Origin of the sequence: Rhizobium sophoriradicis, assembly GCF_025200795.1 — a bacterium.
Classification (GTDB): Bacteria; Pseudomonadota; Alphaproteobacteria; order Rhizobiales; family Rhizobiaceae; genus Rhizobium; species Rhizobium sophoriradicis.
Map to the genome: position 1 here is coordinate 3,826,051 of NZ_CP104152.1, position 228,251 is coordinate 4,054,301.

General features: G+C 61.8%; 212 protein-coding genes, 1 tRNA gene, 2 pseudogenes and 1 riboswitch (2 of these 216 only partly in view). Of the genes and pseudogenes, 109 read left to right on the forward strand and 106 right to left on the reverse strand.

The features are described from left to right. The 3 genes from rocD to N2597_RS18770 form a co-directional block, all read left to right on the forward strand. On the forward strand, positions 1-526 hold the final stretch of the coding sequence (rocD, locus tag N2597_RS18760; RefSeq protein WP_183598587.1) for an ornithine--oxo-acid transaminase. Its footprint begins 674 nt before the window's first position; 526 of the gene's 1,200 nt are visible here — the last part of the coding sequence; its start codon lies beyond the left edge, outside the window; it ends in the stop codon at positions 524-526. A 197-nt stretch (positions 527-723) separates the two neighbouring features. Beyond that, positions 724-1,200: a chemotaxis protein CheW gene (locus N2597_RS18765; protein WP_007632607.1), complete on the forward strand. Its 477-nt coding sequence runs from the start codon at positions 724-726 to the stop codon at positions 1,198-1,200. Positions 1,201-1,477: 277 nt separating this feature from the next. Then, a complete protein-coding gene (locus N2597_RS18770) occupies positions 1,478-3,256 on the forward strand; it encodes a methyl-accepting chemotaxis protein (RefSeq protein WP_183598589.1) in 1,779 nt (592 codons plus the stop codon). A gap of 82 nt (positions 3,257-3,338) precedes the next feature. Here N2597_RS18770 and N2597_RS18775 read toward each other — a convergent pair whose 3' ends face one another. The 10 genes from N2597_RS18775 to soxR all read right to left on the reverse strand — a co-directional run bounded on the left by N2597_RS18775 (position 3,339) and on the right by soxR (position 14,186). After that, positions 3,339-4,997: an OFA family MFS transporter gene (locus N2597_RS18775; protein WP_096762010.1), complete on the reverse strand. Its 1,659-nt coding sequence runs from the start codon at positions 4,995-4,997 to the stop codon at positions 3,339-3,341. A gap of 180 nt (positions 4,998-5,177) precedes the next feature. Next, positions 5,178-5,423 carry a formate dehydrogenase subunit delta gene (locus N2597_RS18780; RefSeq protein WP_009986553.1) on the reverse strand — a complete coding sequence of 82 codons (246 nt, stop codon included), beginning with the start codon at positions 5,421-5,423 and terminating at the stop codon, positions 5,178-5,180. Continuing rightward, a complete protein-coding gene (gene fdhD / locus N2597_RS18785) occupies positions 5,413-6,240 on the reverse strand; it encodes a formate dehydrogenase accessory sulfurtransferase FdhD (RefSeq protein ID WP_096762011.1) in 828 nt (275 codons plus the stop codon). The genes N2597_RS18780 and fdhD overlap by 11 nt, the downstream gene beginning before the upstream one ends. A gap of 64 nt (positions 6,241-6,304) precedes the next feature. Beyond that, positions 6,305-9,184, reverse strand: coding sequence for a formate dehydrogenase subunit alpha (gene fdhF, locus N2597_RS18790; protein ID WP_096762012.1), 2,880 nt, complete (start codon positions 9,182-9,184; stop codon positions 6,305-6,307). Between the two features lie 69 nt (positions 9,185-9,253). Further along, entirely contained in the window at positions 9,254-10,810 is a 1,557-nt protein-coding gene (locus N2597_RS18795; RefSeq protein WP_096762013.1) for a formate dehydrogenase beta subunit, read from the reverse strand. Further along, positions 10,807-11,286 (reverse strand): formate dehydrogenase subunit gamma, encoded by a 480-nt coding sequence (locus N2597_RS18800; RefSeq protein ID WP_039622586.1) that lies wholly within the window; start codon positions 11,284-11,286, stop codon positions 10,807-10,809. Before N2597_RS18800 ends, N2597_RS18795 begins: the two co-directional genes overlap by 4 nt. Before the next feature lie 128 nt (positions 11,287-11,414). Beyond that, positions 11,415-12,308, reverse strand: coding sequence for a LysR family transcriptional regulator (locus N2597_RS18805; RefSeq protein ID WP_096762014.1), 894 nt, complete (start codon positions 12,306-12,308; stop codon positions 11,415-11,417). A gap of 76 nt (positions 12,309-12,384) precedes the next feature. Beyond that, positions 12,385-12,726: an ArsR/SmtB family transcription factor gene (locus N2597_RS18810; RefSeq protein WP_038691705.1), complete on the reverse strand. Its 342-nt coding sequence runs from the start codon at positions 12,724-12,726 to the stop codon at positions 12,385-12,387. 102 nt (positions 12,727-12,828) lie between these two features. Next, on the reverse strand, positions 12,829-13,599 hold the full coding sequence (locus N2597_RS18815) for an SDR family NAD(P)-dependent oxidoreductase (protein ID WP_038692786.1): 771 nt from the start codon (positions 13,597-13,599) through the stop codon (positions 12,829-12,831). A 116-nt stretch (positions 13,600-13,715) separates the two neighbouring features. Then, the gene (gene soxR / locus N2597_RS18820; RefSeq protein WP_096762015.1) at positions 13,716-14,186 is read right to left on the reverse strand and encodes a redox-sensitive transcriptional activator SoxR; all 471 of its coding nucleotides are present in this window, start codon (positions 14,184-14,186) and stop codon (positions 13,716-13,718) included. Positions 14,187-14,827: 641 nt separating this feature from the next. On the opposite strand from soxR, the gene N2597_RS18825 reads away from it, so the two are divergent. From N2597_RS18825 to N2597_RS18845, 5 genes are all read left to right on the forward strand, one after another. Next, positions 14,828-15,634 carry an ABC transporter permease gene (locus N2597_RS18825; RefSeq protein WP_038692787.1) on the forward strand — a complete coding sequence of 269 codons (807 nt, stop codon included), beginning with the start codon at positions 14,828-14,830 and terminating at the stop codon, positions 15,632-15,634. After that, entirely contained in the window at positions 15,631-16,443 is an 813-nt protein-coding gene (locus N2597_RS18830) for an ABC transporter ATP-binding protein (RefSeq protein ID WP_009996363.1), read from the forward strand. Before N2597_RS18825 ends, N2597_RS18830 begins: the two co-directional genes overlap by 4 nt. A gap of 67 nt (positions 16,444-16,510) precedes the next feature. Continuing rightward, a complete protein-coding gene (locus N2597_RS18835) occupies positions 16,511-17,521 on the forward strand; it encodes an ABC transporter substrate-binding protein (RefSeq protein WP_096762016.1) in 1,011 nt (336 codons plus the stop codon). A gap of 88 nt (positions 17,522-17,609) precedes the next feature. Continuing rightward, a complete protein-coding gene (locus tag N2597_RS18840; RefSeq protein ID WP_096762017.1) occupies positions 17,610-18,830 on the forward strand; it encodes an acyltransferase family protein in 1,221 nt (406 codons plus the stop codon). Positions 18,831-18,997: 167 nt separating this feature from the next. Further along, complete coding sequence (locus N2597_RS18845; protein ID WP_038691714.1) at positions 18,998-19,735, forward strand: sugar transferase; 738 nt, start codon at positions 18,998-19,000, stop codon at positions 19,733-19,735. A gap of 239 nt (positions 19,736-19,974) precedes the next feature. On the opposite strand, the gene N2597_RS18850 is transcribed toward N2597_RS18845, so the two are convergent. The 8 genes from N2597_RS18850 to N2597_RS18885 all read right to left on the reverse strand — a co-directional run bounded on the left by N2597_RS18850 (position 19,975) and on the right by N2597_RS18885 (position 28,019). Further along, entirely contained in the window at positions 19,975-20,382 is a 408-nt protein-coding gene (locus N2597_RS18850; RefSeq protein WP_010053653.1) for a F0F1 ATP synthase subunit epsilon, read from the reverse strand. Further along, on the reverse strand, positions 20,382-20,621 hold the full coding sequence (locus tag N2597_RS18855) for a hypothetical protein (RefSeq protein ID WP_009984701.1): 240 nt from the start codon (positions 20,619-20,621) through the stop codon (positions 20,382-20,384). The genes N2597_RS18850 and N2597_RS18855 overlap by 1 nt, the downstream gene beginning before the upstream one ends. Beyond that, positions 20,621-22,048: a F0F1 ATP synthase subunit beta gene (gene atpD, locus N2597_RS18860; protein ID WP_038691716.1), complete on the reverse strand. Its 1,428-nt coding sequence runs from the start codon at positions 22,046-22,048 to the stop codon at positions 20,621-20,623. Before atpD ends, N2597_RS18855 begins: the two co-directional genes overlap by 1 nt. A gap of 22 nt (positions 22,049-22,070) precedes the next feature. Continuing rightward, positions 22,071-22,955 (reverse strand): F0F1 ATP synthase subunit gamma, encoded by an 885-nt coding sequence (locus N2597_RS18865; protein ID WP_038691718.1) that lies wholly within the window; start codon positions 22,953-22,955, stop codon positions 22,071-22,073. A 28-nt stretch (positions 22,956-22,983) separates the two neighbouring features. Next, a complete protein-coding gene (atpA, locus tag N2597_RS18870) occupies positions 22,984-24,513 on the reverse strand; it encodes a F0F1 ATP synthase subunit alpha (protein ID WP_039622598.1) in 1,530 nt (509 codons plus the stop codon). Next, positions 24,513-25,079 carry a F0F1 ATP synthase subunit delta gene (locus N2597_RS18875; protein ID WP_170961502.1) on the reverse strand — a complete coding sequence of 189 codons (567 nt, stop codon included), beginning with the start codon at positions 25,077-25,079 and terminating at the stop codon, positions 24,513-24,515. The genes atpA and N2597_RS18875 overlap by 1 nt, the downstream gene beginning before the upstream one ends. A 254-nt stretch (positions 25,080-25,333) precedes the next feature. Next, on the reverse strand, positions 25,334-25,723 hold the full coding sequence (locus tag N2597_RS18880) for an AGROH133_08824 family phage infection protein (RefSeq protein WP_096762018.1): 390 nt from the start codon (positions 25,721-25,723) through the stop codon (positions 25,334-25,336). Positions 25,724-25,802: 79 nt separating this feature from the next. After that, entirely contained in the window at positions 25,803-28,019 is a 2,217-nt protein-coding gene (locus N2597_RS18885; protein WP_096762119.1) for a primosomal protein N', read from the reverse strand. 214 nt (positions 28,020-28,233) lie between these two features. On the opposite strand from N2597_RS18885, the gene N2597_RS18890 reads away from it, so the two are divergent. Then, the gene (locus N2597_RS18890; protein ID WP_096762019.1) at positions 28,234-29,166 is read left to right on the forward strand and encodes a dihydrodipicolinate synthase family protein; all 933 of its coding nucleotides are present in this window, start codon (positions 28,234-28,236) and stop codon (positions 29,164-29,166) included. A 42-nt stretch (positions 29,167-29,208) separates the two neighbouring features. Here N2597_RS18890 and N2597_RS18895 read toward each other — a convergent pair whose 3' ends face one another. Together N2597_RS18895 and N2597_RS18900 are read right to left on the reverse strand one after the other, a co-directional pair. Further along, complete coding sequence (locus N2597_RS18895; protein ID WP_096762020.1) at positions 29,209-29,691, reverse strand: GNAT family N-acetyltransferase; 483 nt, start codon at positions 29,689-29,691, stop codon at positions 29,209-29,211. Between the two features lie 16 nt (positions 29,692-29,707). Further along, positions 29,708-30,658, reverse strand: a complete 951-nt coding sequence (locus tag N2597_RS18900; RefSeq protein ID WP_096762021.1) for a lysophospholipid acyltransferase family protein — start codon at positions 30,656-30,658, stop codon at positions 29,708-29,710. 137 nt (positions 30,659-30,795) lie between these two features. On the opposite strand from N2597_RS18900, the gene N2597_RS18905 reads away from it, so the two are divergent. Both N2597_RS18905 and N2597_RS18910 read left to right on the forward strand, forming a co-directional pair. After that, positions 30,796-31,731 (forward strand): tyrosine recombinase XerC, encoded by a 936-nt coding sequence (locus N2597_RS18905; protein WP_038691729.1) that lies wholly within the window; start codon positions 30,796-30,798, stop codon positions 31,729-31,731. A 163-nt stretch (positions 31,732-31,894) separates the two neighbouring features. After that, complete coding sequence (locus tag N2597_RS18910) at positions 31,895-32,971, forward strand: TraB/GumN family protein (RefSeq protein ID WP_096762022.1); 1,077 nt, start codon at positions 31,895-31,897, stop codon at positions 32,969-32,971. Positions 32,972-33,063: 92 nt separating this feature from the next. Here the strand turns inward: N2597_RS18910 and lpdA are convergent, their stop codons facing one another. The 18 genes from lpdA to sdhC form a co-directional block, all read right to left on the reverse strand. After that, positions 33,064-34,470 (reverse strand): dihydrolipoyl dehydrogenase, encoded by a 1,407-nt coding sequence (lpdA, locus tag N2597_RS18915; protein ID WP_096762023.1) that lies wholly within the window; start codon positions 34,468-34,470, stop codon positions 33,064-33,066. A 26-nt stretch (positions 34,471-34,496) separates the two neighbouring features. Continuing rightward, entirely contained in the window at positions 34,497-35,135 is a 639-nt protein-coding gene (locus N2597_RS18920) for a LysE family translocator (protein ID WP_096762024.1), read from the reverse strand. Between the two features lie 20 nt (positions 35,136-35,155). Continuing rightward, positions 35,156-35,908, reverse strand: a complete 753-nt coding sequence (locus N2597_RS18925) for an SDR family oxidoreductase (protein ID WP_039622621.1) — start codon at positions 35,906-35,908, stop codon at positions 35,156-35,158. Further along, positions 35,905-36,432 carry a hypothetical protein gene (locus N2597_RS18930; protein WP_039622623.1) on the reverse strand — a complete coding sequence of 176 codons (528 nt, stop codon included), beginning with the start codon at positions 36,430-36,432 and terminating at the stop codon, positions 35,905-35,907. The genes N2597_RS18925 and N2597_RS18930 overlap by 4 nt, the downstream gene beginning before the upstream one ends. Beyond that, positions 36,429-37,175, reverse strand: coding sequence for a DUF4241 domain-containing protein (locus N2597_RS18935; RefSeq protein WP_096762025.1), 747 nt, complete (start codon positions 37,173-37,175; stop codon positions 36,429-36,431). The genes N2597_RS18930 and N2597_RS18935 overlap by 4 nt, the downstream gene beginning before the upstream one ends. Before the next feature lie 12 nt (positions 37,176-37,187). Further along, a complete protein-coding gene (gene odhB, locus N2597_RS18940; RefSeq protein WP_038691742.1) occupies positions 37,188-38,453 on the reverse strand; it encodes a 2-oxoglutarate dehydrogenase complex dihydrolipoyllysine-residue succinyltransferase in 1,266 nt (421 codons plus the stop codon). Between the two features lie 40 nt (positions 38,454-38,493). Continuing rightward, positions 38,494-38,802: a YciI family protein gene (locus N2597_RS18945; RefSeq protein WP_039622629.1), complete on the reverse strand. Its 309-nt coding sequence runs from the start codon at positions 38,800-38,802 to the stop codon at positions 38,494-38,496. A gap of 15 nt (positions 38,803-38,817) precedes the next feature. Then, positions 38,818-41,802 carry a 2-oxoglutarate dehydrogenase E1 component gene (locus tag N2597_RS18950; RefSeq protein WP_039623559.1) on the reverse strand — a complete coding sequence of 995 codons (2,985 nt, stop codon included), beginning with the start codon at positions 41,800-41,802 and terminating at the stop codon, positions 38,818-38,820. Positions 41,803-41,972: 170 nt separating this feature from the next. Further along, positions 41,973-42,875 carry a succinate--CoA ligase subunit alpha gene (sucD, locus tag N2597_RS18955; RefSeq protein WP_038691746.1) on the reverse strand — a complete coding sequence of 301 codons (903 nt, stop codon included), beginning with the start codon at positions 42,873-42,875 and terminating at the stop codon, positions 41,973-41,975. 18 nt (positions 42,876-42,893) lie between these two features. Further along, positions 42,894-44,087, reverse strand: coding sequence for an ADP-forming succinate--CoA ligase subunit beta (sucC, locus tag N2597_RS18960; protein WP_183598591.1), 1,194 nt, complete (start codon positions 44,085-44,087; stop codon positions 42,894-42,896). A 34-nt stretch (positions 44,088-44,121) separates the two neighbouring features. Beyond that, complete coding sequence (mdh, locus tag N2597_RS18965) at positions 44,122-45,084, reverse strand: malate dehydrogenase (RefSeq protein WP_010034465.1); 963 nt, start codon at positions 45,082-45,084, stop codon at positions 44,122-44,124. Positions 45,085-45,258: 174 nt separating this feature from the next. After that, complete coding sequence (gene zapE / locus N2597_RS18970; RefSeq protein WP_183598593.1) at positions 45,259-46,422, reverse strand: cell division protein ZapE; 1,164 nt, start codon at positions 46,420-46,422, stop codon at positions 45,259-45,261. 63 nt (positions 46,423-46,485) lie between these two features. Continuing rightward, a complete protein-coding gene (locus N2597_RS18975; RefSeq protein WP_038691754.1) occupies positions 46,486-47,004 on the reverse strand; it encodes a protease inhibitor Inh/omp19 family protein in 519 nt (172 codons plus the stop codon). Between the two features lie 138 nt (positions 47,005-47,142). Further along, positions 47,143-47,943, reverse strand: coding sequence for a nucleotidyltransferase domain-containing protein (locus N2597_RS18980; RefSeq protein ID WP_210281955.1), 801 nt, complete (start codon positions 47,941-47,943; stop codon positions 47,143-47,145). Between the two features lie 23 nt (positions 47,944-47,966). Beyond that, positions 47,967-48,746: a succinate dehydrogenase iron-sulfur subunit gene (locus tag N2597_RS18985; protein WP_038691756.1), complete on the reverse strand. Its 780-nt coding sequence runs from the start codon at positions 48,744-48,746 to the stop codon at positions 47,967-47,969. 18 nt (positions 48,747-48,764) lie between these two features. Then, entirely contained in the window at positions 48,765-50,606 is a 1,842-nt protein-coding gene (gene sdhA / locus N2597_RS18990) for a succinate dehydrogenase flavoprotein subunit (RefSeq protein ID WP_039622637.1), read from the reverse strand. Positions 50,607-50,613: 7 nt separating this feature from the next. Then, a complete protein-coding gene (gene sdhD / locus N2597_RS18995) occupies positions 50,614-50,994 on the reverse strand; it encodes a succinate dehydrogenase, hydrophobic membrane anchor protein (RefSeq protein ID WP_010020712.1) in 381 nt (126 codons plus the stop codon). A 10-nt stretch (positions 50,995-51,004) separates the two neighbouring features. Further along, positions 51,005-51,400 (reverse strand): succinate dehydrogenase, cytochrome b556 subunit, encoded by a 396-nt coding sequence (sdhC, locus tag N2597_RS19000; protein ID WP_038691763.1) that lies wholly within the window; start codon positions 51,398-51,400, stop codon positions 51,005-51,007. 416 nt (positions 51,401-51,816) lie between these two features. Here sdhC and N2597_RS19005 point away from each other — a divergent pair, with 416 nt between their 5' ends. Further along, entirely contained in the window at positions 51,817-52,323 is a 507-nt protein-coding gene (locus N2597_RS19005; protein WP_077992138.1) for a hypothetical protein, read from the forward strand. Here the strand turns inward: N2597_RS19005 and N2597_RS19010 are convergent. Genes N2597_RS19010 through tsaD form a run of 5 tightly spaced genes read right to left on the reverse strand, consistent with a single transcriptional unit; the run spans position 52,320 to position 55,794 of the window. Beyond that, positions 52,320-52,973 (reverse strand): class I SAM-dependent methyltransferase, encoded by a 654-nt coding sequence (locus N2597_RS19010; protein ID WP_077992140.1) that lies wholly within the window; start codon positions 52,971-52,973, stop codon positions 52,320-52,322. The two genes, N2597_RS19005 and N2597_RS19010, sit on opposite strands and share 4 nt — an antisense overlap. A 5-nt stretch (positions 52,974-52,978) precedes the next feature. After that, complete coding sequence (locus N2597_RS19015) at positions 52,979-53,410, reverse strand: EVE domain-containing protein (RefSeq protein WP_183598595.1); 432 nt, start codon at positions 53,408-53,410, stop codon at positions 52,979-52,981. A 2-nt stretch (positions 53,411-53,412) separates the two neighbouring features. Further along, a complete protein-coding gene (locus N2597_RS19020) occupies positions 53,413-53,706 on the reverse strand; it encodes a YciI-like protein (protein ID WP_183598597.1) in 294 nt (97 codons plus the stop codon). 10 nt (positions 53,707-53,716) lie between these two features. After that, positions 53,717-54,700, reverse strand: coding sequence for an NAD(P)H-dependent glycerol-3-phosphate dehydrogenase (locus N2597_RS19025; RefSeq protein WP_183598599.1), 984 nt, complete (start codon positions 54,698-54,700; stop codon positions 53,717-53,719). Continuing rightward, the gene (gene tsaD, locus N2597_RS19030; protein WP_183598601.1) at positions 54,697-55,794 is read right to left on the reverse strand and encodes a tRNA (adenosine(37)-N6)-threonylcarbamoyltransferase complex transferase subunit TsaD; all 1,098 of its coding nucleotides are present in this window, start codon (positions 55,792-55,794) and stop codon (positions 54,697-54,699) included. The genes N2597_RS19025 and tsaD overlap by 4 nt, the downstream gene beginning before the upstream one ends. A gap of 72 nt (positions 55,795-55,866) precedes the next feature. Here tsaD and hemC point away from each other — a divergent pair, with 72 nt between their 5' ends. The 6 genes from hemC (at position 55,867) to N2597_RS19060 (ending at position 61,705) form a co-directional block, all read left to right on the forward strand. Beyond that, complete coding sequence (hemC, locus tag N2597_RS19035; RefSeq protein WP_183598603.1) at positions 55,867-56,796, forward strand: hydroxymethylbilane synthase; 930 nt, start codon at positions 55,867-55,869, stop codon at positions 56,794-56,796. A gap of 7 nt (positions 56,797-56,803) precedes the next feature. Then, positions 56,804-57,511 (forward strand): uroporphyrinogen-III synthase, encoded by a 708-nt coding sequence (locus tag N2597_RS19040; protein ID WP_183598605.1) that lies wholly within the window; start codon positions 56,804-56,806, stop codon positions 57,509-57,511. 68 nt (positions 57,512-57,579) lie between these two features. After that, complete coding sequence (locus N2597_RS19045) at positions 57,580-58,848, forward strand: COG4223 family protein (RefSeq protein ID WP_183598607.1); 1,269 nt, start codon at positions 57,580-57,582, stop codon at positions 58,846-58,848. A 4-nt stretch (positions 58,849-58,852) separates the two neighbouring features. After that, complete coding sequence (locus N2597_RS19050; RefSeq protein WP_106797124.1) at positions 58,853-60,460, forward strand: heme biosynthesis protein HemY; 1,608 nt, start codon at positions 58,853-58,855, stop codon at positions 60,458-60,460. Between the two features lie 17 nt (positions 60,461-60,477). Further along, positions 60,478-60,963 (forward strand): tellurite resistance TerB family protein, encoded by a 486-nt coding sequence (locus N2597_RS19055; RefSeq protein ID WP_010056848.1) that lies wholly within the window; start codon positions 60,478-60,480, stop codon positions 60,961-60,963. Then, positions 60,950-61,705: a glutamine amidotransferase gene (locus N2597_RS19060; protein WP_179363779.1), complete on the forward strand. Its 756-nt coding sequence runs from the start codon at positions 60,950-60,952 to the stop codon at positions 61,703-61,705. The genes N2597_RS19055 and N2597_RS19060 overlap by 14 nt, the downstream gene beginning before the upstream one ends. A gap of 81 nt (positions 61,706-61,786) precedes the next feature. Here the strand turns inward: N2597_RS19060 and N2597_RS19065 are convergent, their stop codons facing one another. Continuing rightward, complete coding sequence (locus tag N2597_RS19065) at positions 61,787-63,028, reverse strand: MFS transporter (RefSeq protein WP_086156391.1); 1,242 nt, start codon at positions 63,026-63,028, stop codon at positions 61,787-61,789. A 140-nt stretch (positions 63,029-63,168) separates the two neighbouring features. Here N2597_RS19065 and N2597_RS19070 point away from each other — a divergent pair, with 140 nt between their 5' ends. Further along, positions 63,169-63,459, forward strand: a complete 291-nt coding sequence (locus tag N2597_RS19070; protein WP_009993319.1) for a YggT family protein — start codon at positions 63,169-63,171, stop codon at positions 63,457-63,459. Further along, entirely contained in the window at positions 63,456-63,767 is a 312-nt protein-coding gene (locus N2597_RS19075; protein ID WP_096762036.1) for a DUF167 domain-containing protein, read from the forward strand. The genes N2597_RS19070 and N2597_RS19075 overlap by 4 nt, the downstream gene beginning before the upstream one ends. Positions 63,768-63,771: 4 nt before the next feature. Here the strand turns inward: N2597_RS19075 and ppa are convergent, their stop codons facing one another. The 4 genes from ppa to N2597_RS19095 form a co-directional block, all read right to left on the reverse strand. Further along, the gene (gene ppa / locus N2597_RS19080) at positions 63,772-64,308 is read right to left on the reverse strand and encodes an inorganic diphosphatase (RefSeq protein WP_009993316.1); all 537 of its coding nucleotides are present in this window, start codon (positions 64,306-64,308) and stop codon (positions 63,772-63,774) included. 149 nt (positions 64,309-64,457) lie between these two features. Continuing rightward, positions 64,458-64,964 (reverse strand): GNAT family N-acetyltransferase, encoded by a 507-nt coding sequence (locus N2597_RS19085; protein WP_009988773.1) that lies wholly within the window; start codon positions 64,962-64,964, stop codon positions 64,458-64,460. A 198-nt stretch (positions 64,965-65,162) separates the two neighbouring features. Next, complete coding sequence (gene typA / locus N2597_RS19090) at positions 65,163-66,983, reverse strand: translational GTPase TypA (RefSeq protein ID WP_038691791.1); 1,821 nt, start codon at positions 66,981-66,983, stop codon at positions 65,163-65,165. A 157-nt stretch (positions 66,984-67,140) separates the two neighbouring features. Next, a complete protein-coding gene (locus tag N2597_RS19095; RefSeq protein WP_183598609.1) occupies positions 67,141-69,228 on the reverse strand; it encodes a M3 family metallopeptidase in 2,088 nt (695 codons plus the stop codon). Positions 69,229-69,434: 206 nt separating this feature from the next. On the opposite strand from N2597_RS19095, the gene N2597_RS19100 reads away from it, so the two are divergent. Further along, positions 69,435-69,866 carry a hypothetical protein gene (locus N2597_RS19100; protein ID WP_096762038.1) on the forward strand — a complete coding sequence of 144 codons (432 nt, stop codon included), beginning with the start codon at positions 69,435-69,437 and terminating at the stop codon, positions 69,864-69,866. A 1-nt stretch (position 69,867) separates the two neighbouring features. Here the strand turns inward: N2597_RS19100 and N2597_RS19105 are convergent, their stop codons facing one another. From N2597_RS19105 to N2597_RS19115, 3 genes are all read right to left on the reverse strand, one after another. Next, positions 69,868-70,509 (reverse strand): LysE family translocator, encoded by a 642-nt coding sequence (locus N2597_RS19105; protein WP_039622665.1) that lies wholly within the window; start codon positions 70,507-70,509, stop codon positions 69,868-69,870. 205 nt (positions 70,510-70,714) lie between these two features. After that, a complete protein-coding gene (locus N2597_RS19110) occupies positions 70,715-71,155 on the reverse strand; it encodes a DUF6130 family protein (RefSeq protein ID WP_183598611.1) in 441 nt (146 codons plus the stop codon). A 93-nt stretch (positions 71,156-71,248) separates the two neighbouring features. Further along, on the reverse strand, positions 71,249-71,656 hold the full coding sequence (locus N2597_RS19115; protein ID WP_106797121.1) for an organic hydroperoxide resistance protein: 408 nt from the start codon (positions 71,654-71,656) through the stop codon (positions 71,249-71,251). A 252-nt stretch (positions 71,657-71,908) separates the two neighbouring features. On the opposite strand from N2597_RS19115, the gene N2597_RS19120 reads away from it, so the two are divergent. After that, entirely contained in the window at positions 71,909-72,136 is a 228-nt protein-coding gene (locus N2597_RS19120; RefSeq protein ID WP_038691800.1) for a DUF2798 domain-containing protein, read from the forward strand. A 20-nt stretch (positions 72,137-72,156) separates the two neighbouring features. On the opposite strand, the gene N2597_RS19125 is transcribed toward N2597_RS19120, so the two are convergent. Continuing rightward, positions 72,157-73,105, reverse strand: a protein-coding gene (locus tag N2597_RS19125; protein WP_097622115.1) for an IS630 family transposase whose coding sequence is annotated in 2 segments (ribosomal slippage) — positions 72,157-72,768 and positions 72,770-73,105 — 948 coding nt in all. Because the reading frame shifts where the segments join, the coding sequence is not laid out codon by codon here. Positions 73,106-73,311: 206 nt separating this feature from the next. Further along, on the reverse strand, positions 73,312-74,226 hold the full coding sequence (locus tag N2597_RS19130; protein ID WP_183600151.1) for a LysR family transcriptional regulator: 915 nt from the start codon (positions 74,224-74,226) through the stop codon (positions 73,312-73,314). A gap of 280 nt (positions 74,227-74,506) precedes the next feature. On the opposite strand from N2597_RS19130, the gene N2597_RS19135 reads away from it, so the two are divergent. Next, positions 74,507-75,475 carry a DMT family transporter gene (locus N2597_RS19135; protein WP_183600153.1) on the forward strand — a complete coding sequence of 323 codons (969 nt, stop codon included), beginning with the start codon at positions 74,507-74,509 and terminating at the stop codon, positions 75,473-75,475. A 63-nt stretch (positions 75,476-75,538) separates the two neighbouring features. On the opposite strand, the gene N2597_RS19140 is transcribed toward N2597_RS19135, so the two are convergent. Then, a complete protein-coding gene (locus tag N2597_RS19140) occupies positions 75,539-76,207 on the reverse strand; it encodes an NUDIX hydrolase (protein WP_010061317.1) in 669 nt (222 codons plus the stop codon). A 166-nt stretch (positions 76,208-76,373) separates the two neighbouring features. Between N2597_RS19140 and N2597_RS19145 the strand changes: the two genes are divergently transcribed. Then, on the forward strand, positions 76,374-77,276 hold the full coding sequence (locus N2597_RS19145) for a hypothetical protein (RefSeq protein WP_183600155.1): 903 nt from the start codon (positions 76,374-76,376) through the stop codon (positions 77,274-77,276). A 56-nt stretch (positions 77,277-77,332) separates the two neighbouring features. Then, entirely contained in the window at positions 77,333-78,544 is a 1,212-nt protein-coding gene (locus tag N2597_RS19150) for an adenylosuccinate synthetase (protein ID WP_038691806.1), read from the forward strand. A gap of 60 nt (positions 78,545-78,604) precedes the next feature. Here the strand turns inward: N2597_RS19150 and N2597_RS19155 are convergent, their stop codons facing one another. Further along, positions 78,605-79,903 carry a mechanosensitive ion channel family protein gene (locus tag N2597_RS19155; RefSeq protein WP_183600158.1) on the reverse strand — a complete coding sequence of 433 codons (1,299 nt, stop codon included), beginning with the start codon at positions 79,901-79,903 and terminating at the stop codon, positions 78,605-78,607. Positions 79,904-80,083: 180 nt separating this feature from the next. Next, positions 80,084-81,307 (reverse strand): argininosuccinate synthase, encoded by a 1,224-nt coding sequence (locus N2597_RS19160; RefSeq protein WP_038692790.1) that lies wholly within the window; start codon positions 81,305-81,307, stop codon positions 80,084-80,086. Between the two features lie 175 nt (positions 81,308-81,482). Between N2597_RS19160 and N2597_RS19165 the strand changes: the two genes are divergently transcribed. Together N2597_RS19165 and N2597_RS19170 are read left to right on the forward strand one after the other, a co-directional pair. After that, entirely contained in the window at positions 81,483-82,334 is an 852-nt protein-coding gene (locus N2597_RS19165) for an SDR family NAD(P)-dependent oxidoreductase (protein ID WP_183600160.1), read from the forward strand. 162 nt (positions 82,335-82,496) lie between these two features. Beyond that, positions 82,497-83,138: a LysE family translocator gene (locus tag N2597_RS19170; RefSeq protein ID WP_183600162.1), complete on the forward strand. Its 642-nt coding sequence runs from the start codon at positions 82,497-82,499 to the stop codon at positions 83,136-83,138. Positions 83,139-83,199: 61 nt separating this feature from the next. Here N2597_RS19170 and N2597_RS19175 read toward each other — a convergent pair whose 3' ends face one another. The 6 genes from N2597_RS19175 to N2597_RS19200 all read right to left on the reverse strand — a co-directional run bounded on the left by N2597_RS19175 (position 83,200) and on the right by N2597_RS19200 (position 89,393). Then, positions 83,200-83,994, reverse strand: coding sequence for an ABC transporter ATP-binding protein (locus N2597_RS19175; RefSeq protein ID WP_039622672.1), 795 nt, complete (start codon positions 83,992-83,994; stop codon positions 83,200-83,202). Then, complete coding sequence (locus N2597_RS19180) at positions 83,991-84,869, reverse strand: ABC transporter permease (protein ID WP_096762043.1); 879 nt, start codon at positions 84,867-84,869, stop codon at positions 83,991-83,993. The genes N2597_RS19175 and N2597_RS19180 overlap by 4 nt, the downstream gene beginning before the upstream one ends. Positions 84,870-84,989: 120 nt before the next feature. Beyond that, positions 84,990-85,943, reverse strand: a complete 954-nt coding sequence (locus N2597_RS19185) for an ABC transporter substrate-binding protein (protein WP_183600164.1) — start codon at positions 85,941-85,943, stop codon at positions 84,990-84,992. Between the two features lie 93 nt (positions 85,944-86,036). Beyond that, entirely contained in the window at positions 86,037-87,266 is a 1,230-nt protein-coding gene (gene rlmN / locus N2597_RS19190) for a dual-specificity RNA methyltransferase RlmN (RefSeq protein WP_038691816.1), read from the reverse strand. Positions 87,267-87,762: 496 nt separating this feature from the next. Beyond that, positions 87,763-88,731 carry an IS481-like element ISRel2 family transposase gene (locus N2597_RS19195; protein WP_004673777.1) on the reverse strand — a complete coding sequence of 323 codons (969 nt, stop codon included), beginning with the start codon at positions 88,729-88,731 and terminating at the stop codon, positions 87,763-87,765. A gap of 152 nt (positions 88,732-88,883) precedes the next feature. Continuing rightward, positions 88,884-89,393, reverse strand: coding sequence for an invasion associated locus B family protein (locus N2597_RS19200; RefSeq protein ID WP_038691818.1), 510 nt, complete (start codon positions 89,391-89,393; stop codon positions 88,884-88,886). 336 nt (positions 89,394-89,729) lie between these two features. On the opposite strand from N2597_RS19200, the gene N2597_RS19205 reads away from it, so the two are divergent. Continuing rightward, positions 89,730-90,290: a sigma-70 family RNA polymerase sigma factor gene (locus N2597_RS19205; RefSeq protein ID WP_010049693.1), complete on the forward strand. Its 561-nt coding sequence runs from the start codon at positions 89,730-89,732 to the stop codon at positions 90,288-90,290. Between the two features lie 14 nt (positions 90,291-90,304). Here N2597_RS19205 and N2597_RS19210 read toward each other — a convergent pair whose 3' ends face one another. Further along, positions 90,305-90,697, reverse strand: coding sequence for a YkvA family protein (locus N2597_RS19210; protein ID WP_038691820.1), 393 nt, complete (start codon positions 90,695-90,697; stop codon positions 90,305-90,307). A 94-nt stretch (positions 90,698-90,791) separates the two neighbouring features. Beyond that, positions 90,792-91,097: a 4a-hydroxytetrahydrobiopterin dehydratase gene (locus N2597_RS19215; protein WP_038691822.1), complete on the reverse strand. Its 306-nt coding sequence runs from the start codon at positions 91,095-91,097 to the stop codon at positions 90,792-90,794. Between the two features lie 31 nt (positions 91,098-91,128). Here N2597_RS19215 and N2597_RS19220 point away from each other — a divergent pair, with 31 nt between their 5' ends. Then, positions 91,129-91,629: a low molecular weight protein-tyrosine-phosphatase gene (locus N2597_RS19220; RefSeq protein WP_183597771.1), complete on the forward strand. Its 501-nt coding sequence runs from the start codon at positions 91,129-91,131 to the stop codon at positions 91,627-91,629. Here N2597_RS19220 and thpR read toward each other — a convergent pair. After that, a complete protein-coding gene (thpR, locus tag N2597_RS19225) occupies positions 91,536-92,129 on the reverse strand; it encodes an RNA 2',3'-cyclic phosphodiesterase (protein WP_004676889.1) in 594 nt (197 codons plus the stop codon). The two genes, N2597_RS19220 and thpR, sit on opposite strands and share 94 nt — an antisense overlap. Before the next feature lie 68 nt (positions 92,130-92,197). After that, positions 92,198-92,842: an arylesterase gene (locus tag N2597_RS19230; RefSeq protein WP_183597773.1), complete on the reverse strand. Its 645-nt coding sequence runs from the start codon at positions 92,840-92,842 to the stop codon at positions 92,198-92,200. Between the two features lie 72 nt (positions 92,843-92,914). Here N2597_RS19230 and N2597_RS19235 point away from each other — a divergent pair, with 72 nt between their 5' ends. The 4 genes from N2597_RS19235 (at position 92,915) to N2597_RS19250 (ending at position 97,738) form a co-directional block, all read left to right on the forward strand. Then, positions 92,915-93,622, forward strand: coding sequence for an ABC transporter ATP-binding protein (locus N2597_RS19235; protein ID WP_064683834.1), 708 nt, complete (start codon positions 92,915-92,917; stop codon positions 93,620-93,622). Continuing rightward, positions 93,619-96,162: an ABC transporter permease gene (locus tag N2597_RS19240; RefSeq protein WP_183597775.1), complete on the forward strand. Its 2,544-nt coding sequence runs from the start codon at positions 93,619-93,621 to the stop codon at positions 96,160-96,162. Before N2597_RS19235 ends, N2597_RS19240 begins: the two co-directional genes overlap by 4 nt. Positions 96,163-96,342: 180 nt before the next feature. After that, positions 96,343-97,071 (forward strand): Bax inhibitor-1/YccA family protein, encoded by a 729-nt coding sequence (locus N2597_RS19245; RefSeq protein ID WP_077992203.1) that lies wholly within the window; start codon positions 96,343-96,345, stop codon positions 97,069-97,071. Between the two features lie 109 nt (positions 97,072-97,180). After that, entirely contained in the window at positions 97,181-97,738 is a 558-nt protein-coding gene (locus tag N2597_RS19250; RefSeq protein ID WP_183597777.1) for a GNAT family N-acetyltransferase, read from the forward strand. A 6-nt stretch (positions 97,739-97,744) separates the two neighbouring features. Here the strand turns inward: N2597_RS19250 and N2597_RS19255 are convergent, their stop codons facing one another. The 3 genes from N2597_RS19255 to acnA form a co-directional block, all read right to left on the reverse strand. After that, positions 97,745-98,146 carry a DUF2794 domain-containing protein gene (locus N2597_RS19255; protein ID WP_009991293.1) on the reverse strand — a complete coding sequence of 134 codons (402 nt, stop codon included), beginning with the start codon at positions 98,144-98,146 and terminating at the stop codon, positions 97,745-97,747. Between the two features lie 288 nt (positions 98,147-98,434). Beyond that, positions 98,435-99,175, reverse strand: a complete 741-nt coding sequence (locus tag N2597_RS19260; RefSeq protein ID WP_183597779.1) for a DUF1223 domain-containing protein — start codon at positions 99,173-99,175, stop codon at positions 98,435-98,437. A gap of 235 nt (positions 99,176-99,410) precedes the next feature. Next, entirely contained in the window at positions 99,411-102,101 is a 2,691-nt protein-coding gene (gene acnA / locus N2597_RS19265) for an aconitate hydratase AcnA (protein ID WP_183597781.1), read from the reverse strand. A 262-nt stretch (positions 102,102-102,363) separates the two neighbouring features. Between acnA and ccmA the strand changes: the two genes are divergently transcribed. The 5 genes from ccmA to N2597_RS19290 are packed head-to-tail and all read left to right on the forward strand — an operon-like array spanning position 102,364 to position 105,253. Then, on the forward strand, positions 102,364-103,011 hold the full coding sequence (ccmA, locus tag N2597_RS19270; RefSeq protein ID WP_183597783.1) for a heme ABC exporter ATP-binding protein CcmA: 648 nt from the start codon (positions 102,364-102,366) through the stop codon (positions 103,009-103,011). Beyond that, positions 103,008-103,667, forward strand: coding sequence for a heme exporter protein CcmB (gene ccmB, locus N2597_RS19275; RefSeq protein WP_183597785.1), 660 nt, complete (start codon positions 103,008-103,010; stop codon positions 103,665-103,667). Before ccmA ends, ccmB begins: the two co-directional genes overlap by 4 nt. 47 nt (positions 103,668-103,714) lie before the next feature. Beyond that, a complete protein-coding gene (locus tag N2597_RS19280; protein ID WP_096762051.1) occupies positions 103,715-104,476 on the forward strand; it encodes a heme ABC transporter permease in 762 nt (253 codons plus the stop codon). Between the two features lie 4 nt (positions 104,477-104,480). Further along, positions 104,481-104,648 (forward strand): heme exporter protein CcmD, encoded by a 168-nt coding sequence (gene ccmD, locus N2597_RS19285; protein WP_096762052.1) that lies wholly within the window; start codon positions 104,481-104,483, stop codon positions 104,646-104,648. Further along, a complete protein-coding gene (locus tag N2597_RS19290; RefSeq protein WP_096762053.1) occupies positions 104,645-105,253 on the forward strand; it encodes a DsbE family thiol:disulfide interchange protein in 609 nt (202 codons plus the stop codon). Before ccmD ends, N2597_RS19290 begins: the two co-directional genes overlap by 4 nt. A gap of 47 nt (positions 105,254-105,300) precedes the next feature. Here the strand turns inward: N2597_RS19290 and N2597_RS19295 are convergent, their stop codons facing one another. The 6 genes from N2597_RS19295 to N2597_RS19320 form a co-directional block, all read right to left on the reverse strand. Beyond that, positions 105,301-105,888 (reverse strand): DUF2585 domain-containing protein, encoded by a 588-nt coding sequence (locus N2597_RS19295; RefSeq protein WP_096762054.1) that lies wholly within the window; start codon positions 105,886-105,888, stop codon positions 105,301-105,303. After that, positions 105,885-106,529 carry a septation protein A gene (locus N2597_RS19300; protein ID WP_096762055.1) on the reverse strand — a complete coding sequence of 215 codons (645 nt, stop codon included), beginning with the start codon at positions 106,527-106,529 and terminating at the stop codon, positions 105,885-105,887. The genes N2597_RS19295 and N2597_RS19300 overlap by 4 nt, the downstream gene beginning before the upstream one ends. Positions 106,530-106,607: 78 nt before the next feature. Continuing rightward, on the reverse strand, positions 106,608-108,185 hold the full coding sequence (gene ftsY, locus N2597_RS19305; protein WP_183597787.1) for a signal recognition particle-docking protein FtsY: 1,578 nt from the start codon (positions 108,183-108,185) through the stop codon (positions 106,608-106,610). 16 nt (positions 108,186-108,201) lie between these two features. Continuing rightward, positions 108,202-109,473, reverse strand: coding sequence for a tRNA (N(6)-L-threonylcarbamoyladenosine(37)-C(2))-methylthiotransferase MtaB (gene mtaB / locus N2597_RS19310; RefSeq protein WP_183597789.1), 1,272 nt, complete (start codon positions 109,471-109,473; stop codon positions 108,202-108,204). Beyond that, positions 109,470-110,375 carry a diaminopimelate epimerase gene (dapF, locus tag N2597_RS19315; RefSeq protein ID WP_183597791.1) on the reverse strand — a complete coding sequence of 302 codons (906 nt, stop codon included), beginning with the start codon at positions 110,373-110,375 and terminating at the stop codon, positions 109,470-109,472. The genes mtaB and dapF overlap by 4 nt, the downstream gene beginning before the upstream one ends. Before the next feature lie 111 nt (positions 110,376-110,486). After that, positions 110,487-110,711, reverse strand: a complete 225-nt coding sequence (locus N2597_RS19320; RefSeq protein ID WP_097605907.1) for a hypothetical protein — start codon at positions 110,709-110,711, stop codon at positions 110,487-110,489. Positions 110,712-111,111: 400 nt separating this feature from the next. Here N2597_RS19320 and ffh point away from each other — a divergent pair, with 400 nt between their 5' ends. The 9 genes from ffh to leuC all read left to right on the forward strand — a co-directional run bounded on the left by ffh (position 111,112) and on the right by leuC (position 119,009). Beyond that, a complete protein-coding gene (gene ffh / locus N2597_RS19325) occupies positions 111,112-112,695 on the forward strand; it encodes a signal recognition particle protein (protein WP_183597793.1) in 1,584 nt (527 codons plus the stop codon). A gap of 16 nt (positions 112,696-112,711) precedes the next feature. Beyond that, on the forward strand, positions 112,712-113,032 hold the full coding sequence (locus N2597_RS19330) for a chorismate mutase (RefSeq protein ID WP_009994364.1): 321 nt from the start codon (positions 112,712-112,714) through the stop codon (positions 113,030-113,032). A 48-nt stretch (positions 113,033-113,080) separates the two neighbouring features. Then, positions 113,081-113,452, forward strand: coding sequence for a 30S ribosomal protein S16 (gene rpsP, locus N2597_RS19335; RefSeq protein WP_009994363.1), 372 nt, complete (start codon positions 113,081-113,083; stop codon positions 113,450-113,452). Positions 113,453-113,566: 114 nt separating this feature from the next. Then, positions 113,567-114,136 (forward strand): ribosome maturation factor RimM, encoded by a 570-nt coding sequence (rimM, locus tag N2597_RS19340; RefSeq protein WP_077992451.1) that lies wholly within the window; start codon positions 113,567-113,569, stop codon positions 114,134-114,136. After that, a complete protein-coding gene (gene trmD / locus N2597_RS19345; RefSeq protein WP_009994360.1) occupies positions 114,136-114,837 on the forward strand; it encodes a tRNA (guanosine(37)-N1)-methyltransferase TrmD in 702 nt (233 codons plus the stop codon). Before rimM ends, trmD begins: the two co-directional genes overlap by 1 nt. Before the next feature lie 212 nt (positions 114,838-115,049). Continuing rightward, positions 115,050-115,586, forward strand: coding sequence for a 50S ribosomal protein L19 (rplS, locus tag N2597_RS19350; RefSeq protein WP_038691862.1), 537 nt, complete (start codon positions 115,050-115,052; stop codon positions 115,584-115,586). Between the two features lie 138 nt (positions 115,587-115,724). After that, the gene (locus tag N2597_RS19355) at positions 115,725-116,522 is read left to right on the forward strand and encodes a transporter substrate-binding domain-containing protein (RefSeq protein WP_038691865.1); all 798 of its coding nucleotides are present in this window, start codon (positions 115,725-115,727) and stop codon (positions 116,520-116,522) included. A gap of 16 nt (positions 116,523-116,538) precedes the next feature. Beyond that, positions 116,539-117,354, forward strand: a complete 816-nt coding sequence (locus N2597_RS19360) for an amino acid ABC transporter permease (RefSeq protein ID WP_183597795.1) — start codon at positions 116,539-116,541, stop codon at positions 117,352-117,354. A 245-nt stretch (positions 117,355-117,599) separates the two neighbouring features. Beyond that, the gene (gene leuC, locus N2597_RS19365; protein WP_038691868.1) at positions 117,600-119,009 is read left to right on the forward strand and encodes a 3-isopropylmalate dehydratase large subunit; all 1,410 of its coding nucleotides are present in this window, start codon (positions 117,600-117,602) and stop codon (positions 119,007-119,009) included. A gap of 104 nt (positions 119,010-119,113) precedes the next feature. Here leuC and N2597_RS19370 read toward each other — a convergent pair whose 3' ends face one another. Next, positions 119,114-119,944 (reverse strand): aldo/keto reductase, encoded by an 831-nt coding sequence (locus tag N2597_RS19370; RefSeq protein WP_183597797.1) that lies wholly within the window; start codon positions 119,942-119,944, stop codon positions 119,114-119,116. Positions 119,945-120,127: 183 nt separating this feature from the next. Beyond that, positions 120,128-120,676: a L,D-transpeptidase family protein gene (locus N2597_RS19375; protein ID WP_009988317.1), complete on the reverse strand. Its 549-nt coding sequence runs from the start codon at positions 120,674-120,676 to the stop codon at positions 120,128-120,130. 140 nt (positions 120,677-120,816) lie between these two features. Here N2597_RS19375 and N2597_RS19380 point away from each other — a divergent pair, with 140 nt between their 5' ends. After that, the gene (locus N2597_RS19380) at positions 120,817-121,500 is read left to right on the forward strand and encodes a response regulator transcription factor (RefSeq protein ID WP_011427159.1); all 684 of its coding nucleotides are present in this window, start codon (positions 120,817-120,819) and stop codon (positions 121,498-121,500) included. A 225-nt stretch (positions 121,501-121,725) separates the two neighbouring features. After that, positions 121,726-122,181, forward strand: coding sequence for a cyclic nucleotide-binding domain-containing protein (locus tag N2597_RS19385; RefSeq protein ID WP_038691875.1), 456 nt, complete (start codon positions 121,726-121,728; stop codon positions 122,179-122,181). Between the two features lie 4 nt (positions 122,182-122,185). On the opposite strand, the gene N2597_RS19390 is transcribed toward N2597_RS19385, so the two are convergent. The 6 genes from N2597_RS19390 to tesB all read right to left on the reverse strand — a co-directional run bounded on the left by N2597_RS19390 (position 122,186) and on the right by tesB (position 129,864). Next, entirely contained in the window at positions 122,186-122,989 is an 804-nt protein-coding gene (locus tag N2597_RS19390; RefSeq protein WP_077992233.1) for an exodeoxyribonuclease III, read from the reverse strand. A gap of 230 nt (positions 122,990-123,219) precedes the next feature. Next, entirely contained in the window at positions 123,220-123,888 is a 669-nt protein-coding gene (locus tag N2597_RS19395) for an outer membrane lipoprotein carrier protein LolA (protein ID WP_183597799.1), read from the reverse strand. Between the two features lie 139 nt (positions 123,889-124,027). Then, positions 124,028-126,709 carry an FtsK/SpoIIIE family DNA translocase gene (locus tag N2597_RS19400; RefSeq protein WP_096762066.1) on the reverse strand — a complete coding sequence of 894 codons (2,682 nt, stop codon included), beginning with the start codon at positions 126,707-126,709 and terminating at the stop codon, positions 124,028-124,030. 250 nt (positions 126,710-126,959) lie between these two features. After that, on the reverse strand, positions 126,960-128,393 hold the full coding sequence (locus N2597_RS19405) for an ammonium transporter (RefSeq protein WP_077992238.1): 1,434 nt from the start codon (positions 128,391-128,393) through the stop codon (positions 126,960-126,962). A gap of 25 nt (positions 128,394-128,418) precedes the next feature. Beyond that, positions 128,419-128,769: a P-II family nitrogen regulator gene (locus N2597_RS19410; RefSeq protein ID WP_003543684.1), complete on the reverse strand. Its 351-nt coding sequence runs from the start codon at positions 128,767-128,769 to the stop codon at positions 128,419-128,421. 210 nt (positions 128,770-128,979) lie between these two features. Then, positions 128,980-129,864 (reverse strand): acyl-CoA thioesterase II, encoded by an 885-nt coding sequence (gene tesB, locus N2597_RS19415; protein WP_096762067.1) that lies wholly within the window; start codon positions 129,862-129,864, stop codon positions 128,980-128,982. 84 nt (positions 129,865-129,948) lie between these two features. Between tesB and N2597_RS19420 the strand changes: the two genes are divergently transcribed. After that, positions 129,949-131,163 (forward strand): ubiquinone biosynthesis hydroxylase, encoded by a 1,215-nt coding sequence (locus N2597_RS19420; RefSeq protein WP_106796972.1) that lies wholly within the window; start codon positions 129,949-129,951, stop codon positions 131,161-131,163. A gap of 18 nt (positions 131,164-131,181) precedes the next feature. On the opposite strand, the gene N2597_RS19425 is transcribed toward N2597_RS19420, so the two are convergent. The 4 genes from N2597_RS19425 to N2597_RS19440 form a co-directional block, all read right to left on the reverse strand. After that, entirely contained in the window at positions 131,182-131,370 is a 189-nt protein-coding gene (locus tag N2597_RS19425; RefSeq protein WP_009993761.1) for a Trm112 family protein, read from the reverse strand. Positions 131,371-131,379: 9 nt separating this feature from the next. Continuing rightward, complete coding sequence (locus N2597_RS19430) at positions 131,380-132,066, reverse strand: LON peptidase substrate-binding domain-containing protein (RefSeq protein WP_009993760.1); 687 nt, start codon at positions 132,064-132,066, stop codon at positions 131,380-131,382. A gap of 76 nt (positions 132,067-132,142) precedes the next feature. Beyond that, positions 132,143-133,117, reverse strand: coding sequence for a thioredoxin (gene trxA, locus N2597_RS19435; RefSeq protein ID WP_183597801.1), 975 nt, complete (start codon positions 133,115-133,117; stop codon positions 132,143-132,145). Positions 133,118-133,171: 54 nt separating this feature from the next. Beyond that, complete coding sequence (locus tag N2597_RS19440) at positions 133,172-133,681, reverse strand: prolyl-tRNA synthetase associated domain-containing protein (RefSeq protein WP_183597803.1); 510 nt, start codon at positions 133,679-133,681, stop codon at positions 133,172-133,174. Positions 133,682-133,935: 254 nt separating this feature from the next. On the opposite strand from N2597_RS19440, the gene N2597_RS19445 reads away from it, so the two are divergent. Further along, positions 133,936-134,010, forward strand: a tRNA-Gly gene (locus N2597_RS19445). A gap of 172 nt (positions 134,011-134,182) precedes the next feature. Here the strand turns inward: N2597_RS19445 and N2597_RS19450 are convergent. After that, on the reverse strand, positions 134,183-135,604 hold the full coding sequence (locus N2597_RS19450; protein WP_077992251.1) for a DUF6880 family protein: 1,422 nt from the start codon (positions 135,602-135,604) through the stop codon (positions 134,183-134,185). A gap of 237 nt (positions 135,605-135,841) precedes the next feature. On the opposite strand from N2597_RS19450, the gene N2597_RS19455 reads away from it, so the two are divergent. Then, positions 135,842-136,102 (forward strand): DUF2934 domain-containing protein, encoded by a 261-nt coding sequence (locus tag N2597_RS19455; RefSeq protein ID WP_183597805.1) that lies wholly within the window; start codon positions 135,842-135,844, stop codon positions 136,100-136,102. 51 nt (positions 136,103-136,153) lie between these two features. Here N2597_RS19455 and N2597_RS19460 read toward each other — a convergent pair whose 3' ends face one another. Then, positions 136,154-136,798, reverse strand: coding sequence for a ThuA domain-containing protein (locus N2597_RS19460; RefSeq protein WP_077992256.1), 645 nt, complete (start codon positions 136,796-136,798; stop codon positions 136,154-136,156). Positions 136,799-137,034: 236 nt separating this feature from the next. On the opposite strand from N2597_RS19460, the gene galE reads away from it, so the two are divergent. Then, positions 137,035-138,018, forward strand: a complete 984-nt coding sequence (gene galE, locus N2597_RS19465) for a UDP-glucose 4-epimerase GalE (RefSeq protein WP_077992259.1) — start codon at positions 137,035-137,037, stop codon at positions 138,016-138,018. Beyond that, on the forward strand, positions 137,996-139,540 hold the full coding sequence (locus N2597_RS19470; RefSeq protein ID WP_183597807.1) for an alkaline phosphatase family protein: 1,545 nt from the start codon (positions 137,996-137,998) through the stop codon (positions 139,538-139,540). The genes galE and N2597_RS19470 overlap by 23 nt, the downstream gene beginning before the upstream one ends. Before the next feature lie 6 nt (positions 139,541-139,546). Here the strand turns inward: N2597_RS19470 and N2597_RS19475 are convergent, their stop codons facing one another. Continuing rightward, complete coding sequence (locus tag N2597_RS19475) at positions 139,547-140,044, reverse strand: DUF1993 domain-containing protein (RefSeq protein WP_077992264.1); 498 nt, start codon at positions 140,042-140,044, stop codon at positions 139,547-139,549. 372 nt (positions 140,045-140,416) lie between these two features. Here N2597_RS19475 and N2597_RS19480 point away from each other — a divergent pair, with 372 nt between their 5' ends. From N2597_RS19480 to N2597_RS19540, 13 genes are all read left to right on the forward strand, one after another. Next, entirely contained in the window at positions 140,417-141,346 is a 930-nt protein-coding gene (locus N2597_RS19480) for a sugar ABC transporter substrate-binding protein (RefSeq protein WP_077992267.1), read from the forward strand. A 69-nt stretch (positions 141,347-141,415) separates the two neighbouring features. After that, positions 141,416-142,957 carry a sugar ABC transporter ATP-binding protein gene (locus tag N2597_RS19485; RefSeq protein ID WP_183597809.1) on the forward strand — a complete coding sequence of 514 codons (1,542 nt, stop codon included), beginning with the start codon at positions 141,416-141,418 and terminating at the stop codon, positions 142,955-142,957. Positions 142,958-142,991: 34 nt separating this feature from the next. Further along, the gene (locus tag N2597_RS19490; protein WP_038691903.1) at positions 142,992-144,017 is read left to right on the forward strand and encodes an ABC transporter permease; all 1,026 of its coding nucleotides are present in this window, start codon (positions 142,992-142,994) and stop codon (positions 144,015-144,017) included. Between the two features lie 256 nt (positions 144,018-144,273). Continuing rightward, positions 144,274-145,332, forward strand: a complete 1,059-nt coding sequence (locus tag N2597_RS19495) for a dipeptidase (protein ID WP_183597811.1) — start codon at positions 144,274-144,276, stop codon at positions 145,330-145,332. A 100-nt stretch (positions 145,333-145,432) separates the two neighbouring features. Further along, positions 145,433-147,076, forward strand: coding sequence for an ABC transporter substrate-binding protein (locus N2597_RS19500; protein ID WP_183597813.1), 1,644 nt, complete (start codon positions 145,433-145,435; stop codon positions 147,074-147,076). Positions 147,077-147,094: 18 nt separating this feature from the next. Continuing rightward, on the forward strand, positions 147,095-148,165 hold the full coding sequence (locus N2597_RS19505) for an ABC transporter permease (protein WP_183597817.1): 1,071 nt from the start codon (positions 147,095-147,097) through the stop codon (positions 148,163-148,165). Continuing rightward, complete coding sequence (locus tag N2597_RS19510; protein ID WP_077992281.1) at positions 148,162-149,097, forward strand: ABC transporter permease; 936 nt, start codon at positions 148,162-148,164, stop codon at positions 149,095-149,097. The genes N2597_RS19505 and N2597_RS19510 overlap by 4 nt, the downstream gene beginning before the upstream one ends. Next, on the forward strand, positions 149,094-149,927 hold the full coding sequence (locus N2597_RS19515) for an ABC transporter ATP-binding protein (RefSeq protein WP_077992282.1): 834 nt from the start codon (positions 149,094-149,096) through the stop codon (positions 149,925-149,927). Before N2597_RS19510 ends, N2597_RS19515 begins: the two co-directional genes overlap by 4 nt. After that, complete coding sequence (locus tag N2597_RS19520) at positions 149,924-150,673, forward strand: ABC transporter ATP-binding protein (protein ID WP_183597819.1); 750 nt, start codon at positions 149,924-149,926, stop codon at positions 150,671-150,673. Before N2597_RS19515 ends, N2597_RS19520 begins: the two co-directional genes overlap by 4 nt. A gap of 162 nt (positions 150,674-150,835) precedes the next feature. Next, positions 150,836-151,021: a hypothetical protein gene (locus N2597_RS19525; RefSeq protein ID WP_009993386.1), complete on the forward strand. Its 186-nt coding sequence runs from the start codon at positions 150,836-150,838 to the stop codon at positions 151,019-151,021. Between the two features lie 124 nt (positions 151,022-151,145). Next, positions 151,146-151,310, forward strand: coding sequence for a hypothetical protein (locus tag N2597_RS19530; protein ID WP_009993387.1), 165 nt, complete (start codon positions 151,146-151,148; stop codon positions 151,308-151,310). A gap of 492 nt (positions 151,311-151,802) precedes the next feature. After that, positions 151,803-160,322 carry a glycoside hydrolase family 94 protein gene (locus N2597_RS19535; protein ID WP_183597821.1) on the forward strand — a complete coding sequence of 2,840 codons (8,520 nt, stop codon included), beginning with the start codon at positions 151,803-151,805 and terminating at the stop codon, positions 160,320-160,322. Between the two features lie 101 nt (positions 160,323-160,423). Continuing rightward, positions 160,424-161,662 carry an OpgC family protein gene (locus N2597_RS19540; protein ID WP_096762079.1) on the forward strand — a complete coding sequence of 413 codons (1,239 nt, stop codon included), beginning with the start codon at positions 160,424-160,426 and terminating at the stop codon, positions 161,660-161,662. Between the two features lie 57 nt (positions 161,663-161,719). Here the strand turns inward: N2597_RS19540 and N2597_RS19545 are convergent, their stop codons facing one another. Further along, entirely contained in the window at positions 161,720-162,073 is a 354-nt protein-coding gene (locus N2597_RS19545; protein WP_096769745.1) for a VOC family protein, read from the reverse strand. Between the two features lie 99 nt (positions 162,074-162,172). Continuing rightward, a pseudogene (locus tag N2597_RS19550) lies at positions 162,173-163,825 on the reverse strand (glucan ABC transporter ATP-binding protein/ permease); the annotation flags it as partial. A 383-nt stretch (positions 163,826-164,208) separates the two neighbouring features. Here N2597_RS19550 and N2597_RS19555 point away from each other — a divergent pair. The 3 genes from N2597_RS19555 to N2597_RS19565 all read left to right on the forward strand — a co-directional run bounded on the left by N2597_RS19555 (position 164,209) and on the right by N2597_RS19565 (position 169,361). Continuing rightward, positions 164,209-164,964: a helix-turn-helix transcriptional regulator gene (locus N2597_RS19555; RefSeq protein ID WP_077992294.1), complete on the forward strand. Its 756-nt coding sequence runs from the start codon at positions 164,209-164,211 to the stop codon at positions 164,962-164,964. Positions 164,965-165,138: 174 nt separating this feature from the next. Then, positions 165,139-168,603, forward strand: coding sequence for a pyruvate carboxylase (gene pyc, locus N2597_RS19560; protein WP_183597823.1), 3,465 nt, complete (start codon positions 165,139-165,141; stop codon positions 168,601-168,603). Between the two features lie 185 nt (positions 168,604-168,788). Next, entirely contained in the window at positions 168,789-169,361 is a 573-nt protein-coding gene (locus tag N2597_RS19565) for an NADPH-dependent FMN reductase (RefSeq protein WP_038691928.1), read from the forward strand. A 40-nt stretch (positions 169,362-169,401) separates the two neighbouring features. On the opposite strand, the gene N2597_RS19570 is transcribed toward N2597_RS19565, so the two are convergent. The 3 genes and pseudogenes from N2597_RS19570 to N2597_RS19580 form a co-directional block, all read right to left on the reverse strand. Continuing rightward, positions 169,402-170,163, reverse strand: a complete 762-nt coding sequence (locus N2597_RS19570; RefSeq protein WP_096762083.1) for an amino acid ABC transporter ATP-binding protein — start codon at positions 170,161-170,163, stop codon at positions 169,402-169,404. Beyond that, positions 170,160-170,840, reverse strand: a complete 681-nt coding sequence (locus tag N2597_RS19575) for an amino acid ABC transporter permease (protein ID WP_183597825.1) — start codon at positions 170,838-170,840, stop codon at positions 170,160-170,162. The genes N2597_RS19570 and N2597_RS19575 overlap by 4 nt, the downstream gene beginning before the upstream one ends. A gap of 225 nt (positions 170,841-171,065) precedes the next feature. Beyond that, positions 171,066-171,637, reverse strand: a pseudogene (locus N2597_RS19580) (transporter substrate-binding domain-containing protein). Positions 171,638-171,917: 280 nt separating this feature from the next. On the opposite strand from N2597_RS19580, the gene N2597_RS19585 reads away from it, so the two are divergent. The 4 genes from N2597_RS19585 to hisC all read left to right on the forward strand — a co-directional run bounded on the left by N2597_RS19585 (position 171,918) and on the right by hisC (position 176,376). Continuing rightward, entirely contained in the window at positions 171,918-172,694 is a 777-nt protein-coding gene (locus tag N2597_RS19585; protein WP_077992301.1) for a DeoR/GlpR family DNA-binding transcription regulator, read from the forward strand. 63 nt (positions 172,695-172,757) lie between these two features. Beyond that, a complete protein-coding gene (locus tag N2597_RS19590; protein ID WP_106796983.1) occupies positions 172,758-173,951 on the forward strand; it encodes an MFS transporter in 1,194 nt (397 codons plus the stop codon). A 96-nt stretch (positions 173,952-174,047) separates the two neighbouring features. Next, positions 174,048-175,298 carry a flavodoxin-dependent (E)-4-hydroxy-3-methylbut-2-enyl-diphosphate synthase gene (gene ispG / locus N2597_RS19595; RefSeq protein ID WP_077992307.1) on the forward strand — a complete coding sequence of 417 codons (1,251 nt, stop codon included), beginning with the start codon at positions 174,048-174,050 and terminating at the stop codon, positions 175,296-175,298. A 16-nt stretch (positions 175,299-175,314) separates the two neighbouring features. After that, a complete protein-coding gene (gene hisC / locus N2597_RS19600; protein ID WP_183597827.1) occupies positions 175,315-176,376 on the forward strand; it encodes a histidinol-phosphate transaminase in 1,062 nt (353 codons plus the stop codon). Between the two features lie 8 nt (positions 176,377-176,384). On the opposite strand, the gene N2597_RS19605 is transcribed toward hisC, so the two are convergent. Continuing rightward, positions 176,385-177,299, reverse strand: a complete 915-nt coding sequence (locus N2597_RS19605; RefSeq protein WP_183597829.1) for a polyprenyl synthetase family protein — start codon at positions 177,297-177,299, stop codon at positions 176,385-176,387. Positions 177,300-177,435: 136 nt separating this feature from the next. On the opposite strand from N2597_RS19605, the gene mtgA reads away from it, so the two are divergent. The 5 genes from mtgA (at position 177,436) to N2597_RS19630 (ending at position 180,600) form a co-directional block, all read left to right on the forward strand. Then, positions 177,436-178,173: a monofunctional biosynthetic peptidoglycan transglycosylase gene (mtgA, locus tag N2597_RS19610; RefSeq protein ID WP_038691942.1), complete on the forward strand. Its 738-nt coding sequence runs from the start codon at positions 177,436-177,438 to the stop codon at positions 178,171-178,173. Between the two features lie 132 nt (positions 178,174-178,305). Continuing rightward, on the forward strand, positions 178,306-179,028 hold the full coding sequence (locus N2597_RS19615) for a DUF1868 domain-containing protein (protein WP_009995962.1): 723 nt from the start codon (positions 178,306-178,308) through the stop codon (positions 179,026-179,028). 13 nt (positions 179,029-179,041) lie between these two features. Beyond that, positions 179,042-179,689: a glutathione S-transferase family protein gene (locus tag N2597_RS19620; protein ID WP_183597831.1), complete on the forward strand. Its 648-nt coding sequence runs from the start codon at positions 179,042-179,044 to the stop codon at positions 179,687-179,689. Between the two features lie 155 nt (positions 179,690-179,844). After that, positions 179,845-180,030, forward strand: coding sequence for a 50S ribosomal protein L32 (gene rpmF / locus N2597_RS19625; protein WP_003543812.1), 186 nt, complete (start codon positions 179,845-179,847; stop codon positions 180,028-180,030). 162 nt (positions 180,031-180,192) lie between these two features. Continuing rightward, positions 180,193-180,600 carry a hypothetical protein gene (locus N2597_RS19630; RefSeq protein WP_038691948.1) on the forward strand — a complete coding sequence of 136 codons (408 nt, stop codon included), beginning with the start codon at positions 180,193-180,195 and terminating at the stop codon, positions 180,598-180,600. Here the strand turns inward: N2597_RS19630 and phaR are convergent. After that, positions 180,595-181,170 (reverse strand): polyhydroxyalkanoate synthesis repressor PhaR, encoded by a 576-nt coding sequence (gene phaR, locus N2597_RS19635; protein ID WP_009993948.1) that lies wholly within the window; start codon positions 181,168-181,170, stop codon positions 180,595-180,597. The genes N2597_RS19630 and phaR overlap by 6 nt on opposite strands. A 239-nt stretch (positions 181,171-181,409) precedes the next feature. Between phaR and N2597_RS19640 the strand changes: the two genes are divergently transcribed. Beyond that, entirely contained in the window at positions 181,410-182,591 is a 1,182-nt protein-coding gene (locus tag N2597_RS19640; protein WP_183745098.1) for an acetyl-CoA C-acetyltransferase, read from the forward strand. Between the two features lie 70 nt (positions 182,592-182,661). Continuing rightward, complete coding sequence (phbB, locus tag N2597_RS19645; RefSeq protein WP_009991898.1) at positions 182,662-183,387, forward strand: beta-ketoacyl-ACP reductase; 726 nt, start codon at positions 182,662-182,664, stop codon at positions 183,385-183,387. A gap of 177 nt (positions 183,388-183,564) precedes the next feature. Here the strand turns inward: phbB and N2597_RS19650 are convergent, their stop codons facing one another. Beyond that, positions 183,565-183,825, reverse strand: coding sequence for a YMGG-like glycine zipper-containing protein (locus tag N2597_RS19650; RefSeq protein ID WP_009991900.1), 261 nt, complete (start codon positions 183,823-183,825; stop codon positions 183,565-183,567). Between the two features lie 26 nt (positions 183,826-183,851). After that, entirely contained in the window at positions 183,852-184,007 is a 156-nt protein-coding gene (locus tag N2597_RS19655; RefSeq protein ID WP_009991901.1) for a DUF3309 family protein, read from the reverse strand. An 806-nt stretch (positions 184,008-184,813) separates the two neighbouring features. Here N2597_RS19655 and N2597_RS19660 point away from each other — a divergent pair. The 5 genes from N2597_RS19660 to N2597_RS19680 all read left to right on the forward strand — a co-directional run bounded on the left by N2597_RS19660 (position 184,814) and on the right by N2597_RS19680 (position 191,148). Then, positions 184,814-188,002: a helicase-related protein gene (locus N2597_RS19660; protein ID WP_183597835.1), complete on the forward strand. Its 3,189-nt coding sequence runs from the start codon at positions 184,814-184,816 to the stop codon at positions 188,000-188,002. A 2-nt stretch (positions 188,003-188,004) separates the two neighbouring features. After that, positions 188,005-188,409, forward strand: a complete 405-nt coding sequence (locus N2597_RS19665; RefSeq protein WP_039622800.1) for an Hsp15 family ribosome-associated heat shock protein — start codon at positions 188,005-188,007, stop codon at positions 188,407-188,409. A gap of 192 nt (positions 188,410-188,601) precedes the next feature. After that, the gene (gene fdxA / locus N2597_RS19670) at positions 188,602-188,940 is read left to right on the forward strand and encodes a ferredoxin FdxA (RefSeq protein ID WP_038692796.1); all 339 of its coding nucleotides are present in this window, start codon (positions 188,602-188,604) and stop codon (positions 188,938-188,940) included. A 393-nt stretch (positions 188,941-189,333) separates the two neighbouring features. Next, on the forward strand, positions 189,334-189,906 hold the full coding sequence (locus tag N2597_RS19675; protein WP_011427211.1) for a CarD family transcriptional regulator: 573 nt from the start codon (positions 189,334-189,336) through the stop codon (positions 189,904-189,906). 378 nt (positions 189,907-190,284) lie between these two features. After that, the gene (locus N2597_RS19680) at positions 190,285-191,148 is read left to right on the forward strand and encodes an RNA polymerase factor sigma-32 (protein WP_038692797.1); all 864 of its coding nucleotides are present in this window, start codon (positions 190,285-190,287) and stop codon (positions 191,146-191,148) included. Positions 191,149-191,249: 101 nt separating this feature from the next. Here the strand turns inward: N2597_RS19680 and N2597_RS19685 are convergent, their stop codons facing one another. Further along, on the reverse strand, positions 191,250-192,794 hold the full coding sequence (locus N2597_RS19685) for a M48 family metalloprotease (RefSeq protein WP_038691959.1): 1,545 nt from the start codon (positions 192,792-192,794) through the stop codon (positions 191,250-191,252). Positions 192,795-193,179: 385 nt separating this feature from the next. Next, complete coding sequence (locus N2597_RS19690) at positions 193,180-194,718, reverse strand: MDR family MFS transporter (protein ID WP_183597837.1); 1,539 nt, start codon at positions 194,716-194,718, stop codon at positions 193,180-193,182. A 115-nt stretch (positions 194,719-194,833) separates the two neighbouring features. On the opposite strand from N2597_RS19690, the gene N2597_RS19695 reads away from it, so the two are divergent. The 3 genes from N2597_RS19695 to N2597_RS19705 are packed head-to-tail and all read left to right on the forward strand — an operon-like array spanning position 194,834 to position 197,898. Beyond that, the gene (locus N2597_RS19695; RefSeq protein WP_009988832.1) at positions 194,834-195,361 is read left to right on the forward strand and encodes a MarR family winged helix-turn-helix transcriptional regulator; all 528 of its coding nucleotides are present in this window, start codon (positions 194,834-194,836) and stop codon (positions 195,359-195,361) included. Between the two features lie 56 nt (positions 195,362-195,417). Continuing rightward, positions 195,418-196,074: a thiamine diphosphokinase gene (locus N2597_RS19700; RefSeq protein WP_183597839.1), complete on the forward strand. Its 657-nt coding sequence runs from the start codon at positions 195,418-195,420 to the stop codon at positions 196,072-196,074. 3 nt (positions 196,075-196,077) lie between these two features. After that, on the forward strand, positions 196,078-197,898 hold the full coding sequence (locus N2597_RS19705) for an ABC-F family ATP-binding cassette domain-containing protein (RefSeq protein WP_077992320.1): 1,821 nt from the start codon (positions 196,078-196,080) through the stop codon (positions 197,896-197,898). A gap of 49 nt (positions 197,899-197,947) precedes the next feature. On the opposite strand, the gene N2597_RS19710 is transcribed toward N2597_RS19705, so the two are convergent. Continuing rightward, a complete protein-coding gene (locus tag N2597_RS19710; protein ID WP_077992323.1) occupies positions 197,948-199,816 on the reverse strand; it encodes an ABC transporter ATP-binding protein/permease in 1,869 nt (622 codons plus the stop codon). A 155-nt stretch (positions 199,817-199,971) separates the two neighbouring features. Continuing rightward, a riboswitch (SAM riboswitch) is annotated at positions 199,972-200,049 on the forward strand. A gap of 48 nt (positions 200,050-200,097) precedes the next feature. Here N2597_RS19710 and metA point away from each other — a divergent pair. From metA to N2597_RS19740, 6 genes are all read left to right on the forward strand, one after another. Then, complete coding sequence (gene metA, locus N2597_RS19715; RefSeq protein WP_077992325.1) at positions 200,098-201,021, forward strand: homoserine O-acetyltransferase MetA; 924 nt, start codon at positions 200,098-200,100, stop codon at positions 201,019-201,021. Between the two features lie 114 nt (positions 201,022-201,135). Then, on the forward strand, positions 201,136-202,158 hold the full coding sequence (locus tag N2597_RS19720) for an aldose epimerase family protein (RefSeq protein WP_077992457.1): 1,023 nt from the start codon (positions 201,136-201,138) through the stop codon (positions 202,156-202,158). Between the two features lie 134 nt (positions 202,159-202,292). Then, a complete protein-coding gene (locus N2597_RS19725) occupies positions 202,293-203,066 on the forward strand; it encodes a GntR family transcriptional regulator (RefSeq protein ID WP_183597841.1) in 774 nt (257 codons plus the stop codon). After that, complete coding sequence (locus N2597_RS19730) at positions 203,063-204,094, forward strand: SIS domain-containing protein (RefSeq protein WP_183597843.1); 1,032 nt, start codon at positions 203,063-203,065, stop codon at positions 204,092-204,094. Before N2597_RS19725 ends, N2597_RS19730 begins: the two co-directional genes overlap by 4 nt. Next, positions 204,094-205,245 (forward strand): N-acetylglucosamine-6-phosphate deacetylase, encoded by a 1,152-nt coding sequence (gene nagA, locus N2597_RS19735; protein WP_009992956.1) that lies wholly within the window; start codon positions 204,094-204,096, stop codon positions 205,243-205,245. Before N2597_RS19730 ends, nagA begins: the two co-directional genes overlap by 1 nt. A 17-nt stretch (positions 205,246-205,262) precedes the next feature. After that, positions 205,263-205,991, forward strand: coding sequence for an SIS domain-containing protein (locus tag N2597_RS19740; RefSeq protein WP_038691979.1), 729 nt, complete (start codon positions 205,263-205,265; stop codon positions 205,989-205,991). 59 nt (positions 205,992-206,050) lie between these two features. Here N2597_RS19740 and efp read toward each other — a convergent pair whose 3' ends face one another. Continuing rightward, a complete protein-coding gene (gene efp / locus N2597_RS19745) occupies positions 206,051-206,620 on the reverse strand; it encodes an elongation factor P (protein ID WP_010031711.1) in 570 nt (189 codons plus the stop codon). 148 nt (positions 206,621-206,768) lie between these two features. Between efp and epmA the strand changes: the two genes are divergently transcribed. The 9 genes from epmA (at position 206,769) to N2597_RS19790 (ending at position 219,575) form a co-directional block, all read left to right on the forward strand. Next, the gene (gene epmA, locus N2597_RS19750) at positions 206,769-207,830 is read left to right on the forward strand and encodes an EF-P lysine aminoacylase EpmA (RefSeq protein ID WP_096762094.1); all 1,062 of its coding nucleotides are present in this window, start codon (positions 206,769-206,771) and stop codon (positions 207,828-207,830) included. Further along, positions 207,827-208,879, forward strand: coding sequence for a lysine-2,3-aminomutase-like protein (locus N2597_RS19755; RefSeq protein WP_183597845.1), 1,053 nt, complete (start codon positions 207,827-207,829; stop codon positions 208,877-208,879). Before epmA ends, N2597_RS19755 begins: the two co-directional genes overlap by 4 nt. A gap of 262 nt (positions 208,880-209,141) precedes the next feature. Next, positions 209,142-209,393 (forward strand): acyl carrier protein, encoded by a 252-nt coding sequence (locus tag N2597_RS19760; RefSeq protein ID WP_009992865.1) that lies wholly within the window; start codon positions 209,142-209,144, stop codon positions 209,391-209,393. Beyond that, positions 209,393-210,574: an acyl-CoA dehydrogenase family protein gene (locus N2597_RS19765; protein ID WP_077992339.1), complete on the forward strand. Its 1,182-nt coding sequence runs from the start codon at positions 209,393-209,395 to the stop codon at positions 210,572-210,574. The genes N2597_RS19760 and N2597_RS19765 overlap by 1 nt, the downstream gene beginning before the upstream one ends. Positions 210,575-210,579: 5 nt before the next feature. After that, positions 210,580-211,488 (forward strand): amino acid--[acyl-carrier-protein] ligase, encoded by a 909-nt coding sequence (locus N2597_RS19770; RefSeq protein WP_009994187.1) that lies wholly within the window; start codon positions 210,580-210,582, stop codon positions 211,486-211,488. 8 nt (positions 211,489-211,496) lie between these two features. Next, entirely contained in the window at positions 211,497-212,459 is a 963-nt protein-coding gene (locus N2597_RS19775; RefSeq protein ID WP_210281913.1) for a DUF1839 family protein, read from the forward strand. A gap of 16 nt (positions 212,460-212,475) precedes the next feature. Continuing rightward, the gene (locus N2597_RS19780) at positions 212,476-214,956 is read left to right on the forward strand and encodes a glycoside hydrolase family 2 protein (protein ID WP_183597847.1); all 2,481 of its coding nucleotides are present in this window, start codon (positions 212,476-212,478) and stop codon (positions 214,954-214,956) included. A gap of 47 nt (positions 214,957-215,003) precedes the next feature. After that, positions 215,004-216,182, forward strand: coding sequence for a glycosyltransferase family 4 protein (locus tag N2597_RS19785; RefSeq protein WP_183597849.1), 1,179 nt, complete (start codon positions 215,004-215,006; stop codon positions 216,180-216,182). An 81-nt stretch (positions 216,183-216,263) separates the two neighbouring features. After that, positions 216,264-219,575, forward strand: coding sequence for an oligosaccharide flippase family protein (locus N2597_RS19790; protein WP_183597851.1), 3,312 nt, complete (start codon positions 216,264-216,266; stop codon positions 219,573-219,575). Between the two features lie 21 nt (positions 219,576-219,596). Here the strand turns inward: N2597_RS19790 and N2597_RS19795 are convergent, their stop codons facing one another. From N2597_RS19795 to N2597_RS19805, 3 genes are all read right to left on the reverse strand, one after another. Further along, on the reverse strand, positions 219,597-220,775 hold the full coding sequence (locus N2597_RS19795) for a glycosyltransferase family 4 protein (RefSeq protein ID WP_183597853.1): 1,179 nt from the start codon (positions 220,773-220,775) through the stop codon (positions 219,597-219,599). A gap of 144 nt (positions 220,776-220,919) precedes the next feature. After that, a complete protein-coding gene (locus N2597_RS19800) occupies positions 220,920-221,156 on the reverse strand; it encodes an Lrp/AsnC ligand binding domain-containing protein (protein WP_096769774.1) in 237 nt (78 codons plus the stop codon). A 68-nt stretch (positions 221,157-221,224) separates the two neighbouring features. Continuing rightward, positions 221,225-222,133 (reverse strand): LysR family transcriptional regulator, encoded by a 909-nt coding sequence (locus N2597_RS19805; protein WP_096769775.1) that lies wholly within the window; start codon positions 222,131-222,133, stop codon positions 221,225-221,227. A 103-nt stretch (positions 222,134-222,236) separates the two neighbouring features. On the opposite strand from N2597_RS19805, the gene hglS reads away from it, so the two are divergent. The 5 genes from hglS to N2597_RS19830 form a co-directional block, all read left to right on the forward strand. Further along, complete coding sequence (gene hglS / locus N2597_RS19810) at positions 222,237-223,649, forward strand: 2-oxoadipate dioxygenase/decarboxylase HglS (RefSeq protein WP_106796997.1); 1,413 nt, start codon at positions 222,237-222,239, stop codon at positions 223,647-223,649. Positions 223,650-223,716: 67 nt separating this feature from the next. Continuing rightward, a complete protein-coding gene (locus tag N2597_RS19815; RefSeq protein WP_183597855.1) occupies positions 223,717-225,000 on the forward strand; it encodes an NAD(P)/FAD-dependent oxidoreductase in 1,284 nt (427 codons plus the stop codon). 61 nt (positions 225,001-225,061) lie between these two features. Further along, entirely contained in the window at positions 225,062-226,600 is a 1,539-nt protein-coding gene (gene amaB / locus N2597_RS19820) for an L-piperidine-6-carboxylate dehydrogenase (RefSeq protein ID WP_077992465.1), read from the forward strand. A gap of 189 nt (positions 226,601-226,789) precedes the next feature. After that, on the forward strand, positions 226,790-227,812 hold the full coding sequence (locus N2597_RS19825) for an iron ABC transporter substrate-binding protein (RefSeq protein ID WP_148102820.1): 1,023 nt from the start codon (positions 226,790-226,792) through the stop codon (positions 227,810-227,812). 63 nt (positions 227,813-227,875) lie between these two features. Beyond that, positions 227,876-228,251, forward strand: partial view of an ABC transporter permease gene (locus N2597_RS19830; RefSeq protein WP_183597857.1) — the 5' end (the start) only. The gene runs 1,292 nt beyond the window's last position; the window shows 376 of its 1,668 coding nt (coding positions 1-376); its start codon is at positions 227,876-227,878; its stop codon lies off the right edge, out of view.

Below are 228,251 nucleotides of genomic sequence, written 5' to 3' on the forward strand. Positions count from 1 at the left end.
CGACGAGATCCAGACCGGTCTCGGCCGCACCGGCAAACTGCTGGCGGAAGAGCATGAGGGCATCGAGGCCGATGTGACGCTGATCGGCAAAGCGCTGTCCGGCGGTTTCTACCCCGTTTCCGCCGTGCTTTCGAATTCCGAGGTGCTGGGGGTGCTGAAACCCGGCCAGCACGGCTCGACCTTCGGCGGCAACCCGCTCGCCTGCGCGGTGGCGCGCACCGCGCTGAAGGTGTTGACGGAAGAAGGCATGATCGAAAACGCCGCAGCGATGGGCGACTATTTTCTCGAAGGCCTGAAGTCGATGCGCTCGAACATCGTTCGCGATGTGCGCGGCCGCGGTCTGATGATGGCCGTCGAGCTGGAACCCGAAGCGGGCGGTGCGCGGCAATATTGCCAGGCGCTGAAGGAACGCGGCCTTCTCGCCAAGGATACCCACGATCATACGATTCGCCTCGCTCCGCCTTTGGTCATCACCAGAGAACAGGTGGATTGGGCGGTTTCGCAGATCGAAAAGACCATAGGCTGACGTAAATCGAGATTGAAAACCTGGTTAATCGGGCTTCCGATTTAGATTTGGGCAACACTCTTTCGCTAATGTCGTCGTAACCGTAACGATGCTTCGCCGAACGCAAAGCCATCGCGTGGTGTGAAGGCAAAGCTCGTCAGCGCCAATGGGGGCGCTCCCGCTTCTGCTTTGGCTTACGACAGTTGGGAAGAATTCTAATGGCCACGATCAATTCCACTAGCTTCAGCGGCGATACGCTCGAGATCATTGCCTTCCGCCTGCATGATCAGGAATTCTGCGTCAAGACCACAACCATCCGCGAAATCCGCGGCTGGGCGCCGTCGACGCCGATCCCGCACGCGCCGGCCGATGTCATCGGCGTCATGAACCTGCGCGGCTCGGTGATCCCGATCATCGACCTTGCTTACAAGCTCGGAATGAAGAGCACCGTCGCCAACGAACGCAGCGCCATCGTCGTCGCCGAGGTTCACAGCATGGTCATCGGCATGCTCGTCGACCGCGTCTCGGATATTCTGACCATTTCGTCCAGCCAGGTCCAGCCGGTGCCTGAGGTGACCGCCTCTTTCGACCGCGCCTATTGCGAAGGAATCATCGCTTCGGAAAACGGCATGATCTGCTTCCTGAACCTCGCCAAGATGTTCAAGGAAAACGAGACGGACGAACTGGCGGCCTGATCTCATTTAGACAAACACAATACCGAAACCGCCCGCTCCGGGGCGGTTTTTTCTTAGGCCCGAAAGCAAATCGCACTGATACAATATTATTAGCAGTAGCTTTAATACACAATATTAACCACGCTCCCTCAGCATGGAGGTGAAGCATACGGATGATAGTCTCCGGCACGGAGGGATATAACCGGCTAGCCGGTTCTTCCCAGGGCCGGCATACCTCGCCCGCCCCCTCGCTTCTCCGGCCGAAACAGCAGATGCTGCGCATCTCAAAGGGACAGATATGTTTGCTCTAAGCTCCGATTCGAAATACATTCTTGACGCCATCTCCAAATCGCAGGCGATCATTGAATTCGATCTCAGCGGAAATATCCTGACGGCAAATGAGAATTTCTGCAGCGCGCTGGGTTATCGCCTGAACGAGATCGTCGGCAAACATCACAGCATGTTCTGCGAGCCGGCCTATGCTGCGACCGCGGAATATCGCGCCTTCTGGACGCGGCTCGGACGCGGCGAATATGATGCCGGCGCTTACAAGCGTCTTGCCAAGGGCAACCGGCAAATATGGATCCAGGCTTCCTATAATCCTGTTTCAAAGGGTGGAAAGCCATTCAAGGTGGTGAAATTTGCCGCCGATATCACTGCCGCGAAAAAGCAGGCGGTCGAGGATTCCGGCAAGCTTGAGGCGATCTCGCGCTCACAGGCGGTAATCGAGTTCACCCCGAAGGGTGAGATCCTCACCGCGAACGAGAATTTCTGCCAGGCCATGGGATATTCCCTGGCCGAAATCACCGGCAAACATCACAGCATGTTCTGCGACCCGGCCTATGTCAGAACCGAGGACTACGGCAGCTTCTGGCGGCGCCTCGCCAACGGGGAATTCATCGCCAACGAATTCGTCCGTTTCGGCAAGGGCGGCCGCGAAATCTGGATCCAGGCAGCCTATAATCCGATCGTCGATGCCGACGGCAAGGTCTACAAGGTCGTGAAGTTCGCAACCGACGTCACAGAGCGCATGAGCGCGATTTCCATGCTCGGCAGCGCGCTGCGTCAGCTTTCAGAAGGAGATCTGACGAGGACGGTGGACACGCCCTTTGTCCCCTCGATGGAGCAGTTGCGCCACGATTTCAACACCGCGGTCACAGGCCTTGCCGAGACGATGAAGACGATCGGCGAGAATGGCAGCACGATCGCCGCCGGCTCACGCGAGATTGGCGAATCGGCGGATTCCTTCTCCAAGCGGACGGAACAGCAGGCGGCATCGATCGAGGAGACCGCAGCCGCGCTGGAGCAAATCACCACGACAGTCAACGATTCCAGCCGTCGCGCCGAGGAAGCCGGCCGCCTCGTCGCCATGACCAAGCAGGGCGCCGAGCAGTCGGGCGTCGTGGTCCGCAACGCCGTCGCCGCCATGGACCAGATCGAGCAGTCCTCGCGCGAAATCACCAACATCATCGGCGTCATCGACGATATCGCCTTTCAGACCAATCTTCTGGCATTGAACGCCGGCGTCGAGGCGGCCCGCGCCGGCGAAGCCGGCAAAGGTTTCGCCGTGGTGGCCCAGGAGGTCCGCGAACTTGCCCAGCGCTCAGCCAACGCCGCCAAGGAGATCAAGGCGCTGATCAATACGTCGAGCGACCTCGTCAAGAACGGCGTCGGCCTCGTCGGCCAGACCGGCAAGGCGCTAGAGGAAATCGTCACACAGGTCGGCGATATCGACGGCAATGTCGTCGCCATCGTCGAAGCCTCAAGGGAACAGGCAACCGGCCTCAAGGAAATCAACCAGGCCGTCAACACACTTGATCAGGCAACCCAGCAAAATGCCGCCATGGTCGAGGAGAGCACCGCCGCTAGCCACAGCCTTGCGAGAGAAGCCGAAACGCTGCGGATCATGCTGACAAGATTCCGCCTGCCCGGTCAGCCCCGGATCCAGGCCCAATCGCCCGCCGGTGTCGGGCTAGAAGCAAAACAAACAGGTTCGCCGGCGCTGCATCTCGTTTCCCGTGTTGCCAAGGCGCACGGCGCGGCGACTGCGACTGCGCAGAGCTGGGAAGAGTTCTGACCTCGGTTCCATACCGCGCCACTGTTCTGCATAGAGCTGGGATAAAACGTGCCGCATGAGCCCTGCGGCGCGCTTTCATATCTCAGCCGAACAGCGCGAAAGTCGCCTTCAGCGTGACCCAGACACCCCAGAGCAGCGGAATGCCGACGACAGACCAGGCGAGCATCGCCTTGGCATCCAGCCCGCCGGTGCCGATGCCGAAGGAACCGGTCGGCCCGGCATTGACGGCGGCCGACTTCGCCTGCAGCGCCGCGACCTCGTCATCCCTCATGAACCACTTGTCCGGGAGCGGCCTGACAAACGCATTGGCGATGAGGCCGAGCGCCAACATGCCGGCGAGGATATACATGGTGCCAGTATAAAGCGCCGGGCCGGGTGCAACGCCGGCTGCAATCTGCGCTTCACGGATATAGTTGACGACGACCGGACCGACGATGCCGGCCGTTGCCCAGGCCGTCAGCAGCCGGCCGTGGATGGCGCCGACGAATTGCGTGCCGAAAATATCGGCGAGATAGGCCGGGATGGTCGCAAAGCCGCCGCCATACATTGACAGGATAATACCGAAGGCGAGAACGAACAGCGCCTTGTTGCCCATGCCTGCGAAGCTGGGCGCCAGCGCATAAAGCACGATGCCGATGAGGAAGAAGCAGTAATAGGTATTCTTGCGGCCGATCTTATCGGACAATGACGCCCAGAAGAACCGCCCGCCGATATTGAAGAGCGACAACAGGCCGGCGAAACCGGCGGCGATCGTGGCGATCGCCGCCTTCTGCCCGGCGTCGAGCTGGGCGAAACCGACATCTGGCAGGCCGATCAGCGAGCCGGCAAAGATTTCTTGCAGCATCGGCGAAGCCATGCCGAGAACGCCGATGCCGGCCGAAACGTTGAGGCAAAGCACCGCCCAGATCAGCCAGAACTGCTTGGTCTTGTGGGCGTCACGCAGATGCACGTGTTTGGTCGTGATCATCGTGCTCTTGGCCGCCGGCGGCGTCCAGCCTTCCGGGCGCCAGCCGGCCGGCGGAATGCGGTAACCGAAGGCGCCGCCCATCATGAAGACGAAATAGATCGCTGCCATGACGATGAAGGTCTGCCAGACGCCGACCGATGTCTCGGTCTTGAAGGCATTCATCAACAGATTGGCAAGTGGAGCCCCGATCATCGCGCCGCCGCCGAAGCCCATGATCGCCATGCCGGTCGCCATGCCGCGCCGGTCGGGAAACCATTTGATCAGCGTCGAGACCGGCGAGATGTAACCGAGCCCAAGACCGATGCCGCCGATGACGCCGGCGCCGAGCCACATCATCCAGAGCTGATGGGTGATGACGCCGAGGGCAGCCAGCAAGATGCCGCCGCACCAGCAGCAGGCGGAAACGACACCCGCTTTGCGCGGGCCGGCTCGCTCGAGCCAGCCGCCCCAGATGGCGGCCGACGAGCCGAGCAGGACGAAAAACAGCGTATAGATCCAGCCGAGGTCGGCAACCCGCCAGTCGCAGGTCGTGGTGAACAGCGCCGAGGCGAGCGTCTGATCGGGGCAGGCGGTCGACGCCGTGATCCCCAGCGACTTCGACAGCGGCAGCCAGAACACGCTGAAACCATAGGCCATACCGATGCAGAGATGGATGGCGAGTGCGGCCGGCGGCACCAGCCACCTGTTGAAACCGGGCCTGGCCACGATCCTTTCGCGATCGAGCAGGCCTGAGCCTGCCACCGCTCCGTCTGTACGTGATTCCGCTGCCGTCATGAACAACTCCTCCTTGTTTCAGACCTTGCTGTGATTGAAGCGCCGCCCGTCTTCGGGAGCGCAAAGGACGCTGTAACACTTTGAATTACCGACTGTTTTTATTTAAATCGATTTAAATTTTGAGGCTGTCAAATGACAAAGGCGGCATGCTGCTGCCTTTGTCGGCATGAGTCAGTTGGGTTACCGGACCTGGTGTGTTTCCGCTTCCGGTTTGCGGATCATCGGAGCGGCCTGCAGCACGAGGGCATCCAGGCCGTTTTCCTCCTTTTCCAGAATTTCGAACAATTGCCGCCGCATGCGCGGCTCCCAGAATTTGTTGATATGATTGGCGACCCCGTCCGCGGCCTCGCTTGCCGGCTGGCTCTTGAAGAAGGTGGCGATCTGGTTTGCCATATAGACGAGTTTGGTCTTGGTATCATGCGACATCGGCGATGTTTCCGGGCGAGATGCGGTGCGGGTGGGTGAAAATTTCGAAGTCATCGCCGCGCACCAGGGCGACAAGCGTCATGCCGGCCTGGTCGGCCGTGCGAATGGCGAGCGCCGTCGGCGCTGAAATGGCGATAAGCACCGGGCTGCCGAGGATTGCCGCCTTCTGCACCATCTCGACCGAAAGCCGGCTGGTGACGACGACGGCGCCGTCATCGCCGCTTTCGCCGCAGCCGATGACGGCGCCGCAAAGCTTGTCCAGCGCATTGTGCCGGCCGACATCTTCGCGCACGGCAAGCAATCCCTTGCCGGGACGATAGAAGGCGGCGCCATGCACCGCCCGCGTCTCGCGATGCAGCGGCTGCGCCTCGTTCAGAATCGAAACGGCGCGAACGATATCGGCATGCGAGAGCGCCAGTGGTGATGCCGAGACATCCGGCACCGGCCGCACTGCCTGTTCGATCGATTCGATGCCACAGAGCCCGCAGCCGACCGGCCCCGCCATGCTGCGGCGCCGCGCCCGCAGCCGATCGGCGACGTCGTCGACAAGGCTGACCTGCACGTCGATCCCCTGCTCACCCGCAACGACCTCGATACCCGATATCTCCGCCCGCTCAGCAATGATCCCTTCGCTCAGGCTGAAGCCGACGGCAAAATCTTCGAGATCGGCGGGCGTCGCCATCATCACCGCATGCGAGCTGCCGCCATAGGAAAAGGCGATCGGCACTTCCTCCGGCACGATACGAGAGCCGCTGTGCATGATGCCGTTACGGCGGGTGGTTTCGGGGGCATGCGCGGTGGTGGGGAAATCTACCATGCGGCAACAGGATGAAAAACACCCGCCTCCGCTTCACCGTCGATCCCAGCCCACCCCCTCATCATCACTCCGCGGCCTCGAGCTTGCCGGCGATGCGGCGGGATTGCCGCGCCTGCTCGTCATATTCCATCTGCCAGTCGCTCGGACCGTTGGAAGGCGAAACCTGCACCGCCGTCACCTTATATTCCGGGCAGTTCGTCGCCCAGTCGGAGAAATCGGTGGTGATGACGTTCGCCTGCGTATTGGGGTGATGGAAGGTCGTATAGACGACGCCCGGCGCCACACGATCGGTGATCAACGCCCGGAGCGTCGTGTCGCCGGAGCGGCTCATGAGCTTCACCCAGTCGCCGTCGCGAACGCCGCGCTGTTCGGCATCGTGCGGATGGATTTCCAGCCGGTCTTCCGCATGCCAGACGACATTCTCGGTCCGCCGCGTCTGCGCCCCGACATTGTACTGGCTGAGGATGCGGCCGGTGGTGAGCAGCAGCGGGAAACGCGGACCGGTGCGTTCGTCGGTGGCCACATATTCGGTGCGGATGAATTTGCCCTTGCCGCGCACGAAGCCGTTGACATGCATGATCGGCGAGCCGAGCGGGTTCTTCTCGTTGCAGGGCCACTGCACCGAGCCCATCTTGTCGAGATAGTCGTAGGATACCAAGGCGAAACTCGGCGTCGTTGCCGCGATCTCGTCCATGATCTCCGACGGATGATTGTAGTTCCAGTCGAGCCCCATCGTCTGGGCAAGCTTCTGCGTCACCTCCCAGTCGCCATAACCGTTGCGCGGCGACATCACCTTGCGCACACGATTGATGCGGCGCTCGGCATTGGTGAAGGTGCCGTCCTTCTCGAGGAAGGTCGAGCCCGGCAGAAAGACATGGGCGTAATTGGCAGTCTCGTTGAGGAACAGGTCCTGCACGACGACGCATTCCATCGCCGCAAGGCCGGCCGCGACATGTTTGGTGTCGGGATCTGACTGGAGAATGTCCTCACCCTGGACATAGAGGCCCTTGAAGGAACCGTCGACCGCCGCATCCAGCATGTTCGGGATTCGCAGGCCCGGCTCGTTGTTGAGCTTCACACCCCAGAGCTTTTCGAAGATATCGCGGGTCGCATCGTCGGAAATATGCCGATAGCCCGGCAGCTCGTGCGGGAAGGAGCCCATGTCGCAGGAGCCTTGCACGTTGTTCTGGCCGCGCAGCGGATTCACGCCGACGCCGGGACGGCCGATATTGCCGGTCGCCATCGCCAGATTGGCGATCGCGATGACCGTGGTCGAACCCTGGCTGTGTTCGGTGACACCTAGACCGTAATAGATCGCGCCGTTGCCGCCCTTGGCATAGAGCCTTGCCGCGCCGCGCAGATCCGCCGGCGGCACGCCGGTGAAGATCTCGGACTGTTCGGGGCTGTGCTGGGGTTCGGCGACGAAAGCGACCCAGTCCTCGAACTCCGACCAATCGCAACGCTCGCGGATGAACTTCTCGTCATAGAGCCCTTCGGTGACGATCACATGCGCCAACGCCGTCATGACCGCGACATTGGTGCCCGGCTTCAGCGGCAGGTGATAGGAAGCCTCGACATGCGGCGACCGGACGATATCGGTGCGGCGAGGATCGATGACGATGAGCTTGGCGCCCTGGCGCAGCCGCTTCTTCAGCCGCGAGGCGAACACCGGATGACCGTCGGTCGGATTGGCGCCGATGATGACGACGACATCGGACTGTTCGACGCTGTCGAAATTCTGCGTGCCGGCCGAGGTGCCGAATGTCTGGCCGAGGCCGTAGCCGGTCGGCGAGTGGCAGACGCGGGCGCAGGTATCGACATTGTTGTTGCCGAAGCCGGCGCGGACCAGCTTCTGCACCAGATAGGTTTCCTCATTGGTGCAACGCGACGAGGTGATGCCGCCGATCGCCTCGCGGCCATACTGGTACTGGATGCGGCGGAACTCCGACGCCACATGCGCGAAGGCCTCGTCCCAGCTTACCTCGCGCCAGGGATCGCTGACCTTCTCGCGAATCATCGGGTTGAGGATGCGATCCTTATGGTTGGAATAGCCGTAAGCGAAGCGACCCTTGACGCAGGAATGGCCGCGATTGGCCTGGCCATCCTTCCAGGGAACCATGCGCACCAGCTCCTCGCCGCGCATTTCCGCCTTGAAGGAACAGCCGACGCCACAATAGGCGCAGGTGGTGATGGCCGAATGCTCGGGCTGACCGATCGCAATCACCGACTTCTCGGTCAGCGTCGCCGTCGGGCAGGCCTGGACGCAGGCACCGCAGGAGACGCATTCGGAATCGATGAAGGCTTCATGCGCACCCGACGACACCTTGGAGCCGAAACCGCGCCCCTCGATCGTCAGCGCGAAGGTGCCTTGCACCTCCTCGCAGGCGCGCACGCAGCGCGAACAGACGATGCACTTGGAGGGGTCAAAGGTGAAATAGGGATTGGACTCGTCCTTCGGCGTCCATTTCAGATTGATCTCGCCATTGTTGCGTGCCCTGACATGGTTGTCGCCGTCATAGCCGTAGCGCACGTCGCGCAGGCCGACGGCGCCTGCCATGTCCTGCAATTCGCAATCGCCGTTGGCAGCACAGGTCAGACAGTCGAGCGGGTGGTCGGAAATGTAGAGTTCCATCACGCCGCGGCGGACATCCTTCAGCCGATCCGTCTGCGTGCGCACCACCATGTTGGCCGCCACCGGCGTCGTGCAGGAGGCCGGCAGGCCGGCCCGGCCCTCGATCTCGACGAGACAGAGCCGGCAGGAGCCGAAGGCATCCATCATGTCGCTGGCGCAGAGCTTCGGCACCTCGATACCGGCCTCCATCGAGGCGCGCATGATCGACGTGCCCTCCGGCACGCTGATCTGCTGCCCGTCAATGGTCAGCGTCACCATTGTTTCCGATTTCGAAGCGGGAGTGCCGTAGTCGATTTCATGGATGAGAGACATGGTCGGCCTCCTGTATGGAAATGGAATTGAGCAAGTCGGGCGAGAAGCGGGCCAGCACGTGAGATGTCATCACTCGGCAGCCTCCACGATCGGCGCCGGCGAAAAATCCTCCGGGAAATGCGTCATCGCGCTCATGACGGGATAAGGCGTGAAACCGCCGAGCGCGCAGAGCGAGCCTAATTTCATCGTGTTGCAGAGATCGGCCAGCAGCGCCCGGTTCTTCTCCGGCTCGATGCCATGGGCGATCTTGTCGGCCGTCTCGACGCCGCGCGTCGAGCCGATGCGGCAAGGCGTGCACTTGCCGCAGCTTTCGACGGCGCAGAATTCCATGGCGAAACGCGCCTGCTTCAGCATATCGGCGGTGTCGTCGAAGACGACGATGCCGGCATGGCCGATCAGCCCGTCCCGGGCGGCGAAGGATTCGTAATCGAACGGCGTGTCGAACAGGGCCCGCGGGAAATAGGCTCCAAGCGGCCCGCCGACCTGCACGGCCTTGACCGGCCGTCCGGTCGCCGTACCGCCGCCGATCCTGTCGACGATATCGCCGAGTGAAAGACCGAAGGCTGTTTCGTAAAGACCGCCATATCTGATATTGCCGGCGATCTGCAGCGGGATGGTGCCGCGCGAGCGGCCCATGCCGAAATCGCGATAGAAGGCGGCGCCCTTCTCCATGATCACGGGCACGGAGGCGAGCGAGATCACGTTGTTGATGACGGTCGGACAGTCGAATAGTCCCTTATGCGCCGGCAGCGGCGGCTTGGCGCGCACGACGCCGCGCTTGCCTTCGAGGCTGTTCAAAAGGGCTGTCTCCTCGCCGCAGACATAGGCGCCGGCGCCGGTGCGCACCTCGATATCGAAAGCGCGGCCCGAGCCGAGCACCGACGGGCCGAGGATCCCGGCCTGCCGCGCGATGCCGACGGCCTCGGTCATCGCGGCGATCGCATGCGGGTATTCCGAACGCGTATAGACGAAGCCCTTCGTGGCACCGGTCGCAAGTCCCGAAATCGCCATGCCCTCGATCAGCACGAAGGGATCGCCCTCCATGATCATCCGGTCGGCAAAGGTGCCGCTGTCGCCTTCATCGGCATTGCAGACGATATATTTGCGGTCGCCGGCCGCATCGAGAACGGTCTTCCACTTGATGCCTGTGGGGAAACCCGCGCCGCCGCGTCCACGCAGGCCGGAATCGGTGACCTCCTTGACGATTTCCGCGGGCGCCATCGAAACGGCGCGGCGAAGGCCTTCAAGGCCGCCATGCGCCTCGTAATCCGAAAGTGAGAGCGGATCGATCACGCCGCAGCGGGCGAAGGTCAGGCGGGTCTGTTGCTTCAGGAACGGGAGGTCTTCAACCTCCCCGAGACAGAGCGGGTGATCGCCGCCATTGACGATCCCGGCGTCGAAAAGACCGGGCACATCCCTTTCTTTCACCGGTCCGTAGCCGATGCGCTTGCCGGCAAGCTCGACCTCGATCAGCGGCTCCAGCCAGAACATTCCGCGCGAGCCGTTGCGCACGATCTCGGCATCAAGGCCGCGGGCGACGATCTCCTGGGTAATCGCCTTTGCCACCTTTTCGGCCCCGAGCGCCAGCGCAGCGGCATCGCGCGGAACATAAATCTTGACTGTCATCGGCGCGCCTCCGCGACGAGTTCCGTCGCCAGCTGATCGTCGACCCGGGCATACACCTCGCCGTCGAGCATCGCCGACGGGCCGCAGGCGCAGAGCCCGAGGCAGTAGACCGCCTCCAGCGTCACGCTGCCATCGAGCGTCGTCTGGTGAAAATCGATGCCGAGCAGCGCCTTGACGCGCTCAGCCAGCGCGTCGCCGCCCATCGACTGACAGGCCTCGGCGCGACAGAGCTTCAGCACATGTCGCCCCGCGGGGTGGTCGCGATAATCGTGATAAAAGGTCATTACCCCATGCACCTCGGCGCGCGAGAGGTTCAGTTCCTCCGCGATCACGGGCAGGGCTTGCTGCGGCACATACCCGAATTCCTGCTGAACTTGATGCAGAATGGGAAGCAGCGGCCCTTCAAGGAAGCGAAGGTCGGCGACAATGGTACGCGTGCGCGCTGCAATATCGCCTTCGGCGATATGAATGGTCATAGGGCAGCCCTCCCAGCCGCTGGTTGCGGAATGGCGCCCTCCCCAGCCGAGGCCATTCGTCGCCCAGCATCTCAAGGAAGCCGGCGACGATCAATAAAGCTATCTCGTGGATCGATAGGTTTTTCCTATCAGAGCTCTTCATCCTGCACGAGCACTCGCGCTTCATGCAGCAAGGCCGACACGAGCGGCGTGAACGGCTCGCGATAGGGCGCGACGAGGCCGACCAGATGGTGGGCCTCCGGCTCAACAATCGGAATCATTCGGATTTCAATTGGGAATCCAAATGATTTCGCGACGTTGCGCGGCATGATGCTGGCCCAACGTCCGGTTCTGACATGCGAGAACAGCACGATCATCGAGTTGGATTCGAGTGTCGGATGCACTGTGGCCCCCGCTTCCGTCAGGTGCCGGTTGATGATGCGTCGGTTCTGCATGTCGGCGGTCAATAGACAAAGCCGAAGATCGCCGACCTCCTTCCAGGTCACGTTGTCGCGATCGGACAGCGGGCTGCCCGCAGCCGTGATCAGGTGATAACGCTCGGCATAGAGGGGAACACTGGTGACACGCCCGAGCGGCTCATTTTCGAGATAGGTGATACCGGCATCGATCTCGAGATTTTCGAGCATGCTCAACACCTGCAGCGAATTGCGCGAGACGATCGAGAAGGTGACGCCCGGATGTCGTTCCTGAAAGGGCGTGGTGATGCGCGAAAGCATGGCGAGGGCCGTCGGGATGGCGGCGAGACGAATGTGGCCGGAAAGACCGCGCCGCGCCGCGCGCATTTCCTGGCGCATGGTGCGGGCATCGCCGACGATGCGCCGCGCCCATTCGAGCACGCGCTGCCCCTCCGGCGTCAGCCCCTGATATCGCGACCCGCGCTGCACCAGCATGACGCCGAGCTGATCCTCCAGCTGGCGGATGGCGGCCGAGAGCGTCGGCTGCGAGATCCCGCATTCCTCCGCGGCGCGGCCGAAATGCTTTTCATTGGCAAGGGCGATGAAGAATTCCAGCTTGTCGATCATCCGGTCTCCCGATCCGGCGTGAGGTCATCCGGATCCAGCCCATCCTCGTGCGCAGCCGCCGCGCTACGCGACATGCTTAACCGTTTTCGGCAGCCGGAAAAAGATCGAACAGCGATTCGAGGAAGGCGAGCACACTGAGATCGCCGATGCTGTAATAAACCAGCCTGCCTTCGCGGCGTGTATTGACCAGACCTACAAGCCTCAGGCGCGCGAGCTGCTGCGAGACCATTGCCTGTTGAATGCCGAGAATAGTCTCGATTTCACCGACCGTCCGCTCCTCATTCGCTAATATGCACAGAATCAGAAGTCGGGTCTGGTGCGCCAGCGCTTTCAGCAGATCGCTCGCCTCGTGGGCTTTTCCAGCGAGTTTGTGCAAGTCCTGGCCGGACATCCCCGGCTCGGGTTTGGGCAACGGCATTCGGTATCTCGGAAGGAAGCACTGAGGTAGATCAGTACAATAGCATATTCACACAAGCGAATTATTCCAAAGTAACGAAATGCCAAAAAAAGTCCAAGCAAATCAGCAGATAAGCTGGCCGCCATTGATCTCGATCACCTGACCGGTGATGTAGCCCGAAAGCAAAGGGGCGGCCAGAAAGAGATAGGCGGGAGCACAATCCTCCGCCGTGCCGAGCCGCTGTAAAGGTATGGTCTTCTTCGTCTGCTCCAGCTTTTCGCGTGAGGAATAGCGCTCATGGAAATCCGTCTCGATCGTTCCCGGCGAGACGCAATTGACCCGGATGCCATCCGGCGCCAGCTCACGGGCAAGCGCCTTGGAATAGGTGGAAACGAAGGCTTTCGAGGCCGAATAGACCGAAGAACCGGGACTGCCGCCGGTCAGCGCTGAAATCGAAACGGTGTTGACGATGGCCGCGCCTTCGGCCGCCTTCAATGCCGGCAACAGCGCCCGGGTCAGCGCCACCACCGACGTCTGGTTCAGCCGCACGATCGCTTCATAATCTGCGTCCGTCAGCGTCGCAGCCGGAAAACGGCCGAGCATGGTGCCGGCATTGTTGACGAGCACATGCACCTTGTCGAAAAAGGCGAGAGCATCCTCCGCAAATTGCGCGGCGCCGCCGACGGCGGTGAAATCAGCGTGCAGCAACAGCGCCCGTCTTTCCGATTCGGCCGTCAGCAGGAAATCCGGCAGATCCCGCCCAGGTTTGCGGCCGGTATGGACGATCACCTTCGCGCCGCAATCCAGGAACTGGCGGGCCACCTCGAGGCCGATACCCCGGCCGGCGCCGGTGACGACGACATTGCGATTTTCGAATAGTCTCGGATGGAACACGAAGCCGTCCTCCTCGCGGACAATGCCGCCGGTTGCGCCCTTCGCCCTTAACATATGAGCGCGCCGGCCGAAAGAAAGGCACGCACCGATCTTTCCGCCGGAGACCTCGGGAAAGCTCAGCTTTCGTTCTCGGTCTCCAGTAGCCGCGCACCCGGCCCTTCTTCGCCAAGCCGATCGCAGGGATTGCGCAACGGACAGCTCTCGATCGACAGGCAGCCGCAGCCGATGCAGCCGGTCAGGCGGTCGCGCAGCAGGCTGAGCCGTCTGATTCGCTCGTCGAGTTCATTCTTCCAGCGCGCCGACAGCGTCTGCCAGTCGGCAACCGTCGGTGTGCGCTCCTGCGGCAGAGAGGCGAACGCCGTCTGGATTTCTAAGAGCGGAATGCCGACACGCTGCGCCACTTTGATGATGCCGAGCCGGCGAAGCACGTCACGTCCGTAGCGCCGCTGATTGCCGCGTGTACGGATGCTGGAGATCAGCCCCTTGGCCTCATAGAAATGCAGCGCCGAAACGGCAAGACCACTGCGTTCCGCCACTTCGCCAACCGTCAGAAGCCTGCCGAGCGGCGTTGCAGAAATCGTATCCATCACCCTCTTGACCTCAATATTAGTTGAGGTTTTATAAGGCCTACTCCACCGGTCGTAAAGCAGGAAGAAGCGACGCGCGATCACCAGGCGATAACAGACCGAAATCATGGCGCCGGCATTTGCGGCCCTCGCACCGGCCGCGTCCTGCAGATAGAGAGCCGTCCAAGACGAGCTCGGGTTCCGTTCCCGGCAGGTACGGAACCTCGGAAAACACCCGGACAGAACTCCGTCCGGGTGTTTTTTCGCCTCTGCGGTTCGGTTCCGACCAGACGAACGGGATCGTGATTTTGCGGTTGCGGTAAGAAAACCTCGATGATAGTTTTCGCCGAAATCACAGGGGAGCTCCGTGTCGCCGGGGCTGAGATGAGAAGCGCAAGCCTCCGGACCCTTCAAAGCTGATCTGGGTAATGCCAGCGGAGCGAGGTTCAGATGTTTCCGAGCGCACAAGTGTCACCCTGGCCGATGTCCGGCGGCTTCCCCGGCACCATTCTCGATGTCTTCGACAGGTTTGCGTATCTGCGCCGCCGCGCGACTATTCAAGCGCTGAAAGGAGGCTGCAGCGCTTTGATTTGCTGCATGACCTTGGATCGATTCCGATTTGAAGACTCATGCAGCCGGACGAAAGCCTGAAATCGACGTTGATGACATCGCCACCACCATCGGATACGCGTCTTGCCGCGCTCGGTGCCGGCCTGTACCGGGCGATCCCGGCCCTGCTCGCCGGTTTTGTCTTTCTGGCCGCATGGGAACTTTATGTCGATCTTTCCGGCATCAAACCATCCATCCTGCCAGCACCTTCGCGCATTCTCACTCAGGGCTGGCTGAACCGCGAAGCGTTAATAGCAAACACCTGGCCAACGCTCGGCGCCACACTCGGTGGCTTCGCCCTGTCGCTCGCCTTCGCTTTCGTCTCGTCGATCCTGATGGATTTCATGCCCTCCATGCGCCGGGCGTTGCTGCCGATCTTCATTGGCAGCCAGACTCTGCCGCTGGTGGCGATCGCGCCGCTCGTCGTTCTCTGGTTCGGATTCGGCCTGTTGCCGAAGATTTTGTTGGTAGCGCTCGTCACCTTCTTCCCGCTGCTCGTCGCCCTGCTGCAGGGTTATGAGGCGACCGACCGCGACATCGCTGAACTCTTGAACTCGATGAAGGCAAGCCGCTGGCGCATTTTCCGCCTGGCCCGGCTTCCCTCCTCGCTGCCCTATTTTTTCGCCGGCCTCAGGATCTCGATTACCTATGCCGTCGTTGGCGCGATCTTTGCCGAATATGCGGGAGCCGCGCGCGGCCTCGGCATCTATATCCTCAACGCCAAGAACAATTTCCGGCCGGATCTCGTCCTCGCCGCCGTCGTCGTCAGCGCCGTGCTGACACTCTGCCTCTTCGCAGTGACGCTGATGATCGAGCGTCTCGTCATGCCCTGGCAACCGTCCGGGGAGCGCCGCCGATGACCGATGAACTGGTCGAACTGCGTAAGATTTCGAAAACCTTCGACGGCATGCAGGTGCTCGGCGATATTTCGCTCGCGGTCGCAAGCGGCGAGTTCGTTTCGATCGTCGGCCCCTCCGGCTCCGGAAAATCGACGGTGCTTCGATTGCTGACCCAGGCGCTGCGACCCGATTCCGGCGCCCTGCTGTTCAAGGGCGCGCCCCTCGAACAGACGCCGCATTCCTTCGCCTTCATGCCGCAACGCGATGCGCTGATGCCCTGGCGCCGGATCATCGACAATGCCGCACTCGGCCTGGAGGTGCGCGGCATGAGCCGCCGCGCCGCCCGCGCCACGGTGGCGCCGCTGTTCGAGCACTTCGGCCTTGCCGGCTTCGAACACCATTATCCCGCCGAACTTTCCGGCGGCATGCGCCAGCGCGCCGCGCTGTTGCGCACCGTCGTCCAGAGCCAGGACATGCTGCTCCTCGACGAGCCTTTCGGCGCGCTGGACGCGCTGACACGCATGCAGATCCAGGAATGGCTGCAGGGCATGTGGACGCAACATCGCTGGACGGCCTTGTTGATCACCCACGATGTTCGCGAGGCGGTATTCCTCTCCGACCGGATCTACGTGCTATCGGCCCGCCCGGCGCGTATCATCCGCCAATTCCGCGTTCCCCTGCCCCGCCCGAGAAGCATCGCCGATCTCGGCTCGCCGGCGGCCCAGGCGATCGAGACCGAAATCCTGCAAACCCTGCTTCATCCGCTAGAACAGGATGATTTTAGGCCGGTCGGCCCAAATTCCGAATCCCGTTCTGATTTAAAGAGTTAGAGCATGACGTTGTCCGAAGACCGCTCACCTTTTCGGCATCATGCTCTAGAGACCTGAGGAGGTCACCATGCTGCTTCTCACCCGTCGACAGACGATCCTCGCCGCCCTCGCGACAAGCCTCGCCGGCCGCACCGCCTTCGCCCAGTCAGCGCCGGCAAAGGTTCGCATTGCGCTCGACTGGACGCCCAACACCAACCATATCGGCATCTATGTCGCCAAGGCGAAGGGCTTCTATGCGGCCGCCGGACTCGATGTCGAAATTCTACCCTTTACCGATACCAGCGCCGGCACGCTGGTGTCGAACGGGGTTGCCGATTTCGGCATTAGCAGCGAGATCGAGGCCATGACGCAGCGCGCCGGCGGCGGTGACGTGAAGATGGTCTATGGCGTCGTCCAGACCGAAACCGCGCGCCTGATCTACAAGGGCGGACGCGACGACATCAAGCGCCCAAAGGATCTCGACGGCAAGACCTATGGCGGCTTCGGCGGCACCTGGGAGAGCGCGCTGGTCGCGGCGATGATTCGCAACGACGGCGGCACGGGCGACGTCAAAACCGTCACCCTCGGCACCTCCGCCTACGAGGCGCTGGACAATGGCTCGATCGATTTCACGCTGGAGATCTACACCTGGGAAGGCATCGCCGCCGAACTGGAAAACCGCAAGATCGGCCGCTTCCACTATTCCGATTACGGTATTCCCGACGAGCAGACGACGGTCATCGTCTCCAGCGACGCCTATCTCTCGGCCAGCCGGGAACACGCCCGCGCCTTTATCCAGGCGACGCGCCAGGGCTATGCCTACTCCGTCGACCATCCCGACGAAGCCTGCGAACTGCTGATTTCCAACAGCAATGGCGCTCTGATGAATACGGAACTGGTAAAGGCGTCCCAGAAGGCATTGATCGATGGGCATTTCCTCAAATCCGAGGCCGGCGTGATCGGCACAATCGATCCGGCGAAGGCCGATGCCATCGGCGCCTTCCTGCTCGAGAACGGCATCCTGGTCGATGCGAATGGCGCAAAGCTCAAGGAGAAGCCGGACTTTTCCACCTATTATACCAACGAACTTCTCGGCTGAACCCGTCCCGGCCTTGCCCGAGGCGGGGTTCCACGGCAAGCTTTTGCTTGGTGCGGTTTGAGCCGGATCGGGCAGGGTGAGGAACGACATGCGACCACAGGAGAGGCTGGCCGGAGCGGACTTTCTGCGCGCGACGGCCTGCCTGCTGGTGCTTGCTCATCATCTCGCGCTCCGGCTGGATATGCGCCGAATTCCCGATGAATTGGCACCGGCGGCGCATATTCTCCGCTTCGGCAATTTCGGCGTCGCCATTTTCTTCGTGCTCAGCGGCTTTCTTCTGGCCCGGCCTTTCTGGCGCGCGCTCGATGCCGGCAGCGACATGCCGAGCCTTGCCAGCTATGCCATCCGCAGGGCGGCGCGGATTGCCCCCGGCTTCTGGGTCGCCGCCACCGTCGGCTTTATGGTCAGCCTGACGCTGCTTGCCGTGCCGCTGACACCGGAGCTTGCAATTCGCTATGTTTCCGGAATGCTGTTCATGAGCCAATGGCATTGGCGCACGTTTTTCCCTGTCGAAGCCGACGGACCGCTCTGGTCCATCCCCTTCGAGGTCACCAGCTATGTGCTCCTGCCGGGCTGCTTTTTCCTCTTGTTTCGCCTGCCGCGGCTGCGGCAGCGCCGGTTGCTGGCCCGTTCCGCCTGGCTCTGCGTCATTGCCGTCGTCCTTATTGCCCATCTGGCGATCCTCAGGTTCTTCGCGCTGGACGACATCGGGCGGGGCTGGGCCTATGGCCTGCAGGGCGGGGCGAAGGAATGGATGCCCAACTACAATCCGATCGCCTTCTTCGCCCTCTTCGCGCTCGGCGCGCTTGCCGCCGGCATCGACGTTATGCTGCCTGCAAGGCGTTCCTTCTGGTTCGATGCCGCAGCACTTCTCGCTTTATCCATTGCCGGCTACCGCCTCGCCATATCGCCAGGCGGTTCGGCCGAGGCTTACGGCTGGCTAGACATCCCCTACGGATTTCCGGTCTTTCCGCTGGCGATCGCAACCGCACTCGTATCGCTCTGCCATTCGCATCGCCTCGGCAGGTTGCTCGACAACGCTCCCGTCCGCTACGTCGCCAAGATCTCGTTCGGCATTTATATCTGGCAGGAGATCATCCTGACATTGATCCAGAAACTCGACCCCGGTTCGTTCGGCGCTTCCTCGGACAATGTCGTCATCGGCTGGCTGCAATCCTGCGCACTGACGGCGGCGCTTGTCCTTCTGGTGGCAAGTCTCAGCTACCATCTGCTGGAACGACCGGCGATCGAATTCGGAAACCGTCTGACATCTCGCCCACCCGATCGGGCTACTCCTTTTAAAGTATAATATTGTTTTCGCCTCAACTATAGGCATTAAGGTTAACCAGGAATACTCCCATTTTTGGTGTCTCCAGGGTTAGCGATTTGTTAATTATGACGATGACAAACCTTACCTGAGCATGTATTTGTCTCCACACAGTTCAGAATTGCATCTAAACTTGTGGGCCTTGCTTAATGTATGCTTTTACTTCGAAGACGAGTTCACGCTTCGATCCGTCTCAGCGTCAGACCAAAACCAGGACCCTGGTCATAGCGAATTCCAACATTCGCCAGCCGGAGAGCTTTGCCAATGGCAAAGCAAAGCCGGCACTGCGGTTGGCCGTGAAACGGCTGATCGACATCGTCATCTCGGCCAGCGCCCTCCTCGTGCTGGCGCCGCTTTTTCTGGCGATCGCTCTCTTCATCAAGCTCGACGATGGCGGTCCGGTGTTCTTCCGCCAGATCCGCTGGGGCCTGAACGGCCGGAAGATCAACGTCTTCAAATTCCGCTCGATGCGGGCGGAAGCTTGCGATCCCAGCGGCGTCCAGCAGACCGTCAAGGGCGACGTCAGGATGACCGCCATCGGCGCAATGCTCCGCAGGACCAATATCGACGAACTGCCGCAACTGCTGAACGTCCTCAAGGGCGAGATGTCCCTGGTCGGCCCACGCTGCCATGCCATCAACATGCGCGCAGCCGGCAGGCTCTACGAGGAAGTGGTGCCGAACTACCACCAGCGACACGTCATGCGCCCCGGCATCACCGGCCTCGCGCAAACACGCGGCTGGCGCGGCCCGACGACAAGGCCGCTGGCAGCTCGGGCCCGCATCGCCTGTGATATCTATTATGTCAAGAATTTCAGCCTGCTGCTCGACCTGAAGATCCTGTTCAAGACACTGATCATCGAGCTACGCGGCGGCACCGGCTTCTGAGACGCTGCGACAAGCTGCGGCTGCATGATCCGCCAGCAGCTCAGGCGACTCCCAAAGAATTGGAGAGCGCTTTTGGAGTTTTCCTGATCTGATTGAAGCCGTCTGTTTTCTCGACCAAAACAGGCGGCCGCGTTCGTTTGAAGTCGCACGACAACGCTGTTGTCCCTATCCAAGGAAGAAGCCAGACACAAAAAAAGCGGCCACCGAGGCCGCCCTTTCATTGAGGCTGTCGTACCCGGTCAGTCCTGCTGGACGATGCCGCGCAGATGCGTCAGTTCCATGATGAAATGCTCGAGCTTCGACTTGTGCTCGTGCAGCTCTGCATGTTCGAGCTCCTTGCGGGCAGCCTCGATCCGACGGGTCAGCTCGTCCTTATGGAGTTCCTCGACCGGGACGGCGGATTCGGCGAGCAAAGTGCAGCCTGTCGGCAGGATATCGGCAAAACCGCCGAACACCACGTAGTCCTGCTTCTTGCCGGACGCCGAACGCACGCTCACCACACCGGGCTTGATGGTCGTCATCGTCGGCGCGTGGTGCGCCATGACGGTCATCTCGCCCTCGGTTGCGGGAATGACGACCTCGGTCACCATCTCCGACAAGAGCAGACGCTCCGGCGAAACGAGCTCAAAGTTGAAATTGTCAGCCATCAGTGACTTACCTTCTCGGCTATGGCTTTTGCATCTTGCAATTTGGTCCCGCAGAACGGGCAGTGCAGTATCGCCTGGTCGAGATATCCGAGGCCTTCCTCGGTCTGAACCAGCCCAACGACCATCATGACCACGCCGTTATCGGCACGATAGACGGTCGGTGCTGCCGGTTCCGGAAGTTCCGCCACGACCCCCTTGAGGGAGTCGCAGCAGAATATCTCGTCCTGAGCGTCGCTCATCAAGCGGCAGCGAGCTTCTTGGCCTTTTCGATGGCTTCGTCGATCGAGCCAACCATGTAGAAGGCAGCTTCCGGCAGATTGTCGTATTCGCCGTTGACCAGGCCCTTGAAGCCCTTGATCGTGTCTTCGAGCGCAACCAGCTTGCCCGGCGAACCGGTGAAGACTTCGGCGACGAAGAACGGCTGCGACAGGAAGCGCTCGATCTTACGGGCGCGGGCGACGGCCAGCTTGTCCTCTTCGGACAGTTCGTCCATGCCGAGGATGGCGATGATGTCCTGCAGGGCCTTGTAACGCTGCAGCGTCGACTGAACCTTACGGGCGACTTCGTAGTGCTCTTCGCCGACAACCATCGGGTCGAGCATGCGCGAGGTGGAGTCGAGCGGGTCGACGGCCGGGTAGATGCCCTTTTCAGCGATCGAACGCGACAGAACCGTCGTTGCATCAAGGTGGGCGAACGAGGTTGCCGGTGCCGGGTCGGTCAAGTCGTCAGCCGGAACGTAGATGGCCTGAACCGAGGTGATCGAGCCGGTCGTCGTCGTGGTGATGCGTTCCTGCATCTGACCCATGTCGGTTGCCAGCGTCGGCTGATAACCCACGGCCGAAGGAATACGGCCGAGCAGAGCCGACACTTCGGAACCTGCCTGCGTGAAGCGGAAGATGTTGTCGACGAAGAACAGAACGTCCTGACCCTGGTCGCGGAAGTGTTCCGCAACCGTCAGACCCGTCAGAGCGACGCGGGCGCGGGCGCCCGGCGGTTCGTTCATCTGACCGTAAACCAGCGCAGCCTTGGAGCCTTCGCCACCGCCATGCTTGTTGACGTTCGATTCGATCATTTCATGATAGAGGTCATTGCCTTCGCGGGTGCGTTCACCGACGCCTGCGAAAACCGAATAACCACCATGCGCCTTGGCGACGTTGTTGATCAGTTCCATGATCAGAACGGTCTTGCCGACGCCTGCGCCGCCGAAGAGGCCGATCTTGCCGCCGCGTGCGTAGGGAGCCAGCAGGTCGACGACCTTGATGCCGGTGACCAGGATCTGCGCTTCCGTCGACTGCTCGACATAAGCAGGCGCATCCTGGTGGATGGCGCGCTTATGGGCGGTGACCAGCGGACCGGCTTCGTCGACCGGCTCGCCGATGACGTTCATGATGCGGCCGAGCGTCTCGTTGCCGACCGGAACCGAGATCGGAGCGCCCGTATCAATGACCTGCTGGCCGCGAACGAGACCTTCACTCGAGTCCATGGCGATGGTGCGGACTTCGTTTTCGCCCAGATGCTGAGCGACTTCGAGAACCAGACGGTTGCCGTTATTGTCGGTTTCGAGCGCGTTCAAAATCGCCGGCAGTTCGCCTTCGAAAGCAACGTCGACGACGGCGCCGATAACCTGGGTGACTTTGCCGACAGAGCGGGTAGCTGCCTCAGCCATTTTCTTACCCTCTTTTCCTAACTCAGAGCGCTTCCGCGCCCGAAATGATTTCAATCAGTTCCTTGGTGATCTGCGCCTGACGCTGACGGTTGTAGCTCAGTGTCAGCTTGTTGATCATCTCACCAGCATTGCGCGTCGCATTGTCCATGGCGCTCATCTTGGCGCCCATCTCGCCTGCGACGTTCTCGAGGAGCGCGCGGAAGATCTGGACGGAGATGTTGCGCGGGATCAGATCGCCGAGGATCGACGCCGGATCCGGCTCGTATTCATAGACGGCGCCGGCATGGGCGGCATCTTCGGCAGCGGCTTCCGGAGCCTTGGCCGGGATGAGCTGCTGCGCGGTCGGAACCTGGCTGATCACCGACTTGAATTCGGAGTAGAACAGCGTGCAGACGTCGAACTCGCCGGCCGAAAACATCTCGATGATGCGCTTGCCGATCTGGTCGGCATTTTCGAAACCGATCTTCTTGACGTCGCGCAGTTCCTTGCGCTCGATGATCAGCGGCGCATATTCACGGCGTAAGATGTCGTAGCCCTTCTTGCCGACGGTGAAGATCTTCACCGTCTTGCCTTCAGCGACCAGCTTGCGGACGTGGTCACGCGCAAAGCGCGCAATCTGCGAGTTGAAGCCGCCGCAAAGACCGCGCTCGGCCGTGCAGACCACCAGCAGATGGACCTTGTCCTGGCCGGTGCCGGTCATCAGCGCCGGTGCGCCATCCGCATCGGTGACGGCCTTGGCGATATTCGCCAGAACCGCACCCATGCGCTGCGAATAAGGCCGGGCGGCCTCGGCCGCCTCCTGCGCACGCCGAAGCTTCGCCGCGGCGACCATTTTCATCGCCTTGGTGATCTTCTGCGTCGCCTTGACGGAGGCGATCCGGTTTTTCAGATCCTTGAGTGAAGGCATCCGTGATCCGTCCTAACTTCGGGCCCGATTACGAGAAAGACTTGGCGAAGCTATCGAGAGCAGCGGTAAGCTTGCCCTTGGTATCGTCGCTGATTGCCTTTTCCGTGCGGATCGCGTCGAGGATGGCCGAGCCTTCCGAACGCAGGTACGAAAGCAAGCCCTGCTCGAACTTGCCGACCGATGCGACGGGCAGCTTGTCGAGATAGCCGTTGACGCCGGCGAAGATCACGGCGACCTGTTCTTCCGTCTTCAGCGGCGAGAATTGCGGCTGCTTCAGGAGTTCGGTCAGGCGTGCACCGCGGTTCAGCAGGCGCTGCGTCGCAGCGTCGAGGTCCGAACCGAACTGGGCGAAGGCGGCCATTTCGCGATACTGGGCGAGTTCGCCCTTGATCGAGCCGGCAACCTGCTTCATCGCCTTGATCTGAGCCGACGAACCGACGCGGGAAACCGACAGACCGACGTTAACGGCCGGACGGATACCCTGATAGAACAGGTCGGTTTCGAGGAAGATCTGGCCGTCGGTGATCGAGATGACGTTGGTCGGAATAAAGGCCGAAACGTCGTTGCCCTGCGTTTCGATGACCGGCAGAGCGGTCAGCGAGCCCGCGCCCTTGTCGTCGTTCATCTTGGCGGCGCGCTCGAGCAGGCGCGAGTGCAGGTAGAAAACGTCGCCCGGATAGGCTTCGCGGCCCGGCGGGCGGCGCAGCAGCAGCGACATCTGGCGGTAGGACACGGCCTGCTTCGACAGGTCGTCGTAACCGATCAGCGCGTGCATGCCGTTGTCGCGGAAATATTCGCCCATGGCGCAGCCGGCAAACGGAGCGAGGAACTGCATCGGCGCCGGATCGGAAGCCGTGGCGGCCACGATGATCGAATACTTCAGGGCGCCACGCTCTTCGAGAACCTTGACGAACTGGGCAACGGTCGAGCGCTTCTGGCCGACGGCGACGTAGACGCAGTAAAGCTTCTCGCCTTCCGGACCGCTCTCGTGAATGGCCTTCTGGTTGAGGAAGGCATCGAGCAGGATGGCGGTCTTGCCGGTCTGGCGGTCGCCGATGACGAGCTCGCGCTGGCCGCGGCCGACCGGGATCAGCGCATCGATGGCCTTGAGGCCGGTCGACATCGGCTCATGAACCGACTTGCGCGGAATGATGCCCGGCGCCTTGACGTCGACGCGCGAACGGCGCGTCGCATTGATCGGGCCCTTGCCATCGATCGGATTGCCGAGCGCGTCGACGACGCGGCCGAGCAGTTCCGGACCAACCGGAACGTCGACGATGGCGCCGGTCCGCTTGACGGTGTCGCCTTCCTTGATGTCGCGGTCGGAGCCGAAAATAACGACACCGACGTTGTCGGATTCAAGGTTCAGGGCCATGCCGCGGATGCCGCCGGGGAACTCGACCATTTCACCAGCCTGGACATTGTCCAGCCCGTAAACGCGAGCGATACCGTCACCGACGGAAAGAACCTGGCCGACTTCCGAGACTTCTGCCTCTTTGCCGAAATTTTTGATCTGGTCTTTGAGAATTGCGGAAATTTCCGCGGCGCGGATATCCATCAGCCAACCTCTTTCAATGCGAGCTTAAGAGTGGAGAGTTTGGTACGAAGAGACGTATCAATCTGGCGGGACCCGACCTTTACGATCAGACCACCGAGAATTGACGGATCGACCGTGACTGATATCGTCACGTCTTTGCCGGTAACGCTCTTGAGTGCCACCTTCAATTCGGTTTCCTGCGCCTCGGAAAGCGCATGCGCCGAGGTGACCTCGGCGGAGATTTCACCGCGATGGTTCGCGGCGATGATGCGGAAGGCCTTGATCATGCCAGGCAGGGCAAACAGGCGGCGGTTGCGCGCCACGACCTTCAGGAAATTGGCGAAGAAGCCGCTGATGCCGGCCCTCTCGCTGATGGCGACAATCGCCTTCAGCTGGTCCTCAGCGGAAAAAACCGGGCTTGCGACGAAGCGCTTCAGTTCGGCGCTCTCATCCAGCATCGCCTGGAAACGGTCGAGATCGGCGGTGACGCTGTCGACGGCGCCCTGTTCGAGCGCCAGCTCGAAAAGCGACGAGGCATAGCGCTCGGCAACACCAGAAGTAAGCTGGGACGTGTCTGCCACTGGCACAAATTTCCCTGATTTCAATCCAAAATCCGGCTCTCGGCGGGCGCCGAACCTATGATCTTGAATTCGTTTTGATTTCCCCCAGAAATCACAAGAGAAGCCTCTTGCTTCTTCCGAAATTCGGGGTCCGTCTAACATAGGATGTTCGGACTCGCAACACGCGTAATGCCCGAATACGCCTTTCGCATGAATTTCTGTCTGCAAAATTGCGCAATGGTCTGAAAGCGGGCCGCGGAAGCCGCCGGCGGCGGCGAAAATTACGTCTGGAAGAAGCCGAAAACATACAGCAGTGGCAGTGCCGCGATAATCGCCTGCACAACCACAAGTAAATAGTTGAGGTAAGTACTCCCCTTATCTGACAGGATGGAGACGATGCGGGCAAACGCAGCCATGGCGAACGCCGCTCCGAAGGCGGTATAAATCAGCGGCTGAGCCAGCACGACGGCACCGAGGCCAAGACCGAGATAGAAGCCGCCCATCGATCGGACCTCGCTGAAACCTTCACGCCGCTCGCCGCGCGACGCCAGACCGAAGACCCTCATCGCAAGACCCGGCGCAAACATGATGACGAAGCCGGCCAAGGCCGTGAAGGCGGCTGCGCCGAAGGCAAGCTGCTCACCAAATTCCGTCGGAAACTCAAATTCCATGCCTCGACCCCAAATCATCCGCTGATTCTGCGTTTATGCCATGCTCGGCCGGATCCGGGAACGCAGCGTGCGGAACGATCTACAGAAAGCTCTGCGGATCGATATCGAGCTGCACCTGCACCGATCCGCGCTCCTTCGGCGATTGCGACAGCATCGCCCGCAGGAAGCCCTGCATGTCGGAGTTGCGCCGCCCGTGCACCAGAAGCCGGAAGCGGTGGCGGCCGCGCACCAGCGCCAGCGGCGCCTCCGCCGGGCCGAGCACCGAGATGCCGGACACCTGGGGCGCTGCATTGCGCATGCCGCGCGCATGGTTTTCGGCGTCGTGGCGGGTTTCGGCCGAGACGATGATCGAGGCCAGTCGGCCGAAGGGCGGCAGTGCGGCGCGTTCGCGCTCGGTGATCTCGCGCTCGTAAAAGGCATCGGAATCACCTGAAACAATCGCCTGCATCACGGGATGCTGCGGCTGGTAGGTCTGCAGCAGCCCATGGCTCTTGAGCCCGGTGCGCCCGGCCCGGCCGGTCACCTGCGACAGAAGCTGGAAGGTGCGCTCGGCCGCACGCGGATCGCCGTTGGCGAGGCCGAGATCGGCGTCGATGATACCGACCAGCGTCATCAGCGGAAAATTATGGCCCTTGGCGACGAGCTGGGTGCCGATGACGATATCGGCCTCGCCCCTGGCGATGGCATCGAGCTCCAGCCGCAGCCGCTTCACACCGCCCATGATATCCGAGGAGAGAACGATCGTCCGCGCCTGCGGGAAATGCCGCTCCACCTCTTCGGCGATACGTTCGACGCCGGGCCCGCAGGCAACGAGATGGTCGAGCGTGCCGCATTCCGGGCATGCTTCCGGCGTGCGCTCGGCATGACCGCATTGATGACACTGCAGCTGCTTGCGGAAGCGATGCTCGACCAGCCAGCTCGAACATTGCGGGCATTGGAAGCGGTGACCGCAGACCCGGCAGAGCGTCAGCGGCGCATAACCACGCCGGTTGAGAAAGAGCAGCGCCTGTTCGCGCCGCTCCACCGTCTTGCCGATCGCCCGGATCAGGACCGGCGACAGGAAGCCGCCGCGCTCCGGCGCGTGCCTGCGCATATCGATGAGATGCAGGTCGGGCAGCGCCGCATCGCCGAAACGCGTCGGCAGATGCACGGTGCTGTAGCGCCCGCTCTGCCCGTTGACCTGACTTTCGACCGACGGCGTCGCCGACACCAGGACGACGGGGAAATCACCGATGCGGCCGCGCACCACGGCCATATCACGCGCATTGTAGAAGACGCGGTCTTCCTGCTTGTAGGCGGGATCATGCTCCTCGTCGACGATGATGAGGCCGAGATCCTCGAAAGGCAGGAAGAGCGCCGAGCGGGCGCCGGCGACGACCCTGACTTCGCCGGTCACCGCCTGGCGCCAGACTTTTTCTCGCATGCGCGGAGCGAGGTCGGAATGCCATTCGGCGGGCTTTGCCCCGAAGCGATCCTGAAAGCGCTCCATGAAACTGGCCGTCAGCGCGATCTCCGGCAGCAGGATCAGCACCTGCCTGCCGCGTTTCAGCGTCTCGGCGATCGCCTCGAAATAGACCTCGGTCTTGCCGGAGCCGGTCACGCCGTCGATCAGCGATACGGTAAATTCGCCCTTGCGAATGTCGGAGACGATCTCTGCGGCCGCCTCTTTCTGCGGCCCTTCGAGGCGAGCGGCGGCAAAATCGGGATCCGGCATCGCCACCACTGGCGGCGGCGGCAGGAATATCGTCTCGAAGATGCCGAGCGTAATCAGACCATCGACGACGCTGGTCGAAACGCCAGCCGCATGCGCCAGGCCGCTGCGTGTCCAGGACAAGCCGTCGGAAGCGGTCTCGAGCACGCGCGTCCGCGCCGGTGTCAGCCGCTCCGGTTTGCCGCCGATGAACTTCAGCCCCTCGACCATCGGCTCGGGCTCGAAGGCGTTCGGCGCCCTCAATGCCATGCGCGCGACGAGGCCGGGCGGGGAGAGCGTATAGGCCGCCACCCAGTCGATGAAATCCCGCATCTCCCTGGAAAGTGGAGGGCAGTCGAAGACATGGCTGATCGGACGGAGCTTCTTCGGATCGACGCCATCCTCGCCGCCGTCCCAGACCACGCCGATCACTTGTCGCGGCCCAAGCGGCACCTGCACGACCGAGCCGGGCTCGACCGCCATGCCTTCCGGCACCGAATAGGAATAGGGTTTCGGCGCCGGCATCGGCACCAGCACCGGAACCGTTCGGTTCACGGGCGGTGCTTCGAACAGCGCGCCAAAGAGATCGGACGAATCTGTGCTCATCGGGCGAGAACATGCCCGCAAATCGACGGAATTGGAACCGCAAAGACGAGGCGGTGCATCTTGCGAGGAATGCGGATTTGCGACGGTTCCGCCAGGATCGCCCATACTCTTAAGAAAGGGTTGCCGGACGAACGATTGGCCGCATAGATTGCCGGAGAGATTCAATTGGAAATGCCGAAGCGCTGTTCTTCGGCCGCTGAATTGGAGCGCGCGAATGGCCAGACTGACCGAAGACGCCAAGGGCGTCTATGTGATCGCCGTAACTCCATTCACCGACGACGGCGCCCTCGATCTCGACAGCATCGACAGCATGGTCGATTTCTACGAGGGCGCCGGCGTCACCGGACTGACGGTGCTTGGCCAACTCGGCGAAGCCCCGAAGCTGACAGCCGAGGAATCGCGGAGCGTGGTCGAACGTGTGCTGAAGCGCCTCGACGGGCGCCTTCCCGTCGTCGTCGGCGTCTCAGCGCCCGGACTTGCGCCGATGCGCGAACTTGCCGAAGCCGTCATGGGCGAAGGTGCTGCCGGCGTCATGGTTGCGCCGCCCTGGACGGTCAAGACCGACGACCAGGCTTTGGCCTTCTATCAGTCGGTCGGCGAAGCCCTGGGCGACACGCCTTTCGTGCTGCAGGACTATCCACTCACCACAAACGTGACGATCGCGCCTGTCGTCATCGAGCGCATCGTCAACGCGGTGCCGAATTGCGTCATGCTCAAGCACGAGGATTGGCCGGGTCTTGCAAAGATCTCAGCACTTCGCGCCGCCAGCGACAAAGGCGCCATGCGGCGCATCTCGATTCTTTGCGGCAATGGCGGGCTGTTCCTGCCCGAAGAGATGGGCCGCGACGCCGACGGCGCCATGACCGGCTTTTGTTATCCCGAGATGATGGTCGGCGTCGTCGAAGCCTATGCGGCCGGCAATCCCGATCGTGCCCATGCGATCTTCGATGCCTATCTGCCGCTTGCCCGCTACGAACAGCAGCAGGGCGTCGGCCTTGCCTGCCGCAAATATGTGCTTGCCAAGCGCGGCGTCATCAAGTCCGCCACGCTGCGCAAACCGGGCGCGAGGCTTTCGGCACTCGATATTGCCGATGTCGAGCGGTTGCTGGCCCGCCAGACCATCCGTCTCAAGGAGATCGGCGCCTGAGGGCGGGACGATAGATCGAAGCGGCAGGTATGATTGCGACGGCTATGGTTGTCGAAACAACGTCTTTTCGCCGTCAGGGCAGCCTGACCCATCGAGCTCGAGAACATGGCTATAGCGGTTCCGCGCGCGCGGCTGAAACCCGAGCGACTCCCAGAATTTCGCCGCAGCATCATTTCCCACATGAACAGTGACGATACTGCAGCAGGGGCGTGCATGATCGAGCAGAGAAAGGGCGAGCATCCGGCCGATGCCGCGCCTGCGCATTGCGGGACGAATACAGAATCGCCGCATCCGCAACGCCCCTGACATGGTGGGCTCGATGGTCATGCCCCCGATGCCCGCAAGCCCCTCCGCAACATAGGCGGCCAGCAGCCTTTCGCCGTCACGCTCGAACCTGACGGCACCGGCCGACCAATCGCCGATGAGGCGGGTGATATGGAGATGGCCCTCCTGCCGGGCATCGTGTTCGAGCTTTGCGATCTCCTGCGGCAATCGATCGCGGATAATGCGGATATCGATCGTCATGGCAATACCAACGCATCTAGACGGCAGGTACCGGAATCTCGCGCGGCATCGCCGCGGCCGGCATGCCGACCGGCACGAAGGTGACATCGCCATCGCTGGCCAAATCATACACCGTATGTTTCTCCAGCGCCTTCGTCACCTCGTTGAGATCGCCGTCGAGATGCTCGGCGGGGATGAGGTTGCCGATCACGAAATCGAAACGGTCGCCGCGCTTGTTCAACAATTCATGAAAGACGGTCATGTCGCGCAGTTCCGTCGACCATTTCGCCAGCCAGTAGAACAGTCCGGAATTGCGCGCCGTCATGTGGACCGGAAGGATCGGCAGATTGTATTTGCGCGCCAGCCCAACCGCCGACGTCTTCCATGGGCGTTCGTTCAGCCGGCCGTTCGCCCAATAGGCGATACGGCCTGATGGAAAGAGCACGGTCGCCTTGCCCTCCCTCACCGCGTGGTTGGTCAATTGCAGCGTCTCACGCGCCTTGAGCTTGCTCTTATGCTCCTCCCGCCACTCGACCGGGATGACCATCTCGGCGAAGCGCGGATTGACGCGGATCGCATCGCGATTGGCAAAGAACATCATGTCGGGCCGACGCGATTTCAGAAGGTCGAATACGGCAACACCGTCGGCGATGCCTGTGGGATGGTTGCTGACGAGGATGAAGCCGCCTGTATCCGGGATGCGCTCGCCATTGGCGATGCCGATGTCGAGCTTCAGCACGCCGCTCAAATATTCGAACGCCTGGAAGCCCGGCATCTTGGCAACCGCATTGGCGAATTCGATCGCCTTGTTATAGCGCAGAAGCGTGTAGAGGAACGGCCGCATGACCGGCCAGAGCGGATTTTTCACGATCCTCTGGCCGCGTTCGGCAATCAGCATGTCGACGATATGGCCGGGCTTTCCCTGTGAAACAAGAACAATCGCTTCCGCGAGCTGTCCGAAAGCCGTCATGGAGTCGCGCGGTGCCATGAAAGATCCTGTCTATGGGCTGTAAGCTATCGCAGTACAATATGATCTAAGGATGACAAAGGCTTGGCCGGCATTAGCAATTCCATAACCGTTCCTGCTTCAAATTGGCGGACTTAAGGGCAAATTCAAGGCGCGACGTGAACGAACTGCTTGTTATCGCCGATCCGCGCCTGATGGCGGAACGGGCCGCCTGGCTCGAAAACCTCGCTCGCGAGCGCCGTCTTTCCGAGCACACGCTCGATGCCTATGAGCGCGACACTCGCCAGTTCCTGACCTTTCTGACCGGCCATCTCGCCGGCCCGGCGACGCTTAGCGACATCCGGGAATTGCGCCCCGCCGATTTCCGCGCCTTTCTCGCGGCCCGACGCAAACAGGGCTCCGGCGCCCGCTCGCTCGGGCGCAACCTGGCGGGCCTTCGCTCGCTGTTGCGCCATCTCGAAAGGAAGGGCCTGGTCAATGCCGCCGGCGCTGCCGCGATCCGCTCGCCGAAACAGCCGAAGTCGCTTCCCAAGCCGCTGTCGGACACGCAGGCGATCACCGTCGTCAGCAACGAAGCCCAGCTCCATGACGAGCCCTGGATCGCCGCGCGTGATGCGGCTGTCATGACGCTGCTCTACGGCTGCGGCCTGCGCATCTCCGAGGCGCTGGATCTCGTTCCTGCCGACCTGCCGAAGGGGGCGGCGACGCTGCGCATCACCGGCAAGGGCAACAAGACGCGGCTGGTGCCGCTGCTGCCCGTGGTGTTCGACGCGGTCGAGAAATATCGCACGCTCTGCCCATATCATCTCGAAAGCGGCGCGCCGCTGTTTCGCGGCGCCCGCGGCGGCAAGCTGCAGGCGGCGATCATCCAGCGCGCCATGCAGAAGCTGCGCAGCGCCTTCGGCCTGCCGGAGACGGCGACGCCGCATGCGCTTCGCCACTCTTTCGCCACCCACCTGCTTGCCGGCGGCGGCGATCTGCGCACCATCCAGGAACTGCTCGGACATGCCAGCCTATCGACGACGCAAGTCTATACCGGCGTCGATGCGTCGCGGCTGCTCGAGGTGTATGATCGGGCCCATCCGCGCGCCTGATGCATGGCTGTGACAGCGGCCCGCGGCCTATCGGCAAGCTCAGCGCTCATGAATCCGACTTGATACGATGCGCTAAGTTTTCGTTAACGCATTCTCTTAAAGGATTATGCGCAAGCCGAGCGTAGAGCATGAGAAACATAGAGCATGTGACCGGAACATCATCATGACGACATCAATCGGCCGCCGGACCTCATTCCTTGCAGCATCCGGCAACCTGCTGCTCTGGTTGATTGCAGCCTTCCACATGCTGCTTCTTGCGGCGCTGTTGGTCGCCTTCCTGGCGGCACGGCCGGCCTCGGCCGAAGACGGCGCCTGCACCGGACGCAATCTGATGATCGATCTGCAGCAGAGCGACCCCAGCCGCTACGCCGAGGCGGTCAAGGAAGCCGAGGCGGTGCCGAACGGCAAGGGCATCTTCTGGAAGATCGAAAAAACAGGACTTCAGCCTTCATGGCTGCTCGGCAGCATGCATGTCACCGATCCGCGCGTGCTGGCCTTGCCGCCGCGCGCCCAGGCAGCCCACGACGCCGCCAATACGATCATCATCGAATCCGACGAAATCCTCGATGAACGCAAGGCGACCGCCGCCCTGCTGGCGCGGCCGGAACTGACGATGTTCACCGACGGCACGACGATCGACAAGCTGCTGTCTGCCGAGGATTACAGGCGGCTGGAAGCGGGCCTCAAGAAGCGCGGCATCCCGCTCAGCGCCGTCTCCCGCATGAGGCCATGGATGATCTCGAGCGCCGTCGCGCTGCCGGCCTGCGAACTCGCCCGGAAGGCCAGGGGCGTGCAGTTCCTCGACCAGAAGATCGCCACCGACGCCGTTGCTCAGGGCAAGCAGGTCAAGGGGCTGGAGACCCTTGCCGAACAGATCCAGGCGATGGCCGACCTGCCGGTCGAATTCCATATGAAGTCGTTGATCGAGACGCTGGAACTCGGCGACAAGATGAGCGACGTCGTCGAAACCATGACCGATCTCTACCTCTCCGGCGATATCGGCATGACCATGCCGATGCTGAAGACCGTGACGCCGGAGAAGCAAGGCGAAGACAGCGACTATGCAGCCTTCGAACAGCGCGTCATCCTCGACCGCAACAAGGTGATGGCCGAACGCGCCGCTCCCATTCTCGACGGCGGCAACGTCTTCATGGCCGTCGGCGCCTTGCATCTGCCCGGCCAAGCCGGCGTCATCGAATTGCTGCGCAAGCAGGGCTTTACCGTGACTGCGGTGAACTGAACCGGCAGCCTTCAGCCAATCGTCATGCAACAACTAAAACAGCCGCCTGCCTCGCGGCAAGCGGCTGCGCGCTTCGTTACGAAGATGTAAGCTTACATGTGGATCGGCTTGAAGAAGGTGGCGAGCGCGGCTTCCTTGACCGCTTCCGACATCGTCGGATGCGCGTGGCAGCTGCGGCCGAGATCTTCCGACGAACCGCCGAACTCCATCAGCACAGCAATCTCGTGGATCATCTCGCCGGCGCCGAAGCCGACGATATGGCCGCCGAGCACGCGGTCGGTTTCCTTGTCGGCGAGGATCTTGACGAAGCCGTCGGTCGCCAGCATCGCACGGGCGCGGCCGTTCGCCGTGAACGGGAACTTGCCGACCTTGTAGGCGATACCCGCCGCCTTCAGCTCTTCCTCGGTCTTGCCGACCGAGGCGATCTCGGGCTGCGTGTAGACGACGCTCGGAATGACATCGTAGTTCACATGGCCATGCTGCCCGGCAATGATTTCGGCAAGCGCCACACCCTCGTCTTCCGCCTTGTGCGCCAGCATCGGGCCCTTGACCACATCGCCGATCGCATAGATGCCGGCGACATTGGTCTTGAAGTGACCGTCGATCTCGACGCGGCCGCGATTGTCGAGCGCAACACCGGCCTCTTCGAGGCCGAGACCTGCCGTATAAGGCTTGCGGCCGGTGGCGATCAGCACGACCTCGGCGTCGAGCGTCACCTTATCGCCGCCCTTGACCGGCTCGAAGGTGACCTTGGCGCCCGTATCTGCCTTTTCGACGCCGGTGACCTTGGCGCCGAGATGGAAATCGATGCCCTGCTTGGCGAGCATGCGCTGGAACTGTTTGGAGACTTCGCCGTCCATGCCGCCGAGGATGGTGTCGAGATATTCGACGACCGTGACCTTGGCGCCAAGGCGCGACCAGACCGAGCCGAGTTCGAGACCAATGACGCCGCCGCCGACGACGATCAGCGTTTCCGGCACCTTGTCCAGCGCAATACCGCCGGTGGAGGAAATGATGGTCTTTTCATCGATCTCGACCTGCACTCCCGGAATGCCGGCGACATCCGAACCGGTGGCGATAACGATGTTCTTGCCTTCGATCTCCTGCACCTGGCCGTCCTCGGCGGTGACGGCAACCTTGCCGGCCGAGACGATCTTGCCGGTGCCCTGGAAGGCATCGATCTTGTTCTTCTTGAAGAGGAAGGCGACGCCGTCGACATTCGACTTCACCGTCGCATCCTTGTGCGCCATCATATTGGCGAGGTTAAGCGTCGGTGCGGGAAGATCGATGCCGAGCGCGCTCATGCCGTGACCTGCCTGATGGAACATTTCGGAGGCATGCAGCAAAGCCTTCGACGGGATGCAGCCGACGTTCAGGCAGGTGCCGCCATAGGTGGCGCGCTTCTCGACGACGGCAACCTTGAGGCCGAGTTGGGCTGCCTTGACGGCGCAGACATAGCCGCCCGGCCCGGTTCCGATAATGATCACATCGTAAGACATTGCTTCTTTTCCTTTGGATTTTTCAATTAGTCGGCGGCGCGCGACAGCGCGAGGCGGAAGCCGAAGCCGACGAGTGCCGCTCCGGTGATGCGGTTGAACCATTTGCCGCTGGCGATGAAGCGGTCACGGATCATCTTGACCGTGAAGAAATAGGAAACGCCGGCAAACCAGGCGACCAGCGCCGCCGCCATGCCGATACCGTAGGAGAACTGGATAAGCGCCGGCGTGTCGTGATGGACGAGCGTCGAAAACAAGGACAGGAAGAACAGCACCGGCTTCGGGTTCAGCGCATTGGTGATGAAACCCATTCCGAGGCATGTCAGCATCGACGCCGACTTGCGGTCTTCGCCCGTGACTTCGATCTCCTGCACCTTGAAGCCCGGTTCGCGGAACGACTTGATGCCGAGATAGACGAGATAGGCGACACCCGCCCATTTGATCATCGCAAACAGCATCAGCGACTTGGAAACGATGATCCCGAGGCCAAGGATCGTATAGCTGACATGAAAGAGCAGCGAGAAGCCCATGCCCAGCCCGGTCATGATGGCGGCGCGACGCCCATGCACGATGCTCTGGCGCAGGATGACAGCGAAATCGGCGCCCGGCACGACGATGAAGATCGAGAAGACAGCCATCAGGCCAAGAAATTCGAAGATATAACTCATGCTGATTTCGCCCTGTCCTTCTAACGGCCGCCGCTCACATTGAGGATCGATCCGGTGACATAGGACGCCGACGGTGAAAGCAGATAGAGGATTGCATCCGCCACCTCCTCCGGCATGCCGGCCCGCTGCATCGGCACCGATGGCGCCATTTCGCGCGCCCGGTCCGGCAGGCCACCCGATGCATGGAGATCGGTTTCGATGATGCCTGGCCTGACGGCATTGACGCGAATTCCTTCTCCGGCGACCTCGCGCGCAAGCCCGATGGTGAAGGTGTCGATCGCCGCTTTCGATGCCGCATAATCGACATACTGCGTCGCCGAGCCGAGGATCGCCGCCATCGACGAGACGTTGACGATCGCCCCGCCCTGACCACCATGGCGATGCGACATGCGACGCACGGCCTCGGCGGCGCAGAGGATCGAGCCGGTCACATTGACGCGCAGCATGCGTTCGATCCGCTCGACCGGCATCTCGTCGACCCGCTGCGGATAGTCGACGATGCCGGCATTGTTGACCAGTCCGTCGAGCCGGCCGAAATGGCCATCGACCGCCGTAAACATCGCGGCGATATCCGCGGCCTTGCCGACATCGCCCTGGATGGCCAGCGCCTCGCCACCGCTGTCGGTGATCTCCGCAACGACGGCATCCGCCGCTTGCCGGCTCGCGGCGTAATTCACCGCGACGCGCCAACCCCGGCGCGCAGCAAGCCGGCAGACCGCCGCGCCGATGCCGCGGCTTCCGCCGGTCACGAGAACAACAGGGGTATCGCTCATATCGCACACTCCTTGAATGTCAGCACGTCCCACGGCGCCACCGAAGCCTTGCCCTTACCCCAGGCGCTGGATTCGCGAATGGCGGGGCCAAGGCCGGGAAGCACAAGCTTTTCGGCGGCCGCAGCACCTTCCGGCTGCAGATTGTCCATCTCGCCCTTGGCATCCATGCCGTAGACAGCGCCCTGCCAGACCGTGCAGGCATCGAGATCGGCGCCGGTCGCGTCGCCCTCGGGACAATTGAACATCAGGATTCCAATGGCACGCACCGGATCTTCCGATGGCATGACATAGCCTTCCATCACCACAGGCGTCTCCAGCGCGCTGACCTTGAACTGATTGCTGGCGGCGGCCGACGCAGAATTCAGCGGTGAAAAGCGCAATTCATAGGCGCCGTCGCGATCGACATAGACGGCCTGTTCCTGCTTGCAGGCGGCGCCGAGCGCGTTCACAGGAACAGCGACAAACGCGGCGGCCGCGATTGCAGCCACGCTTTTCCATCCCGCCGTGATCCCGACCCCACTCATTGCAGCTTCGGTTCCCTTCGCCCGTCGGCGTTCTCGATCAAACCGAAATCGGTCAGCAGCACCAGCGCGTGACCGTCCCTGTCGAGTCCCCAGAAGACCGGATAGAACCCGTCGCCCCAGCCGCTCCAGAACACCGCGACATTGCCCTTTTTGCCGGCGACCGGCCGGTGCAGCGCGTAGATGCTCTTGTTGGCGTCGAGATCCGCAGCCAGCACGTCGTCGTAATAATTGATGTCGGCGCCGGGCTTTTGCGCCTGCACCTGCGCTTGCCGTTCGTCGATCAGAGCAAGCGTCTGCGCATCCATGTAGCAGCCGACGCCGGCGTCGACGGGGTAGCCGAAGATCTCGTCGTCCTTCAGCGTTGCCGGATCTTGTCCGGGTAGGACGGCAAGCTCCCAACGATCCGGCCTGCCTTCGGCAAACCGCATGCTGGCGGCGGCGATGCGCCCAAACGCCTGGTAGAGCGTCACCGGGTATTCGCCTGGCGCAACCGTCCTGGCGAGCGCCGGCCGATCGGGCTGGGCGAGCGGATCGGCGGCGACGATGCGCCCCGAGGTCAGCTCGACATTGCCCATATGGATCACGTTGATCGACCGTCCGGAGAGTTCGTCGTCACCGAGCGTCACCAGCTCGAAATTGCTGCTTGCCTTGCTGACGTCCCAACCAGCCGACGCGGAAACCGGGACATGCGCGGCGGCAGCGCAAAGAACAAGGCGCGCCGCTCGCATGATCCGGTTCCGCATCGAAAAGCTCCCTTAGAGATCGAGAACCAGGCGCTCCGGATCTTCCAGGCTTTCCTTGACGCGCACGAGGAAGGTGACCGCTTCCTTGCCGTCGACGATGCGGTGATCGTAGGACAGCGCCAGATACATCATCGGACGGATGACCACCTGGCCGCCGATCGCCACCGGCCGCTCCTGGATCTTGTGCATGCCGAGAATGCCGGACTGCGGTGCGTTGAGGATCGGCGAGGACATCAGCGAGCCGTAAACGCCGCCATTGGTGATGGTGAAGGTGCCGCCCTGCATGTCGGCCATGGAGAGCGAGCCGTCACGGGCTGCCTTGGCAAGACGGCCGAGGTCCTTCTCGATTTCGGCGATCGACATCTGGTCGGCATCGCGGATGACGGGAACGACGAGGCCCTTGTCGGTGCCGACGGCCATGCCGACATGGCAGTAGTTCTTGTAGATGACGTCGGTGCCGTCAATCTCGGCATTAACAGCCGGCAGTTCCTTCAGCGCATGCGTTACCGCCTTGGTGAAGAAGCCCATGAAGCCGAGCTTGACGCCGTGCTTCTTCTCGAAAATGTCCTTGTACTTGTTGCGCAGATCCATGACCGCCTTCATGTCCACCTCATTATAGGTGGTGAGCATGGCGGCGGTGTTCTGCGCGTCCTTGAGACGCTTGGCGATCGTCTGGCGCAGGCGCGTCATCTTCACGCGCTCTTCGCGCGAGGCATCCTCGACCGTCGACGGGCCGCGCGCAGCGGCGGGCGCTGCCGCCGGGGCAGCGGCCGGTGCGGAGATGCCCTTGGCAACGGCGGCGATGACATCGCCCTTCAGCACCTGGCCGCGCTTGCCGCTGCCGTCGATCTGATCGGCGGAAAGGTTGCTTTCGGCCAGCATCTTCGCGGCCGCGGGGGCCGGCGGCATGGTGGAGACGGAAGCGCTCGACGACGATGCCGCCGCAGCGGCAACCGGCGCCGGCTGAGCGGGAGCCGCCGGCGCTGGCTGGGCAGGAGCGGCGGCCGGTGCGGCAGCGGCGGGCGCGGCGGCGGCGGCGGCACCTTCGGCGATCTGGCCGAGCAGGGCGCCGAGGCCGACGGTCTCGCCGGCGGCGACGACGATTTCCGAAAGCGTGCCGGAGGTCGGTGCCGGAACTTCGATGGTCACCTTGTCGGTTTCAAGCTCGAGAATCGGCTCGTCGGCCTTGATGGCGTCGCCGACCTTCTTGAACCAGGTGCCGACGGTAGCCTCGCTGACGGATTCACCGAGAGTTGGAACGCGGATTTCTGTGGCCATTGTTCAGATCCTGATTTCGTGTGTGTTCGTTTTAAGCGTTTCAGACGGCGGGCGGCCGCAAGATGATCGAGGGCATGGGCAGGATATCGAAACGGAAACCGAAACCGGAGGCGATGATCGGATCGCCGTCGGCAAGAGCCTGGGCCGCCGCCTGATCCTCGACTTCGACGACCGCCATGCCGAAGGCGCCTGCACCCTCGAACACCGGACCGACGACGACTGCCGATCCCGCAAGGGCGTGCCGATGCCAGTATTCGACATGGCGTTTCATCGCCGCCATTTCCTCCCCGGTCCCGTCATGCGGAAAAGTGGGGCGCGGCGGCAGCAGTCTCAAAAAGAAATAAGCCATTACGCCCCCCTTGATTTAACCGCCCAATGCATCCTCGAGGAATGCGGCGAGCTGTGACAGATGCTTCGACATCAGGCCCGTCGCCGGCGAGGCGGCAGCCGGACGGCCGGTGTAACGGACACGCTGGTATTTCGCATCGATATGGGCAAGCACCCATTCGAGGAAAGGATCGATGAACGACCATGCGCCCATGTTTTTCGGCTCTTCCTGGCACCAGACCATTTCGGCGTTGCGGAAGCGCGACAGCTCGTTGATGAGCGCCTTTGCCGGGAACGGATAAAGCTGTTCGACGCGCAGCAGGTAGATGTCGTCGATACCGCGCTTTTCACGCTCTTCGAGAAGATCGTAGTAGACCTTCCCGGAGCACATGACGACTCGACGGATCTTGTTGTCCTTCTGCAGCTTGATCGGGCCGTCCTTGATCACCTCGGCATCGTCCCAGAGCAGGCGATGGAAGGCGGATTCACCGGCCATTTCGGCCAGCGTCGAGACCGCCCGCTTGTGGCGCAGCAGCGATTTCGGCGTCATCAGGATCAGCGGCTTGCGGAAGTCGCGCTTCAGCTGCCGGCGCAGGATGTGGAAATAGTTCGCCGGCGTCGTGACATTGGCGACCTGCATATTGTCTTCGGCGCAAAGCTGCAGGAAGCGCTCGAGGCGAGCCGAGGAATGCTCCGGACCTTGGCCCTCATAGCCGTGCGGCAACAGGCAGACGAGGCCCGACATGCGCAGCCACTTGCGTTCGCCCGAGGAGATGAACTGGTCGAAGACCACCTGCGCGCCGTTGGCGAAATCGCCGAATTGCGCCTCCCAGAGCGTCAACGCATTCGGGCGGGCGAGCGAATAGCCGTATTCGAAGCCGAGCACGGCCTCTTCCGAAAGCATCGAGTTAATGACTTCGTAGCGTGCCTGCGTCGGCGAAAGATTGGCGAGCGGAATGTAACGCTCTTCGGTCTCCTGATCGTAGAGAACCGAGTGGCGCTGCGAGAAGGTGCCGCGCTCGCAATCCTGGCCGGACAGGCGGATCTTGTGGCCTTCGAGGCAGAGCGCCCCGAAGGAGAGCGCTTCTGCCATCGCCCAGTCGATGCCCTCGCCGGTGGCGATCATGTTGGCCCGGTTTTCCATGAAGCGCTGAATCGTGCGGTGCGCATTGAAGCCTGCCGGGATCTCCGAGAGCTTGCGGCCGATCTCCTTCAGCGTCTTCATCGGCACGGCGGTCTTACCGCGGCGCTGCTCGTCGGCATTGTCGGCGGTGCGCAGGCCCGACCACTCGCCGTCCAGCCAGTCGGCCTTGTTCGGCTTGTAGCTCTGACCGGCCTCGAACTCCTGCTCGAGATGCGCGCGCCAGTCGGCCTTCATCTTTTCGACTTCGCCATCCGTGAGCAGGCCTTCGCGAACGAGACGATCTGCATAAAGCTGCAGCACCGTCTTGTGGCCGCGGATGACCTTGTACATCTTCGGCTGGGTAAAGGACGGTTCATCGCCTTCGTTATGACCGTAGCGGCGATAGCAGAACATGTCGACCACAACCGGCTTGTGGAACTTCATGCGGAATTCGGTCGCAATCTTGGCGGCGTAGACCACGGCTTCCGGATCGTCGCCGTTGACGTGCAGGATCGGCGCCTCGATCATCTTGGCGACGTCAGACGGATAGGGCGACGAGCGCGAAAAGGCCGGGTTCGTGGTGAAGCCGATCTGGTTGTTGATGATGACGTGCATGGTGCCGGCGACACGGTGGCCGCGCAGACCGGAGAGGCCGAGAATTTCGGCAATGACGCCCTGGCCGGCGAAGGCCGCGTCGCCGTGGATCAGCAACGGCAGCACCTTGGCGCGTTCAGACAGCGGAATGATGTCGCCGTCCCATACCGTAGCGCTCATGTCCTGCTTGGCGCGAACCTTGCCCATGACGACAGGATCGACGATTTCGAGATGCGACGGATTTGCCGTCAGTGAGACGTGCACCTTGTTGCCGTCGAATTCGCGGTCGGAGGAAGCGCCCAGATGGTACTTCACGTCGCCGGAACCTTCGACTTCGTCAGGCGCATAGGAACCGCCCTTGAACTCGTGGAAGATGGCGCGGTGCGGCTTGCCCATCACCTGGGAGAGCACGTTCAGACGGCCGCGATGGGCCATGCCGAATACCGCTTCCTTAAGGCCGAGATGGCCGCCGCGCTTCAGGATCTGTTCCAGTGCGGGGATCAGCGATTCACCGCCGTCGAGACCGAAACGCTTGGTGCCCTTGAACTTGACGTCGAGGAACTGCTCGTAACCCTCGGCTTCGATGAGCTTGGCAAGGATCGCCTTCTTGCCTTCCGCCGAGAAGGCGACGCCCTTGTCTGGCCCTTCGATCCGCTCCTGGATCCAGGCCTTCTCCTCCGGATTGGAGATATGCATGAATTCGACGCCGAGCGTCGAGCAGTAGGTGCGCTCGAGGATCTCGATCATCTCGCGGATGGTCGCGTATTCCAGGCCGAGCACGTTGTCGATGAAGATCTTGCGATCATAATCGGCTGATGTGAAGCCGTAATTTTCCGGCGACAGCTCATGATAGTCGTCGACGGTAGCGGCGATGCCGAGTGGATCGAGCTTGGCGTGCAGATGGCCGCGCATGCGATAGGCGCGGATCATCATGATGGCGCGCACCGAATCGCGCGTCGCCTGCAGCACGTCGGTGGTGTCGGCCGGCTTGCCGGCGGCTTCGGCCTTTGCCTTCACCTTGGTTTCGATCGCCTTCTCGACGATGCCCCAATTGCCGTCGAGCGCCGACACCAGATCGCCGCCGGCGGCCAGCGGCCAGTGCTTCTTGCGCCAGGAGGCTCCCTTGGCCGCCTTCTTCACATCAGCAGGATCCTCTTCCAGCGCCTTGAAGAAGGCGCGCCATTGATCGTCGACCGATGCCGGATCCTCTTCGTAGCGCGCATAGAGCTGCTCGATATAGGCCGCGTTGGCGCCATCCAGAAACGAGGTGATCTGAAACTGCTCGTTGGCTTCTTGCCGTGCCATGGTGATATGCGGACGCTTCCGTCCGCCTCCTGACTTTGATGAATTTGCCGGCTTCGTCACCGGCTGCCGCATTCCGATTGCCGCCTGTCCGCGGCGCATCTGCTGGTCTCGTGCTGTCACACCGGGCGGAAACGCAGATGCCGTTCTTCCGCCCGGTCTATATGGCTGGCTTAGCCCTTGAGGACTTCAACCAAGGTCTTGCCGAGACGAGCCGGCGACGGCGAGACGCGAATGCCTGCCGATTCCATCGCTGCGATCTTCGATTCCGCATCGCCCTTGCCGCCGGATACCACGGCGCCGGCATGACCCATGGTGCGCCCCTTCGGCGCCGTGCGGCCGGCAATGAAGCCGGCCATCGGCTTCTTGCGGCCCTTCTTGGCTTCGTCCTTGAGGAACTGCGCAGCGTCTTCTTCTGCCGAACCGCCGATTTCGCCGATCATGATGATCGACTGCGTGGCTTCGTCGGCCAGGAACATTTCCAAGACGTCGATGAACTCGGTGCCCTTTACCGGGTCGCCGCCGATGCCGACGGCGGTCGTCTGGCCGAGGCCTTCGTTGGAGGTCTGGAACACCGCTTCATAGGTCAGCGTGCCCGAACGGGAGACGATGCCGACCGAACCCTTGCGGAAGATCGAACCCGGCATGATGCCGATCTTGCATTCTTCGGGCGTCAGAATACCAGGGCAGTTGGGGCCGAGCAGGCGCGACTTGGAGCGGTCGAGGCGCGCCTTGACGCGGACCATGTCCATGACGGGAATGCCCTCGGTGATGCAGGTGATGAACGGGATTTCGGCGTCGATCGCCTCGATGATGGCGTCGGCCGCACCGGCCGGCGGAACATAGATGACGGTCGCGTCGGCACCGGTCTTTTCCTTGCCTTCGGCAACGGTCGCGAAAATCGGCAGGCTTTCGCCCTTTGCGCCGGTCCAGGTTTCGCCGCCCTTCTTCGGGTGGATACCGCCGACCATCTGCGTGCCGTAGTAAGCAAGCGCCTGTTCGGTGTGGAAGGTTCCGGTCTTGCCGGTCAGACCCTGAACCAGGATCTTGGTGTCTTTATTGACGAGAATAGACATTCTTTCCGATCCTTCAAATTAGCCGTTGATCGCCGCGACGATCTTCTTGGCCGCATCGTCCAAGTCGTCAGCCGCCGTGATCGCGAGACCCGACTCGTTCAGGATCTTCTTGCCGAGCTCGACATTGGTGCCTTCAAGGCGCACGACGAGCGGAACCTTGAGGCCGACTTCCTTGACCGCGGCAATGACGCCCTCGGCGATGACGTCGCACTTCATGATGCCGCCGAAGATGTTGACGAGTATGCCCTCAACCTTGGGATCGGCAGTGATGATCTTGAAGGCCGCAGCGACCTTCTCCTTGCCGGCGCCGCCGCCGACGTCGCAGAAGTTGGCCGGCTCCTTGCCGTAGAGCTTGATGATGTCCATCGTCGCCATGGCAAGGCCTGCGCCGTTGACCATGCAGCCGATATTGCCGTCGAGCGCGACGTAAGCGAGGTCCCACTTGGAGGCCTCGATTTCCTTGGCGTCCTCTTCGGTCTCGTCGCGCAGCGTCCTGACGTCGTCGTGGCGGAAGAGCGCGTTACCGTCGAACGACATCTTGGCGTCGAGAACCCGCAGATGGCCACCCTTCATGACGATCAGCGGATTGACCTCGAGCAGCGCCATGTCCTTCTCGTTGAAGGCCTTGTAGAGCGCCGGGAAGAGCGACTTGGCGTCTTCTGCAGCGGCACCCTCGAGCGCCAGCGCCTTGGAGATCGCTGCGACGTCGGCAGCCGTCACGCCGGCTTCCGGATCGATGGCGATCGTCTGGATCTTTTCGGGCGTGTCATGGGCGACAGCTTCGATGTCCATGCCGCCTTCGGTGGAAACCACGAAGGCCACGCGGCCGACCGAACGGTCGACCAGCAGCGAGCAATAAAGCTCGCGGGCGATGTCGGCACCGTCCTCGATATAGAGGCGGTTGACCTGCTTGCCGGCTTCGCCGGTCTGCGCCGTCACCAGTGTATTGCCGAGCATTTCCTTGGCATGGGCAACCACTTCGTCGATGGACTTGGCGAGACGCACGCCGCCTTTGGCATCGGGACCCAGTTCCTTGAACTTGCCCTTGCCGCGGCCGCCGGCATGGATCTGGCTCTTGACCACATAGAGCGGGCCGGGAAGCGACTTGGCGGCAGCCTCGGCCTCTTCGACCTTGAGGACAGCCACACCCTCGGCAACCGGTGCGCCATAGCCCTTCAGCAGAGCCTTGGCCTGATATTCATGAATGTTCATGGGTCTATCCCTGTTTCGATGACGTCAGCGCCGATTACTTGAGGGCGGGCGCGATGTTGATGCAGGCTTCGCAAAGACCGGCGACGGCGCCGACGGACTTGTCGAAGGCTTCCTTCTCGGTCTTGTTGAGGTCAATCTCGATGACGCGCTCGACGCCGCCGGCGCCGATGACGGTGGGAACGCCGACATACATGTCCTTGACGCCGTACTGGCCGGTGAGATGGGCAGCGCAAGGCAGAACGCGCTTCTTGTCCTTGAGGTAGGATTCGGCCATTTCGATCGCCGAGGCGGCCGGTGCGTAATAGGCCGAGCCGGTCTTCAGCAGGCCGACGATTTCTGCGCCGCCGTCACGAGTGCGCTGGATGATCTCTTCCAGGCGCTCCTTGGTGACCCAGCCCATGGTGACGAGATCGGTGAGCGGAATGCCGCCGACGGTCGAATAGCGGGCGAGCGGCACCATCGTGTCGCCGTGGCCGCCGAGAACGAAGGCCGTCACGTCCTGGACGGAGACGTTGAATTCCTTGGCGAGGAAGAGGCGGAAACGCGAGGAGTCGAGAACGCCGGCCATGCCGACGACCTTGTTGGCGGGAAGGCCGGAAAACTTCTGCAGCGCCCAGACCATGGCGTCGAGCGGGTTGGTGATGCAGATGACGAAGGCATTCGGCGCATATTTCTTGATGCCGGCGCCGACCTGCTCCATGACCTTGAGGTTGATGCCGAGAAGGTCGTCGCGGCTCATGCCCGGCTTGCGCGGAACGCCGGCGGTGACGATGCAGACGTCAGCGCCTTCGATGGCGGAATAGTCGCTGGCGCCGGTCAGGTTGGCGTCGAAGCCCTCGACCGGAGAGGACTGTGCGATATCGAGGCCCTTGCCCTGGGGAATGCCATCGGCGATGTCGAAGAGGACGATATCGCCCAGTTCCTTCAAGCCGGCGAGATGCGCCAGCGTGCCACCAATCATGCCAGAACCAATGAGTGCGATCTTGTTACGCGCCATTTCGCTGTTTCCTTTGCGATCAAATTCGTCGAACGACGCTTAGGCACCGCTCAATGACGCAATCGCATAGACCCAAAGCCTAAAAATGGCAATGCATTAATTTTGATGCAGCATTTTCAATCGTTTAGATACCAAAACTCTTACGTAAACGTAAGAGTTTCCGTCACCAAATTGTTACTCGGCGGCGCGTTTATCATGGTGCAGTGCAAGATATTCAGCGCTGCGCATTTCGAAGAGGCGCGACGCCGTACGCTCGAATTCGAAGCCTTCCGTGCCCCGGCGATTGACGAGCAGCTCCTCCGGCATTGCCGCCGCGGATATGTAAAGCCGCACGGCGTGATCGTAGAACGTATCGACCAGAATGATGAAACGCTTGATCTGGTTCCGTTTGTCCGGCCCGAGCAAGGGAACGTGATCGACAAAGACCGTATCGAAGCGCTCGGCGATGGCGAGGAAATCGGCTGCGCCGAGCGGCTTGTCGCAAAGATCGGCGAAGGAGAACCGGGCCATGCGGTCGGCGGCGAGCGGCACATGGATCGAGCGTCCTTTCATCGGGATATCGAGCGGCTGCGCCTTGCGCCCATGCAGTGCTTGCGTCCAGGACGCCTCCATCGCCATGTCGTTATGTTCGTTGATCGGCACGAGATAGACGGGCTGGCTGCTCAGCTTCTCCATCCGGTAATCGGTCGGCGAATCCAGCGTGACGACATCGACATGCTCCCTGAGCAAGGCGACGAAAGGCAGGAACAGGCCGCGGTTGAGACCATCCTTGTAGAGATTATCGGGCTCGACATTCGAAGTCGCGACCAGCACGCAGCCTCGCGCAAACAGTTCGGAGAACAGCCTCGACAGGATCATCGCGTCGGCAATGTCGGTGACCGTGAACTCGTCGAAGCAGAGCAGTTCCGCTTCCTCGTAAAGGGCCGCGGCGACCGGCGGCATTGGGTCGGCCTGCTTCGTCTCGCCGTTCTTGAGCTTCAGCCGATGCGCCGCGATGCGGTTGTGCACATCCGCCATGAACTCATGGAAATGCGCCCGCCGCTTCTTTCGGCACGGCGCCATCGAGAAGAACATATCCATCAGCATGGTCTTGCCGCGTCCGACGCTGCCGTGGATATAAAGCCCCTTGATGCCGCCTACGGCTTTCTTCTTCGAGGCGAACAGCCAGCCGAGCGCGCTCGATTTCGCCGCCGGTCGCTGCTGCTTCAGCCCAGCGAGCACCCGATCCAGGCTTTTGGCCACATCCATCTGGGCGGAATCGACCTGCAACGCACCGGAAAGCGTCAGCGATTTAAGCTGTTCGCAGACGCTGAGCGCATAGTCTGGCATTGGCTGCATAAGGGCATGTCCGCCTGTCAGTCATCGGCGGGGCGCCGCCGGATCGTTTACCGCGCCGGTTGATTACCGGCTGAGGCTGATCGGCTGACCGGTATTCGTCTGGCCTTGGAAGCGGTTATCGGCCGTCTTGTAGACGCTGCCGATCTGGTTGCCCGAACGGTCCTTGAGCAGCACCTGCTTGCCCGCAACCTCCCAGGAGCCCATGGCCGTCAGCTCGCCGACGCAGCCGCGCGTGCCGCCGCGCGACCCGCTACCGAGATTGGTCAGCGTCAGGAACATGTCGCAGCTGCCGTTGACGCGCCAGTTTCCGACCATCGATTCCTTCGTAACGTCGAGCGCATTCGCGGCGACCGCGCCCGGCTGGGCACCCGGCATCGGCGATGTCGACGCCGGCGCGGCCGGGAACTGAGAGCTGCCGGCCGGCGGCGGAAGCTGTCCGCCCTGCACGGAGGGAACCGGCTGCGCCGTCAGCGGCGCCGGCGCGGCGCTGGGAGAGTTGGAGCTGTAATCATATGCCGTACGCTGACAACCGGCTAGCGCGAGAGCCACCACCAGACCTGTCATCGCATATCGCAACTGCATCATCATACTCCTGAAATTCGGCTGTCGCCGCAGAGAAACGGACGTGAGAGAAGATCCGATTATCGTAATTCGCTTTGGTTAATCAAGTCGGGCGGCATAAATTGCCCGTGACAACAACTAACCGAAAAACGATACAGTTCAACTGTCCCGCTGCAAAACTTCCTGCACATAGAATTTGTCAGCAAGGTGTTGCGCGCGCTGATCTCTGTCCGGATCCTTGTCGAACTCCCGCAATATCTGCGAATAACGCTCGAACGAACTCTCCAGAAAGGATCGCACCAGCACTGGCGGCTGACCTTCCCCCATTTCGCGCGTCTGTTTCTTGACATGCACGAGATCAAGTATCGCCGTTCGAACATCGGGAGCGATCGAGATCGCCTCGAGGCATTCCAGCATATTCATCGGCGGCAGCGCGCGAAACGAACGCTGCCGCATCCATTCGAGCGCGACGGCCGGGCGGACGGTATAAAGCAGCTTCTTCAGCTTGATCGCCCCCTCGCCTTGGCTCTGAAAATGCTGCCGCATGAGCCCGACATAATGGGCAGCGACCTTTTCCGGCACCATGATGTGATCAAGAAGCGCGCCGAGACGCGAGCGAAAACCCGCTTCCTCTTCATAAGCGATCGGCGATTTCAGCCATTCGACCACCACTGCGTTTCCCTTGAGGGCAAGCAGCAGCGCCTTTCGCAGATCCCAGCCACCGGTATCGATATCGCCAACGATCGGAAACTCGATGACATCACGCACCGTAGCAAGCGCGAGATGATGTTCGACGGGACGGATATAGACGAAACGGCAGTCATAATCGCTGTCGGGAGAGGGAAATCCCCAGGCGCGACTGCCGCTTTCGATCGCAAAACCGATACGGATGCCCTGCTCGCGGACCGAGGCGAGCCGTGACCTGATCTCTCTGACGGCTTCTGGATCGAAGCCGTCCATTCCGCCATCGGCTTGCACGGCGATCAGACCCGGCGCTCGACCATCATCTTCTTGATTTCGGCAATTGCCTTGGCCGGATTGAGCCCCTTGGGGCAGGTCTGCGCGCAATTCATGATCGTGTGGCAGCGATAAAGGCGGAAGGGATCCTCGAGATCGTCGAGGCGTTCGCCCGTCGCCTCGTCTCTGGAATCGATCAGCCAGCGATAGGCCTGCAGCAGCACGGCCGGGCCGAGATAACGGTCGCCGTTCCACCAGTAGCTCGGACAGGAGGTCGAGCAGCAGGCGCAAAGAATGCATTCGTAAAGACCGTCGAGCTTCTGCCGGTCCTCATGGCTCTGCTTCCATTCCTTGGCCGGCGTCGGCGACACCGTCTTCAGCCAGGGCTCGATCGAGCGATGCTGGGCATAGAAGTTGCTGAGATCGGGCACAAGATCCTTGACAACAGGCATATGCGGCAGCGGATAGACCTTCACCGCGCCCTTGATATCGTCGAGACCCTTGGTGCAGGCAAGCGTGTTCGTGCCGTCGATATTCATCGCGCACGAGCCGCAGATGCCTTCGCGACAGGACCGGCGCAGCGTCAGGGTCGGATCGATCTTGTTCTTGATGTAGAGCAGGCCGTCGAGCACCATCGGACCGCAATCGTCGACATCGATGTAGAAGGTGTCGATCGACGGGTTCTGGCCGTCATCCGGGCTCCAGCGGTAGACGCGGAACTCGCGGGTGTTCGTCGCACCCGCCGGCTTCGGCCAGACCTTGCCTTCGCGCATCTGAGAATTCTTGGGGAGAGCGAGTTCAACCATACCAGGTTCCTCTTGAAATCAGTAGACGCGGGCCTTCGGCTCGATCTTGTACGGATCGATGCCCTCGGCGATCAGCTCGGTGTGCACAGGGCGATAGTCGAGTTTCACGTCGCCCGCCTCGTTGACCCAGGCAAGCGTATGCTTGCGCCAGTTGACGTCGTCGCGGCCGGCGAATGCGCCCTCGGTATAATCCTCGCGGGCATGCGAACCGCGGCTCTCCTTGCGGGCCTCGGCGCCATAGATCGTCGTGATGGCGTTGGCCATCAGGTTCTGCAGCTCCAGCGTTTCCACCAGATCCGAGTTCCAGACCATCGAGCGGTCGGTGACCTTGATGTCACGCATTTCCTGCCAGATCGCCGAAATGCGCCGGCAGCCGGATTCCAGCGACTCCTGCGTGCGGAAGACGGCCGCGTCTTCCTGCATGGCGCGCTGCATCTTTTCGCGCAGCTCAGCCGTCGGCGTGCCGCCGCCGGCATAGCGCAGACGGTCGAAGCGGTCCATGATCTTGTCGCAGGCCGAAACGTTGAGATGCGGGATCGGCGCTGCGCGGTCGATCACCTCGCCGGCGCGGATCGCAGCAGCCCGGCCGAAGACCACCAGGTCGATCAGCGAGTTGGAGCCGAGGCGGTTGGCGCCGTGCACCGAAGCGCAGCCTGCCTCACCCACCGCCATCAAGCCGGGAATGATCCGCTCCGGATTGGCGCTGTCGGCGTTCAGCACTTCGCCCCAATAGTTGGTGGGAATGCCGCCCATATTGTAATGGACGGTCGGTAGAACCGGGATCGGCTCGCGTGTGACGTCGACGCCAGCGAAGATCTTGGCGCTCTCGGAAATCCCCGGCAGGCGTTCATGCAGAACGGCCGGATCGAGGTGGTCGAGATGCAGGAAGATGTGATCCTTGTTCTTGCCGACGCCGCGGCCTTCGCGGATCTCCAGCGTCATGCAGCGTGAAACCACGTCGCGCGAGGCAAGGTCCTTGGCCGAAGGCGCATAACGCTCCATGAAGCGTTCACCCTCGGAGTTGACGAGGTAGCCGCCTTCGCCGCGTGCGCCCTCGGTGATCAGACAGCCCGAACCGTAGATGCCGGTCGGGTGGAACTGCACGAATTCCATATCCTGCAGCGGCAGGCCGGCGCGCGCCACCATGCCGCCGCCGTCGCCGGTGCAGGTATGGGCAGAGGTCGCCGAGAAATAGGCGCGGCCGTAGCCGCCGGTCGCCAGCACCACCATCTTGGCGGCGAAGCGATGGATCGTGCCGTCATCGAGGCACCAGGCGACGACGCCGATGCAGCGGCTGCCGTCTTCCGACATGATCAGGTCGAGCGCAAAATACTCGATGAAGAATTCGGCATTGTTGCGCAGCGACTGGCCGTAGAGCGTGTGCAGGATGGCGTGGCCGGTACGGTCGGCGACGGCGCAGGTGCGCTGCACCGGCGGGCCTTCGCCGTAATTCTGCATGTGGCCGCCGAACGGGCGCTGATAGATCTTGCCTTCCTCGTTGCGCGAGAACGGCACGCCGTAATGCTCGAGCTCATAGACCGCCTTCGGCGCTTCCATGGTGAGATACTGCATGGCGTCGACGTCGCCGAGCCAGTCGGAACCCTTGACCGTGTCGTAAAGGTGCCATTGCCAGCTGTCCGGCGTCATGTTGCGCAGCGAGGCGGCGATACCGCCCTGGGCCGCGACCGTGTGCGAACGAGTCGGGAAAACCTTGGTGATGCAGGCGGTGCGGAAACCCTGCTCGGCCATGCCGAGTGTCGCGCGCAAGCCAGCGCCGCCGGCGCCAACGACGATCACGTCATAGGAGTGATCGACATATTGGTAGGCCTTGCCATTCTGGGCGGGTGAAGTCGGTGCCATAGCGAGCTTATCCTACGAATGCGATTTTCAGAATGGCGAAGAGACAGAGGCCGGCGATCACGATCGCGAAGAACGTGTTCAGCATCAGCAGCGCGATCTTGCCGAATTCGCCATGCACGTAATCCTCGATGATGACCTGCATGCCGAGCTTCATATGGATGACGCCCGAGATCACCATCAGGCCCATGACGACGGCGACGAACGGGTTCGACAGGGCGCGAACCACATCCGCATAGGGCGCGCCGGCATAGGCGATCATGAAGATGACGAAGAAGAGGATCAACGGAATGTTGGAGACGGCGGTCAGCCGCTGACGCCAGAAATGGCTCGTGCCTTCCTTGGCGGAGCCAAGCCCGCGAACCTTGCCGAGGGGGGTGCGCATATCCATGAGAGGACCTTCAGAAGCGAATGAGGAGGCCGATCACCCAGACCAGTACGGTCAGACAGAGCGACCCGATGACGTTGGCGATGGCGAGCTTGGTCGAGACTTCCTTCTCGAAACCATAGCCGAGGTCCCACATGAGGTGGCGGAAACCGCCGAGCATGTGGTGCAGCAATGCCCAGGTGTAGCCAAGCAGCACGAGCTTGCCGAGAAGGCTGCCGAGCACCCAGTTAGCCCAATCATACGACGCTTGGCCGCTTGCCGCCGCGATCAGCCACCAGGCGACGAGCAGCGTGCCGACATAGAGCGCACCGCCGGTAATGCGGTGAACGATCGACATGACCATGGTGGGAATAGGTTTATAAATTTGCAGATGCGGCGATAGGGGCCGGTTATTTGTCACGTTCGCCATCAGAACCTCGCGGCGGCTTCTCTGCGCTCCCGGATTTCGGAGCATGCTCAGTCAACCACACGAATGACAAAATTCTCTGTGTGCGTTGCATCAATTGCGACGTTTACTCACCGGAAAGCCCGACGACAAGCACAATCGCTGTCTGCTTTTAATTTAATCGATTCGGGTTACGCCTAAGTTTGCGGGTGAGAGCAGTTTCAGAAAAACTGCGACGCGGTTTTCCGCCCGGAATTGCGTAAGAACAAAAGGTTAGAGCCTATCTGCACTTCGGCGAAAGCTGAACCGCGCTCAGAAAACTGGTCTTTTCGGCTCAATATTTATGCCGCTCTCCCCAGGCGCATGGACAAGCAGCGGCTTTTGGCGCAATCTGGCATTAACGATTTGTTAACGATCGGAAATTCCGGAGGCCGGCATCCATGTTTCGCAGTCCGTCTGCAGTCGCCCTGCTTGCACTCGCCGCGCTTGTCGCCTTGCCTGCCGCCGCCGGCGAGCGCCGTCTCGATCATCGCTTCGCCGATCATCGCTTCCTTGGCCACCGCCACGCCTTGCACAATGGATTGTTTCTCGGCCAACGCCTCGGCTGGCGCGATCGCGGCATCAGGTTCGATAGCGCCCACGTTCGCCGGCACGGCAGGGAGCGGATGCCGTTCCTGAAGCAGTTTTCGTACCCGGCGACAAATCGCGTCGCCCGAAGCAGCCTAATCATCATCGCGCCGCAGCCGCCGGGTGGCGACAGCGGCGACACCTATGCCGGCGCCTATGCCTATCAGATCGATGGCGGGACTTATGTCGGCGGCAATGGCTACGGGTATTATCCCTCAGCCCGGCCGGTGCCGCTGGCGCCGAAAGCGAAGGTCATCGACGTCGCCGTCCAGGACGATCCCTGCAGCTACGAGGCCAATGTCTGCGTGATCCGGCCTTAAGATATCGAGCCGAAGCGCCAGACCGTCGTCTTCTTGATTTCGCTGTCCTCCAGCGCCCGCGTCACCGGCACCTGATAGGCCGCACAGAATTCCAGCTGTTCCCGTGGCAGATAGCTTCTCCCGGGATCGCCGACCAGAACCAATATGCCTTCCGCCGTCAGCCTCGTCAGCCAGGGAACGAGCGCATCGGCGAAGGCACGGTCGTAAAAGACGTCGCCGGCAAGCACGATATCGGCGTCGACATCCTGTCCGATCAGATTGGCGCCGGTAAATCCGAGAGAGACGCCGTTGGCCTCGGCGTTCAGCCGGATCGCCGTCTCCGCCCAGGGATCGATATCGGCGACCGTCACCTCACGCGCACCGGCCATGACAGCTGCAATGCCGACGAGGCCGGAGCCGCTGGCAAAATCCAGCACGCGCTTGCCGCGCACCATCTCCGGATGATCGAGGATGTAGCGCGCCAGTCCCTGCCCGCCCGCCCAGGCAAAAGCCCAGAAGGGCGGCGGCAGGCCGATCGCTTCCAGCTCCTCCTCCGTCTTCAGCCAGAGCTCATGCGCCTCGCTGGCGAGATGAAGCGAAATCTCCGGCACATGCGGCGGCGCCATCAGGCTGGTATTGACGCGGATGAAGGCTTCCGGATCGGTTTTCAAAGGTGTCAGCGCGGCGGATTGTCGAGCCCGCCCATGCGGCAGACCTCGGTCCATTCGTCGTCGGTCACCGGCTGCACCGAAAGGCGCATCGAGGTGACGAGCGACATCTTGGCGAGTTTCTCGCTCGCCTTGACGTCCTTCAGCGTCACCGGCTTCGGCATGTCCATGACGGCGCGGATATCGACGCAATCCCACTTTGGATCGCCCTTGGCGGTGGAATCGGGATGCGACAAAGCGCAGACCTCGACGATGCCGACGATCTCCAACCCGTCATTGGAGTGGTAGAAGAAACCCTTGTCACCGATCTGCATCGCCCGCATGTTGTTGCGCGCCAGATAGTTGCGAACGCCGGTCCATTCCGTACCCTTTTCACCGGCAGCCTTCTGCTGCTCCCAGGACCAGGAGGCGGGTTCGGATTTATAGAGCCAGTGCGCCATGCTTACGCCTCCGGCTTGTTGAAGACCCAGTTGAAGGCCTTGACCTCGACGCTTTCGAACAGGCCGGCCTTGGCGTAAGGATCGGCATCGGCAAGCGCACGTGCGGCGTCCTTCGTTTCCGCTTCGACGACGATCAGGCTGCCGCAGGCTTTGCCCCCGTCATCGAGAAATGGGCCGGCAATCTTCAACGTGCCCGCAGCGTTCAGCCCGTTCAGATACTCGAGATGCGTCGGCCGCGTCTCCATGCGGACGTTCAAATGTCCCGGCTTGTCCTTGCAGAGAAGGGCGAAAAGCATGTCTATTCTCCTATTCGGTGGTGATTGGACGCGTCATCAACTGCTCGATGGCGTCAGATATGTCGAGCTTGCCGTCGATGATGGCGGAAACGGCATCGGTGATCGGCATGCTGATCGAAAGTTCCGCCGCAAGGCGCGCGGCGACGGAGGCGGCAAGTGCGCCTTCCACCAGCGCCCCTTGCAAGGGATCGACCTTTTCGCCGCGTCCGAGCGCGATGCCGAAGCGCAGATTTCGCGATTGATGGCTCGTTCCCGTCAGCACCAGATCGCCGAGACCGGAAAGCCCGCGCACCGTGTCCGCCTTCCCGCCCTTGGCAACGACGAAGCGTGACATTTCCGCAAGTCCGCGCGCAATCAGCGCCGCACGCGCCGAATCGCCGATACCGCCGCCCTCGACGATGCCGCAGGCGATCGCCAAAACGTTCTTCAGAGCGCCGCCGAGCTGCACGCCGATCCGATCGTCGGAGGCATAGAGCCGAAAGGTCCGGCCGGAGATCGCCTGCGCCAGCCGCTCCGCGGTCTCCATGTCACCGGCCGCGATCGCCATCGCCGTCGGTAGGCCTTTGGCGATATCGGCGGCGAAGCCGGGGCCGGAAAGCACCGCGACCGCATGGTCGGGCAGTTCGCGTTCCAGCATGTCGGTCAGGAGATTGCCGGTTGCCCGCTCGATGCCCTTGGCGCAGCTGACAACGACGGCATCGTCAGAGAGGTAGGGACCATATTGCCGCGCGGCGTCGGCCTGGGCTTGCGAGGGCATGGCAAAGAGCACGATGGAGGCCCCGGTGATCGCATCCGCCTCGGCCGAAAACTCCAGCGACTCGGGCAACGGGATGCCGGGCAGCACCGCGTCATGCAGCCGTTCGGCCTTCAGATCGGCGATTAGCGACGGATCGCGCCCGACGAGCGTCACCGCGCTCCGCCCGGTAAGAGCGGTAACGGCGGCGAGCGCCGTGCCGAAAGCCCCTGATCCAATGACGGCGATCTTTTCGCTCATGCCTTGGCCCCTCTTTTTCCGAAACCGATCAGCGTCTCCGCCTTGGAATCGAGCGGCCAGCGCGAACGCGGCTGCACGTCGAGTGTGTCAGGCGCTGCGCCCGTCGCCATGCGCTCCAGTCCCGCCCAGGCGATCATCACGGCATTGTCGGTGCAGAGGCTGAGCGGCGGTGCAATGAAACGGAAACCGTTCTTGTCGCAGAGCGCCTGCAGCGTGCCACGCAGTTCGAGATTGGCGGCGACACCGCCGGCAACGACGAGCGCCGGCTTCTCGCCCGTGACAGGAAATTCCGTCTTGAACCGCTGCAGGCCGCGGCCGATACGGTCCTTCAGCGTGCGCGAAATCGCCTTCTGGAACGAGGCGCAGATATCCGCGACGTCCTGATTGCTGAGCGGCGCGATCTCCTGTGCGGCCTGCCGCACCGCCGTCTTCAACCCGGAAAAGGAGAAATCGAGCCGTGCCTCACCGACGAGCGGGCGCGGAAAAGCGAAACGATCCGGATTGCCGTCCCGCGCCATCCGCTCCACCGCCGGGCCGCCGGGATAGGGCAGGCCGAGCAGCTTGGCCGTCTTGTCGAAGGCTTCGCCGAGCGCATCGTCGATTGTCGTGCCCCAGCGCTCATACTGCCCGACGCCGCGCACGAGGATCAATTGCGTATGGCCGCCGGAAACGAGCAGCATCAGATAGGGAAAGGATAGCCCGTCGGTCAGCCGCGCCGTCAGCGCGTGCCCTTCGAGATGGTTGACCGCATAGAGCGGCTTGCCGGCGGCTCTCGCGATCGCCTTGCCGGTCATCAACCCCACAAGCAGCCCACCGATTAGTCCCGGCCCCGATGTGGCGGCGATGGCGTCGACATCATCAAGCGACACATTGGCGCGCGCAAAGGCCTGCTCTATCAGTTCGTCCAGCGCCTCGACATGGGCGCGCGCGGCGATCTCCGGCACCACGCCGCCATAGGCGCTGTGCTCGTCGAGCTGGGAAAGCACCACGTCGGAGAGTATCCTGGAACGCCCTTCCGCATCGCGCTCGACGACCGCCGCGGCGGTCTCGTCGCAGCTCGTTTCGATGCCAAGGATGCGCAGAAAGGGAACCATAAGGCCTGTTCGTTGATTGCGATGGGGCCGAAACCCGTTTACGAGAACTCCGGTAACAACGGAACAGAGCGGATGCAAACAAAACCTTTCCGGATCGGTACGCGAGGCAGCCCGCTGGCGCTTGCCCAGGCGCATGAGGCCCGCGACAGGCTGATGGCGGCGCATCACCTGCCTGAAGAGATGTTCGAGATCGTCGTGCTCTCGACCAAGGGCGACCGCATCACCGACCGGTCGCTCGCCGAGATCGGCGGCAAGGGCCTCTTCACCGAAGAGCTCGAACAGAAGCTTGCCGCGGGCGAGCTGGATTTCGCCGTGCACTCCACCAAGGACATGCCGACGAAGCTGCCCGAGGGCCTCCATCTCTCCGCCTACCTTCCGCGCGAGGACATCCGTGACGCCTTTATCGGCCGCACCGCGCCCAAGCTGATCGACCTGCCGCATGGCGCAACTGTCGGCTCTTCGTCGCTGCGCCGCCAGGCGCTGATCCGCCGCATGCGGCCCGACATCAACGTCATAACCTTCCGCGGTTCGGTCGAAACCCGGCTGCGCAAGCTCGAAGAAGGTCAGGTGGATGCGACTTTGCTGGCGCTCGCCGGCCTCAAACGCCTCGGCAAGGTCGAAGTGCTGACCGATATCCTCGATCCCGACACTTTCCCGCCGGCGCCGGCGCAGGGGGCGATCTGCATCGAAAGCCGGATCGGCGACACGAGGATCGATGATCTGCTGGCGGCGGTCAACGATGCCGCGACCTTCGACACCGTTTCCTGCGAACGCGCTTTCCTCGCCGCTCTCGACGGTTCCTGCCGCACGCCGATCGGCGGTTATGCCGTTTGCGAGGGCGACCTCATCCGCTTCTCCGGCCTCATCATCACGCCCGACGGCCGCAGCCAGCATGCGGTGACGACCGACGGACACCGTCGCGATGCGGCCGCGCTCGGCACCCGCGCCGGCCAGGACGTGCGCGCAAGGGCTGGCAGCGCCTTCTTCGACGACTGGCACTGAAGCAGTCATGCGCGTGCTCGTCACCCGCCCCGCACATTCGGCCGAGAAAACCGCTCAACGTCTGCGCGACATGGGCCACGAACCGCTGCTGCTACCACTGCGTCGACCACAACATGACAGTGCCGCAGCCGCCAGCGCGCTTGCCGCCACCCGCGGAGCGATCGCGGTGACCAGCGCCGAAGCCATGAGGGTCCTGTCGGCTCTCGGCGAGACACTTGGTTCGCACCTAGACCGCCCGATTTTTGCGGTCGGCGAGATGACGGCGCAAGCGGCGCGGCGCCTTGGCTTCCGAACCGTCACCGCATCTTCGGGCAACGGCCGCGATCTCGCCGATCTCGTCGGCGCGCAAAGCGTGGAGGACTTGCTTTACCTCGCCGGCAGGCCGCGCGCAGAAACCTTCGAAGGCAGATTGCGCGAACTCGGCATCCGCTTTTCCGTCGCCGAATGTTATCGCATGCTGCCGGTCGCTCCCGGCCCGGCCGACATCGAGGCGATTTTTTCCGGCCATCGCCTGGATGCCGTTCTGTTCTATTCCCGGCAGACGGCCGAGGATTTCTTTCAGCTGGCAGAGCTGCGATCGGCTTTGTCGGAACAGGGCGGAATCCGCCTTCTCTGCCTCAGCGAGGCGGTAGCGCAGGCGATTCCGGCCTCCCTGAAAGAGACTGTGGCGATTCCCTCGATGCCGGATGAGATAAGCCTTTTGTCGCTGCTTTGAATGCTCCAGCTGCCCAAATTTGATCTAACCTCTTCCCTTAACTAGCATCACTGTCTAGTTTCGTTGCAATGCAGGATAAAGAGGACCTTATGGTATCGGGAACCCCGCCACGCCATTCCAAGAGCGCCGACGAGCCGGTCACGATCGACCTCGATTCTCAGGATTTCGCCTCCGTAGCCGATACCGAAAAGCCGGTGGACACTGATGCCGGCGAGGCCGACAGCACCGCCGCCGATGCCGATCTGCCGCCCGAAACCGAAGCGGCGTCGCAGCCCGAGCTTCAGAGCGAGCCGGAGGCGGAAGCGCCGGAGGAAACCACGGCGGCCGCCGAACCTTCCTTCACGTCGTCTGCCGAACAGCCCGCGTCAAAAGGCGCCGGCGCCTCCGGTCTCATCGCCGCCGGCATCTTCGGCGGTCTCGTGGCGCTGCTTGGCGCAGGCACCATCCAATATGCCGGATACCTTCCGGGCTCATCGGCGCCGCAGACGGCCTCGCCTGAGATCGCCGATCTCTCCGGCGAGATCGACGGCTTGAAACAGACCGTCGCCAACCTTGCCGCCAATCCCGCAAGCACGGATGACGGCGCGCTTGAGACGCGCATTGCGGCGCTGGAAACGGCTGCGAAGAACGCCGCGGCGGCGCCGACAGGCGACCCGGCAAATGTCGAGGCGCTCAACCAGAAGATTGCGGAGCTGGGCGGCCAGGTCGAGCAGCTGCGGGCCACACTTGCCCAGTCCTCCGAGCAGCAGACGAGCGATGGCGCCGATATCGCCAAGCGCCTCGACGAGGCCGAAAAGAAGCTGAACGAACCGCGCCAGGATGTCGCCGTCGCCCGGGCGATCGCGGCAGCCGCCCTCAAGGCGGCGATCGATCGCGGCGGCCCTTTCCTCGCCGAACTTGATACTTTCGCCGGCGTCGCTCCCGACGATCCTGCCGTCGCCGACCTGCGCAGCTTTGCCGAGACCGGCATTCCCTCACGCGCCGAGCTCGTGCGTCAGGTTCCTGACATTGCCACCGCGATCGTCGAGGCCGTCAATCAGCCGGATCCGAACCAGAGCTGGTCGGACCGACTAATGGCGAGCGCCAAGTCGCTGGTGACCGTGCGTCCCGTCGGCAATATCGAGGGCGAAAGCGTCGAAGCCATCGCCGCCCGCCTGGAGGACAAAGTGAAGAACGGCGATCTGTCCGGTGCTTCCGCCGAATGGAATGCTCTGCCGGCTCCCGGAAAGCAGGCCTCCGCCGCCTTCAAGCAGTCGCTGGAGGCGCGCATCCGCGTCGAGGAGCTGGTCGGCGGGGCGCTGTCGAAGGCCGTCGCCGGCACGGGCAAGGAGGGGTGAGAGCATGATCAGACTCGTCGTCTTCGCCGTCCTGGTGCTGCTTCTCGCCTATGGCTTCTCCTGGTTTGCCGATCGCCCCGGCGATCTCTCGCTGATCTGGGAGGGTCAGATCTATCAGACGAAGCTGATCGTCGCCGTCAGCGCGATCATCGCTCTGATTGCCGCCGTGATGATCGTCTGGTGGTTCGTTCGCCTGATCTGGACTTCGCCGCATTCCGTCACGCGCTATTTCCGCGCCCGCAAGCGCGACCGCGGCTATCAGGCGCTGTCGACGGGCCTGATCGCCGCCGGCGCCGGCAATGCCACTCTCGCCCGCAAGATGGCGGCGCGCTCGCGCGGTCTCATCCGCGCCGATCAGGAGCCGCTGATCAACCTGCTCGAGGCTCAGGCTGCGCTGATCGAAGGCCGCCACGATGAGGCGCGCGCCAAGTTCGAGGCCATGGCCAACGATCCGGAAACACGCGAGCTTGGCCTGCGCGGCCTCTATCTCGAGGCCCGCCGTCTCGGCGCCAACGAGGCCGCCCGCCAATATGCCGAAAAGGCCGCCGACAACGCGCCTTATCTGCCCTGGGCCGCTCAGGCGACGCTCGAATATCGCAGCCAGGCCGGCAACTGGGACGATGCGATCCGGCTGCTCGAGCAGCAGAAGGCCGCCCGCGTCGTCGAAAAGACCGAAGCCAACCGCCTACACGCCGTGCTGCTGACGGCGCGCGCCGGCGAGCGGCTGGAAGGCAACCCGGCCGGCGCTCGCGACGACGCGCTGCAGGCGCTGAAGCTCGCCGCCGGCCTTGTTCCGGCCGCCCTCATTGCCGCCAAGGCCTTGTTCCGCGAAAACGGCCTGCGCAAGGCCGCTTCGATCCTCGAACAGGCATGGAAATCGGCGCCGCATCCCGAGATCGGCCAGACCTATGTCAGAGCCCGCAGCGGCGATTCCACGCTCGACCGCCTGAAGCGCGCCGAGCGGCTGGAGGCGTTGCGCCCGAACAATGTCGAATCCCTCCTCGTTGTCGCCCAGGCCGCGCTCGACGCGCAGGAATTCGCCAAGGCTCGGGCCAAGGCGGAAGCGGCGGCGCGCATCGAGCCGCGCGAAGCCGCCTTCCTGCTGCTTGCCGACATCGAGGAGGCCGAGACCGGCGATCAGGGCCGCGTGCGCCACTGGCTGGCCCAGGCGCTGAAGGCTCCGCGCGATCCCGCCTGGGTGGCGGACGGCTTCGTCTCCGACAAATGGCTGCCGGTATCGCCGGTGACGGGCCGCATTGACGCCTTCGAATGGAAGGCGCCATTCGGCCAGATCGAAGGTCGGCTCGAAGACGGTTCGGCGCCCGCCGCGATCGAAAACGCTCTGAAGACCCTGCCGCCTCTGCGTGACGTCAGGCCGGAAAGCCCGGTCAACGATCACCGCATCATCGAGCTGGAACGGGCCGCGACGATCGCCGAGGCTGTGCGCCCCGCGCCAGCGCCGGCAAAGCCGAAGCCCGTCGAACCGATCGCCGGCGATAAAGCGCCGGCACCGAACGAAGCAAAGCCCTTTTTCGGCGGATTGCCTGATGATCCCGGCGTTCGCGATTCCAGGGCGGAACCGGACCCCAAGACACGGCTCCGCCTTTTCTGAAATGGAACGACAACCGCATGTTCGAACGCTTTCAGGCATTTTTTCAAAATCTCACCGCCGACCGTCCGAAAAAAGGCTTTGCTCCCGATGATCCGCGCATCGCAGTGGCAGCACTCTGTATGCAGGTCATGGAGGCCGACGGCCAGATCAAGGCCAGCGAAAAGAAGCGGCTACGCAAGCTCTTGAAGGAGCAGTATTCGCTCGACGGCAAGCAGCTCGATGCTTTGATGGCCGCCGGCCTCGAAGCCGAAAGCTCGGCCGTCGACTATTATCGCTTCACCGCCGACCTGAAGCGCCATCTCAACACCGAGCAACGGCTGGAACTGATCGGCATCCTCTGGGACATCGTTTATGCCGATGGCGAGCGCAGCGAGATGGAGGACCACGTCATCTGGCGGATCGCCGATCTGCTCGGGGTCTCCTCACGCGAACGCATCCAGAAGCGGCAGGAGGCCGCCGCCAGGGTCACGGATGTCCAGGTTGCACAAGATGATGCCGACTGAGCAAAACCCGAACCGCGACCTGCGCCCGATCCTCATCGTCCTGCATCAGGAGCGGTCCAGCCCCGGCCGTGTGGGCCAATTGCTGGTCGAAAAAGGCTACTGCCTCGATATCCGTCGCCCGGTCCTCGGCGAGGCTCTACCGAAGACTCTCGAAGGCCATGCCGGCGCCGTCATCTTCGGCGGGCCGATGAGCGTCAATGATCCGGATGACTTCATCAAGAAGGAAATCGACTGGCTCGAGGTTCCGCTACGGGAGAAACGTCCCTTTCTGGGTATCTGCCTCGGTGCCCAGATGCTGGTGCGTCACCTCGGCGGCAAGGTGGCATCCAATTCCGATGGCTCGACGGAAATCGGCTGGTATCCGCTGCACCCGACCGAAAAGGGCCGCCTGCTGATGCACTGGCCGAAGATGGTCTATCATTTTCACCGCGAAGGCTTCGAGCTGCCGCACGGCGCCGATCTGCTGGCCGAAGGCGATGCCTACCCGAACCAGGCCTTCCGTTACGAAGGCAATGCCTGGGGTCTACAGTTCCATGCCGAACTTACCCGGGTGATGATGCATCGCTGGGTCGTCCACGGCGCCCATCGCTTCATCCTGCCGAACGCTCAGCAAGGCCGCGAACATCTCGAAGGCCGCATGCTGTTCGACGCGCCGCTGAAAGCCTGGCTGACCGAATTTCTCGATATCGTCTTCGAAGGCAAGACGGCGAAAGCCGCCTCCCCGATCACCCTTTCCGCATAGACCGCCGCGGCCCGGCAACCGCGCTCTAGCCCTGACGAAAACCTGCTCCGGCAGAATGCTTCAATCTAACCAGGAAATGCTCTATGCCGATGCGCTGGGCGCGTCGAGGGAATCGATCCGGCGCAGTTTCGGGAAACTCGAAGCCCAGATCGCCGCGACCGCTAGCGTTCCGATACCGCCGATGACGACTGCCGGCACCGCGCCGAAGATCGATGCCATCGTGCCTGCTCTGAATTCGCCGAGCTCGTTCGACGCGCCGACGAAGACCATGTTGACCGCATTGACCCGGCCACGCAGGTGATCCGGCGTCCAGAGCGCGATCAGGCTCTCACGCACATAGACCGATATCATGTCGGCCGCCCCCATCAGGGCGAGTGCGGCAATTGAGACCTCGGTGCTGGTCGAGACGCCGAAGATGATGGTGCCGATACCGAACAGGGCGACACCGATGAACATGTAGATGCCGGCGCGATGTTTCAGCGGATAGGCCGCGAGGAAGATCGCCATGACGATGGCTCCAAGCCCCGGTGCGGCGCGCAGCAATCCGAGGCCCCAAGGGCCGAGCGTCAGAATATCGCGGGCGAAGATCGGCATCAGCGCCGTGGCGCCGCCGAGCAGCACGGCGAAGAGATCGAGCGAGATCGCGCCGAGCACGACCTTTTCGGCGCGGATGAAACTGAAGCCGCCGAGGATCATCGCCCAGCTCTTGGCCTCACCCACCGTCTTCTGCTCCGGTTTCGGGATCATGAAGAGAAGGCCCGCGCCGAGAATGGAAAAGATCACCGCCACTGTATAGGCGGTCGTCGCGCTGACACCATAGAGCAGGCCACCGATCACCGGCCCGGTGATCGCCGCAAGCTGCCAGGACGATGAATTCCAGGCGATTGCATTTGAAACGGCATGCTCCGGCACGAGATTGGGTGCGAGAGACTGCACCGCCGGCGACATGAAGGCGCGTTCGATGCCGAAGATCAAAAGCACCGCAAAGACCGGCCAGGGCGCGAAAGTGTCGGTCGCCGCCATGATGAGCAGCGCCAGCGCGCAGAGCGCGCTCACCAGCGAGCATAGCGCTGCGATGGCCCGGCGATTGTGCCGGTCGGCCACCGAACCGGTGACGAGGATGAGCAGCAGCGACGGCAAAAACTGCACCAGGCCGATCAGGCCGAGATAGATCGCCTTGCCCGTCTGATCGTACATCTGCCAGCCGACGGCGACGCTGACGATCTGCTGCGAGAAAGAAAGCAGAAAACGGGCAAAGAAGAAGCGGGTGTAAGACGAATGCCGGAACGCGGCAAAACGGTCTTCGGTGGGCGAAAACGACATGAGCCTTGTCCGAGGAAGCGGGCGCCGAAATGGTTGCAAAGGCCGCCCGTTAAACATGATTTGCCCTGCGTTCCCACACGGCACTTGCTCGTTTAGTTGCCAATGTCTACATGTCTGTCAACAACCAATTGGAGACGACGATGTTTGCCTTGTTTCAAACCATTGATTTGGTTTTGAATATTTATACGTGGATCCTGATTGCCAGCGCCGTTTTCTCCTGGCTCTATGCGTTCAACGTCATCAATTCCAGCAACCAGTTCGTCAATTCGGTCGGCATGTTCCTCTATAATGTCACCGAGCCGGTGCTGAAGCCGATCCGTCGTCGGCTGCCGAACCTCGGCGGCATCGACATTTCACCGATCATCCTGCTGGTGATCATCTTCTTTCTGCGCACCTTCCTCTGGACCACCGTTTATCCGCTGGTCTCTTGAGCCCTCCCTGGAGGCTCTTCGCTGATCATCTGCGCCTGACTGTTCGGCTGACGCCGAATGGCGGGCGAGACGCGTTCGATGGCATTGAGACGGACAGCGAAGGCGAGACTTATCTGAAAGCGCGCGTCACCGCCGTTCCGGAAAAGGGAAAGGCCAATAAGGCGCTGATCGCGCTCGTTTCCAAATCGGTCGGCGTTGCCAAATCCAGCGTCAGCCTCGTTTCCGGCGAAACCGCGCGCAAAAAAATCCTCCGGATCGAGGGTGACCCGGAGGATTTGGCACAAAAGCTCGAAAAACTTTCAGGCTGAACGATCAGCCTTTCGCCTTCTTGGCACGCTCGATGGCCTCGAGGATAAGGGCGCCGGCTTCGCCGGAATCGCCCCAGCCGAATATCTTCACCCACTTGCCGGGCTCCAGATCCTTGTAATGCTCGAAGAAGTGCTCGATCTGCTTCAGCGTGATCTCGGGAAGGTCGGTATAATCCTTCACCTTCTCATAGCGCAGCGTCAGCTTCGGCGACGGCACAGCAATGATCTTTTCGTCCTTGCCCGAGTTGTCTTCCATCTTCAGGACTCCGATCGGGCGCACGTTGATGACGCAACCCGGAACCAGCGGGCGGGTGCTGGCGATCAGCACGTCGATCGGGTCACCGTCTTCCGACAGCGTGTGCGGCACGAAACCGTAATTGCCCGGATAGGTCATTGGCGTATAGAGGAAGCGGTCGACGACCAGCGTGCCGGCGTCCTTGTCCATCTCATACTTGATCGGATGACCGCCGACCGGAACCTCGACAATAACGTTGACGTCTTCAGGGGGATTATTACCGATGGAAACGGCGTCGATGCGCATACGAAACTCCTGCGAGGTTGAATTGCTCGCAGCCAGATAATCAGTTTCATGCGGCAACGCAACATTGGAGATCACCAATGCGTGATGACGTCGGCAGCCAACCACATCAAAATTCTAGCAGGAGATGAGCGGACTGCAGGCTGGGCGGCTCAGTTCCAGATGAAGCCGATTTTCTTCAACTGCTTGTGGTCGAAATTTTCCATGCCTTCGCAGAAATCGATCCCGCCGTGATGGCGGTAAAAGCGGCTGGCGGTCTCGTTTTCCTCGAGGCACCAGACAACCAGCCCGTTGCAGCCGAGCGACTTCAACAGCCGGCGCGCCTCGCCGAACAGCATACGGCCGAGACCGATGCCCTGATATTCAGGGCGAAGATAGATCTCGTAGATCTCGCCTTCCTGCGGCAGGGCGCGGGCGCGGTTGAGCCCGAGCGTCGCATAGCCGGCGACCGTGCCGGCGACATCGAGAACCAGCAATGTCGCAGGTCCGCGCGTTGCCTTGCGCCACCAGTTTTCGCCGCGCCTCTCAATCATCTGCGTCAGGGCGCGATGCGGAATAATCCCCGCATAGGTGTGCTGCCAGGCAAGCCTGTGGGTTTCCGAAATGGCTCGGGCATCGTGCGGTTCGGCCCGCCGGACATCGATCGACAACGTCTTCATAACGTTTACTCTGGTCCTGCCGAGGGCAATTAACCATACGCGATGACGCATTCGGCCCGATTGCCCACAGACTTAACATGTGGACGACAGGCAAAATTTAACGCTTTTTTAACGATTGTCACAAGTCGGAATCGACGCAGCGCACAATAAAAAACCCCGGCTCAGTGGCCGGGGTTATCAAGGCGTATTTCCAGGCCCTCAGAGAGCCGCTTTGGACTTTTCGAAACGCTTGCGATCGTTTGCGTCGAGATACATCTTACGCAGACGAATATTCTTTGGCGTCACTTCCATCAGCTCGTCGTCCTGGATCCAGGACAGCGCGCGATCAAGTGTCATGCGGATCGGCGGCGTCAGCTTGACCGCTTCATCCTTGCCGGCGGCGCGGATGTTGGTGAGCTGCTTGCCCTTCAGGACGTTGACCTCAAGGTCGTTGTCGCGCGAGTGGATGCCGATGATCATGCCGGCATAGACCTTTTCGCCCGGCTCGATGATCATTGGGCCGCGATCTTCCAGGTTGAACATCGCATAGGCGACGGCTTCGCCGGCTGCGTTGGCGAGCAGCACGCCATTGACGCGGCCGCCGATCGCACCCTTATAGGGCTGGTAGTCGTGGAACAGGCGGTTCATGATCGCCGTGCCGCGCGTATCCGTCAGCAGCTCCGACTGGTAGCCGATCAGGCCGCGGGTCGGTGCATAGAAACGCAGGCGAAGACGATTGCCGCCCGACGGACGCAGCTCGACCATTTCGGCCTTGCGCTCCGACATCTTCTGCACGACGACACCGGAATGTTCTTCGTCGACGTCGACGACGACTTCCTCGATCGGCTCGAGCAGCTGGCCGCTTTCATCCTTGTGCATGACGACGCGCGGCCGCGACACGGCAAGCTCGAAGCCTTCGCGACGCATGGTTTCGATGAGCACGGCGAGCTGAAGTTCGCCGCGGCCGGAGACGTAGAACGAATCCTTGCCTTCGGCTTCTTCGATCTTCAGGGCAACATTGCCTTCCGCTTCCTTGAAGAGACGGTCGCGGATGACGCGTGAGGTCACCTTGTCGCCTTCGGTGCCGGCCAGCGGGCTGTCGTTGACGATGAAGGACATGGTCACGGTCGGGGGGTCGATCGGCTGCGCCTTCATGGCTTCAGAGACGGCCGGATCGCAGAAGGTGTCGGCAACGGTACCCTTGGAGAGGCCGGCGATCGCGACGATGTCGCCCGCATGGGCTTCATCGATCGCAGTGCGCTCGATGCCGCGGAAGGCGAGGATCTTGGAGATTCGGCCGGTTTCGATCAGCTTGCCGTCCTGGCCGAGAACCTTGACGGCCTGGTTCGGCTTGATCGAGCCCGATGCGATGCGGCCGGTGATGATACGGCCGAGGAAGGGGTTGGCTTCAAGGATCGTGCCGATCATGCGGAACGGGCCTTCCTCGACGGTCGGCTCCGGAACATGCTTGAGCACCAGGTCGAGAAGCGGCGCAAGACCCTCATCCTTCGGACCTTCGGGATTGACGTTCATCCAGCCGTCGCGGCCCGAACCGTAGAGGATCGGGAAGTCGAGCTGTTCGTCGGTCGCGTCGAGATTGGCGAAGAGGTCGAAGACTTCGTTGATGACTTCTTCATGGCGACCGTCCGGACGGTCGATCTTGTTGATCGCGACGATCGGGCGAAGGCCGACCTTCAGCGCCTTGCCGACGACGAACTTCGTCTGCGGCATCGGACCTTCGGAGGCATCGACGAGAACGATCGCTCCGTCCACCATCGAGAGGATGCGCTCGACTTCACCGCCGAAGTCGGCGTGGCCGGGGGTATCGACGATGTTGATACGGACACCCTTCCATTCGACCGAGGTTGCCTTGGCGAGAATGGTGATGCCGCGTTCTTTTTCGAGATCGTTCGAGTCCATCACGCGTTCAGCGACACGCTGATTTTCGCGGAACGAGCCGGACTGCTTGAGAAGCTCATCCACCAGGGTCGTCTTGCCATGGTCAACGTGCGCGATGATCGCGATATTGCGAAGTGCCATATGTGAAATCTCTGAGGCTGCGGCGCACGCTCTTGAGGACGCGCCTATTGGTTTGGGGCGTCCATACAGTTTTTTTTGCGTTTGCGAAAGAGGGGAACGCGCAAAAGCTGCGGCAAGGCCGTCGCCCCGCCGCATCACAGTCTGTCATCAAATTGTCTTAGGCGTCGCTGCCTGTCAATTCCTCGAAGGTCGAAAGTCCCTTTTTGACAAGCATCGCATCCGGGCTCGGCAGCTTGCCGCGGAAGGCCTTGTAGGCGTCCTCCGGATCGACCGAGCCGCCGACGGAATAGATATTTTCCTTCAGCTTGCGCGCCATCTCGCGATTGAAGGCGTCCCCCGTCTCCTCGAAGGCGGCGAAGGCATCGGCGTCGAGCACCTCGGACCACATGTAGGAATAATAGCCTGCCGAATAGCCGCCGGAGAAGATATGCTGGAAGTGCGGTGTCGCGTGGCGCATGACGATTGATTTCGGCATGCCGATCTCGGCCAGCACCTCGGCCTGCACCGCCATTGGGTCTTCGACCACTTCGCGCGTATGGAAGGCCATATCAACAAGCGCCGACGAGGTGAACTCGACGGTGTTGAAGCCGGCGTTGAAGGTGCGGGCGGCCAGCACCTTGTCGAGCAGCTTCTGCGGCATCGGCTCGCCGGTTTCGAAGTGCACGGCATATTCCTTGAGGATGGCGGGCACCGTCAGCCAATGCTCATAGAGCTGCGAGGGCAATTCGACGAAATCGCGGGAGACGCCGGTGCCCGACACCGAGGGGTAGGTGACGTTGGAAAGCATGCCGTGCAGCGCATGGCCGAATTCGTGGAACAATGTGCGGGCGTCGTCGAGCGCCAGCAGCGCCGGCTTGCCCTCGGCCGGTTTGGCGAAGTTGCAGACATTGTAGATGATCGGCAACTCGCCATGGCGGCCGTTTTTCAGTTCGAGCTTGTGCTGCGACTGCAGCGAGCTCATCCAGGCGCCTGATCGTTTCGAGCTGCGGGCGAAGTAATCGCCGAGGAAGAGGGCGACCAGCCTGTCGTCACGGTCCCTGATTTCGAAAACCCTGACATCGGGATGATAGGCCGGCACGCCTTTCATCTCGATCGCACGGATGCCGAACAGCCGATTGGCCACATCGAAGCAGGCGTCGATGATCTTTTCGAGCTGCAGGTAGGGCTTGAGCTCGGCCTCGGAGAAATCGAACTTCCGCGTCCGGATCTTTTCGGCATAGTGGCGCCAGTCCCAGGGCATCACCTCATGGTTCCGGCCCTCCTCGGCGATCAGCGTCGCAATGTCGATCTCCTCCTCGCCGGCGCGTTTCACCGCCCGCGCCCAGACCGCTTTCAGCAGGCCGTTCACCGCATCCGCCGTCTTCGCCATCGTATTGTCGAGCTTCAGCTCGGCGAAATTGCCGTAGCCGAGCAGGCTCGCCACCTGCTGGCGCAGCGCCAGCGTTTCCTTGATGACGCTGCGGTTGTCCGTTTCCCCGCCGTTTGCGCCACGCGCCACCCAGGCCTTGAAGGCCTGCTCGCGCAAATCCCTACGCTCCGAGAAGGTGAGGAACGGCTCGATGACCGAACGTGACAGCGTCACGGCATAATTGCCCTCCTCGCCGCGCTCGCGCGCCGCCGCCGCCATCGCATCGCGCAGGAATTCCGGCAATCCGTCGAGTTCGGCGCCGTCGGAAAGTACCAGCGCCCAAGCGTTCTCGTCGGCGAGCACGTTCTGGCCGAACTGCGTCCCGAGGCCGGCAAGCCTTTCGTCGATCGCGGCAAGCTTCTCCTGCTCGGCCTTCTCAAGCTTGGCGCCCGATTTGACGAAGCCCTTCCAATGGCGTTCCAGCACCCGCTTCTGTTCCAGCGTCAGGCCGAGGCTCTCGCGGTTCTCCCAGAGCGTGTCGATGCGGGCGAACAGCGCGGCATTCATGCCGATCTTCGAATAGTGGCGCGACATCTTCGGCGAAATCTCGCGCTCCAGCGACTGAATGACATCGTTGGTATGCGCCCCAGCCTTGCTCCAGAACAGCGCCGAGACGCGCGACAGCGCATCGCCGGCAATCTCCAGCGCCGTGACCGTATTGTCGAAGGTCGGGGCATCGCTGTTTCCGGCGATCTCGTCGATTTCCCTTTCGTGCACGGCCAGCGCCGCGTCGAAGGCGGCAGCAAAATCGCCATCGTCGATGGCGTTGAAACGCGGCAGGCCGTGGAGACCGTCCCAATTGGTGAGCGCCGGATTGAAATCATGGGGAGAAGGCATGGGAGAATTCCTTTTGGTATGCGAATGGATGGTTCAATATAGGAGAGCCGCCATGGAATTGGTATGTTGCGGCGGCCACCTGATGCACGTCAGCCAAATTGGTGGACAAGCTTCGTCGCGCGCAAATTAACCAATTGTTAACGATTGACGCGAATCATGCACAAGCGCTAGTTTTCCGGCGATCTTCCTGCCAGGGGACATGCGACATGGAAATTTTTTCCCTGCGGTCTTCTCAGAGTTTGCTATTTAAAAACAACCCTAATAACGCAAAAAATTCGAAGACTGCCGATATTCACATCGAGACCAAAGCTCCGGCCCCCGTCTCGTTCCAGATCGAAGACAATCCCGACGAGGGGCCTGATTTTACTGCGGTCAGCCCCGGAGAGCTGCGCACTTACGCGCGCCAAAGCTTCGACAGCGGTCTGATCGATCAGAACACCTATGCCGCGATCTCCGAGCCATTGCCGATGCACGCGATCGATCCGCTCGGCAACATCCTCGACCTCTCCAGTGTCACCGACGGCACCAGCTTCAATTTCCTCGATTATTACAAAAACCAGCTGCAGGTCGCCATGTCGATCGGCGATCCCAACGAAGTTCAGACGCTGAAATCGATCGTCAATTTCCTGGATGGCTGAATCAGGCCTTGCGCCAGCCGATGAGGCCGGGCGTCGCGTGCCATAGCGCCTGGGCGGCAAAGCCCATGAAGAGGACGCCGGAGCAGCGCACGATCAGCCGTTCGTGGGCGCGATAGAAGCGCCGCACCACGCCGGCGCCGATAATGCCGATCAGGATGATGTCGGCCGTCACGAAACCGACGAAGGACACGCCGAGAAGCACCGGCAACGCCTCGAAATGGAGCGCGCCGGCGGAGCCGGCGACCAGCGCGGTGAATGTGGCGAGCGCCACCGGATAACCCTTCGGATTGGTGACGCCGAAGATCAGGCCGCGGCGAAACGGCCGCTCGACCATGACAAGCGGCTGCCCCTCCGCTTTCGGCCTGGCATTGACCGCGCTCCAGCCGATCCAGGCAAGATAGAAACCGCAGGCGAGGCCGAGCAGATCGAAGACGAAAGTCCCGATCGTCTTCGCGCCGACGATCGCGATCAGCGCCAGCGACGACCAGATCAGATCCCCAACCAGGTGCCCCATCATGAAGAAGGCCCCGGCCTTACGCCCCTGCCCGGCGCCGATGCCGAGCAGCTGCAGGAAGGCGGGTCCGGGGATGAGCACGTAGAAAAGCGCCGCCAGGAAGGCGCCGAACAGCAGGGACTGCGTCATGGAATGCTCCGAGGGTGCTTGAGGCAGAGTAAGTCATCCCCGGCATCCGTCAAGGGCATGGCAACGGCTTCCGGCTCAAGTAGCCACCACCGAATTGGCCTCTAAAGCATGTCGCGCAAAGGTACCCAGCGGTTTTGCGATAACGACATGCGAGAAAATAAAGACCTAAAGCGCGGGTAGCGAAACTGAAAGATCGCGACGTGCTTTAGTGTTGCGTGCTGTCGATTGCCGGTACGGCAAACTTCACGACCTTTCCGCCCAGCACTTCATGTTCCGGCGTGGCCATTTCGATGAGCACCTTGTGCTCACCTGGCGGCAGGGCGGTAACTACTATTGCGCCGGTGCCGCCCGCATCGGCCCACCGCCAAGGCAGGTCGTCAATGCTGACATGAAGGTGACCGGCCCTCGGCGAGACGTCGCTGGCGCTGGCGCCAAAGATTGGCAGGATGCGGAAATTCTCGGTTCGATAGGGAATGATGGCCACCGCGCGGCTGGCGAGCGGTCCCGCAAGCGGCTGATCTACGACGAGTTTGGGTGCGGGCTCGTTCTTGATGGGAAGGAACTGCGTAGCCGTTTGCGCCTGGATGGGTGTGACGGCGGCCAGCAGCAAAGCTGCTGTTGCGAGCGTTCTTGTGATCGTGGTCATGATAATATCCTCTGGTGTTCGCGCCGGTTCTGGCCCACATCTTCTCGGTGCGCCGGCGCGATATCGGGTTGGAAGGGCTTGATCGAAAACCGGTCAGGCGACGTTGAGCTCGACGGCGATGTTGCCGCTGGTGGCCTTGGAATAAGGGCAGAGCTGGTGAGCACGCTCGACCAGGGACTTGGCGAGATCCGGGTCGATGCCCGGCAGCTTCGCATTCAGCCGCGCCTGGAGCACATAGCCGTCGTCATTCGAGACCAAGTCGATTTCGGTATTGATAACAGCGTCGGCGGGCACGCGAAGCCGACGCTCCGCGGCGGCTCTTCCGATCGCGCCGAGAAAACAGGCGGACCAGCCCGCAGCGAAGAGCTGCTCGGGATTGGTGCCCGCGCCCGAAGAACCGGGAGGGGACAATGTCACGTCGAGACGTCCATCGGAACTGCGCGACGCGCCGTCGCGACCGCCGGTGGTGCTGGTTTTGCCTGTGTAGATGACTGTCGACATTCGATACTCCTTGTGGATTTCAGCCCGCGAGATTGCAGCGGCCGACTTGCGCGCCCAGGATCAATGGGCCTTGGACTGCGATGACAGGGAAGATGAGCTTCGCAAGACCGGTCCGGTAGTGAGCAGAAGCGAGAGTGAGCCTCTCGTTTTCTCTCGCTACCGCCGGCGCCGGAGTTGCGCGATCTTCAGGGCATCAACCGAAATCGCGACCGCTGAAGCGATCCCGCTTTCACATACGTCCGGGAGACCGACATGAACACGCATTTTAAACGCAAGATCGTCTTCGCTCTGTCGATGGGTGTCGTAACGACAGGCCTGATCTCTTTCACGCTGCTCGCGCTCAATCTGGGCTTCTCGAAGGGGTTCGTCCTGACGTGGCTCCGCTCTTGGAGCATTGCCTATCTTATCGTCATTCCCACCATCCTGCTGATCGGTCCTCGCCTTCAGGCTCAGGTCGATCGCGTCATCCGTGACGTCTAGAACTAAAGAGTTAGAGCGTTTCAGGTTTTCACGGAAGCATATCCGGCATTGGCGAAGTAGTTGCTGCATTCGCTGGGCTCGATGGTTGTGACGAGGTGTCCGATGTGGCGCCAGGTGTCATCGATGGTTCGCTTCTGAGCCAGGCGCATCCAGTGCTTGATTTTGGCGAAAGCCTGTTCGATCGGGTTAAGGTCGGGGGAGTATGGCGGCAGGTACCAGAGCCGAGCACCAGCGTTGCGGATCATCTGACGGATGGCGACCGACTTGTGGGAGCCGAGATTATCCATCACGACGATATCGCCGGGTTTGAGCACCGGTACGAGTTGCTGTTCGACATAAGCACGAAAGCACTCACCGTTGATCGGTCCATCGAAGACACAAGGCGCGGTGAGCCGATCGCAGCGCAACGCGCCGAGGAAAGTCAGGGTGCGCCAATGTCCGTGCGGGGCGAAGCTGCGCAGCCGTTTGCCCTTCGGCCCCCAGCCTCGAAGCGGCGCCATGTTGGTCTTGATCCAGGTTTCATCGATGAAGACCAGCCGGCTTGGATCAAGGCCAGCCTGCCAGGATCGCCAGCGCTGTCGCCGTCGCGCGACGTCAGCGCGCGCCTGCTCAAGGGCGAACAGTGTTTTTTTTGAACCGTAGTCCCTCGCGCCGCAGAAACTGCCATACGGTGTCGTGGGATACCTTCACCCCTCGCGCGGCCAGTTCTTCCTTCAACCTGTTCAGTGACACATGCGGCGTCTGGTTGATCCGCTCGGCGATAAACGCTCGGTACGGCTCAAGAACCCGCTTGCGGTGGCCGCCCATCTTCCCAGGCGCGACAGATCCGCTCGAACGGTAGCGCTGAGACCACTTCACCGCTGAAGACACGGCAATACCGAACCGCACCGCCACCGACCGGCAGCTCTCGCCGGCTTCGATTGCATCAACAACACGCTTGCGAAGATCATTTGAAAGAGGTCGAGTCATCCGATGCTGGCCTCCACTCCAGCCAGCATCTTGAATCACAAAACAGCCAAAAACGGAATCCCTTCCGATTCAACTAAATCCAGATACGCTCTAGAGCATGATGTCGTCCGAAAACCGCTCACACTTTTCAGCATCATGCTCTAAGAGCAACCATCAATATGACAATGGCCACGCTTCCCGCGGCCGTAGTCAAAGAAGTGGACGCTTCATTTCGGTGACGGCGCATCGCCATAGCTGCCGCAGGCCGCGCGAAGCCGGGGGAGCGCCCAATCGATGAAGGCGCGCACCTTGAGTGCAAGCAAGCCCTGACGCGAATAGACGATGTGGATCGGCTTGGGCTCGCCGTCATAGTCCTTCAAGATCTGCACGAGCGCGCCCGAGGACACCTCCTCCGGAACTTGGTAGTCGAACAGGCGGGCGATCCCGACCCCATTCAGCGCGGCGTCAACGCAATTGGCCGCCGTGTTCACCTCGATCCTGCTCCGTGGCAACACCTCCACGGACTTTCCGCCGATCTCGAAACTCCAAAAGAACGACCGCTTGTGGAACATGATGCCATCGTGATCGGCAAGCTCGGTGGGATGTTGGGGAATGCCATGCCGTTCCAGATAGGCCGGGCTGGCGCAGGTCAGCAGACGGAACTCGCCGGCCTTCACGGCGTAAAGCGAACTGTCGACCAACTCACCAAGTCGAATGGCGACATCGACCTGCTCATTGACCAGATGAACGGAGCGGTCGAGCGAAAGAACATTCAGCGTCACCTCTGGATGCTTGTTCATGAAGTCGAGTGCGATCGGCAGAACATAGCGGTGGCCGAACTCGATCGGCATCGTGATGGTCAGCAGTCCCCGCGGCATCTGATATTCGCCCGACGCCCTGCGTTCGACCTCCTCCAGATCGGCGATAATCTTGCGCGCCGCCTCGACATAATCGCGACCGGCATCCGTGAGCTGCAGGTTGCGGCTCGTTCGGATGATGAGGTTGGTGCCGAGGTATCGCTCCAGATCGGCGACCTTACGGCTGACGCTCGGCAACGGTGAGTTCAGCTTACGGCTACCTGCCGACAAGCTCCCGGCATCAACCACCGCAAGCAGAACCCGCATTGCATCAAGCCGATCCATAATGCCCCGACGGTTAGAAGCCTCGATGTTCAGGATAGGAGAAATCGGTTCTGCTGGATAGGCGGTTTGGCCATTCGCCTCGGGCCCCGACGACGCAGATAGTCTGCCGATCCCAAGCGCATCGAGAGGGTGGCTCTCACTTTCACTGGGTACCAGCCCATGCCTGTGGCCGGTAAATTTTCACCCATTCGATCAAGTGTCCCGCCCGATTGCCAATCAAAGCTGCCGGGCCTCACGAAGATCAAAGGTACAGTGACGCAACTTCAAAAGGGTGAACATTGTGGACAGACTCTTCTATGTCGGCGTGTCGGCCGCTCTCTTTGCGGCTTTCGCGTTTTCGCTCAACTTTGTTGTGCCCTTCATCATCGGTGACTATTCCACCTTTGATTTTGCGCTCGTCCGTCATGTCGTCTCGGCTCTCGTCGGGCTTTACATTCTGTTTTCGCAGAAAGGTGCAACGCGCCATCTTACGCTGCGGAACTGTCTGCAGGCCATCTGGCTCGCCTTCGTCGGATATGTCGGTTACTTCCTGACGGTCACGGGAGCGGCCGTCTTTGCCGGCCCCGTCATCGCTCCGGCCTTTCTCGGTCTGGTGCCGATCGTATTGATGGTCATTGGCAATCAGCGTGAGGGATCATTGCCGTGGCGCTCCCTTATGATGCCTTTGGCGCTGGTGCTGGTCGGCCTTGTTCTCGTCAATGGCACGGCATTCACGGCTGAAGGATTGAATTCCGTCAGATCCTTGTGGGTGAGCGTGCCACTGGCGCTCGCTGCCGTGGGACTTTGGGTCTGGTTCGCTCTCGCCAATCAGGCTGCCCTCGCCGCCCGACCGGAAGTGCCCTCCGGTGTGTGGTCGGCCCTGATATTGACCGGCGGTGGCGTCTTGATGCTGGCCTTCTATCCGGTCGGCGCCGCGATGGATCTGTTCCAGCTCCCAGCATCGGGATTCGGCTGGAGCGCCGCCGGCAATTTATATGTTTGGGGTGCATCTTTCGCGCTGCTGGCAACGGTAGGCGGCGTCTGGGCCTGGAACATTGCATCACGAAGCCTGCCCGTTGCCTTGGCTGCGCAATTGATCGTTTCGGAAACAGCCTTCGGTGTCATCGGGGGACTTGTCGTGCATGCTCGTTGGCCAACCCCGATCGAAGTCGCTGGGGTGGTTGTCCTGATCGCCGGCGTTGTTCTGTCAGTGAGGATTTTCTACGACCGCCAATTTGCATCGGGAAAGATATCGCTTGCGCATGAGTGACCTGCTGGGCGTAGGGCGACATTCAGCCCATCGCCCTTCGGCGAGTTGGGCCGACTGATCCGTTCAAATTCTTCGGTCAAACACGGCAACCGGTGTTTTCAGGCGGTAGAGCGTCGTCGGTCGCCGGGCCCGATCGGTCTGTCGCTTTTCGCCCTCGACGACTTCGAGCAGATCCAGATCGTTGATCTTGCGGCGAAAGGCACTTGGGTCCAACCGTTCGCCCATCACCGTTTCATAAATCGCCTGCAGTTCCGACATCGTAAAGACGACGGGAAGCAGCCTCGCCGGAATGGTCGAATAGGCGCCCTTGCCGCGCAGCCGCGCCAACGCGGCATCCACGATTTCATTGTGGTCGAAGGGCAGCTTGCCAGCGGCTTCGACTGGCCGCAACTCCAGCAGACTGGCGCTGCCTTCCAAAGCTCCCCGCGGGACCAGCGCAAAATACGCGATCGACACCGACCAGTCGCGAGGATCTCGTCGCGCCGATGCGAAGGTCCGGAGCTGCTCGAAGAATATGCCCTCGAGCCCGGCCTTGGAATTGAGGATGCGCCGGACCGCCGCCTCGGCGTCGGCGTCCTCGTCTGTGTGCACATAGCCGCCGATCAGCGCCGGAACGCCGGCAAACGGCTCGGCAGGACGCTGAAGCAACGCCACGCATAGCTTTCCCTCGTGAAGCGTCAGCAAGACGATGTCGACCGTCACGATCGGTCGTGCGAATTCAGCCTCTGCCATCTCTATGTTCCTGCCGTCCTCTTAGCCCTCATAGCGGCCAATCGAAAGAATGACAATTTGCAAATAGCAACTTGCAAAATGCAAATTGCAATTCTATATAGGGAGTAACGGGACAGCGGACAAAGAGCCGCGCCCGCCCACCAAGCAACAGCAAAGGAAGTATGTCATGGGGATGGGACGTTTCAGCACGGCCGACTGGGCGGCCTATAACGCACGCCATGTGGATTGCCGCAGTCGAGCCGAAGTATTCGGCGCCACCGGCATCAATCCGCGGTTCGATCCGGCGCGCTTTTCCACTCGAGAGAGTCGCGACAGCGCCTACAACCCGCAATCGACTCCGATTATTCTGGCCGCTGATGTGACCGGATCGATGGGCATGATCGCCCACGAGCTGATGCGCGGCGGGCTCATTACCCTGACATCGGAGATCTACGATCGCCGGCCGGTATCCGATCCGCACATTATGGTGGCAGCGGTCGGAGACGCGTTCACCGATGCGGCACCGCTGCAGGCCACCCAGTTCGAGGCTGACATCTCGCTTGCCAGCCAGATCCGCGCCTTGTGGCTAGGGGGCAATGGCGGTGGCAATGACGGCGAAAGCTATAGCGCCGCTCACCTCCTGGCAGCCCTCAAAACCTCGACCGATGCCTTCGAAAGACGCGGCCGCAAGGGTTATCTCTTCACCATCGGTGACGAGCCGGTTCACAACGGCCTGGCCGCCGACCAGATCGCTCGCATCTTCGGCGTCGAACCGCCGCGCGGCCTGAGCGCACAAGAATGTCTTGCGATGGCGCAGAGATCCTATGAAGTCTTCCACATCGTCATCCGTGAAGGCTATGCGGCCACGCGGCTCGGCCGCGTGCTGCAGAGCTGGCAACCCTTGCTGCCCGGCCGCACCTTCGTACTCGATGATCACAGGCGCATTGCCGAATTGGTGGTTTCCATCATCGAAATTACCGAAGGCCGCGAGGCCGCCGATGTGGCCGCCAGCTGGCCGGACGCGGCGGCGGCAGTGGTCGCCAAGGCCATCGGCGAACGCCCAAGCCGGCGCCTGCTGCCGTTCTTCTAAGCCAGGTACTCTAACTGCCCCGGCGCGACGCTCCGGGGCCATTGAGGAGCAGAATAATGAGTATCCAAGCACAGGCCGTGATCGGCGCGCTTTATGGCGACGAAGGCAAGGGGCTGATGGTCGACCGCCTTGCCGCAGCCACGCCGGGGGCCGTGGTGGTTCGCAGCAATGGCGGTGCTCAGGCCGGCCACACCGTGGTCGATCCCGCCGGCCGCCGCCATGTCTTCCACCATATCGGCTCGGGCAGCTTTGCCGGGGCCGCCACGCATTTCAGCCGCTTCTTCGTCGCTCACCCGATGCTGTTTCTCGACGAGTTGTCCGCCCTCAATGAGCGGGGTGCGAAGCCTCAGATCAGCAGCGACCCGCGCGCCCTGATCACCACGCCTTTCGACGTCCTGATTAACCAGGCCGTGGAACTGGCGCGGGGCACTGCCCGCCACGGAAGCTGCGGCCTCGGCTTCGGCGAGACGATCGAGCGCAACCTGCAGCCCGAATTCGCCCTTTCGACAAAGGATCTGTTCCGCCCCGATCTGCACGCCCGTCTTGTTTCGATCCGCGACAGCTGGGTGCCTGGACGGCTCGCCGCGCTCGGCATCACCGCCTTACCCGAAGAACTGGCTGCCGTATTGGCTGACGAAATCACCATCGCCGGCTTCGAGGCGGATTGCGCCGCCTATCTCGACCACGTCACCCTCTGGCCCGACCGACGGCTGTGCGAACGCGCATCCGTCATCTTCGAGGCGGCACAAGGCCTATGCCTCGATCAGAACCGTGGCGTATTTCCTCACGTCACGCGTTCGAATACTGGGCTAACAAATATACTCGCGATCGCCGCCGAAGCCGGTGTCACAGAGTTGGGCGCGGTGTATGCGACGCGCTGCTACACCACCCGCCACGGTGCAGGGCCGCTCAAGGGGGAGGTTCCAACGCTCCCCGGCGTCAATGTCGTCGACCCCACCAACGCGCCGAACGAATGGCAAGGTAGCCTGAGGCTCGCCCCGCTCGATCTCTTTACGCTCCGCAAGGCCATCGCAGATGATCTGACGTCGGATCGCGGCGGTATTGCGGTCAAAGCCGGGCTGGCGGTAACCTGTCTCGATCAGACGGAAGACGGCTTTGCCGTCACCGATCAAGATGAAGAAATACGGCTTGATCCCGCCAAGGCCGCCCCTGATATTGCCGACTTCGTCGGCCTGCCGCTCTCGGCCGAGAGCTGGGGACCGCGTCGCCGTGACGTCAGGCTCTATCTCGAAGCAGCCGTCGCCTAGTCAATGCAGCAATAAAAGGACCTGCCCGGCCCGGCATTTGCCGGCGGGCTCAATCCCCGCTTAGTCCTGGCGCGACTGCTTGATCTCGACAGGCGTCCTCATGATGATTTCCCGATGCGGGAACGGGATCGACACGCCGGCTTCCTTGAACGCGTCCCAAAGCGCCATCAAAACCTGGCCCCTGACATTCGTCAGACCATTTGCGGGATCGGAGATCCAGAAGCGGAGCCGGAAATCAAGCGACGAAGCGCCAAAGCAGGTAAGCCAGCATACCGGCGCCCTGTAATCGTTGGCGACGCGATCCACCGTAGAGGCAGTCGCGATTGCGATTCTGGCGACTTCATGGGGATCGCTGTCATAAGCCGTGCCGAAGTCGACATCGATCCTGACGTAGTCACTGGAGAACGACCAGTTGACGACCTGTTGGGAAATGAAGTCTTCGTTGGGGATCAGGTATTCTTTGCCGTCACGGGTGATGACCGAGACGAACCGCGAGCGCAAATCGCGGATCGAACCGAAAGTATCGCCGAGCGTGATCGTGTCGCCAGGCTTGATGGATTTATCGAGCAGGATGATGATCCCCGAGATGAAGTTCGATACGACTTTCTGAAGGCCGAAGCCTATTCCGACGCCGACTGCGCCGGAAAAAACGGTCAATGCGGTAAGGTCGATGCCGGTCGCTGACAAGGCAATTGCGCCGGCGATCATGATCAAGCCGATTTTTATGAACTTGCTGATCAGGACCTTGATCGATGGCGAAAGATCGCCCGACCTCTGCACCCAACGGGACAGGACATTGCCGACGAGAACCGCTACCCAGATGAGCGCGACGGCCAAGACGACCGCTTTCAGCACAAGAAGGAGTGAAAGACGCACAGCCCCCAGATTGACGGCTAGGCTATCGAGCGCGGAGAGCACTGGACCGTCAAGCCGGAGCGCGTACAACGCGACGTAACTCCAACTGACGATTGCGACCGTACGCGACAAGGTGGGATTATGGATAATCTTGGTCAGTACGGAGATGATGAACCACGCCGCCGTCAGCGTCAGGGCAGTCGAGACGAGCCACCGTTGCGACGGCCAGGTGTTTTGAGTGAGAGCGATGTTTGCAAGCCACAGCCATACCGCAAGAAAGAGCCACTTCAAGCGCCGCATGAAAGCGATTATGACGCGCAAGAGGTCCGGATTGCCTTTGATGCGCCTGGCTTTCGCTTCCAACGCGGGTTCAGTGCGTGATGCCAGAAACGACGCTGCGACGTAACCGACGGCGACAATCCCGAATTGGTAGAGCGTCCATTCGCTCAAGACAAACGTTCGGAACCATTGTTCGAACGCGTCGATTGTCTGCCTGACATCCATGGTTCCGGCCTTTGTAGCCCTTCAAGGCAGATAAAGGCGTCGACACGATTTTGTTCAATTATCCCCACGCGAGGCATCCGGTGAACTCAGACGTTTTGAGATCGATTGCCGCTGCGTCCACGAAAACGCCCGCGCGGCAAAGCCGGCGGGCGCATATCCGGTTCGAAAGCGAACCGGTGATTACTTCGCGAGATTGCGCTTGCCGAGCGTTCGCAGGCGCAACGCATTGAGCTTGATGAAGCCGGCCGCGTCCTTCTGATCGTAGGCGCCCTGGTCGTCCTCGAAAGTGACGAGCTTGTCGGAATAGAGCGACTTTTCGCTTTCGCGGCCGATGACCATGACATTGCCCTTGTAGAGCTTCAGCGTCACTTCACCTTCGACATGCTCCTGGCTCTTGTCGATCAGCGCCTGCAGCATCTCGCGCTCCGGCGAGAACCAGAAACCGTAATAGATCAGCTCGGCGTAGCGCGGCATGATCTCGTCCTTGAGATGGGCCGCACCCCGGTCCAGCGTGATCGACTCGATGGCGCGATGCGCCGAAAGCAGAATCGTGCCGCCTGGCGTTTCGTAGACGCCGCGCGACTTCATGCCGACGAAGCGGTTCTCGACGAGGTCGAGACGGCCGATGCCATTGTCGCGGCCATAGGTATTGAGGGTGGCCAGCAGCGTCGCCGGCGACATCTCGACGCCGTTGATCGAGACGGCGTCGCCCTTGCGGAAGCCGACCTTGATCACCGTTGCCTTATCGGGTGCCGCCTCGGGCGAGATCGTGCGCATATGCACATACTCGGGAGCCTCCTGCGCGGGGTCTTCCAGAACCTTGCCCTCGGAGGAGGAGTGCAGCAGGTTGGCGTCGACGGAGAACGGCGCTTCGCCCTTCTTGTCCTTGGCGACCGGGATCTGATGCTGTTCGGCGAAGGCCAGCAGTTCCGTGCGGCTCTTGAAAGCCCAGTCGCGCCACGGCGCGATGATCTTGATGTCGGGGTTCAAAGCATAGGCGGACAGCTCGAAACGAACCTGGTCGTTGCCCTTGCCGGTCGCGCCGTGGGCGATCGCATCGGCGCCGGTCTTGCGGGCGATATCGATCAGATGCTTGGAAATCAGCGGCCGGGCGATCGAAGTGCCAAGCAGATAGACGCCTTCGTAAACGGCATTGGCGCGGAACATCGGGAAGACAAAATCGCGCACGAACTCCTCGCGCACGTCCTCGATGTAGATCTCCTTGATGCCGAGCATCTCGGCCTTCTTGCGCGCCGGCTCCAGCTCTTCGCCCTGGCCTAGATCGGCAGTGAAAGTGACAACTTCGGCGCCGAGTTCGGTCTGCAGCCACTTCAGGATGATCGAGGTGTCGAGACCGCCGGAATAAGCGAGCACGACTTTCTTCACGTCTTTGTATGATGCCATGATGATGAGGTCCGTTGCATAAAGGCCGGCGAAAACCCGGTGTCGCGGCACTTTTAGCGAGATTGACGCGTGACGCAAGGGCAAGTGCGAAGCCACCGGCGCGATAGAGTTTGACAGCGCGAAAGCGGAGCCCATATTCGCCATCGTCCGAACAATGCTCGAGGAGAGGCTGCCCGTGACGAATATTCAAGAGATTTTCAAGAAATCTAATGTTGCGGTCGTCACCGGCGGCGCGTCCGGCATCGGCCTGGCCGCGGCGAAATATTTCGCCGGCCAAGGCATGAGCATCGTCATCGCCGATCTCGGCGGCGATCGGCTGGCAACAGCCGCCGACGAACTCAAGGCCATTGCCGGCGAAGAAGATGTCATGGCGGTCGAGACCGACGTCGCCAGCCGGGACTCCCTGGAGGCGCTGGAGCGCGCGGTGCTCCAGCGTTTCGGCCGCGTGCACGTGCTGATGAACAATGCCGGCATCGGCCCGGAAACCTCGATCTTCAGCCCGCAGGCGAACTGGGACCACATCTTTGCCGTCAACCTGATGGGCGTCATCAACGGCACACGCACCTTCGGCCCTAAGATGCTGTCGCATGGCGAGCCAGGCCTCATCATCAACACCGGCTCGAAACAAGGCATCACCACGCCGCCCGGCAATCCGGCCTACAATATCTCGAAATCGGGCGTGAAGGTGTTTACCGAGGCGCTCCAGCACGAACTCCGCAACATCGAAGGCGGAAAGATCTCCGCCCATCTGCTGATCCCCGGCTTCGTCTTCACCGGCCTTACCAAGGGCGACCGGGCGGAAAAGCCCGCCGGCGCCTGGACGCCGGAGCAGACGGTTGAATTCATGGTGGAAAGCCTCGAACGCGGCGATTTCTATATCCTCTGCCCAGACAATGACGTTGCGCGTTCAGTCGACGAACGCCGCATGGCCTGGGCAATGGGCGACATCATCGAGAACCGGCCGCCGCTGTCGCGCTGGCACAAGGACTATGCCGACAAGTTCAAGGCCTTCCTGGAGCAGAAATGATCGGCGCTCAGTCGCCCGGGATAATGACATGCATGAACCAAGCAGCGAACGCGCTTTGCATGAATCAAGTTTAGTGCGACGCGCATGACAAGGTTTGATTGGTAATTTTTCTGAAGGCCGGGTAAGAAATCGTCGGATCTTCCCGGCTTTCAGAGTACGCCCATGGATTTCCTGCCCAGCCTGCCGACCCTTCTGGCTTTCGCCGCCGCTACGCTGCTGCTTGCGGCAACCCCGGGGCCGGACATGACCCTGTCGATCAGCCGTTCGCTGGCCCAGGGCAAGAAGGCGGCTCTCTTCGTCGTCGTCGGCACCAGCCTCGGCATCGTCGTTCACACCATGCTGGTCGCGTTCGGCATTTCGGCGCTGATCACCGCCTCGCCGACCGCCTTCTTGATCCTGAAAACCGGCGGCGCCGCCTACCTGTTCTGGCTCGCCGTCCAGGCGATCCGTTTCGGCTCGAAGCTCACTGTCGCCAAGGTCGAGGATAAGAGGGGCACCGCCCTTTCCAACATCTCGTCGGGCTTCTGGGTCAATCTCTTGAACCCCAAGGTCATCATCTTCTTCATGACCTTCCTGCCGCAATTCGTCAGTGCCGGCGACCCGGCCGTCACGCAGAAGCTGCTTTTCCTCGGGCTTTGCTTCATCCTGATCGGCATGCCGGTTAATGCCGCCGTCGTCTTTGCCGCCGACTGGCTGGCTTCCTGGCTGCAGAACAACAGAAGGGTGCTGCGCGGCATGGATTATACCTTTGCCGGCGTCTTCTCGATCTTCGCCGCCAAGATCCTGCTCACCCAGGCGAAATAATCGCGGTCGGCGCTGGCCGATCAGCCCGCTGTCGGCATAGCCACTCAGCCCACTGTCGGGTTCAGCCAATCAGCAAAGCATCGTCGTCGAGCGTCTGGCCGCGCATCTTGCGGAACATGGCGATCAGATCCTCGACCTGCAGGTTCTTTCGGTTGTCGCCCGCCACGTCGAGAACGATCTCGCCGCCATGCAGCATGATCGTGCGATGGCCGTAATCCAGCGCCTGGCGCATGGAATGCGTCACCATCATCGTCGTCAGCTTGCGCTCGGCAACGATCTTCTGCGTGAGGTTCATCACGAACTCGGCCATCCCGGGATCGAGCGCGGCCGTATGTTCGTCGAGCAGCAGCACTTCGGAACCGGCAAGTGTCGCCATGACGAGCGAAACGGCCTGCCGCTGCCCACCGGAGAGCAGATCCATGCGGTCCTTCAGCCGGTTCTCCAGCCCGAGATTGAGTTCGGCGATCCGCTCTTTGAAATAATCGCGCCTCTTGCCGCCGAGTGCCGGCACAAGCCCGCGCTTCTCGCCGCGGCGGGCCGCCAGAGCGAGGTTCTCCTCGATCGACAATGAGCCGCAGCTTCCCGTCAGCGGATCCTGGAAGACGCGCGCCACGAGACCGGCGCGTGCCGCGGTCGACTTGCGCGTTACATCATTCTTGCCGATCAGCACCTGCCCCTCGCTCGGCAGGACGTCGCCGGCGAGCACGCCGAGCAGTGTCGATTTGCCGGCGCCGTTCGAGCCGATGACGGTGACGAAGGAGCCCTGCTCGATGGTCAGGCTGACGCCGTTCAGCGCCTGCTTCTGCAGCGGCGTGCCGCGTCCGAAAACGACCTTGATATCCTTGACGCTGATCACGATGCGGCACCTCTACGAAGGCGGGGAAGGATGAGCGCCACGGTGACCAGCACCGCCGTCACGAAATTAAGGTCGGAGGCCTGCAGGCCGATAACGTCGCTCGACAGCGCTAGTTGGATGGCGATGCGATAAAGGATCGAGCCGAGCACGCAGCCGATGAGCGCAATCAGCAGGCCGCGGCGCCCGAGCAATGTCTCGCCGATGATGACCGCCGCAAGTCCGACGACGATCGTGCCGACACCCGAGGTGACGTCGGCAAAGCCGTTGGTCTGGGCAAACAGCGCACCGCCCAAGGCCACCAGCGCATTCGAGATCGCCATTCCAAGATAGATCTGCCGGCTGGTATCGACGCCCTGGGCGCGGGCCATGCGCGCATTGGCGCCGGTCGCGCGCATGGCAAGCCCGGCATCGCTTTCCAAAAAGCGCCAGACCAGGACGAGCGCGACGATGACGAGAACGCCGACGAAGAGCGGCCGCACGTAGAAATCGCGCAGGCCATGGCCGAAGAACGGGCTGATCATCGTATCGGCATTGATAAGGGCGACATTTGGTTTGCCCATCACCCTCAAATTGACGGAGAACAGCGCGATCATCGTCAGGATCGAGGCGAGCAGGTTGAGGATCTTGAAGCGCACGTTGAGCAGGGCCGTCACCATGCCGGCGGCGGCACCGGCCGCCATGGCAACCGAGGCAGCGAGCCAGGCATTGACGCCGGCAATGATCAGCACGGCCGTCACCGCTGCACCCAGCGGAAAGGAACCGTCGACCGTCAGGTCGGGAAAATCGAGGACGCGGAAGGCGAGATAGACGCCGAGAGCGACGAAGGAATAGACCAGGCCGAGCTCGACGGCCCCCCAGAATGCGATTTGGCTCAAGGCTTTCAGCCCCTTTTGTTTCCGTTCCGCCGGTCGCGAAACCGGAGCCTTGTAATACTACAGCCGCCCCCGTGCAAACGGGAGCGGCTGAATGTGAAAGGTCAATGAAGCTACGGCCGATTATTCGACGACTTTGTTGGCGCGCGAAAGCACGCTCTCGGGCAGGGTGACGCCCATTTTGGCAGCAGCCGCCTTGTTGACGACGAGATCGCTGCCGGCGGCGGTCTTGACCGGGATTTCGCCGGGGTTCTCGCCCTTCAGCACACGCACGACGATTTCGCCCGTCTGCTTGCCGACATCGTAGTAGTTGAAGCCGAGGGCGGCGATCGAGCCGCGCGAAACCGAATCCGTATCGGCGGTGAAGAGCGGCAGCTTGCTCTCTTCGGCAACGGCGACGGCGCCTTCGAGCGCCGAGATGATGGTGTTGTCGGTCGGAACATAGATCGCATCGGCGCGGCCGACGAGGGCGCGGGCAGCACCCTGAACCTCAGCCGACTTGGTGGCGGCCGATTCCACAACCGTCAGACCGACCTTTTCGGCTTCGGCCTTCAGCACGGCGAGCAGCGAAACGGAATTCGCCTCACCTGAATTGTAGAGATAGCCGATTGTCTTCACCTTTGGCACGATTTCCTTGATCAGCGCCAGGTGCTCGCCGACCGGCGACATGTCGGAAAGACCGGTGACGTTGCCGCCGGGCTTGTCCATGTTCTTGACGAGCTGGGCGCCGAGCGGGTCGGAGACGGCGGTGAAGACGACGGGAATGTCGCGCGTCGCCGAAACCACGGCCTGGGCGGACGGCGTTGAGATCGGCACGATGACGTTCGGCTCGTCGCCGGCGAACTGGCGGGCGATCTGGGCTGCCGTCGCCGGATTGCCCTGCGCCGATTCGAACACGAATTTCAGGCTCTCGCCTTCCTTGTAGCCGGCGGCCGTCAGCACATCGAGAACGCCCTTGCGGGCCGCATCCAGCGCCGGATGCTCGACGATGGCCGTCACGGCAACGGTCACGTTATCGGCCCTGGCGGGCAGGGAAAGAGCCAAAGTGGCGGCAAGAGCGAGCAGAATCGGGCGCATGGGTGTCCTCCTGAATGATTTTGGCGGCACTATTAGGAAAAGCGCATGCTTAAATCAATGCAGGAGAATTGTAGCGAGGATCAAACTTGCTGATCAGTCATCGGCGCCGTGGTTGGCGATCATCATCGCCTCGAAGGCCAGGCGCTCGGTCTTGCGCATGCGTTCGGACTCCGATTTCAGCTGGCCGCAGGCAGCAAGAATATCGCGGCCGCGCGGCGTGCGGATCGGCGAGGCGTAACCGGCCGAATTGATGAAATCGGCGAACTTCTCGATCTGCTCCCAGTCGGAACACTGGTAGTTGGTGCCGGGCCAGGGATTGAACGGAATGAGGTTGATCTTCGCCGGCACGCCCTTCAAGAGCTTGATCAGCCCCTTGGCGTCTTCAAGGCTGTCATTGACGTCCTTCAGCATCACATATTCGAAGGTGATGCGCCGCGCATTGGAAAGGCCGGGATAGGCCTTGCAGGCGTCGATCAATTCCTTCAGCGGATACTTCTTGTTGATCGGCACCAGGATGTCGCGCAGGTCGTCGCGCACCGCATGCAGGGAGATCGCCAGCATGACGCCGATCTCCTCGCCGGTGCGGAAGATTTCCGGCACGACGCCGGAGGTGGAAAGCGTCACGCGACGTTTGGACAGCGACAGGCCGTCGCCATCGGTAGCGATCAGCAGGGCCTGCTTGACGGCATCGAAATTATAGAGCGGCTCGCCCATGCCCATCATCACGATATTGCTGACCTTGCGGCCTTCGGCCGGCATGATCGTGCCCTGCGGCGCTTCACGATCCGGGAAGTCGCCAAGCCGGTCGCGGGCGAGCAACAGCTGCGACAGAATTTCCTCCGCCGTCAGGTTGCGTACCAGCCGCTGTGTGCCGGTGTGACAGAAGGAACAGGTCAGCGTGCAGCCGACCTGGCTGGAAATGCAGAGCGTGCCGCGGCCCTCTTCCGGGATATAGACGGCTTCAATCTCGACCGGCCGGCCGGCACCGCGCGCGGGAAAGCGCAGCAGCCATTTGCGGGTGCCATCGTTGGAGACCTGCTCCTCGACGATCTCGGGACGCGCGATGGTGAAATGCTGCTTCAGCATTTCACGCATATCCTTGGCAACATTCGTCATGTGATCGAAATCGGAGACGCCGCGCACATAGATCCAGTTCCAGAGCTGCGCGACGCGCATCTTGATCTGCTTCTCGGCCACGCCTTTTTCCCTGAGGGCCGCAGCCATTTCCTCGCGCGACAGCCCGATCAGGGAAGGCTTTTCGGCGCCGGAAGAGGCCTTCGGCGCCTGCGGCTTGGTGACATCAATCGCATCCATGACGGACATGGTCTTTAGATCCCGAATTCGAACACGTAACCGCCCCGCAAGCCCCCGCGGACTTCAGGAACAAGCCGGAAGAGGTGAGGCGCATGACGGCACATTGGCAGAAATTGAATGGCGGAACGGCGACTGATATCGCGATCTGTCCGCTGTTGGCCCGGCCTTTAGCATCATTTTGCCGGCCCGTCACTATAGAGCCTTTCCTGGTTAGATTGAAGCATTCTTCCGGAGCAGGTTTTCGTCAGGGCAGAGGCGATTGGCGATGAACATACCCCCAGGTACGTCCGAGCCGATCGCCTCTGATCCTGGCGGAAAGATGCCCGGCCCACCGGCCGCACCGCTTCGCCATGGCGAAGCGGTCAGTGCGGCCGGCGTTTTTCAGTCTTGCCGGCTGATCGACCGGCCGGCTTGGCCGTAGAGCCGGGCTACGACGCGCGCCGGCCGGTCGACCATCCGACTCCGTTTGAGCCAACAGAATGCTTCAATCTAACCAGGAAAGGCTCTAGATGTGGAGCCTCAACAGGTTGTCCTGGGTAAGAGCGAGCCTAGTGATTGGTGGTTTTGAGTTTAGACTTCCGTGAGGCCTGTGCCAATTGTAGCGATGAAGCCATCGTGGCAGTTCGGCGGCGCGCATGTCCGAGTTGGGATAGGCGACGGCGTAGGCCCACTCTCTGAGGGCGGTCTGGATGAAGCGTTCGGCCTTTCCGTTGGTTTTAGGCGTATATGGTCTGGTGCGAACGTGCTTGAGGCCGTTGTCGCGACAAGCTTGGCCGAATGGCTTTGATGTGTAGCAGGGACCATTGTCGGTCATGACGCGCTCGACCGCGATCCCGAGGCTGGCATAATAGGCCAATGCCGCCTTCAAGAAGGCCACGGCGCTTTCTTTCGTCTCGTCCGGCAATATCTGTGAGAAAGCGATGCGAGAGGCATCGTCGATGGCCACATGAACGCATTCCCAACCGGCGCCCCAACTCTTGCCTCTGCGCGAACTCTGGCGAGTGCGATCGCCGGTGATGCGGTGGCCGACCTCATGAAACCGGCCGAGCTTCTTGATGTCGATATGAATCATCTCGCCGGGAGCCTGGCGTTCATAACGACGCACAGGCTCGGCCGGCTCGATATCCTTGAGGCGGGAGTGGCCTGCGCGCTTGAGAACCCGGCTCACCGTCGCTGCAGATACACCGGTTTCGATCGCGATGTGCTTGCCAGTCAGGCGCTGGCGGCGAAGCGTGATGATGCGCTCCGCCAGCGCCTGACTGGTCTGCCGGGGCATGGCATGAGGTCGGGAGGAACGATCGAGCATCGCCTCTCGACCACCGGCCTTGAAACGCTCGACCCAACGGGCGACGATCTTGGCCGCGACGCCATAGGCCTGTGCTGCCTGAGCCTGGGTCAGATGCCCTTCGATAACAGCAAGCGCCATTTGTTCCCGGCGCAACGGCGTCAGTCGGGCATTCTTATGAATGTTCATTCGCGGCGATCCTTCCGACTCGAGGTGTGATAGCTCCAGTCTCCTAAATCCGCTTTGAATGGACAACCTCCCGAAAGCTCACATCTAGAGATGGAAAACAGCAAGGGCCGGCGCAAGGCCGGCCCTTGAAATTCCGTTGGCCAAAAAGGCGCTTACTTGCAGCCTTCGATCTGCTTCAGCGCCGCCGAGATGCCCGAGAGCGAATAGCTGTAGGACGTGCCGGTGCCCTTGCGCGAGACGGCATTGACCGTCATCGAATGACCGGTCTTCATCGCCGCGACGAGGGCCGGCTCCTGAGCCGCGTTCTCGACCCAGCCGGCCTTGTCTTTGGTGAACATCACGAAGGTCTTGTTGTCGATGACGACGTTGATCTTCGAATTTTCCTTCACCGTATAGCCCATCATCGCCTGCGGCTCGTAGGAGATGTTCTGGCCGGGGCGCTGCGAGACGATGAAGAAATTGTCGCCGTGGTCGACGCTTGCCGGCTGCTTTGCCGTCGGCACGGACAGCACGTAGCAGACGGTGCTGGCGCCCGACTTGTAGGAATAGGCGCCCCATGCCTGAAACTGCTGAATGCGGGTCGGCGCGGCTTGCTGCGCTGTCGCAACTCCGGCCATACCAAGGGTGAGTGCGAGGGCGGATACGATACTTTTTACAAACATGGATTCCTGCCGGTTCTTGCGATTCAAGGCCCGAAGCGATCAGAGCGGGCGGCGCTTAATCACGATCTGCTTTATTTTGACTTAATTCAGGTTACCAAATGGTCAACAACAGCTGCGATTTGTATGTGCCTGTGTCATTTCAGCTCGACCACGACTTTTGCCCCTTGCTGAAATCGGCTGCGATGCCGGTGCGCCGATGGCACCGGCCGGCCGTTCGGGTGAATCTAAGACACAAAGATTCAGGCAAGAGTTTGACCTTTCAAAAATCCGTTGTACCTCATTAAGACTTTGGAAATCCGGGACGAAATTTTCGCCGCAGGGGGCTCGTGAGACGACATGGATGCCGAGGAAAGACGGCGTTTCGCTGCCCTCGCAAAGGCTGTCGCAGACGATCGCGACCAGCAGGCCTTTTCCATCCTGTTCGACTATTTCGCCCCGCGTCTGAAGGCCTGGCTGATGCGCCGGAAGATGACATCAGGCGAGGCCGAGGAGCTGGTTCAGGAGATCATGATCGTGCTCTGGCACAAGGCCTATCTCTACGACGCCACGCGGTCTTCACTCTCGACCTGGCTCTTTCGCATTGCCCGCAACCGCCGGATCGACCTGCAGCGCCGCGCCGACGCCCGCCTTTTCGACGAAACGGACCCGGCCCTGCAGCCGCCGGCCGACATCGGCGCCGAAGACATCATCGTCAATGACGATCGCGACGCGAAGATCCGTGCCGCGGTTGGCCAACTGCCGCAGGAACAGCGCGACATGCTGCGTGCCGCCTTTTTTCTCGGCCAATCGCACGCCGAGATCGCTGAATCGACTGGGCTGCCGCTCGGCACGGTGAAATCGCGTATCCGGCTTGCCTTCGGCAAACTCCGCAAGGTGCTGGAGCAGGAACTCGGCTGAAGCGCGCCGGCCCTTCAAATGGTTTTCATCGTATCCGCGGGTGGGTCGGCGAGGACGCGGTCCGCCGCGTCGTAATGCCCTGGCCGGATATGGCCGCGCACCATGGCGAAGGCGGCGGAAAGCACGGCGACGTCGTCAGAAAAGCCGATGACGGCGAAAATATCCGGGATCATGTCGACCGGCATGACGAAATAGGCGAGTGCTGCGAGCAGCACACCGCGCACCTTGGTCGGCGTTTGTGGATCGAGCGCGCAGTAGAAGCCGGCGACGACATCGCGCGAGAACGGGATCTGCCGCACGGCCCGGCGGAAGGTCGGCCAGAACTTCTGCCGCACCGTCTTCTCCCGCCGGCTCTGGGTGTCTTCGTCGCCCGGCAGCAGGATTTCCCCGAATTTGACCTCGTCCATCCCTGACTTCCTTTCGTCCCTGCCAACATATGGTGATGGCGCCCAGGCTTTCAATCGACCCCTTTCAATCGGCCCCTTTCAATCGACCTCGCCTTCAGCGCGGACGTCGCGCTGCCGCCTTCTCCATCGCCTTGGCGAGCTTGAAATCCAGCTCCGTCAGCCCGCCGGCATCATGCGTGTTCAACGTCACATCGACCCTGGAATAGACGTTGAACCATTCGGGATGATGGTTGAGCTTCTCGGCCGTGATCGCTGCCTCCGTCATGAAGCCGAAGGCCTCGATGAAATTCGAAAACTTGAATGTCTTGGAGATCGAGGAGGCCGCGTCATTGAGCGCCCAGCCGGCAAGGCCCGCCAGTTCCGCCTCGACCGCTGCCCGTTCCAGTCTTTCCCATTTCATGCCATGCTCCTCTTGTCCGACAGGTCTACCGATGACGCCTATCAGTATCCTCTTCGTTTGCATGGGCAATATATGCCGTTCTCCGCTCGCCGAGGGAATTTTTCGCCACCTCGTCACCGAGGCTGGCCTGACCGGCCATTTCACCATCGATTCCGCCGGCACCGGCGGCTGGCATGAAGGCGAGCCGCCCGACGGGCGTTCGATCGCCACCGCACAAAGCAACGGTATCGACATTTCCGGGCAACGCGCCCGCCGAATCCGCTCCAGCGATTATAGGGATTTCGCTCTGATCCTGGCCATGGACCGCGATAATGTGGCGGCGCTCGAAAAGATCGCGCCGCCTGAGGCGACCATCCGGCTCTTCGGAGATGCCGCGCTTGGAACCGGAGAGGATATTCCCGATCCCTATTATGGCGGCCCTGATGGTTTCGAGCTGATCTATACCAGGCTCTTGACCGGCTGTAGCAGCCTGCTCGAAGCGCTGGGCGTCGAACGTGCCTCGTGCAGCGGGAACACTTCCTCTGTCAGGTAGGGTCCGCCGCCCACCGATTCGCGCGACGAAAGCAGCACGAAGCGTGGCGCCGTGAAGGTCGCGGTGTGGAAGTTGCCGCGCCCGGCCAGATATTGCACGACATCGTCGAGCCGCGAGGACTTGAGCCGGGCCAGCGTCACATGCGGCATGAATTTGCGCGGATCCGGCGGCAGGCCGATGCGCTGGCAGATGCGCTCGATCTCACCCTGCAGGGCGTACATCTCAGGCGATTGCGAGACGCCGGCCCAGACCGAATGCGGTTTTTTCGAGCCGAAGGAACCGATGCCTTCGAGGCGGAACTGGAATTCGGGCCGGTCGATCCGATCGAGGCGTTCGACGATTTCATCGGCCGTGCGGCCGTCGACATCACCGATGAAGCGTAGCGTGATGTGGTAATTCTCCACATCGATCCATCGTGCTCCGGGGAGGCCACCGCGCAGCAATGAAAGGCTCATCGCCGCATTGCGCGGAATTTCGAGGGCGGTAAACAGTCTCGGCATAACGAGCACTCCCCGAATCTTTTGCAGGTGCTTACACGGAATCACGCAATCAATGAGAGCGCAAGCCCCTATTTCTTCACAGTAGAAATCGTCCCGACGAAATTTGTGACATCGGCTTCCATCTTTTCGACCATGACGTCGACGCCCTTCGCATTCGGATGCATGCCGTCGCTGAGTTTGAGCCCTGCATCGAGCACCACGCCGTCAAGGAAGAAGGCATAAAGCCTAACTCCGTGTTTCTCCGAAAGTTTCCGATAAATCGGATTGAAGCGTTCGGCATAATCCGCGCCCATATTGGGTGGCGCCATCATGCCGACGAGGAGCACGGCAATGCCGCGTTCCTTCAGCCGCGTTATCATCTGGTCGAGATTCCTTTCGCTCTCTTCGGGCGGAATGCCGCGCAGCGCATCGTTGGCGCCGAGCTCCAGAATGACGCCATCGGTGCCGTCGGGCACTGACCAGTCGATGCGGGCCAGCCCCCCTGTCGTCGTATCGCCCGAAACGCCGGCATTGGCGATGGCGACGTCGAGCCCCTTCGCCTTCAAGGCCGCCTGCAGCTTTTCGGGAAAGCCATCGCCGGGCGGCAGCTGATAGCCTGCCATCAGGCTGTCCCCGAATCCGACGAGATTGATTGTCCGCGCATTTGCGCCGGCGGCAAAGATCAGTGAGAGGGCAATGACGGTGAATTGAAGGACGGCAACTTTAAATCTCATCCTGCTTTCCCTAGATTGGCGGGGTGCCGTTATGCGGCAATTTGATTACGGGCTTATATAGGGCGATTTCCGTTGGCAAAAACCATCATCGAGTTGAAGAGCGCCGATCTGACCCTTGGCAGCGCCGCGGCCTCCGTCCATGTGCTGAAGGGTATCGATCTCGATATATCAGCGGGCGAATCCGTCGGCATCGTCGGCCCTTCCGGTTCCGGCAAGTCCACCCTGCTGATGGTGCTTGCCGGATTGGAGAAGCTGGACAGCGGCGAAATCAACATCAACGACACGCCGCTCCACGCGCTGAGCGAGGATGAGGTCGCCGATTTCCGCGGCCGTAACATCGGCATCGTCTTCCAATCCTTCCACCTGATCGCCAACATGACGGCGCTGGAAAACGTCGCCGTGCCGCTGGAGCTCGCCAATGTCCGCAACGCCTTCGAGATCGCCCACCGCGAGCTGAATTCGGTCGGTCTCGGGGAACGGTTGAACCACTATCCCGGCCAGCTTTCCGGCGGCGAACAGCAGCGCGTGGCGATCGCCAGAGCGCTCGCTCCTTCGCCCGCTTTGCTGATCGCCGACGAGCCCACGGGCAATCTCGATACCGAGACTGGCCGCCAGATCGCCGACCTATTGTTTTCCAAACAGGCCGAACGCGGCATGACCCTGCTTCTCGTCACCCACGACGTCTCGCTTGCGAGCCGCTGCTCGCGCCAGATCCGCGTCCGCTCCGGCCGGATCGAAGACGACAGCGCTGCCCGCCGCAGCGAGGCGGCATTCGCATGAGAATGATCACGCCGCGCACCGCGCTTGCTTTTCGCCTGGCGCTGCGTGAGCTGCGCGGCGGCATTCGCGGCTTCTACATCTTTCTCGCCTGCATCGCGCTCGGCACAGGGGCGATTGCCGCCGTCAACTCGGTTTCACAGTCGATCACCGACACGATCGCCTCGCAGGGACGGGAGCTCTTGGCCGGCGACGTCCGCTTCGAGCTCAACAACCGCGAGGCAACACCGCAGGAAATGGCTTTCCTCGAAGGTCTCGGAACCGTCTCGGTGTCGACCGGTCTGCGCTCGATGGCCCGCAAGCCTGATGGTTCCGACCAGGCGCTGGTCGAAGTCAAGGCCGTCGACGACGCCTACCCTCTCTATGGCAGCTTCGCGGCCGAGCCGGATTATCCGCTCGCAGCCCTGCTTTCGGCCCAAAGCGGCACCTATGGCGCGGTCGCAGCCCCGCTGCTGCTCGATCGGCTTGGCCTTGCGGTCGGCGACGAATTGCTGCTCGGCAATGTCAAACTCAGCATCACCGGCACTGTCAAGACCGAGCCGGACGCCCTTTCCGAAGGCTTCGGCTTTGCGCCGCGCCTGCTCGTCAGCCGCCGGGCGCTCGATGCCTCGGGCCTTATCCAGACCGGAAGCCTGGTCGAACATGCCTACAAGATCCGGCTGGAGGACAGGAGCGCGATATCGGGCATCCAGGCGCGCGCCTCAAGGGAATTCCCCTCCGCCGGCTGGGCGATCCGCACCAGCGACCGGGCCGCGCCCTCGCTTACCGAAAACATCACCCGCTTCTCGCAGTTCCTGACGCTGGTGGGCTTGACCGCGCTGATCGTCGGCGGCGTCGGCGTCGCCAATGCGGTGCGTGCCTTCCTCGATTCCAAACGCACCACCATCGCCAGCTTCAAATGCCTCGGTGCGCCGGCCGCCGTCGTCGTGCTGATCTATCTGTTCCAGATCACCATCATCGCCCTTGGCGGCATCATGATCGGCCTCGTCGTCGGCGCCCTGTCGCCGATCTTCGCTGCGCAGTTCCTGGCGCAATTCCTGCCGGTGTCCACAGCGCCGACGCTCTATCCCGGCGCCCTGCTGCTAGCGGCGCTCTTCGGCATCCTGACAACGCTCGCCTTCGCCATCCTGCCGCTCGGCCATGCCCGCGAGGTGCCGGCGACGGCGCTCTTCCGCGAGCAGGGCTTCGAGGCCCGCCGCCTGCCGTCCTGGCCCTATATCCTGCTGGCCGCCCTCTTCATGGCAGCGCTTGCCGGCCTTGCCGTCCTCACCGCCTATGATCGCTTCATCGCCGTCGTTTTCGTCGGTGCGATCGTCTTCGCCTTTGTCGTGCTGCGCCTCGTCGCCGCCCTGATCGCCTGGCTTGCGCGCCGCAGCCCGCGCGTCAACTCGCCGGCGCTCAGGCTTGCGATCGGCAACATCCACCGGCCCGGCGCCCTGACGCCCTCGGTGGTGCTGTCGCTCGGCCTCGGCCTGGCGTTGCTGGTGACGCTGACCTTGATTGACGGAAACCTGCGCCAGCAGCTGACCGGCCGGATGAACGAGGGCGCGCCGAACTTTTTCTTCGTCGATATCCAGAGCGCCGAGGTCGACGCATTCCGCAATCTCGTCCAGGCGCAGGCGCCGAAGGGCAAGCTCATGGAGGTGCCGATGCTGCGCGGCCGCATCGTCGCCTTCAACGGCGAGGATGTCAGCAAGATCAACGTGCCGGCCGCCGGCCGCTGGGTGCTGAACGGCGATCGCGGCATCACCTATGCCGACACTTTGCCGGAAAATGCCGCGCTGACCGAAGGCAGCTGGTGGGACAAGGATTACAGCGGCGAGCCGCTGGTCTCCTTCTCCTCGGAAGAGGCGCATGAACTCGGCCTGAAGATCGGCGATACCGTCACCGTCAATGTGCTCGGCCGCAACATCACCGCCAAGATCGCCAATCTGCGCCGCGTCCAGTGGGAATCGCTGTCGATCAATTTCGTCATGGTCTTCTCGCCGAACACTTTTCGCGGCGCGCCGCACGCGTGGCTCGCGACGCTGACCGATCCCGCCTCGACGCCGGCCGAAGATGCGGCGATCCTGAAATCCGTCACCAACACCTATCCGACGATCACCAGCGTGCGCGTCAAGGACGCGATCGATATCGTCAACCAGCTCGTTGCGCAGCTTGCGACCGCGATCCGCGCCGCCGCCTCGGTGGCCCTGATCGCCTCGATCCTCGTCCTTGCCGGGGCGCTTGCCGCCGGAAACCGGGCGCGCACCCACGATGCAGTGGTGCTGAAGACGCTCGGCGCCACCCGGGCCATGCTGATCCGCGCCTTCAGTTACGAATATCTGATCCTGGGTCTTGCGACCGCGATCTTCGCGCTAATCGCCGGCGCCGCCGCCGCCTGGTTCATCGTCGCCCGCATCATGCGCCTTCCCTCGGCCTTTCTGCCCGATCTGGCGGGGCTGACGCTGGTGACGGCGCTCGTCCTGACCGTCGGCATCGGCCTCATCGGCACTTGGCGCATCCTCGGCCAGAAGGCGGCGCCCGTTCTGCGCGAGCTTTGACCGGATAGCGACGCCCAAACCCTTCACCTTACGGCGATTTAACCGGCCGGGCCTTTGCAAGCCTCTTGTTTGCGAGGGGCGAAGGCCTCATATTGTCTGCAGGCATGCTGGAGCTCCGCAGCGGCGCCCGGGTCGAAAACCCCGACACCGTATCTCCATCGGAGCTTGTAAGAGGAAACTATGGCTGATCTTCGTAACTATCAAAGCCGCGCTCAGACCGGCGAGATGATTGATCAGGGCCTGCGCGCTTATATGCTCAAGGTCTACAACCTGATGGCGCTGGGTCTGGCGATCACCGGTGTGGCCGCATATCTGTCGTTCCAGCTCGCTTTCGCCAATGGCGAGATTACCGCTTTCGGCCAGGCGATCTACCTGAGCCCGCTGAAATGGGTCGTCATTCTGGCGCCGCTGGCTCTGGTGTTCTTCCTGAGCTTTCGGATCCATAGGATGTCGGTGAGCGCCGCCCAGACGACCTTCGCGATCTATGCCGCGCTCGTCGGTCTGTCACTCTCGTCGATCTTCCTGATCTATACCGGTCAGAGCGTCGTTCAGACTTTCTTCGTCACCGCCGCCTCCTTCGGCGCGCTGTCGCTTTACGGCTACACGACGAAGCGTGACCTGTCGGCAATGGGCTCGTTCCTGATCATGGGCCTCTTCGGCCTGATCATCGCCTCGATCGTCAACATCTTCCTGGCCTCGTCGGCGATGCAGTTCGCCATCTCGGTGATCGGCGTGCTGATCTTCGCGGGCCTCACCGCTTACGACACGCAGCGGATCAAGGAACTCTACTACGAAGCTGATGACGTCGCTGTTGCCGGCCGCAAGGCGATCATGGGCGCACTGACGCTCTATCTCGACTTCATCAACCTCTTCATGTTCCTGCTGCAGTTCATGGGCAACCGTAAATAAGCAGGTCCATTACGATCGAAAAAGGCGGCTTCGGCCGCCTTTTTTGTTGCGCCGTTTTCGCAGGGATGGTTTTAGAGGAGCTCCGCCCCGCCGCTGGACCAACTGCCCGATGTCCTTCCTTCTGCGCGACGCCTCTCAAGCCGATATCCCCGCCATTACCGGGATCTATCGCGACTCCGTCCTGAACGGCGTTGCAAGCTACGAGATTGCGCCGCCCTCCGAGGCCGAGATGTTGCAGCGTTTTGCCGCCATCGTCGGCCAGCAATATCCCTATATCGCCGCAGCCGATGACGACGGAAACTTCCTCGGCTACGCCTATGCCTCGGCCTTCCGCACCCGCCCGGCCTATCGTTGGATGGTGGAGGATTCGGTTTACCTGGCGCCCGAAGCCCGCGGCCGCGGTATCGGCAAAGCACTGATGAGCGAATTGATCGACCGCTGCACCGCCCTTGGTTTTCGTCAGATGGTGGCCGTCATCGGCGGCGCAAGCCCCGCCTCGATCGCGCTTCATCTCAAGGCCGGCTTCGTGGAGGTCGGCCTGATGCAGGGCACAGGCTACAAGCACGGCCGCTGGCTTGACACGATGCTCATGCAGCGCAGCCTCGGCGAGGGCATGACGACCGATCCGGATCCAGCCGTCTATCCCGGCACGCTGTTCGCCGGCTGATGAGGCTTATTGATCGACCAGCTTCAAGGCCTTGTCGAAGACCTTGAGGACTAGGTTCAGCTCGTGTCCGCGCTTCAGGATCATGCCGTTGACGTTGATGACGGAATAGGCGCCTTGCTTGGCGGCGAGCTTCGGGTTTTTTTCGATTCGGAAGAGCGGCATTTCGCCGGAGCGCTTGAAGACGGAAAACACCGCCTTGTCCTTCAGGTGATCGATAGCGTAATCGCGCCATTCACCCTCACCGACCATGCGGCCGTAGATCCAGAGGATCGCGTCGAGTTCGCGCCTATGGAAAGTCACCGGCAGCGGATCTTTGCTTTGTTTGTATTCCCTGAGATCGACGACGACTGAGGAACTATTGTCGACGGAGCGGTTTCCGCCGTGTCGCAAATCCGGCTGATCTGTCATCAGTCTCCCGAGGCCTCCGCTTGTGACAGGGGAATGACAGTTTGCCCGAGCCGCCACAAATTGCAAGAGTGCGGCCCGTCACATTCAGTCGCAGCCGACAGTGGACAGGTCGCCGCTTTCTCGGCAGCGCCGCATTTCAGTCAAAACAGCGCCTCATTTGCAGGAGAATTATGCATCCCGGTTTGGCGCCAGCGCGCCAAAGGGCCCGGCGGAGCGTATCGACCTTAACCCCAGCCCCGAATACGCTCAGCCGGGCCGCCCGGACCTTCATCCGTAAGCGGATGCGACTCAGATATTTTTGCCCGCCATCACCACGGTCGCGCCAAGGATCGCGGCCGGATCGCCGTCCGCGGTCGCCGACTGCAGCAGGATAGCGCAACCCTCGAGCTGCGGCCGCTGCAGGACGGTTGCCGGCAGCGTCAGACTGGTCGCCTTGCCATCCCACATGCCGACCGTTTCGACATTGGTGACGCTGTGCAGATACGAGAGCTTCTTTCCGCTGTTCTCGCCTTTTTCGACCTCAATCGTCTTTTCCTTGTCGAAATAGACCATCACGACATTGGCTTTGCCCTGTCCCGCTCCGATCTTGATCTCCAGCTCGTCGCCGCGCATCGATGCGCTGATAGGAACAGTCAACCCGTTGCCTTCGCCGCTATAGGTGTCGATCCTGCTGTTGATGCCGTTCAAATCGGAGCCGGCCAGGTGGCCGCGTCCATTGACGATGGCCTGCGGCGTGTAGACGTTGCTGCGGCCCATCGTCCTGGCATAGCCATATTGCCGCTCGGTGTTTTCCTTCGAACTCAGCGTATCGGCCCAGCCGAGATAATTCCAGTAATCGACGTGATAGGCGAGCGCGATGACATTTCCCTGGTTCACCAGCTTGCGGAAAGCCGCATCAGCCGGCGGACAGGAGGAGCAGCCCTGCGCCGTGAACAGCTCGACGACGCCTTTCGGCGTGCCGTCTTCGGCATGCAGCGGCCCTGCGAGAGCAAGACCGGCCAATAGCGGGATCAACAAACGGGGGGACATTCACCTGCACCTCTTTTTCAGCGTCGCCAGCGTGTTGGGAACCGGAGGCTCTGAGATATGAACGTACGAATAATCCTTCCGGGTCCAAACGAAAAGTCACGAACGGGTGAGACGCAGCACGACCGGAAGCCGCAGAAAACAAATCATCGTGAGCCCGCTCGAATGCCGCCGCCGCAAAAGAAAAGCCGCCGGAAATTGCTCTCCGGCGGCCCTGATCATGTCAGGCTCTTAACAATCAGGCAGCGAGATCGCGCAGGACCGTCTGCAGAATGCCGCCATTGTTTAGGTAAATCACCTCGTCGAGCGTATCGACGCGCGACAGCAGCGGAACGTCCTTAACGGTGCCGTCGCTATAGGTGATCTTGGCGATCTTCCGCTCGCGCGGCTTGATCTTGTCCAGGCCCTCGATGGTGACGAGTTCGTCGCCCTTGAGGCCGAGGCTCTGCCAGGTCGTGCCCTCTTCGAAGACGAAGGGGATGACGCCCATGCCGACCAGGTTCGAGCGATGGATGCGCTCGAAAGACTGGGCGATCACCGCCTTGACGCCGAGCAGGTTGGTGCCCTTGGCCGCCCAGTCGCGCGAGGAGCCGTTGCCATATTCGACACCGGCGAAGATGACGAGCGGCACGCCTTCGGCCTTGTACTGCATCGCCGCGTCGTAGATCGAGGTCTCTTCCTTCGACGGGTAGTGGATGGTGTAGCCACCTTCCTTGCCGTTCGGGCCGAGCATGTGGTTGCGGATGCGGATGTTGGCGAAGGTGCCGCGCATCATCACTTCATGGTTGCCGCGGCGCGTGCCGTACTGGTTGAAGTCGGCAACGGCAACGTCATGACCGATGAGATAGGCACCGGCCGGCGATGCCGCCTTGATCGAACCGGCCGGCGAGATGTGGTCGGTAGTGATCTTGTCGCCGAACAGGCCGAGGACGCGCGCACCCCTGATGTCGGCGACGCCGGTGCCCTTCTTGCCCATGCCGACGAAGTAGGGCGGGTTCTGGACATAGGTCGAATTGTCGTCCCAGGCATAGGTCTGGCCCGGCGGAACCTGAACGGCCTGCCAGTTGACGTCACCCTTGAAGACGTCGGCATACTTGCTTTCGTAAAGCTCGCGGGTGACGTATTTCAGGATGAATTCCTGGACTTCCGCAGAGGTCGGCCAGATATCCCTGAGATAGACCGGGTTGCCGTTCTGGTCCTCGCCGATCGGCTCGTTGGTCAGATCCTTCTGCACCGTGCCGGCAAGCGCGTAGGCGACGACGAGCGGCGGCGAAGCGAGGTAGTTCGCCTGGACGTCAGGCGAAATACGGCCTTCGAAGTTACGGTTTCCGGAGAGCACGCCCGATACGATCAGGCCCTTGTCGTTGATCGTCTTCGAGATCGGCGCCGGCAGCGGGCCGGAATTGCCGATGCAGGTGGTGCAGCCGAAGCCGACGAGGTTGAAGCCGAGCTTGTCGAGATCGGCCTGCAGGCCGGACTTGGCAAGATATTCGCCGACGACCTGCGATCCCGGAGCGAGCGAGGTCTTCACCCACGGCTTGGTCTTCAGGCCCTTGGCAACGGCGTTGCGGGCGAGAAGGCCGGCAGCGATCAGCACCGACGGGTTGGAGGTGTTGGTGCATGAGGTGATGGCGGCAATCGCCACGTCGCCATGGCCGAGATCGAAATCCGTGCCCTCGACCGCATAGCGGTTAGTAAGCTGGCCGGGCTTCTTGTAATCGGCATCCATCGAGCCGGCGAAACCGGAAGCGATGTTTTCGAGCGCGATGCGGCCTTCCGGACGCTTCGGGCCGGCCATCGACGGCACGACATCGCCGAGGTCGAGTTCCAGCGTGTCGGTGAAGACGAGGTCGGAACCGTCTCCTTCGCGCCACATGCCCTGGGCCTTCGAATAGGCTTCGACCAGCGCAATCCGGTCATGCGTGCGGCCGGACATGGTGAGGTAGTTGATGGTTTCGCCGTCAACCGGGAAGAAGCCGCAGGTGGCGCCGTATTCCGGACCCATATTGCCGATCGTCGCGCGGTCGGCGAGCGGCATATTGTCCATGCCGGGGCCGAAGAATTCGACGAACTTGGAAACGACGCCCTTCTTGCGCAGCATCTGCACGACGGTCAGAACGAGGTCGGTCGCCGTGACGCCTTCCTTCAGCTTGCCGGTCAGCTTAAAGCCGATGACTTCAGGAAGAAGCATCGAAACCGGCTGGCCGAGCATCGCCGCTTCCGCTTCGATACCGCCCACGCCCCAGCCGAGAACGCCAAGACCGTTGATCATCGTCGTGTGGCTGTCGGTGCCGACGCAAGTATCGGGATAGGCGATCGTCTCGCCGTCCTCTTCCTTGGTCCAGACCGTCTGGCCGAGATATTCGAGATTGACCTGATGACAGATGCCGGTGCCGGGAGGCACGACGCGGAAATTCTTGAAGGCCTGCTGGCCCCACTTGAGGAAGCGGTAGCGCTCGCCGTTGCGCTGATATTCCAACTCGACGTTCTTGGCGAAAGCCTGAGGCGTGCCGAATTCATCGACGATGACGGAGTGGTCGATGACGAGGTCGACTGGAACGAGCGGGTTGATCTTCTCGGGATCGCCGCCGAGCGACACCATCGCGTCGCGCATGGCGGCAAGGTCGACGACCGCGGGAACGCCGGTGAAGTCCTGCATCAGCACGCGCGCCGGGCGATAGGCAATCTCGTTTTCGACCGCGCCCTTATTGTTCAGCCATTCCGCTACGGCCAGGATATGCTCCTTGGTGACCGACTGACCGTCTTCGAAGCGCAGCAGGTTTTCGAGCAGCACCTTCATCGAATAGGGCAGCTTCGAGACGCCGGGCAGACCGTTTGCCTCAGCCTTGGGCAGGCTGTAATAGACATAGTCCTTTCCACCAACGGAAAGCGTGGAACGACAATTGAAACTGTCAAGAGATTTAGACACGAGAGACCCCGTTTCTGATAGCCAACACAGTCGTGCGAACGCCTATGCACTTAATGCACATCAGGATGCGGGTACGGCCATTTCCGCTGTCCGCACGTGGAACAGATGCTCCAAGTTCGGCGCAAGGATGAAATTCACGCCGACCGCTGGCGTGGTTGCAGGTCTTATAGATAATTTCCTAAAAACTTGCCATACCCGGAAACGAGCAAAATCGGACATTTTTTGACCCCTCCGCAACCCGCAACGACGAAAGAACCGATGCATGCATCTCACCGCCGAAAATCTGGCCGCAAGGCGCGGTGAGGATTTGATTTTCGTTAATCTTTCCTTTCACTTGGCAGCCGGCGAGGCGCTTGTCCTGACGGGGAGAAATGGATCCGGAAAGTCCACTTTGCTGCGCGTTGTCGCCGGCCTCCTCAGGCCGGAAAAGGGCACTGTCATCTTTCATGGCGACGGCAGCCGGGAAGGCCGGCATCCCGGCGAGGTCTGCCACTACCTCGGCCATCGAAATGCGATGAAGAATGAACTTACGGTTGCAGAGAACCTTGATTTCTGGCGCGCCTTCCTCGGCGAAACGGATGCACCCGCCGGCCTACCCCTCGAAGCGGCAGCCGAAGCCGTCGGCCTTTCGGGTATAACTCATCTTCCCTTCGGCTATCTCTCCGCCGGCCAGCAGCGCCGATTCGCCTTCGCCAAGCTGCTCGTTTCCCACCGGCCCGTCTGGATCCTCGACGAACCCACAGCGGCCCTCGATGCCAGCGCCGATCGGCTGTTTGCCGGATTGATCGAAGCCCATCTGGCGAAAGGCGGCATCGTGCTGGCGGCGACACATCAGCCGCTGGGGCTGACGAATGTGCAGGAATTGAAGATGACGGGCTTTGCCGGCGTGGATCAGGGGGTGTGGGGATGACCGCCCTCTTCCTCCGCGACCTCAAGCTCTCGATCCGCGCCGGGGGCGGTGCGTTGATCGGAGTACTATTCTTCCTGACCGTCGTCGCCGTCATTCCCTTCGGCGTCGGCCCGGATCTCAAGCTTCTTTCCCGTATCGGCCCCGCCATCGTCTGGATCGGCGCCCTGCTTGCAGCCCTTCTTGGCCTCGACCGCCTGTTCCAGGCCGAGCGCGACGATGGATCGCTCGACCTGATGCTGACGCGGGAAACACCGCTTGTCCTCACCGTACTGGTCAAATGCTGTGCCCACTGGACGGCCACCAGCCTGCCTTTGGTCATCGCCTCGCCGCTGCTCGGCCTCTTCATGAATATGGACGAGACGGCGATCGGCGCGACCGCGCTGACGCTGCTCGTCGGTTCGCCGGCCATCACCTTCATCGGCGCCGTCGGCGCCGCCGTTGCCGTCGCCCTGCCCCGTGGTGGCCTGCTGGTCTCGATCCTGGTCCTGCCGCTGACCATCCCGGTTCTGATCTTCGGCGTCAGCGCCACCTATGCCGCCGTCGAGGATCCCGTCCCGTTCCTGCCACCCTTCCTCATCCTGACCGCACTGACGTTGTTCTTCGCGGTGATCGGCCCGGCCGCCGCTGCGCTTGCGCTGCGAAACGCGTCGGATTGAATGTCATTCGATTGCGGGAAAAGCCGGATCAAGGTAAGGAAGCAGCCATGAACGACACAAGCCTTGCCATCCGCAAATTCAGCGATCTCGCCAACCCGACGCTGTTTCTGGCGCTGGCGGCCCGTGTCATCCCCTGGTTGGCCGGCATCACCGCGCTCTGTTTCGCGGCTGGCCTCTATCTCAGCTTCTCCACTGAAGGCGATTACCAGCAGGGCGAAACCGTCCGTATCATGTATATCCACGTCCCGGCCGCGTGGCTCTCGATGATGTGCTACACGATCATGAGTGTCTCGGCGATCGGCACACTGGTCTGGCGCCATCCGCTGGCCGACGTCTCCGCCAAGGCCGCCGCCCCGCTCGGCGCCGCCTTCACCCTGCTGGCGCTCGTCACCGGCTCGCTGTGGGGCAAACCCATGTGGGGCACCTGGTGGGTCTGGGACGCCCGCCTGACCTCCGTTTTCGTCCTATTTCTGATGTATCTCGGCCTGATTGCGCTGAGCCGCGCCATCGACGATCCGTCGAGGGCCGCGCGGGTCTGCGCCGTGCTTATCCTCGTCGGCTTCGTCAACATTCCGATCATCAAGTTCTCCGTCGAATGGTGGAACACGCTGCACCAGTCGGCGAGCGTGCTCAGGATCGGCGGTCCGGCGATCGACCCGGAATTCCTGCGCCCGCTCCTCGTCATGGCGATCGCCTTCACTCTCCTCTTCTTCACCTTGCACATCATGGCGATGAGGAACGAAATCTGGCGCCGCCGCATCGCCGCACAGCGCCGTCTCGCCGCTCGGATGGCGAGCCGGGAGGAATAGACCCATGACGCATGCTTTCTACGTCTACGCCTCCTACGGCTTTGCAGCCCTCGTGACGGTCGCGGTCGCCCTCTGGACCTGGGCCGACGGCCGGGCGCGCCGGCGTGAACTCGCAGCCCTCGAAGCCGCAGGCATTCGCCGCCGCTCGGCGCGCACGGGGGACGGCGAATGAACGAGGCGCCCGAAACCAAAATCGTCAGGCCGCGCGGACTTGGTCGCTACGCTCTGGCGCTTCTGCCGCTGATCGTCTTCGGCGCCATTGCCGCGACGGCCGCAAAGATGCTCTACGACCAGGATTTCCATGGCAAGAACATCGCCGAAATCCCATCGGCCCTGATCGGCACCAAGGCGCCGGCGCTAAATCTTCCGCCGCTCGACGGGGCAAACCTGCCGGCGCTCACCGATGCGGCGATCAAGGGCAAGCTGACCCTCGTCAACGTTTTCGCCTCCTGGTGCCTTCCCTGCAGGGACGAACATCCGATCTTGAAGGAACTGGCGAAGGATGGTCGGCTCAACATCGTCGCCATCAACTACAAGGACAAGAACGACAACGCCCTGCGTTTCCTCGGCGAACTCGGAAATCCCTATCGGGCGATCGGCATCGATCCGAACGGCAAGGCGGCGATCGACTGGGGTGTCTATGGTATCCCGGAAAGCTATCTGGTCGGCGCCGACGGCACGATCCTCTACAAGCGCGTCGGCCCCTTCGACGATATCAGCCTGAAGGAAGGGCTGTTTCCGGCGATGGAAAAGGCGCTGGCGAAGCCGGCTTCGTAAATTTCATCTTGGTTAGACCTCGGAGAGATCTAACCAAGGCGGAGGGCCTATAGCCCACCCTGCCAGACTTTGATCGCCTCCACCGGCCAGATCAGCATCACCACGTTGAGCGTCAGATTATCGCGGATCACGTAACCGGTGAAAATCTCGAAGAAGATGGCAATCGCCACCGTCAGCGCCACCGGCGCGCGCCAGGCGAAGAAGAAGCCGAGGCACATGAAGACGGTGTCCATCGCCGAATTCAGGATGCTGTCGCCGTAATAATCGAGCGCGATCGTCGCCGTGCGGTAGCGGTCGATGATGAGAGGCGAATTTTCCAGGAGTTCCCAGGCGGATTCGATGAACAGTGCCATGAGCAGCTTTGCCGCCAGCGGCTTGCGGCGCAGGATCAGGTGGCCGAGCCCATAGAACAGGAAGCCATGGATGATGTGCGATGGCGTGTACCAGTCCGACAGATGCTGCGAATTGCCGCTGGTATTGACCCCACCCTCCCACAGCTTCACGTAACCGCAGGCGCAGATCGGCAAGCGGCCCATCAGATATTCGGCGATAATCTGCGCGATGAGCACCGTGAAGCAGGCGACCAGCCAGAAGGTCTGGTGCCTTATCCGATAATCGGCATCTGCAGCGCTCACTTTTCACCGCCCGTTTCGGGAGCAAGACTGTGCTTGAGCACCAGCGGCATCTGCGCCAGCGTGAAGATGATGGTGATCGGCATCGTGCCCCAGACCTTGAAGGCGACCCAGGTATCGTCCGAAAAATTGCGCCAGACGACTTCGTTCAGCACGGCGAGGAACAGGAAGAAGACGCCCCAGCGGATCGTCAGTTTGCGCCAGCCTTCGGCATCGAGCTGGAAGGCGGCATTGAAGACGTAACCGAGCAGCGACCTGCCGAAAGCCAGCCCGCCAAGCAGGGCGACCCCGAAGAGCGCATTGACGATGGTCGGCTTCATCTTGATGAAGGTCTCGTTCTGCAGCCAGATCGACAGCGATCCGAAGATGACGACGACGATGCCTGAGACGAAGGGCATGATCGGCAGATGGCCGAGTACGACCTTGGAAACGAAAAGCGAAACGACCGTCGCCGCCATGAAGAGCGCGGTCGCGACGAAGAGCGGGCCACCCAGTTCGGAAAGGGCCGGAAATTTCTCCACCAGCCACTGGCCGCGCAGATTGGCGAAGAAGAAGATCATCAGCGGCCCGAGTTCCAGCGCCAGTTTGAGCATCGGATGATGGCGGTCGGCCGCGCTCGGGGTGATATCGCTTTCGGTGGTCATGCGTTCTTCGAACCTGCTATTTCTAAAAATTCGTTTCCCGACCGTCCCTTGCAGGTCTTCGGCGGCTTATCTGTGGCATCATTGGGGAAGCCCGGCAATGGCGTGGGCGAAATCCTCGGCCTCGAACGGCTCGAGATCGTCTACCCCCTCGCCGACACCGATGAAATAGACCGGCAGCTTGTGCTTGGCGGAGATCGCGACGAGAATGCCGCCGCGCGCCGTGCCGTCGAGCTTGGTCATGATCAGCCCATTGACGCCGGCGACATTGCGGAAGATCTCGACCTGGCTCAGCGCATTCTGCCCCGTCGTGGCGTCGAGCGTCTGCAGCACCGTATGCGGCGCGTCGGGATCGAGCTTGCCGAGCACCCGCACGATCTTCTCGAGCTCGGCCATCAGCTCGGCCTTGTTCTGCAGGCGGCCGGCGGTATCGACGATCAGCACGTCGCATTTCTTCGCTTTCGCCTGCTCGAAGGCGTCATAGGCAAGACCGGCCGCATCGGCGCCAAGCTTGGTGCCGACGAATTCGGATTTGGTCCGCTCGGCCCAGATCTTCAACTGCTCGATCGCCGCCGCGCGGAACGTATCGCCGGCCGCCAGCATCACCTTCAGCCCGGCGCCGGAAAGCTTCGCCGCCAGTTTGCCGATCGTCGTGGTCTTGCCGGTGCCGTTGACGCCGACGACGAGGATGACATGCGGCTTATGTGAGAGATCGAGCTGCAGCGGCTTGGCGACCGGCTTCAGAACCTTGGCGATCTCGGACGCCATGATGCGGCTCACATCCTCGCCGGTGACGTCCTTGCCATAGCGCTCGGAGGCGAGCGTATCGGTGACGCGCAGCGCCGTCTCGACGCCGAGATCGGCCTGGATCAGCAGGTCTTCGAGATCCTGCAGCGTCTCGTCGTCGAGCTTGCGCTTGGTGAAGAGCGCAGTGATCTGGTTGGTGAGCTGCGAGGAGGTGCGCGCAAGCCCGTTGCGCAGCCGCTGGAACCAGCTGAGTTTCGGCTGGAGGACAACGGGCTCTGGTTCAACGGTCTTCGGGCCGGTGGCGAAACCTTTGGGGAGAATCGGCTCGACGGCTGGCGCTGGCTCTATCGGCTCCGATGGCGGCAGGGGCGTTTCGACGGAAAGCTCGCGATCTGTGACTTCCCCCCCTACCCTGCCGGGCGTCCCCCCCACAGGTGGGGGGAAACTCGCGGCGATGTCTTCCGCCACATTGGCTGATTCATCCGAAGCAGCGGCCTCACTCTCCACATCTGCAGGCGCACTCTCCACATCCATTGTCTGGCGGGCGGCATCCAATTGCTCAGTCCCCCCACCTGTGGGGGGGACGCCCGGCAGGGTAGGGGGGGTATCTTGCTCGGCTTCCGCCTCGGCCTCCAGTAGCGACAACGGCACGACGCCCACTTCGCCCAGATGATCGGCCGGCGGCAGCACTTCCGTTTCTGCCGCGACAGGTTCCGGCTCTCCTGCCGCTTCATCAATATCCGCCGCCGGTCCACCCGCCGTAGCCATCTCCTCGGGAAGAACCGGATCGTCGGCGACCGGCAGGTCTTCGTCGCGCGAGCGCGGCTCAAGTTCCCTTTCCACGGCATCGGGCACGGGCTCTTCAGCCGGCTTGCCGAAGGTGAAGACCTTTTTGATGAAACTGAGCGCCATGGGGATTCCGTGAAAGTCAGGCCGCTGCGGCCATCAATTGCATGTCGAGATGCTTGCCATTGTGGCCGGTGATGGTGGCCGACACAAGTTCGCCAGGGCGAAGGCCGGCGGCTGCGACCAGCGTGAAGTTCTCCGTATGCGCCAGGCCGTTGTTTTCGACAAGCAGCCATTGCCGGGTTCCGACCATGCCGTCGAGATGGGATTGATGGAGCTTATGTCCAGTGGCGCGCAGCCGTGCGGCGCGATCCTTGACCAGCGACCGGTCAAGCTGCGGCATGCGGGCGGCCGGCGTGCCGGGACGCGGGCTGTAGGGGAAAACATGCAGATGCGCGATGCCGGCCTCTTCGGCGAGCCGCACGGCATTGCCGAACATTTCCTCGGTTTCCGTCGGGAAGCCGGCGATCATATCGGCGCCGAAGCTCATTTCGGGGCGCAGACGGCGTGCATCCTCGATGAAGCGCAGCGCATCGGCGCGCGAATGCCGGCGCTTCATCCGCTTCAGGATCATGTCGTCGCCATGCTGCAGCGACAGATGCAGATGCGGCATGAAGCGCGGCTCGTCGGCGATGAGGTCCATCAGATGGGCATCGACCTCGATGCTGTCGATCGACGAAAGCCTGAGCCGGCGGATGTCCGGAAGCTGTTTCAGCAGCGTCTTCGCCAGAAGCCCGAGCGTCGGCATCCCCGGCAGATCGCCGCCATAGCTGGTGGCATCGACGCCGGTCAGGACGATCTCGCGATAACCGCTGTCGGCGAGCTTGCGGGCTTGGTCGACGACGGCCCCCATCGGCACGGAGCGGGAATTGCCGCGGCCATAGGGGATGATGCAGAAGGTGCAGCGGTGGTCGCAGCCGTTCTGCACCTGGATGAAGGCACGCACATGGCCGTCGATGTGCCTGACCATCTGCGGCGCCGTCGCCTTGACGCTCATGATGTCGTTGACGCGCAGCTTCTCCTGAGCCGAAACGCCGAAATCCGGCAGGCTGCGATAGGAAGCGCTCGCAAGCTTCTCCTCGTTGCCGAGCACGGCATCGACCTCCGGCATGGCGGCGAAAGTTTCTTTTTCCGTCTGCGCGGCGCAGCCGGTGACGATGATGCGGGCATGCGGATTGTCGCGCCGTGCCCGGCGGATCGCCTGACGGGCCTGGCGCACGGCCTCGCCGGTCACCGCGCAGGTATTGACCAGGACGGCGTTGTTGAGCCCGGCCTTCTCGGCCTGCGCCTTCATCACTTCGGATTCATATGTGTTGAGGCGGCAGCCGAAGGTAATGACCTCGATGCCGCTCACTGCGCCTCCGCCCCTCGGGTATCATCGCGCGACCAGAGGCCGGTCGAAGGATCGAGCCTGCCCGACCACTCCCATTCGGCCGGGCCGGTCATGATGACGTGATCGTCGCGCTCGCGCCATTCGATCGAAAGTGTCGCCGGCGGCTTGGCGCTCGCGACATTGATCGTCACCGTGCGGCCGGTGCGGCCGGTGCGCGCGGCACTGACGGCGGCAGAACAGGCGGCCGAGCCGCAAGCAAGCGTCAGGCCTGCACCGCGCTCCCAGGTGCGCGTCGTCATCGATGTCGGCGAGGTCACCTGCGCGAGCGTGATATTGGCGCGCTCGGGAAACATCGGATGGTTTTCCAGCAGCGGCCCGAAGCGGGCGAGATCATAGGACATCACGTCCTTGTCCACCCAGAAGATCGCATGCGGGTTGCCCATCGACATGGCAGATGGCGAATGCAGCACCGGATTGTCGATCGGGCCGATTTGCAGCTCGATGCGGCTGGTGTCGTGGAATTCTTCCGAGAGCGGGATCCTGTCCCAATCGAAAACCGGCTTGCCCATATCGACGGAGATCGTCCCGTCCTCGTGCTCGACGGCGTTAAGAATGCCGGCGACCGTCTGGAAGGTGAAGGCCTTCCGGCCGGTCTCGGCGGCAAGCGCCTGCACGACGCAGCGTGTGCCGTTACCGCAAGCCTGTGCCTTCGAACCATCGGAATTCAGGATATCGATGAAGGCATCGGTGCCATCGGCCTTCGGATCATGGATCGCCATGATCTGATCGAACTCGGTCTCAGGATCGGCATTGAGCGCGACAGCCGCCGCTGCCGTTACCTTATCCGGCCGGCCACGCATGTCGACGACCAGGATCTTGTTGCCAAGCCCGTTCATCCTCGCGAATTCGACCGTTGCGCTCATGGTATATTCCGTCCGTGTTTCCGCTGTATATGGCGGAAATGCGAAGGAATTACCAGTGGGTGAGTACCGCGCGGACGCCGCAGCCGGCTGAGCCCCGAAACCGTCCGGCTTCTACCGCTGCCCGCCTTCGGCTTCGAAAGACGCCGCATGCGCTTCGACGATGGCGGCGGTGATGACCTTTCTCAGCTCGTAGACCAGGGAGCGGGAGCGCTTGCGATCCAGATCCTGTGCCGCCTTTGCGAGACTAAGGCCTTCGTTCAGAACAATATGATGAGCCCGCGCCAGTGCCCAGCTCTCAATATCAGCATTGATCATTCGATATCTCCGCCGGATCATCCGGCATCAAGGATATTCACGAATCATTTTACAGGATGCACTTAAGTAGAAAGTAGAATCATAAGTGGAATATTTTGCAACTGGGATCTATCGCGAATTGGGGCCGTCAGCCGGAATTTTTACTGTGAAATATACCCTAAAGGGCGTCCGAAACCTCCGCCGGGCGGTCATCCCACGCATTCGCCTTGACTTTCGCGCCGCTTTCCTGTTTATCGCGCCCAATCCGCGACGAGCCGCATGACTCCGAGCCGCCGACCGGGACCTGAGATCCCGGAGGTCAACACCCGACAGCGCGATGCGCCCTCGGGTGCTTTTTGGCTTTGCGTCTTGTTTTCGTCACGGAAAAGCACGACGTTTCCGGGCAGATCGAACCCGCCCGAAACGTATCAAGGAAGAGCCGATGTTTGAAAACCTCCAGGACCGTCTTGGATCCATTCTGAATGGACTGACAGGCCGTGGCGCGCTTTCGGAAGCCGATGTTTCCGCAGCGCTGCGCGAGGTTCGCCGTGCGCTGCTGGAGGCCGACGTCGCGCTCGACGTGGTGCGTTCCTTCACCGACCGCGTGCGTGAAAAGGCCGTCGGCGCCGAGATCCTGAAGTCGATCAAGCCCGGCCAGATGGTGGTCAAGATCGTCCATGACGAGTTGATCGAGATGCTGGGCGGCGAAGGCGTCGGTATCGACCTGCATGCGCCCGCCCCCGTCGTCGTCATGATGGTCGGCCTGCAGGGCTCGGGCAAGACGACGACGTCAGCCAAGATCGCCCATCGCCTGTCGACGCGCGAGAAGAAGAAAGTGCTGATGGCGTCGCTCGACACGCGCCGTCCGGCAGCCCAGGAGCAGCTTCGCCAGCTCGGCGCCCAGGCCAGCATTGACACGCTGCCGATCATCGCCGGCCAGTCGCCGACCGATATCGCTGCCCGTGCGGTGCAGGCGGCCAAGCTCGGCGGCCATGACGTCGTCATTCTCGACACCGCCGGCCGCACCCATATCGACGAGCCCTTGATGGTCGAGATGGCCGACATCAAGAAGCGTTCGAACCCGCATGAAATCCTTCTGGTCGCCGACAGCTTGACCGGTCAGGATGCCGTCAACCTCGCCCGCAATTTCGACGAACGCGTCGGCATCACCGGCCTCGTGCTGACCCGCATGGACGGCGACGGCCGCGGCGGCGCCGCCCTTTCGATGCGAGCCGTCACCGGCAAACCGATCAAGCTGATCGGCGTCGGCGAGAAGATGAGCGAGCTTGAGGAGTTCCATCCTCGCCGCATCGCCGACCGCATTCTCGGCATGGGCGACATCGTCTCGCTCGTCGAGCGCGCGGCGGAAAATATCGACGCCGAGAAGGCGGCCGCCATGGCCGCCAAGATGGCCAAGGGCAAGTTCGATCTCGACGACCTCGCCGACCAGCTGCGCCAGATGCAGAAGATGGGCGGCATGGGCGGCATCATGGGCATGATGCCCGGCATGGCAGGCATGAAGGACAAGATGGCCGCCGCCGGCCTCGACGACAAGCTTTTCGGCCGCCAGATCGCCATCATCCAGTCGATGACCAGGGCCGAGCGCGCCAATCCCGACCTGCTCAAGCATTCGCGCAAGAAGCGCATCGCCGCCGGCTCCGGCACCGATGCCGCCGCCATCAACAAGCTTCTGAAGATGCACCGCCAGATGGCCGACATGATGAAGATGATGGGCGGCAAGGGCAAAGGCGGCATGATGAAGCAGATGATGGGCGGCCTTGCCGGCAAGATGGGGCTTGGCGGCTTAGGCGGCATGGGCGGCGGCATGCCCGATCTCTCGAATATCGACCCGAAGCAGCTCGAAGCCCTGCAGAAGCAGGCCGAAGCAGCGGGGCTTGGAAAGCCGGGTGGGGGTATGCCCGGTCTCGGCGGTCTGCCGGGTGGTTTGCCGGGCCTCGGCGGCGCCAAGCTGCCGGGCCTCGGCGGTGGTTTCCCGGGATTGCCCGGCTTGCCGAAGAAGAAGTGAAAGGATCGTTTGCCCCATGATTGATCCAGACGTCAAAGCCCAGCTCGCGAGCTACCGTCAGTCGATCGACAACATCGACGCCGCTCTCGTGCACATGCTGGCCGAACGCTTCCGCTGCACCAAAGAAGTCGGCGTGCTGAAGGCCAAATACAACCTGCCGCCGGCCGATCCGGCGCGCGAGGAATACCAGATCGAACGCCTTCGCCAGCTGGCGAAAGCCGCCAATCTGGACCCGGATTTCGCCGAGAAGTTCTTGAACTTCGTCATCAAGGAAGTCATCCGGCATCATGAGCAGATCGCTGCGGATCACGCTGAACAGAGCGCCACAGCCCGATAACCATACCGCTTAACGAAGCGGTCAAGAAAAGCCTAAGGAGTAAAGAACATGGCACTGAAAATTCGTCTCGCCCGCGGTGGCTCCAAGAAGCGCCCGTATTACCACGTCGTTCTCGCCGATGCGCGCAGCCCGCGTGACGGCCGCTTCCTCGAAAACCTCGGTTCCTGGAACCCGATGCTCGCCAAGGACGACGAGAAGCGCGTTCAGCTGAACGCCGAGCGCATCAAGCACTGGATCGAAAACGGCGCGCAGCCGACCGACCGCGTCCTGCGCTTCCTCGATGAAGCAGGCGTTGCCAAGCGCGAAGCCAAGAACAACCCGGTCAAGGCAAAGCCCGGCAAGCGCGCCCAGGAACGCGCCGCCGAAAAGGCGCAGAAGGCCGCTGACGCCGCCGCTGCTGCTGCCGACGCCGCGGAATAATCGGGACCTTCCCCAGTCGAACGGGCGGCATGGCGACATGCCGCCGTTTTCATTTCCAATTACCCGCACTTCGTTTATGAGAAGCCTGTCTTCCGGCTTCACATGAAGGAACCCATGACAAAGCTTGAAAACCCCGTTCTGATGGCGACGATCGGCGGCGCACAGGGCCTGCGCGGTGAAGTGCGCGCCAAGGCCTATACGGCCGATCCGGCCGCGCTCGGCGACTACGGCCATCTGCACAGCATGGACGGACGCAGCTTCGAAATCCTCGAAATCCGCGAAATGAAGAACGTCGTCGTCGTCCGGTTCCGCGGCATCAACGACCGCAACGCCGCCGAGGCGCTGAACGGCCTGGAACTCTACATCGAGCGCGACAATCTGCCCGACGAGGAGCTGGAGGACGACGAGTTCTACTATGCCGATCTCGAAGGACTCGAGGCACGGGACGACCAGGGCGTCAGCTACGGCACGGTCACCGGCGTCTTCGATTTCGGCGCCGGCGATCTCCTGGAACTCAAGGGTCCAGGCAAGCGCCCGGTGCTGATCCCCTTCTCGGAAGCCTCGGTGTTGGAGATCGACCTCGAAGCCGGTACATTGCTGATCGATCCGCTGGCGGCGGGGCTGATCGACGATCCCGAAGAACTCTCGAAATTCGTTCCCGACAAGCCGAAAAAGAAGAAGTGATGGCTTTCCGGGCAAGCGTGCTGACACTCTATCCGGAAATGTTTCCCGGACATCTGGGCTTTTCGCTCGCCGGCAAGGCGCTGCAGCGCGGGCAATGGTCCCTGGACGCCGTGCAGATCCGCGATTTCGCTACCGATAAACACCGCACCGTCGACGACACGCCCGCCGGCGGCGGTGCCGGCATGGTGCTCAAGCCCGATGTGCTCGCCCGTGCCATCGACAGCACCGGTGAAGACGATACCCGCCCGCGCCTGCTGATGAGCCCGCGCGGACGGCCGCTGACACAGCAGCGCGTGCGCGAACTGGCGGCGGGCGACGGCGTCATCATCGTCTGTGGCCGCTTCGAGGGCGTCGACCAGCGGGTGATCGAAGCGCGGGGGCTGGAAGAGGTCTCGATCGGCGACTACGTGCTGTCGGGCGGTGAGCCGGCCGCACTGATCGTGCTCGATGCGATCGTCCGCATCCTGCCCGGCGTCATGGGCAACAATCTTTCCGGCCTGCACGAAAGCTTCGAAGGCGGATTGCTGGAGCATCCGCATTATACCAGGCCGCAGGAGTGGGAAGGCCGGGAAATCCCCTCCGTCCTGACGTCCGGCAACCACGGCGCCATCGAAAAATGGCGCCACGAGGAGGCGGTGCGGCTGACGCGGGAGCGGCGGCCGGATCTCTTCGAAAAGGTTGAATCCGAGAAAAACGGCTGATTCTCCCCTCCCCTTCACAAAAATACCGTGCGAGGGATGACAAGCTCCGGCCTTTCGTGTATTGGCGCACGCGGAAATGGGGTTAGCCCCGTCTGCCAGCAAACAAAGAATGGCGAATCCGCTCCCGCCCCGAAGGGGCAAAATCCCGAGGCTCGCCCAAGGGATCAGTGCCGAGCGCTCTGGCTGTTTCAGAAGAACCAAAGGTTAAGACGATGAACATCATTCAGCAGCTCGAGGCCGAACAGGCCGCCAAGATCGAAGCCAAGCGCACCCTTCCCGAATTCTCCCCGGGCGACACCGTCCGCGTCAACGTGAAGGTCACGGAAGGCAACCGTACCCGCGTTCAGGCCTATGAAGGCGTCTGCATCGCCCGCTCCGGCGGCGGCCTGCAGGAAAACTTCACCGTTCGCAAGATCTCCTACGGCGAAGGCGTCGAGCGCGTATTCCCGGTCTATTCGCCGCTGATCGAAAGCGTCGACGTCGTTCGCCGCGGTAAGGTCCGTCGCGCCAAGCTCTATTACCTCAGAGACCGTCGCGGCAAGTCTGCCCGTATCGTTGAAGACACCGGCGTCCGCGCCCGCAAGCTCAACGACGCCGAGCGCGCCGCCGTTGCCGAGGAAAAGGCACGCATCGAAGCTGAAAAGGTTGCAGCCGCTCAGGCGCTTGCCGCCGAGAAGGCAGCAGCAGAAGCCGCCGAAGCCAAGGCCGCTGCCGAAGCAGCAGCCGCAGCGGAAGCTGCAGCAGAATAAGATCTGCGCAAAATTCTATTTCTGAAAAGGCGGTCTTCGGATCGCCTTTTCTATTTTTTGCGCGCCCGCGCGGCCGGCGGCCTTGCCTTCCGCAGGTCATCCATGACAGTTTTTGCCGTTCAATCTTGGAGCCGTCTCATGCTGTTTCGCCGCACCGTTCTTGCGGGCTTTGCCGCCCTTGCCCTACTGCCGCTGTCCGCATCGGCTGCCGAACTGCCTGATCTCGGCGGCAAGAGCGTCGTCGTCGTCACCGAGAATGCCTATCCGCCGCTGCAGTTCGTCGATCCGAAATCCGGCAAGGCGATCGGCTGGGAATATGATGCGATGAACGAGATCGCCAAGCGGCTGAACTTCAAGGTCGAATACCAGAACACCAGCTGGGACGCGATGATCCAGGCGGTTTCCGACGGCCAGTACAATATCGGCATGACCGGCATCACCATCAAGGACGACCGCAAGCAGAAGGTCGATTTCTCCGATCCCTATATGCGCTCGCAACAGTTCATGCTGGTGCGCGGCGACGAGAAGCGCTTCACCGACGCCAAGAGCTTTGCCGCCTTCAACGACGGCCTGATCGGCGCCCAACCCGGCACATCGCCTTTTTATACTGCCGTCTATGAAATCCTCGATGGCAACGAACAGAACCCGCGCATCAAGCTTTTCGAAACCTTCGGCGCTACCGTGCAGGCGCTGAAGACCGGCGACGTCGACCTCGTGCTGACCGACAGCGTCGCGGCCAAGGGCTATGTCGATTCCTCGAACGGCGGGCTGAAGGTGGTCGGCGAAGCGCTCGGCACCGAGGATTTCGGCTTCATCTTCCCGAAGGGCTCAGATCTCGTCGCTCCCGTCAATGCCGCTATCGCAGCGCTGAAGGCGGACGGCACCTTTGATGCGCTGAACAAGAAGTGGTTCCTCGACTACAAGATGGGCGAATAGTCCCGAGCGATCGCAGATGGCGCCACAACCATCCCTGCGACATGAGAAGGACGACCGTCCCTGGTGGCTGGCCGTCCTTGTTCTGATCGGTCTCGTTCTCGCCGTCGTTATCATCACCAACGACATTTACACCCAGGTCTTCCGGACCGTGGTGAATGGCGCCGGCATTACTGTCTTCGTGACGCTCGTCGCCTTCATGCTGGCGACAGTGCTTGGTCTCGGCATCGCGCTGCTCGGCCTGTCTGACAGCATCGTGCTGCGCCAGATCGCCCGCTTCTATATCGAGATCATCCGGGGCATTCCGATCCTGGTGCTGCTCTTCTACATCGCTTTTGTCGGCGCGCCTGGTCTTGTCGCGGCCTATAACTTAATCATCACGCCGCTGGCGCAGGCCGGCATTGCCGAACCGATCCTCGTGCGCGATCTGTCGCTGATGTGGCGGGCCATCATCGCGCTGATGATCGGCTATTCCTCCTTCATTGCCGAGATCTTCCGCGCCGGCTTCCAGTCGGTCGATATCGGCCAGATAGAGGCGGCCAAATCCCTCGGCCTGTCGCGCTACCGCCGGTTCCGGCTCGTCGTCTTCCCGCAGGCCATCCGGGTCATCTTCCCGCCCCTCTCCAACGACTTCGTCTCGATGGTGAAGGATTCCTCGCTCGTCTCCGTTCTCGGCGTCGCCGACATTACCCAGATGGGCAAGGTCTACGCCTCCGGCTCCTTCCGCTTCTTCGAGACCTATTCGATCGTCACCTATATCTACCTGATCCTGACGATCGGCCTGTCGCTGGCGCTGCGCCGGATCGAGAAGAAGATGAAGCAGATGCCGCGCTGAGCCACATCACGATTCGAATTGCCGTTTCGATCAAAAATTGCTATATCCAGCGCCATGGAATCCAAGTTCAGATGCACTGGCGCGCATATTTTCGTGCTGCAGGATCATTATCGCCTGCCGGCGCGGTTCTTTGCCTGCGTCTCCGGTGCGCTCAACAGCCGACTTCGTTGATCGAATGACGGCCGGCGGAGCCTGATCCGCCTTCTTCCGATTTTCCAAAGCTTCCAATAAACGGACTTAACGCCATGAGCGCACCGCGTACCCTCTACGACAAGATCTGGGACGACCACCTGGTCGACGAACAGGCCGACGGAACCTGTCTTCTCTACATCGACCGCCACCTGGTCCACGAAGTCACCTCGCCGCAGGCCTTCGAAGGCCTGCGCATGAGCGGCCGCAAGGTTCGCGCGCCGGAAAAGACCCTCGCCGTCGTCGACCACAACGTTCCGACATCGCCGGATCGCCATCTCGGCATCAAGAACGAAGAAAGCCGCATCCAGGTCGAGCAACTTGCCAAGAATGCCGCCGAGTTCAACGTCGAGTATTATTCCGAGAACGATAAACGCCAGGGCATCGTGCACATCATCGGGCCGGAACAGGGCTTTACCCTGCCGGGCATGACGATCGTTTGCGGCGATAGCCACACCTCCACTCACGGCGCTTTCGGCTCGCTCGCTCATGGCATCGGCACGTCTGAGGTCGAGCACGTTCTTGCCACCCAGACGCTGATCCAGAAGAAGGCCAAGAACATGCTGGTGCAGGTCGACGGCCAGTTGCCGCACGGCGTCACCGCCAAGGACATCGTTCTTGCCATCATCGGCGAGATCGGCACGGCAGGCGGCACCGGCTACGTCATCGAATATGCCGGCGAAGCGATCCGTTCGCTGTCGATGGAAGGCCGCATGACGATATGCAACATGTCGATCGAAGGCGGCGCCCGCGCCGGCCTGATCGCGCCTGATGAGATCACCTTCGAATATATCAAGGGCAAGCCGCGCGCGCCGAAGGGCGAAGCGCTGGAACAGGCGATCGCCTACTGGAAGACACTGCAATCGGATGAAGGCGCCCATTTCGACCGCGTCGTCAAACTGAACGCCGCCGAATTGCCACCGATCGTTTCCTGGGGTTCTTCGCCTGAAGACGTCGTCTCGGTCCAGGGCATCGTACCGAACCCCGACGAAATCCAGGACGAGACGAAGCGTGCCTCCAAGTGGCGCGCGCTCGAGTACATGGGCCTGAAGCCGGGCACCCCGATGACCGACATCAGCATTGACCGGGTCTTCATCGGCTCCTGCACCAACGGCCGCATCGAAGACCTGCGCGCCGTCGCCAAGGTCGTCGAGGGCAAGACCGTTGCTTCGACCGTCAACGCCATGATCGTTCCCGGCTCCGGCCTCGTGAAGGAACAGGCGGAAGCCGAGGGGCTCGACAAGATCTTCAAGGCCGCCGGTTTCGACTGGCGCGAGCCGGGCTGCTCCATGTGTCTTGCCATGAACGACGACCGCCTGAAGCCGGGCGAACGTTGTGCCTCGACCTCGAACCGCAACTTCGAAGGCCGCCAGGGCTTCAAGGGCCGCACGCACCTCGTCTCGCCGGCCATGGCCGCCGCAGCGGCGATTGCCGGTCACTTCGTCGATATCCGCGAGTGGAACTGATCCGTCCGGCGGAATGAAAGATAGAGCCGCCCGATGCGCCTCAGCGCATCGGGCGGCCTTTTTTATTGCGGCGTCGAGATCGACGGTATTGATCGCACCGGCAATCAAAAAGCCGCCGTCATCGGGTCCGGTCCCATGCGGGCGCTTGCGCTGTCGAGCTTGGCGATCGCCGCCATGTCATCGGCATCGAGCTTGAAGTCGAACACCTGGAAATTCTCCTCGATGCGCGACGGCGTCACCGACTTCGGGATGACGACGAGGCCGCTGTCGATGTGCCAGCGGATAATGACCTGAGCCGGCGTCTTCCGATGTTTCCTGGCGATCTCGCCGATGACAGGGTTCGAGATGAACTGCCCTTGGCCAAGCGGGCTCCAGGATTCAGTAGCGATGTTCAGCTTTTTATGTGCCTCCTGCGCCGCCTTCTGCTGGAAGTCGGGATGCAGCTCGATCTGGTTGATGACAGGAACGACGCCGGTTTCGCCGATGATCCGCTCCAGATGCTCGGGATAAAAATTCGACACACCGATCGAGCGGGCTCGCCCCTCTTCCCTTATGCGCACGAACGCCTTCCAGGTTTCGATGTAGAGGCCGCGATGCGGCGACGGCCAGTGAACGAGATAAAGGTCGACATAGTCGGAGCCGAGCTTCTTCAGGCTGCCGTCGAAGGCACGCAGCGTATTGTCGTAGCCCTGATCGGTGTTCCTGAGCTTGGTGGTGACGAAGATGTCCTTGCGGTCGAGGCCGGAAGAGCGGATGCCTTCGCCGACACCCTCCTCATTGTCGTAACCGGACGCCGTATCGATATGGCGATAGCCGACGGCAATGGCAGTGCGCACAGTCGGCGCGGCAATCTCCTGCGGTGTCTGCCAGACGCCGAGCCCGACCTGTGGAATGGAATGTCCGTCATGGAAAGTGATGATGGGGTGAGCGGTCACAATATATCTCCGGGAGTTTGAAGAATTGGACGAGGCATGAGTTGCGCCCGCCTACAGCGCCGCGCGTCCTTCAGACGCGCAAAGGACGCTGTAGCACTTTGAATGGCGCGGGCGTCCCAGAACGCATCTCAGCCTTAGCGTTCGGTCACCGGAAGGATATAGGCAGCCGCATCCGGAAGACAATCAGACCACCCGGACAATCGTTCCCTTGCGGAGATGCGGCAGGAGGCGGCGCATGTCGCCGAGACTCACCGCCACGCAGCCGGCTGTCGGCTCGTAGCCCGGTCGGATGAGATGGAAGAAGATCGCCGAGCCGCGGTTGCGCGCCCGGCAGGAGATGTTCCAGTCCATCACCAGGCAGATATCGTAAAGCCCGTCGCTGCGCCGCATCTCCTCGTGACTGGCACCGAACGGCGCCCTGACGAGCCGATTGTAGTTGGCATCGCCTGACTGGTCGCACCAGAGCATGCCGGCGCCGATGCGGCGGATGGGAAGCGCAGTGGCGAGCCGGCCGTTCCGCTCGCCGCGCCGGAAGCCTGACAGCAGCTTCATCGATGTGATCGGCGTGGCGCCGTCACCCTCGCGTTTCAGGACGGAGCGGCCGGAGCGGCCGATCGCGGCAGGCACGATGATCGCGCCAAGCCGGACGATCGCGCGGCTCTTTCTCCCCGGTGCCGGGCGCACTACGACCGTCGACGACCTGACCCTCGGCTTGCGCCTTGCTTTTTCCATTTTTCTCGCATGTCTTGCATTGCCTGAGGCTTTGATTGAAATCATATGCAAACATGCCCGGCAACAGCTCCGCCGGCCGATCCTTGCCAAAGCTGCAATTTGGCGTAGGACTAGGAGACCTAACATGAGGACGCAACGGCATGACCGCACGCACCATTCTTCTGGTGGATGACGACGAAGACCTTCGACAGACGCTGACGGAGCAATTGTCGCTTTATGAGGAATTCACGGTTCTGCAGGAAGCCAACGCCGGCAAGGGTGTTGCAACCGCCCGTTCGACGCCGGTCGATCTGTTGATCATGGATGTCGGCCTCCCTGACATGGATGGCCGCGAAGCGGTGAAGCTCCTGCGCAAAGGCGGCTTCAAGGCGCCGATCATCATGCTCACCGGCCATGATACGGATTCCGATACGATCCTCGGCCTCGAAGCCGGCGCCAACGATTATGTCACCAAACCCTTTCGTTTCGCCGTGCTGCTCGCGCGCATCCGCGTGCAGCTGCGCCAACACGAGCAGAGCGAGGACGCAACCTTTACCGTCGGCCCTTATCTCTTTAAGCCGAGCCAGAAGCTGCTGACCACCGACAACGGCCAGAAAATCCGTCTGACGGAAAAGGAAGCGGCAATCATCCGCTATCTCTACCGCGCTGAACAGAAGGTCGTCACCCGCGACGTGCTTCTCGAAGAGGTCTGGGGCTATAATTCCGGCGTCACCACCCATACGCTGGAAACCCATGTCTACCGGCTGCGCCAGAAGATCGAGCGCGACCCCTCAAACGCGGAAATCCTGGTGACGGAAAACGGCGGCTACAAGATCATACCCTAGAACAGGATGATTTTAGGCCGGGCGGCCTGAATCTGAATCCTGTTCTCGATTAAGAGTCAGAGCATGATGTTGCCCGAAAACCGCTCACACTTTTCGGCATCATGCTCTAGAGTATTTTGGTTTCCTCCGAATCACGGGAAATCCTCTATCTCTTTGTTTCCACGCAGTTCCGCACGCAAACCGCTCCGCCGTTTTGTTGGAATTGCTCCAAGGCGAAAAGCCCGCATGGCGCTGACGGACGACATTCACCTGCTCTCGCAGCTTCCGCTGTTCAAGGACATGAGCGAGGACCAGCTGCGACTGATCGCTTTCGGCGCCGACCGGCGCATGATCGCCGCCGGCCAGATGCTGTTTCGCCAGGGCGCGCCGGCCGAGAGCGCCTATGTCGTCTTGAGCGGCAGCCTGGCACTCAGCACCACGAGCAGCGACGGCATGCAGCGGGCCGATGCCGTTGCCGGACCCGGCACGCTGATTTCCGAGCTGGCGCTGGTGACTTTGGTCGAGCGCAAGTTCACCGCGATCGCGCGTGAGGATACGAGCATCATCCGCATCACCCGCGCTCTCTTCCATCGGCTGCTCGAGGAATATCCGGACGCGGCCCGTCTGATTGAAAATCGCATACGCGACAATCTTGCTGAACTTGCTGCCAAGGCCGCAAGCCAGTTTCACCGGTTCAGCTGACTTGTCACAGATCGAAATGCGCCGTCACCGGCACATGGTCCGAGGGCCGGTCCCAGCCGCGCGCTTCCTTCAGGATTTCGATACGCTTGAGATGCGGCCCGAGATCCGATGAGGACCAGATGTGGTCGAGCCGGCGGCCGCGATCGGCCGCTTCCCAGTCCTTGGCGCGGTAGCTCCACCAGGTATAGAGCTTCTCGCTGGCCGGCACGTGCTGGCGCATGAGATCGAGCCAGGCGCCGCGCTTCATCACCTCGAGCAGCCCGTCGGTTTCGACGGGCGTATGGCTGACGATCTTGAGCAGCTGCTTATGCGACCAGACGTCGTGTTCCAGCGGCGCGATGTTGAGGTCTCCCACCAGGATGGCCGAGGTATTGGCCTCGCCATTGGCCTTCAGCAGCTTCATTTCCTCGATGAAATCGAGTTTGTGGCCGAATTTCGGATTGATCGTCCGGTCCGGCTCGTCGCCGCCGGCCGGGACGTAAAAATTATGCAGCCGGATGCGGCGATTGCCGCGTTCGAAGATCGCCGATATGTGGCGGGCGTCGCCGACGCCGCAATAATCCTGCCGGTGATCTTCGGTCAGCGGAATGCGCGAGGCGATCGCCACGCCGTGATAACCCTTCTGACCGTGGATGATGATGTGATCATAGCCCATGGCCCGCAAGGGCGCGGCGGGAAAGAGCTCGTTCGGCACCTTGGTTTCCTGCAGGCATAGGATATCCGGCCTGTGCTTGAGAACGAGCTGCTCGACGATCGGCATGCGCAGCCGTACCGAATTGATATTCCAGGTGGTAATTGAAAAGCCCATGCGGCAAGCCCTTTCCCGCACGCCGGGAAACGGCTTGCTATCATGAAAGGGCTTTAGAACAAAGGCGGACCGGAGGGAACCTGGCCGCGTGCAAAAGCGTCAGGAGATCAACCGAAAAGGCTCAGAGCATGATGCCGAAAAGTGTAAGCGGTTTTCGGGCGACATCATGCTCTAACTCTTTAATAGAACAGGATTCAGATTTTAGGCCTCCAGCCTAAAATCATCCTGTTCTAGTCGCGCGATTGCGGCGTGCCGGGAATACTCTCATAGGGAACCCGGAAGACGCGATCATCGAACTGCACGCCTGTTTTGACGTTGAAGATCATCACCGAAGTGTCCTTGCCCTGATTGTCGGTGATCGTCCACTGACGCAGGTCATAGGTTTTCGGGTCGAACATCATGGTGATGGTCGAGTTTCCGAACACGGTGTTGTTGCCAAGGGCGATCGTCGTCAGATCAGACTCTTCCTTGACGCCCTTCACCATGCCGGCCGACAGGTCGATGCGCTGCGCCAGAAGCAGGCTGAGCGGCGTCTTGGAGAGCGGATAGAGATCCCAGGTCTTGAGCTTGGTATTGCCGATGGCGACGTTCTTGCCGTCGGCGATCACCCGCATCGGCGACGGATCGTCATAGTTGAAGCGCAGCTTGCCGGGGCGCTGGATGAAGAACTTGCCGCCGGTCTGCTCGCCGCGTGGGCCGAACTGCACGAATTCGCCCTGCATCGTCGTGACGCCGGAGAAATGGTCGGCAATCGCCTGCGCCGTGCCGGAGGCGGATGCCGCCGCCTGCGCGCGGGCGCCGAAGGGAATGGCGCTTGCCACCGCAGCCACGGCGAAAGCGCCGAGAAGATCGCGCCGCGTCATCGTCAGGCCGGAGAGGAAGGGATCGGAGTTACGCATCTAAATCTCCTTTATGCGATCTGCATGCTGCCGAAAGGCGGCGTCTTCAAGGCGTTGCGATCGGCCCGCGAGAGGAAACGGCTTTGCTGCGATCGGGTTTCCGCAGTAGCGGCCGTATCTGAAATATATGGCTGTTATCTCAGCGGTCGAGGATGTCGTCTTCTGTGGGAACGAGGATTTCGCGTTTGCCGGCATGGTTGGCCGGCCCGATGATGCCCTCCTTCTCCATGCGCTCGATCAGCGAGGCGGCTCTGTTATAGCCGATGCCGAGACGGCGCTGCACATAGGAGGTCGAGGCCTTGCCGTCACGGAGCACGACGGCGACGGCCTGATCATAGGGATCTTCCGAATCCGAAAGGTTCGACGTGCCGGCCGGTCCGCCGCCGCCATAATCGCCATCCTCGTCGTCATCGGCTGTGATCGCGTCGAGATATTGCGGCGAGCCCTGCGTCTTCAGGTAGGAGACGATCTCTTCGACCTCGACATCCGAGACGAATGGGCCATGCACGCGCTGGATGCGCCCGCCGCCGGCCATGTAGAGCATGTCGCCCATGCCGAGCAGCTGCTCGGCACCCTGTTCGCCGAGGATGGTGCGGCTGTCGATCTTCGAGGTGACCTGGAAGGAGATGCGGGTCGGGAAGTTCGCCTTGATCGTGCCGGTGATGACGTCGACGGAAGGGCGCTGCGTCGCCATGATCACATGTATGCCGGCCGCACGCGCCATCTGCGCCAGGCGCTGGACGGCGCCTTCGATGTCCTTGCCGGCGACCATCATCAGGTCGGCCATCTCGTCGATGATGACGACGATATAGGGCATCGGCCTCAGGTCGAACTCTTCGGTCTCGTACATCGCCTCGCCGGTATGGCGGTCGAAGCCGGTCTGCACCGTGCGCGAGATCACCTCGCCCTTCGACAAGGCCTGTTCGACACGGGTATTGAAGCCGTCGATATTGCGCACGCCGATCTTCGACATCTTCTTGTAGCGCTCTTCCATCTCGCGGACGGTCCATTTGAGCGCGACGACGGCCTTCTTCGGATCGGTGACGACAGGCGAAAGCAGGTGCGGAATGCCGTCATAGACGGAGAGTTCGAGCATCTTCGGATCGATCATGATCAGCCGGCACTGTTCCGGCGTCATGCGGTAGAGCAGCGACAGGATCATCGTGTTGATGGCGACTGACTTGCCCGAGCCGGTGGTGCCGGCGACGAGCAGATGCGGCATCTTGGCGAGATCGGCAATGACGGCTTCGCCGCCGATCGTCTTACCGAGCGCCATGGCGAGCTTGGCCTTGCTGCCGTCGAAATCGCGGGAGGCGATCAACTCGCGCAGGAATACGGTCTCGCGCGTCTGGTTCGGCAGTTCGATGCCGATCGCATTGCGGCCAGGAACGACGGCGACGCGGGCGGCAATGGCGCTCATCGAGCGGGCGATATCGTCGGCAAGGCCGATGACGCGCGACGACTTGATGCCGGGCGCCGGCTCCAGTTCGTAAAGCGTGACGACGGGGCCGGGACGAACATGGATGATCTCACCCTTGACGCCGAAATCTTCGAGCACGCCCTCAAGCATGCGGGCATTCTGCTCCAGCGCGTCGGCCGACAACGTCGAATCGCGGACCACGTTCCTCGGTTCGGCGAGCAGGTGCATCGAGGGAAGCTGAAAACCCTCAGGACGAATGAACGAACCCTGCGCCTCGCGCTCGATGCGAGCGCCGGGTTTTGGACGCGAGATCGCGGGCACGACGCGAGGTTCCGGCTTGCCGACGGCTTTCGCCGGCGCGCGGATCATCCAGTCGTCGTCATCGTCGTCGGGCAGGATATCGGCCGGGCGCGGCGGCATGTCGGTATCGAAGGGCGGATCGTCGTCCTCATCCTCGTCGTCGATGGAAAGCGACGGCGCGGCGACGACGCGCCGCGGCGAAGCCGCCCTCGCCCCCATCGATGGCTCCATCGACGGTTCCATGCGCTCGCCGCGCACGGCCGGCGCCTTGGCGCGCACCGGTTCGTTCAGCGTGCCGAATTCATCATCGTTGAAATCATAGGGTGATTCGAAATCGCCCTGGCGCCGCTTGCGCGGTCCCATGCCGAGGAGCCGACGCAGCCGCCCCTGGCTCATATACCAGGCATGTGTCATCGCGCCGCTGAAAGCGACCCAGCGCGACTCCTCTTCCTCATCTTCGTCTCCGACGACCCGCGCCTTGCTTGTCGTCTCGACGTAATCGTCCTCGATTTCGTCATCAGCTTCGCTGCGGCCGACGAGGCCCGATGCAAACAGCATCATCCAGGCAGTCGGTACGGCAAAGATGCAGCCGACGACCATGGCGAAGGTGCCGGTGGGATAGGCGCCGACGAAGAGCGCGGGAAAACGCAGGATCATATCGCCGACGACGCCGCCGATGCCGTTCGGGATCGGCCAAGTGAGCGGCGGCGGAAAACAGCCGATGACGGCGGAGGAAAGCACCGAACCGGCAAACCAGGCGCCGATGCGGGCGGGAATGCGGCTGAAGCTGCGGCCCGAGATCATCGTCAGCGCCCAGGCGACGATCGGCAGCATCGAAACGACGCTGGCAAGCCCGAGGAACTGCATGACGATATCGGCAAAGGCAGCGCCGCTGTAGCCGAGGATATTCGTCGGCAGGTTGGCGGTGGCATAGGAATAGCTCGGATCCGCGACGTTCCATGTCGCCAGCGCCGCGACGCAGAACGCCAGCAGCAGAAAGATCGCAAAGCCGATGAGCGCCTGGATCTGCCGCAGCATGAATGCCGAGAAGGAGAACCGATCCGGACGGCCATCCATCGCCGGCGACGTGCTTCTTGCCATGTGTCTAACCCGTCCACTGCCTGAGGGCATGCGAATCACCGAAGCTTCGCCATGCCAAAATGCGTCCGCTCTACCTAACCAGAACGGGGTTAAAGCGATATTAACCATGCATGGCTGGACGTGCATTCCGAACAGGGAAATAAAAAAGGCCCGAACCTTGAAAGGTCCGGGCCGAATGCGGTCTATGGTTAGATAGGCCGCGACGGGCCGTGAAGCGGCGCCCTTCTGCCGGGCGCCGCAAACCCTTTGATCAAGACGAGTGGTAGGCGGCTTCGCCGTGGGTCGAAAGGTCGAGACCTTCGCGCTCGGCCTCGACGCTGACGCGCAGGCCGACGACGACGTCGACGATCTTGTAAAGGATCGCCGAACCGATGCCCGACCACAGTAGCGTCGTCAGCACGCCCTTGGCCTGAGCCCAGACCTGGGTTGCCGTGCCGGCATAGGAGGCGGCGAAATCGGCTGTCGAATAATCGACGATGCCTGCACCGCCCAGCGCCGGGTTGACGAGGATACCGGTGCCGAGAGCGCCGATGATGCCGCCGACGCAATGCACGCCGAAGACATCGAGGCTGTCGTCGTAGTTGAACTTGTTCTTCACGACGTCGACGAAGAAGTAGCAGACCGGCGAAACGATCAGGCCGAGAACGATCGAGCCCATTGGGCCGGCAAAGCCGGCCGCAGGGGTGATGGCGACGAGACCGGCGACGGCACCCGAAGCACCGCCGAGCATCGAAGCCTTGCCGCGGGTGAGGCTTTCGATGATGCACCAGGACACGGCGGCGGCTGCCGTCGCAACGAAGGTGTTGATCATGGCGAGCGAGGCATAGCCATTGGCTTCGAGGTTGGAGCCGGCGTTGAAGCCGAACCAGCCGACCCAGAGCAGCGAGGCGCCGACCATGGTCAGCGTCATCGAGTGCGGAGCCATGATTTCCTTCTTATAACCGGTGCGCTTGCCGAGCATGATGGCGCCGACGAGGCCGGCAATACCCGCATTGATGTGAACGACCGTGCCGCCGGCGAAATCGATTGCGCCGTAGGAGAAGATCAGACCGGACGGCGAGGTGTAGGAGCTCGGACCGCCCCAGAACCAGACCATGTGCGCCATCGGGAAGTAGATGAAGGTAACCCAGAGCACGACGAAGAGCATGACGGCCGAGAACTTGATGCGCTCGGCGAAGGCGCCGACGATCAGGCCGGGCGTGATGCAGGCGAAGGTCATCTGGAAGACGATGAAGGTGTATTCGGGAATGGCGACACCCTTCGAGAAGGTTTCGACGAGCGACGAGGTGTTGACGCCGGCAAGGAACGCCTTTGAGAAGCCGCCGACGAAGCTGTTCAGCGAGCCGCCGTCGGTGAAGGCGAGGGAATAGCCGTAGGTCACCCAGAGCAGCGCCACGACGGCGGTGATCATGAAGACCTGCATCAGCACGGAGAGCATGTTCTTGGCGCGGACGAGACCGCCGTAGAACAGCGCCAGGCCGGGGATGGTCATCAGCAGGACGAGCGCCGAGGAGATGAGCATCCAGGCATTGTCACCCTTGTCCATGGTGAAGGCCGGGGCGGCGGCAGCGGCCGTGGTGGCGGCGGGCGCAGCCTCCTGCGCGAAAGCGACAACCGGCGCCAGAAGCGCAGCTGTTGCTGCGCAGATCAGCGCAAAGGGGGAAGAAAACTTCGAAGTCGACATTGAAAAAAGCTCCTTGATCTGCCGCTTACAGCGCTTCTGAATCGGTTTCGCCCGTACGGATGCGCACGGCATGATCGATCGAATAGACGAAAATCTTGCCGTCGCCGATCTGGCCGGTCTTGGCCGACGCCGCGATGGCTTCGACCGCCCGGTCGACGAGTTCCGATGCAACGGCGATTTCGATCTTGAGCTTCGGCAGGAAGCTGACCGCATATTCGGTGCCGCGATAGATTTCAGTATGCCCCTTCTGGCGGCCGTAACCCTTCACTTCGGTCACGGTCAGGCCCTGAATGCCGATCGCCGTAAGGGCTTCGCGGACCTCATCGAGCTTGAACGGCTTGATAATAGCCATCACAATTTTCATCTGGTTTCCCATCCTTCGTTATCCTCGGCACGGAGCCGACTCTCCTTGCCGCTGACGTTCCTGAACAGCGACCGGCGTTATACATTCAAAGGACGTGCCAGATTCGTGGCTCGATATAAGGTATTGAAATACATAGATTAAATTAAATGGCGCCAATAAACAGGCAGATGATTGAGCAATAAGCGCACAAATAATGCCCAAAATTCGAAATATGCCTATTATTTATTCATTTGCCTTTTTACGAATCAAACCTTCCTGGGCGACCGAGGCGACGAGCAGTCCCGACCGGGTAAACAGGCTCCCGCGTGTCAGCCCTCTGGCGCCGGAAGCCGATGGGCTATCCTGCGTATAGAGCAGCCAGTCGTCGAGCTTGCAGGGCCGATGGAACCACATGGAGTGATCGAGGCTCGCCACCTGCAGGCTCTGATCGAAGATCGACGTACCATGCGCATAAAGCGACGTGTCGAGCAGCGTCATGTCGGAGAGATAGGCAAGCACCGCCGCCTGGTAGCGCCGATCGTCGGGAACCGGGCCGGTGGCGCGCACCCAGACGTCCTGTTTGGGGTCGAGCTTCTTGTCGGAAAAATAGTGCGTCAGCGAGACCGGACGGATTTCGATCGGCCGCTCGCGCTGCCAGTATTTTCGGATCGCCTCCGGCGCATGCGCGAGATATTGTTCCTTGATCTGCTGCTCGCCGAGCAGCGCCTCCGGCATCTGCACCTCGGGCATGACGATCTGGTGGTCGAAGCCGAGCTCTTCCAGCTGGAAAGAGGCCGACAACGCGAAGATCGCCCTGCCGTGCTGGATCGCGACGACACGCCTGGTATTGAAGCTCGATCCGTCGCGGATGCGCTCCACCTGATAGATGATCGGCACCGAGGGATCTCCGGGCCGCATGAAATAGGCGTGCAGCGAATGGACGAAACGCTCAGCCTCGATGGTGCGCTGCGCCGCCATCAGCGCCTGGCCGATCACCTGCCCGCCGAAGACCCGCTGCCATCCCGCCTGAGGGCTGCGGCCACGGAAGATGTCGACCTCGATCGGCTCCAGATCGAGCGTCGCAAGCAGCCTCTCCATCGCCGAAGGCCCTGATGTCTCGCGCGTCATTTTGTATGCCTCCCGGCGGTAGGAAGTGAGGTTGCGATGATCTATATAGATCACATCTGAGGCACAAGGTACGGGAGCGGCGCGATGCTTGATATGCTGGTTGTGGGCGGGGGCTATGTCGGCCTTTCCGCGGCCGTCGCGGTCAAGCAGGCAGCGCCGCATCTGAAAGTCTCGGTGGTCGAGGCCGCCCCCGAACATGTCTGGAGAAACGATACGCGGGCTTCTGCCATCATCGCCGCGGCGGCGAAGATGCTTCAGGTCTTCGGCGTCTGGGACGAGATCGAGCCGGAGGCCCAGCCGATCACCAAGATGATCGTCACCGATTCCAGGACCTCGGATCCGGTGCGACCGGTGTTTCTGACCTTCGACGGTGAAGTGGCCGAAGGCCGGCCCTTCGCCCACATGATCCCCAACGTCGCCATGGTCGCGGCACTGCGCGGCGTCTGCGAACGACTCGGCATCGACATCCGCCACGGACTTGGTGCGACGGAGCTCAAAACTGGGGACAGTCATGCCACCGTCATGCTTTCGGACGGCAGCACGCTGGAATCCCGGCTGGTGGTGGCCTGCGACGGCGTGCGCTCGAAGCTGCGTGATCTCGCCGGCATCAGGACCGTCACCTGGGACTACGGCCAGTCCGGCATTGTCGCGACCGTCGAACATGAGCGGCCGCATGAGGGTTGCGCCGAGGAGCATTTCCTGCCGGCCGGCCCCTTCGCCATCCTGCCGCTCAGGAACAACCGTTCTTCGCTGGTCTGGACCGAGCGCACGCATGATGCCGATCGGCTGGTGGCCGCCGACGAGCTGGTCTTCGAGGAGGAACTGGAACGCCGCTTCGGGCACAAACTCGGGGCGCTGAAGGTCATTGGCGACAAGCGCGCCTTTCCGCTCGGCCTGACGCTGGCCCGCGCCTTCGTCGCTCCGCGTTTCGCGCTCGCCGGCGACGCCGCCCACGGCATCCATCCGATATCAGGACAAGGCTTAAACCTCGGCTTCAAGGATGTGGCGGCGCTGGCCGAAACCATCGTGGAAGCCGATCGTCTCGGCCTCGATATCGGTTCGATCAACATTCTCGAGCGCTACCAGACCTGGCGGCGCTTCGATACCTTCCGCATGGGCGTGACGACCGACGTGCTGAACCGGCTCTTCTCCAATGATGCAATGCCGATCCGCGTCGCCCGCGATGTCGGCCTCGGCATTGTCGACCGGCTGCCGCGCCTCAAATCCTTCTTCATCGGCCAGGCGGCCGGAACGACCGCGAAGGACAACCCGCGCCTGCTGACCGGCCAGACGATCTAAAGACAAGGATGAAAAGCGCTACTCGTCGAGGCGCCTCGCCTCGGACACCAGCATGATCGGGATACCGTCGCGGATCGGATAGGCAAGATGCGCCTTTTCCGAAACCAGCTCATTGTGTTCGCGATCATAGGACAGCCGGCCCTTGGAGAGCGGGCAGACCAGGAGCTCCAGCAGTTTCGGATCGACGCGGCTCAGTTTTTCGTCCATGGCCGAAGTTTACTGCAGAACCGTGTCGGAGTCACCGAAGACCCGCGCCAGCACGATTTCGGTAATGGCGATCAGCGTCTCGGCCCGCGTCTTGAGATCGGGCGCCTCCAGCAGAGCCTGTTTTTCGGCCGGTCCGAAGGGCGACATCATAGCGAGCGAATTGACCAGCGTCAGATTGCTCGCCCGCTCGACGCTCTCCCAGTCGGCCTCCAGCTTGTTGGCATCGAGATAGGCTTTGAAGGCGGTGAGCAGGGCGGTGCGATCGACCGCCTCCTCCTCGTTCTCCGCCGAGAGGTCGGCGATGAAAGGCGCGATCCGAAAGGTGCGGAACGGATTGCCGGTTACCTTCTCTTCGAGCAGCCGGAAGCGGCAGACGCCGGTCAGCGACACGATATAGCGCCCGTCGCCGGTCTCGGCGAAGGAGGTGATTCGCCCGAGGCAGCCGACGGTGGCAAGACTGGGCTCGTGCCCCTTGTCCTCATGGTCGCCGAGCGCCGGTTGCACCATGCCGATCAGCCGGTTTCCGGCAAGCGCTGCATCCAGCATCGTCAGATAACGCGGCTCGAAGATGTTGAGAGGAAGCTGTCCGGCCGGCAGGAGGAGGGCCCCGGGCAGCGGGAAGACGGCGATGGCATCGGGCAGATCGCCCGGCTTCAGGTATCTGGCATTACCGACTTGCATGAAACCGTCCCGCATTCTTGTAAACGGGCATGCCCGTTCTGACGAGAATGTGGTGCCCCCGCTTAAAAACGCAAGGGCCGATATTCTAATCTTAGGAGAACAGCATCGCCGAAAGCTTGCGGCGGGCGGCAACCGTCGCCGGATCCTTGAAACCCCAAACCTCGAAGAACTGCAGAAGCTGGCGGCGCGCGCCGTCATCGTCGAAGCTGCGGTCTTTGCGCATGATCTGAAGCAGATGTTCGGCCGCCTCGTCGCGCCGGCCTTCGACGTTGAGGATCTTGGCGAGCTTCAGCCGCGCTTCGTGATTGTCGGGATCGGCAGCCAGGTCACGTTCGAGGGCAACGGGGTCGCCGAGCTTGCGCGCCTCCTCGATCTGGTCGAGCTTCTTCAAGACAGCCTGGATGCCGGCATCTTTCGAGAGCTCCTCCGGCAGATCAGTCAGAGTTTCGCGCGCCCGCTCATGCTGGTTGGCAGCGATCATGCATTCGGCCATGCCGGCAAGCGCCTTGGCATTTTCGGGATCGGCCTGCATCACCGCGGCGTAAAGCTGAGCGGCCTCATTGATCTTGCCGGCGGCCAGCAGTTCTGCCGCTTCCACAAGCACGGCTTCGATCTCGGCGGCCTCGTCGGCGCCGGCCGGGCCGGCGATGCGGTCGATGAATTGCTGGACCTGGCTTTCCGGCACCGCCCCCATGAAGCCGTCGGCGGGACGGCCGTTGACGAAGGCGATGACGGTCGGAATCGATTGAATACCGAGCTGGCCGGCAATCGAGGGATGGTCGTCGATGTTCATCTTGACCAGCCGAACGCGGCCCTTGGCTTCGTTGACCACCTTCTCCAGGACCGGTGTCAGCTGCTTGCACGGGCCACACCAGGGCGCCCAGAAATCGACCAGCACCGGCTGTTTACGTGATTCCTCGATGACGTCCTTGCCGAAATTGGCGGTCGTCGTGTCGGTGATGTAGCTGCCGGCCGCAGCCGCGGGTGCAGGCTGAGCGCCGAAGCTTGTCGTCGCCGTCATCTGATTTCCGAAGGAACCGTTATAGGGGTTGTCGCTGCCGCTCATAGGTATCTCCCGCCGCCGATCCTGCCGGCATCATTGTAGCGCTAAAATCGTATGTCAGGACGTCACTTTCAAGACAAGCGGCTTATGTCCCGTCGCTTCCATGAAACGGACGAGGTCGCCGCTTGCAATCGATGTCGTCGCGTCGTTGGAGAGCGGATGGCAGTTAACGGTCTCCTCAGCCATCAGATCGGCATCGAGCACGAAGGTGACATTTCCTGCCGTATCGTTGATTGCGCCGAAGGCGGTGACCGCGCCGGGAATGACACCGAGATATTCCATCAGCTTCTCCGCCCTACCGAAGGAAACCCGGCCGGATCCGCCGATAAGGGTGTGAACCTGCTTAAGGTCGACCTCGGCATTCTCCTCCACGGTCAGCAGAAAATACCTGTCCTTCTTGTCCTTGATGTAGAGATTCTTGGTGTGGCCGCCGGGGATCTCGTCGCGCAGCGCAACCGATTCTGCCACGGTGAAAACAGGCGCGTGATCGACCGTCTTATGGGCGATGCCGAGCCCGTCGAGGAAGGCAAACAGATCGTCTTTCGTCTTGGGCGTGTTTTCGGGCATCGGGCAATCCGTTGGTGGCGAGGAAAAAGTAAGGCGTCCTGATTAAGTCCGTCCAGATCATTTGGCAATCTTCGCCACCGACGCCCTACCCCCACATTTGCGGCCTTTCCTCCGGGCTCATGCGACCGCACGAATTTTTCTTCGTCTCTTCGTCATTTCCCTGTTGCATTTGAAAATCCGTTAGGCCATATAGCGCCCGTCGCCACGAGGCGGCGCCCACGGTCCAACGACTACCCCGGACCGATGCGGATTGAGCGGGTGTAGCTCAGGGGTAGAGCACAACCTTGCCAAGGTTGGGGTCGAGGGTTCGAATCCCTTCGCCCGCTCCAGTTTTCCCAGCATCATATAGAAGACGCGGCAGCAGACTGTCCTTGTGACATCGATGACAACCTCGTTGCGAACGGGTCTTATGCAAACGCTTGTCGCTGCCTGCTCTCGGCATAGGTGGCGTCAGTCACCTCATAGCGATGTCCTTTCCGTTGGTGAAATCGGCTATGCGGCCTAACCCATCAAGCTCCAGAAGCCATGCTTCTTTCCATGCTGACGGATCAGTTCGTTGACATAAGCGTCGTGGGGTTGGGCCTTGCCGAAATCGTCGATATGAGGCGCAAGCGAAGCGCATTCCGCCAGATGACGCGCGGCATGCCTGTAACGGCTGGATCGGCCGCAATCGAGGGCGAAGCCGATCATCGAGCGCAGCACGATGGTTGCTGCGAGTGGGTGTTTCTCCTGCAGCATTTCAGCGGCCGGCGTCATCAGTTCATAAAGCTCGCCGTCCAGTTCCGCCTGGCGCCTGGAGACAAGTTTGGCTGCCTCGGCAGGGGCGGGCCAGGTGAGGAAGAAGGCAAGGGCTCGATGAACATCGGGAAAGCCGTGTGCGAAGGTGAATGCTTTCTCCTCGGCCTCGAGGTCGTCGAAGTCGGCGAGCTTTCGCAGGAAAGTCCGAAGGTGCTCCCCGTTCAGCGACTGCTCGAAGCATTGCCATCGATAGGCCTGCGCTTCCTCCACTCGTCCGAGCGCTTCGAGCGTTTCGGCGCGGGCTTCCTGCCATTCAAAAGGCATTTCGAACCGGTGATCGACACCGTCCAAAATCCTCAATGCTTCCTCGGCGCGTCCAGCCAGGAGCAAGCGGTCGGAAATCGCGATCGCGACCATCGGCGCCCTTAAGGTCTCTTCCGGCTGCTGGGCGATGAAGGCATCGGCATCATCCTGGGCATCGGCAATGTCCTGCAGAGCGATGCGCGCCGCTTGTTGCCGATGCTTGGCATAGATCTCGTTCAGTCCGCTGCCGCCCCAGTCGAGAATTTTCCTGTCGGCGTCAGCAGGCTCTTCCTCCGCTTCGTTCAACCATTGCACCAGGAGGCCCTTCAAATGTTCGAGGCCGTCCTTGCCCAGCGCCGGAACCATCTCGGCGATCAGCGGGTCATATTGGCCGTAGTCGTTATCCTGCAACACCGTAAAGACCTTGTCGGCAAGGACATCGGTACCGATGCCCGCGGAGCTGGCGATGACGCCGGCATCGGCACATGCCTGATGGAACGTCTCGAGGAAGGCGATGTCGTTGCTGTTGGATCGGTGGAAAATCGAATCGGCAACGGCAAGGAATTGCCAGATGAGATCGAAGGCTTCCTTCGGATCGTCGGCGGCCACGACGGTGACGATCGCGGATCGCTGCGTTTCGAGGTCCGCATTGATGGCTTTTACTTTGTGCCATTCGATGACGCTCTGCGCTCGAGCGATGCTGCTAAGGCGCTTGCGGATCTCACGCGCGACCTCGCTGCTGCCCTGATTGCCGGCCAGTTCCATGCGAAGCCGCCGTTTATGGGCGGCGCTGCCGGTGCTGATTTCGATCAGCAGTTCGGCGAGACGTTGTGCACCGAGAGCTTCCAGGTTCTTCGCGTTGAGAGTGGTCTTTGCTGCCATGGATCACCGCTGTCGTTTCGCGCCGACCCTAACTCGGTATTCAAATCACTCCAAGTCCGAGGAGGAGGCGCAAGCGTGGTATCGCGAATTCGTATGACTTTATCGGCGGTTAGTCTCGCCGAAATCATGGCCGTTAGCCAAAAAATAACGCTGCCTCGTAACGACTCCTAAAGCCCGCTTTGGCACCTTGTCGCCCATCGATATTTTCTTCCAAAAATTCTTCGGCTGGGGTTGGTTATGAGTCACACTAAGGACGCCTGGGTCAGCCAGCGCGCTTATTCGCTGTGGGAATCGGAAGGCCGGCCGGATGGGCGCGGGGAAAGCCATTGGGCGCAGGCGCTCAAGGAGTTCGAGCAGCTGGAGCTGACGAAGGCTTCGCCCGACGGAAACGATCTCATCGCGAAGCTGAAGGCAGCCGGGCGGCTGATGCGGGTTGCGCCCCCTACCAAGGACGACCTGCAGCTTAGGCGATTGCCAATTCCTCGTGCATCGAAATAGTCAGCGGCAATCCAGGCGATGGTCGGCCTTGCCGGCAGTCGTCTTGCGACCCTACCGGCGAGCGGCCCAGTTGAGGCCGCGCCGCAGCATGAGCGGCATGTAGGGATGGTCGAATTCGGCCGCGACATGACCGAGAGCGGAATAGAAGATGCGGCCGGCACCGAAATGGCGCTTGAACACGACCGGCATCACGACATTGCGGGCGGCCGGATCGTATGCGCCGGTGAAGGTGGTGGTTGCCAGGATTTCGACTGTGGGATCGAAATGCAGGTAATACTGCTCCGAGCGGTAGTCGAAGTCGGGAATGCCCTCCATGACAGGATCGTCCTGGCGGGTCACGGCGACGCGGAAATCGATGATGTTGCCGGGATGGGCGACCCAGGTGACGCCGGCGACATAGCGGAAAGGCGCGCTTTCCTTGAAGGAGGTGGCGAGCGCGCCATGATGGCCGGCAAGCCCCAGCCCGCCGCGCACCGCTGCGACCAGGCCAAGGGCATGATCCTTCTCGAGCTTTTCGCCGGTGATGATCGGCACCAGCAGATCTGCTTTCGCCAGTGTCGGAGATCCGAATATGCCGAGATCGCCGGTCACCTCGACCGCAAAGCCGTCCTCGCGCAAGAGATCGGCGACGATACGGGCGCATTGCTCCGGCTCATGGCCCTGCCAGCCGCCCCAGACGACCAATGCCTTCCTCATTCACGCGCTCCCTGGCTGATTGCTGCGGACCGTTGCACCACATGAGCCCTTAAAACGGGCGGTTACGCAAATCACGCGAATAATTCACGAATCGCCGATTCGGCACAAATCGTACGGGGCGTCGGGCGGTTCGGCATTTGAGCGATTGCCGTTCACGCCTGTCGCAGTTCCTTCTTTTTATTGCCGTGTATCTCGTCTAGGTTTCTCCCGTCTTTTAAGAACAACAAGGGTGGTGCATGGCAGGTGAAACGGTTCTTGTGGTCGGCGGCGCCGGTTATATCGGCTCGCATACGTGCCTCGACCTGGCGAACAAGGGCTACAAGCCTGTCGTCTTCGATAATTTTTCCAACGGCCACCGCGAGTTCGTCAAATGGGGGCCGGCCGAGGAAGGCGATATTCGCGATCGCGCCCGCGTGGACGAGGTGCTCGCCAAGCACCAGCCGGCGGCGATCCTGCATTTCGCGGCGCTGATCGAGGTCGGCGAATCGGTCAAGGATCCGGTTTCCTTCTATGAGAACAACGTGATCGGCACCTTGACGCTGCTTTCGGCGGCGCAGGCCGCGGGCATCAACGCCTTCGTCTTCTCCTCCACCTGCGCCACCTACGGCCTGCCGCAGAGCGTGCCGCTCGACGAGACGCACCGTCAGGTGCCGATCAACCCTTATGGGCGGACGAAATATATCGTCGAGCAGGCGCTCGCCGATTACGACCAGTATAAGAGCCTGCGCTCGGTGGTGCTGCGTTATTTCAACGCCGCCGGCGCCGATTTCGAAGGCCGGATCGGCGAGTGGCATCAGCCGGAGACGCATGCGATCCCCCTGGCGATCGATGCGGCGCTTGGCCGCCGCCAGGGTTTCAAGGTGTTCGGCAGCGATTACGAGACGCGCGACGGCACCTGCGTGCGCGATTATATCCATGTGCTCGATCTTGCCGATGCGCATGTGCGCGCCGTCGAATATCTGTTGAAGGGCGGAGAGTCCGTCGCGCTCAATCTCGGCACCGGCACGGGCACGACGGTCAAGGAATTGCTCGGCGCTATCGAGGACGTGTCGAATCGGCCGTTCCCGGTCGAATATATCGGCCGTCGCGAGGGCGATTCGCATACGCTGGTCGCCAATAATGACAAGGCCCGCGACGTGCTCGGCTGGGTGCCGCAATATGATCTGTCCGCGATCATCCGCTCCGCCTGGAACTGGCATGCCAAAACCAACCAGCATTGAAAAGGGCGCTAGGCCGAATGTCCTGCTGATCACGGCGGACCAGTGGCGCGGCGATTGTCTGTCGACCGCTGGTCATGCGTGTGTCGAAACGCCGAATATCGATGCGCTGGCGCGCGAAGGCACGCTCTTCCGGCAGCATTATGCCGGGACTGCCCCCTGCTCGCCGGCGCGGGCGACGCTCTATACCGGCCTCTACCAGATGAACCACCGCGTCTGCCGCAACGGCACGCCGCTCGACGCCCGTTTCGATAATCTGGCGCTGGCGGCCCGGCGGGCGGGGTACGACCCGACGCTGTTTGGCTATACCGATACGGCGCCCGATCCGCGCGGCATGGATGCCGATGATCCGCACCTGACGACCTATGAAGGTGTGCTGCCTGGCTTCACCGCCCGCCAGCTTCTGCCCGAGCATGAGAGACAATGGCTCTCCTGGCTCAGATCCCGCGGCCACACCGAAGCCATCAGCCGCGATATCCATATACCCGTCGGCGCAGAGCCGGGAGCAATCTCCGATGCGGCGCCGGCCTATTCCCGCGACGAAACCCAGACGGCCTTCCTGAGCGGCGAGTTCATCCGCTGGATGGGCGAACAGGACAGACCGTGGTTCGCGCATGTTTCTTTCCTGCGTCCGCACCCGCCATTCTCCGCGCCGGAACCGTTCAACCGGATGTTCGGGCCGGATGACGGGCCGGCATATGCACGTGCGGCAAACGCCCAAGCGGAAGAGGCAAGCCATCCCTATCTTGCCTATGCCATGCCGCGCTCCGACAAAGGCAGCTTCGTCTATGGTGCAACCGGGCCGCTCAGCGGCTGGAACGCCGAGGACTTTGCGGCGATCCGGGCGATCTATTACGGCATGATAGCGGAGGTCGATGACCAGCTCGGCCGCATCTGGCAGGCGCTGAAGGATGCAGGCGCTTGGGAAAATACGCTTGTCGTCTTCACGTCCGATCACGCCGAGATGGCGGGTGATCACTGGACGCTCGGCAAGGGTGGCTTCTTCGACGGCAGCTATCATGTCCCGCTGGTCATTCGCGATCCCGCAAGCGGCGCCGCAGGCGGAAGCGTCGAACAATTCACCAGCGCTGCGGATATTTTTCCGACATTGTGCGAAAAGCTCGGTATCGAGGCGAAAAACGGACTCGACGGCCGGTCGCTCATGCCGTTCGTCAACGGCGGGAGCGAGCCGGGATGGCGGGATGCGGCATTCTGGGAGTTCGATTTCCGCGACATCGCCGCCGGCGAGGCGGAACGGCATTTCGGGCTCAGGTCCAACCAATGCAATCTCGCCGTGATCCGCGATGCGCGGTTCAAATATGTGCATTTTGCCGGCTTGCCGCCGCTGCTCTTCAATCTCAGCGACGATCCGATGGAGCTCAAAAATGTCGCGGCTGATCCGGCCTATGCGGCCACCCGGCTTGAATATGCCGAAAAGCTGCTGTCGCTGAGAGCGCGGCATCTGGATCAGACGCTTGCCTATACCGAATTGACGGAAAAAGGGCCGGTGACGCGCCGGCCCTGACCCCTTTTAGCCGAGATAATCACGCTTGCCGACCGGCACACCCTGATTGCGCAGGATGGCGTGGGCGGTCGCGACGTGAAAATAGAAGTTCGGCAGCGCGAAGATGGTGACATATTCATCACCCGGAAGCACGATACCGCTGTTGCCCGGCAGGGTGATCTGGCGGCCTTCCACGCCTTCCAGCGCTTGCGCCGAAAATGTAGCGAGATAGGCTTCGGTCTTTGCCAGGCGCTCGCGCAACTCGTCGAACGTCTTCTCATTGTCTTCGAACTTCGGGGCGTCGGTGCCGGTCAGCCGAGCGAGGGTGAATTTGGCGCTGTCGCTGGCGCGCTGATACTGGCCGGAAAGCGGCAGCATGTCGGGCGCAAGGCGCGCAGCGACCAAGATGGCGGGATCGACTTTCTTTTCCCGCGCAAAGGCTTCGGCCTTGTCGAGATAGGTTTTCAGGCTGGCGAGGCCGCGCTGAAACATCGGAACGGTGAGGCGATAGATCGAAATGGACATCTGTCCTGTCTCCAAAATCTTCAAATAATCAGGCCGCAGCGAGAGATCGATTGCGCCTGCGGCGGTGCAGTTGTCTTCGACCCCGCCATAGATGGAGGCTTCCGTCGCCTTCCGCAATGCGGCTCATGCAGGCGCCGCTCATGTAGAACATGGCGTCGCGCGTCCGATCGACATCTGGTTGCCGCTAAAGAGGCTTGACGCCGTTCCCAGAAAATGGAATGAATATTCCGCAGAACAAATTTTACGGTTTGTTTGTTCCGTTTTACGGACGCCGCGGGAGAGGCGGCGTAGCGAATTGCGGCTTCAGGGCAGATGCCCGGGGCTCCGGCGTGAGGAGGGTGCAGCCGGGCACCGCTTTGTGGAGGAAGTAAAATGAAAAAGTTCATCCTGGGCACTGCGATGGCGCTCGTCATGTCGGCGGCCGCTCACGCGGAAACGGTCGGCGTGTCGATGGCGAAGTTCGACGACAACTTTCTGACCGTGCTGCGCAACGGCATGACCGATTACGCCAAGACGCTGAGCGGGGTCACCCTGCAGGTCGAAGACGCGCAGAACGACGTTTCCAAGCAGCAGAGCCAGATCCAGAATTTCATCGCCTCCAAGGTCGATGCAATCATCGTCAACCCGGTTGATACAGACGCAACGACGGCGATGTCGAAGCTCGCCGCTGATGCCGGCATTCCGCTGGTTTACGTCAACCGCCAGCCGGTCAACGTCGACACGCTGCCGGAAAAGCAGGCCTTCGTTGCTTCCAACGAGCAGGAATCCGGCACGCTGGAAACCAAGGAAATCTGCCGCATTCTCGGCGGCAAGGGCAAGGCCGTCGTCATCATGGGCGAGCTCTCCAACCAGGCTGCGCGCATGCGCACCCAGGACATCCATGACGTCATCAAGACCGATGAGTGTAAGGGCATCGAGATCGTCGAAGAGCAGACGGCCAACTGGGACCGCACCCAGGGCGCCGACCTGATGACCAACTGGCTCTCCAGCGGCATCGAATTCGACGCTGTCATCTCCAACAATGACGAAATGGCGATCGGTGCTATCCAGGCGCTGAAGGCAGCCGGCAAGGATATGAGCAAGGTCGTCATCGGTGGCGTCGACGCCACGCAGGACGCGCTGGCCGCTATGCAGGCAGGTGACCTCGACGTCACCGTTTTCCAGGATGCCGCCGGTCAGGGCAAGGGCGCGCTCGACACCGCCCTTAAGCTTGCCAAGGGCGAAAAGGTCGAGAAGAAGGTCTACATCCCCTTCCAGCTCGTCACCCCTGAAAACGTCAAGGACTTCGTCGCCAAGAACTGAGGCGAGTGCCAAGCAGGATGCGGGCTCAGCCCGCATCCTTTCCGCCTGTCCGTATCCGGAGGAGATGATATGGCCGTCAGCCCGACAACCATGGCCGCCGTGCGCGCAAGCGGCGCCGTTCCGAATGCGGAGTTTCTGTTGAGCGCCGAGGGCGTTCGCAAGGAATTCCCCGGTGTCGTCGCGCTCGACGACGTACAGTTCCGGCTAAAGCGCGCTTCCGTGCATGCGCTCATGGGCGAAAATGGCGCCGGCAAATCGACATTGATGAAGATCCTCGCCGGCATCTACACGCCCGATAAAGGCGATATCCGGCTGAAAGGGATCGAAATCCAGCTGAAATCTCCGCTCGACGCGCTTGAGAACGGCATTGCGATGATCCATCAGGAACTGAACCTGATGCCGTTCATGACCGTGGCCGAAAATATCTGGATCCGCCGGGAACCGAAGAACCGCTTTGGTCTTGTCGATCACGGCGTGATGCATCGCATGACCGAGGAGCTGTTTGCCCGGCTCAATATCGATATCGATCCCGATGTCGAAGTCCGTTACCTCTCGGTCGCCAACCGCCAGATGGTCGAGATCGCCAAGGCGGTTTCCTATAATTCCGACGTGCTGATCATGGACGAGCCGACTTCGGCGCTGACGGAGCGCGAGGTCGAGCATCTTTTCCGCATTATCCGCGACCTCAGGGCGCAGGGAATCGGCATCGTCTACATCACCCACAAGATGAACGAGCTTTTCGAGATCGCCGACGAGTTTTCGGTATTCCGCGACGGTCGCTATATCGGCACCCATGCGTCGACCGAGGTCACCCGCGACGACATCATCCGCATGATGGTCGGGCGCGAGATCACCCAGATGTTCCCCAAGGAAGAGGTGCCGATCGGCGAGGTCATGCTCTCCGTCAAGGATCTTTGCCTCAAGGGCGTCTTCAAGGACGTCTCCTTCGAGGTAAGGGCCGGTGAGATTCTCGGAGTGGCCGGCCTTGTCGGCTCTGGACGGTCGAATGTCGCCGAAACGCTCTTCGGCGTGACGCCGGCAAGCTCCGGCTCCATCGAGCTCTACGGAAAACCGGTGACGATTTCATCACCGACCGAGGCCATCCGCAACCAGATGGCGTTCCTGACCGAGGATCGCAAGGATACCGGCTGTCTGCTGATCCTCGATATTCTCGAGAACATGCAGATCGCCGTGCTCCAGGACAGATACGTCAAGGGCGGCTTCGTGCAGCAGGGCGCAATCGAGGCGACCTGCGAAGACATGGCAAAGAAGCTGCGGGTGAAGACGCCCAATCTCTACGAGCGGGTGGAAAATCTTTCCGGTGGCAATCAACAGAAGGTGCTGATCGGGCGCTGGCTGCTCACCAATCCGCGAATCCTGATCCTCGATGAGCCGACACGCGGCATCGATGTCGGCGCCAAGGCAGAAATCCACCGACTGGTCACCGAGATGGCGCGAAACGGCGTGGCGGTGATCATGATATCGTCCGAGATGCCCGAGGTTCTCGGGATGAGCGACCGCATCATGGTCATGCACGAGGGACGCGTGACCGGTTTCCTCAATCGCGATGAAGCAACGCAGATCAAGGTGATGGAGCTGGCTGCGCAGTGATGCGCCGTCTGCAATCGCCCAAGGGAGGTTTGACATGAGTACCAAGGCAGCAGAGGGCGCGGCTCCGCTCGCAACCCGGCAAAGGCGACGGCGCTTACCGACCGAGCTCAGCATTTTCCTCGTGCTCGTCGGCATCGCACTCATCTATGAAGCGCTCGGCTGGATGTTCATCGGCCAAAGCTTCCTGATGAATTCGCAGCGCCTGACAATCATGATCCTGCAGGTCTCGGTCATCGGCATCATCGCCGTCGGCGTCACGCAGGTCATCATCACAGGCGGCATCGATCTTTCATCCGGCTCGGTGGTCGGCATGACGGCAATGATCGCGACAAGCTTCGCCCAGTCATCCACCTGGGGACGGGCAGTCTTCCCGTCGCTGACCGACCTGCCGGCTTTCGTGCCGATCATGGTCGGCCTGCTGATCGGGGCGGCTGCGGGTCTGGCGAATGGCGCACTCATCGCCTACACGAAAATCCCGCCTTTCATCGCAACGCTCGGCATGTTCGTGTCGGCCCGCGGCGTGGCGAAGTGGTACACCAAGGGACAGCCGGTTTCCGGCATCACCGAGCAGTTTCACTTCATCGGCACCAAGGCCTGGCCGGTCGTGGTCTTCCTGGTCGTCGCGCTGATCTTCCATATTGCGCTACGCTACACCCGCTACGGAAAGTTCACCTATGCGATAGGCGCGAACCCGCAGGCGGCGCGCGTCTCCGGCATCAACATCGAGGCGCATCTCGTCAAGGTCTATGTGATCGCCGGATTGCTCGCCGGCCTTGCCGGCATCGTCACGGCGGCACGCGCGGAAACCGCGCAGGCCAGCATGGGCGTCGGATATGAGCTCGATGCGATTGCCGCGACCGTCATCGGCGGCACCTCGCTCACCGGCGGCGTCGGCCGCATCACCGGCACCGTCATCGGCACCATCATCCTCGGCGTCATGACATCGGGCTTCACCTTCCTCAGGATCGACGCTTATTACCAGGAGATCGTCAAAGGCTTCATCATCGTCGCGGCTGTTGTGATCGACGTCTACAGACAGAAGAAGCGCCGCAAGCACTGATCCCGGCCGGCATCATTCATGATTTTACGGGGGCTTCGGCCCCCGTTTGCGTTTTCGCGGCGATGGCCGATTTTCAAAAAAAGAGATGGCGAATTCCGTCAGCTTTTCTATTCTGGCCACTTCATTCGCCCGCTACAGCGCCGCGCGTCTGAAAAGACGCGCAAAGGACGCTGTAGCACTTTGAATGCTGCATAATTTTATCCTTAAATCGATTCCGATTTAAGGAATTAGGCAGTAGGGCAGCGCAGGAAGACAGATGCAATTCGTATTTGACGGTCACAACGACGTTCTCCTTCGACTCTGGACACATTCAAAAGACGGCAGCGACCCTATCGCGGAATTTGCGGACGGCACGACGGTCGGCCATATCGATGCGCGCCGGGCGAAAGTGGGCGGTCTGTCCGGTGGTCTCTGCGCCATCTATATTCCCTCCGGCGATCTCGTCTTCGCCGATCCGGATGCCGACGGCCGCTATGTCACGCCGATGGCTGCCCCGCTTGATCCGCTTCCGTCCCTTGCGATCGCCACCGAAATGGCGGCGATCGCGCTGCGGCTCGACCAGGCCGGTGCCTGGCGTCTTTGCCGCACGGTCAAGGACATCCGCGGCGCCATGGCGGAGGAGATTTTCGCCGCCGTCATGCATATGGAAGGCTGTGAGGCGATCGGCGCCGACCTGTCGGCGCTTGAGGTATTCTATGCGGCTGGCCTGCGCTCGCTCGGGCCGGTCTGGAGCCGGCACAACGTCTTCGGCCATGGTGTGCCGTTCGCCTTCCCGATGTCGCCGGACACCGGGCCGGGTCTCACCGATGCCGGTTTTGCGCTGGTGCGGGAATGCAATCGCCTCGGCATTCTGGTCGACCTTGCCCATATCACCGAGAAGGGTTTCTGGGACGTGGCGAAGACGACCGACCAGCCGCTGGTCGCCAGCCACTCCAACGCCCATGCGCTGACGCCGGTCGCGCGCAATCTGACGGACAGGCAGCTCGATGCGATTCGCGAAAGCCGCGGCCTGGTCGGCATCAACTATGCCACCGCCATGCTGCGTCCGGACGGCCGCTCGGACAGCGATACGCCGATTGCCGACATGATCCGTCACATCGACCATCTCGTGAACCGTATCGGCATCGATTGTGTGGCGCTCGGATCGGACTTCGACGGCGCCACCATTCCTGAGGAGATCGGCGATGCCGCCGGCAATCAGAAGCTGATTGCCGCTCTCGGGGAGGTTGGTTATGGTGAGGCCGATCTCACGAAACTTGCCCGCGAAAATTGGCTCCGTATTCTGGCACAAGCTTGGCGGGAGGATTGCGTCTAAAGCGCAGCGCGCCTCTGGACGCGCTGAGAACGGACAATAGTTTTAATGGGGCATGACCGACAAAACGCTTCGTAATCAATCAAGAACAGGGGAACAGACCATGATGATCACCAAGCTCAGCCGTAATTTCCGCCTGCTTTCCGCCGGAGCCGCTCTTTCGCTCCTGATGATGACGGCACCTGCCGCCTTCGCCGAAACGCCCAAAGACACGCTGGTCGAGGGTTTTGCCATCGACGACATCATCACGATGGATCCCGGCGAGGCCTTCGAGCTTTCGACCGCAGAGATCACCAGCAACAGCTACAGCCTGCTCGTCCGTCTCGATCTCGCCGACACATCCAAGGTGAAAGGCGATCTTGCCGAAAGCTGGAGCGTTTCGGATGACGGCCTGACCTATACGTTCAAGCTGAAACCAGGCCTCAAATTTGCATCGGGAAATCCGATCACCGCCGAAGACGTTGCATGGTCGTTCGAGCGCGCCGTCAAGCTCGACAAGAGCCCGGCCTTCATCCTGACCCAGTTCGGCCTGACCGGCGACAATGTCACCGAAAAGGCCAAGGCGGCCGATGCCAATACTTTCGTCTTCACCGTCGACAAGGCCTATGCCCCGAGCTTCGTGCTCAACTGCCTGACGGCGACGGTCGCCTCGGTGCTCGATAAAAAGCTCGTGCTGGAGCATGTGAAGGCGATAACGCCGGATGCCGAGCACAAATACGACAATGATTTCGGCAATGAGTGGCTGAAAACAGGCTATGCCGGCTCCGGCGCCTTCAAGCTGCGCGAATGGCGGGCCAACGAAGTCGTCGTGCTGGAGCGCAACGACAATTATTACGGCGACAAGCCGAAGCTCAACCGCGTCATCTACCGCTACATGAAGGAAAGTGCCGCCCAGCGGCTGGCGCTTGAAGCCGGCGATATCGATATCGCCCGCAACCTCGAACCGGGCGATATCGACGCCGTTTCGAAGAATGCCGATCTGGCGACGACAAGCGCCCCGAAGGGCACGATTTATTATGTCAGCCTGAACAACAAGAACGAGAACCTGAAGAAGCCGGAAGTCCAGCAAGCCTTCAAATATCTGGTCGACTACGATGCGATCGGCGCGACCCTGATCAAGGGTATCGGCGAGATCCATCAGACCTTCCTGCCGGAGGGCCAACTCGGCGCGCTCGACGAGAACCCCTACAAGCTCGATGTCGCCAAGGCGAAGGAACTGCTGGCCAAGGCCGGCGTGCCCGACGGTTTCTCGGTGACGATGGACGTGCGCAACACCCAGCCTGTAACCGGGATTGCCGAATCGATGCAGCAGTCGCTGGCCCAGGCCGGCGTGAAGCTGGAGATCATCCCCGGCGACGGCAAGCAGACGCTGACCAAATATCGCGCCCGCACCCACGATATCTATATTGGTCAGTGGGGATCGGACTATTTCGACCCGAACTCGAATGCCGACACCTTCACCAGCAATCCCGACAATACCGATGCCGGCACGGTGAAGACCCTTGCGTGGCGCAACACCTGGGAGGCGCCGGAACTCGACAAGCAAGCCAAGGCGGCGCTGCTCGAGCGCGACGCTGAGAAGCGTGCGGCCATGTATGAGGACATTCAGAAGAAGTTCCTCGCCAACAGCCCCTTCGTCATTATCTTCCAGCAGACCGAGGTGGCCGGCTATCGCAAGAACCTGAAGGACTTCAAGCTGGGTCCGAGCTTCGATACCAACTTCGTCGGGCCGATCGCCAAGGAATGATCCGGCAGGATTGATCGCTTGAGCACCATCGAAGCAACACAGGTAGCGGCGCGGCCAAAAAAGGGCCGTGCCAGCACCTTAGCCAAGGCGGTTGGGCGGTTCATGTTCGCCGCCGTCACCACCTATCTCGGCCTTTTGGCCGTCACCTTCTTCATCGGCCGCGTCGTGCCGATCGATCCCGTGCTCGCCATCCTCGGCGACCGCGCTCCCACCCATGTCGTCGAGCGGGTGCGCCGGGAAATGGGCTTCAATCTGCCGCTCTATGAGCAGTTCTACATCTATGTCAAAGGCGTCCTGTCCGGCGATTTCGGCAATTCGGTGCTGACGACCAACCCCGTCATGGTCGATATCCGCCGCGTCATGCCGGCGACGATCGAGCTCGCGACGCTCGGAACGCTGATCGGCGCCTGCGTCGGCGTGCCGCTCGGCGTTCTCGCCGCCGTGCGCCGCGGCAGTATCGCCGACCAGGTGGTGCGCGTCATCGGCCTGATCGGTTATTCGGTGCCGATCTTCTGGCTGGCGCTGATCTCGCTCGTCATCTTCTATGCGCAGCTGCGCTGGGTGGCCTTTCCCGGCCGCATCGACATCGTCTTCGAATATACATTCACGCCGATCACCGGCTTCTATCTTCTCGACAGCGCCTGGCAGGGGCAGTGGGATGTTTTCTATGATGTGTTCCGCCACATCATCCTGCCCGCCTCGCTGCTCGGCTATTTCTCGCTTGCCTATATCAGCCGCATGACCCGCAGCTTCATGCTGAACGAGCTGTCGCAGGAATATATCGTTGCCGCGCGCGCCAAGGGGCTTTCGGAAACACGGGTGATCTGGGGGCATGCGCTCCGCAACGCCGCCGTGCCGCTCGTCACCGTCATCGCGCTTTCCTATGCCGGCCTGCTCGAAGGATCGGTACTGACCGAGACCGTCTTCTCCTGGCCGGGCATCGGGCTCTACATCACCAACTCGCTGCAGAATGCCGATATGAACGCCGTTCTCGGCGGCACGATCGTCATAGGCACGGTTTTCATCGGCATCAATCTTCTGTCCGATCTTCTCTACCGGACGCTCGACCCGAGGACGCGAAACCGATGACGGCTCCCGCCAGCCCATTGCCAACGATGAGCCGCCGCGACTGGCTGCTGTCCGACCGGCCGCAATCGCGCATGCAGGCGCGGCTCGGCCGCGCCTATGTCACCTGGCGGCAGTTCACCGCAAACCGGCTTGCCGTCGTCGGCCTGCTGATCATCGTGGCGCTGCTTTTCATCGCCGCCTTCGCCGATATCATCGCCACGCACAATCCCGTCGTCGGCGATCTGCGCAATGCCCGGCTGCTGCCGCCGGGAACGGGTGAATTCCTGCTCGGCACCGACGATCAGGGCCGTGATATCTTTTCGCGGCTGATTTACGGATCGCGTTTGACGCTGCTGGTCGTCGTGCTCGTTGCCGTCATCTCGGCACCGATCGGCCTGATCGTCGGTACCGTCTCCGGTTATGCCGGCGGCTGGGTGGATGCGACGCTGATGCGCATCACCGATATTTTCCTCGCCTTTCCGAAGCTGGTGCTGGCGCTCGCTTTCGTCGCAGCACTGGGGCCCGGCATCCAGAACGCGATCATCGCCATAGCCATCACCTCCTGGCCGCCCTATGCCCGTATCGCCCGCGCCGAAACGCTGACGGTGCGGCGGTCCGACTATATCTCGGCGGTGAGGCTGATGGGTGCCTCGCCGCTGCGCATCATTGTGCGCCATGTCATGCCGCTCTGCATTTCCTCGCTGATCGTGCGCGTGACACTCGATATGGCCGGCATCATCCTGACGGCCGCCGGCCTCGGCTTCCTCGGCTTGGGCGCGCAGCCGCCGCTGCCGGAATGGGGGGCGATGATTGCTTCGGGCCGGCGCTTCATCCTCGATCAATGGTGGGTGGCGGCGATGCCCGGCATCGCCATCCTCATCGTCAGCCTCGGCTTCAATCTGCTCGGCGACGGCCTGCGCGACGCACTCGATCCGAAGGAGAGCGGCCAGTGACGACGCTTCTGACGGTCGACACACTCAAGGTCAGCTACCCCACGCGCACCGGCTTGATCGAGGCCGTGCGCGGCGTCTCCTTCACACTCGGCAAGGAAAGGCTCGGCATCGTCGGCGAATCCGGCTCCGGCAAGTCGCAGACCGGCCGGGCGATCATGGGCCTGACGCCGAAACACGGCATCGTCACGGCCGACAGGCTGGATTTCAGCGGCATCGACCTCCTCAAGGCCTCGGCCGGGCAAAGGCGCAGGCTGCGCGGCAAACGCATCGCCATGATCCTGCAGGATCCGAAATATTCGCTCGATCCTGTCATGACGATCGGCCGGCAGATCTGCGAAACGCTGCGCACCCATGAAAAGGTCGGCAAGGCGGAGGCGCGCGAGCGAGCGCTCGCCATGCTGGAGGCCGTGCAGATCCGCGATCCGAAACGCGTCTTCGACCTGCACCCGCACGAAGTTTCGGGCGGCATGGGGCAGCGTGCGATGATCGCCATGATGCTGATCGCCGGGCCGGAACTGCTGATTGCCGACGAGCCGACCTCGGCGCTCGACGTGACGGTGCAGCTCGATGTGCTCAGAATCATGGACAGGCTGGTGTCGGAGCGCGGCATGGGATTGATCTTCATCTCCCATGATCTCCGGCTGGTTTCCACGTTCTGCGATCGCGTCATCGTCATGTATGCCGGAAAGATCGTCGAGGAGCTTGCGGCCGCCGATCTCAGACATGCGCAGCATCCCTATACGCAAGGACTGCTGAACTGCATGCCCGAAATCGGCGCCAGCCGTCATCCCCTGCCGGTGCTCGACCGCAAGCCGGAGTGGGCGGCATGAGCGCAGCACTCCATGTCGACAATCTCAGCGTCGTCTACGATGAATTTCACGCGCTGAAGGACGTCAGCATCGATGTCGAACGCGGTGAATCCTTCGGTCTCGTCGGCGAGTCCGGCTCGGGAAAATCCACCTTGCTGCGCGCCGTGGCCGGACTTGCGCCGATCAGCGGCGGCGCGATCCACGTCGACGACGAAGCATTGAAAGGCGCAAAGCGCCGCAAGGCCTTCTATCGGCGCGTGCAAATGGTCTTCCAGGATCCTTATGGCTCGCTGCATCCGCGCCAGACGATCGACCGGCTGCTGCTCGAACCGCTTGCGATCCACGGCATCGGGGACAACGACAGGCGCATTGCCCGTGCGCTCGACGAAGTCGGTCTCGGCAATGGTTTTCGTTTCCGCTACCCGCATCAGCTTTCCGGTGGCCAGCGGCAGCGCGTGGCGATCGCCAGGGCGCTGATCGTCGAGCCGTCGATTCTGCTGCTCGACGAGCCGACGTCGGCGCTTGATGCCTCGGTGCAGGCGGAGGTGCTGAACCTGCTCGAGCAGATCCGCAGCGACCGCAAACTCACCTTCATAATGGTGAGCCACGATCTCGGTGTGATCACCCATATGTGCGATAGGCTCGCCGTGATGCGCAACGGCGCCATTGTCGAACGATTGAGCTCGCAAGCGTTGGCAGAGGGCGCGGTTCAACAGGACTATACGAGAAATTTGATGATCGCGAGCAAGGGGTTCGTCAAAGCCTGAAAGGCAATCAATTCAAGCCCTTGAAAAGTAACGGCGGGCGGCGGCGTTATGGATAATGATTCCCTAAAAGACGACTAATCAACTAGACTATTGACAGCTGCCCCGCTTCTGTCATGATCCTGTTAACGACTGTTAGCTTTCGTGATCGATGGAGGTCAAGGCATGTTCTTTCTCGGCGGGATGACCATGGGCTACCTCGATCCTCCGGCTAGAGCCAACCGCAAAGAACAGATCACGGTGTCCATGCCTGCGGAAAAGGACCGGCGCCTGATCGAGACCTCCAACCCGCCTCAGGACGAGAACGCCATCGAGCGCTCGTTGATCTGGGCGTGGCGCACGCTCTGCTAAGAGCTGGTCGAATTTTCTCTTCCGCTCCCTCTGGACGGAAATTTATCTCTACCTACCTGATAGAGAATAAGAAATATAACAGCGAGCCGCACAACCGGCCGCACGTGAACAACGGAGGCGACATATGGCAGAACTGGGTATTTCGCATACTCACGTGAACCACTATGGTTCCGTACCGACCAAGAAGCCGCACGCCGCGCGTCACAGGCTTCAGACGGTGCTCCATGGGACAATTTTCACTGCGGCATTTCTGTTTGTGGTGGCGATGGTCTTCGGCGTCGTCGGTTAATTGGCGGATAACAAGCCTCGGCAGCGGCCGGGGCTTTGGCGGGTGCCGCAATTAGTGAATCCGGGCATCTTATCTGTCCCGGTATTCCGCCCTTGATCATTCTCTATCTTTTCCAATTGCAGATGCGCCGCATCCACCCAGATGCGGCGCATTTTTGATCTCGTTCTGTCGACGGCCGATTTTATGATTGCCATGCGACCTCTTTCGCCCCGCACCGGCAAGCGAGCGCTGCTCCGCTGGTCTGCACCCCTTGACTTGAATTGTTGCGATGGTGTCCAACTTTTCGACATGGTTTTGCGCAGAGGGTAACGATCGCCCTTTGGGGGCGATCCTGCTACAAAGCCTCGTCCGTTTGCATCGTCTGCCGACGTCATTCCCCCAGCTTCATCGATCTTCGACGAATCGGGGCCCGTTCATGTAGCAGTCATGATAAGCAGTGCAAAAGGCTGAGCAAAACCAGCCATAACTTTGTTTGGATCCAGAACCGAACCCATGTCTATTGCCATTCTTTCTCCGAGCCTTCCCCGCGAACCCGAGATGAAGCAGATCGATCACAATGATTCGATCCGCTCGACCTATCTTTCCATCGAGGACATTAAGGCGATGGGCGATGCCGTCGCCCGCAACGGCGTCGATAAGCTGCCGGCTTTCGCCCCTTTCGATTTCTTCGCGCGCCACAAGGAAAATCAGAAGGAAATCCTGCGCGTCTATCGCACGACGGCGACGGATGTGGAGGCCGGCGAGACGATCACGCCTGCGGCGGAATGGCTGCTGGACAATCACTACATCGTCGAGGAGGCGATCCAGGAGGTGCGGCGTGACTTCCCCCGCCGCTTCTACCGCGAATTGCCGACCATGCCTGTCGGCGGTGTCGAGATTCCCCGCACTCTGGTGCTTGCCTGGCTCTACGTCGCCCATACCCACAGCACGATCTCGCAGGAAAGCCTGACGGCGCTGGTCGACGGCTTCCAGGCCAACGAGACGCTGAGGATCGGCGAACTCTGGGCGCTGCCCTCGCTGGTGCGCTACGTGCTCGTCGAAAACCTTCGCCGTATTTCGAGCCGTGTGGAAGCCAGCCGCCGCCTGCGCCGCCGCGCCAACGAGGCCGCCGACGAGCTGGTGCGCCTGACCGATCCGGCCAAGGCAGCCGCCTATCTGAAGACGCTGGAACCGCTTGCCGAGGACAATACCTTCTCGACGCAGTTCCTCTACCGCCTGCGTGACGGCTCGCAGACCTCGAGCCTGGCGATCACTTGGCTCGACGAGCGGCTCGAAGAGCTTGGCCGGAACACCGAAGAGGCGACGACGGCGGAACACAGCCGTCTCTCCTCCGGCAATGTGACGATGGGCAACATCATCCGCAGCCTGCGCGAGATCGACGATACCGAATGGTCGGTTTGGGTCGAGCAGGTCAGCCATGTCGACAAACTGCTATGGGAACATTCGGACTACGGCATTCTCGATTCCGGCTCGCGCAACAAATATCGCAAGCAGATCGAAAAGCTGGCGAAGCGTTCGCCGCTGACTGAAATGGAAATCGCCCAGCTGGCGCTCGATATGACGGATGCCGCCAAGGCCTCCGGCGAACCGCAGCCGCATGAACCGAATGTCGGCGGCTTCCTATCCGGCGCGCAGCGACCGAAGCTCGAGGCACGGGCGAATTATCGCCCGACAGTCACCCAGCATTTCGTGCGCGCCGTGCGCCAGTTCAACTGGCTGGCAATTGCCGTACCGGTCATGCTGCTGACTGTTATCGCCATGGCTGTTGTCGGCAACTTCATGGCTAGTGCCGGCATGGGTGCACTCGAAATCGCCGTGCTGCTGATCATGTTCTCGCTGCCGGCATCGGAGGGGGCGACAGGCCTCTTCAACACGCTTCTTTCTTTCTTTGTGACGCCAGCGCGTCTCGTCGGCTACGAGTTCAAGGAAGGCATTCCGGAGGATGCGCGCACGCTGCTCGTCGTGCCCTGCCTGATCTCGAACCGCGACAGCGTCGACGACCACGTTCGCAATCTCGAGGTCCACTATCTCGCCAATCCGCGCGGCGAGATCTATTTCGCGCTGCTCAGCGACTGGCCGGACAGCGATGTCGAGGAGACGCCCGCCGATCTCGAGGTTCTTGACTATGCCAGGCGCGAGATCGCCAATCTTTCCGCCCGCTATGCCTATGACGGCAAGACGCGTTTCTACCTGTTGCACCGCCGCCGCCTCTACAACGCCTCGGAAGGCGTCTGGATGGGCTGGGAGCGCAAACGCGGCAAGCTGCACGAGCTGAACATGCTGCTGCGCGGCGACCGCGACACGACATATCTGCCGGGCGCCAATGCCGTGCCGGCCAATGTGCAATATGTCATGACGCTCGACGCCGACACGCGCCTGATGCGCGACGCCGTCACCAAGCTCGTCGGCAAACTCTATCATCCGATCAACCGTCCGGTCATCAATCCGAAAACCGGTCGTGTCGAAAGCGGCTACGGCGTGCTGCAGCCGCGTGTCACGCCGTCGTTGACGACGGGCAAGGACGCCTCGGTCTTCCAGCGCGTCTTTTCGATCAACCGCGGCCTCGATCCTTATGTCTTCACGGTTTCCGACGTCTATCAGGATCTCGCCGGCGAGGGCACTTTCACCGGCAAGGGGCTTTATCATGTCGATGCCTTCGAAGCCTCGCTGAAGGGCCGGATCGACGAGAATTCCGTGCTCAGCCACGACCTTCTCGAAGGTTCGATGGCGCGCTGCGCCCTCGTCACCGATCTCGAGCTGGTCGAAGATTTCCCGATCCGCTACGAGGTGGAGACCTCGCGCCAGCATCGCTGGGCGCGCGGCGACTGGCAGCTCCTGCCCTACATGTTCAATCCGAAATACGGCGTCACGGCCCTCGGCCGCTGGAAGATGTTCGACAATCTCCGCCGGTCGCTGACGCCGATCGCCTGGTTCTTCGCTTCCGTGCTCGGCTGGTATTTCATGGGTCCGCTCGGCGCGCTCGTCTGGCAGATTCTGCTGATCTTCTGCCTCTTCGTGGCGCCGACGCTGTCGCTGATCAACGGCATCATCCCGCGCACCAGCGACATCGTCGCCCGCGCCCATCTCTATACGGTCTGGTCGGATATCACCGCCGCCAATGCGCAGGTCGCATTGCGGATTGTCTTCATCGCCGACTCCGCCTGCATGATGGCGGATGCGATCGGCCGTTCGCTCTACCGCCTGTTCGTCAGCCGCAAGCTGATGCTGCAGTGGCGGACCGCCGCCAGCGTTCAGGCCGGCGAGCAAGGCACCCTCGCCTCTTATTACAAGCAGATGTGGCATGCGCCGGTGCTGGCGCTGCTGGCGCTTGGTTTCGCCGCTCTTCCCGGCGACAACGCTTTCCTCGTCGGCATTCCCTTCGCGCTGCTGTGGATTCTCTCGCCTGTCGTCGCCTGGTATGTCAGCCAGTCGGCGGAAACCGAGGACCGGCTCGAAGTCGCCGATTCCGTGTCGAGCGAGTTGCGCAAGATCGCCCGGCGCACTTGGCGCTATTTCGAGACCTTCACCACGGCCGAGCAGAATTATCTGCCGCCGGATAATATCCAGGAAACGCCGCATGTCATCGTCGCGGCCCGCACCTCGCCGACCAATATCGGCGTCTATCTGCTTTCCGTCGTCTCCGGCCGGCAATTCGGCTGGTTCTCCTTCGAGGAGACGCTCGAGCGGCTGGAGCAGACGATTGCCACAATCGATAAAATGGAGAAATTCCGCGGCCATCTGTTCAACTGGTATCACAGCGATACGCTGCAGACGCTTGGGCCGCGTTATGTCTCAGCCGTCGACAGCGGCAATCTCGCCGGCCACCTGATCGCCGTTTCTTCGGCCTGCCGCAACTGGGCCGAGGCGCCCTCTGCCCACATGCAGGGCAATCTCGACGGTGTCGGCGATACGGCAGGCATTTTGGGCGAAGTGCTGGCGGACCTGCCTGATGACCGCAAGACCGTGCGGCCGCTACGCCGGCGCCTGGAAGAGCGCATTGTCGGCTTCCAGAACGCGCTTGCCGCCGTCAAGCGCGAGCACGAATTCGCCTCGATCCGCATCATCAACCTCGCCGTTCTCGCCCGCGACATCGAAAAGCTCGCCGCCAATCTCGACCACGAGGTCAAGTCGAAGCAGAGCGAAGAAGTCACCCAATGGGCGGCGTCGCTGGTGAAGGTCTGCGAGGCGCATATATCAGACAGCACCTTCGATCTTTCCAAGGTCGATGCGCTCCGGCCGCGTCTGGTCGCGTTGCGCGACAAGGCCCGCGATCTCGCCTTCTCGATGGATTTCGGCTTCCTGTTCCGACCGGAACGTCGCCTGCTTTCGATCGGCTACCGCGTCGAAAGCGGCGAGCTCGACCAGGCCTGCTACGATCTGCTGGCTTCCGAATGCCGCCTGACCAGCCTGTTCGGCATCGCCAAGGGCGATCTGCCGACCGAACATTGGTACCGCCTCGGCCGTCAGGTCGTGCCGGTGGGATCGCGCGGCGCGCTGGTCTCCTGGTCCGGCTCGATGTTCGAATATCTGATGCCGCCGCTCGTCATGCAGGAGCGCGGCGGCGGTATTCTCAACCAGACCAACAATCTTGTTGTCGTCGAGCAGATGAATTACGCCCGCAAGCTCGGTATTCCGTGGGGTATTTCGGAAGCGGCCTTCAATGCCCGCGACCATAACCTCAACTATCAGTACACGAATTTCGGGGTGCCGACGCTCGGTCTCAAGCGCGGCCTCGGCCACAATGCCGTCATCGCGCCCTATGCTTCGCTGCTGGCCAGCCAGTACGACCCGCCGGGCGCACTTGAAAACCTGCAGCGGCTGCGCAAGGTCGGCGCGCTCGGCAAGTTCGGCTTCCACGACGCCGTCGACTTCACGCCGACGCGCGTGCCGGAAGGCAAGAAATGCGCGGTGGTCTACAATTATTATGCCCACCATCACGGCATGTCGATCGCCGCCGTCGCCAACGTCGCCTTCAACGGCCATCTGCGCGAGCTCTTCCATTCCGACCCGGTTATCGAGGCGGCGGAGCTTCTGCTGCAGGAAAAGGCGCCGCGCGACATTCCGGTCATGAGCGGCAAGCATGAATCCGACACGCCGGCGAGCATCCAGGACGATCTGCTGCGGCCGGAGATCCGGAAGATCAGCGATCCGGCTTCGCGCGACCGTGAACTCGTGTTCCTGTCGAACGGCCACTACTCGCTGATGCTGACGGCGACGGGCGCCGGTTATTCCCGCTGGAACGGCCTTTCCGTTTCCCGCTGGAAGGCCGATCCGACCGAAGACCGCTGGGGCACCTTCATCTTCCTGCGCGATACCGCCACCAACGAATGGTGGTCGGCGACGGCAGAGCCGAAGGGCGTCGAGGGTGAAAAGATCAAGGTCGAGTTCGCTGACGAAAAGGCGCAATTCATCAAGACGGTCGGTGATCTGACGAGCGAGGTGGAGTGCATCATCGCAACGGAGCATGATGCAGAGGCCCGCCGCGTCACCCTGCTCAACATGGGCACGGAAGACCGTTTCATCGAAGTCACTTCCTATCTCGAACCTGTCATCACCTCGGATGATACCGACAATGCGCATCCGGCATTCGCCCGCATGTTCGTCAAGACCGAAATCGGCAAGCGCGGCGACGTCATTCGCGCCGAACGCAACAAACGCGATCCGAATGAGCCGAACATCAGCATCGCGCATCTGATCGTCGACAATGCCGGCGACACCCGTCACACCGAATTCGAGACCGACCGGCGCAAGTTCATCGGCCGTGGCCGCAGCCTCGCCGATGCGGCGGCCTTCGATCCGGGTGCCACACTTTCCGGCAGCGACGGCTTCATGCTCGATCCCGTCATGTCGCTGCGCCGCACCGTGCGTGTGCCGGCCGGCAAAAAGGTCAGCGTGTTCTTCTGGACGATCGCCGCTCCAAACCGCGACGAGGTCGACAAGGCGGTCAACCGCTATCGTCACCCCGACGCCTTCAACCACGAACTCGTCCAGGCCTGGACGCGCACGCAGGTGCAGATGCGCCATGTCGGCGTCACCTCGCAGCAGGCGGCAGCCTTCCAGCATCTCGGGCGCTACCTCGTCTATCCCGACATGCAGTTGCGCAAGGATGAAGCGACGGTCGAGGCCGGCCTGCAGTCGCAATCGGCACTGTGGCCTTTGGCGATCTCCGGCGATTTTCCGATTTTCACGTTGCGCGTCAACGACGACATGGATCTCGATATCGCCCGCGAGGCGCTGCTGGCGCAGGAATATCTGCGCTCGCGCGGCGTCACCGCCGATCTCATCATCATGAACGAACGCGCCTCTTCCTACGCGCAGGACATGCAGCACGCGCTCGACGCCATGTGCGAGAACGTGCGCCGCATGGGCCAGGCCGACGGGTTACGTCAGCATATCTTCGCGGTTCGAAAGGACCTGATGGAGGAGAGCACCTATCATGCGGTGATCGCGGCTTCCCGCGTCACCCTGCATGCGAAGAACGGCAAGGTGGTCGACCAGATCAACCGCGCCGTCGCCCTCTTTGCACCCTCGAAAGATGAACTGCAGGAAATGGAGCGCGCCGAGCGCAACAAGGTTCCGGTCAAGCGCATCGCTCCGGTGCCGCCGCCTGTCGTGCCGGCCGTCGTCATCGAGGAGGGAGGCGATCTCGACTTCTGGAACGGCATCGGCGGCTTTGCCCGAGACGGCCGCGAATATGTCGTTCGCCTGCCCGGGGGCCATGCGACGCCCCAGCCCTGGATCAACGTCATTTCCAACGACAGGTTCGGCTTTCACGTGTCGGCCGAAGGCGCTGGCTTCACCTGGAGCGTCAATTCGCGCGATTACCAGCTGACCTCCTGGTCGAACGATGCGGTGGTCAACCGTTCGGGTGAGGCCTTCTATCTCGCCGATCTCGACAGCGGTGCGGTCATGACGCCGTTCGCAGCGCTGTCGCGCCGGCCGGACGTTCGTTTTGAGGCCCGCCACGGGCTCGGCTATTCGGTCTTCTCGAGCATCCAGCACGATATCGCACTGGAGCTGACGCAGACGGTCGCCCGCGACAAGCCGGTGAAGCTGCAGCGCCTGCGCCTGCGCAACACCGGCTCGACCGGCCGCAGGCTGCGGCTCTACGGTTACGTTGAATGGGTCCTCGGCAGCAATCCGGGACGCACCGCACCCTTCATCTTGTCGAGCCAAGATGAGGAGACGGGCGCGCTGTTTGCCACCAATCCCTACAGCATCGATTTTTCCAACCGAACCGCCTTCTTCGCGGCGAGCGAGACTCCTTCGAGCGTCTGCGCAAGCCGGCGCGAGTTCATCGGCAAGGCGGGAACGATCCAGGCGCCGCAGGCCGTTACGTCAGCGGCTGCTCTTTCGGGTGCGACCGAACTCGACGGCGATCCGGCCGCGGCTCTGGCGATCGACATCGAGCTTAACGCCGGCGAGGAGCGCGACTTCACCTTCTTCCTCGGCGATACGCCGACGGAAGAAGAAGCGCGCGCCGTCATCGCCGATATCCGCAAGGCTTCGTTCGATGATGCCGTCGAGGCAAACCGCAGCTTCTGGCGGGATTTCACCGGCAGGCTGCAGATCTCGACGCCGGATCGCGGGATGAACAATCTCGTCAACACCTGGCTGCCCTATCAGAGCCTCGGCTGCCGGATCATGGCCCGCACCGCCTTCTACCAGGCAAGCGGCGCCTTCGGCTTCCGCGATCAGCTGCAGGACACGCTGGCCTTCCTGCTGCACGAACCCTCGATCGCCCGCCGGCAGATCCTGAACGCCGCCTCGCGCCAATTCCGCGAGGGCGATGTCCAGCATTGGTGGTTGCCGGGAACGGGTGCCGGCGTCCGCACGATGATCTCGGACGACGTCGTCTGGCTGAGCTATGCGATCCACCACTATTGCAGCGTCACCGGCGACAAGAGCGTGCTCGACGAGGAAATCGCCTTCCTGGAAGGTCCGGCGCTTCTCGAGGGACAGCATGACTCCTTCTACAAGCCGGAGATTTCCGAGGATAAGGCGAGCGTCTACGAACATGCGGCGCTGGCACTCGATCTCGCCATCGCCCGCAAGGGGGCTAACGGCCTGCCGCTGTTCCTCGGCGGCGACTGGAACGACGGCATGAACCGCGTCGGCATCGCCGGCCGCGGCACCAGCGTCTGGCTCGGCTGGTTCCTGGCGGGTGCATTGCGCAACTTCATTCCCTATGCCGAAGAGCGCGGCGACACTGCGCGCGCAAAGCGCTGGTCTGCACATCTAAAGGACTTGAAGAAAGCGCTCGAAACCGCGGGATGGGACGGCGGCTACTATCGCCGCGGCACGTTCGACGATGGGGCGCTGCTCGGTTCCAAGGAAAGCCCGGAATGCCGGATCGATTCGATCGCGCAGTCCTGGAGCGTTCTATCAGGCGAGGGCGACCCGGCCCGCGCCGTCAAGGCCATGGACGCCGTGCTCGATCAACTGGTCGACGAGGAAGCCCGCATCATCCGGCTGTTTACGCCGCCTTTCATCAATTCCGCCAGGGATCCCGGTTATATCAAGGCTTATCCGCCGGGCGTGCGCGAAAACGGCGGTCAATATACCCATGCCGCGACCTGGGTGGTGATGGCGCTGGCGGAGCTCAAGCGGGGCGATGATGCGTTGCGCTGCTTCCAGATCCTCAACCCGATCACCCATGCGCTCGACAAGGCCTCGGCCGAGCAATACCGCGTAGAACCCTATGTCGTCGCCGCCGACGTCTATGGACATGAGCCCTATGCGGCGCGCGGCGGCTGGACCTGGTATACCGGCTCGGCCGGCTGGCTCTACCGCGCTGCCGTCGAGGGCATTCTCGGTATCCGGTTGAAAGACGGCCGGCTTTATGTGCGTCCGTCGCTCCCGTCGGAATGGGACGGTTTTGCGGCAGAGGTGGAGCGGGGCGACGGCAAATACCGCATTTCGGTCTCAAAAGCGTCCAATGCCAGCGGCTACACTCTGTCGATCAACGGCAGCGAAATCGCCGATCCCGAAGAGGGATATCCGCTCGGATAAAAGCGTTTCTCCACGCAGACATCACGGCGATTCGCGAACGGCCAAAAGGGAACCCTTTTGGCCGTCGTCGCGTTTGCAAATCGGATAACAGGAGACACCCCATGGCAAGCACGCTGACCGAAGCCATCGGCGCCGAGCGCAGTTCCCTATCGCCAGCTGCGCCAGGGCGCGATACACGGCTTGACGTGCTGCGTGGCCTCGCCCTGATCATGATCTTCATCAATCATGTTCCCGGGCAGTTCTTCGAATATGCGACGACGAAGAATTTCGGCTTCTCCGATGCCGCCGAGGCCTTCGTGCTGATATCCGGCATTGCCGTCGGCCTTGCTTACGGGAGCCGCTTTCAGCCGGGCAACCGGCTCAGCATGGCGATCAAGGCGGCAAAGCGGGCCTTCACGCTCTACCTCGCCCATATGATCACGACATTCATGACGCTGGCGCTGTTCATCTGCGGCGCCTGGCTGTTCCACCGGCCCGGACTTCTTGTCGAAATCAATATTCTGGCGGTGCTGATGAACCTCAAGGACGGTATCCCGGCGCTGCTCCTGCTCGGCCACCAGATCGGCTACAACAATATCCTGCCCATGTACGGGGCGTTGCTGCTGATGGTGCCGATCCTCCTTCTCCTGAACGAGCGAAGCCCGCTGCTGGCGCTTGCCGTCTCGGGCACGGTCTGGCTGCTCGCCGGCATTTATCAGGTGGCGCCGCACAACATGCTGATCGAAGGCTATTGGTTCCTCAATCCGCTCTCTTGGCAATTCCTATTTTCGATCGGCATCGTCTCGATCCTGCATATCAAGCGCGGCGGCCGGATCCCGCGGCATCCGCTATTGCTAGGCGTCGCCGCCGCTTACGTCATGCTGTCCTTCGTCTGGGTGACAGGTCATCTCTGGATTTTCGGCAACTCGCTGGCAGCGCTTGGCCTGCCGCCTGTTATCACCGGTTTCGACAAGACCTTCTTGTCGCTGCCGCGGCTGCTGCATGTGCTGGCGCTGACCTATCTGATTATCAGCATCCCCGCATTCTCCCGCATCCTGCGGCGTCCCGCGGACCACCCGCTGACGATCCTCGGCCGGCATTCGCTCAACATTTTTGTCGCCGGCACGATCCTCGCCATGGTCGGCCAGGTGGTGCTCTACATCACCAACAAGGATCCGCTGGTCGGCCCGATCTTCGTCATCGCCGGTATTGCGACGCAATTCAGCTATGCCTACTATCTCGAGCACAAGCGTCAGCAGGGCAAGGTCAAGAGCAAGCTCGTCAGCGAGGTTGCCGCCGTCCCGGTGCCCGTGCGGATCGGCGGGGCGGCAAACACCTATCGCCGGACCAATCGGAAATAGTAGCTGGCTTTGCCTGGAGAACGGATAGAAGTGAGCCGGCGGGCCATGCCCGCCGGCTCAGTTTTTGTGAACGAGGATGTTCACCAGCCTGCCCAGGGGATCGCGGACATAAAAGCGCCTGACGCCCCAGGGCTCGTCCACCGGGCCGTATTCGATCGGAAAACCGGCGGCCGACATCGCCGCGAAAGCAGCATCGAGATCGTCGACTTCGATCGAGAGATCCGGCACCGGCGTGCCGGAGCCACCTTCGCTGGCGATGCTCACCTGAACGTTCATAGGCCTGGCGGCGCCGAAGGTGGTGATCCAGCCGTGATCCATGATCACGTCGAGGCCGAGGATATCCTGATAGAACCGCCGGGCCGGCGTGATGTCGGGTGCCGCAATATTGGCAACGATGCGCAGGACCTTCATGGGCTTTCCCCCCGATGCTTGGACAAGGCGGAAGGTAGGAAGATCGCCAGGGTGGTCAATCGCGGGAATGGCGACGTGGCGGCGTATGGCACCCCCTCTGCCCTGCTCGGCGACGCGGCCATTGTCCAGGAAGAGCACCATGTCGGCTTCGCGGACCGTCGACAGACGGTGGGCGATGATGAAGGTGGTGCGATTCTCACGCAGATTGTCGATCGCTGCCTTGACGCGGGCTTCAGTCTCGACGTCGAGCGCCGAGGTGGCCTCGTCGAGCACCAGGATCGGCGCGTCCTTGAGGATGGCGCGGGCGATCGCGATGCGCTGGCGCTCGCCGCCGGAGAGCTTGTTGCCGCGTTCGCCGACATGCGTATCGTAACGATCCTCGCGGGTTTCGATGAAGTCGGCGGCGGCGGCGGCTTCGGCCGCCCGGCGCATTTCCTCTTCGCTGGCACCCTCGCGGCCGAGGCGGATATTGTCGCTGATCGAGCGGTTCAGCAGGCCCGCATCCTGGAAGACGGTGGCGATATGGCGACGCAACGACTTGCGGGTCACCTTGGTGATATCGGTGCCGTCGACGAGGATGTGGCCGCCCTGCGGATCGTAGACGCGCTGCAGCAGGTTGACGAGCGTCGTCTTGCCGGCGCCGGTCGGGCCGACGATGGCAACCGTCTGGCCGGCCTTCACCGAGAAGGAGACATTGTGCAGACCCTGCGAGCTGTTGCCGAAGCCGAAGGAGACGTCGCGGAATTCGACTGCACCCTTGACGTTCTTGATCTCACCGCTGCCGGCCGGCTCTTCGCGTTCACGCACCGAATCCTCGAGCGTGTAGAAGTCCTGCAGCTTGGAACGGGCCTCGAAGATCTGCGTGGCGAATTGACGCATCAGATCGAGGCGGGCAATCAGCAGGTTGGCAAAGCCGATGAAGGCAATGACGTCACCGACGCGCAGCTCACCGGACTGGACGAGCATCGTGCCGATGATCAGGACGACCATCATCGCGATGGTTGAGGCCATGCGGTTCAGCGCGCTGGCGATCGCCCACCAGTCGAGCACCGGATACTGCGCTTCGAGCAGCCGGTTAGCGAAGGATTTCAGCGCCTTGGTCTCAGCTTCGATGCGGTTGTAGCTATGCAGCACGGACACGTTGCTGATCGAGTCGCTGACATGCGAGAAGACGGTATGGTAGTGGTTCTCGACCGAAGCCTGGCCGTCCTTGGTGCGACTCATGACGACGCGGCCGATCAGCCAGTAGGCGATGGCGAGCACCATGAGCACGGCGGAAAGGCGCAGGTCCATCGACATTGCGGTCGGTATCAGCAGAGCAAGCGCGATGACCGTCGACAGATGGTTGCGCATGAATTCCAGCCAGAGGCCGAACAGCGTCTCGCAGGCGCGCAGCAGCGTATGCAGCGCGTTGGAGGTGCCGCGCTGGTGGTGCCAGGCGAGCGGCATGGAAATGATCCGGCCGAAAGCCTCCGTCAGCAACGTAGCCCGCCGCCCGTGGGCAAGCCGGTCGGCCTCGCGCGATACCAGGACGAAGGCAACGGTGTTGAACACGGCGAAGCCCGCCCACATGAACAGGATGGGCTTGACTTCACCCTTGCCCGAGATCGCATCGATGATGCGACCGAACAGGATCGGTTCCGCAATGGTAATGGTCGCCAGAACAATATTGGCGATAACGACCAGGGATACGCGGAGCTTGTAGGCGCCAAGATAGCGCAGAGCTCTTGCATAGACCTTGAATAGCGACACGTCTAACCTCTTGTGCATCTGCGAAAACGGGAATGATGCGATGCTACAAAAGGCTACCTGAACCGGCGATTAACGGATCATTCAGAGCTCACCCCGCGGAAAGATCAAGCTGAACGCTCTATCGCCTGCTGCGACGAAATCGGAGCTGCATCAATAGCATAGAGCAGTGGATCGCGTGAAGATTGCTCACATTTTTCGGCATCAGGGTCTGGCAACCGAATTTCTGCGGGATTATATGCCAGACAATTTGCGCTTGCATTTTAATAAATGTTTAGCACAGCATTGAAATTAAAGACTGCATTTTTGAAAGACCGTTTCGCGATGAAATTGAAATGCCGCCAACGGCCTGGATGCGGACTTAAGGTCCGGACAAGGGGCGCTTTGTGAATATCAATTCCTTGATTCAAGTGCTTGTAATTCTGGAAGAGTGCCCAAATCCGGACGCCGTGGTCAACGAGCTCGAGCAGGTCCTCCATGGTTCCGGCTTCGAGTATTACGGTCTGCTACGCCATTTGCAGCAGACACCGGCGCAGCAGAATTCGGAATTGCGGGCCGCACCGCTGGCCGGCCGCTGGCCGGAACGATGGCTGCAGATATATGCCGCAAAAAAATATATCCGGATCGATCCGATGGTGCGCTATCTCGCCCATGCGCAACGGCCTTTCCGCTGGCGGGAGAGTATGGCGGCGTTCAACGGCAGCACGCATCGGCGCCGCATGGAGCAGATGATGGTCGATGCCTTCGGCCACGGATTGGAGGATGGCTATCTCTTTCCGATCCACGGGCGCAACGGCATTCTGGGCAGCCTCAGTCTCGGCGGCAAACCGATCGAATTGTCGCCGGTGGAGATCGCCTTGCTCGAGGCCGTCGCGCGCAAGACCTTCTGGCGGTTGCTCGAGCTGACAGGCGAGGCTGAGGCGTTGGAGACGGTGCTGCCCGCCGAGACGCCGCTGACGCGGCGCGAGATGGAAATCCTGCATTATCTCGCCGAAGGCATGACGTCGATGGAGATCAGCAAGATGCTGAAGATCTCGAACCACACCGTCGACTGGTATATGAACGGCCTGCAGAACAAGCTGAAAGCAAAGAACAGGCAGCAGGCGGTGGCGCTCGCTTTCCGCCATGGCCTGATAAGCTGAGCATTTCCTTATCCATTTCGCCAAAATCGCTGCATACTGCCAGTCGACATGTCTTCGCATGGCGAGAAAGTGCGTTTCGCAGTCGCAAGAGAAATTGAACTTCCTGTGACAAGAAGTTAAGAATTTTCTTCGCGGGTGCAGCATGCTCGCGTCTAAACGTCGGAGGAGACCGTTTTGCCCATTTCCAAGATACTCGTTGCCAATCGCTCTGAAATAGCCATTCGCGTGTTCCGCGCGGCCAACGAGCTTGGAATAAAAACGGTGGCGATCTGGGCGGAAGAGGACAAGCTGGCGCTGCACCGCTTCAAGGCAGACGAAAGCTATCAGGTCGGCCGCGGCCCGCATCTTGCTCGCGACCTCGGACCGATCGAGAGCTATCTGTCGATCGATGAGGTGATCCGCGTCGCCAAGCTTTCCGGCGCCGACGCCATTCACCCCGGCTACGGCCTCTTGTCGGAAAGCCCGGAATTCGTCGATGCCTGCAACAAGGCCGGCATCATCTTCATCGGCCCGAAGGCCGATACGATGCGCCAGCTCGGCAACAAGGTGGCGGCGCGCAATCTGGCGATCTCGGTCGGCGTGCCCGTCGTGCCGGCAACCGAACCGTTGCCGGACGATATGGCCGAAGTGGCGAAGATGGCCGAAGAGATCGGTTATCCCGTCATGCTGAAGGCTTCCTGGGGCGGTGGCGGCCGCGGCATGCGCGCAATCCGCGATCCGAAGGATCTCGCCCGCGAGGTGACCGAGGCCAAGCGCGAGGCGATGGCGGCCTTCGGCAAGGACGAAGTCTATCTGGAAAAGCTGGTCGAGCGTGCCCGCCATGTCGAAAGCCAGGTCCTCGGCGACACACACGGCAATGTCGTGCATCTCTTCGAGCGTGACTGCTCGATCCAGCGCCGCAACCAGAAGGTCGTCGAGCGTGCGCCGGCGCCCTATCTTTCCGAGGCGCAGCGCCAGGAGCTCGCCACCTATTCGCTGAAGATCGCAGCGGCGACCAACTATATCGGCGCCGGCACCGTCGAATACCTGATGGATGCCGATACCGGAAAATTCTACTTCATCGAGGTCAATCCGCGGATCCAGGTCGAGCATACGGTGACCGAAGTGGTCACCGGCATCGATATCGTCAAGGCGCAGATCCATATCCTCGACGGGGCTGCGATCGGCACGCCGGAATCGGGCGTTCCCGCTCAGGCTGACATCCGTCTCAATGGCCATGCGCTGCAGTGCCGCATCACCACGGAAGATCCGGAGCACAACTTCATTCCGGATTACGGCCGCATCACCGCTTATCGCTCGGCTTCCGGCTTCGGCATCCGTCTCGACGGCGGCACCTCCTATTCCGGGGCGATCATCACCCGCTATTATGATCCGCTGCTCGTCAAGGTGACGGCCTGGGCGCCGAACCCGTCCGAAGCGATTTCCCGCATGGACCGTGCGCTGCGCGAATTCCGCATCCGCGGCGTCGCCACCAACCTGACCTTCCTCGAAGCGATCATCGGCCACCCGAAATTCCGCGACAACAGCTACACCACCCGCTTCATCGACACGACGCCGGAGCTGTTCCAGCAGGTCAAGCGCCAGGACCGCGCGACGAAGCTCTTGACCTATCTCGCCGACGTCACCGTCAACGGCCATCCCGAGGCCAAGGACCGGCCGAAGCCGATTGCCAACGCCGCCAAGCCGGTGGTGCCCTATGCCAACGGCAATGGCGTCAAGGACGGCACCAAGCAGCTGCTCGACAGGCTCGGCCCGAAGAAATTCGGCGAATGGATGCGCAATGAGAAGCGCGTGCTTTTGACCGATACGACAATGCGCGACGGCCATCAGTCGCTGCTTGCCACCCGCATGCGCACCTATGACATCGCCAGGATCGCCGGCACCTATGCGCATGCGCTGCCGAACCTTCTGTCGCTCGAATGCTGGGGCGGCGCCACCTTCGACGTCTCCATGCGCTTCCTGACCGAAGATCCGTGGGAGCGGCTGGCGCTGATCCGCGAGGGCGCGCCGAACCTGCTCCTGCAGATGCTGCTGCGCGGTGCCAACGGCGTCGGCTACACCAACTATCCCGACAATGTCGTCAAATACTTCGTCCGCCAGGCTGCGAGAGGCGGCATCGATCTCTTCCGTGTCTTCGACTGCCTGAACTGGGTCGAGAACATGCGGGTATCGATGGATGCGATCGCCGAGGAGAACAAACTCTGCGAGGCGGCGATCTGCTATACCGGCGATATCCTCAATTCCGCCCGCCCGAAATACGACCTGAAATACTATACCGAGCTTGCGGTCGAGCTCGAAAAGGCCGGCGCCCATATCATCGCGGTCAAGGATATGGCGGGTCTGTTGAAGCCGGCGGCAGCGAAGGTGCTGTTCAAGGCGCTGCGCGAGGCGACCGGCCTGCCGATCCACTTCCACACCCATGACACCTCGGGCATTGCGGCCGCCACCGTTCTTGCCGCCGTCGATGCCGGTGTCGATGCCGTCGATGCGGCGATGGATGCGCTTTCCGGCAATACTTCGCAGCCCTGTCTCGGCTCGATCGTCGAGGCGCTCTCCGGTTCCGAGCGTGATCCCGGCCTCGATCCGGAATGGATCCGCCGCATCTCCTTCTATTGGGAAGCGGTGCGCAATCAGTATGCGGCCTTCGAAAGCGACCTCAAGGGGCCGGCCTCGGAAGTCTATCTGCACGAAATGCCGGGCGGCCAGTTCACCAACCTCAAAGAACAGGCCCGTTCGCTGGGACTGGAAACCCGCTGGCACCAGGTGGCGCAGGCCTATGCCGACGCGAACCAGATGTTCGGTGATATCGTCAAGGTGACGCCCTCTTCCAAGGTGGTCGGCGACATGGCGCTGATGATGGTCAGCCAGGACCTGACGGTCGCCGACGTCGTCAGCCCAGAGCGCGAAGTCTCCTTCCCGGAATCGGTGGTCTCGATGCTGAAGGGCGATCTCGGCCAGCCGCCGTCGGGATGGCCGGCAGCGCTGCAGAAGAAGGCACTGAAGGGCGAAAAGCCCTATACGGTGCGTCCCGGCTCGCTGCTGAAGGAAGCCGATCTCGATGCCGAGCGCAAGGTCATCGAGACGAAGCTGGAACGCGAGGTCAGCGACTTCGAGTTCGCCTCATACCTGATGTATCCGAAGGTCTTCACCGACTTTGCGCTCGCCTCCGATACCTATGGGCCGGTCTCGGTGCTGCCGACGCCGGCTTATTTCTACGGGCTAGCCGATGGCGACGAGCTGTTTGCCGATATCGAAAAGGGCAAGACCCTCGTCATCGTCAATCAGGCGATGAGCGCCACCGACAGCCAGGGCATGGTCACCGTCTTCTTCGAGCTCAACGGCCAGCCGCGGCGCATCAAGGTGCCGGACCGGGCGCATGGGGCGACGGGGGCTGCCGTGCGCCGCAAGGCCGAGCCCGGCAATGGTGCCCATGTCGGCGCGCCGATGCCCGGCGTCATCAGCCGCGTCTTCGCCTCATCAGGCCAGGCCGTCAGCGCCGGTGACGTGCTCGTCTCCATCGAGGCGATGAAGATGGAAACCGCGATCCATGCGGAAAAGGACGGAACGATTGCGGAAATCCTCGTCAAGGCCGGCGACCAGATCGATGCCAAGGACCTGCTTGTCGTCTATGCCGGTTGAGCCTTGCCGAGAGGCTTGTTCAGCTGCCGGAGGCTTCGGCCAATCACCCGATTGTGTGTGATCAGGCTGTCGGAAAGCTGATTTTTCGAAGCGTTTACGGCCTCCTCGCCTTGCCCGGTGAGGAGGCTTTCTCATAGACTTCAGGTCGTATTATCCGCCCCAAGACCAACCAGGAAATCCTCTCCATGAACAAGTTGAAGATTGCCGTCATCGTCGGCAGCACGCGTATTGGCCGTTTTGCAGAACATCCGGCCAAGTGGATCGCCGGGCTCGTCGGCCAGCGCTCCGATCTCGAAGTCGAGGTTCTCGATCTTCTCGACTATCCCATGCATTTCTTCGGCGAAGAGCGCGCAACGACGGCGGAAAGCGAAGCCGCCGAACGTTGGAAGAAGAAGCTGCGCGAATTCGACGGCTTCATTTTCACCGTCGCCGAGTACAATCATGCGCCGACGGGGGTTCTGAAAAACGCGATCGATCTCGGCGAGTTCATCCAGAAGCCGGTCGGCTTCGTGGGCTATGGCGGCGTTGGCGGTGCGCGCGCCGTCGAGCAGCTTCGCCTGATCTTCGTCGAAATGAGCGCGGCTTCGGTCAAGACCGGCGTTCACATTGCCTTCAGCGAATATCTTGCCGTTCTCAAGGAGGGCAAGCAGCTTGGGGACTACGCCCATCTCAACGAAGCCGCCAAGAACATGCTCGACCAGCTGACCTGGTGGGGCAACGCCTTGAAGGCCGCACGCGCCGTCGTCACGGCGGCTTGATCGAAATGCCGGCGGTGCCGGGCGACAGCCCGGCACCGTTTTAAATATCGTAGGTATGCGCCGCGTTGATCGTCGAGATGAAGCGCTTGGTGCGTTCGCGCTCAGGCGCGGTGAAGATCGCTCTGGCGCTGCCCGTTTCCACCACGCTGCCGGCTTCCAGGAAGACGACGTCATTGGCGATCTTGGAGGCGAGGCGCAGATCATGGGTCGCCATCACCATGGTCGTGCCTTCCCGGGCCAGCTGGCCCAGCACATCGACCACTTCCGCCGAGAGTTCCGGATCGAGCGCCGAGGTCGGCTCGTCACACAGAAGCACGCGCGGCGACGGCGCCAGCGCCCGGGCGATCGCCACGCGCTGTTGCTGGCCGCCCGATAATGTCGAGGGCCAGGCATCGGCCTTGTGTGCCATGCCCACCTTGGTCAGGAGTTCCGTGGCGCGTTCGCGGGCTTTTTCCTTCGGCCATTTCAGCACCGTGACCAGACCTTCCATGACATTTTCGATCGCGGTTTGATGCGGGAAGAGCTGGAAGTTCTGGAAGACCATGCCGGTCTGGCGGCGGATTTTCTGAATCGCCTGCCAGCCGACGCGTTTGCCGGGCGCGAAGGAAAGCTCTGCCTCGCCGAGACGGATTGCACCTGATGTCGGGATTTCGAGCAGGTTGATACAGCGCAGCAGCGTGCTTTTGCCGCCGCCTGAGGGCCCGACCAGCGCGGTGACGCTGCCTTCGGGAATGCGAATGCTGATGTCCTTCAGGATGATGGCGTCGCCGAAGCGCTTTTCGATGTTGGAAAGCTCGATCATGCATTTGCCTCCAGCATGCCGCCGTAACGCGCGAAGCGGCGTTCCAGCCGCACCTGCAGCTGCGAGAGGATGGAGCTCAGGACAAGATAGATCAGCGCCGCCTCGATATAGAGGATCAGTGGCTCATAGGTGGTGGCGACGATGCGCTGCGCGGCCTGGAAGAGCTCCGGCACGGTGATGGCGGCGGCAAGCGACGTGTCCTTCACCAGCGAGATGAAAGTGTTCGACAACGGCGGTACGGCGACGCGGCCGGCCTGCGGCAGGATGGTGCGGCTCATCGCCTGACGCCAGCTCATGCCGATCGAATAGGCCGCTTCCCACTGACCCTTGGGCACGGAGGAGATGACGGCGCGGATGATCTCGGAGCTGTAAGCGCCGATATTCAGGGTGAAGCCGATGAGGGCGGCGGGAAAGGCGTCGAGCAGGATGCCGATGCTCGGCAGGCCGTAGAAGATGACGAAGAGTTGCACGAGCAGCGGTGTGCCACGGATGACCCAGACATAGAAACGGGCGACGATCGCGACCGGTGCGGGACCGAAGAGGCGGGCGATCGCGGTGATCAGGCCGAGGATCAGGCCGAAGAAGAAGGAGAGCAGGGTCAGGGGAATGGTGAAGATCAATCCCGCCCAGAGGAGCGAGGGAAGCGATTCAGCCATCAGTTGGAGCCAGTGCGGCAAGGGATGTTCCCTCTCGTGGATTAGGGTGACATCTCGAATACCCCTCCCCAACCCCTCCCCACAAGGGGGAGGGACTTATCCAGCTCTCGCCCCGCACGAAATAGCAGCTGAACTGCGGGCCGAAACGGTTGTTTTGAGATGAGGCGGTCCCCGCGGAGCCCCTCCCCCTTGTGGGGAGGGGTTGGGGAGGGTGGGGAGGGGTTGGGGAGGGGACTTTTCCCGAGCTTACTTCGAAACGTCCTGGCCGAAATATTTGTCGGCGATCTTCTTGTACGTACCGTCCGCCTTGATGTCGGCGAGCGCCTTGTTGATTTCGGCGAGCAGTTCCGGCTCGCCCTTGCGGATGATGATGCCGGAGTAATCGGCATTTTCCTGCTCAGCGGCGATCTTCACCGGCGCGTCCGGCTTGTGCTTCTTGAAGTCGAGGAAGGAGAGGCTGTCGTTGATCGTCGCGCGGAGAAATCATATTTCTGCTTGCGGGCTTCGGTGATGCCGACCTGGTTGATGACGGTGTCGTAGCGCTTGGCGTCGAGGCCGGCGATCAGGCCATCCCACTTGCCTTCGACGAATTCAGCCTTGACGCCGAGCTTTGCGGCGATCGCTTCGCCGATCTCGACGTCGAAGCCGACGAGCTTGCCGCTTTCGTCATGATAGGTGAAGGGCGCATAGGTGCCCTCGGTGCCGATTTTGAAGACGCCCGCCGACTTGATGGCGGCAAGGTTTTCGCCGGCATGGGCGGGCAGGAGGGCAGCAGCCTGAATGAGGGCAGCGGCGGCGACGGTTTTCAACCAGTTCATTGTTTTATCCATCCTTGGGAGGGTTGTTAGCGGATGCGCCATAGTTCGCAGAAAACTAGGGCGTCGGAAGCGAAGGAAACTGCGAATAAAAGCAGCAAGTGCGAATATTTTTCTCAAGCGGCCGCTTGGGCCTCGAATTGCCTGCAGCCAGGCCATTTTGCCTCGTTGGCGGGCTGCTTTATTTCAACAGGTCAGAAAACGTGTGACCGTGCATGTTGCATGCACAGTCATAAACGTTTATGCACGTTTCATATCATTCAACCTTCAATCCGGTAAAAACATGCAGGATTTTCTGTTGCGAGAGCGCCAAGGTGTGATTTCCGAGAGGCTGCGGCTGAACGGCCGCGTGCTGGCGGCGGAACTTGCGATCGAATTCGGCGTCTCCGAAGATACGGTGCGGCGCGACCTTCGCGAGATGGCGGCGGCGGGACTCTGCGAGCGGGTCTATGGCGGCGCCTTGCCGGTCGCGCCGGCATATGGAAGCCTGACCCAGCGCATCGGCCTTGCCGCCGACCGGAAGCAGGCACTGGCGCAGGCCGCGGCAAATCAGATCGCCGCCGGTTTGACGGTGTTCTTCGATGCCGGCAGCACCAATCTGGCGATTGCCAATGCCTTGCCGGCCGAACTCGAACTGACGGCTGCGACCAATGCGCCGGCAATCGCCGCAGTGCTGATCGACAAGCCCGCTGTCAACGTCATCCTGATCGGCGGCATGGTGGACCGGCAGACCGGCGGGGCGCTCGGCGCCAAGGCGCTACGGGATATGGAACAGATATCGCCGGATCTCTGCATTCTCGGCGCCTGCGGCGTCGATCTCGAGGCCGGCATCACAGCGTTCGGCTTCGAGGATGCGGAGTTCAAACGGTTTGCGACGTCGAAAAGCAGAAAAGTTCTGGTGGCCGTGACGTCGGAGAAATTCGGCACCGCTGCGCCCCACGGCATCCTGCCGATGGCGCATTGCGAATGCCTGGTGGTCGAGCACGATGCCGACCCGGCCGTCCTTGCCGGCTATCGCGAGCGCGGCTGCAGGACCGTCATCGCCGAGCAAACGAACTGAACCGCTGTCATAGAGTTTAGAAAAACCGGCTTGTTTAGACCGGCAATGAGGAAAGACCGAGAAATGGACAGTCATGTGAGTGCACCGCGGGGAGCCAGGAGCGGCTTCATCACCAGAAGCAGGGCGGCCGTTTCCCTGCTCTTTCTCATGAACGGCTTCGTCGTCGGCTGCTGGGCGCCGAAAATCCCGGATTTTGCCGAGCGTCTCGGGCTCTCCAAGTTCGAGCTCGGGCTTATGATCATCGTCTTCGGTGTCGGCTCGCTGGTCATGATGCCGATCGCCGGCGCGCAGATCGCCAAACTGGGCTCGCGTGTCGTCGTTCGGGCAACCGCCGTTTGCGTGCTGCCGCTGCTCCTGGCTTTGACGCTCGCCCCGAACGTGATCACCGCGGCCATCTCACTCTTCCTGTTCGGGGGCTTCATCGGCGCCATGGATGTGGCGATGAATGCCAACGCCGTCTCTGTCGAAAAATCCATGCGCCGCGCCATCATGTCCTCCTGCCACGCCTTCTGGAGCCTCGGCGGCCTGATCGGCTCCGGCCTCGGCGGCATCGTGATCGCCAAGCTCGGCATTCTCGGCCATGCCCAACTGGCGACCGTGCTGGCGGCGATTTTCGTTGCCGTCGCCTGGCCGATGATCCTTGCCGATCCGCCCCATCCCGATGCCAAGAAGGAGAAGACGCGGCTGCCGATGGTGCCGCTGCCGTGGCTGCTCGGCTTGATGGCGCTGTTCTCCATGGTGCCGGAAGGCGCGGTTCTGGATTGGGGCGCGCTCTATCTCCGGCAGGAAATGGATGCCTCGGTCGCCCTTTCCGGTCTCGGTTTCGCAGCCTTTTCGGCGACCATGGCGACCATGCGCTTTGCCGGCGATCTGGTGCGCGATCGCCTCGGAGGCGTCAAGACGCTACGCATCTGCACGCTTTTTGCCATCGTCGGCATGTTGCTTGCTGGCCTTGCGCCGGATGCCGAGATCGCCATCCTGGGTTTTGCTCTTTGCGGCATCGGCATTTCCAACATGGTGCCAATCGCATTCTCGGCGGCAGGCAATATTCCCGGCCTTAAACCCGGCATCGGCATCTCCGTCGTCACGACGATGGGTTATTCCGGCATGCTCGTCGCACCGTCGCTGATCGGTTTCGTTGCTGAACATATCGGTTTTGCCGTGGTCTTTATGGCGCTGCCGGTGCTGCTGCTGTTCGTTCTCGCGTTTTCGAAGCTGGCCCATTATGCCGACGGAGTTTCCGGAGGCGGCCATTGAGCCGCCTCCAAACAAAAGTGATATAGGGGGCGGTTGACAAGAAAGCGGTCATGATCCACCTGAAAGGCACCATTTTAAGGGGTGCAAGAGCAATCGATGTTGTCAGCCGCCGATTTTGATCCGAAACCGCGCCGGGCTTCCGTTGCCGTCGATGTCGGCGGCGTCATCGTCGGCGGCGGCGCGCCGATCGTCGTGCAATCGATGACGAATACCGATACGGCCGATATCGATTCGACCGTCGCCCAGGTCGCGGCGCTCCACCGGGCAGGCTCGGAGCTGGTGCGCATCACCGTCGACCGCGACGAGAGTGCGGCTGCCGTGCCGAAGATCCGCGAGCGGCTGCTGCGGCTCGGCATGGACGTGCCGCTGATCGGCGACTTCCATTATATCGGTCACAAGCTGCTCGCCGATCATCCCGCCTGCGCCGAGGCACTGGCGAAATACCGCATCAATCCCGGCAATGTCGGCTTCAAGGACAAGAAGGACAAGCAGTTCGCCGAGATCATCGAGATGGCGATCCGCTACGATAAGCCGGTGCGCATCGGCGTCAACTGGGGCTCGCTCGATCAGGACCTGCTGACGGCGCTGATGGATGCGAATGCTGCAGCCGGTTCGCCGCTTTCGGCCCGGCAGGTGACGCGCGAGGCGATCGTCCAATCGGCGCTGCTTTCCGCAGCGCTTGCCGAGGAAATCGGCCTGCCGCGCAACCGCATCATCCTCTCGGCCAAGGTCAGCCAGGTGCAGGATCTGATCGCCGTCAACTCCATGCTCGCCGAGCGCTCCAACCACGCGCTGCATCTCGGCCTCACCGAGGCCGGCATGGGCAGCAAGGGCATCGTCGCCTCGTCGGCCGCGATGGGCTTCGTGCTGCAGCATGGCATCGGCGATACGATCCGCGTGTCGCTGACGCCGGAGCCGAACGGCGACCGCACGCGCGAAGTCCAGGTGGCGCAGGAAATCCTGCAGGTCATGGGCTTCCGCCAGTTCGTGCCGGTCGTCGCTGCCTGTCCCGGCTGCGGGCGCACGACCTCGACGGTGTTCCAGGAACTGGCCCAGAACATCCAGAACGATATCCGCAAGAACATGCCGGTCTGGCGCGAGAAATATCCAGGCGTCGAGGCGCTGAATGTCGCCGTCATGGGCTGTATCGTCAACGGACCGGGTGAAAGCAAGCACGCCGATATCGGCATTTCGCTTCCCGGCACCGGCGAGACGCCGGCAGCACCTGTTTTCATCGACGGCAAGAAGGCGCTGACGCTGCGCGGCCCCAATATCGCCGCTGATTTCGAAGCACTTGTCGTCGATTATATCGAGAAGCGCTTCGGCCAACGGACGGCGGCGGAATGAAGACCGGCGAGTCTAGATGAGCCGGTACTGGTCGCCCATCGTCAGTAAGCTTCGGCCCTATGTCGCAGGCGAGCAGCCCCGTATTCCCGGCCTGATCAAGCTTAACACCAACGAGAATCCCTACGGTCCGTCTCCCAGAGCGCTCGAGGCGATCGAGCAAGCGACGGACGATCGTCTTCGGCTCTATCCCGATCCCGCAGCCACGGAATTGCGCGAGGCGATCGCCGTTCGTTTCGGTCTGGGAGCAGATGAAGTCTTCGTCGGCAACGGCTCCGACGAGGTGCTCGCTCATACGTTTCAGGCGCTGCTGAAACACGAGCGGCCGCTTCTCTACCCAGATGTCAGCTATGCGTTCTATCCAGCCTATAGCCTGCTATACGACATTGAAACGATCGAAGTGCCTGTCGACGACAGGTTCCGGATACGGCTGGCGGATTACGACAGGCCGTGCGGCGCGATCCTCATCCCCAATCCGAATGCGCCGACTGGCATCGGCCTGCCGCTTGCCGATATAGAGGCGCTTGTCGCCGCCCATCCGGATGCGGTCGTGGCGATCGACGAGGCCTATGTCGATTTCGGCGGAGAGAGCGCCGTCCCGCTCATTTCCAAATACCCCAATCTGCTGGTCATTCAGACTCTGTCGAAATCCCGCTCGCTTGCGGGTCTGCGCGTCGGTTTTGCGTTGGGGCAGCGGGAGCTGATCGAGGCGCTGGTGCGCGTCAAGGACAGCTTCAACTCCTACCCGCTCGATCGCCTGGCACAGGTCGCCGCGACGGCGGCGATCAAGGACGAGGCGTGGTTCGAGACGTGCCGGAAGAAGCTCATCGCCAGCCGGGACGCTCTCGTCCGGGAACTCGAAGCGCTGGATTTCGAGGTGTTGCCGTCTCAGGCGAATTTCGTTTTCGCAAGGCACGAAAGCCGATCGGGCGCCGCGCTTCAAGCCGCGCTGCGGGAGCGCGGTGTGCTCGTCCGGCATTTCGCCAAGCCGCGTATTTCGGAATTCCTGCGCATCAGCATCGGCACAGACGAGGAATGCGCCCGTCTGGTGTCCGCTCTCGAGGAAATATTGGCAGCCTGATCGGTCAGTTAGTTCTTCCGGTCGGCGATGAAATGCGCCGCGGCGATGAGGGTCGATGCGCGGGCGCCGTAGGGAGCCAGCAGCGCCTCGGCGTCGGCGACATGCCGGCGAAGCTCGGTCTCGGCCCATTCCATGCCGTGCAGCGCCACGAGCGTTCCCTTGCCTCGGGCCGCATCCTTGCCGGTCGCCTTGCCCATGGTAGCGGCATCCGAGGTCAGGTCGAGAATGTCGTCGGCGAGCTGGAAGGCAAGGCCGATCTTTTCGCCGAAGGCGCGCAGGCGGCGGCGATCGTCCTGCGGGCTTCCCGCGATGATGGCGCCGGCCTCGCAGGCAAAGCGGATCAGCGCACCCGTTTTCATCGCCTGCAGGCGGATAATGCCGGCTTCGTCTTGAGCCTGTTTTTCCGCCGCCAGATCGAGCGCCTGGCCGCCGGCCATGCCGCCGAGACCGGCGGCGCGCGCAAGTGCCAGCACCAGCGATGCCTTGCTGGCATCGGGAAGCGCCGTTTCCGGTGCTGCGACAATGTCGAAGGCGTAGGTCAGCAGGCTATCGCCGGCGAGGATCGCGGTGGCTTCATCGAACTTGATGTGCACCGTCGGTTTGCCGCGGCGCATGTCGTCGTCGTCCATGGCCGGCAGATCGTCATGCACGAGGGAATAACAGTGCACGCATTCGAGCGCGGCGCCGATACGAAGGGCGGCCTGCGCATCACCGCCGAGAAGAGCGGCACTTTCGACGACCAGGAATGGACGCAGCCGCTTGCCGCCGTTCAGCACCGCATAGTGCATGGCGCTGCGCAGGGTCTCGGGCCTGGCGATTTCATCGGAAAGGGCGTTCGGCAACAGCAATGCGTCGAGCAGCGCCTCGATCTCGCGGGCGTTGTTCTTCAGCCTCGTCTCGAAAGTGTCCCGGTTCGCGTCCATCGGCGCTGTTTGGCATGGGGCAAGGGGGCTTGCAACGGAATTGTCGATGGCTACTGCAAGATTTCCCATGTGCTCTGGCATAAGCGCCTCACAGGCGTTATGAGAACGACAGGGAGCGAAGTGGACTGGGGACATTTTGGATATAGCGCCGGAGACAGAGGATATCGCCGACATGCCGGCCCGTCGGCGATGGTTCGAAAATCGGCCTGTGCTGAAGCGTATCGTTCTTGCCGTGCTGGCTCTGATCGTCCTTCCCTACGTCCTGATCTTTTTCTATCTGCTGCCCTTCATCCATCCGGTCTCGACCCTGATGCTGCGCGATCTCGTGCTGTTGCGCGGTTATGACCGCAGATGGGTGTCGCTGGACGAGATCTCTCCGGCCCTGGTGCAGTCGGTGATGATGTCCGAGGACGGGCAATATTGTTTTCACGGCGGCGTCGACTGGGCCGAGATGCGCATGCTGGTCGAGGATACGCTGAAAGGTCAGGCAACCCGCGGCGGCAGCACCATCCCGATGCAGACGGCCAAGAACCTCTTTCTCTGGAACAGCCGCTCCTTCGTGCGCAAAGCGATGGAGCTTCCGCTGGCCGTCTCCACGGATTTCGTTCTGTCGAAACGGCGGCTGATGGAAATCTATCTCAACATTGCAGAATGGGGTCCCGGTATCTACGGCGCCGAGGCGGCAGCCCAACATCATTTCAAGGTGCCGGCCTCGAAGCTGACGCGGCGGCAGGCATCGCTGCTTGCCGTCTCGCTCCCGAACCCGATCGACCGCAATGCCGGCAAGCCCGGACGAGGCCTTCGTCGGCTGGCCGGCGTGATCGAGAGGCGTGCGCAGGGTTCCGGCGATTACGTCAAATGCCTCTATGATTGAGATCATTGCGCTTAAGCCGGGAAAACCAAATCACATTTTTGCTGGAATGGCGGTAGAAGCCGCAAGCGTCATCTGACATTCTTGGTTCTGCCATATGGGCGGTGCAGTCCAATCGGAGTCCCTCAGTCGACCATGACGGCCACGACCTTTTCTCCCGAACTGCTCCTCTATTCGAAGACGCACAATCCGAGCCCGCCCGCTCACCTCGGCAGCCGTTATCGCAGGGTCGGCGGCTTTCTGCCCGAGGCCGGCAGTACCATCGTCTGTCATGTCGAGAAGGCGTCGCGGACGCAGACGGTGCTGATCGAAGCGCGCGAGAAATATCTGGCGATGCCCGAGGCCGAACAGTTCCTCTTCACGCCGATCTCCAGCCTTCACATGACGCTTTTCGAAGGTATCATCGAGACCAGACGCCGGCAGGATTACTGGCCGCGTGATCTCTCTCTCGATACGCCGATCGACGACATGACCGAGCTCCTGGCGGCACGGCTCGAAGGTTTTTCGATGGCCGAGCCCTTCAAGATCGCCGTCGTCGACGCTCAGCCGTCGGGACTGCTCGTCGATGGGGCAACCGAGCAGGACCGCAAGATCATGCGCGCCTGGCGCGACGCACTTGCCGATCTTCTCGGTTATCGCCAACCGAACCACATGGACTACAAGTTCCATATTACCTTCGCCTATCCAATCGAACGGCTGGAGGACGAAGCCCTGCCGCGCTGGCAGGCAATGCTTGACGGCGTGGCAGAGGATATCCGCCGCGAGGCTGCTGTTTTCGAGATGACGCCGCCGGCATTCTGCGTGTTCGAGGACATGAACCATTTCCACGAACTGCTGATCTTCGAATTCGACACCTGAACAGGACAAACCCATGGACAGACCGACGCTCTACATCGCCAACAAGAATTATTCCTCCTGGTCGTTCCGGGCCTGGATAGCGCTGACCGGCACCGGTGTCGGTTTCGAGGAAGTCCTGATCCCCTTCGACTATCCCGGCGGCAATCCCGACATCAAGGCCATCTCGCCGAGCGGCAATGTGCCGGTGCTGCAGCACGGCGCATTGAAGATCTGGGAATCGCTGGCGATCATCGAATATGCCGCCGAGCTTTATCCCGAAGCCGGTCTTCTGCCGAGGGATCGCGCTGCGCGGGCGCTCGCCCGTTCGGTTTCGATGGAGATGCTGTCGGGCTTCCGGGCCCTGCGTGGCGCCTGCCCGATGAATATCCGCCGGCCGAGGGCCAGGATCGTCTTGCCGGATGGCGTCGACGCCGATATCCGCCGCATCGAGACGATCTGGCGCGACCTTCTGCAGAAATCCGGCGGACCCTTTCTCTTCGGTGCCTTCAGCGGAGCGGATGCGATGTTTGCGCCTGTCGTCAACCGGTTCGACATCTATGATCTCGTCGATCGGGACGAGACGCTTGCCTATATGACGACGATGAAGGCGCATCCGGCGTGGCGGAAATGGGAAGAGGCGGCCCGCGCCGAGCGTTGGATCGTGGCGGAAGACGAAGTCTGAGCGAGGAATCAACGGCTCGCAAAAAATATTCATGGGGACTGGTCAAGGCCGCCCCTTGCATGTATAAGCGCGCAAAATTTCCGAAATCGCGACATGTCCGTTTCGGCCGCCAGTCTGGCCGTGGGAATGTTTTGCCCGCAAGTGGAGTAAGAGAAATGGCTGTACCGAAGAGAAAAACGAGCCCGTCCAAGCGCGGCATGCGCCGTTCGGCTGATGCGCTGAAGGCTCCGACCTATGTCGAAGACAAGAATTCCGGCGAACTGCGCCGCCCGCATCACATCGACCTGAAGACCGGCATGTATCGCGGCCGCCAGGTTCTGACGCCGAAGGAAAGCGCATAATTTCTCGATCCGGCTTGTCCGATCGAAGATTTTCAAGGCCGGCGTCATGCCGGCCTTTTGTATTTCTCCGCAGCGGGGTTATCGGCAAATATAATAGTTGCAGCGGCTTGAAGTGGGACGGCGGTTTAGCGCAGTATTCTCCTGGCGCCAGGAGATTTGCCGATGATAGCCGCAATGCCGCTGATGATTATCCCGTTTATTCTTTACAATTTGGCGATGCTCGGCCTGATGGGCGATGGCGGCATTGCAGTGCTGAAGCACGATATCATTGTGCTGTCGATGCTCTCGGGCGCGATCTGGAGCATGGCGCTAGGCGATCTCTTCATCGTCATAGCGCTCGTCGTGCTCTTCTTCGAAATCCTGAAGGCAACCAGAACCGGCCCCGGCAACCTCATCAACCACATATTGTCGATGCTGGTGTTCATCGCCTTCCTGGTCGAGTTTCTGCTCGTCCAGGACGCTGCGACACAGGTATTCTTCATTCTGATGACGATCGCTCTGATCGATGTGATCGGCGGGTTTGCCGTTTCGATCCGAAGCGCCGGGCGGGATGTCTCGATCGGCCTATAGGTTATCGAGCTTGTTCTGAAGGGCGCGGAGCTGTTCCTTCAGCTCGTCGATATCCTTGGCCTCGGCCTTGCGACTTTCCTTGGCCGCCGGCGGCGTCATGAAGGGCGAGAACATCTGCATGGCCTGCTGAAACAGTTCGGTATTGCGGCGAACCTGGTCCTCGACCATCTGCATTGGCAATTGCAGGTTCTTGCCGAGCGGCGTTTCGCCGAAGGCGCGGTTCACCTGCTCGCGCATCTGCGCCTGCTGTTCGGCAAAGGCGCGCATCGAATGTTCGAGAAAGCTCGGCACGACCATCTGCATCTGGTCGCCGTAATAGGTGATGAGCTGACGCAGGAAGGAGATCGGGAGCAGTGTGTTGCCGGTCTTCGATTCCTGTTCGAAGATGATCTGGGTCAGCACCGAATGGGTGATATCATCCCCGCTTTTTGCATCCTGGACGATAAAATCATCGCCCTTCTTCACCATCTCCGCCAAATCTTCCAGCGTCACATAGGTGCTGGTGCCTGTATTGTACAGGCGGCGATTGGCGTATTTCTTGATGACTATCTGACCCTCATTCTTCGCCATATCAGTCTCCTGAACCCCCGTCTGATTTATGGATGTTCCTCCACTTCAGACTGTAAACGCAAAAGAAGGCCGGTGACAATCTCTTTGTGCGATGCGGCAAACCTTTAACAGATCATACGAATTGGCTTTACGGGCCCGCCGCCGAAAAATGGCGGCGGCCGGTCTTCGCGTTTGACTTGTGCTCAAAGCTTTGCCAGTTTCCCCTTATGTTAGTGGGACGAAAAACGAGGAGCCTCCCCATGAGCAATTCACCCATCGTCATCGCCAGCGCAGGCCGGACCGCCGTCGGTTCGTTCAACGGCGCTTTCGCAACGGTCCCCGCGCACGAACTCGGCGCGGCGGTCATCAAGGGCGCGCTCGCACGCGCCGGCGTCGATGCCGGCGAAGTCGATGAGGTGATCCTCGGCCAGGTGCTGGCCGCGGGCGAAGGCCAGAACCCGGCCCGCCAGGCGGCGATCAAGGCCGGTATTCCGAAGGAAGCGACGGCGTGGGGCGTCAACCAACTGTGCGGCTCGGGCCTGCGCGCCGTCGCGCTCGGCATGCAGCAGATTGCCACCGGCGATGCCAAGATCATCGTTGCCGGCGGTCAGGAATCCATGTCGATGGCGCCGCATGCCGTGCATTTGCGCGGCGGCGTCAAGATGGGCGACACGAAGATGGTCGACACAATGATCAAGGACGGCCTGACCGATGCCTTCCATGGTTATCACATGGGCATCACGGCCGAGAATATTGCGCGTCAATGGCAGCTTTCGCGTGACGAACAGGATCAGTTCGCCGTCGCTTCGCAGAACAAGGCGGAGGCCGCCCAGAAAGCCGGCCGCTTTGCCGACGAGATCATCCCCTATGTCATCCAGACCCGTAAGGGCGACATTACCGTCGATGCCGACGAATATATCCGCCACGGCGCGACGCTGGAGGCGATGGGCAAGCTGCGGCCGGCCTTCGACAAGGACGGCACGGTGACCGCTGCGAATGCCTCCGGCCTCAATGACGGCGCTGCCGCAGCGGTGTTGATGAGCGAAGCGGAAGCGGTCCGCCGCGGCATCCAGCCGCTCGCCCGCATCGTTTCCTGGGCAACGGCGGGCGTCGATCCTTCAATCATGGGCACCGGCCCGATCCCGGCGTCCCGCAAGGCGCTGGAAAAGGCCGGCTGGTCGGTTGGCGATCTCGATCTCGTCGAAGCCAACGAGGCTTTCGCGGCACAAGCCTGCGCCGTCACCAAGGATCTGGGTTGGGATCCTGCCATCGTCAACGTCAATGGCGGGGCGATTGCCATCGGCCATCCGATCGGCGCTTCCGGCGCGCGCGTTCTCAACACGCTGCTGTTCGAAATGAAGCGCCGCGGCGCCAAGAAGGGCCTGGCTACGCTTTGCATCGGCGGCGGCATGGGTGTCGCCATGTGCTTCGAGGCATTTTAATAGCACACCATACGATCGTCATTGATTGAAACCCCGCCCCGCGCGGGCGAAAACACAAGGGGAGCGGAACATGAGCAGAGTGGCTCTGGTCACCGGAGGTACACGCGGCATCGGCGCAGCCATATCCATGGCGCTGAAAAACGCAGGCTACAGGGTTGCGGCGACTTATGCCGGCAATGAGGAGAAGGCCAGAGCCTTCCACGAGGTCACCGGCGTCGCCGTATTCAAGTGGGACGTTTCGGACTATGCTGCCTGCGGTGAAGGGATCGCCACGGTTGAAAGCGAGATCGGCCCGGTCGAGATTCTCGTCAACAATGCCGGCATCACCCGCGATGCAATGTTCCACAAGATGACGCCGCAGCAGTGGCACGAGGTGATCAATACCAATCTCACCGGCCTGTTCAACATGACGCATCAGGTCTGGACCGGGATGCGCGACCGCAGCTTCGGGCGCATCGTCAATATCTCCTCGATCAACGGCCAGAAGGGCCAGATGGGCCAGGCGAACTATTCGGCCGCCAAGGCCGGCGATCTCGGCTTCACCAAGGCGCTTGCCCAGGAAGGGGCGGCGAAAAACATCACGGTTAACGCCATCTGCCCCGGTTACATCGGAACGGAAATGGTGCTTGCCGTGCCGGAGAAAGTGCTGAACGAGCGCATCATTCCCCAGATACCCGTCGGTCGTCTCGGCGAGCCGGAAGAGATCGCGCGTTGCGTCACCTTCCTCGTCTCCGACGATGCCGGCTTCATCACCGGTTCGACGCTGACAGCCAATGGCGGGCAGTTCTTCGTCTAGCTCATTCTCCGAGATCGGAATCGATTTCGAAATGATCACGTGGATTGAAAAAGGAGCGCATCCGGCTGGATGCGCTCCCTTTCTGTCCGCATGCCACTGTTGGCGCTGACGGCTGCGGCCGGCAAAGAAAAACGGGCGCCGAAGCGCCCGTTGGGAAGTCCGATATGAGTTTGCCGGTCAGTAGCGGCAACGGGCCTCGTAGCGGCGGCCGTAGCGGTCGCGATAGATGCAGTAGCCGCGCCGTTCGACCGACTGGCCGATCAGGGCGCCGGTCAGGCCGCCGGCAACGGCGCCGACAGCGGCACCACCCCAGCTGTTGGTAACGGCGCCGCCGATGACCGCGCCGGTGCCGGCTCCGATCGCCGTGCCCTGCTCGGTCGCCGTGCAGGATGCGAGAGCGCCTACGAGCGCGCCAATAAGAACAATCTTCTTCATCATGTCGTAACTCCCCAGGTTGTCGGGCTTTAGATGCGGCCCATTAGTACAAGGATAATGATAATGACGAGAACTAGCCCCAAACCGCCGGCAGGTCCATAGCCCCAGCCACGGCTATAACCCCAATTCGGCAAGGCTCCGATCAAGAGCAGAATGAGGATAACCAGAAGTATCGTGCCAAGCATGGTGTGTTTCCTTCATTTCATCCGCAATCTGAATGGACAAGAAACACGCATTGGCGATTTTTGTTCCCGGTTGCGCCCGCGAATTGTGATGCGTCCCGATTCATGGTTTGCGATCCGTCTTCCCTGCCAAATTGTTGGTATGGTTAAAAAGTCGTTTGCATACAATATGTTGCGGTGAACAAATCGAGAAGCTCGCAATGTCGCCGATTCGTCGGTGATTCGTTCCGTTTTCGATCGACCCGATCGCGGCAAGCGGTTCTGGCTTAACGCTGTGTAAATTTCGTCGTCGAAAGGTTAACGCCTGTCCGGAACGGTCGGACATGAGGATCTGTTGCTTGCCTGATCTAGCGACGGGTGACGGCGGCGCTACCGGATCTTGCCGTGAACGAAAGGTGAAAGCGGTCCGGTCGGCGATTCGTCTCCGATTCGTTCCGGATTTGGTCGAGAAATTAATTGGGGTGGAATTTCGCGCGGCAAAAAGCGGGGCGGCAGATCGCCGGCAGGCGAAGCAAATGCGAACAGCGCAGAGTCTCGTGATTCAGCATTTAGTGGGAAAAAGTGATTCAAAATCAATACTTAGCCGTGAACAAAAGCTGAATCAGCGGGAGTCAGCGATTCGTCGCTGATTCGTTCTCAGGCTGTTCCGAATCGGAAATGCAGGCGATCCCGATGACTCGCAAAGGTCGTAATCGCCGAAGCATTTTAAAATCTGCCCTTGCGTTTGCGGCAACAGCTGTCCATGTGTTCTGTGCCTCCGTCGAGGGGTGACAGTTTTCCTGGGGCCGCCTGCCTCATTTGCATGGAATATGACTCTGACTTCGCAGCCGATGATTCTGAGCGGGCGCGGTGTGACCGCGATGCTCGGACCAACCAATACCGGCAAGACCCACTATGCCATCGAGCGCATGGTCGCACACGGGACCGGCGTGATCGGCCTGCCGCTGCGGCTGCTGGCGCGCGAGGTCTATACGCGGGTGGTGGAGAAGGTCGGTGTGCAGAACGTGGCGCTGGTCACCGGTGAGGAAAAGATTTCGCCGGCCAATGCACGTTTTTCGGTCTGCACCGTCGAAGCGATGCCGCGCGACACCAAGGCCGCCTTCGTCGCGATCGACGAGGTGCAGCTCGCCGGCGATCTCGAGCGCGGCCATATCTTCACGGACCGTATCCTGCACCTTCGCGGCCGCGAGGAAACGCTGCTGCTCGGCGCGGCAACGATGCGGCCGATCCTGCAGCAGCTGCTGCCCGGTATCACCATCGTCGAGCGGCCGCGGCTTTCGCATCTTTTCTATGCCGGGCAGAAGAAGATCACCCGGCTGCCGCAGCGCTCCGCCATCGTCGCTTTTTCGGCCGACGAGGTCTATGCCATCGCCGAGCTCATCCGCCGGCAGCGTGGCGGCGCGGCGGTCGTGCTGGGCGCGCTCAGCCCGCGCACTCGCAATGCGCAGGTCGCGCTTTATCAGGCGGGCGACGTCGAATATCTGGTGGCGACCGACGCAATCGGCATGGGCCTCAATCTCGATGTCGATCACGTCGCTTTCGCCCAGGACAGAAAATTCGACGGCTACCAGTTCCGCAACCTCAATCCGGGTGAACTCGGCCAGATCGCCGGCCGCGCCGGGCGGCACGTGCGCGACGGCACCTTTGGCGTCACCGGCCAGGTCTCGCCCTTCGACGAGGAGCTGGTCCAGCGCATCGAAGGCCATGAATTCGACAATGTCAAAGTCCTGCAGTGGCGCACGACCGAGATGGACTTCTCCTCGATCCAGTCGCTGCGCGCCAGCCTCGAAGCGGGGCCGCGCGTCGCCGGACTGACGCGGGCGCTGCCCGCGGTTGACCAGCAGGCGCTGGAGCAGCTGTCGCGCTATCCCGAAGTCATCGATCTCGCCGACCGGCCTGCCCGCGTCGAAAAACTCTGGGAGGCTTGCGCACTTCCCGACTACAGGCGTATCACTCCGGCACAACATGCCGATCTGATCGCGACCCTCTTTTCCGATCTCGTCCGCTATGGCACGGTGAATGAGCAATTCCTTGCGGAGCAGGTTCATCGCTCCGATCGGACAGATGGGGAAATTGACACGCTTTCGGCGCGAATCGCGCAGATAAGAACCTGGACCTATGTGTCAAATCGGCCCGGCTGGCTGACCGATCCGACACATTGGCAGGAAAAGACGCGGGAAATCGAAGATCGATTGTCCGATGCGTTACATGAAAGGTTGACGAAACGCTTTGTTGATCGCAGGACATCTGTGCTCATGAAGCGCCTGAGAGAGAATGCGATGCTGGAAGCTGAAATCAGTGTGAATGGCGATGTCTTCGTTGAAGGACATCATGTAGGGCAGTTGAGCGGATTCCGTTTCACGCCGGTGGCGGGAACGGACGGACCGGATGCCAAGGCGGTTCAGGCTGCGTCGCAAAAAGCGCTCGCGCTCGAATTCGAAGCCAGAGCGGCGCGGATGCATGCCGCCGGCAATAGTGATCTGGCGATAGGCTCGGACGGGTTGATCCGCTGGCTCGGTGATCCGGTGGCGCGGCTTTCGGGCAGCGATCACGTCATGCGCCCGCGGGTGATCCTGCTGGCCGACGAGCAGTTGACGGGCAATGCCCGCGATCACGTCGCCGCCCGCATCGAGCGCTTCGTCAATCATCATATCAGCACGGTGCTGAAACCGCTCGACGATCTGTCGCGCGCCGAGGACCTGCAGGGTCTGGCCAAGGGGCTTGCCTTCCAGCTCGTCGAAAATCTCGGCGTGCTCTTCCGTCGTGACGTGACCGAGGAGGTGAAGTCGCTGGATCAGGAGGCCCGCGCCTCCATGCGCCGCTACGGCGTGCGTTTCGGCGCCTATCACATCTTCGTCCCGGCACTTCTGAAGCCGGCGCCGGCCGAACTGATCACGCTGCTCTGGGCGTTGAAGAACGACGGTCTGGACAAGCCGGGTTACGGTGACCTCATTCCCGTGTTGGCCGCCGGCCGTACGTCCGTCGTGACCGATCCGAGCTATGAGCGGATGTTCTACAAGCTCGCCGGTTTCCGCTTCCTCGGCAAGCGTGCGGTGCGCATCGACATTCTTGAGCGGCTTGCCGATATCATCCGTCCGCTGCTGCAATGGAAGCCCGGTCAGAACAATCGTCCGGAAGGCGCCTATGACGGCCGCCGCTTCACGACGACGACGGCGATGCTGTCAATCCTTGGCGCGACGCTCGAGGACATGGAAGAAATCCTCAAGGGTCTCGGCTATCGCGCCGATGCCGTGAAGGCGGAAGAGGCGTCGGCTCATCTTGCCGCGCAGGACGCCGCTTCGGCGCCCGCAGCCTCCGTGGAGGCATCTGCGGAAGAAACGGTGGAAAAGGCCGATCACGACGACGCCGACGCGGCGGCAGACGAGGCTGTTTCCGAGCCATCCCCAGCCGAGTCGGCCGCAACCGACGCCCCCGCGGCAGAGGCACTTCAAAGCAACCCCGCGACCGAAGCCTCGGCAGAGGTTCCGGCCGCCGGGGAAACAGCCGCTGATTCCGGGGAGACCGGCGAACCGGCGGAACCGAAGCCGGTTCTTCTGTGGCGCCTCGGTGGCCGCAACGATAATCATCGCCAGGCGCGTGGCGGCCATGGCGAACGCCGCGGTGGCCAGGGCCACGATCGAGGCCAGAACCAGGATCGCGGCGAGCGCAATCGCCGCCCCGGCGGCGAAGGCGGCGAGGGCAATCGCGGCGGCGACGGACGCGACAACAACCGCAACAACCGTGGCAAGGACGGCGGTCGCGATGGCCGGCCGCAGCAGGCCAGGGGCGGCGAGCGCAAGGACCAGCCGCGCGGCGACCGGCAGGACCGTGGTGATCGCAAGGATCGCGGCGAACGCAATGACCGGAACGATCGCAACAACAATCGCGGCGCACAGCCGCTGCGCTTCGAGGCCAAGCCGCCACGCAAGGAGAAGCCGATCGATCCGGATTCGCCCTTCGCCAAGCTCGCCGCTCTCAAGGAACAGATGAAGAAGTAGTCATGGGCGGGGAGACACAGCCGGTAAGCGGTTCGCGCCAGCGCATCGACAAGTGGCTGTTCTTCACGCGCATGGTGAAGTCGCGTTCGCTGGCGCAGAGCCATGTCCAGTCGGGGCACGTGCGCATCAACGGCGAGCGCTGCAGCCAGCCGAGTCAGATGGTCAAGCCGGGCGACCGCATTGAGTTGACGCTGGAACGGCGTGACGTCGTGCTGATCGTGCGTCTCGCCGGCGAGCGGCGGGGCCCCTACGAGGAGGCCCGCCTGCTCTATGATGACCAATCGCCGCCGCCGGATGAGACAAAACGCCTCACCCCCTACGAGCAGGCGATCCGAGCGACCGGGACCGGCCGTCCGACCAAAAAGGAAAGACGCGCGATCGACAGGCTGATGTCGGACGAGGATTAGAAAACTCTGTCTGCGGCGGCGGCTTTTGCAGATCGTTTATCCTTGAATTCCGGCGATAAAGCCGATACGTCACTGACAACCTGCCGGAAGCGTGCTTGCCTCCCAAGCCTGTCCACGCTTCGTCCGGCACGGGGATAGGCGCGACGTTCCAGGTTGCCCGGCCCCATCCGCATGGAAATCCTGGAGTTCTTCATGACCTATGTCGTGACCGACAATTGCATCAAGTGCAAATACACCGACTGCGTGGAAGTCTGCCCCGTCGACTGCTTCTATGAAGGCGAGAATTTCCTCGTCATCCATCCCGACGAATGCATCGATTGCGGCGTCTGCGAGCCCGAATGTCCCGCCGAGGCGATCAAGCCGGATACCGAGCCGGGCCTCGACAAGTGGCTGAAGATCAACACCGAATATGCCACCATCTGGCCGAATATCACGGTCAAGAAGGACCCGCTGCCGGAGGCCAAGGAGATGGATGGCCAGACCGGAAAGTTCGAGAAATATTTCTCCGAAAAACCCGGTTCCGGCGATTAACACGGCTGCCCGCCTCGACCGCCGGATTCGGGCGTTTACGCGATGAAACGTTTTATATCCTGCGTGTCTGATATGGGTGATGTGTGTTGCCCGCATGACTCAGGCGAAGCAAATTATTGATTTCCTCATATTTTTATGATAGGTTTCGCCTACTGTTCCATTTGTGGCATAACGCATGCCCAAAACCATCACGAAAGCAAAACCAATCCGTACGCGGTTTCCGTGACATATCAACGCTTTGAGCGCCGGGTCCCAAGATCGCGCGCAAGAAGTCTTTGCTTTTGCCTGATGGGACCAGAGTGAAGTCACCCGACGGATACGACCGTCTCACCCGGGCCTGACTGACCCGGCTCCGGCCGCCGCCGGAAGCGTAACAGGGAGTTTTTGAATAGAATGACGACTCAGCAGAAAAAGCCTTCTACAGCACGTCACGGCTTCAAGACCGGTGAATCGATCGTCTACCCCGCACATGGCGTCGGTACCATCACCGCTATCGAAGAGCAAGAAGTTGCCGGCATGAAGCTCGAACTTTTCGTTATCGATTTCGAGAAGGACAAGATGCGCCTGAAGGTTCCGGTCGCGAAGGCGATGAGCATTGGCATGCGTAAGCTTTCGGAAACGGATTTCGTCGATCGTGCATTGAAGGTTGTGCAGGGCAAGGCGCGCGTCAAGCGCACCATGTGGTCCCGGCGTGCGCAGGAATATGATGCCAAGATCAATTCCGGCGATCTGATTTCCATCGCTGAAGTCGTGCGTGATCTTTATCGTGCGGAAAACCAGCCTGAGCAGTCCTATTCCGAGCGCCAGCTCTACGAGGCTGCGCTCGACCGCATGGCGCGCGAAATCGCCGCCGTCAACAAGATGTCGGAAACCGAGGCCGTCCGCCTTGTCGAGACCAACCTCAACAAGGGCCCGAAGCGCGGCAAGGCCATCGAAGAAGACGATTCGCAGGACGAAGCCGCATAAGGCGACCTTGTTTTCTTTATCAAAAAACCCGGCCTTCGTGCCGGGTTTTTTTATTGGAACTTTTTCCAGACTGCCGCGTTTATCAAACGTAATTGCGGACTGCTCGTCGAGCGTGGCTCGTCGGGCGAACTGCCATTCCGTCAAATGTTCGGTGAGGAGCGGATCATGCCTTTTCAATATTGCCCGTTCGGCAACATGAAAAAACAGGTCCAACCCAGCCGTCTTAGCGGCCCATGATGAAAATTAGGGCTTCCCCCTGAAAAGTCCAGGGGTGAGGCCTTCATGCATTCGGAACCCCATTCAGTCGGGACAGCGATGTTCCGGAAGGTGAGTTGTTTTGTTCATTTTGAGGGCGAAGGCCTGTTTCGGGAGATCGAAATGAAGAACATGTCTGCAGATCGGCGCATGATCAAAATCGCGATGGCTGCCCCCTATCTCGCCCGCCAGGAAGAGCACGATCTCGCCACCCGCTGGAAGGATCATGACGATCGCGGGGCGCGCAACCAGATCGCGATGGCGCATATGCGCCTAGTGATCTCCATGGCCGGCAAATTCCGCAATTTCGGTCTGCCGATGAGCGACCTCGTACAGGAGGGCTATGTCGGCTTGCTGGAGGCGGCCGCGCGTTTCGAACCGGAACGCGATGTGCGCTTCTCGACCTATGCGAGCTGGTGGATCCGGGCGTCGATCCAAGATTATATCCTGCGCAACTGGTCGATCGTGCGCGGCGGCACGAGTTCAGCGCAGAAGGCGCTGTTCTTCAATCTGCGTCGCCTGCGCGCCAAACTCGCCAAGGGCGACACACAACTGACGCTCCAATCCATCCATCAGGAAATTGCCGCGGCGCTGGGCGTCAGCCTTGCCGACGTTCAGACTATGGATGCCAGGCTTTCCGGCAACGACGCTTCGCTGCAGGCGCCTTCCGTCTCCGGCGATGCTGAGAGCGCGGAAAAGATGGATTTTCTCGTCAGCGACGATCCGCTGCCCGACGAACAGGTTTCCAACATGATCGACGGCGAGCGCCGCCGCGTCTGGCTCGCCTCGGCGTTGAAACATCTCAACGAACGCGAAATGAAGATCATCAGCGCCCGGCGTCTGGCCGAAGACGGCGCCACGCTCGAAGAGCTCGGTGCCGATCTCGGCATTTCCAAGGAGCGTGTGCGCCAGATCGAAAGCCGGGCGATGGAAAAACTTCGTACCGCGCTGGTGAGCGCCGACCCGCATATGGCGGCCTACGCATAGACCGGCTGCATACAGCATCCTTTGCGCGTCTGAAAAGACGCGCGCCGCAAACCTCATTCCCTCCAGCAGCACAGACTGGCCCGGCGCAAGCCGGGCTTTTTTTACTCGGCAATGATCTTGACGCGATCGCCGGGTGAAACGGCCGCGCCCATGGGCAGGGCATTGATGAGCTTGAACAGATCGAGCTTGCGGTCGGTGCCCATCATGCGGGCAGAGAGCGTCGAGATGTTCTCGCCCGGCCGCACCGTGACGACACGGATACGCAGCGGCTTCAGCGAGGCCGTTTCCGCCGGCGTCATGCGCCGGAAACTCGCCCGCAGAACATTGGCCGTCGGCTCCAGGGCGTCGCTGCCTTTCGGCACGGCGGTGAGGAAACGGAAGATCTGCGTATTGTTGCGGATCACGGTGACATCGAAATCCCAGCGGTCGGCGCTGGCGCGCGCGGTGGCAGCCTCCATGCCGTTGATGGTGATCTGCTGGATGGTCGACGGGTCGAGACCGGTCACCCAGCCGCTGGAGATATAATTGGTGAGGCTCTGGTTCTGGTTGTCGGCGACGCCATCGAAGCGGACGGCGATGTCGTTCGGGCCGGTCGCCATCACCGCCTCGACCTTGTTGTCGATGTGAAATTCAGGTGGCACGTCGAAACGGATGCCGAGGCCGCCATGCAGGAAAGTCTGGCCGCGCACATAGCCTTCTTCCGGGCTGTCGCCGTACAGCAGGCCGTCTATGCCGTCGAGATAATAATCGCGGCCCTTATCGCCAACGGAACCCTCCTGGCCAAAGGCCCGCGCATGAGTGCGGGCAAGCTCGATACGCTGGGCGGAATTCGGGTGGCTCGAGAGAAAGTCGAGGCTCTGGTCGGCCTCCGGGTCGACCGACATGAAGCGGCTGTACGCCGCCATGGAATCGAGGAATCGGGCGGCGGCATATGGATCGTAGCCGGCTTCGCCGAGCATGCGCACACCGATGACATCGGCCTGCAGTTCCTGCTGGCGCGAAAAGGCGGCGAGCCGCAGCTTGCCGCGGGCCAGCGCCTGTTTGCCGGCGATGTCGCTGGAGAGCACCTCAGCGACGACGCGGCTGGCGATGACCTCCGCCTCTTCGCGCTTCTGCCGCTCGATGCCGTGGTTGGCCGTCACGTGGCCCATTTCGTGTGACAGCACGGCGGCGACCTCCGAAGCATCGTTGGCAAGGGCGAGCAGGCCGCGGGTGACGTAGAGGTAACCGCCCGGCAGCGCAAAGGCGTTGATAGCAGGCGAGTTCAGGATGGTGATGCGGTAGGACTGGCTCGGATTTTCCGACACCGCCGTCAGCGCGCCGGCGATCCGGGCGACGAGACGCTCGGTCTTGGCATCCTTATATTCGCCGCCATAGCTTGCCACGATGCGCGGATGTTCGCGGGCGCCCATCGCCGCACGCGGGTCGTTCTTCTGCACCTCGTCAACGATCTGCGGATTGGAAGACGGCGAGATGCTCGGCTGATAGGATTGTTCGATCAGCGATTGACACCCGTTCAGCGCCATTGCGATGGCTGAAAGCAGCATCAGGCGACGCACGAAACGGCGCGGCGCGCAGATGGCATCACTGGAAAGCGCGGGCGATTTCCACGTCGTCAAGCTGTCCAGTCTGGTTCTCCGCATCATGTCGCTGCTTTGCCGGTTTGCCGCAGATCGGGACCGGCCTTGGCAAGGGGAACTTAACAGGTGCGCACCCCTGATCTCGCGCTGCACGCTAGGCCGATACAAGTCGTTGCTGTAACTGATTTCCGCATCGGTTGCATAGCGAGACTCTGTTTAAATGTGGCGCCGTTGCATTTTGGCAATGCCTCAGTCGTCGAGGCCTCCTTCGCTCGGATGAAATTATGGCGAAAGTTCCGTCACAAGGGGCAGATATGCCGGCGGCGCGAAAAAAGAACGGGGTGATTGAGGCAATCACGGCGGAAACAGCCGCAGCACGCGAAACTTGCAACTACCGATAGTGATTCTGAGGAGAGATCGCCCGATGTGGCGACTTCCATTTTGCGATCGGCTATTCCGCCGCTTCCGCCGTGGCCGGTTGCGGCTGCTTCATCTCGCCGGCGCGCGGCAGCTGCACGGGCTTCAACATCACGGCGGCGGCAAGGCCGATCAGGGCAATGGCGCAGGAGGTCATGAACAGCGGCGAGAAGGCGGCGGCATAGAGATCGGCGACAGCCTGGCGGCTCGCTTCGGGAAGAGCGGCCATCATCTTCGGCGTCAGCTGTTCGATATCGGCAACACCGGCAATGGGAACGCCGGCCTTGCCGAGACCGGAGGCGATGACGGCGCCGTAGATGGAAATGGCGATCGAAGCGCCACCCATGCGCGATAGGGTCACCGAACCGGTTGCGGCGCCGACGTCGCGGGCGGGCGCGGCATTCTGCACGCCGATAACGGGAACCTGCTGGGCAAGGCCGATGCCGATTCCGTGCAGCAGCATGATCGCGCCGATGAAGGCGATCGGCGTTCCGGCCTGGATCTGCGACATCAGCGCGAAGGCGACGGCGCTGCAGGTGAGACTTGCGATGGCGAAAGGTTTGTAACGTCCCGTCCTGGAGATGATGCGGCCTGCCGACAGCGATCCGCAGACGAGGCCGCCTGTGAGGAGGATAAAGAAAAGGCCGGCGGCGGAGGGCGAAAGACCCGTCGTCGTCTGCAGGAAGAGAGCGAAGTAATTGACCATGCCGATGGCGATGGCGCCGCCCGTGATCGAGATGATCAGCAGCAGGCTGAAGGTCGAATTGCGGAAGAGCTGCAGCGGCACGATCGGCTCGGGTGCGCGACGTTCGACCAAAACCCAGGCGACGGCGCAAACGATGCCGAAGGCGACGACGCCGATACTCTCGGGCGAAACCAATGCGCCGAACAATTCGCTGCTATCGGTAGCGAGCACGACGCTCGTGGTCGTCAGCGCAAGCAGCAGCGCGCCGGCATAATCGATCTTGGGACGGCGATGCGGTTTGCGGTAGGGCAGCATGAAGGCCAAGCCGGTCAGCGCGATGAAGCCGATCGGCACGTTGACGAGGAAGATCGAGCGCCAGCCGAAGAGATCGCTCATCGTGCCGCCGAGCACCGGACCGATCGCGCCCGACGCCATCAGCACGAGGCTGGAATAGCTTTGATAGCGCGCCCGCTCGCGCGGCTCGAACAGATCGGCGTTAACGGCGAAGATCGATACCATGATGCCGCCACCGCCGAGGCCCTGCAGCACGCGGGCAGCGATCAGCGTGTCCATCGAGACGGCGAGGCCGCAGACCGCCGAGCCGACGGTGAAGATTGCGATCGCGGTCATCATTACATATTTGCGGCCGAAGAGATCGCCGAGCTTGCCATAGAGCGGCATGACGGCGCTGAGCGCTAGAAGATAGGCCGAGCCGATCCAGCCGAAACGTTCGAGATGGCCGAATTCGCCGACGATTGTCGGCAGCGCCGTGGAGACGATCTGATTATCCAGCGTCGCCATGAACATGGCGGTCATCAGGAAGAAGAAGAGGATAAGCCGGCGACGAGGGTCCGTCACCAGCGGCGCAGGCGCGAGTTGCATGTCCATGGATGCGTCGTTCCGATTGGTCGGCTTTTTATGTGCTGTTAGCATATATTTGTCAATAGCACATTATTGACCTCGACATATTCAGTTTCCGCTGCCGCTCTGTTATGGTGTCGTCATGAATGAAACTCTGACCAGCATCCTGTCCAACAGCCCGGCCGAGCCAGACGACGACAACGTGCCTCTCATCGGCCGGAGCATGGCGCGCATGCGGCTGCTGACAGGGCGGCGGCTGATCGGCCGGTTGGCCATCCAAAGCGCCGCACCGGGCCTCGAGCTTTCGCATCTCGATGTGCTCGATGCTGTGCGCAGGGCGCAGCCTGCCGGCGAGGTCACGGTCGGCCTGATCGCGGAGATGCTGCGCATCGATCCCTCACGGGCAAGCAGGGTGGTCGCCGACATGGTCGGACGCAACGTGCTGCGCCGCGAGGCGTCGCAAGCCGATGCGCGGCGGATCGTTGTCGTCATGACGGCGGCGGGCGAGGCCCTGCTTGCGGAGATCCGTGCGCAGAAATTCGCAATCATCTCTCAGATCGTCTCCGACTGGCCTGAAGAGGATGTCGAACGTTTCGCGACGCTGTTCGATCGTTTTATCGGCGGCTACGAGGCGATCTTCCTGTCGCGTGACAAGGATACGCCGGGTTGAGGTGATCCGCCGATCCTTCGGCCCTTCCCCTCGCCCCCCCGTTTGCGCTAAGGGCAATGCCCATGAGCCAATCCAACTTCACCATTCTGCTCGGCGGCGAACTCAGCCTGACGGAGCGCCTCCGCCGTGCCATCGGCGGCAGCCGCTTCATCGCAGCCGATGGCGGCATGCGGCACGCGGCCGCACTCGGCGTGACACCGGAGCTCTGGGTCGGCGATTTCGATTCGACGCCGGCCGATCTCGACGGGGCGTTTCCCAATGTGCCGAGACAGCCCTACCCGGCGGCAAAAGCGGCAACGGACGGCGAGATCGCGGTATCGGAAGCGATCGCCCGCGGTGCACGGCGGCTGATCCTCGCCGGCGCGCTCGGCGGTGAACGCTCCGATCATGCCCTTCAGCACCTGTTGTCGGCCGTCAGCCTGGCGGAAGAGGGTTTCGACATGCTGCTGACCTCGGGCAAGGAGGAGGCGGTGCCGCTGATTGCCGGCACGATCGAACTCGATCTCCCCAAAGGCAGCCTGTTTTCCGTGCCCGGATTCGGCCCGCTGACCGGCCTTTCGATTGAGAATGCGCGTTATCCGCTGACAGATTTCCATCTGCCTTTCGGCTCGTCGCGCACCATTTCCAACGTGGCGGAAGGCAAGGTTCGTTTTTCGCTCAGCAGCGGCCGGGCGATCGTGCTTGCCCGACCTTATGATCTTTCCGGAGTCTGATTTTTGGCCCCTCCCATTCTGAAACTCGACGACATCTTTTTGAGCTTCGGTGGCGCGCCGCTTCTGGCGGGTGCTTCGCTGCAGGTCGAGCCCGGCGACAAGATCTGTCTGGTCGGCCGCAACGGCTCGGGAAAATCGACGCTCCTGAAGATTGCCGCCGGCCTGGTCGAGGCGCAGTCCGGCGAGCTCTTCCGCCATCCCTCTTCGACGGTGCGTTATCTCGAACAGGCGCCGGATTTTGCGGAATTCAAGACGGTGCAGGCCTATGCGGAAGCCGGGCTCGGCCCGGGTGACGACCCTTATCGCGTTACCTATCTGCTGTCGCATCTCGGGCTGACCGGCGAGGAAGACCCGAAAACCCTCTCCGGCGGCGAATCGCGCCGGGCAGCCCTGGCGCGCGTGCTGGCGCCGGAACCTGACATTCTCCTGCTTGACGAGCCGACGAACCATCTTGATCTGCCGACGATCGAATGGCTGGAAGGCGAATTGCAGAAGAGCCGCAGCGCCCTGGTGCTGATCTCACACGACCGGCGTTTCCTCGAAAAAGTTTCGACCGCGACCGTCTGGCTCGACCGCGGCACCTCGCGCCGGCTCGACAGGGGGTTTGCGCATTTCGAGGCCTGGCGCGACCAGGTGCTCGAGGCCGAGGAGCAGGAGCAGCACAAGCTCGGCAAGGCGATCGAGCGCGAGGAGCATTGGCTGCGCTACGGCGTGACGGCGCGGCGCAAGCGCAATATGCGCCGGCTCGGCGAGTTGCAGACGATGCGTTCGCAGTATCGCGGCCATAAGGGACCGCAAGGCACGGTGCAGGCGACGGCTGCAGACGCGCAGGAATCCGGCAAGCTGGTGATCGAGGCCGATAAGATCACCAAGAGTTTCGGCGAGCGCGCCATCGTTGCGCCCTTCTCCATCCGCGTGCATCGCGGCGATTGCATCGGCTTGGTCGGCCCGAACGGCGCCGGCAAGACGACGCTGTTGAAAATGCTGACGGGGCAGCTCTCTCCGGATAGCGGCACGATAAAACTCGGCACCAATCTGGAGATTGCCACACTCGACCAGAAGCGCGAGGATCTCGATCCGGAGGATACGCTTGCAAACTACCTGACGGATGGGCGTGGCGAAAACCTGATCGTCAACGGCGAGCAGCGGCACGTCACCGGCTACATGAAGGAGTTCCTGTTTCAGCCGGAACAGGCGCGGACGCCGATCAGGAGTCTCTCCGGCGGTGAGCGCGCCCGGCTGATGCTGGCCCGCATACTGTCGCGCCCGGCAAATCTGCTGATCCTCGACGAACCCACAAACGATCTCGACATCGAGACGCTCGACCTCCTGCAGGAAATCGTCGCCGGCTTCCCCGGCACCGTCATTCTCGTCAGTCATGACCGCGATTTCCTCGACCGCACCGTGACCTCGACGATCGCACCCGCCGTGCCGGATGCGCCTGATGGCCGCTGGATCGAATATGCCGGCGGCTATTCGGATATGCTTGCCCAGCGCAAGGGCGCGCTCGAGGAGCGCAAGAAGGCCGAAAAGGCAGCGGAGAAGCCGAAGGTGCAGGAGACGGTGCCTGCCGCCGCAGGCGCGAAGGGCAAGCTCTCCTTCAAGCAGAAATTCGCACTGGAAAACCTGCCGAAGGAGATGTCGAAAGCGGAAGCCGAGATCGCCAAGCGCGAGCTCGTCATGGCCGATCCCAATCTCTTCACGCGCGATCCGGCTGCCTTCAACCGGCTTGCGGCCGAGATGGAGAAACTGCGCGCCGGCCTGATTGCCATGGAAGAGGAGTGGCTGGAGCTCGAAATGCTGCGAGAGGAGCTGGAGGGCTGACTTTCACAAATCAACCGCTCGTTGTAACCAGCGGTCCGGCCAAGGCGACCTAAAGCGCCGGGGAGGGGATGTCGGCGGGGATGGCGGCGGCGCCCGCACTGGCCCTGGCGCCCGGCTGGGCGACCTGCGGCTGCGGCTCTTCGGATTTTGAAGGCAGCGCCTGCAGATGCAGGACGCGCGGCTGCAGCGCCTCAAGATAGGCTTCGGAGCGGCCGATATAGATCATCGCGGTTTCGGGCATGGAGGTCAGCAGCTTTGCCATCGTTGCCTGCCACTCCGGCTCCATGCCTTCCAGCACTTCGTCGAAGATAATCCAGCGCGGGCGCACCAGCAGCAGGCGGGCGAAGCCGATCGCTTTCTGTTCGTCGCTGTCGAGCAGCTTGTCCCAGCGGGCGCGAGTATCGAGCCTTGCGATCAGCGAATGCAGGCCGGCTCTTTCGAGGGCGGCCTCGACGGCCGCCTTCTCGTAGGCATCGGCGCGTTCGGGGAAAGCCAGGGCTTCGCGCAGGGTGCCGCCCGGAACATAGGCGATCTGGGGCACGAACAGCATGTCGTCGACCGGCGGCAGCCCCATCGTGCCGCTGCCGCATGGCCAGAGGCCGGCCATGGCCTGAAACAGCAGCTTGCGGTTGACGCTGTGATCGCCGTTGATCATGATTTTCTCGCCGGCCTTGACCAAGACATCGGTTTCGCGCAGGCGAAAGCCGCCGCATTCCTCGATGTCTTCGCCGATCTTGGCGTTGATCACTACATCCTTCAGCGTCAGTGTGTCGGGCGCGGTGTTCTCATAGGCAATACTGTCCTTCGGGTCGTAGTCCTCGTCCATGTCGAGCAGCGCCTGGCGAAAATCGGTGACGCGCATCAGTGTAGCGCGCCATTCGGCGATCGGGCCGAAATTGGCGACGTACCAGCGCAGCGCCGTATTGACCTGGTTGAAGGCGCCGACCGACATCATCAGCTGGCCGAGGGTCAGGCCGCCGGAGAAATAGGCGGGTGCCGCGACGATGATCGGGATGACGATCACCAGCCAGCCGTAGCCGGCCGAAACCCAGGTGAGATTGGTATTGGCCATGGCGAGCCGCCTGACGACCCGCAGCACCGAGCTGATGTCGGTGTTGATGCGCCGGCGCTCGTTCTCCTCGCCGCGGGCGACGGTGATCGCCGGCATGTTCTCATTGGCATGCATCAGCGTGAAACGAAGCTCGGCCTCCTTCGAAAAGCGGTCGGCATTGAGCTTGACCAGCTTGCGGCCGACGACTTGGCTCAGCACCGAGGCGGAAGCGGCATAGAAAATCGCCGCCCAGACCATGTAACCGGGAATGGAGAAGCTGTGGCCGCTGATGTGGAAGATGAAGCCGCTCGAAAGCTGCCACAGCACGCCGATGAAGCTGACGAGAAGAATGGTCGACTGCAGCAGGCCGAGAACGAGCCCCGTCGTGCTTTCGGCAAGGTTGCGGGAATCCTCATGCAGACGCTGATCCGGGTTCACGCCGATCAGACCGCTGGAGGCGAGCCGCAGCGCCCGCTTGCGCTTCAGCCACTGGTCGACAAGATCGCGCGATAGGCCTTCTCGCATATAAAGCGCGGTCATCTGGTTCAGCCAGGCCTGCAACACATTGAGCAGCAGCAGCGTGCCGGCGATCATTGCGAAGATTTCAAGCTGATGGAAGAATTCGCCGAGATCGCGGCGCTCGAGCGAATCGTAGAAGGGAGCGTTCCATTCATTGAGAATGACCTGGCCATAGGCCGTCGCCAGGATGACAAGGATCAGCACGGTTGCCAGAAACAGCACCTTGCCACGCACTTCAGAATTCCAGAATGCAGAGAACATCACCCCGAGGCGATATGTCAGGCTGAAATCATACCCTACTCCATCCTGCCTCCGGATCCCCGGCCTCCCCTTGGTCTTATCTGCCATCACGCTTTTCCAACACCGCCCATGCTGTCATTATTAACATGCTGGCGTTATCGGTCTATCAACAGATTCTATCAGTCATTAAACTGTGATGAGGCTTGCCTGAGTCGCCGCCGCATGCATTCGGCAGTTGATTCGTCGCTCAACAGCGACTAATTAAGGCATTCCGTGGTGATTTGGCCGGCCGGCTTGCAGCCACGTTAAAAAAGTCGCTAAAGGGCCGCGTGCGGACCGGTAGCGATTTTTTGTCGCCGCCGGTTTTTTATTTTGATCGAGTGACCGCAATGCCCATCAAGATCCCCGATACGCTGCCCGCTTTCGAAACCCTCGTCCAGGAGGGTGTACGGGTAATGACCGAGACGGTGGCGATCCGTCAGGATATTCGCCCATTGCAGATCGGGCTGCTCAATCTCATGCCGAACAAGATCAAGACCGAACTGCAGATGGCCCGCCTGGTCGGCGCCTCGCCGCTGCAGGTGGAGCTGTCGCTGATCCGCATCGGCGGGCACAAGGCGAAGAACACCTCCGAAGATCACCTGCTTGCCTTCTACCAGACCTGGGAAGAGGTAAAGCAGCGCAAGTTCGACGGTTTCATCATCACCGGGGCGCCGATCGAGCTTCTGCCGTATGAGGACGTCACCTATTGGAAAGAGATGCAGGAGATCCTCGACTGGACGGAAACCAACGTCCATTCGACGATGAACGTCTGCTGGGGCGCGATGGCGGCGATCTATCATTTCCACGGCGTTCCGAAATACGAACTGAAGGAGAAGGCCTTCGGTGTCTACCGCCACCGGAACCTGAAGCCTTCCTCGATCTATCTCAACGGCTTTTCCGATAATTTCGAAGTGCCGGTGTCGCGCTGGACGGAGGTGCGGCGCGCCGACATCGAGAAATCCGAAAGCCTGGAAATCCTGATGGAATCGAGCGAGATGGGCGTCTGCCTCGTGCATGAGAAAAGGGGCCGGCGGCTCTACATGTTCAATCATGTCGAATATGATTCCACCTCGCTCTCTGACGAGTATTTCCGTGATGTCGAGGCCGGCGTGCCGATCAAGATGCCGCACAATTACTTCCCGCATAACGACCCGGCGCTTGCGCCGCAGAACCGCTGGCGCAGCCACGCCCATCTCCTGTTCGGCAACTGGATCAACGAAATCTACCAGACGACGCCCTATGACGTCGAAGAGATCGGCATGGATCTCTGAGCGGATGAGCGGATGCCGCGGCATTTCTTTCTGATCCGACCGGTTGCGGATTGAAGCAAATGCGGGCAGGTTCCGGTCCTGAACCCCAAGGATAGAACGGAACGGATGTCGATCATGTCGGAGAAGTTGGAGCGGGAAGTTTTCGGGCAGACGAAGGCGGGGGAAACCGTCTATCGTGTGGTCATCAAGGGCGGCGGGCTCACGGCCAAAATCATCAGCTGGGGCGCGGTCATCCAGGATCTGCGTCTTGAGGGACATGACGCGCCGCTCTCGCTCGGGTTTGAGGAATTCGACAGCTATCCGCTCTATTCCGCCTATTTTGGCGCCACACCCGGCCGCTGCGCCAACCGGATCGGCGGCGGCAAATTCACCCTCGACGGCAAGGCCTATCAGCTCGAGCCGAACGAAAACGGCGTCACGCATCTGCATGGTGGCAGCGACAATATCGCCAAACGCAACTGGACGATCGTCGAGCATGCCGTCGACCGCGTGGTGCTGAAAATCGTCGATCCCGATGGCCGCGCCGGCTATCCCGGCAATTGCACCATCCAGGCAACCTTCTGGGTGCACGGCAACGGCGAACTGTCGGTGACCTACGAATCGACCAGCGATCAGCCGACGCTCGCCAATGTCTGCCAGCACGCCTATTTCAATCTCGACGGCCGCGAGGATGCGCTGGGCCACGACATCATGATCGCCGCCGATCATTATCTGCCGACCGATGAGAGGCAGGTGCCGACCGGCGAGATCCGTTCCGTTGCCGGCACGGAATTCGACCTGCGCGAAATGACGCCGATGAAGCGTTTCGCCGGCAGCGAACAGGTGCTGTACGACCATAACTTCTGCCTGTCAGCCGAACGCACCGCCAAGCGCAGCGTCGCGCTCGCCCGCAGCCTTTATTCCGGTGTGTCGCTTGAAGTGCGCAGCACCGAGCCGGGCGTGCAGTTCTATGCCGGTTTCAAGCTGAATACCGGGGCGCCCGGCCTCGGTGGGCGCAAATACGGCCCCTTCGCCGGCTTCTGCCTGGAAACGCAGGTCTGGCCGGATGCCATCAATCACCAAGGTTTCCCGAATGCGGTGCTGCGCCCCGGCGAAGTGCTGCGCCAGGAGACGGATTATATCTTTACCAAGAGCTGAGCGTCCGCCGGACGAACGCCTGTCAAATTTGAGCGCTATGAAACCCTCTCCGGACACTCGCCGGGGAGGGTTTTTTCTATTGGCATCCGATTGCGTCTTGCCGATTGGTTCTAAATAGGTTCTATTGCCTGCCCATGGATAGAACCAGTCTGATAGGGGAACTGAATAGCCGCGGTCTGCGTGACGCGGGCCTGACCGGGCCGCTCTACAAGCGGCTGGCGCAGGCCCTGACCGGCCTTGTGCAGGAAGGCCTGCTGAAGCCCGGCACCGCGCTTCCGGGCGAGCGCGACCTTGCCGAGGCCTTGAAGCTCGGGCGCGTCACCGTGCGCACCGCCTATCGCGACCTGATGGCGTCGGGCGTACTGGAATCGCGCCACGGAAGCGGTACTTTCGTATCGAGCAGAGTGGAGCGCATGGAACAGTCGCTCTGGCGGCTTTCCTCCTTCTCCGCCGACATGCGCTCGCGCGGGCGGCTGCCGGCCGCACGAATCTTGTCGCGGTCGGTCAACACGCCGTCGCCGGAGGAATCCTTCCTGCTCGGCCTCGGTGGCGACGAGCCGGTTCTGCGGCTCGACCGCCTGCGTCTAGCCGACGGCCTGCCGCTGGCGATTGAGCGCGCCGTGGTGCCGATCAAGTTCCTGGGCGACGATGCCGGCGGCGAAGGATCGCTTTACGACGCGCTGGCGGCCAACGGCCACAGGCCGGTGCGGGCGCTGCAGCGGCTGACCGCGGTCACCCTCGACCCGTCCTCCGCCGCGATCCTGAACGTCAAGGCTGGCGCGCCGGCGCTTCTGATCGAACGTGTCTCGCGCCTGGAAGACCAGCGCGTCGTCGAATACACCCGCTCGCATTATCGCGGCGATGCCTATGATTTCGTTGCCGAATTGAGAATCGGAGATAACCTATGAGTGAGAACCAGTCGCTGATGCTGCAGGAAGCCGGCCAGTCGCCGGAGGTGGTGGCCACACTTCTCGAAAAGGAAAAGCCCATCTTTGCCGAGATCGCCCGGCTGTTTTCGTCCGCCCGCCCGAGCGTGGTGACGACGGCGGCGCGCGGCTCTTCGGATCACGCCGCCACCTTCTTCAAATATCTCTTCGAGATCACCTGCGGCGTTCCGGTCGCCTCGGTCGGTCCGTCGATCGCTTCCGTCTACGGCGCCGCGCTCCATCTGAAGGGCGGCGTGCATTTCACTGTCTCGCAATCGGGTGCCAGCCCCGATATCGTGGCGCTGCAAGAGGCGGCCAAGAAGGGCGGGGCGACGACGATCGCCGTCGTCAACGTCACCGACAGCCCGCTCGCAAAACAGGCCGATATCGTTCTCGGCCTTAATGCCGGCGCCGAAAGGAGCGTTGCGGCAACGAAGTCCTTCATCGCTTCCGTTGCCGCTCTTGCCGGCGTCACGGCTGCGATCGGCGGCGCGTTCGACCTGCAGACAGCGCTCGTCAAGCTGCCGGAGGCGCTTTCGGCCACCGCCGGGATCGATACGGCGGCAGCCGAAGAGGTGCTCTTCAACGCGACCTCGCTCTATACGGCCGGCCGCGGCCCGGCCTTCGCGATCGCGCTCGAAGCGGCTTTGAAGGCCAAGGAAACCGCCGGCCTGCATGCAGAAGCTTTCTCGCTGGCGGAACTGATGCACGGTCCGATGCGCCTGGTGCAGCCGGGTTTCCCGATCGTCGCCTTTGCGCCCGACGACGCGGCCTTCGCCAATAACGGCCAGGCGCTGGAGCGCCTGCAGAAACTCGGCGCCACCACCGTCAGTTTCTCCACGCAGCCGCTCTCTGGCCTCAATCTGCGGGTGCCGACGACGGGCAACGGTCTCGTCGATCCGCTGGTGTCGCTGCTCGTCTATTACCGGCTGATCGAGTCGGTAACACGCCGCAAGGGCTTCGATCCGGACAAGCCGGCAAACCTGCTCAAGGTGACGGAGACGGTCTGATGGCCCGCAAGATCTTCATCGGCGCCCGTATCTTCGACGGCGAGCGCTTTCATGACGACAAGGCGCTGATCGTTGCCGACGGCCGGGTCGAAGCGATCGCCGCTGGAAACGATCTGCCGGACGCCGAGACGGTGACGCTTGCCGGCGGCGTGCTTTCGGCCGGCTTCATCGATGCGCAGGTCAACGGCGGCGGCGGGCGGATGCTGAACGACGAACCATCAGTCGCCTCGATGGAGATCATCGCACAGGGGCATCGGCCCTATGGCACGACGTCGCTGCTGCCGACGCTGATCACGGATACGGCAGAGGCCTCCATTGCCGCGATCGAGGCCGCGATCGAGGCTGTCAGAGGGAACCGCGGCGTCGCCGGTTTGCATCTCGAAGGCCCGCATCTGGCGCCGGCGCGCAAGGGCGCGCATCTGGCCGAATTGATGCGGCCGGTGGAGGATCGCGACGTCAAGGCCTTCATCCGTGCGCGTGAGGCGATCGGCACGCTGCTCGTCACTATTGCCGCCGAACAGGTGACGGTCGCCCAGGTGCGTGAACTGGCCGAAGCCGGCGTCACCGTCAGCATCGGCCATTCCGATTGTTCGAGCGAGGCGGCGGCGGAACGTTTCGATGCCGGAGCGCGCGGCGTCACGCATCTCTTCAACGCGATGAGCCAGATGGGACATCGCGCCCCCGGCCTCGTCGGCGCGGCGATCGATCATCCCTCCACTTGGTGCGGCATCATTGCCGACGGTCATCACGTCGATCCGAAGGCCTTGCGCACCGCGTTGCGCGCCAAGCGGGGCGAAGGCAAACTGTTCTTCGTCACCGATGCGATGTCGCTCGTCGGATCTGAGAAGGATTCATTCACGCTGAACGGGCGCACCGTCCGGCGTGAAAGGGGCGGCTTCTGCTCGAAGCTGGTGCTGTCCGATGGCACGCTCGCCGGTTCCGACGTCGACATGATCTCGACGATCCGTTATGGCGTCACCTATCTCGATCTGACGCTCGCCGAGGCGTTGCGCATGGCGACCCTCTATCCCGCCCGCTTCCTCAGACTTGCCGATCGCGGCCATCTCTCGCCGGGCGCGCGCGCCGATCTCGTCCATCTCACCGATGCGCTGACTGTTACCGTCACCTGGCTTGCCGGCGAAGCGGCCTGACATCAAGGAGACTTGGCATGACTGATATCACCGATGCCTACTTCTCCAATCTGATCGGTCGGCTGGAGACGCTGAAGCAGGTACTTGCCGAGCCGATGGTGCAGGCAGCGTCGGTCATCCTCGATGCCGCCCGCGGCGACAAGCGCGTCTATGTCTTCGGCACCGGCCATTCACATATGCTGGCGGAAGAGGTGCACTATCGCGCCGGTGGGCTCGCTTTCACTGTACCGGTGCTTGTCGGGTCGGCCATGCTGCACGAGGGAGCGGTCATCAGCTCGGTCTATGAACGTACCCAAGGTCTGGTGCGGCCGATGTTGGAGCGTTACGGCATGCAGCCGGGCGACGTCATTATCATTGCCTCGAATTCCGGCGTGAACGCCGCGCCGATCGAGGCCGCCGATTATGCGCATGAAATCGGCGCCAAGGTGATCGCCATCACCTCGATCGCCTATTCCGCAGCGATCGCCAATGGCCGCCGCCGGCTCGCAGAAGTCGCCGATATCGTGCTCGACAACGGGCTGCCGCCGGGTGATGCCGTTCTCGACCTCGAAGGCACGGGGCTCCGGGTCGGGCCGGTGTCGACGGCGGTCGGGGTGACTGTTATCAATGCGATCTTTGCCGAAGTCGCCTCGGAGCTCTCCAAATCCGGCGATGCGCCGGTCTATCTCAGCGCCAACATGCCGGGGGCGGCCGAGATCAATCAGAAGCTGGTGAAGAAGTACAGGCCGCGCAATCCGCATCTCTGATATCGCGGATACAAAAAAGGCCGGTCTGAGCCGGCCCTTTGCGCGAGATGCAACCAGGATTAGTCCTTGGCGCGCTCGACGTAGGAATTGTCTTCGGTCGCGATGACGACGCGGGTGCCGGCATTGATGTGCGGCGGCACCATGGTGCGCACGCCGTTCGACAGCATGGCCGGCTTGTAGGAGGACGACGCCGTCTGGCCCTTGACGACCGGTTCGGTCTCGGTGATTTCGAGGGTCACGTGGCGCGGCAGTTCCAGCGCCAGCGGAATGCCTTCATGGATCGACAGGATGCAGGACATGCCTTCCTGCAGGAAGGCCTTTTGGTCGCCCATCGTTTCGACATCGACCACGACCTGGTCGTAGGTCGCCGGGTTCATGAAGTGGAAACCTTCGCCGTCTTCATAGAGATACTGGAAGGAGACGTCTTCGACGAAGGCGCGCTCGACCTGTTCGGTGGTGCGCCAGCGCTCGGAAACCTTCACGCCGTCGACGATGCGGCGCATGTCGACCTGGGTGACCGGCGTGCCCTTGCCCGGATGAAAGTTCTGGGCGGTGAGAACGACGTAGAGCTTGCCGTCGACATCGAGAACGTTGCCCTTGCGGACCGAAGAGGCGATGACCTTGACCATAAGACTTCCTTGTAACTCGGCTTTCGGCGTCGTAGAGGACTGTCGAAACGCCCTGCAGACGCAAATGTTTTTCTTTGGGGGCGCAACTAACCTAAAATCCGGGAAATAGCCACCCCCATACCGGCTTCTCCGGCGAAGAAAGCTTGGAATGAAATCTTCGGCCAAAGCGTCCCCCTGGTGGACCCCGTCCGTGCATGCCGATCGCCGCCCCTTCCTCATCGGGCGCAATGCGATCCAGGCTGTATTACGCGGGTTTTTCGCGCGCGAGGATTTCATCGAGGTGGATACCGCGGTGCTGCAGATCTCGCCGGGCAACGAGGCGCACCTGCATGCCTTTGCGACGGAAGCGGTGACGACGGACGGGCAGAGGGCGCCGTTTTATCTGCACACCTCGCCGGAATTCGCCTGCAAGAAGCTGCTCGCAGCCGGTGAGCAACGCATCTCCTGTTTTGCCCATGTCTACCGCAACCGCGAGCGCGGGCCGCTGCATCACCCGGAATTCACCATGCTCGAATGGTATCGGGCCGGCGAAAGCTACGAGAGCCTGATGATGGATTGCGTGCGCATTCTGGCGCTTGCGGCCGAGACGGCGAAGACCGACAGGCTTGGCTATCGCGGCCGTGAGAGCGATCCTTTCGCCGGGCCGGAACGGGTGAGCGTCGCCGAAGCGTTCGAGCGCCACGCCGGCATCGATCTTCTCGCCTCCGTCGCCGCCGACGGTTCGACCGATCGCGAACATCTGGCCGCCGAGCTCAGGCGCGCCGGCATGCGTGTGGCCGAAGATGACGGCTGGGCCGATCTCTTCAGCCGGGTGCTGGTCGAAAAGATCGAGCCGCATCTCGGCTTCGGCCGCATCACCATTCTCGACGAATATCCGGTCTCGGAGGCGGCCCTTGCCCGCCCATCAGCCCGCGATCCGCGGGTTGCCGAGCGTTTCGAGCTCTATGCCTGCGGCGTCGAGCTCGCCAACGGCTTCGGCGAGCTCACCAACGCCGCCGAACAGAAGCGGCGGTTCGAGATCGAGATGGCCGAGAAGATGCGGGTCTATGGTGAGACCTACCCGATCGACGAGGATTTGCTCGCGGCACTTTCGTCAATGCCCGAGGCAAGCGGCATTGCGCTCGGTTTCGACCGGCTGGTCATGCTGGCGACGGGGGCTTCGCGCATCGATCAGGTGCTCTGGGCGCCGGTTGCGGAGTATGGGCGATGAACGCCGTCAAACCGCTCAAGAACGTCGATGATCTTCTGCAGGCCGGGCTGGTCTTGCCCGGCCATCGTGCAATTCTCGACGAAGTGGCCGCGCGTTACGCGATCGCCCTGACGCCTGCCGTCACCAGGCTGATCGACCGCGCCGATCCTGATGATCCGATCGCACGGCAATTCGTGCCCGACGCCGCCGAACTGACGGTCGCGCCCGAGGAACGCGCCGATCCGATCGGCGATCATGCCCACAGCCCCGTCGAAGGCATCGTTCACCGCTATCCCGATCGCGTATTGCTCAAAGCCGTGCATATCTGCCCGGTCTATTGCCGCTTCTGCTTCCGGCGCGAAATGGTCGGGCCGCAGGGCCTCGGCACGCTCGATGCGGCGGCGATGCAGAAAGCCTTCGATTACATAGCCGGCCACCAGGAGATCTGGGAGGTCATCCTCACCGGCGGCGATCCACTGGTGCTTTCCGCGCGCCGGCTCCGCGACATCATGGAGGCGCTGGCGGCAATCGCGCATGTCAAGATCGTGCGCTTCCACACCCGCGTTCCCGTGGTCGATCCCGAAAAGATCGACTTGGCGCTGATCGCTGCCCTGAAGGCGAGCGGCAAGACGGTCTATGTGGCGCTGCATGCCAACCATCCGAGGGAACTGACAAGCGAAGCGCGCGCGGCTTGCGCCCGCCTGGTCGATGCCGGCATCGCCATGGTGAGCCAGTCGGTACTGCTGAAGGGCGTCAATGACGATCCCGATGTGCTTGCCGAACTGATGAAGGCCTTCGTCGAGATCCGCGTCAAACCCTATTACCTGCATCATCCGGATCTCGCGCCCGGCACCGGCCATTTCAGATTGACGATCGACGAGGGGCAGCGGATCGTCGCGGCGCTGCGCGGACGGATTTCCGGGCTTTGTCAGCCGGCCTATATCCTCGATATCCCGAGCGGTCACGGCAAGGCCGTCATCAGCGAAAGCGTTGTCAGGGCAACAGGTGACGGATGTTACTCCGTCTCGGATTATCGCGGCGGCGAGCATTCCTATCCCACCGCCGGTTGACGCAAAATGGCGCTTTGCGTGTCATTTCTGTACTCGTCGCGTCGAAGAGCGTCGCAAGTCTCGTTGCCGAAACTCTATTAAGCGATTGATGTAGAATTTGTATTTTTACTCCAGCCGGGCCGATTGCTAAAATCCTAACTGTGAGTGCTAATCATATTTAACCCAACAAATTAGCGGAATGTTCTGTTTTCCGCACTAAAAGAACGCTCATGACAAGGCGATGAACGCCGGTTCGGGATCATGAGAATCTTGGAGTGATGGGATGAATAAGACAATCCGCGACCTCGTAGCCAAATTCGGCAAGCTTCCGACGTCGATCGACCAGATCGCCGACGATGCCGATCTTTATGCAGCAGGTCTGACGTCCTTCGCTTCGGTGCAGCTGATGCTCGGCATTGAAGAGGCGTTCGACATCGAATTTCCCGACAATCTGCTGAACCGCAAATCCTTCGCGAGCATCTCGGCGATCGCCAAAACCGTCGATCTCATCCAGGATGGCCGGAAGGTCGCCTGATGAACTTCCCCGTCAAGATCATGCAGGACGGTCTTACCGCTAGGGTGGCTCGTGTCGCCGAAATCGCGGCCAAACATGCCGATGCCGTCGATGCCGAGGGCCGCTTCCCACGGGAAGCCGTGGATGCCATGAAGGCCGAGAGGCTGCTCGGCATTCAGGTGCCGCACCATCTCGGCGGTGAATCGGCCTCGATCACCGAGATCGCCGAATTGTGCTCGATGCTCGGCCAGGCTTGCGCGGCGAGCGCCATGGTCTTCGCGATGCACCACATTAAGCTGTCGAGCCTTGTCGAACACGGCGCCGACAGCCAATGGCATTGCCATTTCATGCGCCGCATTGCTGCCGAGCAACTGCTGATCGCCTCCGCCACCACCGAGGGTGGGATCGGCGGAAACCTGCGCAACAGTATTTGCGCAGTTGAGGTCGATGGCGATAGCTGCCGCCTCGAGAAGGATGCCACCGTCATTTCCTACGGCTCGCATGCCGACGCCATTCTCATCACCTCGCGTGCGCATGCCCAGGCGGCTTCCTCCGATCAGGTGCTTACGGCCTTCCTCAAAGACCAGTACACGCTTGAGAAAACGCACGTCTGGAACACGCTCGGCATGCGCGGCACCTGCTCCGACGGCTTCCTGTTCAAGGGACAAGCGCCGGCAGAGCAGATCCTGCCGAAGCCTTTTGCCGAAATCGCGGCGCAGTCCATGCTCGCCTCCTCGCATCTGCTTTGGAGCGGTGTCTGGTACGGCATTGCGGTCGATGCCGTCGCTCGCGCCCAGGCCTTCGTGCGCGCCGCTGCCCGCAAGGCGCCGGATGCCCAGCCGCCGGGTGCGCTGCGCCTGGCCGAGGTGTCGAACCTGCTGCAGATGGTGAAATCCAACGTGGTTGCCGGCCTCAAGGCCTATGAACATGCCAAGGCCGATCCCGACAGGCTGTCGTCGATGGGCTTTGCCGTGGCGATGAACAACGTCAAGATCGCCTCGTCCGAGACGATCCTGGAGATCGTCAACCACGCCATGCTGATCTGCGGCATCATGGGCTACAAGAACGGCACGCCCTTCAGCCTGGGACGCCATCTGCGCGACGCCCATTCCGCACAGCTGATGATCTCGAACGACCGCATCCTCGGCAATACGTCGAGCATGCTTCTTGTCCACAAGCAGGACACTAGCCTACTGGGGTAACAGTCATGGATATGCAGACCTCGTTTCTCGACCGGCTTTTCGAATCCGGCCTGCTGATCGATACGGGTATCGACGGGCTCTATGGCCGCAGCGGCCAGTTCGAAGAGGTGATCGCCGCGTTTGAGCGCCTCATCGACAAGGTCGGCGGCGGCGACGGTGCGGAGGCCATGCGTTTTCCGCCCGGCATGAACCGCGCCTTTTTCGAAAAGAGCGGCTACATGAAGAGCTTCCCGCAGCTGGCCGGCACGGTGCACAGCTTCTGCGGCAGCGAACTCGACCATGTGAGCCTGTTGCAATGCATGGAAGTCGGCGAGGACTGGACCAAGGGACAGGAAGCGACCGATATCGTGTTGACGCCGGCTGCCTGCTATCCACTCTATCCGACGGTCGCCAAGCGCGGCAATCTGCCGAAGACCGGCGGCCTCTTCGACCTGCAATCCTATTGCTTCCGCCACGAGCCGTCGAAAGACCCGGCCCGCCAGCAGCTGTTCCGGATGCGCGAATATGTCTGCATGGGCACCGAAGAGCATGTCACCGATTTCCGCCAACGCTGGATGGATCGCGGCGTCGAGATGATGAAAGCCGTCGGCCTCGAGGTGACGATCGACATCGCCAACGATCCGTTCTTCGGCCGCGCCGGCAAGATGCTCGCCAACAATCAACGCGACCAGAACCTGAAGTTCGAACTGCTGATCCCGATCACCTCGTCCGCCAATCCCACCGCCTGCATGAGCTTCAACTATCATCAGGACGCCTTCGGCACGAAATGGGGCCTCAACCTCGAGGACGGCAGTGTCGCGCACACGGCCTGTGTCGGCTTCGGGCTGGAGCGCATCGCGCTTGCGCTGTTCCACCATCACGGGCTTGACGTGAAGCAATGGCCGGCCAGCGTCCGGAAAACGCTGTGGGGCTGATGGGAGCGATGACATCGGTATTTTCGGGGATCGACCCGGAAACCTACCGGGCGCATGCGCTGCATTCCAGCGAGCGCGCCTGGCCGGAAACCAATTGTTATGTCGATCTCTGGATCGAGGTGCTGGCGACGTCGGGCGTTGCGCCCGAGGCGATGCTCGGTTTCACCCTGATCCAGGATTTCGAGGGCGACCAGTTCACCTTCTTCAAGGTGCCGCTCGAAGATCTCGAAGCGCTCTACGGAATCCGCGCCACCGAGCTTGCCATTTACGACCGTGTCGAACGCCATGTCGAAGTGCAGATCGCGCGGGGCCGGCTCTGCCTGATCGAGATGGATTCCTTCTATATGCCGGATACGCGCGGCACCGCCTACCGGCAGGAGCACGGTAAAACGACGGTGGCGATTAACCAGCTGGACGTTGCGGCCAAGCGCGTCGATTATTTCCACAATGCCGGCTATTTCCGCCTTGAGGGCGAGGATTTCGACGGGCTGTTCCAGCTGCAGCTGACGGAAAACGACCCGCCATTCCTGCCTTACACGGAATTTGCACGATTCCCGGAAAAGCCCGCCGATGAAGTGCATCTGCGCGCGACCGCGCGGCGGCTGTTCGGGGCTCATTTCAACAGGCGACCCAGCGAAAATCCGATCCGCGCCTTTGCAAGCGTCTTTCCGCAACAGGTGGAAGCGGTGGCTGAGCGGCCGTTCGGCTTTTTTCACAAATATGCCTTCAATACGCTTCGCCAGGTCGGCGCCAATTTCGAGCTTGCGGCCGATCACTTGGCCTGGCTCTCCCCGGATGAATTCGCCGCCGCCGCCGAGCATGCCAGGCGCATTTCGGACGCAGCGAAATCCGTGCAGTTCCAGCTCGCCCGCGCCGTCGCCCGCAGGAGGTTCGAGCCGCTGCAGGCAGCTCTTGATCCGGCCGCCGATGCATGGGATTTGATGATGGCATCGCTTGCAGAGCGAATCTGAGGCCGGAGATCAGACCATGCGGGGGCGTTTGGCAAGCATCGGAGCCGAGGAAAGCATGCTTTCCGAAGGCTGGAACCTGGTCCTGACGGAACCGGATGCCTGTGCGGTGCCGCACGACATTCCGCTCTCTGCGCAGTTCATTCCAGCACCCGTTCCCGGAACCGTCGCCGCGGCACTCGAAAGGGCCGGGCTTTTCGACCGGGAAAATCCGGAACCGCTGAACACGAAAGACGCCTGGTATCTCTGCCGGCTCTTCGATGCTGAGCCCGGCGAAGCGATCTTGCGTTTCGCGGGACTTGCGACACTTTGCCATGTGTTCCTGAACGGCCAGGAAATCCTGTTTTCCGAAAGCATGTTTACGGCGCACGAAATTCCGGTGACGCTTTCGGGCGGCGACGAGCTGGCGCTCTGTTTCCGGGCGCTCGGACCGCGTCTGTCGGACCCCGGTCCGCGCGCGCGCTGGCGGCCGCAGATGATCACGCCGGCGGGCTTGAAAAATTTCCGCACGACGTTGCTCGGGCATATGCCGGGCTGGTGCCCCGATATCCACGCCGTCGGCCCGTGGCGGCCGATTTCGCTGGTGCGGCGCGATCCCGTCTCGATCGACAATGTCTCGATCCGCACCGTATTGGACGAGAGCAGCGTCGGCCGGCTCAGCGTTTCCCTGCACAGTAGTGCCGACAACCCTTCGATGCTGCTCCGTTGCGGCGGAATGGAGCAGCCGTTCGAAAAGGTCGGCGAGAATCATTACTCGGCTATCCTCAAACTTGCCGACATCGAACCCTGGTGGCCGCACACGCATGGCGCTCCACGTCTCTACGAACTGACGCTGGTTTCCGATGGCGCCGAGTATTCGCTCGGCAGCACCGGCTTCCGGCGTATCGAGGTCGAGCGCGGCGCTGACGGCGATGACTTCGCGCTTCTCATCAATGGCGAGCGCATCTTCTGCCGCGGCGCGGTGTGGACGACAGCGGATATCGCGCGATTGCCGGGGGGGCGGGCGGACTACGAGCCGTTCCTGCGGCTTGCCGCTGAAGCCGGCATGAACATGATCCGTATCGGCGGCACCATGGCCTACGAGACGCCGGATTTCTTCGCGCTTTGCGACGAGCTCGGCCTGCTGGTCTGGCAGGATTTCATGTTCGCCAATTTCGACTATCCGCGCAACGACAAGGCTTTTCTCGGCCATGTACATGCCGAGGTCGAAGAATTTCTGCACGGCGTCCAAGCCTCGCCTTCCCTCGCAGTGCTCTGTGGTGGCAGCGAGATCCACCAGCAAGCGGCGATGCTCGGCCTGCCGATGGAATTCTGGAGCGGGCCGATCACCGATGAGATCATCCCGGCCGTCATCGTGCGCATGCGTCCCGACGTGCCCTATGTCCCGAATTCGCCTTATGGCGGGGCGATGCCGTTCTCTCCCAATTCAGGCATTGCACATTATTATGGGGTCGGCGCCTATATGCGGCCGATTGCCGACGCCCGCCGCGCCGATGTGCGGTTTGCCTCCGAAAGCCTCGCCTTCGCGCATGTACCGCAGCAAAGGACGCTACGACGTCATCTCGATGTGCCGGCTGTCCACAGCCCGCTCTGGAAGGCGCGTGTACCGCGCGACCGTAGCGCCTCCTGGGATTTCGAAGACGTCCGCGATTATTATCTGGAGCTTCTCTACGGTCTTGATCCCGCCCAGTTGCGCCGCGAAGATCCGGAACGTTATCTCGATCTCTCCCGCGCCGTTACCGGCGAGGTGATCGAGGAAACCTTCGCCGAATGGCGGCGCAAGGGTTCCGCCTGCAATGGCGCGCTCGTCTGGACGCTGCAAGACCTCATGCCCGGCCCGGGCTGGGGCGTGATCGATTCCACCGGTGAACCAAAGCCGGTCTGGTATGCGATGCGCCGTGCGTTCCGGCCGATCCAGGCAATCTTCACCGACGAGGGAACCAACGGTCTCGATGTGCATGTCGTCAACGAGACGGATGCCGACCTCGACGTGGAGCTCGAGGTCTTCTGTCTGCGCGACGGCAAGCAGCAGGTCGTCAGCGGCAACATGGCCTTCAAGCTGGCGGCAAGGAGTGTAGAGCGGTTTGCATCTACCGCGTTGTTCGGCGCCTTCTTCGATACGACCTATGCTTTCCGGTTCGGCCCGCCGGCCCATGATGTTAGCGTCGCGCGACTGCGCTCGTTGTCGGACGCCGTGGTTCTGGCCGAAAGCTTCCATTTTCCTTGCGGACGGCGCAACGCGCTACGCGACGCGGGCATCGAAGCATCGCTCGTCAGAGACGGTGACGGCTGGTTCGTCGATCTTCGCACCGACCGGCTGGCGCAGTCAGTGCATATCGACGTCGAAGGCTATCGGGCCGACGACGACTGGTTCCATCTCGCCCCCGGCGCGATGCGTCGCGTGAAACTCCACGCCCGCTCCGGCACCGAGAACGATCTTCCGCCTGCGGGCGAGATCAGAAGTCTGGGCAGCTCACATCGCGTCATGCTCCAGGGCTGATGCTTCCGCCAAGAATAAATACCGACGCATTGAGAAAGATCCGTGGTTTGAGAACGATATACCGCTTTCTGCGTGCCCATCTCCTGCAGCGGCTGATCCCGCGCTCGCGTCTTGCCTTCAATCCGCGCAAGCCGGTGGAAGTCGTCGGCTATCTCTCGATGGCCGTCGGCGTCGGCGAATCGGCAAGGCTCTGCGCCGGTGCTCTGTCGGAAGCGGGGCGGGCGATTTCGCTTTCCGACGTCAGCACCCATCCAGACGAGAAGTCCTTTGCCGGCTGGATGCCGGCAGGTCTCTCCACTGAGCCGCCGGGGAGCCGGATCTGGCATCTCAATCCGCCGATGCTGCCGCGCGCCATTTTGAAGAAGGGCGTCGCGAATTTCACCCGCGCCTTCAACATCGGCAATTTCGCTTGGGAGCTGGAAGTCGTACCGGCGGAGTGGCGCAATGCGATGCATTATATGAACGCCGTCTTCGTGCCGTCGGAATTCACCCGACGGGCAATCGCCCCGCTGACCAAGGCGCCGGTCATCGTCGTTCCGCATCCCGTCACCGAGGCGCCGGCGACCGAAGGCATGCGGGAGAAGTTCGGCATCGAGAAGGACGCCTTTCTCGTCAGCTTCATCTTCAGTGCCGGCTCGTCGATCAACCGGAAGAATCCGCAGGCCGTGATCAAGGCTTTCAGGATATTTGCCACCGAGGCCCCAAGTGCCTTTCTGCTGATGAAGGCCAGCGGCGATGTGAACAAGGATGAAGGCCTGCGCGAGCTGGTTGCCTGGGTCAAGGGTGACAGCCGGATCAGGATCGTCACCGACAGGCTGTCGAACGCCGAAATCAACGGTCTCATCCGCTGTTCAGACGCCTATCTTTCGCTGCATCGTTCCGAGGGTTTCGGGCTGACGGTCGCCGAGGCGATCATGCAGCGCACCCCGGTTATCTCAACCGCCTGGTCGGCCACGGCGGATTTCTGCGATCCGGACAATACATGGCTGGTCGACTCAGCCCTCATTCCGGTGGTCGACACCCATCCCGAATTTGCCGGGCTCGCGGGCGCGGTTTGGGCGGATCCCTCTCCTGATGTAGCGGCCGCGCAGCTGCAAGATATCTTCCGCGCACCCGAGCTTGCACGAGAGAAGGCCGAGAAGGCGCGGGAGTTCCTGCTGCGTTACCTCGCGGAAAACAGCTACGAGAAGGCGCTTCAGACGCTGGCGGCGATGCAGGCCAGCTAGTGTCACTCCCGCTTTATTTTAACATTTTCGCATTAGAAATGGCGGGTATCAGGCCTTAGGCCGATCCTGGCGGATGGACAGATGTCGAAGGGTATTATCGCAAATTCGGTGATGAACGCGGCGGCAGGCATGCTGCTGTTGCTGACGGGCTTCGTCTCCTCGATCATCACGGCGCGTCTGCTTGGGCCGGAGGCAAACGGCATCGTCGCCTTCTCGCTGTGGCTGGTGATGACAGGCGCCTCGATCGCGGAACTCGGCTCCAGCATCACGCTCCTGAAGACCATGCCGCAGCTTTCGGCGGAAGGTTACGATGAGCGCCGCCGGCGAGGATTTGCCGCCATCCTCGTCAGCTTCATGATGTTTTCGACCGTCGCGCTGCTGGCTCTCTACGCCCTGTTCTTCCTGACGTCGGAGGAGATGCACTGGGCCGAGACTGCGCCATCCGTCGCTCTGGTCACCGGCGCGCTGTTCTTCGTTCAGGCGATCGGATCCTTCGTCAAATTCTACCTGATCGGCGAAAAGAAGCTTGGCGCCTTCTTCAAGCTGACGGTCGGCGTCTCGATCGTGCAGCTTGCCGGCGTTGCCGCCGGCGCCGTTTTCTATGGCGTCGAGGGGGTCCTCGTCGGTTATGCGCTCGGTCAGCTCGTGCTGTTTTTCGCCACACTGCCGATCCTGCTTGCGCGGCGCGATTGGTGCGGGGTCTCGCTGAAGTACCTCGCCTCGTCCTCCGTCATCCTGTCGATCCAGTTCATCATCGATTCCATCTTCCTCAACCGGCTCGAGCTGCTCTTCCTGCAGCAGTTCTGGTCGGTGGAGATGGTCGGTTACTACGCCGTCGGCCTGTCGATCGCCAATATCGCGCTGCAACTGCCGATCCAGATGACCGGCAGCCTGCTGCCCTATTATTCCGAGCGGCGGCATAACAGCGACGATTCGACCTTGCCGGTCGAAGTCTTCGCCGCCGTCACCCGCAGCATGGCCTATATCGTATTGCCGATGAGCCTCGGGCTTGCGGCGATCTCAAGCGAACTGGTGCTCGTGGTGTTCGGCGAAGCGTTCCGCCGCAGCGGCACGGTGGTGGCGCTGCTGGCGCTGGTGGCGCCCGCCTATACCTTCATGCAGATCCTCAGCCTCTACCTCCTGTCGATGGACAGGGCCCGCTCCCGCCTGAACATCAGTGTGATAGGTGGCCTTCTGATGGTAGTCGGTTGTTTACTGATTATACCTAGGCTCGCCGCCGAGGGTGCCGCACTCGTGCGCATTCTCGTCTTCGTTGCGATGTCGGTGATGATGATCAGACAGACAGGATTCGGATCTCAGCTTTCAGGCCTCTACACGAGCCTGACGAAGGTGACGCTGGCTGCCGTGCTGTGCGCTTGCGGAGCCATTTCCGTGCTGGAATTTGTCCATGGTCCGGCCGGACTGGTCGGCGCGATCATCGCCGGCACGTTCTGCTATTTCGCAGCGCTGCGGGTACTGCGCGCCGTACCGACCGAAGATGTTGACGTTATGCGCTCCATTCTCGACAAGATGCCGTCCGTGCTGCGCAAGCCGGTCGGGCACGCAATCAATTTCGTTGCGCCGGCGCTTCCCGGCGATCCCGATCGCGCCAAGGTCGCTCCCGGCGAGTTCTCGCTCGAACCGGCCGAGGGGGCTGGACGCAGCGCTGCCCTGCCTGTCGTCTTCGACGGTACGATCGGCCTGTTCATGCCTGAGAATGCAGGGGTGAAGAAGCGGTCGGCCGCCGTGCTCTTCGTCAGCCCATGGGGTTTCGAGGAGATGTGCAGCCGCAAGTTTTTTCGCGTTGCGGCCGAACATTTTTCGGAAATCGGTGTGCCGAGCTTACGCTTCGACTATCGTGGCACCGGCGATGCGCTGGATTTCGACGCGCTGCCGGCAAGGCTGGAAACCTGGGAAAATTCGATCCGCGCGGCGGCCGCCAAGCTGAAGTCGCTCACCGGCTGCGACCGTATCGTCTTGATCGGACAGGGCCTCGGCGCAACGCTTGCCCAACGCATCGGCTCTTCGATCGACGGCGTCGACAGCCTCGTCATGCTGGCGCCGGTGCTGAGCGGCCGGGCCTATCTGCGCGAACTCACCATGTGGTCGAAGATCATCGATGCCGATCTCGGCCTCGGCAAGGAGCATGTCCAGACCGCCAAAGTGCAAATCGCCGGGCTGGTCATGCCCGAGGAGATCGCCGGCGAGCTCGCCAAGCTCAACATCGCCTCGCCACAGGGGTTGGCGGCGTCCCGCTATCTGATCCTCGAACGTCCCGCCAAGGCCGACGATACCGGCTTTGCCGATGCGTTGAAGGCGCTCGGCGCCGATGTCGAGCAGACGGTTTTCGAAGGCTATGACGAACTCGTCACCAATCCGCTCTTCGCCAAGACGCCGATGGCTGTGGTCGCGCTGCTGACGACCTGGCTGGAGGGCGCCACGGTGGAGACGTCCGCCGCCCCTTCGCCGGTAGAAATCGAGAACCCGCCGCTGGCCGGCGATGGTTTTGTCGAAATGCCGGTCCGTTTCGGAAGCCATGATCACCTGGTCGGCGTCGTCAGCCGGCCGCCCGGCGAGATCAAGGGCAGTGCCGTGCTCTTCCTGTCGACGGCCTATGACCGGCATGCCGGCTGGGGGCGGACGACGGTTGATATGGCGCGCGAGCTTGCGCGCCAGGGCGTGGTTTCGCTGCGCTTCGATTCCGCCAATGTCGGCGACAGTCCGCCACGGCCCGATGCACCGGAGCAGGTGCTCTATTCCGATACGCAGACCGCCGATGCGGTCGCCGCGCTCGATCTGCTCGAAGGCATAGCCGCCGGCCCGGTCATGGTGGCCGGCCGATGCAGTGGCGGCTATGTCGCCTTCCGCGCCGGCGTTGCCGACGAGCGGCTGAAGGCCGTCGTGTCGATCAATCCCTTCGTTTATTACTGGGATCCTGAGATACCTGTGCGTAAGGAACATGTTGTCTCCGTTCCCCGCAGCCTTGATGATTACGGCCAGCGCCTGGCGCGGCTCGATACGCTAAAGCGGCTGCTGCGCGGCCAGGTGGACGTCGTCTCTGCGCTGCAGAACATGGTCATCGCTGCCGGTCGTCGTCTGTCCCCATGGATCGCGCCGCTGCTCGAACTGCTCCCCGACCGGCGCCACATCGCCCGCGAAGTCCGGCATTCCTTCGCTGAGTTCGGTAAGCGTAAGGTGCCGTTGACGCTGATCTACAGCGAAGGTGATGTCGGCCTCGATCACGTCTATTTCCACTTTGGACCGCGCGGCGCCAAGCTTTCCCGCTATCCGAACGTGCGGCTGCTGATGCTGCCGGACGCCGATCACAATCTGACGCCGCCGCAATCACGCAGGTTCGTGCTCGATGAGATTATCCGTCTCGCCAAAGCGTGACGGAATTTCAGGCTGGCAGGATCAGACCCGGTCGGCCGCGGCGACGTTCAGCGATCGATAAAGATCGACATAACGTCCGGCGACAATATCCCAGGAATAGCCGCGCACGGCGCTGACCAGTTCGGCGCGAACGACATCCGGTTGGCGCGCAAGTGCTTCATAGGCCGCTTCGATCACTGTTGCGGCGGTCTTCGGATGGGTGAAATCGGCTAGCCTGATGACGGGATGCCGGTCGGCAAGCGTTGTGAAGGCATCGTTGGCATTCAGCACCGGCAGAAGGCCGGCGCTCATCGCCTCCAGTGCCACCAGGCCGAAGCCTTCATATTCCGAGGCAGAGGCAAACAGCGAGGCCTCGGCGATGACGCGCCGAATGGCGTCATTGTCGGGCGAAACGTGCAGGGTGACGCGGCCGGAAAGGTCCCGGCCTTCGATCGCGGCTTCGACATCGGCCCGGTTCAAGTCGGATTCGGCCCCGACGATGTCGAGATGCCAATCCGGGTCACGGGTTTTCAGCACGGCCATCGCATCGAGCAAATGCTCCAACCGCTTGTTCACCGAGAACCGGCCGATGGTGACGATGCGGCGCTTTGCCCGACGCGACGCGGTGTCGGCGAATTTGCCGATATCGGCGCCATTTTCGATCAGCAGGCTGTCGGGTGCGATCGCGGAAAACTGCTTGAGATCGGAGGCGCTGCAGCAGACGACGCGCCGATAGGCCAGTGCCGAAGCGCGGGTCAGCGTGCGGAACCAGATCTTCTTGATCGCGGCGTATTTCCGGGTGTGGAAGAAGCCGCCATGGGTGGTGACGATCATCGGCTTGCGATGCAGCAGCCGGCCCCAGGAGAGCGCGTCGAAGAAGAAGTCGATGGCATGGACATGCACGAGATCGGCATCGGTGAGATGGCGGAAAACCTTGGGCGCCAGCGGATAACGGCTGCTGCCGGACCAGGGAATGCGCACCACCTCGATGCCGTCGATGTCTTCGCACGCCGGCAGTTTATTCTTCGGTGCGGTGAACAGGGAATCGAGTGTGACGACGCGAACGCGATAACCGCGCCGGACGGTCTGGCGGGCAAGATTGGCGACCACATCTTCCAGGCCGCCGCGATTGGGCAAAAACTGGCGCACGACATGGACGATCAGCGGCGCCGTTTCCGGCTGCGGCCTCTCGCGCACCCTGTCTGCCTCGACGATCGCCATTTTCCACCTATCGCTGCGCGTGCCAACTCGTGTTGGCGCGGATTTATAGCAACGACCAGATACCCCCGGCGTTAAGGCGTGGTTGCAGCGGCGTCCTGCGGAGGCGATTCTTCGCGAAAAAGGTTAACCGTGTCTGACGGGAATTCAGAACGCCTTGAAGGTCAACGTCGTCAGCGAGCGGACGATGCCGGGAATATTGGCGAGGTTGTCGTTGATGAACTTGCCGATATCCTGGCCTTCCTCGATATAGACCTTCAGCAGCAGGTCGTAGTCGCCGCTGGTGGAATAGAGCTCCGAGACCAGTTCGGTCTGGTAGATGGCGTCGGCGACATCATAGGTCTTGCCGGGGGCGCATTGGAGCTGGACGAAGATCGGCTTCATGGGATTTCCTGCAGAGATTGTTTGGCTGATATAATGGTCGAAAGCGCCATGCCGATGCAAGCCGTTCCTCACGCAGCCGGATTGGCGGCGGCTTCCGCGACGATCCAGTCGCGAAAGGCGGCAAGCGGCGCATAGTCGGCGCGCTCGCGCGGAAAGGCAAGATAATAGCGCTCACGGCTCTCCATCTCCCGGTCGACGGCGGCGACAAGATCGCCGCGCCTGAGCTCCTCCTGCATCAGGAATGTCGGCAAGAGGGCGACGCCGAGACCGGCGATCGCCGCCTGTGCGGCAGTGGCGAACTGGTCGAAGAGCATGCCATGCACGCTTTCGAAGGACACGCCGTTGCCGGCGAACCACTGCTCCCAGGCATCCGGGCGCGTCGTCAGATGCAGGAGCGGAACGGCGAGCAGATCCTGCGGTTCCGAAATCCGGTGCTGCTTCAGAAATTCTGGGCTGCAGGCCGGCACCGTGCGCTCCGACATCAGAAAGGCGAGCTCGGCACCCGGCCAGTGCGGATGGCCGAAATGGATGGCGGCATCGATCGAATCGAGGCGAAAATCGAAGGGTGAAAGCCGCGTCACCAGATTGATGGTTACGCCGGGATTGGCGGCGAGGAAGCGCCCGAGCCGCGGAGCCAGCCAACGCGTGCCGAAGGTCGGCAGGATGGCGAGATTGAGCGTGCCGCCATGCGGATTGGCGCGCAGGTTCAAGGAGGCGCTGGAGATGCGCCGCAGCGCTTCGCGGATTTCGCGGGCGTAGCTGTCGCCCGCCAGCGTCAGCCGCATGGTCTGGCGTTCGCGCAGGAAGAGCTCGACGCCAAGCTGCTCCTCCAGCGCGCTCACCTGGCGGCTGACGGCGCTCTGCGTCAGATCGAGCTCGCGCGCGGCGGCCGTCACACTGCCGGTGCGGGCAACCGCCTCGAAGGCGGCGAGATGTGAAATCGACGGCAGAAACCGTCTTGAGCCAAGCATGTTCATTCCGTTTCAGAATGAGCTATTTCCGAAATAGCGATATTTCCGGCTTCGCAGCGGTTGTAAAGAGTTTCATCCTGCAAAAACGGAATGAGCCGGAGTTTTCCAGATGCCGCAAGCCTTCGTTTCCACTGACCGCATCCGTTCGCTTTTCACCGAGGCGATGTCGCAGATGTACCGGGCGGAGGTGCCGCAATACGGCACGCTGATCGAACTGGTCGCCGATGTGAATGCCGGCCGCCTCGAACGCGATCCGGAACTGCGCGAGCGCCTATCCCGGGCCGGCGAGCTCGAACGCATCGATGTCGAGCGCCACGGCGCCATCCGCCTCGGCACGGCGGACGAGCTTTTCACCATCCGCCGGCTGTTTGCCGTCATGGGCATGCAGGCAGTCGGCTATTACGATCTTTCGGTTGCAGGCGTGCCGGTTCATTCCACCTGCTTCCGGCCGATCGACGAGGCCGCGCTCAACGTCAATCCGTTCCGCGTCTTCACCTCGCTGCTGCGCCTGGAACTGATCGAGGACGAAGGACTGCGCAGCGAAGCCGACGCCATTTTGGCAAAGCGGCGCATCTATACGCCGCGCGCCGTCGCACTGATCGAGCGTCACGAGCAGAATGGCGGTCTGACGGAAGCGGAAGCGGCGGAATTCGTCGCCGAGGCGCTTGAAACCTTCCGCTGGCACGGCGAGGCGACGGTCAGCGCCGAAACCTACAAGCGCCTGCACGACGCCCATCGGCTGATCGCCGACGTCGTCAGCTTCAAAGGGCCGCATATCAATCACCTGACGCCGCGCACGCTCGATATCGACGCGGTCCAGGCCCGCATGCCGGAACGCGGCATCACGCCGAAGGCCGTCATCGAAGGGCCGCCGCGCCGTCATTGCGATATCCTGCTGCGGCAGACGAGCTTCAAGGCGCTGGAGGAGGCGATCGTCTTTGCCGGTGACGCGGAAGCCGTTCAAGGGACGCATACCGCCCGTTTCGGCGAGATCGAACAGCGCGGCGTGGCGCTGACGGCCAAGGGCCGGGCGCTCTACGACCGGCTGCTCGCCTCGGTTCGCGGCGAGGTGCAGGTCGGCGCCGGCGGCGCCAAGGCCGGCGCTTACGATCAGGAACTCGCCGATCGTTTCAAGGCGCTGCCGGACAGCTGGGACGAGTTGCGCAGGCAAGACCTGGCCTTCTTCCGTTATTCCGCCACGCCAGCAGGCATTGCCGCCGCAGTTAAGGGCTCGCTGGCTGGCGATCCTGAAGCGCTGATCGCCAAGGGTTACCTTGCCTTCTCGCCGATCGTCTACGAAGACTTCCTGCCCGTAAGCGCGGCCGGCATCTTCCAGTCGAATCTCGGTACCGATCAGCAGCAGAATTACGCCACGCGCTCGAACCGTGACGCCTTCGAGGCCGCACTCGGCGCCACCGTTCAGGACGAGCTGGCGCTTTATGCCGAACGCCAGGCGGCATCGCTGGATGCAGCGATGGAAGCGCTCGGCCTTGCCGGCCTGCAGCCGAAGACCGTGGCGTGAAATGCGCGCTTCAACGCTTCATCATATGGGTTAAACTACCGCGATTTCGTTCCGATCGGACTGAACCATGCTGAATGATCCGCGCTCCCACGGCCTCTGGGAAAAGACCGCAGCCGAACCGCCTGTTACCTCGCCTCTCGCAGGCTCGGTATCGGCCGACGTCGTCATCGTCGGTGGCGGCTACACCGGCCTCTCCTCCGCCCTGCATCTTGCCGAAGCCGGCTCAAAGGTGGTGTTGCTGGAGGCAAAGGAGATCGGTTTCGGCGGCGCGGGTCGCAATGTCGGCCTGATCAATGCCGGCATGTGGGTGATGCCCGACGATCTGCCCGGCGTGCTCGGTCCGCTGCATGGCGAACGCCTGCTCGAGCTGCTCGGCAATGCGCCGAATCTGGTCATGGAGCTGATCGACAGGCACGGGATTGCCTGCGAACTCGAACGCAACGGCACGCTGCACTGCGCGGTCGGGGCGGAGGGGCTGAAGGAGATCGAGGAACGCGCGGCGCAATGGTCGGCGCGCGGCGCACCCGTGACGCTGCTCGACGCGGCGGAGACAGCCAGACGCATCGGCAGCGACGCCTATACCGGTTCACTGCTCGACATGCGCGCCGGAACGCTGCAGCCGCTGGCCTATGCGCGCGGCCTTGCCCATGCCGCCGTCAAGGCGGGCGTCGTCATCCATACGTCGAGCCCCGTCATCGCAACGGAGCGCAGCGGCAGCCGCTGGACCGTGAAGACGAAAGGCGGCGAGGTCAGCGCGGACTGGATCATCGTCGCGACCGATGCCTATAGCACCGGCCCCTTCGAGCAGGTGCGCAACGAACAGGTCTATCTGCCCTATTTCAACTTCGCCACCGTGCCGCTCGGCCACAATCTCCGCCAATCGATCCTGCCGGGACGGGAAGGCGCGTGGGACACCAAGGACATTCTGTCCTCCTTCCGCATGGATCAGGCCGGCCGTCTCGTTTTCGGCAGTGTCGGAGCGCTGCGCAATACCGGGCTTGCCGTGCACAAGGGCTGGGCCAAGCGCGCCTTGAAGCGGCTCTTCCCTGTCATCGGCGATGTCGAATTCGAATGCGAATGGTACGGCCAGATCGGCATGACCGACAATGCGCTGCCGCGCTTGCACAAATTTCAGCCCGGTGTCATCGGTTTTTCGGGTTACAATGGCCGCGGCATCGCTCCCGGCACGGTTTTCGGCCGGACACTGGCCGAGCATATTCTCGGCCGGCTCTCGGAAGCCGATCTGCCGCTGCCGCTAACCTCGCCCACCGAACCGAGCTTCCGGGCGCTCAAGGAATTATGGTACGAAGCCGGCGCTCAGGTCGCCCATTTCGCCGATGCCCGCTTCTGACGACAAGCGCTTCCGGGAAGCGGAACTCGCTTCTGAGAACAACAAGATTGGAACCACGACAATGACTATCGCCGTCCTCGATCTCGCAACCGAAACCGCCAAGCTGCTCGCCGAACTCGGCGTCGACGCAAGCCGCTATCACGGCGGCACGCTTTCCGTCACCTCGCCGGTAACTGGCAAGGAGATCGGCAAACTCAGAGAGCACACCGTTTCCGAGACGAAGGCGGCGATCGAAGAGGCGCATAAGGCCTTCCTCGAATGGCGTGCCGTTCCGGCGCCGAAGCGCGGCGAGCTGGTTCGCCTGCTCGGCGAGGAGCTGCGCGCCGCCAAGACGGCGCTCGGCCGTCTCGTCTCGATCGAGGTCGGCAAGATCAGCTCGGAAGGCCTCGGCGAAGTCCAGGAGATGATCGATATCTGCGATTTCGCCGTCGGTCTTTCCCGCCAGCTCTACGGCCTGACGATCGCCACCGAGCGTTCCGAGCACCGGATGATGGAAAGCTGGCATCCGCTCGGCGTGGTCGGCATCATCTCCGCCTTCAACTTCCCCGTCGCCGTCTGGTCGTGGAATGCAGCGCTTGCAATGGTCTGCGGCAATTCCACCGTCTGGAAGCCTTCGGAAAAGACGCCATTGACGGCGCTTGCGGTGCAGGCGCTGTTCGAGAAAGCCCTGAAGCGCTTCGTTGCCGAGGGCGGTACTGCGCCGGCCAATCTGTCGACTTTGATCATCGGCGGCCGCGAGGTCGGCGAGGTGCTGGTCGATCATCCGAAAATCCCGCTCGTCTCCGCCACCGGCTCGACCGCGATGGGCCGCGCCGTCGGTCCGCGCCTGTCGCAGCGTTTTGCCCGCGCCATCCTCGAACTCGGCGGCAACAATGCGGCGATCGTCTGCCCGAGCGCCGATCTCGACCTGACGCTGCGCGGCGTCGCCTTCTCCGCCATGGGCACGGCCGGTCAGCGCTGCACGACGCTGCGCCGTCTCTTCGTGCATGAAAGCGTCTACGACCAGCTGGTGCCGCGCCTGCAGAAGGCTTACGGCTCCGTCACCATCGGCAATCCGCTCGAAACCGGCACGCTTGTGGGACCGCTGATCGACGGCCAGGCCTTTGAGAAGATGCAGGCAGCGCTTGGCGAAGCGACTTCGGCCGGCGGCAAGGTGACCGGCGGCCAACGCGTCGACAACGGTTCGGCCAATGCCTTCTACGTTCGCCCCGCGCTGGTCGAAATGCCCGATCAGACCGGACCCGTCGAGCACGAGACCTTCGCGCCCATTCTTTACGTGATGAAATACAGCGATTTCGACGCGGTGCTGGCCCTGCACAATGCCGTGCCGCAGGGGCTGTCGTCGTCGATCTTCACCAACGACATGCGCGAGGCCGAAACCTTCGTCTCGGCGCGCGGCTCGGATTGCGGTATCGCCAACGTCAATCTCGGCCCTTCGGGCGCCGAGATCGGCGGCGCCTTCGGCGGCGAGAAGGAGACCGGCGGCGGGCGCGAATCCGGCTCCGATGCCTGGAAGGCCTATATGCGCCGCGCGACCAATACGATCAACTACGGCAGCACGCTGCCGCTCGCGCAGGGCGTCAAGTTCGACGTCGAATAAGTGCATTTGCGAGAGAGGCGATGCTCACGCGGCGTCGCTTCTTTCGACTGCCGTGAGATTTATGCACGCTCGTAACAAGATATTGTGATGCTTGTTTCGAGGCGACCAAACTTGAAATAGCTAGTCAAGAAAAATATACGCCTCTTACCACCCTCGGGAAGCCAGGGTGACATTGCCATGGAGGCTATCTTGACTATTGCTCTTAACCGTTTTTCCCACGTGCTGGCGCTTGCCGCTTCGCTTCTCTCCGCCACGGCGCTCGCCGGCAGCGCCAATGCGCAGGATGAAGGCATCGTCGTCTACAATGCTCAGCACGAAAGCCTGGGCCGCGAATGGATCGATGCCTTTACCAAGGAGACCGGCATCAAGGTCACCATGCGCCAGGGCAGTGACATGCAGTTCGCCAACCAGATCATCCAGGAAGGCGACGCCTCTCCGGCCGATATCTTCCTGACGGAAAATTCGCCGGCGATGACGCTGGTCGACGGCGCAGGCCTCTTCGCGCCGGTCGAAAAGGAAACGCTGGATCAGGTTCCCGATCAGTATCGCCCGGCCGATGGCATGTGGACAGGCATTGCCGCCCGCACGACGGTTTTCGCCTATGACAAGACGAAGCTTACCGAGGACAAGCTGCCGAAGTCGATGCTCGACCTCGCCGATCCGGCCTGGAAGGGCCGCTGGGGTGCGGCGCCCGCCGGCGCCGATTTCCAGGCGATCGTCGCTTCGCTGCTGCAACTCAAGGGCGAAGACGCCACCAAGGCATGGCTGAAAGGCCTCAAGGACAATGCTACGCCCTACAAGGGCAACAGCGTCGCCATGAAGGCGGTCAATGCAGGCGAAGTCGAAGGTGCGATCATCTATCACTACTACTGGTTCGGCGACCAGGCCAAGACAGGCGAGAACAGCAAGAATGTCGGCCTGCACTACTTCAAAAACCAGGATCCGGGCGCTTTCGTCAGTGTTTCGGGCGGCGGCATCCTCAAGTCCACCCAGCACATGAAGGAAGCCCAGGCTTTCCTGAAGTTCATCACCGGCAAAGCCGGGCAGGCGGTTCTCAAGGATGGCACGTCTTATGAATATGCCGTCGGCAAGGATGCGGCCTCCAACGACAAGCTCACGCCGCTCGCCGATCTGGATGCTCCGAAGGTCGAGGCTTCGACGCTGGACAGCAAGAAGGTCGTGGAGCTGATGACGGCCGCCGGCCTGATCTGACACTTCTGCCGCAGGCTTGCAGCGGCCAAAACTATTGCTTTTGGCTCAAGAAAACCTTAGGGCATGACGAAATCCGGCAACCGTCCTCCAAAGGCGGTTGCCTTCCTTTTTCAGCGTGTGAAGGCATCGGCCTTGCTGCAGGACAACAGATTGCTCGCATCCGGTACCGAGGCGCCGGCCGCGCCGGGGACCATGCGAATGGTTTTGCCGCGCGGGAGCATGCCGCACGCGTCGGTCGTGCTCCTCGCCACCCTGGTCGCGCTATTCAGTCTCGTGCCGCTCGGCTTTATCGGCTGGATCACCTACGATGTCGGCTGGGAAACCGTGAAGGCGCTCGTCTTCCGGTCGCGCGTCGGCGACCTCCTCATCAATACGGTTCTCTTGGAATCGATCACCATTCCGTTGTCAGTCGCGCTGGCCGTGACGCTCGCCTGGCTGA

What these genes read in the sequence shown, in the direction of transcription:
- N2597_RS18925 (WP_039622621.1), bottom strand. Translation starts at nt 35,908, where the DNA reads ATGAGCGATACCCCTGTTGTTCTCGTGACCGGCGGAAGCCGCGGCATC.
- ppa (WP_009993316.1), bottom strand. Translation starts at nt 64,308, where the DNA reads ATGCGCATCGACGCCGTTTCCATCGGTAATAATCCCCCTGAAGACGTC.
- fdhF (WP_096762012.1), bottom strand. Translation starts at nt 9,184, where the DNA reads ATGTCTCTCATCCATGAAATCGACTACGGCACTCCCGCTTCGAAATCG.
- N2597_RS19530 (WP_009993387.1), top strand. Translation starts at nt 151,146, where the DNA reads ATGGCAGAACTGGGTATTTCGCATACTCACGTGAACCACTATGGTTCC.
- N2597_RS19255 (WP_009991293.1), bottom strand. Translation starts at nt 98,146, where the DNA reads ATGACAGATCAGCCGGATTTGCGACACGGCGGAAACCGCTCCGTCGAC.
- N2597_RS19045 (WP_183598607.1), top strand. Translation starts at nt 57,580, where the DNA reads ATGCAGGATAAAGAGGACCTTATGGTATCGGGAACCCCGCCACGCCAT.
- dapF (WP_183597791.1), bottom strand. Translation starts at nt 110,375, where the DNA reads ATGAGCGCAACGGTCGAATTCGCGAGGATGAACGGGCTTGGCAACAAG.
- odhB (WP_038691742.1), bottom strand. Translation starts at nt 38,453, where the DNA reads ATGGCCACAGAAATCCGCGTTCCAACTCTCGGTGAATCCGTCAGCGAG.
- N2597_RS19710 (WP_077992323.1), bottom strand. Translation starts at nt 199,816, where the DNA reads ATGGCAGATAAGACCAAGGGGAGGCCGGGGATCCGGAGGCAGGATGGA.
- N2597_RS18930 (WP_039622623.1), bottom strand. Translation starts at nt 36,432, where the DNA reads ATGAGTGGGGTCGGGATCACGGCGGGATGGAAAAGCGTGGCTGCAATC.
- sucD (WP_038691746.1), bottom strand. Translation starts at nt 42,875, where the DNA reads ATGTCTATTCTCGTCAATAAAGACACCAAGATCCTGGTTCAGGGTCTG.
- N2597_RS18890 (WP_096762019.1), top strand. Translation starts at nt 28,234, where the DNA reads ATGGCCAGACTGACCGAAGACGCCAAGGGCGTCTATGTGATCGCCGTA.
- N2597_RS18885 (WP_096762119.1), bottom strand. Translation starts at nt 28,019, where the DNA reads ATGAGCACAGATTCGTCCGATCTCTTTGGCGCGCTGTTCGAAGCACCG.
- N2597_RS19460 (WP_077992256.1), bottom strand. Translation starts at nt 136,798, where the DNA reads ATGAGGAAGGCATTGGTCGTCTGGGGCGGCTGGCAGGGCCATGAGCCG.
- tsaD (WP_183598601.1), bottom strand. Translation starts at nt 55,794, where the DNA reads ATGGTTCCCTTTCTGCGCATCCTTGGCATCGAAACGAGCTGCGACGAG.
- N2597_RS19730 (WP_183597843.1), top strand. Translation starts at nt 203,063, where the DNA reads ATGAGTGAGAACCAGTCGCTGATGCTGCAGGAAGCCGGCCAGTCGCCG.
- N2597_RS19060 (WP_179363779.1), top strand. Translation starts at nt 60,950, where the DNA reads ATGATGCCGACTGAGCAAAACCCGAACCGCGACCTGCGCCCGATCCTC.
- zapE (WP_183598593.1), bottom strand. Translation starts at nt 46,422, where the DNA reads ATGCAGCCAATGCCAGACTATGCGCTCAGCGTCTGCGAACAGCTTAAA.
- N2597_RS19160 (WP_038692790.1), bottom strand. Translation starts at nt 81,307, where the DNA reads ATGGCATCATACAAAGACGTGAAGAAAGTCGTGCTCGCTTATTCCGGC.
- N2597_RS19385 (WP_038691875.1), top strand. Translation starts at nt 121,726, where the DNA reads ATGGCGCTGACGGACGACATTCACCTGCTCTCGCAGCTTCCGCTGTTC.
- trmD (WP_009994360.1), top strand. Translation starts at nt 114,136, where the DNA reads ATGGCTTTCCGGGCAAGCGTGCTGACACTCTATCCGGAAATGTTTCCC.
- N2597_RS18865 (WP_038691718.1), bottom strand. Translation starts at nt 22,955, where the DNA reads ATGCCTTCACTCAAGGATCTGAAAAACCGGATCGCCTCCGTCAAGGCG.
- N2597_RS19420 (WP_106796972.1), top strand. Translation starts at nt 129,949, where the DNA reads ATGCTTGATATGCTGGTTGTGGGCGGGGGCTATGTCGGCCTTTCCGCG.
- N2597_RS19660 (WP_183597835.1), top strand. Translation starts at nt 184,814, where the DNA reads ATGACTCTGACTTCGCAGCCGATGATTCTGAGCGGGCGCGGTGTGACC.
- N2597_RS19620 (WP_183597831.1), top strand. Translation starts at nt 179,042, where the DNA reads ATGGACAGACCGACGCTCTACATCGCCAACAAGAATTATTCCTCCTGG.
- N2597_RS19655 (WP_009991901.1), bottom strand. Translation starts at nt 184,007, where the DNA reads ATGCTTGGCACGATACTTCTGGTTATCCTCATTCTGCTCTTGATCGGA.
- N2597_RS18985 (WP_038691756.1), bottom strand. Translation starts at nt 48,746, where the DNA reads ATGGTTGAACTCGCTCTCCCCAAGAATTCTCAGATGCGCGAAGGCAAG.
- N2597_RS19800 (WP_096769774.1), bottom strand. Translation starts at nt 221,156, where the DNA reads ATGAAGCCGATCTTCGTCCAGCTCCAATGCGCCCCCGGCAAGACCTAT.
- N2597_RS19065 (WP_086156391.1), bottom strand. Translation starts at nt 63,028, where the DNA reads ATGTCGTTTTCGCCCACCGAAGACCGTTTTGCCGCGTTCCGGCATTCG.
- sucC (WP_183598591.1), bottom strand. Translation starts at nt 44,087, where the DNA reads ATGAACATTCATGAATATCAGGCCAAGGCTCTGCTGAAGGGCTATGGC.
- N2597_RS19110 (WP_183598611.1), bottom strand. Translation starts at nt 71,155, where the DNA reads ATGACCACGATCACAAGAACGCTCGCAACAGCAGCTTTGCTGCTGGCC.
- N2597_RS18810 (WP_038691705.1), bottom strand. Translation starts at nt 12,726, where the DNA reads ATGCCGTTGCCCAAACCCGAGCCGGGGATGTCCGGCCAGGACTTGCAC.
- N2597_RS19105 (WP_039622665.1), bottom strand. Translation starts at nt 70,509, where the DNA reads ATGACGCAGTCCCTGCTGTTCGGCGCCTTCCTGGCGGCGCTTTTCTAC.
- ffh (WP_183597793.1), top strand. Translation starts at nt 111,112, where the DNA reads ATGTTTGAAAACCTCCAGGACCGTCTTGGATCCATTCTGAATGGACTG.
- N2597_RS19395 (WP_183597799.1), bottom strand. Translation starts at nt 123,888, where the DNA reads ATGCGTAACTCCGATCCCTTCCTCTCCGGCCTGACGATGACGCGGCGC.
- N2597_RS19470 (WP_183597807.1), top strand. Translation starts at nt 137,996, where the DNA reads ATGCCAAAACCAACCAGCATTGAAAAGGGCGCTAGGCCGAATGTCCTG.
- rplS (WP_038691862.1), top strand. Translation starts at nt 115,050, where the DNA reads ATGAACATCATTCAGCAGCTCGAGGCCGAACAGGCCGCCAAGATCGAA.
- N2597_RS18780 (WP_009986553.1), bottom strand. Translation starts at nt 5,423, where the DNA reads ATGTCGCATGATACCAAGACCAAACTCGTCTATATGGCAAACCAGATC.
- N2597_RS19790 (WP_183597851.1), top strand. Translation starts at nt 216,264, where the DNA reads ATGTCGAAGGGTATTATCGCAAATTCGGTGATGAACGCGGCGGCAGGC.
- N2597_RS19155 (WP_183600158.1), bottom strand. Translation starts at nt 79,903, where the DNA reads ATGGATGTCAGGCAGACAATCGACGCGTTCGAACAATGGTTCCGAACG.
- N2597_RS19585 (WP_077992301.1), top strand. Translation starts at nt 171,918, where the DNA reads ATGCAGGATTTTCTGTTGCGAGAGCGCCAAGGTGTGATTTCCGAGAGG.
- hemC (WP_183598603.1), top strand. Translation starts at nt 55,867, where the DNA reads ATGCAAACAAAACCTTTCCGGATCGGTACGCGAGGCAGCCCGCTGGCG.
- N2597_RS19100 (WP_096762038.1), top strand. Translation starts at nt 69,435, where the DNA reads ATGGAAATTTTTTCCCTGCGGTCTTCTCAGAGTTTGCTATTTAAAAAC.
- N2597_RS19650 (WP_009991900.1), bottom strand. Translation starts at nt 183,825, where the DNA reads ATGATGAAGAAGATTGTTCTTATTGGCGCGCTCGTAGGCGCTCTCGCA.
- N2597_RS19740 (WP_038691979.1), top strand. Translation starts at nt 205,263, where the DNA reads ATGACTGATATCACCGATGCCTACTTCTCCAATCTGATCGGTCGGCTG.
- N2597_RS18765 (WP_007632607.1), top strand. Translation starts at nt 724, where the DNA reads ATGGCCACGATCAATTCCACTAGCTTCAGCGGCGATACGCTCGAGATC.
- leuC (WP_038691868.1), top strand. Translation starts at nt 117,600, where the DNA reads ATGAGCGCACCGCGTACCCTCTACGACAAGATCTGGGACGACCACCTG.
- N2597_RS19605 (WP_183597829.1), bottom strand. Translation starts at nt 177,299, where the DNA reads ATGGACGCGAACCGGGACACTTTCGAGACGAGGCTGAAGAACAACGCC.
- N2597_RS18920 (WP_096762024.1), bottom strand. Translation starts at nt 35,135, where the DNA reads ATGAGTTATATCTTCGAATTTCTTGGCCTGATGGCTGTCTTCTCGATC.
- ccmA (WP_183597783.1), top strand. Translation starts at nt 102,364, where the DNA reads ATGCATCTCACCGCCGAAAATCTGGCCGCAAGGCGCGGTGAGGATTTG.
- N2597_RS19405 (WP_077992238.1), bottom strand. Translation starts at nt 128,393, where the DNA reads ATGTCGACTTCGAAGTTTTCTTCCCCCTTTGCGCTGATCTGCGCAGCA.
- rpsP (WP_009994363.1), top strand. Translation starts at nt 113,081, where the DNA reads ATGGCACTGAAAATTCGTCTCGCCCGCGGTGGCTCCAAGAAGCGCCCG.
- efp (WP_010031711.1), bottom strand. Translation starts at nt 206,620, where the DNA reads ATGGTCAAGGTCATCGCCTCTTCGGTCCGCAAGGGCAACGTTCTCGAT.
- N2597_RS19540 (WP_096762079.1), top strand. Translation starts at nt 160,424, where the DNA reads ATGGCAAGCACGCTGACCGAAGCCATCGGCGCCGAGCGCAGTTCCCTA.
- N2597_RS18795 (WP_096762013.1), bottom strand. Translation starts at nt 10,810, where the DNA reads ATGACAGTCAAGATTTATGTTCCGCGCGATGCCGCTGCGCTGGCGCTC.
- N2597_RS19245 (WP_077992203.1), top strand. Translation starts at nt 96,343, where the DNA reads ATGGCTGATCTTCGTAACTATCAAAGCCGCGCTCAGACCGGCGAGATG.
- N2597_RS19680 (WP_038692797.1), top strand. Translation starts at nt 190,285, where the DNA reads ATGAAGAACATGTCTGCAGATCGGCGCATGATCAAAATCGCGATGGCT.
- N2597_RS18845 (WP_038691714.1), top strand. Translation starts at nt 18,998, where the DNA reads ATGTATGCTTTTACTTCGAAGACGAGTTCACGCTTCGATCCGTCTCAG.
- N2597_RS19675 (WP_011427211.1), top strand. Translation starts at nt 189,334, where the DNA reads ATGACGACTCAGCAGAAAAAGCCTTCTACAGCACGTCACGGCTTCAAG.
- N2597_RS19085 (WP_009988773.1), bottom strand. Translation starts at nt 64,964, where the DNA reads ATGAAGACGTTGTCGATCGATGTCCGGCGGGCCGAACCGCACGATGCC.
- N2597_RS19425 (WP_009993761.1), bottom strand. Translation starts at nt 131,370, where the DNA reads ATGGACGAAAAACTGAGCCGCGTCGATCCGAAACTGCTGGAGCTCCTG.
- rimM (WP_077992451.1), top strand. Translation starts at nt 113,567, where the DNA reads ATGACAAAGCTTGAAAACCCCGTTCTGATGGCGACGATCGGCGGCGCA.
- N2597_RS19400 (WP_096762066.1), bottom strand. Translation starts at nt 126,709, where the DNA reads ATGGCAAGAAGCACGTCGCCGGCGATGGATGGCCGTCCGGATCGGTTC.
- N2597_RS19145 (WP_183600155.1), top strand. Translation starts at nt 76,374, where the DNA reads ATGGGGATGGGACGTTTCAGCACGGCCGACTGGGCGGCCTATAACGCA.
- N2597_RS19815 (WP_183597855.1), top strand. Translation starts at nt 223,717, where the DNA reads ATGCTGAATGATCCGCGCTCCCACGGCCTCTGGGAAAAGACCGCAGCC.
- atpD (WP_038691716.1), bottom strand. Translation starts at nt 22,048, where the DNA reads ATGGCTGAGGCAGCTACCCGCTCTGTCGGCAAAGTCACCCAGGTTATC.
- N2597_RS19725 (WP_183597841.1), top strand. Translation starts at nt 202,293, where the DNA reads ATGGATAGAACCAGTCTGATAGGGGAACTGAATAGCCGCGGTCTGCGT.
- N2597_RS19005 (WP_077992138.1), top strand. Translation starts at nt 51,817, where the DNA reads ATGTTTCGCAGTCCGTCTGCAGTCGCCCTGCTTGCACTCGCCGCGCTT.
- N2597_RS19430 (WP_009993760.1), bottom strand. Translation starts at nt 132,066, where the DNA reads ATGCGGGACGGTTTCATGCAAGTCGGTAATGCCAGATACCTGAAGCCG.
- N2597_RS19690 (WP_183597837.1), bottom strand. Translation starts at nt 194,718, where the DNA reads ATGGACATGCAACTCGCGCCTGCGCCGCTGGTGACGGACCCTCGTCGC.
- N2597_RS19720 (WP_077992457.1), top strand. Translation starts at nt 201,136, where the DNA reads ATGTCGGAGAAGTTGGAGCGGGAAGTTTTCGGGCAGACGAAGGCGGGG.
- N2597_RS19535 (WP_183597821.1), top strand. Translation starts at nt 151,803, where the DNA reads ATGTCTATTGCCATTCTTTCTCCGAGCCTTCCCCGCGAACCCGAGATG.
- fdxA (WP_038692796.1), top strand. Translation starts at nt 188,602, where the DNA reads ATGACCTATGTCGTGACCGACAATTGCATCAAGTGCAAATACACCGAC.
- N2597_RS19770 (WP_009994187.1), top strand. Translation starts at nt 210,580, where the DNA reads ATGGATATGCAGACCTCGTTTCTCGACCGGCTTTTCGAATCCGGCCTG.
- soxR (WP_096762015.1), bottom strand. Translation starts at nt 14,186, where the DNA reads ATGGATACGATTTCTGCAACGCCGCTCGGCAGGCTTCTGACGGTTGGC.
- N2597_RS19495 (WP_183597811.1), top strand. Translation starts at nt 144,274, where the DNA reads ATGCAATTCGTATTTGACGGTCACAACGACGTTCTCCTTCGACTCTGG.
- N2597_RS19490 (WP_038691903.1), top strand. Translation starts at nt 142,992, where the DNA reads ATGAGTACCAAGGCAGCAGAGGGCGCGGCTCCGCTCGCAACCCGGCAA.
- galE (WP_077992259.1), top strand. Translation starts at nt 137,035, where the DNA reads ATGGCAGGTGAAACGGTTCTTGTGGTCGGCGGCGCCGGTTATATCGGC.
- hglS (WP_106796997.1), top strand. Translation starts at nt 222,237, where the DNA reads ATGCCGCAAGCCTTCGTTTCCACTGACCGCATCCGTTCGCTTTTCACC.
- metA (WP_077992325.1), top strand. Translation starts at nt 200,098, where the DNA reads ATGCCCATCAAGATCCCCGATACGCTGCCCGCTTTCGAAACCCTCGTC.
- N2597_RS19795 (WP_183597853.1), bottom strand. Translation starts at nt 220,775, where the DNA reads ATGGCGATCGTCGAGGCAGACAGGGTGCGCGAGAGGCCGCAGCCGGAA.
- N2597_RS18935 (WP_096762025.1), bottom strand. Translation starts at nt 37,175, where the DNA reads ATGCGGAACCGGATCATGCGAGCGGCGCGCCTTGTTCTTTGCGCTGCC.
- N2597_RS19200 (WP_038691818.1), bottom strand. Translation starts at nt 89,393, where the DNA reads ATGTTTGTAAAAAGTATCGTATCCGCCCTCGCACTCACCCTTGGTATG.
- N2597_RS19485 (WP_183597809.1), top strand. Translation starts at nt 141,416, where the DNA reads ATGGCCGTCAGCCCGACAACCATGGCCGCCGTGCGCGCAAGCGGCGCC.
- N2597_RS18835 (WP_096762016.1), top strand. Translation starts at nt 16,511, where the DNA reads ATGCTGCTTCTCACCCGTCGACAGACGATCCTCGCCGCCCTCGCGACA.
- N2597_RS19665 (WP_039622800.1), top strand. Translation starts at nt 188,005, where the DNA reads ATGGGCGGGGAGACACAGCCGGTAAGCGGTTCGCGCCAGCGCATCGAC.
- N2597_RS19410 (WP_003543684.1), bottom strand. Translation starts at nt 128,769, where the DNA reads ATGGGAAACCAGATGAAAATTGTGATGGCTATTATCAAGCCGTTCAAG.
- N2597_RS19220 (WP_183597771.1), top strand. Translation starts at nt 91,129, where the DNA reads ATGACGCCTATCAGTATCCTCTTCGTTTGCATGGGCAATATATGCCGT.
- N2597_RS19760 (WP_009992865.1), top strand. Translation starts at nt 209,142, where the DNA reads ATGAATAAGACAATCCGCGACCTCGTAGCCAAATTCGGCAAGCTTCCG.
- N2597_RS18770 (WP_183598589.1), top strand. Translation starts at nt 1,478, where the DNA reads ATGTTTGCTCTAAGCTCCGATTCGAAATACATTCTTGACGCCATCTCC.
- N2597_RS19020 (WP_183598597.1), bottom strand. Translation starts at nt 53,706, where the DNA reads ATGCTTTTCGCCCTTCTCTGCAAGGACAAGCCGGGACATTTGAACGTC.
- N2597_RS19055 (WP_010056848.1), top strand. Translation starts at nt 60,478, where the DNA reads ATGTTCGAACGCTTTCAGGCATTTTTTCAAAATCTCACCGCCGACCGT.
- N2597_RS18800 (WP_039622586.1), bottom strand. Translation starts at nt 11,286, where the DNA reads ATGACCATTCATATCGCCGAAGGCGATATTGCAGCGCGCACGCGTACC.
- N2597_RS18980 (WP_210281955.1), bottom strand. Translation starts at nt 47,943, where the DNA reads ATGGACGGCTTCGATCCAGAAGCCGTCAGAGAGATCAGGTCACGGCTC.
- N2597_RS19360 (WP_183597795.1), top strand. Translation starts at nt 116,539, where the DNA reads ATGGCGCCACAACCATCCCTGCGACATGAGAAGGACGACCGTCCCTGG.
- N2597_RS19195 (WP_004673777.1), bottom strand. Translation starts at nt 88,731, where the DNA reads ATGAACATTCATAAGAATGCCCGACTGACGCCGTTGCGCCGGGAACAA.
- N2597_RS19570 (WP_096762083.1), bottom strand. Translation starts at nt 170,163, where the DNA reads ATGATCGAGCTTTCCAACATCGAAAAGCGCTTCGGCGACGCCATCATC.
- N2597_RS19695 (WP_009988832.1), top strand. Translation starts at nt 194,834, where the DNA reads ATGAATGAAACTCTGACCAGCATCCTGTCCAACAGCCCGGCCGAGCCA.
- N2597_RS18895 (WP_096762020.1), bottom strand. Translation starts at nt 29,691, where the DNA reads ATGACGATCGATATCCGCATTATCCGCGATCGATTGCCGCAGGAGATC.
- N2597_RS19330 (WP_009994364.1), top strand. Translation starts at nt 112,712, where the DNA reads ATGATTGATCCAGACGTCAAAGCCCAGCTCGCGAGCTACCGTCAGTCG.
- sdhD (WP_010020712.1), bottom strand. Translation starts at nt 50,994, where the DNA reads ATGGATATGCGCACCCCCCTCGGCAAGGTTCGCGGGCTTGGCTCCGCC.
- ccmB (WP_183597785.1), top strand. Translation starts at nt 103,008, where the DNA reads ATGACCGCCCTCTTCCTCCGCGACCTCAAGCTCTCGATCCGCGCCGGG.
- N2597_RS19025 (WP_183598599.1), bottom strand. Translation starts at nt 54,700, where the DNA reads ATGAGCGAAAAGATCGCCGTCATTGGATCAGGGGCTTTCGGCACGGCG.
- N2597_RS19545 (WP_096769745.1), bottom strand. Translation starts at nt 162,073, where the DNA reads ATGAAGGTCCTGCGCATCGTTGCCAATATTGCGGCACCCGACATCACG.
- thpR (WP_004676889.1), bottom strand. Translation starts at nt 92,129, where the DNA reads ATGCCGAGACTGTTTACCGCCCTCGAAATTCCGCGCAATGCGGCGATG.
- N2597_RS19780 (WP_183597847.1), top strand. Translation starts at nt 212,476, where the DNA reads ATGCGGGGGCGTTTGGCAAGCATCGGAGCCGAGGAAAGCATGCTTTCC.
- N2597_RS19095 (WP_183598609.1), bottom strand. Translation starts at nt 69,228, where the DNA reads ATGCCTTCTCCCCATGATTTCAATCCGGCGCTCACCAATTGGGACGGT.
- N2597_RS19280 (WP_096762051.1), top strand. Translation starts at nt 103,715, where the DNA reads ATGAACGACACAAGCCTTGCCATCCGCAAATTCAGCGATCTCGCCAAC.
- mdh (WP_010034465.1), bottom strand. Translation starts at nt 45,084, where the DNA reads ATGGCGCGTAACAAGATCGCACTCATTGGTTCTGGCATGATTGGTGGC.
- N2597_RS19050 (WP_106797124.1), top strand. Translation starts at nt 58,853, where the DNA reads ATGATCAGACTCGTCGTCTTCGCCGTCCTGGTGCTGCTTCTCGCCTAT.
- N2597_RS19185 (WP_183600164.1), bottom strand. Translation starts at nt 85,943, where the DNA reads ATGCGCCCGATTCTGCTCGCTCTTGCCGCCACTTTGGCTCTTTCCCTG.
- N2597_RS19120 (WP_038691800.1), top strand. Translation starts at nt 71,909, where the DNA reads ATGAACACGCATTTTAAACGCAAGATCGTCTTCGCTCTGTCGATGGGT.
- trxA (WP_183597801.1), bottom strand. Translation starts at nt 133,117, where the DNA reads ATGAGCGGCAGCGACAACCCCTATAACGGTTCCTTCGGAAATCAGATG.
- N2597_RS19455 (WP_183597805.1), top strand. Translation starts at nt 135,842, where the DNA reads ATGAGTCACACTAAGGACGCCTGGGTCAGCCAGCGCGCTTATTCGCTG.
- N2597_RS18950 (WP_039623559.1), bottom strand. Translation starts at nt 41,802, where the DNA reads ATGGCACGGCAAGAAGCCAACGAGCAGTTTCAGATCACCTCGTTTCTG.
- N2597_RS19630 (WP_038691948.1), top strand. Translation starts at nt 180,193, where the DNA reads ATGATAGCCGCAATGCCGCTGATGATTATCCCGTTTATTCTTTACAAT.
- N2597_RS18945 (WP_039622629.1), bottom strand. Translation starts at nt 38,802, where the DNA reads ATGGCTTATTTCTTTTTGAGACTGCTGCCGCCGCGCCCCACTTTTCCG.
- N2597_RS18805 (WP_096762014.1), bottom strand. Translation starts at nt 12,308, where the DNA reads ATGATCGACAAGCTGGAATTCTTCATCGCCCTTGCCAATGAAAAGCAT.
- N2597_RS19260 (WP_183597779.1), bottom strand. Translation starts at nt 99,175, where the DNA reads ATGTCCCCCCGTTTGTTGATCCCGCTATTGGCCGGTCTTGCTCTCGCA.
- N2597_RS18840 (WP_096762017.1), top strand. Translation starts at nt 17,610, where the DNA reads ATGCGACCACAGGAGAGGCTGGCCGGAGCGGACTTTCTGCGCGCGACG.
- N2597_RS19775 (WP_210281913.1), top strand. Translation starts at nt 211,497, where the DNA reads ATGACATCGGTATTTTCGGGGATCGACCCGGAAACCTACCGGGCGCAT.
- N2597_RS18775 (WP_096762010.1), bottom strand. Translation starts at nt 4,997, where the DNA reads ATGACGGCAGCGGAATCACGTACAGACGGAGCGGTGGCAGGCTCAGGC.
- N2597_RS19640 (WP_183745098.1), top strand. Translation starts at nt 181,410, where the DNA reads ATGAGCAATTCACCCATCGTCATCGCCAGCGCAGGCCGGACCGCCGTC.
- sdhA (WP_039622637.1), bottom strand. Translation starts at nt 50,606, where the DNA reads ATGGCACCGACTTCACCCGCCCAGAATGGCAAGGCCTACCAATATGTC.
- N2597_RS19590 (WP_106796983.1), top strand. Translation starts at nt 172,758, where the DNA reads ATGGACAGTCATGTGAGTGCACCGCGGGGAGCCAGGAGCGGCTTCATC.
- N2597_RS18880 (WP_096762018.1), bottom strand. Translation starts at nt 25,723, where the DNA reads ATGGAATTTGAGTTTCCGACGGAATTTGGTGAGCAGCTTGCCTTCGGC.
- N2597_RS19380 (WP_011427159.1), top strand. Translation starts at nt 120,817, where the DNA reads ATGACCGCACGCACCATTCTTCTGGTGGATGACGACGAAGACCTTCGA.
- N2597_RS19250 (WP_183597777.1), top strand. Translation starts at nt 97,181, where the DNA reads ATGTCCTTCCTTCTGCGCGACGCCTCTCAAGCCGATATCCCCGCCATT.
- hisC (WP_183597827.1), top strand. Translation starts at nt 175,315, where the DNA reads ATGAGCCGGTACTGGTCGCCCATCGTCAGTAAGCTTCGGCCCTATGTC.
- N2597_RS19230 (WP_183597773.1), bottom strand. Translation starts at nt 92,842, where the DNA reads ATGAGATTTAAAGTTGCCGTCCTTCAATTCACCGTCATTGCCCTCTCA.
- N2597_RS18900 (WP_096762021.1), bottom strand. Translation starts at nt 30,658, where the DNA reads ATGGCACCGCGCGACTCCATGACGGCTTTCGGACAGCTCGCGGAAGCG.
- N2597_RS18910 (WP_096762022.1), top strand. Translation starts at nt 31,895, where the DNA reads ATGACGACATCAATCGGCCGCCGGACCTCATTCCTTGCAGCATCCGGC.
- N2597_RS19475 (WP_077992264.1), bottom strand. Translation starts at nt 140,044, where the DNA reads ATGTCCATTTCGATCTATCGCCTCACCGTTCCGATGTTTCAGCGCGGC.
- N2597_RS19015 (WP_183598595.1), bottom strand. Translation starts at nt 53,410, where the DNA reads ATGGCGCACTGGCTCTATAAATCCGAACCCGCCTCCTGGTCCTGGGAG.
- ftsY (WP_183597787.1), bottom strand. Translation starts at nt 108,185, where the DNA reads ATGGCGCTCAGTTTCATCAAAAAGGTCTTCACCTTCGGCAAGCCGGCT.
- N2597_RS19440 (WP_183597803.1), bottom strand. Translation starts at nt 133,681, where the DNA reads ATGCCCGAAAACACGCCCAAGACGAAAGACGATCTGTTTGCCTTCCTC.
- N2597_RS19290 (WP_096762053.1), top strand. Translation starts at nt 104,645, where the DNA reads ATGAACGAGGCGCCCGAAACCAAAATCGTCAGGCCGCGCGGACTTGGT.
- N2597_RS19140 (WP_010061317.1), bottom strand. Translation starts at nt 76,207, where the DNA reads ATGGCAGAGGCTGAATTCGCACGACCGATCGTGACGGTCGACATCGTC.
- N2597_RS19805 (WP_096769775.1), bottom strand. Translation starts at nt 222,133, where the DNA reads ATGAACATGCTTGGCTCAAGACGGTTTCTGCCGTCGATTTCACATCTC.
- N2597_RS19320 (WP_097605907.1), bottom strand. Translation starts at nt 110,711, where the DNA reads ATGATCCGGCGGAGATATCGAATGATCAATGCTGATATTGAGAGCTGG.
- N2597_RS19070 (WP_009993319.1), top strand. Translation starts at nt 63,169, where the DNA reads ATGTTTGCCTTGTTTCAAACCATTGATTTGGTTTTGAATATTTATACG.
- N2597_RS19170 (WP_183600162.1), top strand. Translation starts at nt 82,497, where the DNA reads ATGGATTTCCTGCCCAGCCTGCCGACCCTTCTGGCTTTCGCCGCCGCT.
- N2597_RS18825 (WP_038692787.1), top strand. Translation starts at nt 14,828, where the DNA reads ATGACATCGCCACCACCATCGGATACGCGTCTTGCCGCGCTCGGTGCC.
- tesB (WP_096762067.1), bottom strand. Translation starts at nt 129,864, where the DNA reads ATGACGCGCGAGACATCAGGGCCTTCGGCGATGGAGAGGCTGCTTGCG.
- amaB (WP_077992465.1), top strand. Translation starts at nt 225,062, where the DNA reads ATGACTATCGCCGTCCTCGATCTCGCAACCGAAACCGCCAAGCTGCTC.
- N2597_RS18855 (WP_009984701.1), bottom strand. Translation starts at nt 20,621, where the DNA reads ATGAGCGACGCTCAGGACGAGATATTCTGCTGCGACTCCCTCAAGGGG.
- N2597_RS19520 (WP_183597819.1), top strand. Translation starts at nt 149,924, where the DNA reads ATGAGCGCAGCACTCCATGTCGACAATCTCAGCGTCGTCTACGATGAA.
- N2597_RS19450 (WP_077992251.1), bottom strand. Translation starts at nt 135,604, where the DNA reads ATGGCAGCAAAGACCACTCTCAACGCGAAGAACCTGGAAGCTCTCGGT.
- N2597_RS19040 (WP_183598605.1), top strand. Translation starts at nt 56,804, where the DNA reads ATGCGCGTGCTCGTCACCCGCCCCGCACATTCGGCCGAGAAAACCGCT.
- fdhD (WP_096762011.1), bottom strand. Translation starts at nt 6,240, where the DNA reads ATGGTAGATTTCCCCACCACCGCGCATGCCCCCGAAACCACCCGCCGT.
- ccmD (WP_096762052.1), top strand. Translation starts at nt 104,481, where the DNA reads ATGACGCATGCTTTCTACGTCTACGCCTCCTACGGCTTTGCAGCCCTC.
- N2597_RS19210 (WP_038691820.1), bottom strand. Translation starts at nt 90,697, where the DNA reads ATGGACGAGGTCAAATTCGGGGAAATCCTGCTGCCGGGCGACGAAGAC.
- N2597_RS19390 (WP_077992233.1), bottom strand. Translation starts at nt 122,989, where the DNA reads ATGGGCTTTTCAATTACCACCTGGAATATCAATTCGGTACGGCTGCGC.
- N2597_RS19300 (WP_096762055.1), bottom strand. Translation starts at nt 106,529, where the DNA reads ATGACCACCGAAAGCGATATCACCCCGAGCGCGGCCGACCGCCATCAT.
- N2597_RS19525 (WP_009993386.1), top strand. Translation starts at nt 150,836, where the DNA reads ATGTTCTTTCTCGGCGGGATGACCATGGGCTACCTCGATCCTCCGGCT.
- N2597_RS19205 (WP_010049693.1), top strand. Translation starts at nt 89,730, where the DNA reads ATGGATGCCGAGGAAAGACGGCGTTTCGCTGCCCTCGCAAAGGCTGTC.
- rpmF (WP_003543812.1), top strand. Translation starts at nt 179,845, where the DNA reads ATGGCTGTACCGAAGAGAAAAACGAGCCCGTCCAAGCGCGGCATGCGC.
- N2597_RS19615 (WP_009995962.1), top strand. Translation starts at nt 178,306, where the DNA reads ATGACGGCCACGACCTTTTCTCCCGAACTGCTCCTCTATTCGAAGACG.
- typA (WP_038691791.1), bottom strand. Translation starts at nt 66,983, where the DNA reads ATGGCACTTCGCAATATCGCGATCATCGCGCACGTTGACCATGGCAAG.
- N2597_RS19510 (WP_077992281.1), top strand. Translation starts at nt 148,162, where the DNA reads ATGACGGCTCCCGCCAGCCCATTGCCAACGATGAGCCGCCGCGACTGG.
- N2597_RS19375 (WP_009988317.1), bottom strand. Translation starts at nt 120,676, where the DNA reads ATGGAAAAAGCAAGGCGCAAGCCGAGGGTCAGGTCGTCGACGGTCGTA.
- atpA (WP_039622598.1), bottom strand. Translation starts at nt 24,513, where the DNA reads ATGGATATCCGCGCCGCGGAAATTTCCGCAATTCTCAAAGACCAGATC.
- N2597_RS19215 (WP_038691822.1), bottom strand. Translation starts at nt 91,097, where the DNA reads ATGAAATGGGAAAGACTGGAACGGGCAGCGGTCGAGGCGGAACTGGCG.
- N2597_RS18830 (WP_009996363.1), top strand. Translation starts at nt 15,631, where the DNA reads ATGACCGATGAACTGGTCGAACTGCGTAAGATTTCGAAAACCTTCGAC.
- N2597_RS19565 (WP_038691928.1), top strand. Translation starts at nt 168,789, where the DNA reads ATGAACAAGTTGAAGATTGCCGTCATCGTCGGCAGCACGCGTATTGGC.
- N2597_RS18975 (WP_038691754.1), bottom strand. Translation starts at nt 47,004, where the DNA reads ATGCAGTTGCGATATGCGATGACAGGTCTGGTGGTGGCTCTCGCGCTA.
- N2597_RS19240 (WP_183597775.1), top strand. Translation starts at nt 93,619, where the DNA reads ATGAGAATGATCACGCCGCGCACCGCGCTTGCTTTTCGCCTGGCGCTG.
- sdhC (WP_038691763.1), bottom strand. Translation starts at nt 51,400, where the DNA reads ATGGCGAACGTGACAAATAACCGGCCCCTATCGCCGCATCTGCAAATT.
- N2597_RS19480 (WP_077992267.1), top strand. Translation starts at nt 140,417, where the DNA reads ATGAAAAAGTTCATCCTGGGCACTGCGATGGCGCTCGTCATGTCGGCG.
- N2597_RS19115 (WP_106797121.1), bottom strand. Translation starts at nt 71,656, where the DNA reads ATGTCGACAGTCATCTACACAGGCAAAACCAGCACCACCGGCGGTCGC.
- N2597_RS19685 (WP_038691959.1), bottom strand. Translation starts at nt 192,794, where the DNA reads ATGATGCGGAGAACCAGACTGGACAGCTTGACGACGTGGAAATCGCCC.
- N2597_RS19355 (WP_038691865.1), top strand. Translation starts at nt 115,725, where the DNA reads ATGCTGTTTCGCCGCACCGTTCTTGCGGGCTTTGCCGCCCTTGCCCTA.
- lpdA (WP_096762023.1), bottom strand. Translation starts at nt 34,470, where the DNA reads ATGTCTTACGATGTGATCATTATCGGAACCGGGCCGGGCGGCTATGTC.
- phaR (WP_009993948.1), bottom strand. Translation starts at nt 181,170, where the DNA reads ATGGCGAAGAATGAGGGTCAGATAGTCATCAAGAAATACGCCAATCGC.
- N2597_RS19500 (WP_183597813.1), top strand. Translation starts at nt 145,433, where the DNA reads ATGATGATCACCAAGCTCAGCCGTAATTTCCGCCTGCTTTCCGCCGGA.
- rlmN (WP_038691816.1), bottom strand. Translation starts at nt 87,266, where the DNA reads ATGTCCGTCATGGATGCGATTGATGTCACCAAGCCGCAGGCGCCGAAG.
- N2597_RS19765 (WP_077992339.1), top strand. Translation starts at nt 209,393, where the DNA reads ATGAACTTCCCCGTCAAGATCATGCAGGACGGTCTTACCGCTAGGGTG.
- ispG (WP_077992307.1), top strand. Translation starts at nt 174,048, where the DNA reads ATGTTGTCAGCCGCCGATTTTGATCCGAAACCGCGCCGGGCTTCCGTT.
- N2597_RS18850 (WP_010053653.1), bottom strand. Translation starts at nt 20,382, where the DNA reads ATGGCTGACAATTTCAACTTTGAGCTCGTTTCGCCGGAGCGTCTGCTC.
- N2597_RS19130 (WP_183600151.1), bottom strand. Translation starts at nt 74,226, where the DNA reads ATGGATCGGCTTGATGCAATGCGGGTTCTGCTTGCGGTGGTTGATGCC.
- epmA (WP_096762094.1), top strand. Translation starts at nt 206,769, where the DNA reads ATGAAATCTTCGGCCAAAGCGTCCCCCTGGTGGACCCCGTCCGTGCAT.
- phbB (WP_009991898.1), top strand. Translation starts at nt 182,662, where the DNA reads ATGAGCAGAGTGGCTCTGGTCACCGGAGGTACACGCGGCATCGGCGCA.
- N2597_RS19755 (WP_183597845.1), top strand. Translation starts at nt 207,827, where the DNA reads ATGAACGCCGTCAAACCGCTCAAGAACGTCGATGATCTTCTGCAGGCC.
- nagA (WP_009992956.1), top strand. Translation starts at nt 204,094, where the DNA reads ATGGCCCGCAAGATCTTCATCGGCGCCCGTATCTTCGACGGCGAGCGC.
- N2597_RS19700 (WP_183597839.1), top strand. Translation starts at nt 195,418, where the DNA reads ATGCCCATGAGCCAATCCAACTTCACCATTCTGCTCGGCGGCGAACTC.
- N2597_RS19150 (WP_038691806.1), top strand. Translation starts at nt 77,333, where the DNA reads ATGAGTATCCAAGCACAGGCCGTGATCGGCGCGCTTTATGGCGACGAA.